This is a genomic window from Agromyces sp. NPDC127015 (genome assembly GCF_042725165.1).
GTDB lineage: Bacteria > Actinomycetota > Actinomycetes > Actinomycetales > Microbacteriaceae > Agromyces > Agromyces chromiiresistens.
This window is the reverse complement of sequence record NZ_JBHXDI010000005.1, coordinates 390,045-579,847: the sequence shown is the minus strand read 5'-3', so window position 1 is coordinate 579,847 and position 189,803 is coordinate 390,045. Positions and strand designations below refer to the sequence as shown.

General features: G+C 71.7%; 160 protein-coding genes, 4 tRNA genes and 1 other RNA gene (1 of these 165 only partly in view). 60 read left to right on the top strand and 105 right to left on the bottom strand.

Features of this window, described 5'->3' with window-relative positions; genetic code table 11:
• From ACFWGP_RS17440 to ACFWGP_RS17425, 4 genes are all read right to left on the bottom strand, one after another.
• A partial coding sequence (locus tag ACFWGP_RS17440; RefSeq protein WP_376931456.1) for a UTP--glucose-1-phosphate uridylyltransferase occupies window positions 1-375 on the bottom strand: 375 nt, incomplete at its 3' end.
• 77 nt (window positions 376-452) lie between these two features.
• Window positions 453-1,907 (bottom strand): aminobutyraldehyde dehydrogenase, encoded by a 1,455-nt coding sequence (locus ACFWGP_RS17435; protein ID WP_275507122.1) that lies wholly within the window; start codon window positions 1,905-1,907, stop codon window positions 453-455.
• Between the two features lie 89 nt (window positions 1,908-1,996).
• A complete protein-coding gene (locus ACFWGP_RS17430; RefSeq protein WP_376931455.1) occupies window positions 1,997-3,439 on the bottom strand; it encodes an NAD(P)/FAD-dependent oxidoreductase in 1,443 nt (480 codons plus the stop codon).
• Window positions 3,436-4,737, bottom strand: a complete 1,302-nt coding sequence (locus tag ACFWGP_RS17425; protein ID WP_231430682.1) for a glycosyltransferase — start codon at window positions 4,735-4,737, stop codon at window positions 3,436-3,438. Before ACFWGP_RS17425 ends, ACFWGP_RS17430 begins: the two co-directional genes overlap by 4 nt.
• Before the next feature lie 131 nt (window positions 4,738-4,868).
• Between ACFWGP_RS17425 and ACFWGP_RS17420 the strand changes: the two genes are divergently transcribed.
• The gene (locus tag ACFWGP_RS17420; RefSeq protein ID WP_231430681.1) at window positions 4,869-5,489 is read left to right on the top strand and encodes a TetR/AcrR family transcriptional regulator; all 621 of its coding nucleotides are present in this window, start codon (window positions 4,869-4,871) and stop codon (window positions 5,487-5,489) included.
• Here ACFWGP_RS17420 and ACFWGP_RS17415 read toward each other — a convergent pair.
• Genes ACFWGP_RS17415 through ACFWGP_RS17400 form a run of 4 tightly spaced genes read right to left on the bottom strand, consistent with a single transcriptional unit; the run spans window position 5,459 to window position 9,449 of the window.
• A complete protein-coding gene (locus ACFWGP_RS17415; protein ID WP_231430680.1) occupies window positions 5,459-6,604 on the bottom strand; it encodes an ABC transporter ATP-binding protein in 1,146 nt (381 codons plus the stop codon). The genes ACFWGP_RS17420 and ACFWGP_RS17415 overlap by 31 nt on opposite strands.
• On the bottom strand, window positions 6,601-7,443 hold the full coding sequence (locus ACFWGP_RS17410; RefSeq protein WP_231430679.1) for an ABC transporter permease: 843 nt from the start codon (window positions 7,441-7,443) through the stop codon (window positions 6,601-6,603). The genes ACFWGP_RS17415 and ACFWGP_RS17410 overlap by 4 nt, the downstream gene beginning before the upstream one ends.
• Window positions 7,436-8,338 (bottom strand): ABC transporter permease, encoded by a 903-nt coding sequence (locus ACFWGP_RS17405; RefSeq protein WP_275507127.1) that lies wholly within the window; start codon window positions 8,336-8,338, stop codon window positions 7,436-7,438. Before ACFWGP_RS17405 ends, ACFWGP_RS17410 begins: the two co-directional genes overlap by 8 nt.
• Window positions 8,339-8,342: 4 nt before the next feature.
• Window positions 8,343-9,449: a spermidine/putrescine ABC transporter substrate-binding protein gene (locus ACFWGP_RS17400; RefSeq protein ID WP_231430677.1), complete on the bottom strand. Its 1,107-nt coding sequence runs from the start codon at window positions 9,447-9,449 to the stop codon at window positions 8,343-8,345.
• A gap of 120 nt (window positions 9,450-9,569) precedes the next feature.
• Here ACFWGP_RS17400 and ACFWGP_RS17395 point away from each other — a divergent pair, with 120 nt between their 5' ends.
• The 3 genes from ACFWGP_RS17395 (at window position 9,570) to ACFWGP_RS17385 (ending at window position 13,523) form a co-directional block, all read left to right on the top strand.
• On the top strand, window positions 9,570-10,772 hold the full coding sequence (locus tag ACFWGP_RS17395; protein WP_376931454.1) for a hypothetical protein: 1,203 nt from the start codon (window positions 9,570-9,572) through the stop codon (window positions 10,770-10,772).
• Window positions 10,736-11,743 (top strand): SIS domain-containing protein, encoded by a 1,008-nt coding sequence (locus tag ACFWGP_RS17390; protein WP_231430675.1) that lies wholly within the window; start codon window positions 10,736-10,738, stop codon window positions 11,741-11,743. Before ACFWGP_RS17395 ends, ACFWGP_RS17390 begins: the two co-directional genes overlap by 37 nt.
• A gap of 106 nt (window positions 11,744-11,849) precedes the next feature.
• A complete protein-coding gene (locus tag ACFWGP_RS17385; RefSeq protein WP_275507129.1) occupies window positions 11,850-13,523 on the top strand; it encodes an NAD(P)/FAD-dependent oxidoreductase in 1,674 nt (557 codons plus the stop codon).
• A gap of 121 nt (window positions 13,524-13,644) precedes the next feature.
• Here ACFWGP_RS17385 and ACFWGP_RS17380 read toward each other — a convergent pair whose 3' ends face one another.
• The 4 genes from ACFWGP_RS17380 to ACFWGP_RS17365 all read right to left on the bottom strand — a co-directional run bounded on the left by ACFWGP_RS17380 (window position 13,645) and on the right by ACFWGP_RS17365 (window position 17,009).
• Complete coding sequence (locus ACFWGP_RS17380) at window positions 13,645-14,718, bottom strand: permease prefix domain 1-containing protein (RefSeq protein ID WP_376931453.1); 1,074 nt, start codon at window positions 14,716-14,718, stop codon at window positions 13,645-13,647.
• The gene (locus ACFWGP_RS17375; protein ID WP_275507131.1) at window positions 14,715-15,047 is read right to left on the bottom strand and encodes a PadR family transcriptional regulator; all 333 of its coding nucleotides are present in this window, start codon (window positions 15,045-15,047) and stop codon (window positions 14,715-14,717) included. Before ACFWGP_RS17375 ends, ACFWGP_RS17380 begins: the two co-directional genes overlap by 4 nt.
• A gap of 64 nt (window positions 15,048-15,111) precedes the next feature.
• On the bottom strand, window positions 15,112-16,443 hold the full coding sequence (locus tag ACFWGP_RS17370) for an MFS transporter (protein WP_376931452.1): 1,332 nt from the start codon (window positions 16,441-16,443) through the stop codon (window positions 15,112-15,114).
• On the bottom strand, window positions 16,440-17,009 hold the full coding sequence (locus ACFWGP_RS17365) for a helix-turn-helix transcriptional regulator (protein WP_275507133.1): 570 nt from the start codon (window positions 17,007-17,009) through the stop codon (window positions 16,440-16,442). The genes ACFWGP_RS17370 and ACFWGP_RS17365 overlap by 4 nt, the downstream gene beginning before the upstream one ends.
• A gap of 93 nt (window positions 17,010-17,102) precedes the next feature.
• On the opposite strand from ACFWGP_RS17365, the gene ACFWGP_RS17360 reads away from it, so the two are divergent.
• Window positions 17,103-17,807, top strand: a complete 705-nt coding sequence (locus ACFWGP_RS17360; protein WP_231430669.1) for a GNAT family N-acetyltransferase — start codon at window positions 17,103-17,105, stop codon at window positions 17,805-17,807.
• Between the two features lie 33 nt (window positions 17,808-17,840).
• Here ACFWGP_RS17360 and ACFWGP_RS17355 read toward each other — a convergent pair.
• The 3 genes from ACFWGP_RS17355 to ACFWGP_RS17345 form a co-directional block, all read right to left on the bottom strand.
• Window positions 17,841-17,915 (bottom strand) — tRNA-Gln (locus tag ACFWGP_RS17355).
• A 214-nt stretch (window positions 17,916-18,129) separates the two neighbouring features.
• Complete coding sequence (gltX, locus tag ACFWGP_RS17350; protein WP_231430668.1) at window positions 18,130-19,644, bottom strand: glutamate--tRNA ligase; 1,515 nt, start codon at window positions 19,642-19,644, stop codon at window positions 18,130-18,132.
• Window positions 19,645-19,697: 53 nt separating this feature from the next.
• Window positions 19,698-20,645, bottom strand: a complete 948-nt coding sequence (locus ACFWGP_RS17345) for a LysR family transcriptional regulator (protein ID WP_231430667.1) — start codon at window positions 20,643-20,645, stop codon at window positions 19,698-19,700.
• An 81-nt stretch (window positions 20,646-20,726) separates the two neighbouring features.
• On the opposite strand from ACFWGP_RS17345, the gene ACFWGP_RS17340 reads away from it, so the two are divergent.
• Window positions 20,727-21,782 carry an aminotransferase class V-fold PLP-dependent enzyme gene (locus ACFWGP_RS17340; protein ID WP_376931451.1) on the top strand — a complete coding sequence of 352 codons (1,056 nt, stop codon included), beginning with the start codon at window positions 20,727-20,729 and terminating at the stop codon, window positions 21,780-21,782.
• Here the strand turns inward: ACFWGP_RS17340 and ACFWGP_RS17335 are convergent.
• From ACFWGP_RS17335 to ACFWGP_RS17315, 5 genes are all read right to left on the bottom strand, one after another.
• Window positions 21,748-22,269 (bottom strand): group III truncated hemoglobin, encoded by a 522-nt coding sequence (locus tag ACFWGP_RS17335; RefSeq protein WP_376931450.1) that lies wholly within the window; start codon window positions 22,267-22,269, stop codon window positions 21,748-21,750. The genes ACFWGP_RS17340 and ACFWGP_RS17335 overlap by 35 nt on opposite strands.
• Window positions 22,270-22,281: 12 nt before the next feature.
• Window positions 22,282-23,055 (bottom strand): fumarylacetoacetate hydrolase family protein, encoded by a 774-nt coding sequence (locus ACFWGP_RS17330; RefSeq protein ID WP_231430664.1) that lies wholly within the window; start codon window positions 23,053-23,055, stop codon window positions 22,282-22,284.
• A 144-nt stretch (window positions 23,056-23,199) separates the two neighbouring features.
• Entirely contained in the window at window positions 23,200-23,646 is a 447-nt protein-coding gene (locus tag ACFWGP_RS17325; RefSeq protein WP_376931449.1) for a GNAT family acetyltransferase, read from the bottom strand.
• A gap of 41 nt (window positions 23,647-23,687) precedes the next feature.
• Window positions 23,688-24,803: a branched-chain amino acid aminotransferase gene (locus tag ACFWGP_RS17320; protein ID WP_231430662.1), complete on the bottom strand. Its 1,116-nt coding sequence runs from the start codon at window positions 24,801-24,803 to the stop codon at window positions 23,688-23,690.
• A gap of 39 nt (window positions 24,804-24,842) precedes the next feature.
• On the bottom strand, window positions 24,843-25,913 hold the full coding sequence (locus ACFWGP_RS17315) for a 3-isopropylmalate dehydrogenase (RefSeq protein WP_275505749.1): 1,071 nt from the start codon (window positions 25,911-25,913) through the stop codon (window positions 24,843-24,845).
• 141 nt (window positions 25,914-26,054) lie between these two features.
• On the opposite strand from ACFWGP_RS17315, the gene ACFWGP_RS17310 reads away from it, so the two are divergent.
• Complete coding sequence (locus tag ACFWGP_RS17310) at window positions 26,055-26,315, top strand: DUF6458 family protein (RefSeq protein WP_231430660.1); 261 nt, start codon at window positions 26,055-26,057, stop codon at window positions 26,313-26,315.
• A 104-nt stretch (window positions 26,316-26,419) separates the two neighbouring features.
• Here the strand turns inward: ACFWGP_RS17310 and ACFWGP_RS17305 are convergent, their stop codons facing one another.
• A complete protein-coding gene (locus ACFWGP_RS17305) occupies window positions 26,420-28,036 on the bottom strand; it encodes an MFS transporter (protein WP_376931448.1) in 1,617 nt (538 codons plus the stop codon).
• A gap of 112 nt (window positions 28,037-28,148) precedes the next feature.
• On the opposite strand from ACFWGP_RS17305, the gene ACFWGP_RS17300 reads away from it, so the two are divergent.
• Complete coding sequence (locus tag ACFWGP_RS17300) at window positions 28,149-28,715, top strand: TetR/AcrR family transcriptional regulator (protein WP_231430658.1); 567 nt, start codon at window positions 28,149-28,151, stop codon at window positions 28,713-28,715.
• Window positions 28,716-28,919: 204 nt separating this feature from the next.
• Here the strand turns inward: ACFWGP_RS17300 and serA are convergent, their stop codons facing one another.
• The 10 genes from serA to ACFWGP_RS17250 form a co-directional block, all read right to left on the bottom strand.
• Window positions 28,920-30,509 carry a phosphoglycerate dehydrogenase gene (gene serA, locus ACFWGP_RS17295; protein ID WP_231430657.1) on the bottom strand — a complete coding sequence of 530 codons (1,590 nt, stop codon included), beginning with the start codon at window positions 30,507-30,509 and terminating at the stop codon, window positions 28,920-28,922.
• Between the two features lie 189 nt (window positions 30,510-30,698).
• Window positions 30,699-31,058 (bottom strand): hypothetical protein, encoded by a 360-nt coding sequence (locus ACFWGP_RS17290; RefSeq protein WP_231430656.1) that lies wholly within the window; start codon window positions 31,056-31,058, stop codon window positions 30,699-30,701.
• Window positions 31,055-31,528 carry a DNA polymerase III subunit gamma/tau gene (locus ACFWGP_RS17285; protein ID WP_376931447.1) on the bottom strand — a complete coding sequence of 158 codons (474 nt, stop codon included), beginning with the start codon at window positions 31,526-31,528 and terminating at the stop codon, window positions 31,055-31,057. Before ACFWGP_RS17285 ends, ACFWGP_RS17290 begins: the two co-directional genes overlap by 4 nt.
• A 43-nt stretch (window positions 31,529-31,571) precedes the next feature.
• A complete protein-coding gene (locus ACFWGP_RS17280; RefSeq protein ID WP_275505746.1) occupies window positions 31,572-32,324 on the bottom strand; it encodes a copper homeostasis protein CutC in 753 nt (250 codons plus the stop codon).
• 134 nt (window positions 32,325-32,458) lie between these two features.
• The gene (locus ACFWGP_RS17275) at window positions 32,459-34,348 is read right to left on the bottom strand and encodes a 5'-nucleotidase C-terminal domain-containing protein (RefSeq protein ID WP_376931446.1); all 1,890 of its coding nucleotides are present in this window, start codon (window positions 34,346-34,348) and stop codon (window positions 32,459-32,461) included.
• Window positions 34,349-34,522: 174 nt separating this feature from the next.
• On the bottom strand, window positions 34,523-35,551 hold the full coding sequence (ilvC, locus tag ACFWGP_RS17270) for a ketol-acid reductoisomerase (protein WP_231430652.1): 1,029 nt from the start codon (window positions 35,549-35,551) through the stop codon (window positions 34,523-34,525).
• Between the two features lie 67 nt (window positions 35,552-35,618).
• Window positions 35,619-36,128 (bottom strand): acetolactate synthase small subunit, encoded by a 510-nt coding sequence (gene ilvN, locus ACFWGP_RS17265; RefSeq protein WP_231430651.1) that lies wholly within the window; start codon window positions 36,126-36,128, stop codon window positions 35,619-35,621.
• A gap of 2 nt (window positions 36,129-36,130) precedes the next feature.
• A complete protein-coding gene (locus ACFWGP_RS17260; protein WP_376931445.1) occupies window positions 36,131-37,933 on the bottom strand; it encodes an acetolactate synthase large subunit in 1,803 nt (600 codons plus the stop codon).
• A gap of 45 nt (window positions 37,934-37,978) precedes the next feature.
• Window positions 37,979-39,673: a dihydroxy-acid dehydratase gene (gene ilvD / locus ACFWGP_RS17255; protein ID WP_231430649.1), complete on the bottom strand. Its 1,695-nt coding sequence runs from the start codon at window positions 39,671-39,673 to the stop codon at window positions 37,979-37,981.
• 9 nt (window positions 39,674-39,682) lie between these two features.
• Entirely contained in the window at window positions 39,683-41,929 is a 2,247-nt protein-coding gene (locus ACFWGP_RS17250; protein WP_231430648.1) for a bifunctional alpha,alpha-trehalose-phosphate synthase (UDP-forming)/trehalose-phosphatase, read from the bottom strand.
• A gap of 111 nt (window positions 41,930-42,040) precedes the next feature.
• Here ACFWGP_RS17250 and ACFWGP_RS17245 point away from each other — a divergent pair, with 111 nt between their 5' ends.
• Window positions 42,041-42,439 (top strand): RidA family protein, encoded by a 399-nt coding sequence (locus ACFWGP_RS17245; RefSeq protein ID WP_231430647.1) that lies wholly within the window; start codon window positions 42,041-42,043, stop codon window positions 42,437-42,439.
• Between the two features lie 102 nt (window positions 42,440-42,541).
• Here the strand turns inward: ACFWGP_RS17245 and ACFWGP_RS17240 are convergent, their stop codons facing one another.
• Genes ACFWGP_RS17240 through ACFWGP_RS17230 form a run of 3 tightly spaced genes read right to left on the bottom strand, consistent with a single transcriptional unit; the run spans window position 42,542 to window position 48,148 of the window.
• Window positions 42,542-44,647 (bottom strand): YhgE/Pip family protein, encoded by a 2,106-nt coding sequence (locus ACFWGP_RS17240; RefSeq protein ID WP_275505744.1) that lies wholly within the window; start codon window positions 44,645-44,647, stop codon window positions 42,542-42,544.
• Complete coding sequence (locus tag ACFWGP_RS17235; protein WP_376931444.1) at window positions 44,644-47,523, bottom strand: MMPL family transporter; 2,880 nt, start codon at window positions 47,521-47,523, stop codon at window positions 44,644-44,646. Before ACFWGP_RS17235 ends, ACFWGP_RS17240 begins: the two co-directional genes overlap by 4 nt.
• Window positions 47,524-47,533: 10 nt before the next feature.
• Window positions 47,534-48,148, bottom strand: a complete 615-nt coding sequence (locus ACFWGP_RS17230; RefSeq protein ID WP_231430644.1) for a TetR/AcrR family transcriptional regulator — start codon at window positions 48,146-48,148, stop codon at window positions 47,534-47,536.
• A gap of 97 nt (window positions 48,149-48,245) precedes the next feature.
• Here ACFWGP_RS17230 and ACFWGP_RS17225 point away from each other — a divergent pair, with 97 nt between their 5' ends.
• The 8 genes from ACFWGP_RS17225 (at window position 48,246) to ACFWGP_RS17190 (ending at window position 53,958) form a co-directional block, all read left to right on the top strand.
• On the top strand, window positions 48,246-48,434 hold the full coding sequence (locus ACFWGP_RS17225) for a hypothetical protein (RefSeq protein WP_231430643.1): 189 nt from the start codon (window positions 48,246-48,248) through the stop codon (window positions 48,432-48,434).
• Between the two features lie 118 nt (window positions 48,435-48,552).
• The gene (locus tag ACFWGP_RS17220) at window positions 48,553-49,014 is read left to right on the top strand and encodes a hypothetical protein (protein WP_231430642.1); all 462 of its coding nucleotides are present in this window, start codon (window positions 48,553-48,555) and stop codon (window positions 49,012-49,014) included.
• A 167-nt stretch (window positions 49,015-49,181) separates the two neighbouring features.
• Window positions 49,182-49,871, top strand: coding sequence for a biotin transporter BioY (locus tag ACFWGP_RS17215; RefSeq protein WP_231430641.1), 690 nt, complete (start codon window positions 49,182-49,184; stop codon window positions 49,869-49,871).
• Complete coding sequence (locus ACFWGP_RS17210; protein WP_376931443.1) at window positions 49,868-51,226, top strand: hypothetical protein; 1,359 nt, start codon at window positions 49,868-49,870, stop codon at window positions 51,224-51,226. Before ACFWGP_RS17215 ends, ACFWGP_RS17210 begins: the two co-directional genes overlap by 4 nt.
• Complete coding sequence (locus ACFWGP_RS17205) at window positions 51,223-52,383, top strand: thiolase family protein (protein ID WP_376931442.1); 1,161 nt, start codon at window positions 51,223-51,225, stop codon at window positions 52,381-52,383. The genes ACFWGP_RS17210 and ACFWGP_RS17205 overlap by 4 nt, the downstream gene beginning before the upstream one ends.
• Window positions 52,380-53,060 carry an energy-coupling factor ABC transporter ATP-binding protein gene (locus tag ACFWGP_RS17200; RefSeq protein WP_231430637.1) on the top strand — a complete coding sequence of 227 codons (681 nt, stop codon included), beginning with the start codon at window positions 52,380-52,382 and terminating at the stop codon, window positions 53,058-53,060. Before ACFWGP_RS17205 ends, ACFWGP_RS17200 begins: the two co-directional genes overlap by 4 nt.
• Before the next feature lie 11 nt (window positions 53,061-53,071).
• Window positions 53,072-53,665, top strand: coding sequence for an energy-coupling factor transporter transmembrane component T family protein (locus ACFWGP_RS17195; protein WP_376931441.1), 594 nt, complete (start codon window positions 53,072-53,074; stop codon window positions 53,663-53,665).
• 101 nt (window positions 53,666-53,766) lie between these two features.
• On the top strand, window positions 53,767-53,958 hold the full coding sequence (locus ACFWGP_RS17190; RefSeq protein ID WP_231430634.1) for a hypothetical protein: 192 nt from the start codon (window positions 53,767-53,769) through the stop codon (window positions 53,956-53,958).
• A gap of 84 nt (window positions 53,959-54,042) precedes the next feature.
• On the opposite strand, the gene ACFWGP_RS17185 is transcribed toward ACFWGP_RS17190, so the two are convergent.
• A tRNA-Lys gene (locus tag ACFWGP_RS17185) sits at window positions 54,043-54,118 on the bottom strand.
• A 118-nt stretch (window positions 54,119-54,236) separates the two neighbouring features.
• Between ACFWGP_RS17185 and ACFWGP_RS17180 the strand changes: the two genes are divergently transcribed.
• Both ACFWGP_RS17180 and ACFWGP_RS17175 read left to right on the top strand, forming a co-directional pair.
• Complete coding sequence (locus tag ACFWGP_RS17180) at window positions 54,237-55,052, top strand: inositol monophosphatase family protein (protein ID WP_231430632.1); 816 nt, start codon at window positions 54,237-54,239, stop codon at window positions 55,050-55,052.
• A gap of 5 nt (window positions 55,053-55,057) precedes the next feature.
• Window positions 55,058-55,981: an LLM class F420-dependent oxidoreductase gene (locus tag ACFWGP_RS17175; protein ID WP_376931466.1), complete on the top strand. Its 924-nt coding sequence runs from the start codon at window positions 55,058-55,060 to the stop codon at window positions 55,979-55,981.
• A gap of 51 nt (window positions 55,982-56,032) precedes the next feature.
• Here the strand turns inward: ACFWGP_RS17175 and ACFWGP_RS17170 are convergent, their stop codons facing one another.
• Window positions 56,033-56,959: a DMT family transporter gene (locus ACFWGP_RS17170; RefSeq protein WP_231430631.1), complete on the bottom strand. Its 927-nt coding sequence runs from the start codon at window positions 56,957-56,959 to the stop codon at window positions 56,033-56,035.
• 82 nt (window positions 56,960-57,041) lie between these two features.
• Here ACFWGP_RS17170 and ACFWGP_RS17165 point away from each other — a divergent pair, with 82 nt between their 5' ends.
• Complete coding sequence (locus ACFWGP_RS17165; protein WP_376931440.1) at window positions 57,042-57,956, top strand: LysR family transcriptional regulator; 915 nt, start codon at window positions 57,042-57,044, stop codon at window positions 57,954-57,956.
• A 69-nt stretch (window positions 57,957-58,025) separates the two neighbouring features.
• Here ACFWGP_RS17165 and mgrA read toward each other — a convergent pair whose 3' ends face one another.
• Both mgrA and ssrA read right to left on the bottom strand, forming a co-directional pair.
• Entirely contained in the window at window positions 58,026-59,078 is a 1,053-nt protein-coding gene (gene mgrA / locus ACFWGP_RS17160) for an L-glyceraldehyde 3-phosphate reductase (protein ID WP_231430628.1), read from the bottom strand.
• Between the two features lie 419 nt (window positions 59,079-59,497).
• Window positions 59,498-59,866, bottom strand: a transfer-messenger RNA (tmRNA) gene (gene ssrA / locus ACFWGP_RS17155).
• Between the two features lie 163 nt (window positions 59,867-60,029).
• Here ssrA and ACFWGP_RS17150 point away from each other — a divergent pair.
• Complete coding sequence (locus ACFWGP_RS17150) at window positions 60,030-60,707, top strand: SIMPL domain-containing protein (RefSeq protein ID WP_376931439.1); 678 nt, start codon at window positions 60,030-60,032, stop codon at window positions 60,705-60,707.
• Between the two features lie 15 nt (window positions 60,708-60,722).
• Here ACFWGP_RS17150 and ACFWGP_RS17145 read toward each other — a convergent pair whose 3' ends face one another.
• From ACFWGP_RS17145 to ACFWGP_RS17120, 6 genes are all read right to left on the bottom strand, one after another.
• A complete protein-coding gene (locus tag ACFWGP_RS17145) occupies window positions 60,723-61,460 on the bottom strand; it encodes a tyrosine-protein phosphatase (protein WP_231430625.1) in 738 nt (245 codons plus the stop codon).
• 52 nt (window positions 61,461-61,512) lie between these two features.
• On the bottom strand, window positions 61,513-61,989 hold the full coding sequence (gene smpB / locus ACFWGP_RS17140) for an SsrA-binding protein SmpB (RefSeq protein ID WP_231430624.1): 477 nt from the start codon (window positions 61,987-61,989) through the stop codon (window positions 61,513-61,515).
• Window positions 61,990-62,067: 78 nt separating this feature from the next.
• Complete coding sequence (ftsX, locus tag ACFWGP_RS17135) at window positions 62,068-62,979, bottom strand: permease-like cell division protein FtsX (protein ID WP_231430622.1); 912 nt, start codon at window positions 62,977-62,979, stop codon at window positions 62,068-62,070.
• Entirely contained in the window at window positions 62,976-64,085 is a 1,110-nt protein-coding gene (gene ftsE, locus ACFWGP_RS17130; RefSeq protein ID WP_231430621.1) for a cell division ATP-binding protein FtsE, read from the bottom strand. Before ftsE ends, ftsX begins: the two co-directional genes overlap by 4 nt.
• Window positions 64,086-64,176: 91 nt before the next feature.
• On the bottom strand, window positions 64,177-65,637 hold the full coding sequence (locus ACFWGP_RS17125; protein ID WP_231430620.1) for a Na+/H+ antiporter NhaC family protein: 1,461 nt from the start codon (window positions 65,635-65,637) through the stop codon (window positions 64,177-64,179).
• A 23-nt stretch (window positions 65,638-65,660) separates the two neighbouring features.
• On the bottom strand, window positions 65,661-67,325 hold the full coding sequence (locus ACFWGP_RS17120; RefSeq protein WP_376931438.1) for an amidohydrolase: 1,665 nt from the start codon (window positions 67,323-67,325) through the stop codon (window positions 65,661-65,663).
• Between the two features lie 135 nt (window positions 67,326-67,460).
• Between ACFWGP_RS17120 and ACFWGP_RS17115 the strand changes: the two genes are divergently transcribed.
• Entirely contained in the window at window positions 67,461-68,183 is a 723-nt protein-coding gene (locus tag ACFWGP_RS17115) for a TetR/AcrR family transcriptional regulator (RefSeq protein ID WP_231430617.1), read from the top strand.
• Here the strand turns inward: ACFWGP_RS17115 and prfB are convergent.
• Together prfB and ACFWGP_RS17105 are read right to left on the bottom strand one after the other, a co-directional pair.
• On the bottom strand, window positions 68,180-69,289 hold the full coding sequence (gene prfB / locus ACFWGP_RS17110; protein WP_231430615.1) for a peptide chain release factor 2: 1,110 nt from the start codon (window positions 69,287-69,289) through the stop codon (window positions 68,180-68,182). The genes ACFWGP_RS17115 and prfB overlap by 4 nt on opposite strands.
• Window positions 69,290-69,339: 50 nt before the next feature.
• Window positions 69,340-70,341, bottom strand: a complete 1,002-nt coding sequence (locus ACFWGP_RS17105; protein WP_231430614.1) for a transcriptional regulator TrmB — start codon at window positions 70,339-70,341, stop codon at window positions 69,340-69,342.
• A 78-nt stretch (window positions 70,342-70,419) separates the two neighbouring features.
• Between ACFWGP_RS17105 and ACFWGP_RS17100 the strand changes: the two genes are divergently transcribed.
• On the top strand, window positions 70,420-74,277 hold the full coding sequence (locus tag ACFWGP_RS17100) for a S8 family serine peptidase (RefSeq protein WP_275505732.1): 3,858 nt from the start codon (window positions 70,420-70,422) through the stop codon (window positions 74,275-74,277).
• A 118-nt stretch (window positions 74,278-74,395) separates the two neighbouring features.
• Window positions 74,396-75,664 carry an MFS transporter gene (locus tag ACFWGP_RS17095; protein WP_275505731.1) on the top strand — a complete coding sequence of 423 codons (1,269 nt, stop codon included), beginning with the start codon at window positions 74,396-74,398 and terminating at the stop codon, window positions 75,662-75,664.
• A 9-nt stretch (window positions 75,665-75,673) separates the two neighbouring features.
• Here the strand turns inward: ACFWGP_RS17095 and ACFWGP_RS17090 are convergent, their stop codons facing one another.
• The 8 genes from ACFWGP_RS17090 to ACFWGP_RS17055 form a co-directional block, all read right to left on the bottom strand.
• Window positions 75,674-76,072, bottom strand: a complete 399-nt coding sequence (locus tag ACFWGP_RS17090; RefSeq protein WP_376931437.1) for a TIGR03618 family F420-dependent PPOX class oxidoreductase — start codon at window positions 76,070-76,072, stop codon at window positions 75,674-75,676.
• Between the two features lie 66 nt (window positions 76,073-76,138).
• Entirely contained in the window at window positions 76,139-76,537 is a 399-nt protein-coding gene (locus ACFWGP_RS17085) for a pilus assembly protein TadG-related protein (RefSeq protein ID WP_231430610.1), read from the bottom strand.
• Window positions 76,538-76,623: 86 nt separating this feature from the next.
• A complete protein-coding gene (locus ACFWGP_RS17080) occupies window positions 76,624-77,109 on the bottom strand; it encodes a hypothetical protein (RefSeq protein ID WP_376931436.1) in 486 nt (161 codons plus the stop codon).
• On the bottom strand, window positions 77,084-77,473 hold the full coding sequence (locus ACFWGP_RS17075; protein ID WP_231430607.1) for a TadE/TadG family type IV pilus assembly protein: 390 nt from the start codon (window positions 77,471-77,473) through the stop codon (window positions 77,084-77,086). The genes ACFWGP_RS17080 and ACFWGP_RS17075 overlap by 26 nt, the downstream gene beginning before the upstream one ends.
• Window positions 77,474-77,493: 20 nt before the next feature.
• Window positions 77,494-77,661: a hypothetical protein gene (locus ACFWGP_RS17070; RefSeq protein WP_231430606.1), complete on the bottom strand. Its 168-nt coding sequence runs from the start codon at window positions 77,659-77,661 to the stop codon at window positions 77,494-77,496.
• Between the two features lie 24 nt (window positions 77,662-77,685).
• Window positions 77,686-78,633: a type II secretion system F family protein gene (locus ACFWGP_RS17065; RefSeq protein ID WP_376931435.1), complete on the bottom strand. Its 948-nt coding sequence runs from the start codon at window positions 78,631-78,633 to the stop codon at window positions 77,686-77,688.
• Entirely contained in the window at window positions 78,621-79,484 is an 864-nt protein-coding gene (locus ACFWGP_RS17060) for a type II secretion system F family protein (protein ID WP_376931434.1), read from the bottom strand. The genes ACFWGP_RS17065 and ACFWGP_RS17060 overlap by 13 nt, the downstream gene beginning before the upstream one ends.
• Window positions 79,481-80,710 carry a CpaF family protein gene (locus ACFWGP_RS17055; RefSeq protein ID WP_376931433.1) on the bottom strand — a complete coding sequence of 410 codons (1,230 nt, stop codon included), beginning with the start codon at window positions 80,708-80,710 and terminating at the stop codon, window positions 79,481-79,483. The genes ACFWGP_RS17060 and ACFWGP_RS17055 overlap by 4 nt, the downstream gene beginning before the upstream one ends.
• A gap of 143 nt (window positions 80,711-80,853) precedes the next feature.
• On the opposite strand from ACFWGP_RS17055, the gene ACFWGP_RS17050 reads away from it, so the two are divergent.
• The 3 genes from ACFWGP_RS17050 (at window position 80,854) to ACFWGP_RS17040 (ending at window position 83,741) form a co-directional block, all read left to right on the top strand.
• Window positions 80,854-81,243, top strand: a complete 390-nt coding sequence (locus ACFWGP_RS17050; protein ID WP_275505726.1) for a PadR family transcriptional regulator — start codon at window positions 80,854-80,856, stop codon at window positions 81,241-81,243.
• Entirely contained in the window at window positions 81,240-82,187 is a 948-nt protein-coding gene (locus ACFWGP_RS17045) for a permease prefix domain 1-containing protein (protein WP_376931432.1), read from the top strand. The genes ACFWGP_RS17050 and ACFWGP_RS17045 overlap by 4 nt, the downstream gene beginning before the upstream one ends.
• A 177-nt stretch (window positions 82,188-82,364) precedes the next feature.
• The gene (locus tag ACFWGP_RS17040; RefSeq protein ID WP_275505725.1) at window positions 82,365-83,741 is read left to right on the top strand and encodes an acyltransferase; all 1,377 of its coding nucleotides are present in this window, start codon (window positions 82,365-82,367) and stop codon (window positions 83,739-83,741) included.
• Here ACFWGP_RS17040 and ACFWGP_RS17035 read toward each other — a convergent pair.
• On the bottom strand, window positions 83,738-84,559 hold the full coding sequence (locus ACFWGP_RS17035) for a M23 family metallopeptidase (RefSeq protein ID WP_275505724.1): 822 nt from the start codon (window positions 84,557-84,559) through the stop codon (window positions 83,738-83,740). The two genes, ACFWGP_RS17040 and ACFWGP_RS17035, sit on opposite strands and share 4 nt — an antisense overlap.
• A 165-nt stretch (window positions 84,560-84,724) precedes the next feature.
• Between ACFWGP_RS17035 and ACFWGP_RS17030 the strand changes: the two genes are divergently transcribed.
• Window positions 84,725-84,806 (top strand) — tRNA-Leu (locus ACFWGP_RS17030).
• A 226-nt stretch (window positions 84,807-85,032) separates the two neighbouring features.
• Here ACFWGP_RS17030 and ACFWGP_RS17025 read toward each other — a convergent pair.
• Window positions 85,033-85,908: an LLM class flavin-dependent oxidoreductase gene (locus ACFWGP_RS17025; RefSeq protein ID WP_275505723.1), complete on the bottom strand. Its 876-nt coding sequence runs from the start codon at window positions 85,906-85,908 to the stop codon at window positions 85,033-85,035.
• A 221-nt stretch (window positions 85,909-86,129) separates the two neighbouring features.
• On the opposite strand from ACFWGP_RS17025, the gene ACFWGP_RS17020 reads away from it, so the two are divergent.
• Entirely contained in the window at window positions 86,130-86,894 is a 765-nt protein-coding gene (locus ACFWGP_RS17020) for a DedA family protein (RefSeq protein ID WP_231430592.1), read from the top strand.
• A 51-nt stretch (window positions 86,895-86,945) separates the two neighbouring features.
• On the opposite strand, the gene ACFWGP_RS17015 is transcribed toward ACFWGP_RS17020, so the two are convergent.
• Entirely contained in the window at window positions 86,946-88,079 is a 1,134-nt protein-coding gene (locus ACFWGP_RS17015; RefSeq protein ID WP_376931431.1) for a response regulator transcription factor, read from the bottom strand.
• A 113-nt stretch (window positions 88,080-88,192) separates the two neighbouring features.
• On the opposite strand from ACFWGP_RS17015, the gene ACFWGP_RS17010 reads away from it, so the two are divergent.
• Together ACFWGP_RS17010 and ACFWGP_RS17005 are read left to right on the top strand one after the other, a co-directional pair.
• A complete protein-coding gene (locus tag ACFWGP_RS17010) occupies window positions 88,193-89,899 on the top strand; it encodes an FAD-dependent oxidoreductase (protein WP_376931430.1) in 1,707 nt (568 codons plus the stop codon).
• 141 nt (window positions 89,900-90,040) lie between these two features.
• Window positions 90,041-90,580, top strand: a complete 540-nt coding sequence (locus tag ACFWGP_RS17005; RefSeq protein WP_231430588.1) for a hypothetical protein — start codon at window positions 90,041-90,043, stop codon at window positions 90,578-90,580.
• Window positions 90,581-90,653: 73 nt separating this feature from the next.
• Here the strand turns inward: ACFWGP_RS17005 and ACFWGP_RS17000 are convergent, their stop codons facing one another.
• Window positions 90,654-91,580, bottom strand: a complete 927-nt coding sequence (locus ACFWGP_RS17000; protein WP_376931429.1) for a cation diffusion facilitator family transporter — start codon at window positions 91,578-91,580, stop codon at window positions 90,654-90,656.
• Between the two features lie 134 nt (window positions 91,581-91,714).
• Here ACFWGP_RS17000 and ACFWGP_RS16995 point away from each other — a divergent pair, with 134 nt between their 5' ends.
• Window positions 91,715-92,533, top strand: a complete 819-nt coding sequence (locus ACFWGP_RS16995; RefSeq protein ID WP_231430586.1) for a S9 family peptidase — start codon at window positions 91,715-91,717, stop codon at window positions 92,531-92,533.
• Between the two features lie 25 nt (window positions 92,534-92,558).
• Here ACFWGP_RS16995 and rdgB read toward each other — a convergent pair whose 3' ends face one another.
• From rdgB to ACFWGP_RS16975, 4 genes are read right to left on the bottom strand one after another with little or no spacing between them, the layout of a single operon-like run.
• Entirely contained in the window at window positions 92,559-93,224 is a 666-nt protein-coding gene (rdgB, locus tag ACFWGP_RS16990) for an RdgB/HAM1 family non-canonical purine NTP pyrophosphatase (RefSeq protein ID WP_376931428.1), read from the bottom strand.
• Window positions 93,221-93,988, bottom strand: coding sequence for a ribonuclease PH (gene rph, locus ACFWGP_RS16985; RefSeq protein ID WP_231430583.1), 768 nt, complete (start codon window positions 93,986-93,988; stop codon window positions 93,221-93,223). Before rph ends, rdgB begins: the two co-directional genes overlap by 4 nt.
• A complete protein-coding gene (gene murI, locus ACFWGP_RS16980) occupies window positions 93,985-94,833 on the bottom strand; it encodes a glutamate racemase (protein WP_275505718.1) in 849 nt (282 codons plus the stop codon). Before murI ends, rph begins: the two co-directional genes overlap by 4 nt.
• A gap of 11 nt (window positions 94,834-94,844) precedes the next feature.
• Complete coding sequence (locus ACFWGP_RS16975) at window positions 94,845-95,714, bottom strand: LysR family transcriptional regulator (protein WP_376931427.1); 870 nt, start codon at window positions 95,712-95,714, stop codon at window positions 94,845-94,847.
• Window positions 95,715-95,781: 67 nt separating this feature from the next.
• On the opposite strand from ACFWGP_RS16975, the gene ACFWGP_RS16970 reads away from it, so the two are divergent.
• Both ACFWGP_RS16970 and ACFWGP_RS16965 read left to right on the top strand, forming a co-directional pair.
• Entirely contained in the window at window positions 95,782-96,690 is a 909-nt protein-coding gene (locus ACFWGP_RS16970) for a DMT family transporter (protein WP_376931426.1), read from the top strand.
• Window positions 96,687-98,006, top strand: coding sequence for a nicotinate phosphoribosyltransferase (locus ACFWGP_RS16965; protein ID WP_376931425.1), 1,320 nt, complete (start codon window positions 96,687-96,689; stop codon window positions 98,004-98,006). The genes ACFWGP_RS16970 and ACFWGP_RS16965 overlap by 4 nt, the downstream gene beginning before the upstream one ends.
• A 13-nt stretch (window positions 98,007-98,019) precedes the next feature.
• Here the strand turns inward: ACFWGP_RS16965 and ACFWGP_RS16960 are convergent, their stop codons facing one another.
• Genes ACFWGP_RS16960 through ACFWGP_RS16950 form a run of 3 tightly spaced genes read right to left on the bottom strand, consistent with a single transcriptional unit; the run spans window position 98,020 to window position 100,667 of the window.
• Complete coding sequence (locus tag ACFWGP_RS16960; protein ID WP_231430578.1) at window positions 98,020-98,307, bottom strand: DUF3039 domain-containing protein; 288 nt, start codon at window positions 98,305-98,307, stop codon at window positions 98,020-98,022.
• Between the two features lie 21 nt (window positions 98,308-98,328).
• Entirely contained in the window at window positions 98,329-99,903 is a 1,575-nt protein-coding gene (locus ACFWGP_RS16955) for a hypothetical protein (RefSeq protein ID WP_376931424.1), read from the bottom strand.
• Window positions 99,879-100,667, bottom strand: coding sequence for an ABC transporter ATP-binding protein (locus tag ACFWGP_RS16950; RefSeq protein ID WP_231432308.1), 789 nt, complete (start codon window positions 100,665-100,667; stop codon window positions 99,879-99,881). The genes ACFWGP_RS16955 and ACFWGP_RS16950 overlap by 25 nt, the downstream gene beginning before the upstream one ends.
• A 403-nt stretch (window positions 100,668-101,070) precedes the next feature.
• On the opposite strand from ACFWGP_RS16950, the gene ACFWGP_RS16945 reads away from it, so the two are divergent.
• Window positions 101,071-101,658, top strand: a complete 588-nt coding sequence (locus ACFWGP_RS16945) for a hypothetical protein (protein WP_231430575.1) — start codon at window positions 101,071-101,073, stop codon at window positions 101,656-101,658.
• A gap of 231 nt (window positions 101,659-101,889) precedes the next feature.
• The gene (locus ACFWGP_RS16940; protein WP_231430574.1) at window positions 101,890-102,582 is read left to right on the top strand and encodes an NTP transferase domain-containing protein; all 693 of its coding nucleotides are present in this window, start codon (window positions 101,890-101,892) and stop codon (window positions 102,580-102,582) included.
• A gap of 70 nt (window positions 102,583-102,652) precedes the next feature.
• Here ACFWGP_RS16940 and ACFWGP_RS16935 read toward each other — a convergent pair whose 3' ends face one another.
• Window positions 102,653-103,192 (bottom strand): ECF transporter S component, encoded by a 540-nt coding sequence (locus ACFWGP_RS16935; protein ID WP_376931423.1) that lies wholly within the window; start codon window positions 103,190-103,192, stop codon window positions 102,653-102,655.
• A gap of 87 nt (window positions 103,193-103,279) precedes the next feature.
• Between ACFWGP_RS16935 and ACFWGP_RS16930 the strand changes: the two genes are divergently transcribed.
• Together ACFWGP_RS16930 and ACFWGP_RS16925 are read left to right on the top strand one after the other, a co-directional pair.
• On the top strand, window positions 103,280-104,095 hold the full coding sequence (locus tag ACFWGP_RS16930; protein WP_231430570.1) for an ABC transporter permease: 816 nt from the start codon (window positions 103,280-103,282) through the stop codon (window positions 104,093-104,095).
• On the top strand, window positions 104,095-104,883 hold the full coding sequence (locus tag ACFWGP_RS16925) for an ABC transporter ATP-binding protein (protein WP_231430569.1): 789 nt from the start codon (window positions 104,095-104,097) through the stop codon (window positions 104,881-104,883). The genes ACFWGP_RS16930 and ACFWGP_RS16925 overlap by 1 nt, the downstream gene beginning before the upstream one ends.
• A gap of 66 nt (window positions 104,884-104,949) precedes the next feature.
• On the opposite strand, the gene thrC is transcribed toward ACFWGP_RS16925, so the two are convergent.
• Window positions 104,950-106,377 carry a threonine synthase gene (gene thrC / locus ACFWGP_RS16920; RefSeq protein WP_231430568.1) on the bottom strand — a complete coding sequence of 476 codons (1,428 nt, stop codon included), beginning with the start codon at window positions 106,375-106,377 and terminating at the stop codon, window positions 104,950-104,952.
• A gap of 128 nt (window positions 106,378-106,505) precedes the next feature.
• A complete protein-coding gene (locus ACFWGP_RS16915; RefSeq protein ID WP_376931422.1) occupies window positions 106,506-116,549 on the bottom strand; it encodes a hypothetical protein in 10,044 nt (3,347 codons plus the stop codon).
• Window positions 116,550-116,694: 145 nt separating this feature from the next.
• On the opposite strand from ACFWGP_RS16915, the gene ACFWGP_RS16910 reads away from it, so the two are divergent.
• Window positions 116,695-117,723, top strand: a complete 1,029-nt coding sequence (locus tag ACFWGP_RS16910) for a hypothetical protein (RefSeq protein WP_376931421.1) — start codon at window positions 116,695-116,697, stop codon at window positions 117,721-117,723.
• 50 nt (window positions 117,724-117,773) lie between these two features.
• Here ACFWGP_RS16910 and ACFWGP_RS16905 read toward each other — a convergent pair whose 3' ends face one another.
• The 6 genes from ACFWGP_RS16905 to ACFWGP_RS16880 form a co-directional block, all read right to left on the bottom strand.
• Window positions 117,774-118,367 (bottom strand): hypothetical protein, encoded by a 594-nt coding sequence (locus tag ACFWGP_RS16905; RefSeq protein WP_275505709.1) that lies wholly within the window; start codon window positions 118,365-118,367, stop codon window positions 117,774-117,776.
• Window positions 118,368-118,507: 140 nt separating this feature from the next.
• Window positions 118,508-119,818: a CDP-glycerol glycerophosphotransferase family protein gene (locus tag ACFWGP_RS16900; protein WP_231430564.1), complete on the bottom strand. Its 1,311-nt coding sequence runs from the start codon at window positions 119,816-119,818 to the stop codon at window positions 118,508-118,510.
• 810 nt (window positions 119,819-120,628) lie between these two features.
• Entirely contained in the window at window positions 120,629-121,474 is an 846-nt protein-coding gene (locus ACFWGP_RS16895) for a glycosyltransferase family 2 protein (protein ID WP_231432307.1), read from the bottom strand.
• Between the two features lie 61 nt (window positions 121,475-121,535).
• On the bottom strand, window positions 121,536-122,348 hold the full coding sequence (locus ACFWGP_RS16890) for a CDP-alcohol phosphatidyltransferase family protein (RefSeq protein WP_231430562.1): 813 nt from the start codon (window positions 122,346-122,348) through the stop codon (window positions 121,536-121,538).
• A gap of 7 nt (window positions 122,349-122,355) precedes the next feature.
• Window positions 122,356-123,411, bottom strand: a complete 1,056-nt coding sequence (locus ACFWGP_RS16885) for a glycosyltransferase family 2 protein (protein WP_275505708.1) — start codon at window positions 123,409-123,411, stop codon at window positions 122,356-122,358.
• Between the two features lie 146 nt (window positions 123,412-123,557).
• Window positions 123,558-125,336: a trypsin-like peptidase domain-containing protein gene (locus ACFWGP_RS16880; protein ID WP_231430559.1), complete on the bottom strand. Its 1,779-nt coding sequence runs from the start codon at window positions 125,334-125,336 to the stop codon at window positions 123,558-123,560.
• Between the two features lie 177 nt (window positions 125,337-125,513).
• Between ACFWGP_RS16880 and ACFWGP_RS16875 the strand changes: the two genes are divergently transcribed.
• On the top strand, window positions 125,514-126,734 hold the full coding sequence (locus tag ACFWGP_RS16875; protein ID WP_231430558.1) for an aminotransferase class I/II-fold pyridoxal phosphate-dependent enzyme: 1,221 nt from the start codon (window positions 125,514-125,516) through the stop codon (window positions 126,732-126,734).
• On the opposite strand, the gene ACFWGP_RS16870 is transcribed toward ACFWGP_RS16875, so the two are convergent.
• Window positions 126,717-127,568: a carbon-nitrogen hydrolase family protein gene (locus tag ACFWGP_RS16870; RefSeq protein WP_376931465.1), complete on the bottom strand. Its 852-nt coding sequence runs from the start codon at window positions 127,566-127,568 to the stop codon at window positions 126,717-126,719. The genes ACFWGP_RS16875 and ACFWGP_RS16870 overlap by 18 nt on opposite strands.
• A gap of 265 nt (window positions 127,569-127,833) precedes the next feature.
• Here ACFWGP_RS16870 and ACFWGP_RS16865 point away from each other — a divergent pair, with 265 nt between their 5' ends.
• Complete coding sequence (locus ACFWGP_RS16865; RefSeq protein WP_376931420.1) at window positions 127,834-129,978, top strand: hypothetical protein; 2,145 nt, start codon at window positions 127,834-127,836, stop codon at window positions 129,976-129,978.
• Window positions 129,979-130,053: 75 nt separating this feature from the next.
• Here ACFWGP_RS16865 and ACFWGP_RS16860 read toward each other — a convergent pair whose 3' ends face one another.
• Window positions 130,054-130,584, bottom strand: a complete 531-nt coding sequence (locus ACFWGP_RS16860) for a ClbS/DfsB family four-helix bundle protein (protein WP_231430556.1) — start codon at window positions 130,582-130,584, stop codon at window positions 130,054-130,056.
• A gap of 163 nt (window positions 130,585-130,747) precedes the next feature.
• On the opposite strand from ACFWGP_RS16860, the gene ACFWGP_RS16855 reads away from it, so the two are divergent.
• On the top strand, window positions 130,748-131,047 hold the full coding sequence (locus ACFWGP_RS16855) for a hypothetical protein (RefSeq protein WP_376931419.1): 300 nt from the start codon (window positions 130,748-130,750) through the stop codon (window positions 131,045-131,047).
• A 91-nt stretch (window positions 131,048-131,138) separates the two neighbouring features.
• Here the strand turns inward: ACFWGP_RS16855 and ACFWGP_RS16850 are convergent.
• Window positions 131,139-131,212 (bottom strand) — tRNA-Met (locus ACFWGP_RS16850).
• 303 nt (window positions 131,213-131,515) lie between these two features.
• Here ACFWGP_RS16850 and ACFWGP_RS16845 point away from each other — a divergent pair.
• Window positions 131,516-132,868, top strand: coding sequence for a glycoside hydrolase family 18 protein (locus ACFWGP_RS16845; RefSeq protein WP_376931418.1), 1,353 nt, complete (start codon window positions 131,516-131,518; stop codon window positions 132,866-132,868).
• An 84-nt stretch (window positions 132,869-132,952) separates the two neighbouring features.
• Here ACFWGP_RS16845 and ACFWGP_RS16840 read toward each other — a convergent pair whose 3' ends face one another.
• Genes ACFWGP_RS16840 through ACFWGP_RS16830 form a run of 3 tightly spaced genes read right to left on the bottom strand, consistent with a single transcriptional unit; the run spans window position 132,953 to window position 137,942 of the window.
• The gene (locus ACFWGP_RS16840) at window positions 132,953-133,816 is read right to left on the bottom strand and encodes a class I SAM-dependent methyltransferase (protein WP_376931417.1); all 864 of its coding nucleotides are present in this window, start codon (window positions 133,814-133,816) and stop codon (window positions 132,953-132,955) included.
• A 2-nt stretch (window positions 133,817-133,818) separates the two neighbouring features.
• Entirely contained in the window at window positions 133,819-136,770 is a 2,952-nt protein-coding gene (locus ACFWGP_RS16835) for a UPF0182 family protein (protein WP_376931416.1), read from the bottom strand.
• A 59-nt stretch (window positions 136,771-136,829) separates the two neighbouring features.
• Window positions 136,830-137,942: a PDZ domain-containing protein gene (locus tag ACFWGP_RS16830; RefSeq protein ID WP_376931415.1), complete on the bottom strand. Its 1,113-nt coding sequence runs from the start codon at window positions 137,940-137,942 to the stop codon at window positions 136,830-136,832.
• Between the two features lie 168 nt (window positions 137,943-138,110).
• On the opposite strand from ACFWGP_RS16830, the gene ACFWGP_RS16825 reads away from it, so the two are divergent.
• Window positions 138,111-139,487 carry a zinc-dependent metalloprotease gene (locus ACFWGP_RS16825; protein WP_374201106.1) on the top strand — a complete coding sequence of 459 codons (1,377 nt, stop codon included), beginning with the start codon at window positions 138,111-138,113 and terminating at the stop codon, window positions 139,485-139,487.
• 828 nt (window positions 139,488-140,315) lie between these two features.
• On the opposite strand, the gene ACFWGP_RS16820 is transcribed toward ACFWGP_RS16825, so the two are convergent.
• Window positions 140,316-142,070: an ATP-dependent helicase gene (locus tag ACFWGP_RS16820; protein ID WP_231430548.1), complete on the bottom strand. Its 1,755-nt coding sequence runs from the start codon at window positions 142,068-142,070 to the stop codon at window positions 140,316-140,318.
• Window positions 142,067-143,041, bottom strand: coding sequence for an NAD(+) diphosphatase (gene nudC / locus ACFWGP_RS16815; RefSeq protein ID WP_376931414.1), 975 nt, complete (start codon window positions 143,039-143,041; stop codon window positions 142,067-142,069). Before nudC ends, ACFWGP_RS16820 begins: the two co-directional genes overlap by 4 nt.
• A gap of 108 nt (window positions 143,042-143,149) precedes the next feature.
• Between nudC and ACFWGP_RS16810 the strand changes: the two genes are divergently transcribed.
• Entirely contained in the window at window positions 143,150-144,400 is a 1,251-nt protein-coding gene (locus ACFWGP_RS16810) for a phosphotransferase (protein ID WP_231430546.1), read from the top strand.
• Here the strand turns inward: ACFWGP_RS16810 and ACFWGP_RS16805 are convergent.
• Complete coding sequence (locus ACFWGP_RS16805; protein WP_376931413.1) at window positions 144,334-147,615, bottom strand: UvrD-helicase domain-containing protein; 3,282 nt, start codon at window positions 147,613-147,615, stop codon at window positions 144,334-144,336. The genes ACFWGP_RS16810 and ACFWGP_RS16805 overlap by 67 nt on opposite strands.
• Complete coding sequence (locus tag ACFWGP_RS16800) at window positions 147,612-150,797, bottom strand: UrvD/REP family ATP-dependent DNA helicase (RefSeq protein WP_275505696.1); 3,186 nt, start codon at window positions 150,795-150,797, stop codon at window positions 147,612-147,614. Before ACFWGP_RS16800 ends, ACFWGP_RS16805 begins: the two co-directional genes overlap by 4 nt.
• Window positions 150,798-150,890: 93 nt before the next feature.
• On the opposite strand from ACFWGP_RS16800, the gene ACFWGP_RS16795 reads away from it, so the two are divergent.
• Both ACFWGP_RS16795 and ACFWGP_RS16790 read left to right on the top strand, forming a co-directional pair.
• Window positions 150,891-151,115: a DUF3107 domain-containing protein gene (locus tag ACFWGP_RS16795; RefSeq protein ID WP_231430543.1), complete on the top strand. Its 225-nt coding sequence runs from the start codon at window positions 150,891-150,893 to the stop codon at window positions 151,113-151,115.
• A gap of 2 nt (window positions 151,116-151,117) precedes the next feature.
• Window positions 151,118-151,423: a hypothetical protein gene (locus ACFWGP_RS16790; protein ID WP_231430541.1), complete on the top strand. Its 306-nt coding sequence runs from the start codon at window positions 151,118-151,120 to the stop codon at window positions 151,421-151,423.
• A gap of 54 nt (window positions 151,424-151,477) precedes the next feature.
• Here the strand turns inward: ACFWGP_RS16790 and ACFWGP_RS16785 are convergent, their stop codons facing one another.
• On the bottom strand, window positions 151,478-152,194 hold the full coding sequence (locus tag ACFWGP_RS16785; protein ID WP_231430539.1) for a ferritin-like fold-containing protein: 717 nt from the start codon (window positions 152,192-152,194) through the stop codon (window positions 151,478-151,480).
• A 144-nt stretch (window positions 152,195-152,338) separates the two neighbouring features.
• On the opposite strand from ACFWGP_RS16785, the gene ACFWGP_RS16780 reads away from it, so the two are divergent.
• Window positions 152,339-153,832: a DEAD/DEAH box helicase gene (locus ACFWGP_RS16780; RefSeq protein ID WP_231430538.1), complete on the top strand. Its 1,494-nt coding sequence runs from the start codon at window positions 152,339-152,341 to the stop codon at window positions 153,830-153,832.
• 108 nt (window positions 153,833-153,940) lie between these two features.
• Here the strand turns inward: ACFWGP_RS16780 and ACFWGP_RS16775 are convergent, their stop codons facing one another.
• The gene (locus tag ACFWGP_RS16775; protein ID WP_376931412.1) at window positions 153,941-154,816 is read right to left on the bottom strand and encodes a PHP domain-containing protein; all 876 of its coding nucleotides are present in this window, start codon (window positions 154,814-154,816) and stop codon (window positions 153,941-153,943) included.
• 67 nt (window positions 154,817-154,883) lie between these two features.
• On the opposite strand from ACFWGP_RS16775, the gene ACFWGP_RS16770 reads away from it, so the two are divergent.
• On the top strand, window positions 154,884-155,933 hold the full coding sequence (locus ACFWGP_RS16770) for an endonuclease/exonuclease/phosphatase family protein (RefSeq protein WP_231430536.1): 1,050 nt from the start codon (window positions 154,884-154,886) through the stop codon (window positions 155,931-155,933).
• A gap of 50 nt (window positions 155,934-155,983) precedes the next feature.
• Window positions 155,984-157,558, top strand: coding sequence for an aminopeptidase P family protein (locus ACFWGP_RS16765; protein ID WP_231430534.1), 1,575 nt, complete (start codon window positions 155,984-155,986; stop codon window positions 157,556-157,558).
• Between the two features lie 79 nt (window positions 157,559-157,637).
• On the opposite strand, the gene ACFWGP_RS16760 is transcribed toward ACFWGP_RS16765, so the two are convergent.
• Complete coding sequence (locus ACFWGP_RS16760) at window positions 157,638-158,006, bottom strand: TIGR02611 family protein (RefSeq protein WP_275505694.1); 369 nt, start codon at window positions 158,004-158,006, stop codon at window positions 157,638-157,640.
• A 110-nt stretch (window positions 158,007-158,116) separates the two neighbouring features.
• On the opposite strand from ACFWGP_RS16760, the gene ACFWGP_RS16755 reads away from it, so the two are divergent.
• Complete coding sequence (locus tag ACFWGP_RS16755; RefSeq protein ID WP_275505693.1) at window positions 158,117-159,550, top strand: M1 family metallopeptidase; 1,434 nt, start codon at window positions 158,117-158,119, stop codon at window positions 159,548-159,550.
• Window positions 159,551-159,559: 9 nt separating this feature from the next.
• On the opposite strand, the gene ACFWGP_RS16750 is transcribed toward ACFWGP_RS16755, so the two are convergent.
• Complete coding sequence (locus tag ACFWGP_RS16750; RefSeq protein ID WP_376931411.1) at window positions 159,560-160,315, bottom strand: general stress protein; 756 nt, start codon at window positions 160,313-160,315, stop codon at window positions 159,560-159,562.
• A gap of 78 nt (window positions 160,316-160,393) precedes the next feature.
• Here ACFWGP_RS16750 and ACFWGP_RS16745 point away from each other — a divergent pair, with 78 nt between their 5' ends.
• Genes ACFWGP_RS16745 through ACFWGP_RS16735 form a run of 3 tightly spaced genes read left to right on the top strand, consistent with a single transcriptional unit; the run spans window position 160,394 to window position 163,407 of the window.
• The gene (locus ACFWGP_RS16745; RefSeq protein ID WP_376931410.1) at window positions 160,394-161,722 is read left to right on the top strand and encodes a magnesium transporter MgtE N-terminal domain-containing protein; all 1,329 of its coding nucleotides are present in this window, start codon (window positions 160,394-160,396) and stop codon (window positions 161,720-161,722) included.
• Window positions 161,709-162,227 carry a DUF1003 domain-containing protein gene (locus ACFWGP_RS16740; RefSeq protein ID WP_376931409.1) on the top strand — a complete coding sequence of 173 codons (519 nt, stop codon included), beginning with the start codon at window positions 161,709-161,711 and terminating at the stop codon, window positions 162,225-162,227. The genes ACFWGP_RS16745 and ACFWGP_RS16740 overlap by 14 nt, the downstream gene beginning before the upstream one ends.
• Window positions 162,217-163,407 carry an Mrp/NBP35 family ATP-binding protein gene (locus ACFWGP_RS16735; RefSeq protein WP_376931408.1) on the top strand — a complete coding sequence of 397 codons (1,191 nt, stop codon included), beginning with the start codon at window positions 162,217-162,219 and terminating at the stop codon, window positions 163,405-163,407. Before ACFWGP_RS16740 ends, ACFWGP_RS16735 begins: the two co-directional genes overlap by 11 nt.
• 133 nt (window positions 163,408-163,540) lie before the next feature.
• Here the strand turns inward: ACFWGP_RS16735 and ACFWGP_RS16730 are convergent, their stop codons facing one another.
• Both ACFWGP_RS16730 and ACFWGP_RS16725 read right to left on the bottom strand, forming a co-directional pair.
• Entirely contained in the window at window positions 163,541-165,094 is a 1,554-nt protein-coding gene (locus tag ACFWGP_RS16730) for a pyridoxal phosphate-dependent decarboxylase family protein (protein ID WP_376931407.1), read from the bottom strand.
• Window positions 165,091-166,542: an MFS transporter gene (locus ACFWGP_RS16725; RefSeq protein ID WP_376931406.1), complete on the bottom strand. Its 1,452-nt coding sequence runs from the start codon at window positions 166,540-166,542 to the stop codon at window positions 165,091-165,093. Before ACFWGP_RS16725 ends, ACFWGP_RS16730 begins: the two co-directional genes overlap by 4 nt.
• A gap of 55 nt (window positions 166,543-166,597) precedes the next feature.
• Here ACFWGP_RS16725 and ACFWGP_RS16720 point away from each other — a divergent pair, with 55 nt between their 5' ends.
• A complete protein-coding gene (locus tag ACFWGP_RS16720) occupies window positions 166,598-168,148 on the top strand; it encodes a succinic semialdehyde dehydrogenase (RefSeq protein ID WP_376931405.1) in 1,551 nt (516 codons plus the stop codon).
• A gap of 75 nt (window positions 168,149-168,223) precedes the next feature.
• Here the strand turns inward: ACFWGP_RS16720 and ACFWGP_RS16715 are convergent, their stop codons facing one another.
• Window positions 168,224-168,619: a sec-independent translocase gene (locus ACFWGP_RS16715; RefSeq protein WP_231430515.1), complete on the bottom strand. Its 396-nt coding sequence runs from the start codon at window positions 168,617-168,619 to the stop codon at window positions 168,224-168,226.
• Between the two features lie 91 nt (window positions 168,620-168,710).
• On the opposite strand from ACFWGP_RS16715, the gene ACFWGP_RS16710 reads away from it, so the two are divergent.
• A complete protein-coding gene (locus ACFWGP_RS16710) occupies window positions 168,711-169,343 on the top strand; it encodes an O-methyltransferase (protein WP_231430513.1) in 633 nt (210 codons plus the stop codon).
• Between the two features lie 59 nt (window positions 169,344-169,402).
• Here ACFWGP_RS16710 and ACFWGP_RS16705 read toward each other — a convergent pair whose 3' ends face one another.
• From ACFWGP_RS16705 to ACFWGP_RS16690, 4 genes are all read right to left on the bottom strand, one after another.
• Complete coding sequence (locus tag ACFWGP_RS16705; protein ID WP_067875042.1) at window positions 169,403-169,576, bottom strand: DUF3117 domain-containing protein; 174 nt, start codon at window positions 169,574-169,576, stop codon at window positions 169,403-169,405.
• A gap of 151 nt (window positions 169,577-169,727) precedes the next feature.
• Window positions 169,728-170,987 carry a hypothetical protein gene (locus ACFWGP_RS16700; protein WP_376931404.1) on the bottom strand — a complete coding sequence of 420 codons (1,260 nt, stop codon included), beginning with the start codon at window positions 170,985-170,987 and terminating at the stop codon, window positions 169,728-169,730.
• A complete protein-coding gene (gene dapE, locus ACFWGP_RS16695; RefSeq protein WP_376931403.1) occupies window positions 170,984-172,075 on the bottom strand; it encodes a succinyl-diaminopimelate desuccinylase in 1,092 nt (363 codons plus the stop codon). The genes ACFWGP_RS16700 and dapE overlap by 4 nt, the downstream gene beginning before the upstream one ends.
• Window positions 172,076-172,162: 87 nt before the next feature.
• Window positions 172,163-173,071 (bottom strand): ROK family protein, encoded by a 909-nt coding sequence (locus ACFWGP_RS16690; protein ID WP_376931402.1) that lies wholly within the window; start codon window positions 173,069-173,071, stop codon window positions 172,163-172,165.
• A gap of 176 nt (window positions 173,072-173,247) precedes the next feature.
• Between ACFWGP_RS16690 and dapD the strand changes: the two genes are divergently transcribed.
• Together dapD and ACFWGP_RS16680 are read left to right on the top strand one after the other, a co-directional pair.
• On the top strand, window positions 173,248-174,198 hold the full coding sequence (dapD, locus tag ACFWGP_RS16685) for a 2,3,4,5-tetrahydropyridine-2,6-dicarboxylate N-succinyltransferase (RefSeq protein ID WP_231430509.1): 951 nt from the start codon (window positions 173,248-173,250) through the stop codon (window positions 174,196-174,198).
• A 143-nt stretch (window positions 174,199-174,341) separates the two neighbouring features.
• Window positions 174,342-176,930, top strand: a complete 2,589-nt coding sequence (locus ACFWGP_RS16680; RefSeq protein WP_376931401.1) for a penicillin acylase family protein — start codon at window positions 174,342-174,344, stop codon at window positions 176,928-176,930.
• A 76-nt stretch (window positions 176,931-177,006) separates the two neighbouring features.
• Here the strand turns inward: ACFWGP_RS16680 and ACFWGP_RS16675 are convergent, their stop codons facing one another.
• Window positions 177,007-177,576, bottom strand: a complete 570-nt coding sequence (locus ACFWGP_RS16675) for a TetR/AcrR family transcriptional regulator (protein ID WP_231430507.1) — start codon at window positions 177,574-177,576, stop codon at window positions 177,007-177,009.
• A gap of 175 nt (window positions 177,577-177,751) precedes the next feature.
• Here ACFWGP_RS16675 and ACFWGP_RS16670 point away from each other — a divergent pair, with 175 nt between their 5' ends.
• Window positions 177,752-179,188 (top strand): MFS transporter, encoded by a 1,437-nt coding sequence (locus ACFWGP_RS16670; protein WP_275505758.1) that lies wholly within the window; start codon window positions 177,752-177,754, stop codon window positions 179,186-179,188.
• Between the two features lie 72 nt (window positions 179,189-179,260).
• On the opposite strand, the gene ACFWGP_RS16665 is transcribed toward ACFWGP_RS16670, so the two are convergent.
• The 4 genes from ACFWGP_RS16665 to ACFWGP_RS16650 form a co-directional block, all read right to left on the bottom strand.
• Window positions 179,261-180,571 (bottom strand): citrate synthase, encoded by a 1,311-nt coding sequence (locus tag ACFWGP_RS16665; RefSeq protein WP_231430505.1) that lies wholly within the window; start codon window positions 180,569-180,571, stop codon window positions 179,261-179,263.
• Between the two features lie 179 nt (window positions 180,572-180,750).
• Complete coding sequence (gene dapC, locus ACFWGP_RS16660) at window positions 180,751-181,866, bottom strand: succinyldiaminopimelate transaminase (RefSeq protein ID WP_308191638.1); 1,116 nt, start codon at window positions 181,864-181,866, stop codon at window positions 180,751-180,753.
• 17 nt (window positions 181,867-181,883) lie between these two features.
• Window positions 181,884-182,204, bottom strand: a complete 321-nt coding sequence (gene fdxA / locus ACFWGP_RS16655) for a ferredoxin (protein ID WP_231430504.1) — start codon at window positions 182,202-182,204, stop codon at window positions 181,884-181,886.
• Between the two features lie 38 nt (window positions 182,205-182,242).
• Window positions 182,243-182,653, bottom strand: a complete 411-nt coding sequence (locus ACFWGP_RS16650; RefSeq protein ID WP_231430503.1) for a histidinol dehydrogenase — start codon at window positions 182,651-182,653, stop codon at window positions 182,243-182,245.
• A gap of 146 nt (window positions 182,654-182,799) precedes the next feature.
• Between ACFWGP_RS16650 and ACFWGP_RS16645 the strand changes: the two genes are divergently transcribed.
• Window positions 182,800-183,627, top strand: a complete 828-nt coding sequence (locus tag ACFWGP_RS16645; protein ID WP_231430502.1) for an enoyl-CoA hydratase/isomerase family protein — start codon at window positions 182,800-182,802, stop codon at window positions 183,625-183,627.
• 88 nt (window positions 183,628-183,715) lie between these two features.
• Here the strand turns inward: ACFWGP_RS16645 and ACFWGP_RS16640 are convergent, their stop codons facing one another.
• From ACFWGP_RS16640 to ACFWGP_RS16620, 5 genes are all read right to left on the bottom strand, one after another.
• Window positions 183,716-184,492, bottom strand: coding sequence for a M23 family metallopeptidase (locus tag ACFWGP_RS16640; RefSeq protein WP_376931400.1), 777 nt, complete (start codon window positions 184,490-184,492; stop codon window positions 183,716-183,718).
• Window positions 184,493-184,720: 228 nt separating this feature from the next.
• Entirely contained in the window at window positions 184,721-186,625 is a 1,905-nt protein-coding gene (typA, locus tag ACFWGP_RS16635) for a translational GTPase TypA (RefSeq protein ID WP_275505681.1), read from the bottom strand.
• Between the two features lie 299 nt (window positions 186,626-186,924).
• Window positions 186,925-188,643 carry an ABC transporter ATP-binding protein gene (locus tag ACFWGP_RS16630; protein WP_231430499.1) on the bottom strand — a complete coding sequence of 573 codons (1,719 nt, stop codon included), beginning with the start codon at window positions 188,641-188,643 and terminating at the stop codon, window positions 186,925-186,927.
• Window positions 188,640-189,599: an ABC transporter permease gene (locus ACFWGP_RS16625; RefSeq protein ID WP_231430498.1), complete on the bottom strand. Its 960-nt coding sequence runs from the start codon at window positions 189,597-189,599 to the stop codon at window positions 188,640-188,642. The genes ACFWGP_RS16630 and ACFWGP_RS16625 overlap by 4 nt, the downstream gene beginning before the upstream one ends.
• Window positions 189,592-189,803: the end of an ABC transporter permease gene (locus ACFWGP_RS16620; RefSeq protein ID WP_231430497.1), read on the bottom strand. It continues 715 nt past the right edge of the window; only the last 212 of its 927 coding nucleotides appear in the window; the start codon falls outside the window, past its right edge; the stop codon is at window positions 189,592-189,594. The genes ACFWGP_RS16625 and ACFWGP_RS16620 overlap by 8 nt, the downstream gene beginning before the upstream one ends.

Genomic DNA, 189,803 nt, shown 5'->3' with positions numbered 1-189,803 from the left:
CTCATCACCCACATGCATGTGCGCCCGATGCACCGCATGCCCGAGCCCCAGCGGGTCACCCTGCCGCACGTAATGCATGTCCGCCAGATCGGTCGCCTCGTTCACCTTCTCCAGCTTCGCCGTATCGCCCTTGCGCTCCAGCGTCGCCTCCAACTCCGCGACCCGGTCGAAATGGTTCTCCAACGCGTTCTTGTTCCGACCCGTGATCATCAACACATCCGTCAACCCCGCCGCCACGGCCTCCTCGACCACGTACTGGATCGCCGGCTTGTCCACCACCGGCAGCATCTCCTTCGGCATCGCCTTCGTCGCCGGCAGGAACCGCGTCCCCAACCCCGCCGCAGGAATGACCGCCTTCGTGATCCGCTTCGTCATCGATCGTGCCTCTCCGTCTGTCGTCGTGTCATGTCGTCGTCTGCGCGTGCCGCCCCCGTCGGCGGCGACGGCAGCGCTCAGGCCGGGCGGAACCCGGTCGTCTCGGGCGGCGGCGCGTGCCGGATCATGAGGTGCCGGGTCACCGAGTAGTCGAGCAGCGGCTCGATCGACATGTCCTTGCCGAAGCCCGACCCCTTGACGCCGCCGTGCGGGGCCTCCGACGCGATCGGCAGGTGGTCGTTCACCCACGTGACGCCCACGTCGAGCGACTGGCTCACCCGCAGCGCGCGGCCGACATCGGTCGTCCAGACCGAGGAGGCGAGCCCGTACGCGCTGTCGTTCGCGAGCGCGATGCCGCCTGCCTCGCCGTCGAACGGCAGCACCACGAGCACGGGGCCGAACACCTCGCCCTGCACGATCTCCGACGACTGCGCCGCGCCGACGAGCAGGGTCGGTGCGAAGTACGATCCCGGGCCATCGATCGACCGGCCGCCGACGAGCGCCTCGGCCCCCTCCGCGACGGCGCGCGTCACGAAGCCCTCGACGCGCGAACGGTGCGCCTTCGACACGAGCGGCCCGATGTGGGTCTCGGGGTCCATCGGGTCGCCGGCGACGACGCTCGCGACGGCCTGCCGCAGTGCCGCGACCCCGTCGTCGAAGATCGAGCGCTCGAGGTAGACGCGGGTCGCCGCGGTGCAGTCCTGTCCCGAGTTGTACGTCGCCCCCATCGTGACGGCCTGCGCCATCGCGCCGAGGTCGGCGTCCGCGAAGACGATGACGGGCGCCTTGCCGCCGAGCTCGAGATGCACGCGCTTCACGCCGTCGACGGCGCCGCGCATGACGGCCTTGCCGGTCTGGGTCGACCCGGTGACGCTCACCATGTCGACCTCGCGGTGCGTCACGAGCGCCTGCCCGACCTCGGCGTCGCCCGTGACGACGTTGAAGAGGCCTGCGGGCAGTCCGGCCTCGACCGCGAGTTCGGCGAAGCGGAGCGTCGTGCGCGGGGTCGCGGGCGCGGGCTTCACGATCACGGCGTTCCCCGCGGCGAGCGCGGGACCGGCCTTCCAGATCGCCATGATGAGCGGGAAGTTCCACGGTGTGATGCCCGCGACGACGCCGACGGGGCGCCGGGTGAGGATCGACGTGTATCCGTTCGAGAACGACCCCGCCCCGGTGCCGTCGAGCGAGCGCGCCGCCCCGGCGAAGAACCGCAGGTTGTCGATGCCGAACGGCAGCTCGCCGTCGAATGCGGTCGTCCAGGGCTTGCCCGAGTCCTCGACCTCGAGGCGGGCGAGATTCGCCGCGTCATCCTCGAGGGCGTCGGCGAGCCGCAGGAGCGCGAGCGAGCGCTCCCCCGGCGTCTTCGCGGCCCACGCCGGCTGCGCCGCCCGCGCCGCCGCCGCGGCCTCGTCGACGTCGGCGACGCCCGATGAGGTGAACGCGGCGACCTCCTCCTCAGTGGCGGGATTGGTGATCACGGCGTCGCTGCCGGTGCCGGCGCGGTAGTCGCCGATGAAGGTTCCGGTGCTCATGGAGAGCTCCTCTCGTCTCGTTCACCGAGTCCGTCGGAGCGGACCCAGCGGTCGTGCGGCTCGCGTCGACGGGCTCGGCGAGCGGGTGGTCAGGAGTTGAAGCCGAGGCCGAACCGGTCGAGCGTGCGCAGCCACAGGTTGCGTCGGCCCTCGCGGGCGTCGGCCGCGAGGATCGAGCGCCGCGTGAACTGCACGATCGGGTTGCGGAGCGGCTCGGGCGGGATGGGGAACGGACGGCGGCGCACGATGTCGTAGCGCAGGCGCGACGTCGGCTCGCCCGAGAGCAGGTCGAGCGCGACGTCCGCCGAGAATCGCGATGCCCCCACGCCCAGGCCGGTGTGCCCGACCGCATAGGCGACCCGGCCGCCGCGGGCGGTGCCGTACGCCGCCGTGAATCGGGTCGTCGAGTCGATCGGCCCGGCCCACCGGTGCGTGAACCGCACGCCGTCCAGCTGCGGGAAGGTCTCGAAGAAGTGGCGCGCGAGCAGTTCGTGCGAGGCGTCGCGCTGCTCGAGCCCCGCATCGACCCTGCCGCCGAAGTAGTACACGGCGTCCCAGCCGCCGAACAGGATGCGCCCGTCGGCGGTCGGCCGGTAGTAGTGGAACTGGTTGCCCGCGTCGGTGAGCCCCTGCCCCTCGGACCAGCCGATCGCCGCCTGCTGCGCGGCGTCGAGCGGCTCGGTCATGAGCACGTGGTCGTAGAGCGGCATGATGTAGTTGCCGAGCCGCCGGAGCGGCGCCGGGTAGGCCGCGGTCGCGATGACCGCGTCGCGCGCGTCGACGTGCCCGAGCACAGTGCGCACGCGCACGCCCGCGCCCTGCCGGTCGATGCCGGTGACGGCGGATGCCTCGAAGATGCGCACCCCGCGGCGTTCGAGCTCCGCGGCCATGCCCCAGGCGAGCCGCGCGGGGTCGATGAGCACCGTGCCGGTGCGGTCGCGGAGGCCGCCGAGGTACGTCGGCGAGTGCACGTCCGCCTGCACCTCGTCGCGGTCCTGCAGTTCGAGCTCGACCCCGTGCCTGGCACCGAGCTCGTGCGCCTCGCGCAGCCCGTCGAGCTGCCACGGTTCGATCGCGATCGTCGTCTTGCCGGCGCGTCGCAGCCCGCAGTCGATGCCGGCCGCCTCGATCGTCGCGACGAGCTCGGCGAGGTTTCGCTCGCCCTCGTCGTGCAGGGCGCCCACCTGGTCGGGCCAGATCGCGGTGCCGTGGGTGAGCCCGTGCGTGAGCGAGCTCGAGACGAAGCCGCCGTTGCGCCCGGTCGCCCCGTGCGCCACGCGTTCGGCCTCGAGCACGACGACGGATGCCGCGGGGTCGCGCTCGAGCGCCCGCCAGGCGGTCCAGAGGCCGGTGAACCCCGCCCCGATGACGACGAGGTCGGCCTCGTCCTGGCCGGTCAGCGATGTCCGCGGCGACGGGGCGCCGTCGCGCTGCGCGTGGTCGGTCCAGTAGGCGCGGGGCGCTGCGTCGGCGAGCGCCGCCTCGGCCTGCGCCTGCGCCCGTTGCTGCGCTCGCGCCCCGGTGGCGCTCACACCCGTTCCCGGGCGCCGACGCGCTCGATCACGTCGGCGGCGGCCGAGACGCCGTCGCGCGAGCGGATCTCCGCCCCGGCGGCCGCCACGCGCTCGCGCAGGGCCGCGTCGCCCACGAGGGTGCGCACGGCGTCCGCGAGCTCGTCGGGCGTGAAGCGGTACGGGTCGAGCCGGAGGCCGTAGCCCTTCTCGTGGACGCGTTGCGCATTGTCGTACTGGTCCCAGAAGAGCGGCAGCAGCACCATGGGCTTGCCGAAGTGCAGCGCCTCGGTCGTCGTGTTGTTGCCGCCGTGGGTGATGACGAGGTCGACGAGCGGCAGGATCGTGGTCTGCGGCAGGAACTCGGCGCCCCACATGTTGTCGGCGAGCTCGATCTCGTCGTGCAGCGGCCCCTTCGAGACGATGACGTTGATCGGCTGGTCGGCGAGCGCCGCGATCACCCGGCGCATGAGCTCGACGTCGGCCGAGCCGAGCGAGCCGAGGCTGAAGTAGACGAGCGGGCGGCTGCCGTCGGTGAACGAGGCGGGCAGTTCGGCGGGTGCCTGCTCGGTCTCGCGCACCGACGAGTCGAGCCGGTGCCAGGTCTCGTCCAGGGGGCGGGCGTCGGTGTAGTCGAGCACCTCGGGGTAGACGTAGAGGTTCGCGTCGCCGCGGTGGATGAACTCGAGCTCGGGCAGGGCGGGTGCCCCCTGCTCCTGCACCCACGCGTCGAACTCCTGCCAGAGCGCGCGGTGCGTGCGGTCGTACTCGGCGCGGAACGCGGGCCAGGCCGCCCGGTCGTCTTCGGCCAGCCCCGAGAAGACGGGCGCGATGTCGTCGCCGGGCACCTCGAGCGGGTTGCACGACACGATGCGAACGAACGGAACGCCCGCGGTGACGAGCGCCGGGAAGGCGAGGACGTTGTCTTCGACGACGACATCGGGCCGCACCCGCTCGATGATCGCCTTCAGCTGCGGCTCGCAGTACTTCGCGCCGTCGACGAGCGCCTGCCAGATCGGGAGCGTGACCGTCTCGAGCTGCTCGGCGGTCGTCTTGCGGAACTCGGGCGACACCTCCCGGATGTAGTCCTTCCAGAACTGGCCGGCATCCTGCTCGACCTCCTCCTCGGGTGCAGGTGCGAGGTCGACGAGATCCTCCTCGAAGCCGAGGGCGGCGAGCTTGCCCTCCCACGAGCGCTCGGCGGCGAACACGACGCGGTGGCCGCGCTGCAGGAGCACGTTTCCGATGCCGATGCAGTTGTTCGTCGGGCCGTAGGCGCTCTCGGGCATGAAGAGGAAGGTGCGGCGCTCGTCTGCCATTGGTGACTCCTTCGTCGATTTATTGAATCGTGATGAAAAGAATTCGAGTTGTCAAGGGTTGCGAGAAATCTGGCCGCATCGACGTATCATTGACCAGCAGTACAGAGAACTCGACGGTGAGGGGAGCCCGAATGGCGCGGCCGAAGCGGCAGGAGGAGCGACGCAGCCAACTCGTCGCGGCGGCCCAGCGCGCGATCGCGGCGCACGGCCCCGACGGGGCGCGACTGAATCGCGTCGCGGAAGAGGCGGGCCTCACGTCGAGCGCGGTGCTGTACTACTACCCCGACATCGACGAGCTGATGTTCGAGGCGAACCGTGCCGGCATGGAGCGCTTCTACGAGGCGCGCGTGCGCATGCTCGAACAACTGCCCGACGACCCGGTGGCACGCCTGCTGGCCCTCGCGAAGTCGGGCCTGCCGAGCGGCCCGGGCGACACCGAGGTGCGGCTGCTCTGCGAGCTCGGCGGGTCGGCCGGCCGCAACCCCCTCATGGCGTCGCTGCTCACGACCCTCTACGACCGCCAGGTCGGCATGTATCAGGTCGTGCTCGAGCAGGGCGCCGCACGCGGCATCTTCGCCCTCGCGCAGCCGTCGCTCGTGATCGCGCGCAACCTCGTCGCCCTCGAGGACGCGTACGGCTATCGCATCATCGCCGGCCACCCCACGATCGACCACGACGGGGCCTACGAGCTCATCGTGGCGAGCGCGCGGCTCGCGACGGGTCATGACCTGACCCCCTCCGCCTCCTCCTGAGGCGTGCCCGCGACGCCGGTCGGTTCCGCCGAGTCATCGGTGCCGTCCTGGTCGTCGACGGTCGCCGCGTCGCGGGAGACCGCGGCCGCCCGCCCGAACCGCACGCCCACCGCGTCGCCGCGGGTGAGCGCGCTCGTGCCGTGCACCGAGGCGATGATCGGCGCCGCGAGGCCCGCGACCTCGATCGAGAGCGTCGACGCCCCGCCGAGGAAGTAGGTGTCGACGACGACGCCCGAGAGCGCGGCCGTCGCCGCATCGGCGGTGAGGTCGACGTCTTCGGGTCGTACGACCGCGGTCGCCGGGGTGCCGTCGGGCAGCGCGTGCGCTGCCACCTCGACGGCGCCGACGCCGGGTACGTCGACCCGCCCCGGGCGAACGACACCGTCGAGCAGGTTCGCCGAGCCGATGAACGACGCGACGAAGCGCGTGGCCGGGTTCGCGTAGAGCTCCTGCGGGGTGGCGAGCTGCTCGAGACGACCGTCGCGCAGCACGGCGATGCGGTCCGCCATCGACATGGCCTCCTCCTGGTCGTGGGTGACGACGACGAACGTGAGCCCGACCTCGTGCTGCAGCCGCTTGAGCTCGAGCTGCATCGACGCCCGCACCTGCCGGTCGAGTGCCGAGAGCGGCTCGTCGAGGAGCAGCAGCCTCGGGCGCTTGACGATCGCGCGGGCGAGCGCGACGCGCTGGCGCTGGCCGCCCGACAGCTGGCCCGGTCGGCGCTTGGCGAGGTGGCCGAGGCCGACGACGTCCATCACCTCCGCGACGCGCTTCGCGGTCTCCGCCCGGCCGACCCCCTCGGACTCGAGCCCGTAGGCGACGTTCTTCTCGACCGACATGTGCGGGAACAGTGCGTAGCTCTGGAACATCATGTTCACCGGGCGTCGGTGCGCCGGCATGCGCAGCAGGTCGTCGCCGTCGATCTCGATGCGACCCGCGGCCGGCGTCTCGAAGCCGGCGATCGAGCGCAGCAGCGTCGTCTTGCCGCACCCCGACGGTCCGAGCAGGGCGAAGAACTCGTTGTCGGCGATGTCGAGCGAGATGTCGTGGAGGGCGACGGTGTCGCCGTAGACGGCGCGCACGCCGTCGACGCGGAGGAGGGGTGCGGTGCTCACTTCACGGTTCCTGTCAGTCGGGTCAGTCGTTGCGCCGCGATCACCGTGACGATGCTCACGAGCAGGAGGATGGTGGCGAGGGCGTTGACCTCGGGCGTGACCCCGAAGCGCACCATCGAGTAGATGACGATCGGCAAGGTCGGCTGGGTCGGCGCGGTGGTGAAGAACGCGATCACGAACTCGTCGATCGAGAGCGTGAACGCGAGCAGCGCGCCCGCGACGATGCCCGGGGCGAGCTGCGGCAGGGTCACGCGCATGAAGGTGCGCACGGGACCTGCGCCGAGGTCGCGCGACGCCTCCTCGAGGCTCTGGTCGAGGCTCGCCATGCGGGCGAGCACGATCGCGGTGACGAACGCGGTCGCGAACACGGCGTGCGCGAGGATCGCCGAGTGCAGGCCGAGCGTCAACGACAGCAGCGAGAAGAACGTGAGCAGGCCGATGCCGAGCAGCAGGTCGGGCAGGATGGCGGGCGCGATCGCGAAGGCGCGGATGAGTCCGCCACGCGTGTACTTCTGGATGCCGTACGCGAGCAGCGTGCCGAGCACCGTCGCGATCGCCGTGGCGCCGGCGGCGACGACGAGCGTGTTCGCGAGGCCCTGCATGATCTGCTCGTCGGCGAAGAGCTCGGGGTACCAGCGCAGCGAGAACCCGCGCCAGACGAACAGGTTCTCGGAGTCGTTGAAGCTCATGATCACGACCACGAGGATCGGCAGGTAGAGGAACGCGTAGCCGAGCCACAACGGCACGAGGATGCCTCGGGCCTTGCGCACCGCCCGCGGCGCCGACGCCGGATCGGCCTCGCGCATCGCGGTCGTCGGCGGGTTGCCGGTGTCAGCCACGGCGGCTCCCTTCGGTCAGGCGCCGCGAGACCGCGGACTGCACGAGGATGACGAGCACGAGCATGATCGTGAGCACGAGCGCGAGGGTCGCGCCGAACGGCCAGTCGCGCGCCTCGAAGAACTGGTCGCGTACGAGGTTGCCGACCATGATCGTCTTGCCGCCGCCGATGAGCTCGGGAATCACGAAGTTCGACATGGCCGGCACGAACACGAAGATGCAGCCGGTGAGCGCCCCCGGCAGCGAGAGCGGCAGCGTGACGGTGCGGAAGGTGCGCCACGGGGTGGCGCCGAGGTTCGTCGCCGCCTCGCGGAGCGACGGATCGAGCTGCTGGAGCGACGCGTAGAGCGGCAGCACCATGAGCGGCAGGTACATGTAGAGCAGTCCGACCACGATCGCCTGCGGGGTGTACAGCATCGCGATCGGCTCGTCGACGATGCCGAGCGACTGCAGCCACTGGTTCACCCAGCCCGCATTGTTGAGCAGCAGGATCCACGCGTACGTGCGGATGAGGAAGTTCGTCCAGAACGGCAGCACGATCGCGACGAGCGCGACGGTGCGCCACTTCGGCGAGAGCCCGGCGATGGCGTACGCCATCGGGTAGCCGATGAGGAGCGCCAGGAGGGTCACGACGAGCGCGACGCCGACCGACTGCACGATGACACCGAGGTACAGCGGCTCGAAGAGCTTCACCCAGTTGTCGAGCGTGAACTCGAACACGACGCCGCCGAAGCGGCCGCGCTTGAAGAAGCTGTAGAACGCGAGCAGGCCCACCGGGATCGCCATGAAGGCGATCAGGAAGACGAGGCCCGGGGCGAGGAACGGAACCGGGGCGAACCCCCGCCGCGCGCGGGGTGCGCGTACGGCGGGGGCCTCCCGGTCGAGTGTCGACGTCACGGCGTCAGTTGGTCGCCAGCACTTCGGCGTTGAGGTCGACGTACTTCGTCGTGTCCTCGCCGAGGTCGACGATGACCTCCTGCTCGAACAGTTCGTCGACCGAGATGCCGAGCGTCGGGTACTGCTCGACGAGCGCCGGGTCGAGGGCCTCCATCGCGGCCTGGTTCGGCACCTTGTAGAGGATGTTCTCGGCGACCCAGGTCTGCACCTCGGGGTCGAGGATGTAGTTGACGAAGGCCATCGCGGCCTCCTTGTTCTCCGAGCTCTTGAGCACCGTCATGGTGTCGACCCACAGGTCGGCGCCCTCGTCGGGGATCACGAACTCGATGTCGGGGTTCTCGGCGATGCCGTAGTTGCACCAGCCGTCCCAGGCCTCGACCATGGCGGCCTCGCCAGAGACGAGCTTCGAGTAGAACGTCGTGTCGTCGTAGGCGAGGAGGGTCGGCTTGGTCTCGAGCAGCTGCGCCTTCGCCTCGTCGAGCTCGGCGTCGTCGGTCGTGTTGAGCGAGTGACCGGCGGCCTTGAGCGCGGGCATCGCGAGCCAGCGGTCGGTCGAGAGCATCGTGGTCTTGCCCTCGAGCTCGGGCTTCGGGTCGAGCAGGTCGTTCCACGACGTCGGTGCGAAGCCGGTCAGGTCGGGACGGTAGCAGAGGCCCGTCGTGCCCCAGGCGTACGGCTCGGAGTAGACGTTGCCCTCGTCGTAGTCGAGCTCGAGCGCCTCGGGGTAGAGGTTCTCCTCGTTCGGGATGAGCGACTTGTCGAGCTCCTGGAGCAGCCCCTGCTCGCCGAGCGCCTGGGCGTACTGGCCCGAGACGAACGCGACGTCGATGCCGGGGTCGGCGCTCGCGGTGAGCTTGGCGACGATGTCCTCGTTGGTGGTGTGGTTCACGATCGTCGTCTTGACCCCCGTCGCCTGCTCGAACTGCTCGGCGAGGTCTTCGGGGTAGTAGTCGGCCCAGATCGACACCGTGAGCGTCTGCTGGCTGAGGTCGGCGTCGGGGTCGAGCGTCTCGTCGGCGGCACCGCCACCGGAGGAGGCGCACGAGGAGAGGGCGAGGGCGAACGCGAGTGCGCAGCCCGAGGCGGCGACGATTCGACGGGTCGAACGCATGGGGAACCTCCTGCAACAGTGGACAAGGTTGAGCGATTGTTGCATCGGTCATCAAGAAATGGCAATGGCTCCGAGAAAACACTGGAGCGGGCTTTGCCGAATAGTTATAATCCGAATTCAATGAACTCGACGATGAGCGACGGCTCCACCATCAGCGGCGCAGAGCCGGTCGTCGGCGGGCGCACGCTGTCCGTCGGCGACGACGGAGCGCTGCTCGCCGACGGGCGGCACCCCGCTGCCGGCGACGGCCTCGCCCGTGCGCTCGCCGCCGCGGTTCCCGGCTCATCGATCACGGCGGATGCCGCGGAGCGGGCGATCACGGTCGACCAGACGAACGTCTCGGTCATCGTCGACGAGCGCCTCGTCGTGAAGCTCGTCGGCCGCTGGGGCGCCGCCGACCGCGCCGGCGCCCTGCTCGAGCGACTCGCCGAGGCGGGGTCGCGCGACGTCGACCGGCTGGTCGGCCGAGTCGAATGGCGGCATCCCGAGCTCGGCAGGTCGACGATCGCGATCGTCACCGAGTACCTGCCCGGTGCCGAAGACGGCTGGACCTGGGCGGTCGACGACGTCGTCGAGCTGCTCGGCTCGGGCACGGAGCCCGAGTGGCCCGGCCTCCTGGGTGCACGCGTCGCCCGCATCCACGGCGTCCTCGGCGCCTCCGCCGTGACGTCCGGCGACGACGCGCCCGCCGCCCGACTGGTCCGCGCCGAGGATGCGCTCGCCCGTGCGCTCGAGGCCGCCGATCCGGCCGACGGCGAGAGCGGAGCGCGCCTGCACAACCGCCGCACCTCGCTCGCCCGAGACATCCGGTCGCTCGAGGGCACCTCGCCCGGGCTCGAGTTCCCGATCCACGGCGACCTGCACGTCGGGCAGGTGCTCGCCTCCCCCGACGGCTCCGGCACCCGGCGCTACACCGTCATCGACTTCGACGGCGACCCGCAGCTCTCGGCCGACGACCGCGAGCGCGCCGACGCGGCCGCGCGCGACGTCGCGCACCTGGTCGTGTCGCTCGACCTCGTCGCCGCGGTCGCCCAGCGCCGCATCGGCTGCGCCGACGACCGCGCCTTCGCGTGGGCGGATCGGGCCCGGTCCGCGTTCCTCGAGGCGTACCGGTCCGAGCTCTCACGCCCCGAGCTCTTCGACGAGGCGCTCCTGCCCAGCTTCTGCGCCGAGCAGCTCGTCGCAGAACTCCACTACGCCGACCGATTCCTGCCCGTCTGGCGCTACGCGCCCGACGCCGCCATCACCCACCGCCATCGATCGACCGACGAACATCCGGAGACCCAGTGGACCCCACCGCCTTCCGCGCCGACCTCGACCTGATCCCGCACTCGCTCGGCGCGCTCGCCGATGCGCTCGACGCCGGGCTCGCGGGCCTCGACGAGGTCGCCGCGCTCGCGCGCGGCGCCGTCGAGCGCGTGCTCGTCGTGGGCATGGGCTCGAGCCGGTACGCCGCCGACGTCGTCGCGCGACGGCACCGCGCGGCCGGCGCGCACGTCGTCGTCGAGCTCGCGAGCACCGAGCTGCTGCCCGCGCCCGCACCCGGCCTCGTCGTCGTCGCCGTGTCGGCGACCGGCGGAAGCGTCGAGGTGCTGCGCGCCGTCGAGCGGTACCGCGGGTCGGGCCGGCTCGTGGCCATCACCAACCGCCCCGGCTCCGCCCTCGGCGAGGCGGCCGACGTCGTCGTACCGCTCGTCGCCGGCACCGAGGCATCCGGCGTCGCCTGTCGCACCTTCCGGGCGACGTTCGCCGTCGTCGACGCGGTGCTCCACGCGCTGCGCCCGGTCGCCGAGCCGGGCCGTGCCGCACGATTCGACGCCGCGGTGCTGCGCCGGGCCGCCGACGCCTCGGCCGACCTGCTCGCGACGAGCTCGAGCTGGCTCGACCCGATGACCCGACTGCTCGCCGGGCCGTCGGGCACCTGGACCCTCGCCCCGGTCGAGCGGCTCTCGAGCGCGCAGCAGTCGGCGCTCATGCTGCGGGAGGTGCCGCGGGTGGGCGCGTTCGCCTCGGAGACGGGCGACTGGTCGCACGTCGACGTGTACCTCACGAAGACCCAGGACTATCGGGCGCTCGTGTTCGCCGGCTCGGCCTGGGACGACCAGGCCCTCGAGTGGATGGCGATGCGCGAGTCGCGCTTCGCGTCGGTCGGCCGGGAACTCGCCGGCGCCGAGCTCGTCGTGCGGCATGCGCACGACGACGAGCCCGATGTCGCGACGCTCGCCGAGGTGATCGTCGGCGAGCTCGTCGCGAACCGCCTCTTCGACGGAGAGGGGGTGCGCGAGGGCGCCTGATGCCGCGCGTCGGGTGTCCGGCACTCCTGCCGGCCCGGGCATCGAACTTGCTCCATGTTCAGCACCGCTCCACCGATACACCGATACGGAAACAGCGAGGTTCATCATGCAGGCAACTCCCCGCGGCACGACGCCGCTCAGTTCACGGATCGGCGCGATCCTCCGCGCCCACGGCGAAGCCGAACGGCGCGGCATGCCCGTCGACGAGGTGCTCGGCGAGGCCGCTGCGGCCCGCGCCGAGGCATCCGGCTCGAGTTCTTCCGACACCGGACGACCGAAATCGCCGCCCAGCCGGCGCGACGCCCTGAGGGTCGCGGGCATCGCCGGAGCCGGCGCGGCACTCGCACTGGCCTCCTCGCCGATGCCGGCCGCCGCCGCGGCGGCGAAGCCCGCCCCTGCCCCGAGCGTCGGCATCGTCGGCGCCGGGCTCGCCGGTACGCGGGCCGCCCACTGGCTGTGGCGCACGAAGGGCGTCGCGTCGACGCTCTTCGAGGGCAGTGCCCGCGCCGGCGGCCGCTGCTACAGCCTGCGCGACCACTTCGACGACGGCATCGTCGTCGAGCACGGCGGCGCGCTCATCAACACCGACCACAACGCCATCCGCAACCTCGCGTCGAGCCTCGGGCTCAGCCTCGACGTCGTCGCGGGCGGCAGCTACATGGGTTGGGTCGACAAGTACCGCATCGACGGCGCCGACTATCCCTACGACGACGCGAACGACGACTGGGGCGAGGTGTACCAGGCGATGAAGGCCGACCTCGCCGCCGCACCCTACTGCCAGACCCACGACGTGCACACGGCGGCCGGGGTCGCCCTCGACGGGATGACGGTCGACGACTGGCTCGCGGCGAAGGTGCCGGGCGGCCTGTCGAGCCGCTTCGCGAAGCTCATGCAGTCGAACGTGATGGCGGAGTACGGCCTCGAGTCGCACGAGCAGTCGGCGCTCAACCTCGTCTACCTCCTCGGCTGGAACGCCCAGAACAGCCTCTCGCCGATCAACGGCGCCGACGAGAAGTACGTGGTCCGCGGCGGCAACGACCAGATCGTGTCGCGCATGCTCGCGGAACTGCCCGCCGGCACGGCGCGCTACGGCCACGAGCTCATCGCCGTCAAGCGCAACGCCGACGGCACCGTGCGGCTCAGCTTCAAGGTCGGCAACCAGACCGTCGACAAGACCTTCGACCGCGTCATCCTCGCGCTGCCGTTCACGACGCTGCGCGAGTGCGACCTCAGCCAGTCGGGCTTCTCGTCGCTCACCCGGCGGGCGATCGACGAGCTCGGGCTCGGCGCGAACGCCAAGGTGCACGTGCAGGTCTCGCACCGGCCGTGGGTCGAGCAGGGCTACGGCGGGGCGGCGTACACGAATCCGTCGGGGTTCCAGTGCGGCTGGGACGACACGGCATCGCACCCGCTGCCGGTCGGCGTCTACAACTTCTTCCCCTCGGGCGACCAGGTGAAGGCGTGGTCGGGCCAGCCCTTCGGCGTCGCCCCGGCGGCGCAGGTGCAGGGGCTGCTCGCGCAGCTCGAGCCGATCTTCCCGGGCGTCACGGCGGCGTACACGGGCAAGAGCTACCGCGACTTCTGGTGGGCGAACCGCTGGTCGCACGGCGCCTACACCTGCCAGCGGCCGGGCCAGTACACGCAGCTGTTCGGCGTGGGCTCGACCCCCGAGGGCAACGTGCACTTCGCGGGCGAGCATACGAGCGTCGAGTACTACGGCTTCCTCAACGGGGCGGTCGAGTCGGGCGAACGGGCGGCGAAGGCGGTCGCGCTCTCGTGAGCTGACGTCGCGCCCGCGGGGCGGGGCGTTCGAGCTCTCGGATGCCTCCGCTTCGCGGGCGGGCCCCTCGGTCGCAGCGAGCCGGCCCCGGGGCATCCCCGGGTTCGGACATGGCGGGTCGCTACTGCTGGGCCGCGCGATACCGCTCGACGGCGTTGAGCCCGCCGGCGATCGCCCCGAAGAGCACCGCGGCGATCGGCCAGACGATCCACGAGATGCCCCAGGCGTGACCGATGAAGCTCCAGCCGAGGAACACCGCGACGACCAACGGCCAGTAGAAGGCGCCGATCACCCCGACGATGCTGCGGTCGCCGTCGCTCGCCCGGCGACCGGCCGAGCCGCCGCCCGAGAGGGTCTCGGCGACCGAAGCGGCCCAGTTCGCCGGGAGGAAGATCAGGAGCCCGACCGCGACGATGACGAGCATCGCCGCGACCGCGACGCCGATCCAGGCGTTGGACACCGACGGGGGCGCGAGCAGGCTCACGCCGAGCACCGGGGTGACGGCCAGGATCCAGAGCGCGACGGCGACCTGCAGGGCAGTCGACCGCCTCGGCGCCGCCTCCGCGGCGAGCTGCTCCGCCCACCGGTCGACTCCGGGCGAACGGGTGAACTCGCCCGTGGCGAGTCGGTGGTACGGCGCCAGCTCGCCGGCGCGGCGCACGACCATGAGCACCGCCACGAGCACGACCACGAGCAGGCAGGCGAGGCCGATCATGGCCGCGGCGTCCTGGCCGACCCCGATCACGCCGCCCGCGCCCAGGGTCGCCAGTGCGATGAGCGGCGCGGGCGAGACGACGAACATCGCGATCGCGAGCGCCAGGCGCGGCTCGCTGCGGCGGCGGGCCTCGGCGTACCGCTCGGCCTCTTCTTGGCTGACCGGTGCCGGCGCGGGCACCTTGCGGACGGCCGGCGCACCCGGTGCGGACGATGCGACCGGCGCTCCGCCCGTGCCCTCGAGGCCGCTTCCGGACGGTGCGATCTCCGCGCTGATGCCGAGCACGGGCGCCAGTTCGTCGAGATTGCCGAACTCGGTGATGACGCGCCCGACGGCCTCGTTCTCGGACATGCCCTGGGCGAGATAGCCGTGATAGGCGTCTTCCATCATCGCGTGGAGCTCGGCCTTCGCCTCGAGCAGCCGCGTCGTCTTCGGGTAGGCGCCGAACATCGTCTCGAGATAGGCGGTGATGACGTTCATGCTTCGACCCCTTCGATGAATCGATCGACGACGGACTTCGTGTCGCGCCACTCGGCGACCTTCGACTCGAGGTAGGCGAGCCCGTCGGCGGTGATCTGGTAGTAGGTGCGCGGCTTGCCCGACTCCGAGGCGCCGGCGTACGAGGTGACGAGGCTCGCCCCCTCGAGGCGCTTCACCGCCGAGTACAGGGTGGTCTGCTTGATCGAGTACTCCGCGCCGGTCACCGCGTGGATCTGCTGCGCGAGCTCGTAGGCGTACGAGGGACGCTGTCGCAGCAGCGACAGCAGCATCAGATCGACGTAACCGCGAATCGCGTCGGCGCTGATCATGACGACCTCCACTCCGCACACTCCGTTGATATTTCCCTCAACGTACTATGTGTGACGTAGTACGTCAAGCATTCCGACCGGGACGGGGAAGGTCGCGCCGGCGGAGCCACGGCTGGCACCACGAGGCGGCGTTCGAGAGCAGCGCCACCATGCCCATGGCGAAGATCACCGGCGCGGGTCCCCACTGTTCGGCGAGCACGCCGGCGAGGACGCCCGCGATCGGCATGCCCGCGAAGTTCACGAGCTGGGCACTCGTGCTCTGCCGCGCCAGCATGTGCTCGGGCACGTACGACTGGATCCAGGTGCGTCGCAGCACGTTCGCGGCGACGATGCCCGCCACCGCCAGCGCATCGGCGACGACGACGATCCACAGCACCGGACCGGGCTGGGCGAGGGCGAGCAGCGGCAGCATCAGCCCCGCGCCGGTCAGCATGATGCTGATGCCGCGCGCGTCGCCGAGCACACGGCCGAGCCACGGCGCCGCGAGCGCCCCGACGACGCCGCCGATCGAGGTGATCGCGAACACGGCGCCGATCATCGCGGCGTCGAGTCGCAGGTCGCGGCTCAGCCACAGCACGAGGATCGCCTGCTGGCCGATCAGGCCGAAGTTCGCCACGGCGCCCTGCACGACGAAGAATCGCACCATCCGGTCGCCGAACACGAGCCTGAGCCCCGCACGCACCGATGCCCAGAGCGGCTCGCGCTCGACTCGTCTCGCGACCGGGTGGGGTCGCATCGCCACGAGGCAGACGAGCGAGACCGCAAGTCCGATCGCCTCGCCGAGCAGTCCCTTCACCGGCCCGATGAGCTGCCCGACGAGACCGCCGATCCCCGGACCGACGGTGTTCGCGGCGTTCTCCGTGCCGAACAGGAGGCTGTTGGCGAGCGCCCGATCGGGTTCCGGCACGATCCGCACGAGCAGCTTCGTGTAGGCGGAGCGGAACGCGATCGTCGCGGTGCCGACGACGAGCGCGACGATCACGAGCTGCCAGAGGCTCAGCACGCCGAGCATCGCGGCGACCGGAACGAAGGCGTACGCCGCCATCGAGATCGCGTTCGCGCCGATCATCACGGCGCGCGGCGAACGACCGTCGACCCAGGCGCCGATCGGCAGGCCCACGACGAGCCACGGCAGCCACGTCGCCGCTGCGATCACGCCCATCCACGTCGCCGAGGCGTCGAGCAGGTCGACCGCGATGAGCGGCAGCAGCACGCTCGTCATCCCGGCGCCGGTGACCGACGCCGCCTCGCCCGTCCACATCAGCAGGAAGTCGCGATTGCGCCAGACTCCCCCGCCGCGCCGGCCGTTCGCCGCCGGGACGGCGACGACGTCCTGCGGTGCCTCGGTGCCGCCTGCGACCGGGCGCTCGACGCTCGGCGCCTGCTCGACGCTCATGGGTGGTTCGGGAATGCGCGCGCCCACACGAGCACGGCCTCCCGCCCTTCGCGCTCGCGCCCGGCGAACGAGCGCAGCACGGCCTCGAGCGCCTCGCCGAGCTCGGTCGCCTCGTCGGCCGTGAGCCACAGCCGCGACTGGTGCGCGAACGCGACCTCGGCCCATTCGGGCCGATCATCGCGCTCGGCGAGCCACTGGCGGGCCTGGGCATGCTGCTGCTCGAGCATCTGCTCTTCGATCGCATCGGCGACGACGCGCGCCGCGGGATCGGTGAACGCCGTCGACGACCAGCGGATGCCGCGCTGGGCACGTTGCCACCAGTGCTCGCGAGCGTCGCGCGCGAGCTCGGGCGCCTCGACGATGAGGCCGGCTCGCGCGAGGATGCCGAGGTGATGGCTGGCACTCCCGATCGCGACGCCGGCCTTCTCGGCGAGCATCGAGACCGTCGCCGGACCGTCGACCGAGAGCAGGTCGTACAGACGGTTGCGCAGCGGGTGCGTGAACGCCTTCAGCACATCGACGTCGACGACGTCGCGGATGCCGTCGGGCTCCTGGATGGGTTCCATGCCCTTCACGATAGATGCACAAGTGTATTTGTACAAGTCTTCTTGTGCATCTTTTCGAGCGGGTGAGGGTGCGCCGATGAGTACGATCGCACAATGGGGATCAACGATCATCCGCAGCCTCAACGCTGGTCCGAGGCTGCCGCCGGTCCTGAGCTTCGCATCCCGTTCCGGTTCGAGGAGGCCCTCACCGAACGTTTGCGCCTCCGCATCATGACCGACGCAGACGTCGATGCCGTGCACGCTTATCAGTCGAGGACCGATGTCTGCGAGTATTTGCTCTACGAGCCGCGTGATCATCGCACCGTCTCAGAGAAGATTGCGAAGTGGTCGCAACGCACGACACTCGAGCGCGAAGGTGAATCTCTCGAACTCGCAGTGGAGCGCCGAGCCGACGGTCAAGTCATCGGCGATCTCTACTTCTCACTGAAGACCGTCGAGCACTCTTGCGCCGAGATCGGCTGGGCGTTGCACCCAGACCATCAAGGGCTGGGATACGCCACCGAGGCTGCGGCGGAGTTGCTGCGGATGAGCTTCGCGACCATCGGCCTGCACCGGGTCATCGCCGAGGTCGACCCACGGAACGACGCATCCGTAGCGCTCTGCCGGAGGCTCGGGATGCGCCAGGAAGCACACTTCATCGAGGAACTTTGGTTCAAGGGCGCTTGGGCCGACACCGTCGTCTATGCGATGCGCGAGACCGACTGGCACGACACGACGATCGCCGGCGCGGGGACTCTGCCGGCCCACTTCACAAGCGAAGGGCCTGATCGAACCCGGAAACCACTGAAGCCCGGATGACCGCTACTTCCGCGGTATTCCGGGCTTCTCGTATGGCTGGGGTACCTGGACTCGAACCAAGAACAACTGAACCAGAATCAGCCGTGTTGCCAATTACACCATACCCCAATGGCCCGAAACCGAGGTTCTCGGGCCGAGAGTCAACTGTAGCCTACCCGCCCGCCGCAGCCAAACTGAGCCGGTCTCACCCGATCGTGCCGGGTTCCGAGGGTGCAGCTCCGCAAGATCCGTGCCGCGAAAGCGGTGAAGATCGCGGGAGAGCACCCCCGGAACTCGTGGTCTCGATACGCGCTTCGCGCTGCTCGACCGACGAATACGAGCGTCAGCCGACGAGCGCCGCCAGGCGGTCGATGCGCGCGAGCGAGTCGACCTTGCCGAGGATCTGCATCGACTCGAACAGCGGCGGCGAGACGCGGCGGCCCGAGACGGCGGTGCGCACGGGGCCGAAGGCCACGCGGGGCTTCAGCCCGAGACCGTCGATGAGGGCGGCGCGCAGCGCCTCCTCGATCTCGGCGGTGTTCCAGGCCGAGGCGGGCAGCGCGTCGAGGGCGTCGCGGGCAGCCGAGAGCACGGCGGAAGCGTCGGCCGGCAGGCCGCCGACGGCGGCCTCGTCGTACTCGAGCCCCGAGGCATCCGTGAACAGGAAGCCGAGCATGCCGGGCGCCTCGCCCAGCAGGGCGATGCGCTCCTGCACGAGCGGGGCCGCCTCGGCGAGCACCGACTCCTCGGCCGCCGAGATCGGCGTCGAGGCGACGCCCGCGGCCTGCAGGTACGGCACGGTGCGGGCTGCGAAGTCGTCGGCCGAGAGCTGGCGGATGTGGTCGCCGTTGATCGCCTCGGCCTTCTTGAGGTCGAAGCGCGCGGGGTTCGGGTTGACGTTCTCGACGTCGAACGCGGCGACGAGCTCGTCGCGGCTGAACACGTCTCGGTCGGCCGAGAAGCCCCAGCCGAGCAGCGCCAGGTAGTTCAGCAGCCCCTCGGGGATGAACCCGCGGTCGCGGTGGTGGAACAGGTTCGACTCGGGGTCGCGCTTCGAGAGCTTCTTGTTGCCCTCGCCCATGACGTAGGGCAGGTGGCCGAACCGCGGGATGAACGTCGTCACGCCGATGTCGATGAGCGCGCGGTAGAGCGCGATCTGGCGCGGCGTCGACGAGAGCAGGTCTTCGCCGCGCAGCACGTGCGTGATGCCCATGAGCGCGTCGTCGACGGGGTTCACGAGCGTGTAGAGCGGGGCGCCGTTGGGGCGCACGAGCACGAAGTCGGTGGTCGAACCCGCCGGGAAGTCGATGCGTCCGCGCACGAGGTCGTCGAAGCCGAGCTCGACCTCGGGCACCCGCAGGCGCAGCGCGGGCTGTCGCCCCTCGGCTCGGAACGCGGCCCGCTGCTGCTCCGTCAGGTCGCGGTCGAAGTTGTCGTAGCCGAACTGCTTCGGCCGGCCGGCGGCCTCGTTGCGGGCGTCGATCTCTTCGGCGGTCGAGAACGACTCGTAGAGATGGCCGGCCGCCTTCAGCTTCTCGATGACGCCGGCGTAGATGTCGCCTCGCATCGACTGGCGGTACGGCTCGTGCGGGCCGCCGACACCGACGCCCTCGTCCCACGAGAGGCCGAGCCAGGTCAGCGCGTCGAGGATCTGCTCGTAGCTCTCCTCGCTGTCGCGCGCGGCGTCGGTGTCTTCGATGCGGAACACGAACGTGCCGCCGGTGTGCCGCGCGTACGCCCAGTTGAAGAGGGCGGTGCGCACGAGACCCACGTGCGGGGTTCCGGTCGGTGAAGGGCAGAAGCGCACACGGATGTCGCTGCCGGTGGCCTGGGTGACGGGGTGAGCTGAATCGGACATCGGCTCAATGGTACCGACGCGGGCGGTGGGTTCGCGGTGCCGGGGTGGCGCGCTCAGCCCTCGTGACCCGCCAGCGCGGCCAGCGCCGACAGCGCCGCCGCGACGGCGGGCACCCGGTCGGCGCCCTTGGCGGTCACCAGATGCAGCGACCGCACGTCGGCGCGGGCCGTCGGCCGCGTGACGACCCCCGGATGCCTCGGCGACGCGGCGAGCGCGAGCGCCGGCAGCAGCGCGACGCCGAGCCCCTGCGCGACCATGCCCTCGACGGCGACGAAGTTGTCGGTCTCGAACGCGATGCGCGGCGTGAACCCGGCGGCGCCGGCGAGTTCGAGCAGGTGGCCGCGGCACCGCGGGCAGCCCGCGATCCACGGCTCCTCCCCCAGCTCGGCCAGATCGATCGTCTCGGATGCCGCGGCCGCATGCCCCGTGGGCAGCACGAGCCGCATCGGCTCGTCGCCGTAGCTGCGCACGTCGAGACCGCGCGCGCTCGCCCGGTGCGGGTCGTCGCGGTCGCCCGGGTAGCTGAAGGTGATCGCCACGTCGGCCCGGTCGCCGCGCACGGCGGCGACGGCCTCGGGGGGCTCCGCCTCGACGTAGGTCACCGTGACGCCGGGATGCTCGGCCGCGAGGGCGGCGATGAGTCGGGGCACGAGCGTGGCCGACGCCGACGGGAACGCGACGAGGCGCACCCGTCCTGCGCGGAGTCCCCGGAGTTCGGCGAGCTCGCCCGCGGCCGCTTCGAGCGCGGTCGCGACGGCGTTCGCGTGGCGGGCGAGCACCCGGCCCGATTGGGTGAGGCGGATGCCTCGGCCCACGCGTTCGACGAGGGCGATGCCGGTGCGCTCCTCGAAACGGCGCAGCTGCTGGCTCACGGCGGGCTGGCTGTAGCCGAGCGCCTCAGCTGCGGCCGTGAGCGAGCCGTGCTCGGCGATGCGTCGCACGACCCGCACGGTCTGCAGGTCGAGGGCTGCGGCGAGGGCTTCGATCGAGGCGTCCGACATGCCGTAATCATAATCGGACGTTATGCATATCATCGCTCACTGGGCCTTGTCGAATGATTCTCGGACGTCGAGGCTGGAGGCATGCTCGAACTCGGAGACCGCTTCGCCGCCGGCCGCGGCTATCTGGCCGCCTGCACGCTGGGACTTCCCGCCGATGTGACCCGCGACGCCGTGCGCCGCGACCTGGAGCGGTGGGCGACCGGCACCGCGAGCGCCGCCGACTACTCGGCGACTCTCGAGCGGGCGCGCGGTCACGCTGCCGCGCTGCTCGGTACCGTGGCCGAGCGCGTGGCGACCGGCTCGCAGGTCTCGGTGTTCGCCGGGCTCGCCGCCGCGTCGGCGCCGGCCGGTGCCGAGATCCTCTGCGTCGACGGCGACTTCTCGTCGGTCGTCGCACCGTTCCTCGCCCGGGGCGACCTCCGAGTGCGCCACGTGCCGCTCGACGCCCTCGCGGACGCGATCTCGACGTCGACCTGGCTCGTCTCCTACTCGCTCGTGCAGTCGGCGACCGGGGAGGTCGCCGACGAGGCATCCATCGCCGCTGCCGCCCGGGCGGCCGGCGCGCTGACGCTCGTCGACACGACCCAGGCGACCGGCTGGATGCCGACCGACGAGGTCGCCGGCGACCTCGTCGTCTGCCACGCGTACAAGTGGCTCGGCGCACCGCGCGGTGCGGCCTTCGCGGCGTTCTCCGACCGCGCGGTCGCCGAATTCACCCCGCACACCGCGGGATGGTACTCGGGTGCCGACCCGTGGGCATCGTGCTACGGGCCCGAGCTGCACCTCGCCGAGGGCGCGCGCCGGTTCGAGGTCTCCCCCGCGTGGCATGCCTGGGCCGGCGCCGAGGCGGCGCTCGGGTTCGCCGCGTCGCTCGACCTGCGGGCGGTGCGGCGCCACGATGTCGGGCTCGCGAACGCGTTCCGCGAGCGGCTCGGGCTCGAGGCATCCGACTCGGCCATCGTGACCTGGCCCGACGAGACCGGGTGCGACCTCGCCGCGCTGACCGCGGCCGGGCTCGTCGCGTCGGGGCGCGCAGGTCGGGCGCGGGTCGCGTTCCACCTCTGGAACGACGAAGAGGATGTCGCCCTCGCCGCCGACGCGGTCACCGGCTCACGCAGCCCGCTCGGCGTCGGCTGAGCCGTTCGGCATCGGCGCCCGAGCCGTCGGGTGCATCGATCATGCCCGCCGCCTCGAGGCGTTCGCGCGTGGTGATGGTCTTGTGCATCGAGCCCGATCCGCCCTCGAGGCGTCGCCGGATCGATGCGGCGATCCGCTGCGCCTGCGTCTTCGCCCGTCCGGCGGTGGGGCCGGCGAAACGGGCATCGACCTCGGCGTTCCACAGCTCGAGCCAGCGATCGAACTCGGGTGCGCCGAGCGTCGCCTTCGCGTGCACCGCGACGTGCAGCGCGAGCGCGTTGCGGCGGTAGGCACCGGTGTCGAACAGCACCGTCTCCCAGAAGTCGCACATGATCGGCAGGTGGTGGTCGAGGTCCATGTGCGCGACGTCGGTGAAGATGGGGCCGATGAGCGGGTCCGCGAACGCACGACGGTAGAACGCCCCGATCAGCGCGGCGAGATCGTCGCGGTCGCGGATGTCTCGCCGCTCCCCGCTCGCCGCACCCATGCCCCGACTCGCCTACTGCGCGGCGCGCACCGGGTTCGAGAGGCTGCCGAGCCCTGAGATCGTGACTTCGACCGTGTCGCCGTCGACGATCGGGCCGACGCCCGCGGGCGTGCCCGTGAGGATGACGTCGCCCGGCAGCAGCGTGAACACGCTCGAGGCGTACGCGACGATCGCGGGCACCGAGTGCACGAGGTCGGCCAGTCGCCCGTCCTGGCGGCGTTCGCCGTTGACGCTGGTCTCGATCGTGCCGGCCGCGAAGTCGACGTCGGTGTCGATGACCGGGCCGAGCGGGCAGAACGAGTCGAAGCCCTTCGCGCGGGTCCACTGGCCGTCGCGGCGCTGCAGGTCGCGGGCCGTCACGTCGTTCGCGATGGTGTAGCCGAAGATCACCTGGTCGGCGTCGGCTTCGCTCACGTTCTTCGCGATGCGCCCGATGACGACCGCGAGCTCGCCCTCGTGCTCGACCTGCTCGCTCTGCCTCGGCAGCACGATCGCGTCGCCGGGGCCGATCACCGAGGTGTTCGGCTTCAGGAAGAGCAGCGGCTCGGCGGGCGCCTCGCCACCCATCTCGGCCGCGTGGTCGCGGTAGTTCTTGCCGACCGCGATGACCTTCGACCGCGGGATCACGGGCGCCAGCAGCTTCGCCTCGGTCAGCGGAACCCGCTCGCCCGTCGGCTCGTAGCCGGCGAACATCGGGTCGGCCTTCAACACGACGAGCTCGTGCTCCTCTTCGTCGACGACGCCGAACGAGATGGTCTCACCGTGGCTGAACCGCGCGATCTTCATGACGTCAAGCCTATCGGCGCGGTCTTCGCCCGCCGAGTCGCCGAACAGTGCTGCTCATGACGCGAAGAAGAGCATGCTTCGGCGACTCGATGAGCGTGCCGACCACCGGGCACGCCGGCGGGGCGACGCAGCGGCCCGACCGGCTCAGCCGTCGGGGATCAGCCGCTTGCCGAGGCTCACCGCGTCGTCGATCACGTAGCCGAGCCGCTCGTAGAAGGCGATCACCTCGGTGTTCGACGTGCGCACCTGCAGGTTGAGCTTGGGGCAGCCGCGCTCGATGAGCCGGCGCTCGGCCTCGTCCATGAGCGCTCGCCCGAGTCCCGTGCCGCGGGCCGGGTCGGCGACCGCGAGGTAGTTGACCCACCCGCGGTGCCCCTCGTAGCCGACCATCGCCGTGCCGACCACGCGGCCGGCGGCGGGATCGCCGGCCACCGCGACCAGGAACAGCTCGGGCTGCACCGAGAGCTTGCGCTCGACGTCGAGGTAGGGGTCGTTCCACGGCTTCACGAGACCCGCTGCGCGCCAGAGCGCGACCACCGCCTCGGTGTCGCCGACGGCGAACGGCCGGATCGCGATCGATCCGGCCGTCACCGTCTCATCCGCAGGCGCCGACGAGGAGGAGGACGCCTCGGTCACGCGTCGAGCCGCACCATCCAGCCGTGACGGTCTTCGACGCGGCCGTACTGGATGCCCGTGAGCTCGTCGCGCAGCGACATCGCGAGCTCCGTCGCGGCGTCGCCCTCGTGCACGATCTCGAAGTCGTCCGCGAGCAGCTTGCCGATCGGCACGACGACCGCGGCGGTGCCGCACGCGAACGCGCCGATGATCTCGCCCGACTCGGCCCCCCGGCGCCACTCGTCGATCGAGATCTTGCGCTCTTCGACCTCGATGCCGCGGTCGCGCGCGAGCTGCAGGATCGAGTCGCGCGTGATGCCCTCGAGGATCGAGTCGGACTCGGGGGTCAGCAGCCGGCCGTCGCGCGTGACGAGCACGACGTTCATGCCGCCGAGCTCTTCCAGGTTGCGCTCGTCGTCGAGGAAGAGCACCTGCTGGCAGCCCTTCTCGTACGCCTCGGCCTGCGGCAGCAGGCTCGACGCGTAGTTGCCGCCGGTCTTGGCGGCACCGGTGCCGCCCTTGCCGGCGCGGGCGTAGTTCGTCGAGAGCCAGATGTTCACGGGCTGCACGCCGCCGGGGAAGTACGCCCCGGCCGGGCTCGCGATGAGGTAGTACGCGACTTTCTTCGCGGGACGGACGCCGAGGAACGCCTCTTTCGCGAACATGAACGGACGCAGGTACAGGCTCGTCTCGTCGGCCGAGGGCACCCACGCTCCGTCGACCGAGATGATCTGGGCGAGCGAGTCGAGGAAGATCGACTCGGGCAGCTCGGGCAGCGCGAGGCGGCGGGCGGAGCGCTGCATGCGCGCGGCGTTCGCCTGCGGGCGGAAGGTCTGGATCGAGCCGTCGGCGTGACGGTAGGCCTTGAGGCCCTCGAAGATCTCCTGCGCGTAGTGCAGCACGGCGGCCGCGGGGTCGAGCTGGATGGGACCGTACGGCGAGACGCGCGGCCGATGCCAGCCGCCCTTCTCGCTCCAGCACACGTCGACCATGTGATCGGTGAAGTGCTGGCCGAAGCCCGGAGCGGCGAGGATCGCCTCGCGCTCGGCGTCGGACTTCGCCTCGGGGTTGCGGATGGTCTGCCAGATGAGCCCGGCGGCGGTCGGGGCCTGGAGCGGAAGGTCGATGGTCATGGCGCCCTCTCTCAGAGATGCGGATATGGGATGCGGTTGCTACGAATTCGCGGGCACCGTCGCCGCGATGCGGGCGGCGATGCGGTCGCCGACCTCGCTGGTCGACCGTGCGGCGTCGCCGCGCTCGGCGACGTCGTCGGCGATCGCCCGTTCGACGCGGGTCGCGGCATCCGTCTCGCCCAGGTGGCGGAGCAGGAGCGCGACCGAGCCGATCGCGGCGGTCGGGTCGGCGATGCCCTTCCCGGCGATGTCGGGAGCCGAACCGTGAACCGGCTCGAACATGCTCGGGAACGTGCCGTCGGGGTTGATGTTGCCCGAGGCTGCGAGTCCGATGCCGCCGCTGATTGCGCCGGCCAGATCGGTGAGGATGTCGCCGAAGAGGTTGTCCGTGACGATGACATCGAATCTAGCAGGATCGGTGACGAGGAAGATCGTCGCCGCGTCGACGTGCAGGTAGTCGACCGCGACATCGGGGAACTCGGCGGCGACGGCGTCGACCGTGCGCTTCCACAGCGACCCCGCGAAGACGAGCACGTTCGTCTTGTGCACGAGCGTGAGCTTGTTGCGGCGGCGGGATGCCTCGGCGAACGCGTAGCGGACGACGCGCTCGACCCCGTACGCGGTGTTGACCGAGACCTCGTTCGCGACCTCCGCGGGCGTGCCGACGCGGATCGCCCCGCCGTTGCCGACGTACGGGCCCTCGGTGCCCTCGCGCACGACGACGAAGTCGACGTCGCCGGGATTCGCGAGCGGGCTCACGACCCCCGGGTAGAGCACGCTCGGGCGCAGGTTCACGTAGTGGTCGAGCTCGAAGCGGAGCTTCAGCAGCAGGCCGCGCTCGATGTTGGCGCCGGCCAGCCGCGGGTCGCCCGGCACCCCGCCGACCGCGCCGAGCAGGATCGCGTCGTGCGCCTTGATGGCGTCGAGGTCGGCATCGGTCAGCACGTCGCCCGTCTCGAGGTAGCGTGCGGCACCGAGCGAGAACGGCGTCTGCTCGAACGCGAGGTCGCCCCCGGCCGTCGCAGCGTCGAGCACCTTGAGCGCCTCGGCGACGACCTCGGGGCCGATGCCGTCTCCGGGGATGACCGCGAGCTTGACCGTACGTACCATGGATTCTCCTTCTCGCACCAGCCCCTCCAGCGTAGTGCCGTACCTCGCTACGCTCAGCCCTATGACGAGGACCCGTCGCCTGACGGGATGCTCATCGAGGCGGCGTCCGCCCACGGCCGTCGCGGAACAAGGGAGGACGCAATGAGTCTGGGACTCGGTATCGTGCTCGTCGTCATCGGCGCGATCCTCACGTACGCCCTGAATGTCACGGTCGACTGGATCGACCTGCAACTCGTCGGCTACATCCTGATGGCCGCCGGTGCGGTGATCATCGTGATCGGGATCATCCTGCTCGTCCGGCGCCGCCGGACGATCGCGACGTCGCACACGAGCGTCGACCCCACGACGGGAGACCGGATGACTCGGGCCGAGAACTCCACGCCCGAGGACCCGACGCTCTGATCGTCACGGCGTGACCCGCCGCACCCTCGCCGCCGAGCCGGTGCGGGCGCCCGACGCACGCGCGACCCGTCGCGTGCCCGGGCGTCCGCCCGGGCGGCCGGCGCTCAGTCGTGCTGCGCGGGGTTGCGCAGCGTGACCGCCGCGACGACCGCGGCGGCGACCATGAGGCCGACGCCGATGAGCGAGGTCACGAGCACGCCGCCGTCGAACGCGACGGCCGCGGCGCCCATGAGCTCGTCGGCCTGCGCCGGGGGCAGCTCGCTCGCGACGGCCGCCGCGCCTGCGAGCGTCTCGCGCGAGGCATCCGCCTGGGCCGCCGTCAGGGAGGCGGGCAGTTCGATCGCGCTCGCGTAGTGCGCCGCGATGATGCTGCCGAGGCCCGCGGTGCCGAGCACCGCGCCGAGTTCGTACGCCGTCTCCGAGACGGCCGACGCCGCGCCCGCCTTCGCGGGCGGCGCGCTCGAGAGGATGAGCTCGTTCGAGACGGTCTCGGCCATGCCGATCCCGATGCCGAGCATCGTGAACGCGACGATCACGGCCCCGGTCGACCCGTCGGAAGCGCCGAACGCCACCACGAGGTAGCCGCCCGCCGACAGCGTGAGCGCCGAGGGCACGAGCACCCTCGGGTGCACGCGACGTGCGATCGGCACGACGACGAGGCCCGAGATGATCATCGCGATGAGTCCGGGCAGGAGTGCGAGCCCCGCCTCGACGGGCGAGAGCCCCGCGATGATCTGCAGGTGCTGCGACACGAAGAACAGGAAGCCGACGAGCGACACGACGCTCAGGAGGTTCACGAGCACGGCGCCGCCGAACGGCCCCACCGTGAAGAGGCGCACGTCGAGCATCGGGGCGTCGCTTGCGAGCTGGCGCCGCACGAACAGGTAGCCGGCCAGGAGCCCGCCGACGATGAACAGCGGGCCGACGACGTCGATGCCCTCCGTCGCGAGGTGCTTGATGCCGAACACGATCGGCGCCATCGTCGCGAGCGACAGCAGGATGCTCCAGACGTCGATGCGACCGGGATTCGGGTCGCGGCTCTCGGTGATGAGCAGCGGCACGAGCACGAGCATCGGCACGAGCACGGGCACCGCGAGCAGGAACACCGAACCCCACGCGAAGTGCTCGAGGAGCACGCCGCCCACGAGCGGTCCGAGCGCGCTGCCCGCGGCGAACGCCGAGGCCCAGATCGCGATCGCGAGACGCCGCTGCTCGCGATCGCTGAAGATCGAGCGCAGCAGCGACAGCGTCGAGGGCATGAGCATCGCGCCGAAGAAGCCGAGCGCGGCACGCGCCGCGATGAGGAGTTCGGCGGTCGGCGCGAAGGCCGCCCCGACCGAGACGGCCGCGAAGCCGATCGAGCCGATCATGAGCATGCGGCGACGGCCCCAGCGGTCGCCGGCGCTGCCCATCGCGACGAGCAGGGCGGCGAGCACGAGCGGGTAGGCGTCGATGATCCAGAGCTGCTGCGCGGCGGTCGGCGCGAGGTCGCTCGAGATCTCGGGCAGTGCGAAGCTCAGCACCGTGTTGTCGATCGACACGAGCAGCGCCGGCAGCATGAGCACCGCGAGGGCGAGCCAGGCGCGGCGCGGCGCTCGGCCGGCTCGGGCCGCAGCCCGGGCGCGGGTGGCGGCGGCCGCGGCGGATGCCTCGGGCACGGCGCGCGGCCGGCCGTTCGTCTGGTTCGTGGTCGTGGTCGTGGTGGCCGTCTGGTCGGTCATGGTTTCACTCAGTTTCTATACCGTCTGGCTGGTATAGTAACAGAATCCGCCGACGTCGCGGCAGCCGCCTCGCCCAGCACGCGATCACCGCCGTTTCAGGGAGAATGAAGCCATGGCCCGCCCACCCGCCGCCCGCGAAGCGGTGCTCGACGCCTTCGAACGGCTCATCATCGCCGACGGCGAGCGCACCGCGACGATCGACGCGACCGCCCGCGCCGCCGGCGTCTCGAAGGGCGGGCTGCTCTACCACTTCGGCTCGAAGCAGGCCCTCGTCGCGGGGCTCATCGAGCGCCTGCTGCGCCTCGTCGACGAAGACCTGACGCGCATCGACGAGGCGCCCGACGGCGCGATCGCCTACTTCCTGCGCTCCTCGCTCGACATCGAGACCCCGCTCGACCACACCTTCGTGGCGACGCTGCGGCTCGCCCAGGGCGGCGATCGCGAGGCGGGGCGCGCACTCGACGAGGCCGAGACCCGCTGGATCGAGACCATCACGCGGCACGTCGGCGACCCGACGCTCGCCCTCGCCGTCACCCTCCTGGGCGACGGCCTCTACCATCGGGCGGCCCTCCGCGCAGAAGCCGTCGGCGTCGACCTCCCCGCCGCCGCGACCGGGTCGGTCTCGGCCGAGCAGCTGACGGCGCTCGTCGCCCTGCTCGAGCGCCTCGTCACCCGCTGACAATAGGTCGCTCCCGGCGTCGGCGCGACGCTCCGAGAGGATCGACCGGATCCGCTTCAGCCGGCGACGTCACAGGACATTCCGGCCGGCACCACCGCATACGCACCCGCCGACCGCATGCCCCTGCAACGTCCCAGAACGACGGATGCCTCGGCGCGACGCCCGCGAGGGCGCAGCGCCGAGGCATCCGGGCGGTGAATCGACCTACTCGGTGATGTCGATCTCGACGAACAGCGTCGCGTCGATCGCCTCGCGCACCCGGTCGAGCACGTCGGCCGGAACCGGCGAGTCGACCGTGAGCACGCTGAGCGCCGATCCGCCGGCCTCGCGACGGGCGATCTGCATGCCGGCGATGTTGATGCCGGCCTCGCCGAACTCCCGGCCGTAGACCGCGACGATGCCGGGGCGGTCGGTGTACTCCATGATGATGTGCGTCGTCGCGATCGGCACCTCGAGCTCGTAGCCGTTCACGCCGACGAGCTTCTCGGCCTGCTTCGGGCCGGTCAGCGTGCCCGCGACCGACACCTGGGTGCCGTCGGCGAGTGCGCCGCGCAGCGTGATGACGTTGCGGTACTCGGGGCTGTCGGCCTCGGTGATGAGGCGCACCTGCACGCCGCGCTGCTCGGCGAGGAGCGGCGCATTGACGTACGACACGGTCTCGGAGACGACGTTCGTGAACACGCCCTTGAGCGCCGCGAGCTTCAGCACGCTCACGTCGTAGTCGACGAGCTCGCCGCGCACCTCGACGTCGAGGCTCGTGAGCGCGCCGTGGGCGAGGCCCGAGAACAGCTGCCCGAGCTTCTCGACGAGCGGGATGCCGGGGCGAACGTACGGGTCGATGACGCCGCCTGCGACGTTGACGGCGTCGGGCACCAGTTCGCCGGCGAGGGCGAGGCGCACCGACTTCGCGACCGAGACGCCCGCCTTCTCCTGCGCGTCATCGGTCGACCCGCCGAGGTGCGGCGTCGCGATGAGGTTCGGCAGGCCGATGAGCGGCGACTCCTTCGGCGGCTCCTGCACGAAGACGTCGAGCGCGGCGCCCGCGATCTCGCCCGAGACGAGGGCGTCGTGCAGCGCCTGCTCGTCGATGAGGCCGCCGCGGGCGACGTTCACGATGTACGCCGTGTTCTTCATCTTGGCGAGCTGCTCTGCGCCGATCATGCCGACCGTCTCGGGCGTGCGCGGCATGTGGATCGTGACGAAGTCGCTGCGCTCGAGCAGTTCGTCGAGCGAGACGGTCTGCACGCCGAGCTGCTGGGCGCGCGCCGACGTGATGAACGGGTCGTACGCGATGACCTCGACGCCGAACGCCTGCAGGCGGGCGGTGATGAGCGCGCCGATGCGGCCGAGACCGATGATGCCGACGGTCTTCTCGTACAGCTCGGTGCCGGTGTAGGCCGAGCGCTTCCACTCCCCCGCCGAGAGCGAGGCGTGCCCGGCCGGGATGTGGCGGGCGAGGCTCAGGATGTGGCCGATCGTCAGCTCGGCGGCCGAGATGATGTTCGACGTCGGGGCGTTGACGACCATGACGCCGGCCGTCGTGGCCGCCTTCACGTCGACGTTGTCGAGGCCGACGCCGGCACGGGCGACGACCCGCAGGTTCGGCGCCGCGGCGATGGCCTCGGCGTCGACCTTCGTGGCCGAACGGATGAGGACGGCGGCGGCATCGGCGAGCGCCGACAGGAGCGCCGGACGGTCGGTACCGTCGACCTTGCGGATCTCGAAGTCGGGCCCGAGGGCGTCGACGGTGGCGGGCGAGAGTTCTTCGGCGATCAGCACGACCGGCTTTGACACGAACGGTTCCTTCGGGGCGGTGCGCGACGAAGCGCGCAAAGGGGGGTGCGCCTACGCCAGTGGGGGCGCCGTTACCCCGACAACCCTACTGGAGCATGACGCCGCATCTCGTTCTGTGACGGCCCACGACACCGGTCGATCGGGCCGGAATGGGTGAAAGCGCGAACGAACTGTGCGCGGACTCGGGTGTCAGCCGACGACGACCCCGCGCACGAGTCCCAGCAGCACCGTGCAGCTGAGGAACAGCGCGCCGGAGACGCAGAGTCCGGTGAAGTACAGCGCGACGCGAGGGAGCACGCCGCGCGACCGGCCGAGCGCGAACGCGGCGAAGAAGCACGCGAACGGCGCGAGGAACGCCACGGTCATGATCGCCCAGCCCGCCGGCGAGAACGTCAGCCCGATGCCGAGCAGCTGCACGACGCTCTCGACGACCTCCCACACGTCGTACGCGTAGAAGAGGCCGAACAGCGTCGCGAGCGCGACATCGAGCCACATCGGCACGCGGCGCGAGGGGGCGGACGCCTCAGGGGCGAGCGGTTCGGCGGTCATGCGGTCACCCCCAGTACGAACGGCAGCGGGACGAGCACGACGGCGCCCGCGACGAGCCAGAGGAATCGCGACCGCGTGGTCGTCGTGCCGCGCAGTGCCAGCGCGAACCAGCAGGGCGCAGCGAGCACGGCGAGCCAGAGCCCGAGCGAGTACATGGCGTCGCTCACGACGCTCGTGCCGGGCGCCGACGTCCGCACGGCGGTGATGAGCCAGCCGATCGTGTAGAGCAGGTAGACCCCGCCGAGCACGCCCAGGGCGATGAGCACGGCCGAGCCCGTCTGCGCCGGGGCATCCTCGTCGCTCGACCCGCCGGCCTCCTCGTCGGCCGCTCCGTCGTCGGCCGGTTCCGCGGCTCCCGCATCAGCGAGCGGAACCGCCTTGCCGACGGTCTTCCAGCCTGGGGCGAGGGTCGGGTCGTCGTCACCGTCCCAGCGCAGGGCGTCGTCGTCGGAATCAGGGTCGGGACGCATGGCTCCAGCCTAGCGGCGCGGCTCCCCGGGCCGCTCGCGGGAGTCAGGCGCCCGCGGTCACCCCGCGCCGGGCAGCCTCGACGGCGGCGGCCACGAGCGCCGCATCGGTCTCGTCGAATCCGTCGACCCCGCCGCCCGGTCCGCTCGCGCCGCCTCGCACGGCCCGCCCGCGGGCCGAGAGGTGCACCGCATCGACGCCCGCCGCGGCGAGCTCCGCGATGTCGTCGAGCCTCACTCCGCCGCCGGCCATGATCTCGAGTACGCCGGACGCCTCGGCCATGGCCGCGAGATTCGCGAGGCCCGTGCGGCAGTCGGCCGCGCCGCCCGAGGTGAGCACCCGCCGCACGCCGAGGCGAGCGAGACCGGCGACCGCGGCGCGGGGGTCGTTCGCGGCATCGACGGCGCGGTGCACGGTGACGTCGGCCTGCCCCGCGGCGTCGATGAACCGGCGCACGGCCTCGACGTCGAGGTCGCCCGTCTCGGTGAGCGCGCCGACGACCACGCCGTCGGCGCCGGCGGCGACCACGGCCCGGATGTCGCGCTCGATCGTGTCGAGCTCGTCGGCGTCGTAGACGAATCCGCCGCCGCGCGGGCGCACGAGCACGTGCACGAACGAGGGTGCCGACGCCTCGGCGGCGAGCCCGACCGCCGTCTCGACGAGTCCGATCGACGGCGTGAGGCCGCCGAGGCCGAGGGCCTGGCAGAGCTCGATGCGCGCGGCACCGTGCTCGAGCGCGATGCGCGTGCCCGAGGCATCCTGAACGGCGATCTCGACGGGGAGCGGGAAGGCGACCATTCTCGACAGCGTAGCGGGCGGCACCGCGCTCCGACGTCGCCGCCGTCTCCGCGGACCTCGACACCGCGGCCGCACGGCGGCGGCCCGCCCCGAGGCATCCTCGGAGCGGGCCGCCGTGCGCGCGACACGACCCGTTACGGGAAGACCGGCACCCCGTTGCGAACGAGCTTCCAGTTCACGGTGTGGAAGGTGGCCGGGTCGATCGTGCCCTGCTCCGAGGCGTAGGCGACGATCGCCTCGCGGATGGCGACCTGGGCGTTGTAGACGACCGGTGCCGACGCGATGTGCGGGAATCCTCCACCGCCCGACTGGCGGTAGTTGTTCACGGCGACGAGGAACTGCTGGCCGTCGGTCACCGGCGCACCGTCGTACATGAGCGGCGAGATGCGCTGGCCGACCGGCTTCGAGATGTCGATCGTGTACTCGACGCCCGAGAACTGGTCGTAGTTGTAGTCGGGTGTGAACGCCGACCTCGGGGTCGCCGCGTTCGTCCACTTCTCGGGCTCGATCGGGGCGTCGGGCGCGACGACCTTGAAGTACTCGGCAGAGAACTCGAGGTACTGCTTGATCTGCGCGCCCGTGAGGATCGAGGCCATGAGCGTGTTGTCGTAGATGTAGAGCCCCGCGACGTCCTTGATCGTCACATCGCCCTGCGGGAAGCTCGCGGCCCGGTTGAAGGGCGCGGCGATCGAGACGATGGGCAGGGAGGCCTCGGGCGTGCCGGCGACCGCCGCGGCGACGGTCTCGGTCTGCACCTTGTTGACGTAGTCGAGGATCGCGGTGTCCTTCCAGCAGGACTCGGCAGCGAGCATCTCCTCGGTCGAGACCGCGACCTTCGAGTGCATGTAGTCGACGACGGCATCGTGCTGGTCGCGCACGATCGCGACGAACTCGGGGTCGTCGACGACGGTGTTCGCGTTGAGCAGGTACGCCTTGTGCTCGGCGACGGACCACTTGCCGCGCGCGTAGGCGAGATCGAGGTCGAAGACGCTGAGGCGCTGGCCCCAGTTCTTGGGCTCGCTCATGATGACCTCGGCGCCGGTCACGAGGTTCGTGACGAGGCGCTCGGGAATCTCCGCGTGCGCGTGACCGAAGAGGATCACGTCGACGTCCGGCACCTGCTCGGCGACGAGCTTCGCCGCGTTCTCGATCGGCAGTTCGGGCCCGTAGGTCGACAGGCCGCTCTCACCCGAGTGGGCGCTCACGACGATGATGTGGGCGCCCTCGGCCTTCATCACCGGAACCCAGCGCTTGGCGGTCTCGACGAGGTCGAGCACCTCGACCTTGCCCGACACGTTCGCCTTGTCCCAGATGACCACGCCGGGGTTCGTGAGTCCGAGCACGCCGACCTTGACGGGCGGGTGTCCCTTCGCGACCTTCATCGACGTGATGGTGTACGGCGTGTACCGGGGAACCTTCGTGCCCGCGTGGACGGCGTTCGCGGCGAGCACCGGGGCGTCCATCTGCGAGATCCAGTTGTCGAGGAAGTCGAGGCCGTAGTTGAACTCGTGGTTGCCGAGGGCGACGGCGTCGTACTCGAGGGCGTTCATCTGCGCGGCCACCGGGTGCATCGCACCCGATTCGGTGATCGGATCGACGGTCGCGTAGTAGAACCCGAGCGGGGTGCCCTGGATGGTGTCGCCGGCGTCGAACAGCAGGGTGTTGCCGCGCCCCCGGTCGGCGCGGACCTGCTTCACGAGGCTGGCCACCCGCGAGAGCCCGACCGCGTTGCTCGGAACACCCGGCTTGCCGTCGTAGTACACCGCGTCCTTGTAGTAGTCCCAGTTGACGACGTTCGCGTGCAGGTCGGACGTGCCCATGATCGTGATCTTCGCCGTCGTGCCGTTCGTCGCCGCCGTCGCCGGGGCGGCCGACCAGCCGGCCGCGGCGAGGGCGGTCGCGGCCGAGGCGCCGATCAGGACGTTTCGTCGGGTGAAACCGGATGACGCGTGGCCGACCTCTTCGTCGGGAACTGCGCACGAGCACCAGCGGGGGACGGGTTCGTGATTCGAGTGATCGCTCATGGCATCGAATCCGACCACGTCGGGATGGCTCACTGCAAGGGTTTGCAGCTGAATTCCTCGTGCTCATTCGCGCACGGCGACGAACGGCCCGTCCAGGAGGGAATTCCTGGACGGGCCGTGTGGGTTCCGAGACGCGTCGGGCTTCGCCCGGCGCTCCTCAACCGGCGGGGTGGGTCAGCGAGCGACCTCGCCGTCGACGTAGTCGTCGTCGTCCGACGAGTTCCACGCGAAGAGCTTGCGCAGCTCGCGGCCGGTCGTCTCGATCGGGTGCTGCTCGCCCTTGGCGCGGAGCTCGAGGAACTCCTTCTGCCCGTTGTCCTGGTCGGCGATGAAGCGCTTCGCGAAGGTGCCGTCCTGGATGTCGGCGAGCACCGCCTTCATGTTCTCCTTGACCGACGGGTCGATGACGCGGGGGCCCGACACGTAGTCGCCGTACTCCGCCGTGTCGGAGACCGACCAGCGCTGCTTGGCGATGCCGCCCTCCCACATGAGGTCGACGATGAGCTTGAGCTCGTGCAGCACCTCGAAGTAGGCGATCTCGGGCTGGTAGCCGGCCTCGACGAGGGTCTCGAAGCCGTACTGCACGAGCTGCGAGGTGCCGCCGCAGAGCACGGCCTGCTCGCCGAACAGGTCGGTCTCGGTCTCTTCGGTGAAGGTGGTCTTGATGACGCCGGCGCGGGTGCCGCCGATGCCCTTGGCGTACGACTTCGCGAGCTCCCAGGCGGTGCCGGTCGCGTCCTGCTCGACGGCGATGATGTCGGGGATGCCTCGGCCGGCGACGAACTCGCGGCGCACGGTGTGACCGGGCGCCTTCGGCGCGACGAGGATCACGTCGACGCCCGCGGGCGCCTCGATGTAGCCGAAGCGGATGTTGAAGCCGTGACCGAAGACGAGCGCGTTGCCCTCGACGAGGTTGTCGCGCACCGACTCCGCGTAGATGTGGCGCTGGTACTGGTCGGGGGCGAGGATGACGACGACGTCGGCCCACGCCGCGGCATCCGCGACGCTCTTGACCTCGAAGCCGGCCTCTTCGGCCTTCTGGATCGACTTCGAGCCCTCCTTGAGGCCGATGACGACCTCGACGCCCGAGTCGCGCAGGTTCTGCGCGTGCGCGTGGCCCTGCGAGCCGTAGCCGATGACGGCGACCTTCTTGCCCTGGACGATCGAGAGGTCGGCGTCCTGGTCGTAATACATCTCAGCCATTGCTGTTCTTCTCCTTGGTGTGGGTGTTCATGACGGATGCCTCGGCGCCGTGCCGCGGCATCCGCGCTCAGTTCTTGAAGACGCGTTCGGTGATGCTCTTGCCGCCACGGCCGATCGCGAGGAGACCCGACTGGGCGATCTCCTTGATGCCGTAGGGCTCGAGCACCTTGAGCAGCGCCTGGGTCTTGCCCGAGTCGCCGGTGACCTCGATCACGAGTGCGTCGGTCGAGACGTCGACGACGCGGGCGCGGAAGAGGTTGACCGCCTCGAGCACCTGCGAGCGGGTCGTGTTGTCGACGCGCACCTTGATCAGCAGGTGCTCGCGCTGCACCGACTGGGCGGGGTCGAGCTCGACGATCTTGATGACGTTGACGAGCTTGTTGAGCTGCTTCGTCACCTGCTCGAGCGGCAGGTCCTCGACGTCGACGACGACCGTGATGCGGCTGAGGCCGTCGATCTCGGAGTGGCCGACCGCGAGCGACTCGATGTTGAAGCCGCGGCGTGCGAAGAGGCCCGCGACGCGGGTCAGGAGGCCGGGCTTGTCCTCGACGAGGAGTGAGAGCACGTGGGTCGACATGGTCAGTCCTCCTCGCTGAAGGCCGGCGCGTGATCGCGGGCGTACTGGATGTAGCTGTTCGACACGCCCTGCGGCACCATCGGCCACACCATCGCGTCGGCGGAGACGACGAAGTCGATCACGACCGGGCGGTCGTTCGTCTCGAGGGCGAGCTTGATCGCGTCGTCGACCTCCTCTTTCTTCGTGACGCGGATGCCGAGGGCGCCGTACGCCTCGGCGAGCTTCACGAAGTCGGGGATGCGAACGGTGTCGTGCCCCGTGTTGAGGTCGGTGTTCGAGTACCGGCCGTCGTAGAACAGGGTCTGCCACTGGCGCACCATGCCGAGCGAGGAGTTGTTGATGACCGCGACCTTGATGGGGATGTCGTTCAGGGCGCACGTCGCGAGCTCCTGGTTCGTCATCTGGAAGCAGCCGTCGCCGTCGATCGCCCAGACGTCGCGGTCGGGCTGCGCGACCTTCGCTCCCATCGCCGCGGGCACCGCGTAGCCCATCGTGCCGGCGCCGCCGGAGTTGAGCCACGAGTTGGGGCGCTCGTACTTGATGAACTGGGCCGCCCACATCTGGTGCTGGCCGACGCCCGCGGCGTAGACGCCCTCGGGGCCGGTGAGCTCGCCGATGCGCTCGATCACGTACTGCGGGGCGAGCAGTCCGTCGCTCGGCTCGGAGTAGCCGAGCGGGTACTCGTTGCGGAGCCCGTCGAGCGTCGCCCACCACTCGTCGAGGTCGGGCGTCGTCGCGCGGATCGCGTCGCGGTAGGCGGCGCCGAGGTCGACGAGCACCTCTTTCAGGTCGCCCACGATCGGCACGTCGGCCGTGCGGATCTTGGAGATCTCGGCGGGGTCGATGTCGACGTGCACGACCTTCGCATCGGGGGCGAACAGCGCGGCCTTGCCGGTGACCCGGTCGTCGAAGCGCGCACCGAGGGCGACGATGAGGTCGGACTCCTGCAGCGCGAGCACCGCGGGCACGGTGCCGTGCATGCCGGGCATGCCGAGGTGCTGCGGGTGCGAGTCGGGGAAGGCGCCGCGGGCCATGAGCGTCGTGACGACCGGGGCCTTCGTCGTCTCGGCGAGCGCGAGCAGCTCTTCGGAGGCGCGGGCGCGGATGACGCCGCCGCCGACGTAGAGCACCGGGCGCCTGGCCGCCGCGATCAGCTGGGCTGCGGCGGTGACCTGCTTGCCGTGCGCCTTCGTGATCGGGCGGTAGCCGGGCAGTTCGACCTTCGGCGGCCATCGGAAGGGGAACTTCGCCTGCTGGGCGTCCTTCGTGATGTCGACGAGCACGGGGCCGGGCCGGCCCGTCGTGGCGATGTGCACGGCCGCGGCGATCGTGGCGGGGATGTCCTCCGCCTTCTTCACGAGGAAGGAGTGCTTCGTGATCGGCATCGTGATGCCGACGATGTCGGCCTCCTGGAAGGCGTCGGTGCCCATGAGCGTCGAGAACACCTGGCCGGTGATCGCGAGCAGCGGCACCGAGTCCATGTGCGCGTCGGCGATGGCGGTGACGAGGTTCGTCGCGCCGGGCCCCGACGTGGCGATCGTGACGCCGAGCCGGCCGCTCGACGACGCGTAGCCCTGGGCGGCGTGGCCGCCGCCCTGCTCGTGACGGACGAGGATGTGGCGGAGCTTCTTGCTCTCGAAGAGCGGGTCGTAGACGGGCAGGATGGCCCCGCCCGGGAGTCCGAAGACGTCGGTGACGCCGAGCAGTTCGAGCGAACGGACGACCGCCTCGGCACCCGTGATCTCCACGGGTGCAGCGGACGGCACGGCCGCAGGCGTCGGCACGGGGGACGATTCCGTGGGCATGCGGTTCCTATCTGGTGGACGGTGATTGCGAAGGGTGCGCAGCACTCAGCCCGTCGTCGCGCCTTCGGCAGCGGAGCGCACGAGCTTGGAGTACTTCGCGAGAACGCCTCGGGTGTAGCGCGGAGGAAGCGGAGCCCAGCCCTCACGGCGGGCAGCCAGCTCGGCCTCGTCGACAAGTAGGTCGATGGACCGGGCTGCGATATCGACCCGAATCAGATCACCATCGCGCACGAAAGCAATCGGACCTGCGTCGACTGCTTCGGGTGCCAGATGGCCGATGCACAGGCCGGTTGTGCCGCCTGAGAATCGACCGTCCGTCAAGAGTAGTACATCTTTTCCGAGCCCTGCGCCCTTGATGGCCGCGGTGATCGCGAGCATCTCGCGCATGCCGGGGCCGCCCTTCGGCCCCTCGTAGCGGATCACGACGACGTCGCCGTGCTTGATCTCGCCGTTCGTGAGCGCATCCATCGCGCCGCGCTCGCGCTCGAACACGCGCGCAGGGCCCTCGAACACGGCCGCGTCGAAGCCGGCGGTCTTCACGACCGCGCCCTCGGGCGCGAGCGTACCGTGAAGGATGGTGAGGCCGCCGGTCTCGTGGATCGGGTCGTCGAGGGTGTGCAGCACCTCGCCGTCGAGCGGCGGCAGGTCGAGCTCGGCGAGGTTCTCGGCCATGGTCTTGCCGGTGACGGTGAGCACGTCGCCGTGCAGGAGGCCCGCGTCGAGCAGCGCCTTCATGAGCACGGGCACGCCGCCGCGGCGGTCGACGTCGTTCATGACGTACTTGCCGAACGGCTTGAGGTCGCCGATGTGCGGCACCTTCGAGCCGATGCGGTTGAAGTCGTCGAGGGTGAGATCGACCTCGGCCTCGCGGGCGATCGCGAGCAGGTGCAGCACGATGTTCGTCGAGCCGCCGAGCGCCATGCCGACGGCGATGGCGTTCTCGAAGGCCTTCTTGGTGAGGATCTGGCGGGCGGTGATGCCCTTGTTGAGGAGGTTGACGACGGCCTCGCCGGAGCGGTGCGCGTAGTAGTCGCGGCGGCGGTCGGCCGACGCCGGCGAGGCGGAGCCGGGCAGCGAGAGCCCGAGCGCCTCGGCGACCGACGCCATCGTGTTCGCGGTGTACATGCCGCCGCAGGCGCCCTCGCCGGGCGCGAAGGCGCACTCGATGCGCTTCGCATCGGCCTCGCTCATGGTGCCGGCCTTGACCGCGCCGACCGCCTCGAACGAGTCGATGATCGTGATGTCCTTCTCGGTGCCGTCGGAGAGGCGCACCCAACCGGGCGCGATCGAGCCGGCGTAGAGGAAGACGCTCGCGAGGTCGAGGCGGGCGGCCGCCATGAGCATGCCGGGGATCGACTTGTCGCAGCCGGCGAGCAGCACCGAGCCGTCGAGGCGCTCGGCCTGCATGACGACCTCGACCGAGTCGGCGATGACCTCGCGCGAGACGAGCGAGAAGTGCATGCCCTCGTGCCCCATCGAGATGCCGTCGGAGACCGAGACGGTGCCGAACTGCAGCGGGTAGCCGCCGCCGCCGTGCACGCCCTCCTTCGCGGCCTGCGCGAGGCGGCCGAGCGAGAGGTTGCAGGGGGTGATCTCGTTCCACGAGCTCGCGATGCCGATCTGCGGCTTGTCCCAGTCGGCATCGCCCATGCCGACGGCGCGGAGCATGCCCCGGCTCGTCATGGCCTCGATGCCATCGGTGACGGTACGACTACGCGGTTTGGGATCGAACTCCGACATGCATCGAGTCTATGGCCAGCGCGATGGGGCCCCGCGCGAGATGTCACGCTCGTCGGCGAGGCGCTCGAGCAGGAGCGCGACATCCTCGGGGCTGCGCACCCGGTGCGTCGCGAGCGAGCGCCCCTGGCCGACCTTCACCCCGACGTCATCGCCCTCGAGGGTGGCGAAGGCGTCTTCGTCGGTGACGTCGTCGCCGACGTAGACGACCGCACTCGCGCCCGCATGCTGGCGGAGCCGCATGAGCGCCTCGCCCTTGTCGCTCGGCCGCACCGAGAACTCGATGACCCCCTTGCCGGCCCGCATCGTGAGGTCGGGCAGCTCGGCGGCGACCCGCTCGCGCGCGGCGCGCTGCAGCTCGCTGGCCGTGGCCGCGGGCACCTTGCGCGTGTGCAGCGCGAGTCCCGCCGGCTTCCACTCGACCCACGCCGCCGCATCGCCCGCGGCGATCTCGTCGAGGATGCGGGTGAGCTCCTCGAGATCGGCGAGCTCGCCGTCGCGCAGCTCCATCGTCACCGCTCCCCCGTCGAGCTGCAGTTCGACGCCGTGCGAACCGCTCAGCAGGGCGCCGTGCGGCGGGTCGGCGACCTCGCGCAGGCTCTCGAGCGCACGGCCCGAGACGATCGCGACACGGGTGTCGTCGGCCGCCGCGAGCCGCTCGACGGCGGCGCGGGCGCGTCCGGTCGCCCTCGCGTCTTCAGGACGGTCGACGAGCGGCGCGAGGGTGCCGTCGAAGTCGAGTGCCACGAGCAGCCGCTCGGCGCCGGCGACGCGACGGACGGCCGCCTCGAGCGGCTCGGGTACGCCCGGGGCGATGATGCCGGCCCCCGTGAGGGTCTTCAGGAACGAGGCCGACCAGTTCGCGACGTCGTTGTCGCGGACGCGCCGTCGGAGCGCCCGCATGCGCCGCGTGCGCTCCCGCTTGGGCATCGACACCGCCTCGACCATCGCGTCCTTCACGCCCTCGATGTCGTGCGGGTTGACGAGCACGGCCTGGCGCAGCTCATCGCTCGCGCCGGTGAACTCGCTGAGCAGCAGGACCCCGTCTTCGTCGAATCGGCACGCGACGTACTCCTTCGCGACGAGGTTCATGCCGTCGCGCAGCGCCGTCACGAGCATGACGTCGGCGGCGAGGTAGAGCGCCACCATCTCCTCGCGCGGGTAGCCGTGGTGCAGGTACGCGATCGCCTGGTGGCCGAGCGTCGAGTAGTCGCCGTTCAGGCGGCCCACCATGAGCTCGATCTCGTCGCGGAGCTGCCGGTACGTCTCGACGCGCTCGCGCGACGGACTCGCGACCTGCACGAGCGTGGCCTGCTGCACCGAGAGGCGTCCGTCGCGCAGCAGCTCGCCGAACGCCTTCAGCCGATGCCGGATGCCCTTCGTGTAGTCGAGCCGGTCGACCCCGAGCATGATCGTCTCGGGATCGCCGAGGCTCGCGCGGATCTCGCGGGCCCGGGCCTGCACCTCGGGCCGGCGGGCGATCTCCTCGAAGCCGGCCGAGTCGATCGAGATGGGGAACTGCCTGGCGACGACGTGCCGCACCTCGCCCGAGTCATCGGGCACGTCGATGACGCTGCCGCGCGTCGCGAAGCCGAAGAGCCGCCGCACCGCCCGCGTGAAGTTGCCGGCGTCGGCAGCGCGCTGGAAGCCGATGACGTCGGCCCCGAGCAGTCCGTGGACGACCTGGCGGCGCCACGGCAGCTGCGAGTAGATGCCGTACGCCGGGAACGGGATGTGGTTGAAGAAGCCGATCACGAGGTCGGGCCGGCTCTCGCGCAGCATGCGCGGCACGAGCTGCAGCTGGTAGTCCTGCACCCAGACGACGGCGCCCGGCGACGCGGCCCTGGCGGCCGCCTCGGCGAAGCGCCGGTTGACGCGCACGTACGCGTCCCACCACTCGCGGTGGTACGACGGCGGCGCGATCACGTCGTGGTAGAGCGGCCAGAGCGTGTCGTTCGAGAACCCCTCGTAGTACTCCTCGAGCTCCGACTCGCTGAGCGGCACCGGGATGATGGAGATGCCGTCGTGCTCGAACGGCTCGAACTCGCGGTCGGCCACGCCGGCCCACCCGATCCAGGCGCCGTCGGCGGTGCGCATGACCGGCTCGAGGGCGGTGACGAGCCCGCCGGGCGAGCTCTTCCACTGCGTCTCGCCGTCGGGCCCCGCCTGGTAGTCGACGGGCAACCGGTTCGAGACCACGATCATGTCGTAGGCGGCATCGACGTACAGGTCGTCGCGTGATGGTTCGGGGGCGTTCATAGAGCGGATGTCCCTCCTCGCGCTGTCCTCAGGCTAACAGCGCCCCCGCATGCGCCGGACGGTCGGGTCGACGCGCACCCCGATGTCGGGGGTTCCTGCCAGCATCGGGTCATGGACATCCAACGCCTCCAGCCAGACGGGCTCGTCGTGAGCCCGGCGTTCAGCCACGTCGCGATCGTTCCCGCCGGCGCGACGACCGTCTACCTCGGCGGCCAGAACGGCGTCGACGAGACGGGCTCGGTCGTCTCGGGCGACATCGCCGAGCAGGCCGTGCGCACCATCGACAATGCGGCCGTCGCCCTCGCCGCGGCGGGTGCGTCGCTCGCCGACGTCGTGCAGTGGACCGTGCTCATCGCCGACGGCGCCGATCTGCGCGCCGCCTACGGTGCGATCGCGCCGCGCCTCGCCACGGGCGGCGCGCCGCCCCTCGTCACCGCGGCGACGGTCGCGGGCCTCGGGGTGCCGGGCGCGCTCATCGAGGTGAGCGCGATCGCTGCGCTGCCCGCCTGATTCCACCGCCGGTCGAGTAGCGCCCGAGGAGCGTAGCGAGACCACCACCGCAGGTGCCCCGATACCCTCCCGGCGCGCCGACTCGACCGGCGGCGGGTTCGCTCAGCCGAGCGCTGCGGCCGCGAATCCGATCGAGCGGATGCCTCGGCGTCGGCCGACCACGATCGCGGTGCCGACGACCCCGATCACGCCGAACAGCGCGATCACGCCGGCCGCGCCCGCGACGGCTCCCCCGCCCGCACCCGACACGATCGTCTGCATGCCCTGCACCGCCCACGTGAGCGGCAGGAACGGGCTGATCGCCTGGTACGGCCCGCTCAGCACCTCGATCGGCACGAGCCCGCCCGTCGACGTCAACTGCAGCGCGACGAGCACGAGCGAGACGAGCAGTCCGGCCCGGCCGAGCCACGCCGTGAAGAACGCGTGCAGCGCCGTGAAGGCGAGCGCGAGCAGAGCCGAGAACGCGAGGGTCTGCGGCAGCAGGCTCCATGCGACGCCCAATGCGCCGTGCAGCAGGAGCACGACGGCGACCGCCTGCGCGAGCGCGATGAGCCCGGCGCGCGCGAGGGAGCGCCAGACGAGCCCGCCGGTCGAGGCCGTGCTGCGCAGCGCTTCGCGGCCGAACGGCCGGAACACGAGGAAGAGCGCCATCGCGCCGAGCCAGAGCCCGATCGGCACGAACAGCATGCCGATGACCTCGCTCGTCGAAGCGATCTCGTTCTCGCGCGACGTGTCGACGCTCACCGGTTCTGCGACGACGTCGGCGGTCTTCGCCGCGTCGATGTCGCCGAGCTTCTGCGCCTCCTTCGCGCCCGAGGCGAGGCCGTCGGCGAGGGAGTCGGCGCCGGTCGCGAGCTTCGTGGCGCCGTCGGCGGCGCCGTCGGCGCCCGACTCGAGCTGGCCGAGCCCGCCGGCGAGCTCGCCGATGCCCGAGGCGAGGCCGTTCGCGCCGTCGCTCAGCCCCGCGGATCCGGCCGAGAGCTGCTGCGCGCCCGATGCGAGTCCCGCAGCGCCGTCGCGAAGCCCGGCCGAGCCGGCCGAGAGCTTCGCGGCGCCGGTGGAGAGCCCGCCGATGCCCTCCTGCAGCGCCGGCAGCCCGGCCCCGCCGGCGGCGAGCGGTGCACCTTCCGTCGAGAGGGTTTCGGCGCCGTCGCCGACGCCGACGACGCCCGCACGCATCTCGCAGAGGGAGGTGAGCTCTGTCGGCAGCGGCTTCGTAGTGCAGTCGGCGGCTCCGCCGGTCGCGGTCGAGATGGTCTGGTCGATCAGGGCGAGGAGGCCGGGTTCGAGCGCGGCATAGTTGTCCGAGAGCGCCGTGACGCCGCCGGTGTACGCCACGACGCCGTCGCCGAGCTGGCCCAGCTGGTCGGTGTTCTGCTCGAGCTGTGAGAGCCCGCTCGCGATGCCGTCGACGCCCTGGGTGTACTGGGCGACACCGCTCGAGTAGCTCGAGAGGCCGCTCGCGATGCCGTCGACGCCCTGCGTGTACTGGGCGACCCCACCGGCGTACGCCGATGCTCCGTCCGCGGCATCCGAGGCGCCGGCGGCCGACTGCGCGACGCCGTCGGCGAGCTGGCCGATGCCGTTCGAGAGCGAGCCCGCACCGCTCGAGAGCTGCGCGGCGCCGTCGGCGGCGTCGCCGAGCGAGCCTCCCATGGTGGCGAGGTTGCCGTAGAAGCCCTCGAGGTACTGGGTCGTGAGTTCGCGACCGAAGGCGGTCGACATGGCGTCGCCCACCGACTGGGCGACCGAGCCGGTGAGGTAGCCGTGCGCGTCGTCGGTGCGGATGTCGAGGTTCGCACGGGTCGGCGACTCCCCCGAGATCGACGTGACCGACTCCGAGAAGTCGGAGGGGATGGTGAGCACGGCGTACGCCTCGCCCGAGGCGAGCTTGTCGGCGGCCTCGTCGTCGTTCGAGATCGTCCACTCGAACCCTGCGGTGTCGGGCCCGGTGAGCTCGGTCACGAGCTGGCGGCCGGCGAGCACGGGCTGCTCGGTGCCGTCGGGCAGGGTCATCGTGACCATCTCGTCGTTGTTGACGACGACGGCGGGGATCTGCTCGAGATTGTCGTCGGCGCCGCCGAGCGCGCCCGAGACGAGCCCGGTGACGGCGAGGGGGACGGCGATCACGGCGGCGACGAGCACGCCGTAGCGCACGCGGCGCTGGGCGGGGGTCGAGCCGAACAGGCGGGCGAGTCGGGAGCTCATCGCTGTGCCTCCAGGGAGCGTGAAACGGGTTCGATGAATCGGATGCCTCGGGCTGCGAGCTCGGGCGTCGCGTCGGGCGTGCACGACCCGGCACCGAGCCCGACGATGAGGGTGACCTGCGCGGGCAGGAGCCGGCCGAGCGCGGCCCAGAGCTCGTCGCTCGCGTCGCCCGGATCGTCGTCGATGTCGACGACGACGACTCCGGGACGCTCGGCGAGCGCCGCCGCCACGGCGACGACGGTGCGGGCTTCGGCACCGAGCGCCGACAGCGGGGTGTCGACGCCGAGCCGAGTCCGGTCGACGCCGAGCGCGGTCGCGGCACGGTCGGCCCACTCGCGGACGAGCGAGCTCGACGGGGCGAGCCGGTACCACGGACGGGTCGCGTCGAGGCGGGCGGCGATGAGCTCGCCGACGGTCGAGCCGGTCGGAGCGTCGGAGGCGACCTCGGCCATGGCGACCTGCCGCATGACCCGCCCCGCGCCGGTCGGCAGGGGTGTGCCCTGCACCGCGACCCGGCCCGAGACCGGTGCGAGCCGGCCCGCGAGCGACGCGGCGACGACACGGCGGTCGACGGCCTCGCCGCGCACGACGAGCACGCCGCCGGTCGGGACCTCGACCGCGAGCGGCCCGATCGGCCGCTCGGGCAGCCCGAAGACCGCTTCGTCGAGGTTGACGGCCGCCGGTCGCGCCGCCGCCCACTCGGCCTGCTCGAGGTGGGCGCGCAGGCCCTCGCCCTCGATGTCGACGTCGGGGAGGATGCGGGCGAGCCACTTCGGCAGCCACCACGCCGACGTCCCGGCGAGCGCCATCGCGGCGGGCACGAGGGTCATGCGCACGAGGAAGGCGTCGAAGGCCACGCCGATCGCGAGGGCGAACGCGATGCCCTTGATGACGCCGGACCCCTCGGGCACGAACGCGAAGAAGACGAAGAACATGATGAGCGCGGCAGCCGTGACGACGCGTGCGGCGTGCTGGAACCCGTGCACGATCGACGTGCGCGGCTCCTTCGTCTTCACGAACTCCTCGCGCATGCCCGACACGAGGAACACCTCGTAGTCCATCGCGAGGCCGAACAGCACGGCCATGAGCAGGATGGGGAGGAAGCTCAGGATCGGGCCGGGCTCGACGTGCAGCAGGTCGGCGAACCATCCCCACTGGAAGATCGCGACCGTCGCGCCGATGGCGCCGAACGCCGACAGGAGGAAGCCGAGTGCGGCCTTGATCGGCACGAACACCGAGCGGAACACCATGAGCAGGAGCACCACCGAGAGTCCGACGACGATGAGGGCGAACGGCACGAGGGCGTCGGCGAGCCGGTTCGAGATGTCGATCGCGACCGCGGTGAAGCCGGTCACCGCGATCGGAGTGCCGTAGTCCCGCTCGATCGACGGGGCGAGGTCGCGGATCGAGGCGACGAGCTCTTTCGTCTCGGGCGAGTCGGGCGCCGACTCGGGGATGACCTGGATGATCGCCGTGTCGACCGTCTCGTTCGGCAAGCCGTCGCCGACGTAGGCGACGTCGTCGAGTTCGGCGATGCGGGCGCCGATCGCGTCGAGGTCGTCGAAGATGTCGGTCGTCTGCGTGATGTCGACCGTGACGATGAGGGGGCCGTTGTACCCGGGGCCGAAGCCGTCGTCGATCATCTCGTAGGCCTCGCGCTGGGTCGATCCGGCCTCGCCCGAGCCGTTCGGCAGGTTGAGGTCCAGGCTGAGCGCCGGCACCGCGGCCAGGCCGAGCAGGCCGACCACGGCGACGACGAAGACGACGGGCGCCTTGAGCACGAGGTCGACCCAGCGGCGGCCCATCGTGCGCTCGCCGCCCTCGTCGGCGGCGTTCGCCCGACGGTGCGCACGGCTGCCGGGCTTCGGCGTGAGCTTGCGCCCGAAGACCCCGAGCAGCGCCGGCAGGAGCGTGACCGCACCGGCCACCGCGATGAAGACGGCGAACGCGGCGCCGACGCCCATGACGCTGAGGAACGGGATGCCGACGACGAGGAGTCCGAGGAGCGCGATGATCACCGTGAGTCCGGCGAAGACGACGGCGCCGCCCGCGGTCGCGACGGCCTCGGCCGCGCTCTCCTCCGGGTCCTGTCCGCGGGCGAGCTGGTTGCGGTGCCGCGAGAGGATGAACAGGGCGTAGTCGATGCCGACCGCGAGCCCGATCATGACGGCGAGCATGGGCGCGGTCGACGAGACCGTCGCGAACGCCGCGACGATCGTGATGCCGCCGACGGCGGTGCCGACGCCCACGAGTGCGGTGAGCAGCGGCATCCCCGCGGCCAGCAGCGACCCGAAGGTGATGATCAGCACGACGGCGGCGAACAGCACGCCGAACACCTCGGTGATCGTGAGGCCGAAGCTCGTCTCCTGGAAGACGTCGCCGCCGAAGGCCACCTCGAGCCCCGCGTCGGTGCCGATGTCGCCCGTCGCGGTGACCTCGTCGAGGGTCTCGGGGGTCACGTCGGTGACCTGTCCGTCGAACGTGATCTGGATGTACGCGGTGCGCTCGTCGCCCGAGACCTGGTCGCCCGCGTACTCGTCGAAGGGTCCGAGCACGCTCGCGATGCCGTCGACGTCCTCGAGGGCGGATTCCATGTCCTCGATGGCGCCCTGGTACTGCGCCGATTCGACCGACTCCCCTTCAGGGGCCTCGACGACGGCCTTCGCCGACGCCCCAGCGGTCTGCGGGAAGACGGCGGCGAGCTGGTCGATCGCCTGCTGCGACTCGGTGCCGGGGATGGCGAACGAGTCCTGCAGCTGGCCGCCGAGCGCGACGCCGGTGCCGAGGACGGCGCCGAGCGCGACGACCCACGCGACGATGACGAGCCAGGCGCGGCGGTAGGCGAATCGCCCGATGCGATGGAGGAGCAGAGCCATGGGCGGTGCCTTAACGGGTCGGCCGGCCGTCGGCCGGGATCAGCAGTTCGGTGAGCACGTCGACGAGGGCCGTGCGCACCTCGTCGTCGGAGTGGGTGTTCATGAGCTCGCTCATCTCGTCGTCGTCGAAGAACGTCGCCCCGGCGACGAGGGCGTAGGTGGCCCCGGCGAGCGCGACGCCGAAGCGCATCTGCTCGGCGAGCGAGGCTCCCGAGCAGATCGCGTCGGCGAGGACGCGGATCGCGGCGTTGCCGCGCTTCACGATCGGGATGTCGCCGAGCGAGTGCCCCTGGCTCACGAAGAGGTGCACGGCGAGGCGCTCCCCGAGCAGCAGGTCGACGAACCGGCCGATGAACGCGCCGCGCGCCGCATCGGAGCGGCGCCCCTCGGCGAACTCGGCGACGAGCACCTCGAGCCGCTCGATCGCGGGCGCGATGCCGGCCTCGAGCAGCGCCTCCTTCGAGGCGTAGTGGTAGAGCACGCTCGACTTCGAGTAGCCGGCGTGGTCGGCGATCTGCTGCAGCGACGTGCCGGCGAAGCCGACGGTGGCGAACTGCTCGAGGGCGGCGTGCAGCAACTCGTCGCTCGCGCGGGCGCGCGGAGGTGCGGTCGCATCGGTGGGCATGCTCCGACGGTACTTGACCGATCGGTCAGATCCTGCACGATCGGTCAGATTCACGGATGACTCCCAGCACGGGCGGGTGGCGCGGTAGCGTGGCGCCATGCGCAAGTACCTCTTCAGCGGAGCCGTGATCTCAGCAGCCGTCAGCGGCATCACCGTGATCAAGGCCACCGCGTCGGGTCCGCGCGACTGGCGACTGCTGCTGCTCTGGATCTCGTGGGCCGCGAGCCTCGCGATCGCGATCGGCACGGTGGCCGAAGAGACGAAGCGACCCGAGCTCGGCGAATAGCCGGTCGCAGCCGCCGCTCTGCGGCGTGTCTTGCGGAATCCGCTCCGCCGTGCCCGAAACTGGAGCGAACGACCCGAATATCGCAGTACCCGCTGCAACACGACGAGAGGGGCCACCGATGTTCCGCCGTTGGCGACGCGCTCGGCTTGCCGCCCAGGCCTCCGCACACGCTGCCGCTCCCGCTCCCGCGCCGCGCCCCACCGCGGCCGACCTGCGCGGCGAGCACATCTTCGAACTGCTGAACGCCCGCCTCTCCGAGTTCATCGGCCCGGGCGGCGGCTGGTCGCTCGTGCGCCGCAGCGACGGCGACACCGACCGCATCTTCCACGCGATGCTGACGCACCAGATCGCCGCCGAGCTCACCCGTGCGATCCTCGACGAGCGCGACTCGGTCGCGGTCGTGGTTCCCGCAGGCGAAGAGTCGATGGCGCTCGGCTGGGAGCCCGCGCCGCTCATCGTCTGGGCCGACCCCGTCGAGACCTCCGGTTCGATCGACGCCGACGCCGACGCATCCGCCCTCGAAGCCGACGTGCGGCCGTTCGGTCCGCTCACCGAGCTCGAGGCTCGCGCCGCCGCCTGACCCCGTCGAGCGGGGTGACGAGCGAGCGCCGGCGCGCCTCGAGACCCCCACCGTGCGCTTCCAAAATCGACCTCCGATTCTTGTACGGCTGGGGCGACGCGACCCCTCCCCGCCCTCATAGCGTGATTCACGGGCACTCCGCCCGCACGCCTTGAGAGGGGATCCCGATGAGCACCGCACCGAGCAGCACCCCGCCCACCGCCGGCCCGACGAGCGGTTCGGAGACCGACGTCGTCGACGCGCCGACGCGGCGCCACACCGCACGCGACCTCGCGCAGATCGCGGTCTTCACCGGCCTCATCGCCGCGCTCGGCCTGCCCGGCGCGATCTACCTCGGCGGCACCGCGGTGCCGATCACGTTCCAGACGCTCGGCGTCATGCTCGCGGGCGCCATCCTCGGTGCACGCAAGGGCTTCCTCTCGGTGCTGCTGCTCATCGCCCTCGTCGCCGCGGGACTCCCGCTCCTCTCCGGCGGCCGCGGCGGGCTCGGCGTCTTCGTCGGCCCGTCGGTCGGCTACCTGATCGGGTGGCTCGTCGGGGTCGTGGTGATCGGCTGGGCGACCGCGCGCCTGCTCCCCCGCTACCGCGTCGTGCCCGCACTGCTCTGGACGGCGCTCGGCGGCATCGTCGCGATCTACGCCGTCGGCATCCCCGTCCTCGCGGCGATGACGGGCACCCCGATCGGCGTCGCCGCCGCCGGCTCGCTGCTGTTCCTGCCCGGCGATGCGCTGAAGGTCGTCATCACGGTGCTCGTCGCGAAGGGCGTGCACCGCGCCTGGCCGGGCCTCATCGAGCCTCGTTCGTGGCCGTGGGCGCGCCGCGCCGCGCTCGACGCCGGGGCGGTCGACGCCGCGTGAGCGAGTGGCTGCGGGGTTCGCCCGGTGCGCCCGCCCTCGCGTTCGGCGGCGACGTCGTGCGCGTGGGCGAGCTCGCCGCGGCGGTCGCCGCGGCCCGCCTGCCCGGCGGCACCGGGTTGGTGCCCTGCCCCGTCGGCACGGCACCGGTCGAGCTCATCACGACCGTGCTGGCGGCCCTCGAGCGCGGTCGGCCCGTCCTCGTCGGCGGGTCGTCCGACGAGGCACGGCGCCTCGACGACCTGCTGCCTGCGGCCACCGCGATCGCGCTGCGCACCTCGGGCTCGTCGGGCACCGCGCCCACGGTCGTGGCCCGCACCGAGGCATCTTGGCTCGAGTCGGCTGCGCCGCTGGCGCAGCTCGCCGGCATCGAGGCCGGCGACCGCGTGGCCGTGACCGGGCCGCTGCACGTCTCGATGCACCTCTACGCGGCGCTGCACGCGCTGTGGGCGGGCGCGGTCGTCGGCGACTCCGTTCGCGATGCGACGGTCGTGCACGCGACGCCGACGAGGCTGGCCCGGCTCCTCGACGGCGGTCTCGACGCCCGTGCCGCCGTGGTCGCGGGCGCCGCGCTCCCCGAGCGGGTGCGGCACACCGCCCGTGCGCGCCTCCGGCTCACGGAGTACTACGGTGCGGCCGAGCTCTCGTTCGTCGCGGCCGGGCACGGCGAGGGGCTCGTTGCGTTCCCGGGTGCCGAGATCGAGCTGCGCGAGGCCGCCGGCGGTCGTGAGCTCTGGGTGCGGTCGCCCTATCTCGCGATCGACGCGGTCGGCGGGATGCTGCGCCGCGACGCCGCCGGTTTCGCCACCGTCGGCGACCTCGCCGAACTGGGCGCCGACGGCACCCTCACGATCCTCGGACGCGGCGATGCGGCGATCACGACAGCCGGTGCCACCGTGATCGCAGAACGGATCGAGGGCGTGCTCGCCGGCCTCCCGGGCGTCGCCGCGGCGGCCGTCGTGGGCGAACCGAACGAGCTGCTCGGCGAGCGCGTGGTCGCGATCGTCGAGCTCGACGAGCGCGTCCGCGCGACCGATCGCGACGCATTCGGCGGCGACGACGAGGCCGCGGACCCCCGCGACGCGACCGACCTCCGCGACGAGATCGTCGCGGAGGCGAGGGCGCGCCTCGAGGTCGCCGAACTGCCGCGCCGCTGGTTCTTCGCCCCGCTGCCGCGCACCGACTCGGGCAAGGTCGCCCGCGGCGCGCTCCGGTCGGCGCTCGCCGCCGGCGGGCTCGACGGCGAGCACCGGGCCGCAGCCCGCCGCCACGCCGCGATCCGCGCCGTCGCAGCAGGCGCCGCACCGACGAACGCCGCACCGACGAACGCCGCACCACCGACGGGAGGACCCGTATGACCGCCGCCTCGACCCCCGTCCTCGTCGCCGGCCGCCGTACGCCCATCGGCACGGCCGGCCGCGGCTTCGCCGGCCACTCGGTCGATGCGCTCGCCGCGCCCGTGCTCGCGGCCGTGGCCGCGCGGGTCGCGCCGGCCGAGGTGCCGATCGACGACGTCGTGCTCGGCAACTGCATGGGCCCCGGCGGCGACCTCGCCCGCGTCGCCGCGCTCCGCGCCGGTCTCGGCGTCGGCGTTCCCGGTGTGACCGTCGACCGGCAGTGCGGCTCGGGTCTCGACGCGGTCATGCAGGCGGCGGCCCGCGTGCGGGCGGGCGACGGCCGGCTGCTCGTCGCCGGCGGCGCCGAGTCGGCGTCGACGGCGCCGGTTCGCAGCTGGCGCGACACGGGTGCCCGGTACGACCGTGCACCGTTCGCCCCGCCCGGGCTGCCCGACCCCGACATGGGTCCCGCCGCCGACCGGCTCGCCGCCGTCGCCGGCATCTCCCGCACACGCCAGGACGCCTGGGCCGAGCGCTCGCACCGTCTCGCGCTCGCCACCCACCGCTCGGGCGGCTTCGATGCCGAGCTCGTCGCCGTCGACGGGGTCGTCCGCGACGACCGGCCGCGCCGGCTGAGTCTCGAGACGCTCGCACGATTCGCGCCCGCCTTCGTGTCGGACCCGGCGGACTCGAGCGATGCCGCCGGTGCCGGCACCGTCACGGCCGGCAACTCCTGCGGCTTCTCCGACGGCGCAGCGGCGATGGCCGTGACCACGCCGGAACTCGCGCGCGAACTCGGGCTGCCCGCGCTCCGCGTCCGCGCGGCCGCCGTCGCCGCGGGCGACCCCGCCCTGCCCGGGCTCGGCGCCGCGCCGGCCGCGCAGGCCGCCCTGGGCCGGGCGGGCCTCGCCCCGGCCGACCTCGGCTTCGTCGAGATCACCGAGGCGTTCGCCGCGCAGCTCCTCGCCGTGACCGATGCCCTCGAGCTCGACGAGGAGATCGTCAACGCCGAGGGCGGTGCCATCGCGATCGGACATCCGTGGGGTGCCTCGGGCGCCGTGCTGCTCGTGCGGCTCGCCGCGCGCATGCTCTCCGCCGACGACGACCGCCCGGGCCTCGCCGCGTGCTCGATCGGCGGCGGCCAGGGCATCGCGATGATCGTGGAGCGCGTCGCATGAGCGGGATCGTCTTCGACCGCGTCTCGCACGACTTCGGCGCCGAGCCGATCGTCGACGACGTCTCGCTCGTCATCGACGAACGACGGGTCGGCATCGTCGGCGCGAACGGCTCGGGCAAGTCGACCCTCGCCCGCATGATCAACGGCCTCGTGACGCCGAAGACGGGTCGGGTGATCGTCGACGACCTCGACGTCGCGCGACGCGGTCGCGACGTGCGCCGCCGGGTCGGCTTCGTGTTCACGAACGCCGACAACCAGATCGTCATGCCCACGGTCCGCGAAGACGTCGCATTCACCCTGCGCCGCCATCGGCTGCCGGCCGAGGATGCCGCGGCGCGCGTCGAGGCGACGCTCGAACGCTTCGGGCTCATGGGCCTCGCCGATCGACCGGCGCACCGCCTCTCGGGCGGGCAGAAGCAGCTGCTCGCCCTCGCGTCGGTGCTCGTCGCCGACCCGGCGATCGTCGTCGCCGACGAGCCGACCACACTGCTCGACGCGCGCAACGCCCGGCTCGTCGCCGACCACTTCCGCGCGCTCGACCAGCGGCTCGTCGTCGTGAGCCACCAGCTCGAGCTGCTCGAGGACTTCGACCGGGTGATCGTCATGGAGTCGGGCCGCGTCGTCGCCGACGACGAGCCCGCCGGTGCGCTCGCGGCCTACCGGTCCCTGATCGGCTGAGCGGCGGAATCGTGATCGGCGTCTTCCACCCCGGCGACTCGCTCGTGCACCGGGCGCCCGCGCTCCTGAAGCTCGGGCTGCTCGCCGTGCTCGTGACCGTCGTCGCGGTGCAGAGTTCGCTCGTCGTCCTGGGCGCCGCCGCTGCGGCGACCATCGTGCTGTTCCTCGTCGCGCGCCTTCCGGCGCGCGCCGCCTGGCGGCAGATCGTCCCCATCCTCTGGGTGCTCGCGTTCGCCGTGCCCGTGCAGTGGCTGTTCTCCGGCTGGGAGTCGGCGGCCACGATGGCGTTCCGGCTCGTGATCGCCGTTGCGCTCGCCGCGCTCTACACGCTCACGACGCCAGTCTCCGCGACCCTCGATGCCATGCAGCTGCTCTTGCGCCCGCTGCACCGATGGGTCGACGCCGACCGAGTCGGCCTCGCCCTCGCGCTCGCGATCCGCTGCGTGCCCCTGCTCGCCGACATCGTTCGCGAGGTGCTCGAGGCGAGGAAGGCCCGAGGGGCGGAGGGTTCGGTCATGGCGCTCGCGGTGCCCGTCATCGTGCGCGCGCTGCGCACGGCCGACCATCTCGGCGAGGCGCTCATCGCCCGCGGCTTCGACGACTGAGACGCACGCCTCGGCGCGCTCGCGTCGCGCCCGCCGCCGCGTCGTCCACCATCGGGGGTACATTGAGGGTCACTCGTCGGAAACCCTCGCGGAGGTGCGTGATGGATTGGTCCTTCTGGCTCGCGATCGGGGTGCTGATCGCCGTCTGGGCGGTCGGCCAGTGGATGTACACGCGTCGCCGCAAGGCCGGCCGCTCCAGCCGACCCGCGCCCGGCGGCACGGACGTCGCGAACTCGGTCGACGTCGAGCGCGAGAAGTCGATGCGGCAGATGCGCGGCGGCATGATGCCCTGACGTCCTCGCGAGAGGTGCGCGCCGCACGACCGCACACGGAAGAAGCCCGGAACCACGCGATTCGCGTGCGTTCCGGGCTTCTCTTGGTGCACCCCCAGGGACTTGAACCCTGAACCCACTGATTAAGAGTCAGTTGCTCTGCCGATTGAGCTAGAGGTGCATCGATTCGGGGCTGTTTTTCAACAACCGAACCGAGCGTCAACGTTATCAGGTCGTTCGCCGCTGCGCCAATCGAGCACGGCACGGCGTGTTCACCCGCGCCCGATAGCCTGAATCGCGTGACCGACCACGCCGAAACCACCGCCCTCGACCTCGCCGACGACCTCGAACTCGCCCTCGAGCTCGCCGACCTCGCCGACGCCGTCGCGATCGCGAAGTTCCGCGCCGTCGACCTCGCCGTGTCGACGAAGCCCGACCGCACGTTCGTGACCGAGGCCGACCTCGCCGTCGAACGGGCGATTCGCGATCGGCTCGCCGAGGCGCGCCCCGCCGACGGCATCCTCGGCGAGGAGTTCGGCACGTCGGGCGACACGACGCGTCAGTGGATCATCGACCCGATCGACGGTACGTCGAACTTCATGCGCGGCGTCCCGGTGTGGGGCGCGCTCATCTCGCTCGCGATCGACGGCGTGCCCGTCGTCGGCGTCGCCTCCTCCCCCGCGCTGGGCCGGCGCTGGTGGGCGGCGCGCGGCGCCGGCGCGTTCACGACGGATGCCTCGGGCGCGACCCCGCGCCGCATCGCCGTGTCGCAGGTGGCCGACCTCGCCGATGCCTCGCTGAGCTTCCAGAGCATCGCCCAGTGGCGCGAGGCCGGCTACCTCGACCGCCTGCTCGCCCTCGCCGAACGGGTCTGGCGCGATCGCGCCTACGGCGACCTGTGGTCGTACATGCTGCTCGCCGAGGGGCTCATCGACGTGACCGGCGAGTTCGACGTGAAGCCCTACGACCTCGCCGCGCTCGTGCCGATCGTCGAGGAGGCGGGCGGGCGATTCACCTCGATCACCGGCGAGCCCGGCCCGTGGCACGGCTCGGCGCTCGCGACGAACGGCCGGTTGCACGAGACGGTGCTCGAGGCGCTCGGCGAGCGGGCGTGACCGGCATGGAGTTCGTCGTCTTCACCGAACCGCAGCAGGGCGCGAGCTACGACGAGCAGCTCGCCCAGGCGCAGGCCGCCGAGCGCCTCGGCTTCGACGGCTGGTTCCGTTCCGACCACTTCCTGCGCATGGGCGACGGCGACCCGCTGCCCGGCCCGACCGACGCGTGGGTGACCCTCGCGGGCCTCGCCCGTGAGACCGAGCGCATCAGGCTCGGCACCCTCGTCTCGTCGGCGACGTTCCGCCACCCGTCGCTGCTCGCGATCCAGGTGGCCCAGGTCGACGCGATGTCGGGCGGCCGTGCCGAGTTCGGCCTCGGCACCGGATGGTTCGCCGAGGAGCACACCGCCTACGGCATCCCGTTCCCGCCGAAGCGCTTCGACCTGCTCGAGGAGCAGCTCGACATCGTCACGGGCCTCTGGGCGACGCCGGTGGGCGAGGCCTTCGACTTCGCCGGCGAGCACTATACGCTCGCCGGCGCACCGGCGCTCCCGAAGCCCGTGCAGTCCCGCGTGCCGGTCGTCATCGGCGGCGCCGGGCTGAAGCGCACCCCCGAGCTCGCGGCGCGGTTCGCGACCGAGTTCAACCTCGGCTTCCGCTCGGAGGACGAGATCGCCGCCGCCTTCGAGCGCGTGCGCCGAGCCTGCGAGGCGATCGGCCGCGACCCCGCGACGATGCGCACGTCCGTCGCACTGCCGACGGTCGTCGCGGAGCACGACGCCGACTACCTGCGCCGCCTCGCCGCGATCGACGAGGACCCCGACGACTTCGCCGAGGTCAACATCGCCGGAACGCCGGCGGCCGCGGTCGAGAAGCTCGAGCGGCTGCGCGAGCTCGGCGCCGACCGCGTCTACCTGCAGCTCGTCGACCTGCGCGACCTCGACCATCTCGAGCTCATCGCGGCCGATGTGCTCCCCGCGCTTCGCTGACCCCGCGACGGATGCCTCGCGGCCGGCGCCGGCCACGAGGCATCCGCTCGCTCATCGACGGGCCGGCCGTGACGGCCTGCGGCTCCACGCCACGCCGATGAGGCAGAGCGCGCCGCCCACCATGCCGAGGACGGTCGGCAGCTCGCCGAGCAGCAGCCAGCCGAGCAGCACGACGATCGCGGGGACGGCGAGCGTCGCCGAGGCGGTGACGCCGGCCGGACTGCGCTTGAGCACGTACGCCCAGAGCAGGAACGCGACCGCCGACGGGAACACCCCGAGGTACACCATCGCCCAGACCGCGGGCGCGGGCGCGGCGCCGACCTCGACGACGGTCTGCGGCAGGAAGGGCAGCAGGGCGGCGGCGCCGATCGCGCAGCCCACCCACGTCGCGCTCAGCGCGTCGGTGTCGCGCAGGGCGACCTTCTGCACGAGCACGCCGAGCGCGTAGAGCAGCGCGGCCAGGAGGCCGAGGACGACGCCCAGCGGATCGGCGTGATTGCCGACGCCGCCGGTCGCGATGAGCACGACGCCCGCGAAGGCGACGAGCATGCCGACCACGAGCGAGCGCGGGAAGCCCTCCTTGAGGAACACGCCGGCCGCGACCGCGACGATGAGGGGTGCGACGTTCACGAGCATCGCGGCGGTGCCGGCGTCGAGATGCCGCTCGGCGAGGTTCAACACGAGGGTGTAGCCGGCGAACCAGAGCACGCCGTACAGGGCCACGAGTGCGAGCGAGCGTCCGCGCGGCAACGGCGGCCGGCGAACGAGGGCGACGGCGACCAGTGCCGCGGTGCCGACGAGTTGCCGGCCCAGCGCGAGGGGGCCCGGCGAGAGCGCGTCGCCGACGAAGCGGATGGCGATGAACGCCGAGGCCCAGAGCACCAGGACGACGAGCATCGCCGTCAGCACCTTCCACCCCGGCGAGGGTGTCGACGCGGTCACGGCTGGCGGCTGGAGGCTCGGGGCGGCGGTTCGCATTCCCCCAGCCTGACGATCGGATCATCTCAGCACAAGCGAACGATCCTTGGGTTCGATTAAGCAGAACTGTACGATTGTGATCATGGTCGATCCGCACCGGCTCCAGGTCTTCCGCACCGTCGTGCTCACGGGCTCGATCAACCGCGCGGCGGCCCGACTCGGCTACACCGCGTCGGCCGTGAGCCAGCACGTCAGCGCCCTGCAGCGGGAGACCGGCCTGACCCTCGTCGAGCGCCGCGGTCGCGGCATCGTGCCGACCTCGGCCGGTGTCGCGGTCGCCGATCGCGCCGGTCGCGTGCTCGATCACCTCGCGGACTTCGATGGCGCGGTCGACGACCTACGGGCGGGTCGCAGCGGCACGATGCGCATCAGCTGCTTCATGTCGGCGAATCGCGCATGGATGCCGCCCGTCGTGGCCGAGCTCGCCCGCACCTACCCCGACCTCCGGCTCGAGCTCTCGATGGTCGAACGAGCCGGACAGCTCTCAGGCGAGCCCGACCTCGAGCTCTACATCGCCGAGTCGATCCGCGGCGACCGCGACCCGGCGGTGGCCGACGGCTCGCCCGACGGCTACGACCTGGAAGAGCTGCGCACCGAGGGCTACGTCGTCGTGGTGCCCTCGGGACACCGGCTCGCCGCGCGAGAGTCGATCGGACTCGTCGAACTCGAGCGCGAGCCGTGGATCGACAACGACGACGCGCACGGGCCGTGCCGCGAGATCGTGCTCTCGGCGTGTGCGGCACTCGGGTTCGCACCGCAGTACCGCCTGCACGCGCCCGATTACACGAGTGCCTTCGACTACGTCGAGCAGGGCGTCGGCATCACCGTGCTGCCCCGCCTCGGCGCGATCGGACTGCCCGACGGCGTCGAACTGCGGCCCATCGCCGACACGGCCGCACGGCGCCGCATCATGATGCGGGTGAAACGGTCGATGCGCACCCACCCGGCGGTGCTGCGCGCCGCCGAGCTGCTGAGGGCGACGGCCCGGCGCGACTGACCGCGGCGCCGGCCCCCTCGGATGCCTCGTGGCCGGCCACGAGGCATCCGGATCGTTCGACGCGTGCGATCAGGGTCGCAGCTCGGGCAGCGGCCCGCCGCCCCGGGCGTCGGCCCAGAGGTCGATGCCGGCGTCGCCGGCGAACCGGTCGATCTCGGTGAGCTCGTCGGCGGTGAAGTCGCGGCGGTCGACCGCCGCGACGTTCTCTTCGAGCTGCCGCACGCTCGACGCCCCGACGACGAGGCTCGTCACCCGCTCGTCGCGGAGCGCCCAGGCGAGCGCGAGCTGCGCGAGCGACTGCCCGCGGCGCTCCGCGATCGCGGCGAGCCCGCGGATGCGCTCGAGGGTCTCGTCGGAGAGCATCGAACGGTCGAGCGACCCGTCGGCCGCCGCGCGCGAATCGGCCGGGATGCCGCCGAGGTACTTGCCGGTCAGGAGGCCCTGCGCGAGCGCGGTGAAGCCGATGACGCCGAAGCCGTCGTCGGCCGCCGCGTCGAGGAGGCCCTCGGTCTCGATCCAGCGGTTCAGCATGGAGTACGACGGCTGGTGGATCGTGAGCGGCGTGCCGCGCTCGGCGAGCAGGCGCGCCATCTCACGGCTCTGCTCGGCCGAGTACGACGAGATGCCGACGTACAGCGCCTTGCCCTGCCGCACGATGTGGTCGAGGGCGGCCGCCGTCTCTTCGAGCGGCGTGCCGGGGTCGGGGCGGTGGTGGTAGAAGATGTCGACGTGGTCGAGGCCGAGCGCGGTGAGCGAGCGGTCGAGGCTCGCGACCAGGTACTTGCGGCTGCCCCCCACGCCGTGCGGCCCCGGCCACATGTCCCACCCGGCCTTCGTCGAGACGACGATCTCGTCTCGGTAGGGGGCGAGGTCGCTCGCGAGGATACGACCGAAGTTCTCTTCGGCGGCGCCGTACGGCGGGCCGTAGTTGTTCGCGAGGTCGAAGTGCGTGATGCCGAGGTCGAATGCCCGGCGCACGATCGCCCGCTGCGACTCGAGCGGCCGATCGTCGCCGAAGTTCTGCCAGAGCCCGAGCGAGAGCAGCGGCAGCTGCAACCCGGACCGACCGGTGCGGCGGTGTGGCATACGGTCGTATCTGGCGGCATCGGCGATGTACGGCATGCAGTCATGCTAGCCAGACTCACCGACACGGGCCGTGCGCGGCCCGGCCCCCCTCGAGCCGTATTCCGTTGCCGGTATCCGTCGCACCATGGACACGATGGACAATCGGCTCCGACAACTTCACCGCACCGGCCATATGGCGCCGTGCCGCGCGACTGGCAGGATCTTCAACCATCGCGACGCGACTCCCCCACCGCGCGCAGCCCCGACGAAGGATCCGACGATGGACGAGCACCAGCCCGAGAACTGGTACTGCCCCGAGCCCGACTGCGACTACTGCGGGGGCGCATTCACCGACTGAGCCAGCACGTCGTCCCCGACGACACCCGACCCGTTACGTCCCCGACGCAGAACGCCCGGCGACTCCGAGTGGAGTCGCCGGGCGTTCTGCGGTTTCCGCAGCGTGCGATGACGGCCGGTGGTGGAGATGGGGGGAATTGAACCCCCGTCCATCGCTGAGATTCCACGTCTTCTCCGGGCGCAGCCTGTGAAAGCGCTCTGCTCGGCCCCGACTCTTGCCACAGGCACCTGAGTCGACGGGCCCAGCCTGAAAGAGTCCCGCACGTCGCTCAGGCGACGACGCGCAGCAAGTTCCCTAGATGACGTCAGTGACCGGGGCGGGAACGAACCCGGACTGACGGACTATCGAGCTCGCTTAGGCAGCGAGGGCGAAGTCAGACTGCTTCTTATTGGCAGTTATTTGTTCGCAGGGGGCGTTCACGAGATAACCCTGCATCCTCGGCCCGCTTCTCGTGGGCACACAGGCGATGTCGAAACCGATCATCCCCATGTGACGTCGAACGGATTCGACGGACCTTCATCGCACGCTGTGGAGTTTCCAAGAGTCGCGACCCGTTCGCAGGACGAAGGGGTGCGCGGCCTTACAGTCTAGAACAGGCGACACCGCTCCGCCATTCCCAGACCTCGAGCGGATGCCTCGTGGAGGACCAAATGGCCACCGTCATCGCCGTTCGCGGCACCGCAGAAGAACGCGTCGACCCCGAGCTCGCCGCCGTCACGCTCACGATCGGGGTCTCCGAGCCCGAACGCGACACCGCCCTCGCCCGCACTGCCCGGGCGCGCGAGCGCCTCCTCGCCGAGGTTCGCGATCTCGAGGCCGCCGGGGCGCTCGACACCTGGTCGGCGGGTCAGCTTCGAGTGTGGTCGCACCGCCCGTTCAACAACGAGGGCCGGCAGTTGCCGCTCGTGCACCAGACCAGGTCAGAGGTCGAGATCGTGTTCAGCGACCTCGACCGGCTCGGCGAATGGGTGAGCCGGGTCTCCGACGGCGAGGCCGTCGACCTCGACGGCATCGACTGGCGCCTGACCGAGGCGACCCGCCGGCGCGTGCAGGAACTCGCGCAGCGCGCCGCGGTCGCCGACGCCATCGCGAAGGCGCGCGTCTACGCGGCCGCCCTCGGGCTCGGTGCGCCGACGCCGGTGGAGCTCGCCGACACGGGACTCCTCACGGCCCAGCCGCTGCCGCCCGCACCGCGCGGCGGCATGAAGATGGCGATGGCCGCCTACGACGGCGGAGGCGCGGGGTCGGGCACCGAGTTCGCACCCGCCGTGCTCGTCGTCGAAGCCTCCGTCGAGGCGCGATTCCACGCCGAGGTCCGAGCCGGCTGAGGCGCCGCCCGCGGCTCAGTCGCCGTCGATGAGCAGGCGTTCGAGACCGGCGAGGTCGCCGAGCCCGAGCCCTGACGCGAGCAGGTACTCGCGCACCGACCCGTGCGCGCGCTCGACCGTGTCGAGCACGCCCTCGATCGCCTCCCGCGGGCTCCCTCCCATCAGGGTGCGCAGTTCCGGGGTGTCGGGCACGCCGTACTTCGCGATGACCGCGACCATGCCCTCGAGCCATTCGCCCGCGAGGTTCGCCTCGGTCCTGGCGTAGTCGTCGATCACGGCCTCGCGGTCGACGCCGACGGCCAGGAGCGCGAGCGCGACGACGATCCCGGTGCGGTCCTTGCCCGCGGTGCAGTGCACGATGACCGAACGCTCGCCCGCACTCGCGATCTCGCGCAGCGCCGCGACCACGACGCCCGCATGCTGCGTGACGATGCGGTCGTACAGGGCTTCGAGCGAGATGCCCGCCATGCCCTGCGAGGCGCCGGATCCCTCAAACACCGGCAGCCGCAGCACCTCGACGTCGAGCCCGTCGAGGTCGTCGGGCATCGAGCGGGCCTCGTTGTCGTCGCGCAGGTCGATCACGATGCCGACGCCGAGCTCTCGCAACTCGGCCTTGCCGGCGTCGCCGAGCCGGAACAGCCCGTCGGACCGGTAGAGCACCCCGTCGCGCACCCGGCCCGTGCGGGCGGGCAGTCCGCCGACATCGCGGAAATTGTACGTGCCGGGAACGGGGATGCGCATCGACGTCTTCATCGCGACGAGCCTACCTCCGGCGGCCGAGCGGGTCACCCAGGCTCGACCCGGCTCACTCGCCGAGGTGCCGGCGGCTCGCCATCGCGCGATCCGCCTCGCGCTTGTCCTGCCGCTCGCGCAGCGTCTGCCGCTTGTCGTACTCGCGCTTGCCTCGGGCGACCGCGAGCTCGACCTTCGCGCGGCCGTCGCTGAAGTAGATCGAGAGCGGGATGAGCGTGTAGCCCCCCTCCTTGATGCGGTGGCTGATCTTCACGATCTCCTGCTTGTGCAGCAGCAGCTTGCGCTTGCGCCGGGGCGCGTGGTTGTTCCACGTGCCCTCGGTGTACTCGGGGATGTGCACCGCATCGAGCCACATCTCGCCGCCGTCGATGAACGCGTACCCGTCGACGAGCGACGCCCGCCCCTCGCGCAGCGACTTCACCTCGGTGCCCTGCAGCACGAGCCCGGCCTCGTAGGTGTCCTCGATGAGGTACTCGTGCCGCGCCTTGCGGTTGGTCGCGACGACCTTCTGTCCGCGTTCCCTGGGCACGGTGATCTCCTTGCGAATCGAGCTGACACTGACGGATGCCTCCGGCCGATGCCGGGCGAGCCGTTCAGTCTATCCGACTCAGACGCGCAGGTACCGCCTGATCGCGATGCCCGCCGAGACGGCGGCGAGCAGTACCCCGACCACGACGAGCAGCGGCATCACGAGCAGCGCGTCGCCGTTGTCGACGAACGTGAGCGACAGGTTCTTCGCCAGGTAGCCCTGCACGAAGAAGTGCACGATCGCGACGACGGCGCCACCCGCGAGGAGCGACCCGACGAGCCCGGCGAAGACGCCCTCGAGCACGAACGGTGTCTGGATGAACCGGTTCGAGGCGCCGACGAGCCGCATGATGCCGAGCTCGCGCCGCCTCGAGAACGCCGACAGCCTGATCGTCGTCGCAATGAGCAGTGCGGCGGCGACGAGCATGATCGCGGCGATCGCGATCGCCGTGTAGCTCGCCGCGTTGAGCGCGTCGAAGATCGGATCGAGGTAGCGGCGCTGGTCGACGACCTGTTCGACGCCCGCCATGCCGGCGAGGCTCTCGACGATGACGTCCGACTGCGACGGGTCGATGAGGTTGACCCAGAACGCCTCGGGCAGCACGTCGGGGGTCACGTAGTCGGCCGACGGCGTGCCCTCGAACTGCTTCTGGAAGTTCTCGTAGGCCTGCTCGTGGTCCTCGAAGTAGAACTCGTCGATGAAGGGCTTCAGCGTGTCGGACTTCAGCTGCGCCTCAACGGCCGCCTTCTGCTCCTCGTTGGCCTCGCCGTCGGTGCAGCCCGCGGCCGTCGACATCGAGGTGCACAGGTACACCGCGACCTGGGCGCGGTCGTACCAGAAGCCCTTCATCTGGGCGATCTGCAACTGCATGAGCGCGGCGGTGCCGACGAACGTCAGCGAGATGAACGTGACGAGCACCACGGAGACGACCATGGTGATGTTGCGGCGAAGTCCGTTCGCCGCCTCGCGCAGGACGAGCCCGATCCTCACTTCGTCGGCCCCACTTCCTGGTCGCTGTCGCCTTCTCGCGGGCCTCCCGGCGCCCTGAGCCCCAACCGTTCGGCGAGGGTGAGCGGGGCGGATGCCTCGCCCGGGGCCTTCTCCTTCGGCACGAGCTTCTCGGGGTCGACCTCGATGGCACCGGTCGCGGCCTTCGTGATCTCGGCAGCGGCCTCGGTGACCTCGTCGGTCGCCTCGGGCTCGACGTAGAGGGGCTCGGCGTCGCGCATGACCTCGGCCGTGACCTTGGGTGCGGCCGCAGTGGTCGCAGCCATCGTCGCGGCCGGCTGCGCCGTCTCGGACGCCTGCGCCGACTCCGGAGGGACGGCGGCGGCGACGCGTTCGGCGTCGGTCGCGACATCCTCGACGGCCTCGCCACCCTGTTCGGGGACGTACTCGACGTCGCGGACGGTCTGGCCGTCGTAACCGGCGCTGCGCTCGTCGCGCACGATGTCGCCGGCCGACAGCTCGATGACGCGGCGGCGCATCTGGTCGACGATGCCGGCCTCGTGCGTGGCCATGACGACCGTCGTGCCGCCCGCGTTGATCCGCTCGAGGAGGGTCATGATGCCCGCGCTCGTGACGGGGTCGAGGTTGCCGGTCGGCTCGTCGGCGAGCAGGATCTGCGGCTTGTTGACGATCGCGCGTGCGATCGCCACGCGCTGCTGCTCGCCGCCCGAGAGCTCGTGCGGCATGCGCTTCTCCTTGCCGTCGAGGCCGACGAGCTTCAGCGTCTCGGGCACCGCCGACTGGATGAAGCCGCGCGACTTGCCGATGACCCGCAGGGTGAAGGCGACGTTCTCGAACACCGACTTGTTCGGCAGCAGCCGGAAGTCCTGGAACACGACGCCGAGGTCGCGGCGGAAGTACGGCACCTTGCGGGTGGAGATCTTGCCGAGGTCCTGGCCGAGCACGTGGATCTTGCCCTTCGTCGGCTTCTCCTCCTTGAGGATCAGACGGAGGAAGCTCGACTTGCCGGAGCCCGATGCGCCGACGAGGAACACGAACTCGCCCCGCAGGATCTCGACCCCGATGTCGTTCAGGGCGGGCCTCGATTGGCCGGGGTAGGACTTGGTGACGGAGTCGAAGCGGATCATCGTGTTCGAGCCTAGGCAGGCGGCACCCAAAAGTGGGCAGCGACACCGGAAATCGGTGCCGCCGCCCACTCGATCGGGACGACCGGCCCGGTCAGACGCCGAGGAACCCGACCACGAGGTAGCCGGCGAGGCTCAGCACGGCCGCGATCGCCGCGTACGGCAGGATCGCCGTCATCAGGTTGAGCGGCTTGATGCCGGTCGAACGCGACGCGAGGATGATGCCGTCGCCGTAGAGGCACGTCGTCGAACCGAGGGCGGCGCCCGAGAACACCGCGGCCCCGGCGATGATCGGGTTCACGTCCATCGCGAGCGCGAGCGGGATCACGATCGGGGTGATGACGGCGGCGAGGTCCCAGAACGACCCGGTCGCGTAGGCGTAGACGCCGCAGACGAGGAACACCATCGCCGGCAGCAGCGCTCCGATCATGACGGGCTCGGTCGTGGCGATCACGAAGTCGGCGAGCTTCAGGTCGATGTTCATGTGCTGCACCATGAACGCGAGGGCGGTGAGCACGATGACGAAGAGCATGCTGCCGACGCCGTCGAAGGCCGCGTCGAACACGCCCTTGATCTTCAGGCGGCGCTGCACCGTGTACATGACGATCGCGACGACGAGGGCGGCGACCGTGCCCTTCAGCACGTCGACCTCGGTGAGGATCGTGACGGCGATCATGACGGCGATCGGCACGAGGAAGTTCCACGGCCGGGGCTTCGCGATGTCGGGGGCCCGGGTTGCGACCGCGACCGGCGCGGCGGCGACCGCGCGTCCGCCGTCGTCGCCCGACGCGGCGAACTCGCCGACCTCGGCATCCGCCGGCAGCACGCCCTCGGCGAGGCGCTCCTCTTCGGTCGTGCCGGCCGGGAACACGTCGCCCGTGGTGTCGGCGCGCTTCGCGTCCTTCTTCAGCGCCCCGAGCCGCGGGAAGACGCCGAAGGCGACGAGCGCGGCGATCACGAGCGCGATCCAGCCGAAGAAGATGTAGGGGATCGCCTGGAGGTAGGCGCCGAAGCCGGAGCCGTCCACGGTGACGCCCTGCGCTTCGAGGAGACCCGCGAAGAACAGCGCCCAGGTCGAGAACGGCACGACGACCGCGATCGGCGCGGCGGTGAGCTTCATGATGGTGCCGAGCTCGGTGCGCGGCACCCTGTACCGGTCGGTGACGGCCTTCATCGAGGTGCCGACCGTGAGCACGTTGAGGTAGTCGTCGACGAAGAGCACGATGCTGAGCAGGAAGCTCAGCACCGTCGACTTGCGCCGCGAGTTCACGAAGCGCTCGGCCCAGGCGGCGAACTCGCGCACGGCGCCCGAGCGCTCGAAGAGCGTGATCAGGATGCCGAAGAGCACGACGACGAGCATGAGCCACTGCAGGGTCTCGTCGGCCATCGCGGTGCCGAAGTAGCCGATCCAGGAGTCGAAGAAGCCCCAGCCGCCGAGCAGCACGGCACCGACGAGCGTGCCGCAGAGCATGGCGAAGAGGGTGCGCCGGGTGAGCACCGCGACGAGCAGGATGATGACGACGGGGAGGAGCGCGAGCGCGCCGACGTCTTGCATGGTTGCCTCGGATTCGAAGGGGGTCAGGCGGCGGATGCCGCGGTCAGGGGTCGCCCGTCGACGATCGTCGTCAGCACGGGCAGGTCGAGCAGGTCGTCCGCTCCGACGGCGATCGGGCTGTCGGCCCAGACCACGAGGTCGGCACGGTACCCCGGCGCGATGACGCCGAGGTCGTGGTCGCCCTGGGCGAGCGCCGCCCACACGGTGTAGCCCTGTAGGGCCTCGTACGGCGTGAGCACCTGGTCGGGCTCGAACACCGGGGCGTCGGGATTGCCGGGCTCGCGGCGGAGCCGCGCCCAGGCGAGGCCGATGCGCGCGTCGGTCTGCGCCACCGGCCAGTCGGAGCCGAGTGCGACGGGCGCCCCGGCGTCGATCATGTCGCGCACGCGCCAGCCGAGCGCCGCACGCTCTGGGCCGAGCCGCTCGGCCCAGAAGTCGGAGCCGTCGGCCTTGCGCCACTGCATGTGCAGCGGCTGCACCGAGGCGGTGATGCCGGTCTGGGCGAGGCGCGCGAGGTCGCGGTCGGCGAGCAGTTCGAGATGCTCGATGCGGTGCGGGGCGCCCTGGGCCGACTGCACGCCCGCCTTCAGGTACGCGTCGATCGTCGTGCCGATCGCGCGGTCGCCGATCGCGTGGGTCGCGATCTGGAATCCGGCGGCGGAGTAGCGGGCGACGACGCGCTCGAACTCGTCGGGGTCGGCCCAGAACGAGTGGAGGCCCTCGCCGTGCGTGTCGGGCTCGTAGAGCCAACCGGTGCCGGTGTCGATGACGCCGTCGTTGAAGAGCTTCACGAGGCCGCCCCGCCAGCGCCGGCCGCGGCGGTCGCGCTGCGCGAGGTGGTGCTGCGTGCGCTCCTCGTCGTAGCCGGGGTTGTGCGCCATCGCCGAGACGATGCGCACGGGGAGCAGGCTCCGCGCGTCGCGGTCGTCAGGGGCGGCGGATGCCTCGCCGTCGAGTTCGTCGAGCAGGTCGAGGGTGCCCGGGTTGCCGTCCATGATGCAGCCGCCCGTGATGCCCGAGGCGGTGAGGCCGCCGAGGATCTCGCGGACCCGCTCGAGCGTCTCCTCACGGGTGTACTCGGGCGCGGTGCGCAGCACGATGTCGAACGCCGAGTCCTCGCGGAGCGCGCCCGTCGGACGGCCGGACTCGTCGACGACGATCTCGGAGGTGTCGCCGAACGTGCGGGCGCCCGTGATGCCCGAGCGCCGCAGCGCCTCGCTGTTGGCGAGCGCCGTGTGCCCGTCGAAGAAGAGCAGGAACGCCGGCGCCCCGGCGGTCGCGTCGTCGATCGCCGCGGCGGTCATCGGCAGGGTCGAGAACACGTCGTAGTCGATGTTCCAGCCGCGCACCCAGCCGCCCGCGGTGCCGCCTGCCACGCGCGCGGCCTCGGCGCGGAGCAGTTCGAGGAACCGCTCGGGGTCGCGCACTCCCCCGAAGTCGATGCCGACCGCGAGCTCGACGCCCTGGATGGGGTGCATGTGCGCGTCGATGAGGCCCGGCGTCACCGAGGCGCCGCGCAGGTCGTCGACCGTCGTCGCCGGTCCGCGGAGCTCGGCGAGCGTGGCGGCGTCGCCCACCGCGAGGATGCGTCCGCCCCGGATCGCGATCGCCTCGGCGACCGGCTGGCGCGGGTTCATCGTGATGACCCGGGCCCCCACGAGAATGGTGTCGGCGAAGATGCGCTGCATGCTGCTCGTTTCCGCGCCGTCGCCCTCGTTGGCCGGCTGCGCAATTTAACGTGATTAAATTCGGGCACACGTTACTCCGCCCGCGCAGCACGGCCAAATCGACGACCCGACGACCGACGACACCGAAGGAACCAGGTGAACCCGACCCCGACGAAACGCACCGCCGGTCGCCCGCGCACGCCCGTACTGAGCGCCGACCAGATCGTCGACGCCGCGTTCGACCTCGCGAAGACGGCCGGACCCGACGGGTTCACCATGGCGGCCCTCGCCCGGTCGCTCTCGGTGCACCCGCCTGCGCTCTACCACTACTTCCGCGGCAAGGCCGACGTCGTCCGCGCGATGCGCGGACGACTCGCCGACCTCCTCGACGTGTCGGGCTTCGAGTCCGACGAGGTGCCGCTCGCCGAGGCGGTGGCCCGGTGGGGCAGCTCGTACCGTTCGGCGATGGCCGCCAACCCCGCGGGCATCACCCTGCTCGCGACCACGCCCATCGACGGGCAGGCGCGCTCGGTCGCGAACTACGATGCGATCACCGGGCGACTGCTGCGCGAGGGCTGGCGCGCCGACGGCGTCGTCGACGCACTCGTCGCGCTCGAGTCGTTCATCATCGGGTCGTCGCTCGACGCGCTCGCACCCGCAGACATCATGTCACCGGGCGACGCCGCGGCGGACGCGCCGCAGTACGCCCACGTGGAGTCGCTGCGCTCGGCCGCGGCGTCGGCGCGAGGCATCCGCCCCACCGATCGCTCGTTCGAGCTTGGACTCGCCGCGCTCGTCACCGGCCTGCGGGCCGAGCTCGCAGACGACGAGGCCGGCCGAGCCGACCCGTCGGGCGCGGCGACGTCGGATCGTGGCTAGTCGTCGTCCTTGCGCTTGCGCCACTTGATGCCGGCGGCGATGAGGCCGTCGAGGTCGCCGTCGAAGACGGTGGCGGGGTTGCCGACCTCGTAGCCGGTACGCAGGTCCTTCACGAGCTGCTGGCCGTAGAGGAAGTACGAGCGCATCTGGTCGCCCCAGCTCGCGGTGATCGTGCCGGCGAGCTCCTTCTTCTGCGCCGCCTCCTCCTCCTTCTTCAGCAGCAGGAGGCGGGTCTGCAGCACGCGCATCGCCGCGGCGCGGTTCTGGATCTGCGACTTCTCGTTCTGCATCGAGACGACGATGCCGGTGGGGAGGTGGGTGATGCGCACCGCCGAGTCGGTCGTGTTGACCGACTGGCCGCCGGGGCCCGAGGAGCGGAAGACGTCGACGCGGATGTCGTTCTCGGGGACCTCGACCTCCGTCGCCTCCTCCATGACCGGGATGACCTCGACCGCGGCGAAGCTCGTCTGGCGCTTGTCGGCGCCGCCGAACGGGCTGATGCGGGCGAGCCGGTGGGTGCCCGCCTCGACCGAGAGCGTGCCGTAGGCGTAGGGGGCGTCGATCTCGAACGTCGCCGACTTGATGCCGGCACCCTCGGCGTACGAGGTGTCGAGCACCTTCACCGGGTAGTCGTGCCGCTCGGCCCAGCGCAGGTACATGCGCATGAGCATCTCGGCGAAGTCGGTCGCGTCGTCGCCGCCGGCCCCCGAGCGGATCGTGACGACCGCGCCGCGATCGTCGTACTCGCCGTCGAGGAGCGTCTGCACCTCGAGGTCGCCGATCGTCTTCTGCAGGGCGGCGACCTCGGCGCGCGCCTCGGCGGCCGAGTCCTCGTCCTCCATCTCATTGGCGAGATCGATGAGCACGTCGAGGTCGTCGAGCCGCTGCCCGACCTCGGTGATGCGCTTCAGCTCGGACTGGCGATGGCTGAGCGCGCTCGTCACCTTCTGGGCGTTCGCGGTGTCGTCCCAGAGGTCTGGAGCGCCCGCCTGCTCGGAGAGCTCGGCGATCTGCGCCTCGAGCGCGTCGACGTCGATCACGGTACGGATGTCGCCGAAGGTGGCGCGCAGCGCCGCGATCTCCTGCGAGAGGTCAAGTTCCAACATGGCGCCCTCCAGCCTAGTCGGCTGCGGGGTGGATGCCTCGCGCCGGCGCCTCAGACCCAGGAGCGCCGCACGGCCTCGGCACCGAGCTGCATGCGGCTCGTGACCCCGGCCGTCTCCATGAGCTCGGCCACGCGGCGCTGCAGGGTGCGCAGCGAGATCCCGAGCTGCGAGGCGGCGCCCGCATCGGTCACGCCGAGCAGCAGCAGCCTGAGGAGGTCGCGGTCGATGTCGTCGGAGGACGGTGCCGCGGCGATCGGCAGGAACTCGGTGGCAGAGCGCCAGTACTCCTCGAAGATCGAGATCACGAGGTCGAGCAGGCCGCTCGGGTGGATGAGCAGCGCGCCGAACCCGCGATCCTCCCCCTGCGAACGCATGGGCACGAGCGCCATCTGGTCGTCGGCGATGAACATCCGCGTCGGCAGCGTCGGCAGCACCCGGATCTCCTCGCCGATCTGCGCCATCTCGCGCGCGACGGCGAGCCATCCGGGGCGCTCGAGCACGCCGCTCTCGACGATCACCCGGTAGCGCACCCCGCGTTCGAGCGCGCGGTCCTCCTCGACGTTCTCCTCGCCGCTCAGCAGGGCGACATCGTGCAGCACGAGCGCCCGCACCTGCTCGGTCGACGCCGCCTGCAGCTGGGCGACCCGCTGCCGCACGGAATCGTCGCCGATGACGACGTCGACGACGTCGGCCACGCTCCGCTGATCCGCCGAGCGCCGGTAGAGCTCGCCGAGCTCGACGAGGGCCTCGTGCGCGCGGGTGAGCCCGCGCTCGCGTTCGAGCAGCAGCGGGCGGAGCGAGATCGACGGCGGCGACGCGACGAACCGGTCGCGGTTCGAGCCCTGCCGTGCGAGCAGCCCGAGGCCCTCGAGCTCGGTCGCGATCGAGCGAACGCGCGGCACCGACATGCTGAGCATCGCGCCGATCTCGGCGGTCGACGCAGACGGCTGCTGCAGCACGCACCGGTACACCGCGGTGTGCGCCGCGTCGAGCCCGAGCGCCTCGAGCACGTTGACCTCCTCGCCCGCCCGACCGTGGCGGATCATGGCCATGGCGGGACTCCGCCACCACTTTAGGCGAGCGGGCGGCGAAGGTGGGAGACGGAATCCCCTACACCGAGAGGCTCGCGCATGTCACGACCCCAACCCTTCGGTCGCCGTCTGCTTCCGATCGTCGCCGCCACGAGCGGCCTGGCGATCGGCATCGCAGGCGTCGGCCTCTCATCCCTGCCGGCGGCCGCCGGCCCTGCGTCCGGCGTTCCCCACGCCAGTGCGGCCGCCGGCAGTGCCCACACCGTCACGCTGATCACCGGCGATCGCGTCACGGTCACCGACCTCTCCGACGGTACGCACACCGTCTCCGTCGACACCGCCGTCGACGGAGCCGGCGTGCAGACCTTCGAGACTGGGGGCGACCTGCACGTCGTCCCGCAGGGCGCGATGCCCTACCTCGCGTCGGGAGCGCTCGACGGCGACCTGTTCAACGTGACGAAGCTCATCGAGTTCGGCTACGACGACGCGTCGGTCGATGCGACCCCCGTCATCGTCGAGCAGGACGGCGCGGCCGCCCGCACGTTCGCCGCGCCCGTGCCCGGCCTCGAGGTGCGGGCGCAGCTCGAGAGCATCGGCGGGGCCGCGGCGACGCTCGGGCACGACGACGCGGCATCGGCGTGGCAGGCGCTCACCGCGCCGAGCGGGGCGGCCGCCCGCAGCACCTCGGCGGCGCCGTCGCTCGCCGACGGCATCGAGACCATCCACCTCGACGGCAAGGTGAAGGCGTCGCTCGATTCGAGCGTGCCCTTCATCGATGCCCCCGAGGCCTGGGCCGAGGGGTACACGGGCGACGGCGTCACGGTCGCGGTGCTCGACACCGGCTACGACGACACCCACCCCGACCTCGCGGGTCGCGTGCTTCCCGCGTCGAAGAGCTTCGTGCCCGACTCGGACGTCGCGACCGACGTCAACGGGCACGGCACCCACGTCGCCTCGACCATCGCAGGCAACGGCGCCGCGAGCGGCGGCACCCACCGCGGCGTGGCCGACGGCGCCGACCTGCTCGTCGGCAAGGTGCTCGGCGACGACGGCTACGGCCAGGACTCGTGGATCATCGAGGCGATGGAGTGGGCCGGGCAGAACGCCCCGATCGTCTCGATGAGCCTCGGCTCGATGGAGGCCTCGGACGGCGAGGACCTCATGGCCGAGTCGCTCAACCGCATCGCGGACGAGACCGGCGCGCTGTTCGTCGTCGCCGCAGGCAACGCCGGAGCGGCCGAGACGATCGGTGCCCCCGGCTCCGCCGCCGAGGCGCTCACGGTGGGGTCGGTCGACGACCCGTCGGGCGACCTGTCGTGGTTCTCGAGCCAGGGGCCGCTCACGCGCTCGGGTTCGCTGAAGCCCGACGTGACCGGCCCCGGCAGCGACGTCACCGCCGCCCGATCGGCCGACAGCGCCGGCTCGGGCGACTACGTCGCCATGAGCGGCACCTCGATGGCGACCCCGCACGTCGCCGGCGCTGCGGCGATCATCAAGCAGCGGCATCCCGAGTACACCGCCGACCAGCTGAAGGCGGCGCTCGCGAGCACCGCGGTCGACCACGGCCAGACGCCGTACCAGGGCGGAGCGGGCGTCATCGACGTCGACGCCGCCCTCGACGCCCCGGTGATCGCCGCCGGCTCGGGCGACTTCGGCATGCTCCGCTGGGGCGAGGAGCCGACGCCCGTCGAGCGCACGGTCGAGTACACGAACCGCACCGACGCGGAGATCACGGTCGCGCTCGAGGCGACGCTGAACGACACGACCCCCGGCGGCGGAGTCGACCCGGGCCCGCTCTCGGCGGGCATCGCGTTCGACGCCCTGACCCTCGACGTCGCGTCGCTCACGATCCCGGCGGGTGAGACCCGCTCGGCGACCATGACGGTCGACCCGGCCGTGGTTCCCGCGGGAAGCCAGCTGTCGGGCGCGCTCGTCGGCACGGTCGACGGCCAGCCGGTCACCCGCACGGCGCTCGGCACGATCGCCGAGGCGGAGCGCTACGACCTCACCATCACGGCGACCGACTTCGACGGCGAGCCGACGGCGACCTACGCGTACCTCTGGAACCCCGCCACGCAGTTCGCAGAGCCCGTGTGGGTCGACGGTGAGACGACGCTGCGCATCCTGAAGGGCGACTACACGCTGATGTCGTTCATGGAGCTGCAGCGCACGCCCGACACGCTCGCGAGCGTCATGGTCGGCGAGCCGACGCTGCACCTCGACGAGGACAGCACGGTCGCGCTCGACGCGCGCACGACCGAGCAGGTCACGCTCGACGTCGGCGAAGACGGGCTCGACCCGGTGTTCCGGCGCATGGACATGAAGGTCGACGACTTCCTCGCGAGCGCGATGATGCCGATCTGGACCGACGAGATGTGGGCGCAGCCGATGACGGTCGACGACGCCGACTTCGACTTCACGACCCGGTGGCGCCTGCAGAAGCCGTTCCTCGAGGTCACCGCGGGCAAGCACCAGCTCGACGTGATCGTGCCCGGCGGTTCCGCCCTGCTCGACGGCTCGCTGAAGGCCACGGCGGTCGACGCCGGCACCGGCACGCCGGAGGAGCTCGCCGCAGCGGGTGCGGCCGGCAAGGTCGCCGTCGTCACGCGCACCGCCGAGCGCTCGGCCTCGCAGCAGGCTGCCGACGCGGCCGCCGCCGGAGTGAAGCTGCTCGTTCTCGCGAACGACCAGGACGCCGAGTTCAACGCGTGGGTCGGTTCCGAGACGGACTTCTCGGACGTCGCGATCCCCGTCGCGACCATCAGCGGCATCGAGGGCCGCGAGCTCATCGCCCGGCTCGCGAAGAACAAGAAGCTGACGGTCTCGGCGATCGGGACGCACTACTCGGACGTCGTCTACGACATCGCGGAGTACGGCGACGGCGAGATCCCGTCGGACCTCGCGTACACGCACTCGAAGAAGGACCTCGCCCGTATCGACACCCGCTTCCACGGACAGCAGGAGGAGCTCGCGGAGTTCCGCTACGACTTCGTGCCCGGTGCCCAGTACGGCAGCGGTTTCCCGATGATCGCCCAGCGCGGCATGGATCGCACCGAGTGGGTCAACACCGAAGGACTGCGCTGGAACCAGTGGGTCGCCGTCAGCTCGGTGCTGTGGGAGATCCGCGACATCCAGCACACCTACGAGCCCGGCGAACGCACGTCGGCCGAGTACTTCGGCGGCATCGTACGCCCGTACGTGGCGACCGGGTTCTGGGTGCCGTACCGCGTCTCGGACTACGCGCAGATCAACGTGCCCAGCTGGGCCGACGGCGGCAGCGCCGATCGCACGGGCACCTTCGACACCTGGGTGGAGCCCTCGACCGTGACGCAGACGACCGACGTGTACTTCGACGGCGAACTGGTCAAGCAGGCCGAGCATCAGGGCGTGAACGTCTACGACCTGCCCGACGGCGAGCAGCAGATCCGCGTGGTGAGCACCGCGACCCACGACGGCTCGCACCTCGAGGGCTCGACGAAGACGGTGAGCGACTGGACGTTCACCTCGGAGGGCAAGCTCGGCGACTGGACCAACCGGCTGCTGCCGATGATCCAGGCGTACTACGACCTCGACGTGAACGCCGCGAACGAGGCCGGCGACGGTCGCCGCAAGGGCACCGGCATCGCGCTCGGCCTCGAGCTCGGCCACGTCGCGGGCTCCGCGCCGGCCGGCGCGATCACCGAGGCGACGCTCGAGGCCCGCGCCGCCGGCGGCGACTGGGTAGAGGTCGCGCTGCAGCCCGCGAAGACCGATGCCCCGACGGGTGCGGTCGAGGGCGACGGCGACGTCTTCGTGAAGAGCCGCGCCTGGGTGAGCGGCTACGCCGCGAAGGTGCCGGTCGCCGACAAGGGCGGCTGGGTCGACCTGCGGGTGACGGCGAAGGATGCCGCGGGCAACACCTTCTCGCAGGAGATCGACCGCGCGTTCGAGGCCGCGCCCGCGAAGGGCGTTCGCTGAACTCACTCCCCCGTGAGAGGCGAGGGGCCCGGCCGTCACGGCCGGGCCCCTCGTTCGCGTCGCACGGGCCGCGGCTCGCATGCGTCCGCACCGCGTGCCGGGTGTAGCGTCGAAGGCGATGACCGACTCCGCCGCCCCGTTCTCGTGGCGCGGCATCGTCCTCCCGGCCTACCTGCCGACGCTGCTGTTCTCGCTCGGCGAGGGGGCGATCATCCCCGTCATCCCGGTCGTCGCGACCGAGCGCGGCGCCTCGCTCGCGCTCGCGGGGCTCATCGCCGCGATGCTCATGGTCGGCGAGCTCGTCGGCGACCTGCCCTCGGGGTGGGTCGTCGCCCGCATCGGCGAGCGCAACGCCATGATCGGGGCGGCGCTGCTCGCGGTGACCGGCGTGCTCGTCGCGCTCGCGTCGCCGACGACGGTCGCGCTCGGTGTCGGGGTGTTCCTGCTCGGGCTCGCGACGGCGGTGTTCGGGCTCGCCCGCCACGCATTCCTCACGAGCTACGTGCCCGAGCGGGTGCGCGCCCGCGCGCTGTCGACGCTCGCGGGCGTGTTCCGCGCCGGCTGGGCGGTCGGCCCGTTCGTCGCGGCGGCGATCATCGCGTTCGCGGGCTCCTCGGAGCCGGTGTTCTGGGTGCTCGTCGCGAGCTGCTTCGCGGTCGTCGTGGTGCTCGTGCTGCTGCCCGACCCCGAGCAGGCATTCGGGGCCGCACGGCGCGCGCGTGAGGCATCCGCGGTCGAAGGGCGTCGCGGCACCGCCGGCGAGGCCGACGCGGCGGCCGCATCGCACGGCGTGTTCCGCGCGATCGTGGTGCACCGCGAGGTGCTCGCACGCATCGGCACGGGCATCGGCATCCTCGCGGCGCTGCGCGCGAGTCGCACGATGATCCTGCCGCTGTGGGCGGTGTCGATCGGCATGCCGCCCGAGCAGGCGGCACTCGTGATCGGCATCTCGGCGACGATCGACTTCGCGCTGTTCTACGTGAGCGGGCAGGTCATGGACCGGTTCGGCCGCATGTGGAGCGCCATCCCCGGGCTGCTCGGGCTCGCGGTCGGGCACCTCGTGCTCGCGTTCACCCACGACGTGCCCGCTGCGGCCGCGTGGTTCACGGCGGTCGCGCTGCTCTTCGGCGTCGCGAACGGGCTGTCGAGCGGGGTGATCCTGACCCTCGGCGCCGACCTGGCACCGAAGGCGAACCCGGCCCCGTTCCTCGCCGCGTACCGCACGATCGGCGACACCGGCCAGGCGGTCGCGCCGCTCGTCGTCGCGGGCGTGACGTCGCTCGTGTCGATCATGGCCGCGAGCGCGACGATGGGCATCGTCGGCCTCATCGGGGCGGGCGTGCTCTGGCGCTACATCCCGAGGTACGTGCCGCGCCGCCTGCGCTGACCGGCGCCGTCAGCGGCCGTTGACCTTCTCGAGCTGCATGACGAGGATGACGCGGTCGGCGTGGTCGGCGGGCACCGCGGTGTCGGGGTCGCCGTACCGCTGCCCGAGGTGCACGTAGAACGCCCCCTCGGGGTCGGGGACGACTTCGGCGAGCCGGCCGCGCACCTCGACGTACTTGTGCGCGTTCTCTGGGTCGGTCATCGCGAGCGTCATCGCCGGGTTCTTCTGCAAGTTGCGGAACTTCGCACGCTTCGTCGTGTGGGTGAAACGGATGGTCTGGGTGTCGGCATCGAACTCGAACCACATCGGGTTGACCTGCACCTCGCCGTTCGGGCGCGTGGTGCCGAGGAAGGCGAACACGGGCGCGTTGAGGATGCGGGTGAAGTGGTCTGAGATCTCGATGGTCATGCTTCAAGTCAATCAGGCGCGGGCGGCCGCATATTCCCGATCAGGCAGCGCGCGGGCCATCGTGCGTCAATGGAAGACCGACCGGGCGGTCGCCGTCACCTCGATGGGCACCGCCACCGGGATGAGGTCGGTCGAGATCGGCGCGTGCCACACGGCCCGCAGGGTCACGGTCGCGGTGCGGCCGTCGGTCGACGTCGCCTCGACGAGTTCGACCGCGTCGAGTTCGTGCACGGCGTCGCCGAGGTAGTCGTTCGCGGCGCGCAGGACGCGGGCGTCGTCGAGTTCGACGGAGAGCGCACCGTCGTCGACGCGCACCTCGTCGAGGTTCCACATCTCGGCGCCGGCGAGCGCGGCCCCGTCGGCGAGGGTGAAGAGTCGCTTCCGGTCGAGATAGAGCGACGTCGCCGATGCGACCACGAGCACGAGGGCGAGCCCGAGCGCGCAGAAGAAGATCGTGAGCAGCATCGTGGATCCGCGTTCGTCGCCGCCGGCACCGGCATGGCACTCGCGTCTCGGCTCCGCTCCCCGGCGGAACCGTGCGGCCCAGCGCGTCACGGGCGATCACCCGCGAATCGCGACACCGTCTGCGTCGCGCTCGCATCGAGCGGAACGCTGCCGACCCGGTCGAGGTCGAGCACGTCGGGGACGAGGGGCAGGCGCACCGTGGCCCGGACCGACACCCGCACCCGGCTGCCGGGTGCGGCGCAGTCGCCCGCCTGGCAGTCGAGCTCGACGGACGCCTCGCCGGCCTCGATCCCGTAGTCCGCGAGCGCGACCGCCACCGCGCGCTCGACGGCGATCTCGGCGTCGCCCCGACCGCCCGCCTCGACGGCGACCCGGGCGGCCTGGCGGGCGGCACCCTCGACCGCGAGCGCACCGCCCTGCACGGCGGCGATCGCGAGCACCAGGTAGACGAGCGGCACGAGCAGCAGCATCCCGACCGTCAGGAACTCGAGCGACGCGGAGCCCCGCTCGCCGTCGTCGCCACTCGGGCCCGCCGGCCACCGCAGGTCAGCCGAGGCGTTCGACCGCCGCATGCCCGGTCACCTCCAGCCCGCGATCGAGGCCGAGCAGTCCGACGACGGGCAGCGTCGCACGAACGGTCACTGCGACGACCGGAACGCCGTCGATCGTCGTGCGCGACGCGCTCACCTCGCCCGCATAGTCGCTCGAGATCGCAGCCGAGATCAGCTCCCGCGTGCGCACGACGCCGTCGGCATCGCTCGACCCGGCGAGCGATGCGTACCGGGCTCCCTCGGCCGCAGCATCGAGCACCGTGTTGCGCACATGGAGCGCGAGCCCGAGCTGCACGACCGCGAGCGCGAGCACCGTCAGCAAGACGCCGACGAGGGTGAACTCCGCGACCGCCGAGCCTCGTTCGTCGGCGAGTCGCGCCCGCACCACCGCGAGCGAGCGCCGGATCAGATGCCGAGCACTCGATCGATCGCCTGGTTGAAGACGTCGCTCAGCGCGGGACCGGCGAGGCCCCAGATGACGATCACGAGCCCGGCGGTCATGAGGGTGATCAACACCCAGCCGGGCACGTCGCCGCGCTCGTCGTGGATTCGGCGCATGATCTGCTGTCGCATGGGAGTTCCTTTCGTCGTCGGGCATCAGAAGCCCGCCTGCAGTACGAGGTAGCCGGGGAAGAGCGCGAAGGCGATCGTGACCGGGAGGATGAGGAAGATCAACGGCACGAGCATCGCGATCTCCTTGCGGCCGGCCGCCTCGATGATCGAGCGCTTCGCGGCCTCGCGGGCGTCGCCGGCTTGGGCGCGCAGCACGGCGGCGAGGGGTGCCCCGCGCTCGAGCGCTCCGAGCACCTGATCCAGCGCGCGAGTGAGCCCGGGATGGTCGACACCGTCGCGCAGCTCGGCGAGCGCCGTCGCGAGCGGTACGCCGGTGCCGACCGTCGCGACGACCCGACCGAACTCGGTCGGCAACTCGCCGGTGCCCGCTGCCGACACCCTGCGCAGCGCGTCGAGCATGCCTTCGCCTGCGGTGAGGCTCAGCGTCAGGAACTCGAGGACGGTCGCGAGCTCGGATGAGATGCGGGCGAGGCGCCGTCTCGCGCTCCGCTGCAGGACCCAGTCACGTCCGATCGCGCCGAGCGCCGCCGCGATGAACGGAGCCGTGATCCGCACGATCGCGGGCAGCGTCGCGAAGCCGGGTGCCGCCACGGCGAGAGCTGCCCCGAACACGAACCCGCCGGCCGCCCAGGCGAGCTGCTCGCCGCGGAATCGCTCGACACTCGCCGTCGAGCCCGCCTGGCGCAGGCGCCGTGCGATGAGGTCGTTGCCGCCGAGCCACGACGACAGCACTCCGCGCAGCCGCTGGGCGGTCGGCGCGACGAGCGCTGCGAGCACGGGGCCCGGGTCGGCGGGTCGTCGTGCGAGCATCGCCCGTGCCTCCGCAGAGAGGTCGGCGACGTATGGTGCGACGCGTTCCGCGAGGCGCGGACGGCCGATCCGCGGCAGCGTCGACACGAGCATCCAGAGACCGAGGCCGGCGGTGACGCCGAGGACGAGGCTCAGTGCCCCGACGGTCGTCAGTTGAACCATCGTCGCTCCTCGGGAAGCCGGCCGAGCGCGATCATGGCGCGGTACGCAACGAGGGTCACGCCGAGGCCGACGAGGATGAGGACGGCTCCGGCCGGGCTGTCGTAGGCGATGATCGCCTCGTGCCGCGAGGCGAGCACGAGCAGCAGCAGCCAGGGGGCGGCAACGCCGAGCCGAGCCGCGTTGCGGATCCAGGACTGGCGCGAGATGACCTCGGCGCGGAGTGCCGCGTCTTCACGGAGGTACCCGGCGAGCGCGCGCAGGACTGCGGTCACGTCGCTGCCGCCGACCTCCCGCGCCATGCGCAGTGTTTCGAGGATCCGGTCGGAGACGGGATCGGCGAGCTCGGCCTTGAGCCCGTCGAGGCAGGCGGAGAAGTTCGCCGTGCGCCGGTACTCGCGTTCGAACGCGGCGAACGCGGGTCGCGTCGGAGCCGGGCCGAGCTCCGCGAGGGCTCCGAGGCTGTCGGGCAGCGACATGCCCGCCCGAACCGACGCGACCAGGTGGTCGACGACGTCGGGCCAGACCGCGCGATTCGCCGCGCGCCGGCGGGCCGCGCGGCCTCGCACGACGAACGGGACGAGCGCGCCACCGAGGAGCGCACCGATCGCGGTCAGGAACGGTATGCCGAAGATCGCCTGCGCGAGGGCGGCGCCGACGAGGGCGAGCGCGAGGCCGACGGCCACGATGACGGGCAGCGGCACGCCGCCGAGCCCCGCCAGGGCGAGTTCGCCGCGAAGGCGGTCGAGCGAGTCCGTCGCCCTCGTGGAAGCACCAGCGACGCGCGGCCAGAGCAATGGTGCGGCGATGAGCAGGATGCCGAGGCCGAGCACCGCGCCGAGCACGAGACTCATGCGACCACGCCCAGGACGTGGTCGGGGTCGAAGCCGCGGGCCTCGAACTTCTCGAGGCGGGCCGGGCGCGCCCCGGTCGCCATCAGCACGCCGTCGCTCGTCGCGAAGATCGCCTCCGCGTCGACACTCGCCCCGCTGGCTGCACCGGTGGGCGCGAGGATCTCGGCGACGCGGCGGTGTCCGTCCCGGTCGATCGCGAGGTGGACGACGAGGTCGATGCAGCTCGCCACCGTCGGAACGACGAAGGCGGAGTCGATGTTCCGTCCGGCGAGCAGCGGCAGCGTGCACAGCTTCGCGAGTGCGTCGCGAGCCGAGTTCGCGTGGATGGTGCACATGCCGGGAAGACCCGAGTTCAGCGCGATGAGCAGGTCGAGGCTCTCGGCCTCTCGCACCTCGCCCACGATGAGCCGGTCGGGGCGCATGCGCAACGCCTCCTTGATGAGCCGTCGCAGGGTGATCTCGCCGGTTCCCTCGAGGCTCGGCTGCCGGCACTGGAGGGCGACGAGGTCGCGCACGTCGAGGTCGAGCTCGAAGGTCTCCTCCACGGTGACGACCCGGTCGCCCGTCCGCGCGCCCGACATGAGGGCGTTGAGCATGGTGGTCTTGCCGGTGTGCGTCGCCCCGGAGACGAGGATGTTCGCTCCGGCGAGCACCGACATGCGCAGGTACTCGGAGGCCTGGACCGTCAGCGATCCGAGCTCGACGAGCGCCGCGAGCGACCTGATGCGCCGCTGGAACTTTCGGACGTTGACCGCCCAGTGCTCCCTCGCGACGTCGGGAATCGCCACGTGCAACCGCGATCCGTCGGGCAGCGAGGCATCGACGAACGGCGAGCTGAGGTCGACGCGCCGTCCGGTGTGCGCGAGCATGCGCTCGACGAGTTCGCGCACCTCGCGGTCGCTCAGCACGAGGTTCGTCAGTTCGGAGACGCCTCCGCGCGCCACGAACACGCGGGCCGGACCGTTGATCCAGATCTCTTCGACGGTGTCATCGTCGAAGAAGGGCTGCAGGGCGCCGTACCCGGTGAGCGCGGCGACGACGTCTCGCGCGGTGCCCGCCTCGTCGACGAGCCCCGAATGGGCGCCCGCGAGCGCCCGCTCGCTGTACCGTCTCACCTCGTCGTGCGCATACCGGGCGGCGACGTCGTCGTCGCCCGCGAGATCGACCCCCTCGCGCAGCACCCGCGTGCGCACGCGCTCGGCGATGGTGCGGACGGCGTCGGACATGGCATCCATCATGCGGTGGGGCCCGACGACTGCGTCGAAGTTATCCACAACGCCAGCCGCGAGCCATCCACGTCGTCGGCGCGCCACCCTGCGACATCCATTTCTTGTTCACATTTATTACTTGATCTGTTACAGTACTTCACATGATCCAAGATTCAGCGGCATCCGGCGACGCCTTCGCGGCCGACCTGCTGCGCGGGCACACCGACACGATCGTGCTCGGCGTGCTGCGCGAGCACGACAGCTACGGCTTCGAGATCTACAAGCACATCCGCGATGCCACGGGCGGGGGCTACGAGATCAAGGAGGCGACCCTCTACGCCAGCTACCGCCGGCTCGTACGCGACGGTCTCGCAGAGGCGTACTGGGGCGACGAGTCGCAGGGCGGCCGCCGCAAGTACTACCGCATCACCGACGCGGGCCGCGCCGCCTTCCGCCAGAACGTGGCGAGCTGGGTGGCCACCCGCACCGTCATCGACTCCCTGCTCGGCAGCCAGACGGCGCCGGCGAACACGAAAGGCTCCCTGCGATGAGCGACAACCGCAGCCCCCGCACCTCGACCGAGGTGCACCGCCTCCTCGACGAGGCCTTCGCGGGCATCGACCCCACCCCCGAGGCGCAAGACCTGAAGGAGGAGATCCGCGACAACCTGCTCTCGCGGGTCGCCGAGCTCGAGGTCGCCGGCGCCTCCCCCGCCGAGGCCGCCCGCCGAGCCGTCGACGAGCTCGGCGACGTGCGCGAGCTCGTCGCGGCGGCGACCGGCGACGCGGATGCCTCTGCACCCTCCGCACGCGCCGCTCGCCCCGCGGCATCCGCCGCCCAGACGGCCCTGCGCCACCGGGTGCGCCCGAAGCCCGCGTTCGTCGTGCGCACCGTCGTGCTCTCGATCGTCGCGGCGGCGGCGCTCGTGACCCTCGTGCTCGGCCTCACCCCGCTCATGCCGCTCGCCGCCGGGCCGCTCATCGCGATCGCCGCCGCGCTCGGGCTCGCGATCGGCGTCATCACGGCCGACGCGCTCCGCCAGGAGACCACGACGAACTACCCGCTGCCGACCGGCCGCGCCGTCGCCTTCGGTGCGGCGACCGGCACGCTCGTCGCCTCACTGGGCTTCGCCGCCGTCGTCGTCTGGCGGCTCGAGCTCGTCTGGCTCGTGCTCGCCGCGGTGCTCGCCGTCGCCGCGATCGCCGTGCTGAGCGCGCTCGGTGCCACCCAGACGAACCGGCACAAGCCGTGGGTGGTCGCGATGCACCGCGACGCCGTCGAGGTCGGCAACCGCTTCGAGCAGGACCCGGCCGCGGCCGCCCGCTTCGGCATCTACAGCGCCGTCATCTGGCTCACGGCGTTCGCGCTCGTGCCCGTGCTCGGCTTCACGGTCGGCTGGTGGTGGGCGCCGCTGCCGGTGGTCGCCGCGTTCATCGTCATGATGCTCGTGCTCGCGCGCATGCTGTTCGGCCACGACGCTCGCTCATCGCACTGATCGCCTTCCGGGGGCGCCATCCGCCATCCGCATCGTCACTCGGCGCGGAGCGGCGGAGGGCGACCCCCGAAGCGGTTCCGCTGGGCACCGATGCGGGCGTCCACAGGCTCACTCGCGGAGCCGCTCGGCGTTGCTAGGCTCGGCCCGCCGACCCGAATGACGAGGAGCCAGGCCGACATGACCGCAACGCCGCGATCGAGCCCCGCCGCGCGATCGGGCGCTCCCGCTCCGACCGTCACCGCCACCGCCGAACGCGCCGATGCCGCCCGGGCCGCAGCACTCGCCTCGCGCGACCTCGTGGTCGACCTCGCCCGGGTCGGGTGCATCCTGCTGGTCGTCGTCATCCATCTGCTCATGATCGGCGTCGGGTACGCGCCCGACGGAGCGCTCGTCGTCTCGCGTCCGCTCGAGGCGCAGCCGTGGTTCGCCGCCGCGACCTGGGTCGGCCAGATCATGCCGCTCTTCTTCGCGGTCGGCGGCTTCACCGCCCTCGCGGCCTGGCGCAGCCTCGCCCGTCGAGGCGGCGACGCGACCGCGTTCGTGCGCGGCCGCGTGCTGCGACTCGCCGGGCCGTCGCTGCCGCTCTTCGCGTTCTTCGCCGTCGTGCTCGGCGGGGCGACGCTCGCGGGCGTCGACCCGGCGCTCCTCGACACCGTCGCGACCGGGGCGGGCTCACCGCTCTGGTTCCTCGCGGCGTTCCTCATCGCGCAGAGCGCAGTGCCGTGGATGACGCGGCTGCATGCCCGCGCACCACGGACGACGCTCGGGGTGCTCGCCGCGGGCGCCGTCGCGGTCGACGCGCTGCGCATCGCCTCGGGCGTCACCGAGATCGGGCTCCTCAACCTCCTGTTCGTCTGGCTCTTCGTGCAGCAGCTCGGCTTCTGGTACGCCGACGGCTGGTTCCGGCGCCGGCGCGTCGTCACGCTCGTCGGGCTCGCCGCGGCGGCGTACCTCGTGATCTGGCCGCTCGTCGCGGCGGGCTGGTACTCCCCCGACATGCTCGTGAACCTCAACCCGCCCACGGTGCCGCTCATGCTGCTCGGCGTCGCGCAGCTCAGCCTGCTGAGCGCCCTGCACCGTCCGCTCGACGCGCTCATGCGGCGTCGCCCCGCCCAGGCGGTGGTCTACCTCGTCGGCAGCCGTGCGATGACGGTGTACCTGTGGCACCTTCCGGTCATCGTCGTCGTCGAGGGGCTGTCGCTGCTCGTGCCCGGCGCCGCACCCGAACCCGGCAGCGCCGCCTGGTGGCTCACGCGCCCGATCATGTTCGTCGTCGTGCTCGCCGTCGTGTTCGCGATCGCGCCGCTGCTCGTGCGTTTCGAGCGGATGCCGACGGCGATCCCGGCCGGGCGGACCGCTCCCTCGCCCAAGGTCACGGCTGTCGCGACCCTCTTGGCGATCGTGCCGCCGTTCCTCGTGATGCAGTGGTTCCTCGACCTGCAGATCGCGGTCGTCGGCACGGTGCTCGTCGCGCTCGCGCTCGTGCTGCTGCGACCGCGCGGCATCCGCGGTGCGACGCCGGCGACGGCCCGAGACCGTCGACGGCCCGTCTAACCGGCTCGGTCCACCTCGTCGACGTTCATGTTCACCACGTCGACGCCGTCGATGTGATCGAGTTCGACCGACAACGGCAGCGCATTCTGGTTCGCGAACTCGTCGATGCCGTTCAACCGTGCGTCGTCGATCCGCGAGACGTCGAGTGAGACGTCCGTACCCGCCGAAAGCTGGGCGATCGCCTCCTCCAGTGCCGCGATCCGTCCGGCCTGCTGGGCGATGAGTGTCTGGTTGTGGGCGACGATCGGCAGGACCCCGTAGTTGAATCGCTTGACGACTCCGTCGATCTCGACCGATGCGCCGGAGAATAGTCCGGCCCACACGTTATTGAGCCTGTTCCGGTCGGAATTCTCGAACATGTCATCCTCCTTGAGTCCTGCAATCACACTCTCGATTCCGATGGCCGGACCGATGAGCCTCATCGGGTCCTCCACCGTTCCCTCGAAGATCGAGCTCGCAGCCGGCCCGAGCGTGGTGTGTGAGTGAGCCCCGTCCCAGGACTCTCCCGGGTCGTCCTCGCGTCCCGCGATGTGGGCGATCGTGTCGCCTGGACCGATGTCGTCTCCCACGTCGACGACGACCCTCATCGCGTGCGCCCAACCGGCGAAGCGGCCTTCATCGAGGCGGACGATGACGCAGGTTCCGAGAAACTGCGAGTGCTCGATGGCGTCGACGCGCCCGGCTCGATACGCAGGAATCGGCGTTCCGCGATCGTGGATGAAGTCCCGCCCTCGATGACCCTGCGGACCGTAGTAGCGCGAGTTCGGGAGGATGCCGAATGCGTTGCCCCCCGCTCGATAGAACTCCTGCCACGCCATGGCGCACCTCGATCGGCCGAGTGGGCGCCCGACCCACGCGCCAGGCGCTGGAGCGCAAGTTTCCCGCAGCCGCCTCGGAGCCGAATCAGTGCTGGCACGGACATCGTGTGCACCAGGCAGGCGCGGCTCGGCGAAAGCGCACCCGCATAGACTGAACGGGCACTCGCGGGAGTGGTGAAATCGGCAGACACGCAGGATTTAGGTTCCTGTGCCTTCGGGCGTGTGGGTTCAAGTCCCACCTTCCGCACGCGACGCGACGCGACGCAGCCCGACGGCGCTGCGTTCGACCGTTTCCGTCCTACCCGACTCGCAATGCATCAGGCCACGGGCCCCGTCAACCCCTCGCGGAGGAATCGGTTCCCGTGTTCTGCTGAGAGAGTCGCAGGGACGACGCCCCGGTGGTTCGGTCATCGGGATCAGGGGAAATACGGCCCGGGCTCGTGTGATCGACGCGAGCCCGGGCCGACCCCGTGTCAGCGGTCGATGACGGGCGGACCCGCCGCGAGCCGCGCTCTCGAGTACTGCTCGATGCGCTCGGCGGGCACCGACCAGTCGGTGTCGAGCCACCACGTCGCCCCCGCCTCGGCCCAACTGCGGACGACCGCGGCGTCGGAGGCCGGGTCGAGCCCCGCCGTCGTGCCCTCCTGCACCCAGTCGAACGGCTCGTCGGCGAGGCCGAGGCGCTCGCGCTCGGCGCGCAGCCACGCCATCGCCTCGGCGCCGATCTCGGGCGTGAACAGCTCGCGCTGGGCGTCGGGCCCCGCGGCGCCCTCGCCGGGCGGCGCGTAGTTGGGCAACCACCCGTCGAGGCGGGCGACGCGTCGCATGGACTTCGGGCGCGGCCACAGGCCGACCGCCCAGATCGGGATGCGCGGTTGCTGCACGGGCGGCAGCGGCAGCATGCGGTCGGTGCGCCGCACCGTGTAGTGCGCCCCCTCGTGCTCGAAGGGCTCGCCTCGCCAGAGCTTCGGCAGGAGGTCGAGCGACTCGTCGAAGACGTCGGCCCGCTCGCGCCGGCCCGGGTCGTGCTCGAAGATCCAGAAGCGGTCTTCGGCGTCTTCGGCGACGCCGAGCCCGGCCGACAGGATGACGCGCCCGCCCGAGAGCCGGTCGACCGTCATCGTCTGGCCCGCGAGCTCCCACACCCGGCGGCGGGGCACGGGCGTGAGCATCGTGCCCAGTCGCACGTTCGTCGTGCGCATCGCCGCCGCCGCGAGCACCGACCACGGGTCGGTCGCCCAGATGCCCTCCCACACGAAGAATCCATGCCAGCCGTACTGTTCTGCGAGCCCGGCCAGCTCGACCGCGAGTTCTGGATCACTGCCGGGATAGATGAATCCGTAGCGCATGTCGGCGACCCTACGCGCGACGACCGACACGCAGCGACCTCGCCGACGGCGGCGTCGTGCGGAACGAGCGCGGCCGGTGCCGCGCATCTCACCCCGCGGGGTGAGATGCGGGTCATCCTGCAGTCGGATGCCGCGTCCAGGGGCCGCTCGGTAGACTCACGTCATACCCACGCCGCCCGCCGACCCGGTACCGCCGGGTCCGACGACTGGAGCCCATCCGCATGGTCCACACCGCCCTCATCCCGTGGCTCGACCCCGAGACGATCATCGGCGGCGCCGGGCCGTGGGCGCTGCTCGTCGTGTGCGGCATCATCTTCGCCGAGACGGGCCTGCTCGTCGGGTTCCTGCTGCCCGGCGACACCCTCCTCGTGATCTCGGGGCTGCTCTCGCACCCGCTGCCCGGTTCGCCCGAGGGCGTCTTCGGCATCAGCGTCTGGTGGGTGTCGCTGCTCATCGGACTCGCCGCGTTCATCGGCGGCGAGGTCGGCTACCTCATCGGCCACAAGGCCGGCCCGGCGATCTTCGAACGAAAGGAATCGGGCCTGTTCAGCGTCAAGAACGTCGAACGCACGAACGCCTTCTTCGACCGGTTCGGCGCCCTCGCGGTCATCCTCGCGCGCTTCGTGCCGATCGTGCGCACCTTCACCCCCGTCGCCGCAGGCGTCGGCCACATGCACAAGGGCAAGTACACGCTCTACAACCTCGTCGGCGCCGTGCTCTGGGGCTTCGGACTCACGATGTTCGGGTACGCGATCGGCTTCATCCCCCCGATCGCCGACTTCGTCAAGGAGTACATCGACCTCATCCTGCTCGCGGCGGTCGGCGGCACGGCCATCGTGACGCTCTGGCACTACCTGCGCGAGCGGTCGAAGGCGAAGAAGGCCGCCGCCGCCGGCGAAGACGTCGTCACCGACGAGACCGAGGCCGCCGAGCTCGTGCTCGACGCCGACGTCTTCGAGCGGGGCCCGAAGCACGACGAGCACTGACGGGGATGCCTCGGCCGAGGCATCCGCTCGCCTGAACCGCGCCTCGCGGCTTCAGCCCGCGTACCACCCGCTCGGCGCGACCTCGGTGCCCATCCGCGGCACGTACTGGTCGAAGTAGACGCGCGAGATGAGCTCGCGACGGCTGCGCACCCCAGCCTTCTCGAACACCGACTTCAGGTGGTCCTGCACGGTGTAGGCCGAGACGTGCATGGTCGCCGCGATCTCCTTCGTCTCGACGCCCTGCAGCACGAGCCTCGTGACGTCGCGCTCGCGGGGCGTCAGCCCGAACGCGGCGACCACGAGTGCGACAATCTCGGGCGGGCGCGCCTCCTCGATCGTGATGACGACGTCGCCCGCTGCGCCGTCGGGACCGGCCAGCGGCGAGGCGTGCAGCACGAGCCAGGTGCCCGCGGCGGTACGCACGCGCGCCCGCGGGATCGGCGAGCCGGGCACGGCGAGCATGCGCCGGGCCGCGCCGACGAGCGAGGTCACGAGGCTCAGCGGGTCGCCGCTGTGCTGGGTGGTCGCGAGCTGGGCGAGCCGCTCCTCGGCACCCAGGCTGATCTGCGAGACCTCGTCGTCGGTTCCCACGATGACGACCGCCGGCCCGCAGACGTCCGACTCGGCGACCGGTGGCGCCGAGAGCCGGGTCAGCATTCCGGCGCGGACGCCCCGGGCGAACGACTCCGACAGGGTGCCGAGGAAGTCGACCTCATCGCGCGAGAACTTCGCGTCGTCCGTTCCCCGGAACATCGCGAGGCACCCCCACACGCCCGCACCGTCGCGGAACACGAGGCGGGCCTCGTCGCCGAAGCCGTAGACCGGGCGCATGAGGCGGTTCGTGCGCTCCGACCGGTCGGCGTCGACGTCGTCCGAGGCGTGCATGCCGATCGCGCGCGCCTCCGACCTGGCGAGCGCGCGGAACGAGCTCGGCTCCTCGGCCCCGTACTCGAGGAGGCCGAACAGCATGTCGTGCTCGTTGTTCGCGACGAGCGAGCCGTACTTGCGGGCGCTCGTCAGCATCATGGTCGACGGGTCGTGCGTGCCGACGCACGCGCCCACCCACGGCGTCGCCCGGCCGACGGTCTCGGTCGCCTCGGCGATGAAGTCGTCGAGGTCGAGGCCAGCGCGCGAGAGCACGTCGAGATCGCCGCGAGCGCGTTCGGCGCGCAACCGGTTGTGCATGCGATCAGTATGCGCCCGCCGGCCCCCGCCGCGATATCCCAGAACACTGGGATCCGGAAATCCCCCCACAACTGGGATGGCTCGGGGCCGGCGCCGTTCGCAGGCTTGGATCCGTGACCACCACGATCCACTCCGAGCCCGTCGACGAGCGCGGCGATCTCGTGCACGCCGACGACGCGACCGCGCAGCTGTGCCTCGCGTTCGTGCGCCTCGAGCACGACATCGTCGACCGCGGGCTGCCGCTGACCGCGCTGCGCCGGCTTCGCGTGCACAACGCGTCGGCCGAACCCGCCGACGAGCTCGTGGGCATCCTCGCCGAGCGACTCGGCGACGCGACCCGCGACGTCCGCGTCGAGGTCGTCGCCGACGAACGCGAGCGGCCCGCGGGCATGCTCGTGCGACTCGAGGCGACGGTGGCCGCACCCGCTCCGACCCATTACGAAGGAATCAGCATGAACCCGATCATCACCGGCCTCGCCGCGCTGCGCGAGCTCGAGGTCGTCCTCCTGCCGGGCGACACCGGCTACGACGACGCCTGCCGCCCGTGGAACCTGGCCGTCTCGCAGCGGCCGGCCGCCGTCGCCGTGCCACGCACCGTCGCCGAGGTCGTCGCCGCCGTCACGGCGGCCGGCGCCGACGGACTGCGGATCGCGCCGCAGAGCACTGGCCACGCGGCATCCGCCATCGCCGGCGACCACCTCGAGGAGGCGCTGCTCCTCCGCCTGCACGCCCTCACGGGTGTCGAGGTCGACCCGGCCCTGCGTACCGCGCGCGTCGCCGGCGGCACGCTCTGGCAGGACGTCGTCGCCGCGGCGGCCCCGCACGGCCTGACCGCGCTGCACGGCAGCGCGGGCGACGTCGCGGTCGCGGGCTACCTGCTCGGCGGCGGACTCTCGTTCTACGGGCGCGCGCACGGGCTGGCCGCTTCATCGGTGCGGGCGATCGAGCTCGTCACGGCCGACGGCGAGCTCATCCGTGCGAGCGCTGAACAGCACGCCGCCCTGTTCTGGGCGCTCCGGGGCGGCGGTGGCGGCTTCGGCGTCGTCGTCGCCGTCGAGATCGACCTGCTGCCCATCGCCGACGTGGTCGCGGGAATGCTCCTGTGGGACCTCGCGGCGGCGCCGCAGGTCGCCCGCGCGTGGGCGGAGTGGACGAGCACGGTGCCCGAGTCGGTCACGACCTCGCTGCGCCTCATGCGCTTCCCGCCGCTGCCCGAGCTGCCGCCCTTCCTCAGCGGCCGCGAGCTCGTCGTCATCGACGGCGCGCTGCTCGAGGACGACGAGCGGGCGGCCGAGCTGCTCGCCCCCCTCCGCGACCTCGCACCCGAGCTCGACACCTTCGGGCGGATGCCGTCGTCGGGGCTGCTCGCGGTCCACATGGACCCGCCCGCGCCGACCCCCGGCGTCTCCGACCACGCGATGCTCGCCGGCCTTCCGGAGGCGGCGATCGACGCGCTGCTCGCCGCGGCGGGGCCCGGCGTCGAGACGCCGCTCATGATCGCGGAGCTCCGTCACCTCGGCGGGGCGCTCGCCCGCCCGCACGACGGCGCGCTCGCCCGCCTCGACGGTGCCTACGCGCTCTTCGCCGTCTCGCCCGCGCCGACCCCCGAGCTCGCCGAGCTCGGCGAGCAGGTCACCGCCGCGGTCGCCGGCGCGCTGCAGCCCTGGTCGACGGGCGGCACCTTCCCGAACTTCGCCGAACGCCCGGACGCGAGCTCGGCGTTCTCCGAGGCGGCCGACCGCGAGCGGCTCGTGCGCGTGCGCGACCTCTACGACCCGCGACGCGTCTGGATCGCATCGCACGCGGTCGAGCGCGACTGAGCGTCGCGCGGCGGCATCGGACCCCCGAACTCGGCCACCCGCACCGAGCCGCAACCGCACGCAACCGCACGCCGAACCCGCACCCGAACCCGAACCCGAACCCGAACCCGAACCCGAACCCGAACGAAGGAAACCATCACCATGCGCACCATCCACCGCACCATCGCCGCGACGCTCGTCACCGCCGCGGCCGTCACCCTGTCGGCGCTGCCGGCGCAGGCCCACGACGGCGAACACCCGCTCGACCCCGGCCCCACGACGCCCGAGATGCGGCGCGTCGTCGCCGACGTGCGTGCCGCGACCGCCCGATTCCACGACGTCGACGCCGCGATCGCCGCCGGCTACGTGCCCGCCGGCGAATGCGCCGCGAGCCCCGACGGAGCGATGGGCTTCCACTACGTGAACCCGGCGCTCGTGCGCCCCGGCGCACCGGTCGACCCCGCCGCGCCGCCGATGCTCACCTACGGCCCGTCGCCGTCGGGCGAGCTCCGCCTCTGGAGCGCCGAGTTCTTCGAGCCCGACGTCGGCCAGCCCGTGCCGATGCTCGGCACGCGGCCGTTCGACGGCCCGATGCCCGGGCACGAGCCAGGCATGCCGACGCACTACGACCTGCACGTGTGGGTCGGAGCGCACAACCCGGCGGGCGTCTTCACGCCGTTCAACCCCGCGGTGAGCTGCTGATCGCCCTCGGCAGACGGCGCCGAGGCCCGCTTCGCATCCGCGCGGTGGGCCTCGGCCGCTTCGCGCGCGCCGGTCAGCAGTGCGAGCCCTGCTCCTGCTCCGCCCGGCCGGCGGGCTCGAGCTGGAAGGTCGAGTGCGCGACGTCGAAGTGCTCGCTGAGGCATCCCCCGAGCTCGTCGAGCAGCGCACCCGCGCGCCCCGCCTCGAAGACCTCGGGCTCGACCTCGACGTGCGCCGTGAACACCGGCTGGCCTGAGGTGATCTGCCAGACGTGGATGTCGTGCACCGCCACCACTCCGGCGGTGCCGAGCAGGTGGTCGCGGATCTCGGCGACGTCGGTGTCGGCGGGCGCGCTCTCGCTGAGCACTCGCACGACGTCGCGCAGCAGCGACAGCGCGCGCGGCACGATCAGCACCGCGATGCCGAGCGAGGCGATCGGGTCGGCCGCGTTCCAGCCGGTCAGGAGGATGACGATCGCCGCGACGATGACGAGGGCCGAGCCGATCGTGTCGCCGAGCACCTCGAGGTACGCGCCGCGCAGGTTGATCGAGTCCTTCGCTCCGCCGCGCAGCACGAGCATCGCCGCGATGTTCGCGACGAGCCCGAGCACGGCGATGACGAGCATCATGCCGCCCTGCACCTCGTGCGCCTCGCCCTCCGCGCCCGTGACGAGCCGGCCGATCGCGCCGATCGTGACGGTCACTGCGACGACGACGAGGATCACGCCGTTGATGAGCGCACCGAACACCTCGGCGCGACGGAATCCGTAGGTCTGCCGGTCGGTCGCCGGGCGGGCGGCGACGATCGCGGCGACGAGCGCGACGATCAGGCCGATGAGGTCGCTCGTCATGTGCCCGGCGTCGGCGAGCAGTGCGAGGGAGCCGCTCAGCAGGCCGCCGATGACCTGCACGAGCACGAACGCGCCGATGATCGCGATCGCGATCCAGAGTCGGGTGCGGTTCGCCGTCGCAGCGTGGTCGTGCGCGTGATCGTGTGCCATGTCGCTTCCAGCGTAGGTCGGCCGGGGCGCGCCGGGAGCGAATCGCCCCAATCAGGAATGAGTCGCGTTCTCACCGGCATGGCAGCGCACGGGGGGGTCGCGGTCGCTGCGGCTCCCGCCCTAGGCTGCGGTGCATGCCCTCGCGCCGCACGCTCGCCATCGCCCTGACCGTCGGATGCCTCGTCGCCGCGCTCTCCGCATGCGCGGGCGGTCCCGGAGGCGGCGGCGGAGCGACGAGCGGCGCCGACGCATCGGCGACGGCCGAGCCCGCCGCCGAGCAGCCCACGCCGCCCTCCGAGCAGTGCGGCGACACCGGCGTCGAGTCGAGCGCGATGCTGCTGCCCGTCGGCGAGGCGCTGTTCGACGTCGGCGTCGCAGGCTCCGGCACGACGACCGCGATCTTCGCGCACCAGCGGAATCAAGACGAGTGCGGATTCTGGCCGTACGCGTCGAGCCTGGCCGAGCAGGGCGTGCAGGTGCTGCTCGTCAACAACTGCGGCTACGGCGCGACCGAGTGCCCCTCCGGCGCGAACCACGTCGTCGACGACGGTGCCGACGCCCTGCTCGCGGCCGCCGACTGGGCGCGCGAGCACGGGGCGGAGCGGGTCGTCGTCATCGGTGCCTCGATGGGCGGAACGGCGGCCGTCGTCGCGGGCGGGCGGGACGGCGATGCCGCCGTCCTCGACGGCGTCGCCGACCTGTCGGGACCGATCTCGTTCCGCGGCTACGACTCGATGGACGACGCACCGGCGCTCGCGGCGCCGCTCTTCCTCGCAGTCGCCCCCGACGACTCGACCGTGAGCGTCGACGAGCTGCAGCAGCTCGCCGACGCGAGCGCGAGCGACGACGTGACGATCGTCGGCGACGGGGTCGGCCACGGGTGGGCGATGCTCACCACCGGCACGGCGTTCAACGAGTTCGCCGACCGGTTGACGGCGTTCGTCACCGGGTGACGTCGGGCTTGGGCAGGGGCATCCGCTATTCGGCGGGAGTGAGGCCCGCCGCGATGCGCTCGAGCTCGGGGATGAGCGCCTCGAACGCCCGCGCCCGGTGGCTGATCGCGTTCTTCTGCTCGGGCAGCAGCTCGGCGGCCGTCACCTCGTGCCCCTCGGGCTCGAACACGGGGTCGTAGCCGAATCCGTGCGAGCCGCGCGGCTCGTAGGCGAGCGAACCTCGCCAGAGTCCCTCGGCGACGAACTCCTCGTCGGCATCGGCGTCCCGGAGCACGGCCGACGGCACGACGACCGCGATCGTGCAGTGGAAGGCCGCGCCGCGATTCGGCCGGCGCACGTCGCCGAGCTGCGCGAGCAGCAGCCGCACGTTCTCCTCGTCGCCGGCGCGCTCGCCCGCCCAGCGGGCTGAGAAGATGCCGGGGGCGCCGCCCATGACGTCGACCGTGATACCCGAGTCGTCGGCGAGTGCGATGCGCCCGGTGTGCTCCGCCGCGGCGCGAGCCTTGATGAGCGCGTTCTCGGCGAAGCTCGTGCCGTCCTCCACGGGCGACGGGCCGTCGTAGGCGAGCACCGCGAGTCCCGGCATCCGCTCACCCAGGATGCGCTGGAACTCGGCCACCTTGTGCGCGTTGTGGGTGGCGAGCACGACCTCGAGCGCACCCGATGCGGCCGTGGCGTTCGCCCCGGTCACGCGCGCTCCCCCGCCGCCTCGGCGAGCGCGGCGCGCTGCAGCTCGGTGAGCGATGCGGTGCCGGCGAGGGCGAGGTCGAGCAGCGAGTCGAGCTCGCGCCGGTCGAACGGCGCACCCTCGGCGGTGCCCTGCACCTCGACGAAGAGCCCGCGCCCGGTGGCGACGACGTTCATGTCGGTCTCGGCGCGCACGTCCTCGACATAGGCGAGGTCGAGCATGGGGACGCCGTCGATGATGCCGACCGACACGGCCGAGACGGTGTCGATGAGCGGAGTCGCCTTCTGCCCGATGAACTTCTTGTCGCGGGCCCACTCGATGGCGTCGGCGAGCGCGACGTACGCGCCCGTGATCGCGGCAGTGCGCGTGCCGCCGTCGGCCTGCAGCACGTCGCAGTCGATCACGATCGTGTTCTCGCCGAGCGCCTTGGTGTCGATGACGGCGCGGAGGCTGCGACCGATGAGGCGGCTGATCTCGTGGGTGCGCCCGCCGATGCGGCCCTTCACGCTCTCGCGGTCGTTGCGGGTGTTCGTCGAGCGGGGCAGCATCGCGTACTCCGCCGTGACCCAGCCCTTGCCCTTGCCGGTGAGCCAGCGCGGCACGCCGTTCGTGAAGCTCGCGGTGCACAGCACCTTCGTGCCGCCGAACGAGATGAGGGCGCTGCCCTCGGCATGGGCGCTCCAGCCGCGCTCGATGGTCACCTCGCGCAGCTGGTCGGGCGCACGCCCGTCGGCTCGGACGATCGGGGTGGCGGATGCCTCGGTCATGCGTTGTTCTCCTGTCGAAGCCGTGCGCGGTCGGGAAGGGGGATGACGCCCGTCTGCACGAGCTCGACGCTCGGGATCTCGGGGGCGATCAGTCGGTGTGCGAGGTCGAGGAAGGCGCTCGTCGAACGACCGGTCGCCTCGTAGCGGTAGCTGGGCGGCGTCGGGTCGCGCCGCTCCATGCCCGTCGAGACGAGCACGCGGTAGACGTCGTTCGCGGTCTCGACGTCGCTCGAGACGAGGGTGACGCCCTCGCCCATGACGTACGAGATGGCGCCTTTCAGGAACGGGTAGTGGGTGCAGCCGAGCACGAGCGTGTCGATGTCGGCGCGGCGCAGCGGCGCGAGGTACTCCTCGGCGACGGCGAGCAGTTCGTCGCCCGTCGTGATGCCCGCCTCGACGAACTCGACGAAACGGGGGCACGCCTGCGAGAAGAGCTCGAGGTGGGGTGCCGCGGCGAACGCGTCGTCGTACGCTCGCGACGAGACGGTGCCCTGGGTGCCGATCACGCCCACCCGGCCGGTCTTCGTCGCCGCGACCGCCCGGCGCACGGCGGGCTGGATGACCTCGACCACGGGCACGTCGTAGCGCTCGCGCGCGTCGCGCAGCATCGCCGACGAAGCCGTGTTGCACGCGATCACGAGCATCTTCACGCCCTGCGCGACGAGGTCGTCGAGCACGGCGAGCGCGTAGCCGCGCACGTCGGCGATCTTCTTCGGCCCGTAAGGCGAGTGCTCGAGGTCGCCGATGTACAGGATCGACTCGTTCGGCAGCTGGTCCTTCACCGCGCGGGCGACGGTGAGGCCGCCGACCCCTGAGTCGAAGATCCCGATCGGTGCGTCCGTCACGAGGTTCAAGCTTAGGCGAGCGGGCCGGTCGCGTAGGCCTCGCGGATGGCGCGCGCCAGTCTCGTCGTCGCCGGATGCCGCCACGATCGGTGCCAGGCGAGGTGCACCTCGATCGGCGGAGCATCGGTGAGGTCGGCGAACACGATGCCCGGCCTCGGGTACTGGTGGGTCGTGGCCGCCGCCGTGACGCCGATGACCTCGCCGGCGGCGATGAGGTCGAGCCAGTCCTCGAAGGCGGTCGTGTCGGTGATGCGGGGCGGTTCGAGCCCGGCGTCGGACCACAGCGAGGTCGTGGTCGTGCCCGTGTACCGGTCGACCGCGACGACGAACGGCGTGAGGTCGGCGAGTGCGACCCGCGCCCGGTCGGCGAGCTCGTGGTCGACCGGCATCGCCACGTAGCGGCGTTCGTGGCCCACGACCTCGTCGACGACGTCGGGCACGCGCACGTCGCCGCGGATCACGGCGAGGTCGACCCGGCCGTCGGCGAGGCCGGCGTCGCGCCGGTTGATGCGGCTGAGCCGCAGCGGCTCGTCGGGGTGCGCGCGGTTCCACGCGCGGAGCACGGCGGTCGTGTGCGCCCCGAGAGCCGCCCACGAGTAGCCGAGTCGCACCCGGGACCGTTCGCCTCGCAGCTCCGCGACCGCACGGTCGAGCTCGGCGTTCAGCCGGCGGGCCGTGCCCGCGAAGGCGGCGCCCGCGGCCGTCGGCTCGACCCGGCGGGTGGTGCGGTGCACGAGCGGGGTGCCGAGCTCGTGCTCGAGCGCCGCGATCGCCCGCGAGACGGCCGCCTGCGAGAGCCCGAGGCGCGCCGCGGCCGCGGTGAACGAGCGCTCCTCGTCGAGTGCCACGAGGACCCGGAGGTGGCGGAGCTCGACATCCATGCGTCTAGCGTATCGATCGTCCGTGATTGCATTTCACTTCGAACGCAATGCGACCTAGCGTCGAATCATGGAATCGACACGAGCGGCGAGCCTCGCCATGGTCGGCAGCGCGACCTCGGTCGCCGTCGGCGCCGCGATCGGCGCGACCGTCTTCCCGATCGTCGGGCCGGCCGGTGTCGTCGCCCTGCGCCAGGCGGTCGCCGCGATCGCGACGCTCGCCGTGGCCCGCCCCCGGCTCCGCGCGATCGGCTGGCGCCGCCTGCGCCCCGCCGTGCTGCTCGGCGCGGTGCTCGTCGTCATGAACCTCTCGCTCTACGCCTCGATCAGCCGGGTCGGCCTCGGCCTCGCGGTCACCCTCGAGTTCCTCGGCCCCCTCGCGGTCGCGCTCGTCGGTTCGCGCCGGCGGCTCGACCTCGCCTGCGCGCTCGGAGCGGGGCTCGGCGTCGTGCTGCTCACCGGCACGGTCGCCGGCCTCGACCCGCTCGGCATCGCCTTCGGCTTCGTCGCGGCGGGCGCCTGGGCGGCCTACATCGTCATCGGCCAGCGGGCCGCGCTCGCGCTGCCGGGCCTCACCGCGACCGCGGTCTCGAACACCACCGCCGCAGCGGCCACCTCGCCGCTCCTCGTGCTCGCGCTCATCGGGCTCGACCCGGCGGAGCTTCCGCGCGTGCTCCTCGTCGGGGTCGCGGTCGGCCTGCTCTGCTCGGCGCTCCCCTACGCGATCGACATGTGGGCACTGCGACGCGTCTCGAGAGCCAGGTTCGGCGTGCTGCAGAGCCTGCACCCGGCCGCGGCGACGCTCTTCGGCTTCCTCATCCTCGGGCAGACGCTCACCGGTTGGCAGCTCGCGGGCATCGCGCTCGTGATGCTGAGCAACGTCGTCGCGACCGCACGCCCCGCCGACGCATCCGGCCCGCCCGACGCCGCGTCGCCGCGACCGGGGTCGCGTCGGCTCCGGCTAGGCTCGGGGGCGTGACCGGCTCAGCTGCCCTCTTCACCGACCGCTACGAACTGACGATGGTCGATGCCGCCCTGCTCGACGGCACCGCCCACCGCGAGAGCCTCTTCGAGGCGTTCGCGAGACGCCTGCCCGACGGACGCCGCTACGGCGTCGTCGCCGGCACCGGGCGCCTGCTCGAACTCGTCCAGCGGTTCCATTTCGAAGACGCCGAGCTCGAGTGGCTGCGCGAACAGGAGATCGTGCGGCCCGCGACGCTCGACTGGCTCGCCGACTACCGGTTCACGGGCGACATCTGGGGGTATCGCGAGGGCGAGGCGTACTTCCCGGGCTCGCCGCTGCTCACCATCCAGGCGTCGTTCGCCGAGGCCGTCATGCTCGAGACCGTGGTGCTCTCGACGCTCAACTACGACTCCTCCATCGCGAGCGCCGCAGCACGCATGGTGTCGGTCGCACTCGGCCGACCGATCGCCGAGATGGGTTCACGTCGCACGAGCGAACGCTCGGCGATCGCCGCCGCGCGCGCCGCCTACATCGCCGGGTTCGACGCGACCTCGAACCTGGAGGCCGGCCGCACCTGGGGCATCCCGACGATGGGCACCGCGGCGCACGCCTTCACGCTCCTCCACGACAGCGAGGAAGACGCGTTCCGCGCCCAGGTGGCCGCATTCGGCCCGAAGACGACCCTCCTCGTCGACACGTACGACATCACCCGCGGCGTCGAGCTCGCCGTGCAGGTCGCCGGTCCCGAGCTCGGCGCGGTGCGCATCGACTCGGGCGACCTGCCGACGGTCGTCGCCGCGGTGCGCGAGCAGCTCGACGCGCTCGGGGCGGTCGATACGAAGATCACCGTGACGAGCGATCTCGACGAGTTCACGATCGCGGGGCTCTCGGGCGCACCGGTCGACTCGTACGGCGTCGGCACCGCCGTGGTCACCGGCTCGGGCTTTCCCGCCGCAGGCATGGTCTACAAGCTCGTCGCCCGCAAGGACGACGCGGGCGAATGGGTGCCGGTCGCGAAGGCCTCGACCCAGAAGGCGAGCGTCGGCGGACGCAAGAACGCCGCCCGCAGGCTCGACTCGACCCGTACCGCTCGCGAGGAGCTCGTGTTCGTGGGCGACGGGCCCGGCGGCGAGGCCGAGTTCGAGGCGGGCGACCGGCTCCGCCCGCTCATGGTCCAGCTGGTCGCGAAGGGCGAGCCCGACCCGGCGCACCTCGGTCCGGCCGGCACGGCCGCTGCGCGGGCGCACCGCGCCGAGGTCATGCAGGAGCTGCCGATCGAGGCGTTCCGCCTCGGCCGCGGCGAGCCGGTGATCCCGACGAGCTACCGCTGAAGAAGGTGCGCGCCTACGAGCGACGCATCTTCTCGTAGATCTCCTTGCAGGTCGGGCACACCGGGAACTTCTCGGGGTCGCGACCCGGCGTCCACTTCTTGCCGCAGAGCGCCTTGACCGGCTTGCCGGTGAGCGCCGACTCGAGGATCTTCTCCTTCTGCACGTAGTGCGAGAAGCGCTCGTGGTCGCCCGGCTCGATGGCCTCGTCCTCGAGGAGCTTCTCGAGTTCGCGGTCGAGGACGTCGGTGCCGCCGCCCGGCTGGCCGGGGTCGGCGATGCTGGCGCGCACGCTGTGGATCATGACGAAGAGTCTACGCGCGGCTCAGGCGCGGATGGCCGCGGCGAGCGTCTCGGGGCCGCGGGCGTCGAACACGCGTCCGCCCCACCACACGCCGATCGCGAGTGCACCGAGCCCGAGGCCGACGCCGGCGGCGAACGCCGCCGCATGCCACGACGGGTCGACGAGCACGCCCATCGCGGCGAAGATCAGGGCCGGAGCCGCGATGAGGACGGAGGCGAGCATCGTGAGCGACTGCACGAGTGCCGTGAGCCCGCCCGTGGCCTGGGGCTGCTGGAACGGGCTGTCGCCCGGCTTCACCGCAGGATAGGGGAACCGCGCGGACGCGACCGAGCCGACTCCGAGCCCGGCGAGCAGCAGCGCGGTGCTCACGCCGAGCAGCGACGGCAGGAGGCGCCAGTCGCCGAGCACGAAGACGGTGACCGCGCTGCCGAGGCCGATCACGAGGACGCCTGCGAGGAGCACCGGCACCAGCCGGCCGAACCGGTCGGAGACCCCGCGCACCCCGGACACGACGTGCAGCCAGATCGCGGTCGAGTCGTACGCGGTGTCGTTGTGCAGGCTCCAGCCGAGGAACAGGCACATGAGCGGCACCGGGATGAGCCCGAGGTACTGGGTCGGCACGCCGGCGACGCCGAGCGGCACCATCACGAGCACGGGCACGATCGGGATCATCACGACCGACACCCAGTAGCGGGCGTCGCGGAACCAGTACGTGAAGCTGCGGGCGGCGACGGCGCCCGTCGCGCCGTGCGGCATCCGATCGAACCAGCCGAGCCCGCGATAGCTCTTCGCCGAGGCCTCGCGGCCGGGCGTGACGAGCATCTTCGCGACGAGCGCCTGCCAGGCGAGCCAGACGGCGCCGAGCGTGGCCGCGGCGATGAGGAGTTCGAGCACGGCCGGACCCCACGCGCCGGCCGAGGCGTCGCCGGGCACCGCGAAGGCGGCGCCGAACGGCGTCCAGCCGAGGAATCCGCCGAGGGTCGAGAGGATGCTCTGCCCCGAGTTCGCCCAGTCGAGGGTCGCGATCGCGACGATGATGGGCGAGAGCATGACGATGAGCAGCAGGCCGATGACGCCGAGCAGTTCGCGGGCGCGTCGCGTCGACAGCAGGAACGATGCGAGCGCGGTCGTCACCCGGGCCAGGAGCAGGCAGGTCGCGAACGCGAGCGCGGCGGAGATGAGCGCGAGCAGGGTCTCGGCGACACCGCGCGACCAGGTGACGACGGTGCCGAGCAGCACGATGCCGAGCACGAGCGCCGGGATGCCGACGAGCCCGGCGACCGCGAGGCTCAGCGCGAGCGTGCGGTCGGGCAGGCCGAAGAGCGCGAACTTGCGCGGGTCCATCGTGTCGTCGGTGCCGAACACGAGCGGGAACACGATGAACCCGACCATCGTCGCCGACCCGGCGATGACGAGCGCGTTGCGGATCGTCTCGACGTCGCCGACGACGCGCAGCGCGACGAGCGAGAGGAACAGGACGATCGCGAGCCCGAGCCCGTAGACGAGCCCGACGACGATGCCGACGACCTGCCAGGTGCTCCGTTTGAAGATGTTCGCCAGCAGGCGCAGTTTCAGTCCGAGAAACTGTGCAACCATTCCATGCCTTCCGCAGCCTTGCGCCCGCCCGCGAGCTCGACGAATCGGTCTTCGAGCGTCTGGCCGGCGCGCACCTCGTCGAGGGTGCCGGAGGCGAGCACGCGGCCCGAGACAATGATGGCCGCCGAGTCGCACACCCGCTCGATGAGATCCATGCCGTGGCTCGAGAGCACCACCGTGCCGCCGCCCGCGACGTACCGTTCGAGGATCTCGGTGAGGTTCGCGGCCGACACCGGGTCGACCGACTCGAAGGGCTCGTCGAGCACGAGCAGCCGGGGCGAGTGGATCAGCGCGCACGCGAGCGCGATCTTCTTCGTCATGCCGGCCGAGTAGTCGGCGACGAGCCGGTCGACCGCGTCGTCGAGCCCGAACGCGGAGATGAGGTCGGCGCTGCGATCGCGCACCGTGCGGTTGTCGAGCCCGCGGAGCACGCCCGAGTAGTAGAGCAGCTGGCTGCCGGTCAACCGATCGAACAGGCGCAGGCGGTCTGGCAGCACGCCGGTCACGCGCTTCGCGGCGCGCGGGTCGGCCCAGGCGTCGATGCCGTGGATGGCGACCGTGCCGGCGTCGGGCCGCAGCAGGCCCGTGACCATCGAGAGCGTCGTCGTCTTGCCCGCGCCGTTCGGCCCGACGATGCCGAAGAACGACCCCGCGCGCACCGAGAGGCTGATGCCGTCGACCGCCGTGTTCTCGCCGAAGCGCTTCACGAGGCCGGAGATCTCGAGCACGCGCGGCGCATCGACGGGCGGCGCCGGCCGCGCCACCCGGAGGGTGCGCTTCTTGCGCGGCGCCGTCGACTTCTTCGCGGGGATCACGGTCACGGCCTGGGCAGCGATGGTCGGTGCGGATGCCTCGGCGGCTGCGTCGTCGAGCACGCCGTCGGCGCCGGGCGCCTCGGCGGGCGAGGTCTCGGCGAGTGCCGCCGAGCCGTCGGGGTCGACCGCGTCGGCAGGCGGCGTCGTGACGCCGGCGGCGGGCGCTTCGTCCGATTCGTGGACCAGCACCTCCGTCGCCGCGGTCGCCGCCGTCGCCGCCGTGCGCTTGCGTTCGGTGGTCGCCTCCAGGTCGAACGCCCCGTCCTTCGCCGGGGCCTCCGCGGGCTCGACGGCGGGGGCCGCGGCGTCGCCGCCCTTGCGCGGGCCGCGTTCGGCGGCGGTGGTCTCAGTGGTGAGCGAGGCCGCCACGCGCTGCGACTGGCGATGCGCCGACGCCGACGCGGCGGCGCGATTGCGCGTCTCGGCGGCGCTCGCGACGCTCGAGGACCGGGTGGCCCCCGTCGATCGCGCGGCCGCGCTCCGCGCCGAGCTCGCCGAGGCCGACGCGGCGCGGGAGGCACCGCTGCGCTTCGATCCGGACGCCTCGGCCGTCGTGCTCGAGGGCGACTCGCCCTCGGCCGCCGCAGCTGCCGCGGCGGCAGCGGCGGCCTTGTTGGCCTTGCGCGTCGCTGCGGCCTTCTTCGCTGCCGCCGAACGTGCCGCCGAACGCTCGGCGGGCGTCATCGCCGCGGTCTTCGACGTCGCCGAGGCCGGCTTCGCGCCGCCCTCGTTCGAGCCGGCCGGCTTCGCAGCTGCACCCTTCTCGGAGCCCGCCTTCGAACCGGCCGATGAGCCGGCGCTCGTCGAGCGGGCGCCGGAGCCGCCGGTCGACCCGGTCGGGGCACCACCCTGCTCGGACGCCCCCGCACCGGTGCCTTCGACAGCTTCGTCGTCGTGGTCGGAACGCGAAACGGAAGTCACCAAGCCAACCTACCAATGACCGCCCGTCGAGCGCGCCCCCGCCCTCGGCGGCGCTTTCTGTGCATTGCCTGTGCGTCGTATCACGATCCGACTACGACCGTCCGGCCCGAATGGCCCGTTCGGCAGGCGCCCCGATAGTCTGTAGTCCGGCATAACGGCGTGTCCATATGTGAACTTCCGGATGAACTCCGGGCGAATTCCTCGGTTCGAGGCCGCCCGGTGGGGGCGTCCGACCACCGAAGGAGATGCAGTGACCACCCAGATCGTGATTCTCGCGGCCGGCATGGGGAGCCGACTCGGGCGATCCCTCCCCAAGCCGCTCACCGAACTCAGCGACGGCCGCACCATCATGCGCCAGCAGTTCGACAACATCGAGCACGCGTTCGGCGGCACCGCCGACGTGACGATCGTCGTCGGCTACAAGCTCGAGCACATCATCGAGGCGTTCCCGCAGGCGTCGTTCGTGTACAACGAGGAGTACGACCAGACGAACACCTCGAAGTCGCTCATGCGCGCCCTCGCCGCGTCGCAGCAGGGCGGCGTGCTGTGGATGAACGGCGACGTCGTGTTCGACCCGGCGATCCTCGACCGGGCCCTTCCGCTCATCGCGCGCGACCAGTCCTTCGTCACGGTGAACACCGCGAAGGTCTCCGACGAAGAGGTGAAGTACACGACGAGCGCCGAGGGCTACATCAAGGAGCTCTCGAAGACCGTCAAGGGCGGCCTCGGCGAAGCGGTCGGCATCAACTACATCTCGAGCCGCGACAAGGCCACGTTCCTCGCGCACCTGCAGCGCGTCGGCGACCAGGACTACTTCGAGCGCGGTCTCGAGCTCGCGATCGAGCACAACGGCCTCCTCGTCGAGCCGATGGACGTCTCCGACCTCTACGCGGTCGAGATCGACTTCGCCGAAGACCTGGAGCGTGCGAACCACTTCGTGTGACCTGCAGCACACAGCGCAATGACGAAGAGCGGATGCCTCGAGGCATCCGCTCTTCGTCGTTCAGGGCACGTCAGGCGAGGGTGCGCGCGACGCCCGCCCGCGACAGCGAGCGCGCGATCACACGACCGAGCCAGGTGAAGACCACGGGGCTCAGCGTGAACATCGCGAGGTAGAGCGCCCAGAACCAGGGCGCGTAGTGCTCGGGGCCGAGCGCGACGAACGTTCCGGCCGCGAGCGCGAGCCCCGATCCGCCGGCCGCGGCGTAGAACAGCCACGGCGACCACGAGCGGTAGCGCGTGACGAAGAACGGGAGTTCGAGGAGCGCGCCGACGAGCAGGCCCGTGAGCAGGAACCGCCAGATCCACTGCGGCGCGAACGCGGCGCCAACGAGCCCCGCGATGAACCCCGTGAGGATGCCGACCCCCGGGCGCTTCAGCAGTGCGAGTGCGACGGCGCTCGGCAGGAAGTGCGAGCCGATCGTGATGCCGTAGAGCATGGGCGCGATGCCCGCGATGAGGCCGGCGAAGTAGCCGGCTCCCGCGGCGAACAGGCCGCCGCCGACGCCGATCGCGGCGCAGCTCAGAATGACGCGGGTGCTGGTGCGGTGCACGGGTGCGCGGCTCCTCTCGACCGGGCTCGGCAGGTCGCCACCCGTCCGCATCAAATCTACCCCGCCCGGGCATCTACGATGAGATGCGTGACGAGCACCGCACCGGTCGCCTACGGCGACGCCCATCCGCTCCAGCGGACGCCGTGGGCGCGGTACCGGCACGCGCTCTGGCTGCTCACGACGCGCGACCTCAAGGTGCGCTACTCGACCTCGGCGCTCGGCTACGTGTGGTCGGTGCTCGACCCGCTGCTCATGGCGGGCATCTACTACTTCGTGTTCACGATCGTGTTCCAGCGGCTGAGCGGCACCGAACCGTACATCGTGTTCCTGCTGTCGGCGCTCCTGCCGTGGATGTGGTTCAACGGCGCGGTGTCCGACTCGACGCGCGCGTTCCTGAAGGATGCGAAGCTCGTTCGGTCGACGATGATCCCCCGCACGATCTGGGTCAACCGCATCGTGCTCGCGAAGGGCATCGAGTTCCTGCTCGCGATCCCGGTGCTCGCGCTGTTCGCGATCGTGTTCGGCGCGACCGTCTCGTGGGAGCTCGTGCTCTTCCCGCTCGGGATCGCACTGCAGGCGCTGCTCACGGTCGCCGTGTGCCTCATCGTCGCGCCGCTCGTCGTGTTCTTCCGCGACCTCGAGCGCGCGGTGAAGCTCATCCTGCGGTTCCTGTTCTACGCGTCCCCGATCGTCTACGGCGTCTCGAACCTGCCGGCCGACCTGCGCCCGTGGGCCGCCTTCAACCCGCTGACCGGCATCTTCAGCCTCTACCGCGCCGGGTTCTTCCCGGGCGAGCTCGACTGGTTCGCGGTCGCGGTGTCGACCGGAATGTCGCTCGTGCTGCTCGCGCTCGGGCTGTGGGTGTTCCGTTCGTGCGAGCGTCAGGTGCTGAAGGAGATCTGATGACGGAAGCCACCACCGCCGTCTCCCCCGGCGCCGCCGCCCCGCCACCGCCGACCGCGATCCGCACGGAGGGCCTCGGCATCCGGTTCCGACGCAACCGCCGCGGCCGCCGTTCGTTCAAGGACCTGTTCGCCGGCAAGCGCCGCCGCAACCGGCCGGGCGAGTTCTGGGCGCTCCGCGACGTGTCGATCGAGGTGCGCCCCGGCGAGGCCATCGGCGTCGTCGGACGCAACGGCCAGGGCAAGTCGACGCTCCTGAAGCTCGTGGCGGGGGTCATGCTGCCCGACGAGGGCACGGTCGAGATCACGGGCGGCGTCGCGCCGCTCATCGAGATCACCGGCGGGTTCGTCGGCGAGCTCACGGTGCGCGACAACGTGTACCTGACCGCGGGCCTGCACGGCATGACGCGGGCGCAGATCGATGCGAAGTTCGACGAGGTCATCGGGTTCGCCGAGATCGGCGATTTCCTCGAGACGCCGTACAAGCACCTCTCGAGCGGCATGAAGGTGCGCATCGCCTTCGCGGTGATCTCGCAGCTCGAGGAGCCAATCCTGCTCGTCGACGAGGTGCTCGCCGTGGGCGACGCCGCGTTCCGCGAGAAGTGCTATCGGCGCATCGACGAGCTGCTCGCCGGCGGCCGCACCCTCTTCTTCGTCTCGCACAACGAGCGCGACCTGCGCCGGTTCTGCACGCGCGGTCTCTACCTCGACAAGGGCAGGCTCGCGCTCGACGCGCCCATCGACGAGGTGCTCGAGCAGTACAACAAGGACTACGGCACGAAGAAGTAGCGACGCTCGCGCGGTCGAGGAGCGCGCGACGGTGGGCCTTGTGCCTCGGGAGCCGTCTCGCAGAGCTCAGGCGAGTGCGTCGCGCTCGATGATCGCCCGGATCGCGGCGGCGTCGTTCGCCGTCTCGGTCACGACCTGCGGCGCGTCGAGGAGTTCGCGCAGGTGCTCGGGCACCTCGGGCGTCCGCCCGATCGCCTCCTCCACGATGTCGGGGAACTTGGCGGGCTTCGCGGTCTCGAGCACGAGCATCGGGATGCCTCGTTCGAGATTCCGACGCGCGACGGCGAGCCCGTCGGCCGTGTGGGGGTCGACGACCACGCCGTAGCGCTCGTGGGTCTCGCGGATCGCGGCGACCCGGTCGGCGTGCGTGCTCGAGCCGCTCACGAACCCGAACTCGCCGGCGAAGCGCTCGCGTTCTGCCGACAGGTCGAGCACGCCGTCGCGTTCGAGGCCAACCCAGGCCTCGCGGAGCCGCTCGGGGTCGCGCCCGAGCACCTCGAACACGAACCGCTCGAAGTTCGACGCGCGGGAGATGTCCATCGAGGGGCTCGACGTCGCGAGGGCCTCGACGCCGGCGCGCGGCCGGTACACGCCCGTGCGGAAGAACTCGTCGAGCACGTTGTTCTCGTTCGTCGCGAGCACGAGCCTGCGGATCGGCACGCCCATGCAGCGGGCGAGGTAGCCCGAGAAGATGTTGCCGAAGTTGCCCGACGGCACGGTGACGTCGATGCGTTGCGCAGCGCGCTCGGCCTCGGGCAGCGCATCGGTGACGCGCAGCCACGCCCAGACGTAGTAGACGACCTGCGCGCAGACGCGTGCGAAGTTGATCGAGTTGACCGCGCCGATGCGATAGCGCCGCTTGAACTCGGCATCGCCGGCGATCTGCTTCACGAGGTGCTGGCAGTCGTCGAAGTCGCCCGCGACGGCGATGTTGTGGATGTTCTCGTCGGTGAGCGAGTACATCTGTGCGCGCTGGAACCGGCTCATGCGCCCCTGCGGCGACAGCATGAACACCGCGATGCCGCGCTTGCCGCGCAGCGCGACCTCGGCGGCCGAGCCGGTGTCGCCCGACGTCGCGCCGAGGATGTTGAGGGTGGCGCCGTCGTGGGCGAGGGCGTACTCGAGCGCCTGCCCGAGGAACTGCATCGCCATGTCCTTGAAGGCGAGCGTCGGCCCCTCCGAGAGCCCCACGAGCGCGAGCTCGTCGTCGAGGCGCCGGATCGGCACGATCTCGTCGCGGTCGAACAACGCCGGGTCGTAGGCGGCGCGGCAGAGCCGTTCGAGGTCGTCGCGCGGGACGCCGTCGGCGTAGCGGCCGATCACCTCGATCGCGAGGCCGGCGTAGTCGAGCCCGCGCCACGCCTCGAGCTCGGCAGCCGACACCTGCGGCACCGTCTCGGGCACGACGAGACCCCCGTCGGGTGCGAGGCCCTCCACCAGGATCTCGGAGAACGGCGACGGCTGCATGCCGCCGCGGGTCGAGACGTACTTCACGGCGCTCCTCCGGGATCGGTGCGGAACTTCGATCGTATCGAGGATCGGCCGAGTGCGACGGCGGGTGACGCGGATGCCCCGAGCCGTCGACCGGCCCGAGGCATCCGTTCCCGCTCCGCCGTCCGTCGTCAGTCGGTGTCGCAGATGAAGTTCTCGAAGTGCCCGGGCGTCGACGAGAACGCCTTGCCCGAGTTGTCCTTCAGGTCCTTCGTGTAGACGATCGCCGCCTCGCGATACGCCGACCCGCTCGCGGACTGCACGTCGGCGAGGGTCGGTGCCCCGTCGAAGTCGGCGCGGGCGCCGGTCACGTAGGCGAGCTTCTCGAGCCCGAGCAGGTTGTTCGGGTCGAGCTTGCGCACGTTGTTCCATCCGCCGTAGGCCGCGTTGCAGGCCGTGTAGAGGTTGTACGCGCCGTTCCAGTCGAGCAGCTTGTCGCCGTCGTTCGGGCCGTTCGCCGAGACATCCGCCTGCAGCACGTCGCGGTCCCAGCCGCCGTACAGCCAGTCGGTGCCGTGGTGGTGCTGCCTGGTCTCCGCGCCGGCGTTCTCCGGCGCGGTGTCGGCGTACGCGGCGACCATCGTCTGCCACACGGCCGGGTCGGTGCCCGGTCGCGGCTGGTAGTCGAGGACGTCGGCGCCCGCCTCGGCCGCGGACTGGCCGTGACCGCCGAACAGCACGTCGATCCACTCGCCGTCCTCGCCCGGGTCGTTGCGGCCCGGCAGGTCGGGGCTGCCGACCGTCGGGTCGCCGCGACCGCCCCACATCACGTCGGCGCCGTCGTCGCCGTACGCGTAGTCGCCGCCGGAGTCGCCGTTCATGAGGTCGGCGCCCTCTCCTCCGTGCAGCGAGTCGTGCCCGGGTCCGCCGCGCATGCGGTCGGCACCGCCGACTTCGTGCCCGTTCTTCTCGAGCACCGAACCGTCGCGGTCGTGCGTGAGCGAGGTGCCGCGGTAGAGCGGGTGCGCCTCGAAGGGATGGAGCACCGCGTCCTGCGCGCCCGAGTCGGGACCGCCGAGGTTGATGCCGGGAGGGCCCTGGCTGTTGTGCGTGAGGAGATCGGGATCGTCGCCGTCGCTGCCGTCGACCTCGACGAAGCGGGTCTGCACTCCGCCGCGGTCGCCCACCATCGCGTCTTCGCCGTCGCCGCCCCACATGGTGTCGTCGCCGAGCTCGCCGAACTGGTCGTCGTCGCCGTCCTCGCCGAACAGCCGGTCGTTGCCGTCCTGGCCCCATTGGCTGTCGTCGCCGTCGCCGGCGCCTGCGGAGATGAGCGGGTTCGTGCCGTTTCCGCCGAAGACGAGGTCGGCACCCCAGACCCCGGCCGCCGCCGGCGCTCCGACGTCGTAGCGGGTGACGTCGCGTTCGATCACCGCGGAGCCGTCGTCGGGCGGGTCGTTGTCGGGGTATCGCTCCTCGTAGACCGCGTAGGCGGCGGCGTCGCCCTCGCCCTCGACCGTGCGGTCGAGCTCGCCGTTGTCGCCGAGCTGGAAGTCGGCTTCGCCGTCGCCGAAGAGCCAGTCGCCCGTGTCGCGGTGGCCGGCGAGGTTCGATCCGCCGAACTGGTCGTCCTGCCCGTCGGCCTGCGCCGGGCCGACGAGGTCGGCGCCCGTGCTCGGGGAGCCGGGCAGGCCGGCCGGCACCGCCGGGAGCGCCGGCAGTACTCCGCCGACCTCGGGCGGCAGGGCGATCCCGCCGTACGCCGCGACCGGCCGGTCGCCGACGACGATGTCGGCGTCGCCGTTGCCGTGCTGGAAGTCGGCGCCGCCGTCGCCGAAGAGCGCGTCACCGCCGTCCTGGCCGAACTCGGCGTCGACGCCCGAGCCGCCGTTCAGCGTGTCGCGCCCGAACTCGCTCGGGAACGGCCCGTCGAGGTCGTGGTAGACGAGGCCGCGCCGCGTCTCGACGCCGAGCTGGCTCGTGACGTAGTGGAACTCCTCGGGCGCCGGGTCGTCGAGCTCGGGGCACGAGCTCGGGTCGAAGTCGACGCCGGGCACGTCGCGCACGACGCACGCGTTGTCACCGGCGAGCACGTCGGCGCCGCCGCCGCCCCAGAGCACGTCGCCCGTGTCGGGCTGGTCGGGGAACGACGAGCCGCCGATGACGTCGTCCTCGTCGGCGTTGCCCTCGAGCCAGTCGCCGTCCTGGTTGCCCTCCACCAGGTCGTCGTCGGCGTTGCCCTTGGCGAGGTCGTTGCCGCCCTCGCCGAAGATCCGGTCGTTCTCGTCGTTGCCGGCCATGAAGTCACCGCCCGAGACCTCGGCGAGGTCGGCTCCGGTCTTGCCGGTGTCGAGCAGGGTGACCTCGCGGAAGACCCCGCCCGTGACGGGATCGGTCTGCCAGGCGTTCGCGTCATCGGGGTCGGCGTGACGCGTCAGCACCGCGTTGTCCCCCGTCATGACGTCATCGGCGCCGTTGCCCTGCATCTCGACCTCGCCCTCGTCGAGCGCGTGGTCGAATCCGTCGGGGTCGGCGAGCGGGTTGACCGGCGACGATCCGCCGATCAGGTCGTCGGCGCCGTCGGTCGAGTCGTCGGCCGTGTGGTCGCTCTCCTCGTCGAAGCCGAAGATGCGGTCCTGCCCGCCGTTGCCCTCGAGGTGGTCGTCGTGCGATCCGCCGCGCAGGGTGTCGGTGCCGTGTCCGCCGAATCCGCGGTCGTCGCCGCCCGTCGGCCAGGGGGCGGCCGCCGTGTCGAAGTCGCCCCAGATCGCGTCGCCGCCGCCCACGGTGGGCGCCACGAGGCTCAGCTCCACGTCGGGCGAGCCCTGCGGGGTGCCGGGCTTCCAGCCGCCCGCGGGCGGTTCGATCTCGCGAGCCGGCGGCGCGATCGTCCCCTGGTCGCCGATGATGTCGTCGGGATCGGCACCGCCCACGAGGTGGTCGCCCGCGAGCTCGCCGAAGAGCTGGTCGTAGTCCTCGGCGCCGTAGAGCCGGTCGACGGCGTCCTGGCCGTGCAGCTCATCGAGGCCCGTGCCGCCGTCGCCGATGTCGTCGCCGTAGGTGCCCACGACGAACGACGGCTCGAACGTCACGTCGTCGAGCGCGTCGAGCCCGGGATCGAACGCACCGTTGAACCCGCCGTCGACGTCGATCGAGACGTCGTCGCCGAACGTGCGGTCGTCGTCGGGCCCGCCGTACATGGTGTCGCCCGCATCGGCGCCCGCCGGGTCGTCGTGACCGCCGACGATGAGGTCGACGCCCTCCTGGCCGTGCAGCTGGTCGCTGCCGGCGTTGCCGATCACGACGTCGGCGCCGGGACCGCCGTAGCCGAAGTCGTCGTCGCCGTCGCCCCTGACCTCGTCGTCGCCGAGCTCACCGTAGAGGTGGTCGGCGCCGCCGTTGCCGTGCACCAGGTCACGACCCGCTCCGCCGTAGGCGTTGTCGGCGCCGCCCTCGCCGTAGACGCGGTCCTTGTCGGCACCGCCCGAGAGCGACGGGTCTCCGACGCCGACCGTCTCGCTCGGGTGCGCGACCCGTGCACCGGGCGCGCCGTCGATCGTCCCGTTGTCGCCGAGCACGAGGTCGTTGCCGTCGCCGCCGTCGGCCGTGTCGCCGCCCATGGTCGCGGCATCCGCGCCGTCGCCGTCGCCGATGAGCTCGTCGTTCCCGGCCTCACCGTTGATCGTGTCGGCGCCGGGTCCGCCCCACATCCGGTCGTCGTCGGGCCCGCCGTTCAGCGCGGGGTCGGCATCGGACTGGCCGTGCACCTCGTCGGCGCCGGCCTCGCCGTTGACCGCGTCGGCCCCGCGCCCGCCGTAGAGCAGGTCGGCGCCGTTCGACCCGTACAGCTTGTCTGCACCGTCTCCGCCCTGGAGCTGGTCGGCCGAGTCGTCGACACCGCTCGCGACGAGCCGGAACCCGCCGTACAGTTCGTCGGGGGCGCCGCCGCCGAAGATCACGTCGGCTCCCGCTTCGCCCTCGATGCGGTCGACGCCATCGGTGCCGGGTGCCGCCGCGCCTTCGGCCTCGACGGTGTCGTCGTCGGGCGTCGCGTCGGGCGGGTCGTCGCCGAAGAGCCGGTCGCCGCCGCTGCCGCCGAGGAGCGTGTCGGCGTCTGCGCCGCCGATGATGAGGTCGCCCGCATCGATCTTGTTGGGCTTGTCCTGGGGCGGCGTCTGGCCCGGCGGCACCGACAGCTTGTCCTTGCCGCCGCGCAGGGTGTCGTTGCCGGCGTCGCCGCGGATCACGTCGGCCGCCAGCCCGGCGTCGATGTTGTCGTTGTCACCGCCGCCGCTCAGGGTGTCGACGCCCTCGCCGCCCGTGATCGTGTCGCGCCCGCTGCCCGTACCGTCGGAGTTGTCGCCGGCTGCGGTGTTGGTTCCGTCACCGAGGTTGATCGTGTCGGCCCCGTTGCCGCCGTTGACCGTGTCGTCGCCCGAGCCCGTGATGATGCGATCATCGCCGTCGCCGAGCGTCTGCGCGTCGACCGGTGCGCTGAACGCCCACTCGCCCGCCGCGGGCGGCTCGGCCTCGGGGTTGAGGTCGCCCGGCTTGGCGCCGGCGCCCGATCCGTTGAACAGGAACGAGTCGTTGCCGCCGAGCGCGTCGATGATGCGCACACCGGCGCCCTTCTCCGTCTCGGTGTAGCCGAATGCGCTGATGCTGAACTCGTACTCGCCGCCCTGCGGTTCGGCGCTCAGCTGATGCACCGTGAACGACTCGTTCTCGACGTCCTCGAACGCCCCGCGCACGTCGGCACGACCGCCGACGTTGAGCACGACCCAGCCGCCTTCGACGCTCGCGAGATCGGGTGTCTTCGCCTCGCACGACGACGAGAACTCGAACAGCGTCACCTCGGCGAGACGCCAGCTGTCGGAGTAGCAGAACGGGCAGGGCCCGAACTCGGCGTACACCTCGAGGAAGGCGATGAGCTTGCCCTCGATGTCGAACAGGCAGATCGGCGTCTTGAACTTCGCGACGATCTCATCGATGTGCATGCGCCCGTCGGCCTCGGGGCTGTCGTTGAGATTGAGCCCGAACGTCGCGGTGATGCCGCCCTTCACGCCGGCCTCGGCGATGAAGATGTCGAGCTTCGCGCCCGCGGTGATCGTGCCCGACACCGAGAACTCGGGGATGTCCTTGCCCTCCGCGTCGAGGTCGGTGAGATAGAGGCTCTGCAGGAAGGCCTCGCCGGCCTTCGTCGCCGCGTCGAGTGCGCTGTCGACCTCACCGCCGATGATCGACTCGGCGAGCATTCGCACACCGCGCGTCGAGACGCCGCCGCCGACCTGGGCGTTCACGTCGAGCGCGCCGCCGATCGTGATGTACAGCACGCCGAAGAACGGGCCGAAGCTCTGCGTGTACTCCATGTGCACGGCGAGCGGGTCGGGCCGCCACTCGACGACGGCGCAGTCCTTGCCGAGCAGGAGGCCCACGAGGCAGGTCGGGTCGTCGAACATCGGGAAGGAGAAGTCCGACTCCCCGGCCGGCGCACCCTTCTGCCGCAGCTTGTCGAAGTCGCCGGATGTGCCGCCGAGCGCGGTGCCGACCTGGGCCTCCGGGTCGCCCGTCATCGCGGCCGAGCCTTGCACGGCCTTGAGCTTCTGATCCTGCGTGAGCGGAGCGCCACGGGCGGTCTCGGGCGAGAGCTCGAGCTCGTCGACGAGGATGAACGGCGAACCGTTCGCGAGTCCTTCGATCATCTCGAGGAAGTCGAAGAGCTGGTCGATGTCTTCGAGCAGCGACACGTCGACGACGCCGAACGCCTTCGCGAGGGTGGCCATCGTCACCGGGTCTCCTCCGAAGTACTCGGAGAGGTCGCTGATCACGGGGATCGGCGAGAACAGGAACTCCCGCACGGGCTTCGTGGGAGCGAGGATCGGGTCGAGTGTCTTCAGCACCGAGCCGAAGAGCTTGGTGAACATCTCGCCCGGCGCGACGCCGATGTTGCGCAGTTCGAGCTCGAGGTCGCCCGCGCCGGTGCCGTCGAACTCCCATGTGAGCCCGAACTCGGCGGTGAAGGTCGGCAGCGTCGTGTTGACGTTGCCGCCGTCGGCGATGCCGGTGTCGATGTCGAGGTCGAGTGCGATGCCGCCGTCGATGCGCGGCTCGGTGAGCAGGCCGCCGATGTCGCCCGAGAGGAACGACGAGATCGGGATGACGCTCGTGCAGTGCGCTCCACCGGTGACGCCGTTCCCGTACGTGGCCGGGTCGAGGTCCTCGCAGCCGTCGGCCTCGAGCCCGAGTTGTGCCATCAGACGTGCGCCGCTCGGCTGGTTCGGGTCGGTGCTGCGGTCTTCGGCCTGCATTCCGATGAAGCCGATGCGCCCGGTGATGGGTACCCCGGCGGTGAGGTTCGCCCCGACGTTCACCCGGATCTCCTCGAGGGCGTCCGCTCCCTCTGGAGTGGCCTCGCCCGTGCCGGGCACGGGGTTGTCGAGCAGGTAGAACCCGTCGTGGCGCGAGACGCCGAAGCCGAGCTCGACGGTCCAGCCGGCGCTCGCGGTGACCTTGCCGGTGAGCGAGAGCGGCAGGCCCGGCAGCCCGAGGTCGAGTGGGATCTCGCTCACGCCCGGGCACGCCGCGGCATCGCCGACGGGGCAGCCGCCCGTCAGGTCGCGTGCGCCCTGCCCGAGTTCGAGCTCGAACCTCAGGTCGACGAGGTACATCAGCGACTCGGTGCCGTCGCAGAGCTCGTCGCTGCCGCTGTCGTTGCAGATGGCGACGACGCGGATGTCGGTGGCGCTCGGGTCGTCCCCGGCGTCGCCGGGGAACACGCCGACGGCCTGGTAGTCGCTGTCGCGCAGTACCCCGGCTGCGATGAGCTTCTGCGCGAGCACGTCGCGGATCCCGCCCGCGCCGTACACCGCCGCGTTCACGTCGGAGTCGGGCAGGCCCGGGATCTGCGGGTCGTCGAGGAACGCCTTCACGTCTCCGAGTCCGTCGGCGAGTGCGGTGAGGTCTTCGCCGACGACCGGGAGATCGCCGCCGGCCTTGCTCGCGTCGATCGCGAGGCCGAGGATCTTGCTGATCGACTTCATTCCGTCGCCGAAGCTGTCGAAGCTGAAGCTCGCGGCGTCGAGCACGCTGGCGAGAGCCGCGGGCGCATCGACCTCCAGGTCCGTGAGGCCGCTGGACGGGTCGGCGGGGTCGCCGTACCTGACCGTGAGGTAGTCGTCCGCAGTCGGTGCGGTCGCCGGCGCGCCGCTCGGAAGCTCGGGGCCGGAACCGAGGTCGACGAGCACCGGCAGTGCAGCGCACGCGAACTTGCCCTCGACGGGCGCCTGTCCCGGGGCGGCGCACGTGTACTTGCCGCCCTCGGCGGGCGAGGTCACGCCGGCCGTGAAGTCGCCGTCGAAGAACGCGTCGAGTTCGCGAGGCTCCTCGGCCGGGTCTCCCGGCTGGGGTGCATTCGTGCGCTCGAGCGCGAATCGCACGCCGACCGCGATGCGACCGGTCTTGTTCGTCGCGTCGCCGAGTTGCGCCGAGAACGGCCCGAGGTGCACGCCGAGCTGCACCGACCCGGGCGGCTGCTCGGTGACCTCGGCCTTCACGCTCACCCGGCTCGAGTCGAGCAGGCGCGGAGGTGCTGCGGCGGCATCCTCATCGAGACCGACGACGAGCCCGAGGGCGAGCTTCGCCTCGAGGACGGCGTGCAGCGTGCCTTCGCCCTCGGTGCCCGCGATCGAGGGAAGCTCCGCATTCACGAACGACATCGGCACCTCGGCCTCGACCGACTTCGTGCCGTCGAACGCCGCGATCAGCGCGGGCTCGATCGCGCCGCCGTCGTCGAGGTCGCGCAGACGGAACTCGACCCCGAGGCCGAGCGCGTCTTCGAGGCCCTTCTCGAGCTTGGCGAGGTCGGTCGGCAGCAGCCCGCCGCGGAACTCGTTGTACTTGTCGCGGAGGCCGGTGACCTCCCGCAGGATGCTCTCGACGCCACGGTTCAGGAACGGCACCGTATCGCCGCCGACCACGCTGTCGACGGCGTCGAGCCGGTCGACCACGGCGCCGATGCCGTCGAGCGCGCGGCCGAGCAGCACGTCGGGCTCGGACGTGTCGATGTTCAGCGCCGCGAGCAGGGTCATCTCGTCGTTGCCGAGCACGACCGTCTGCCCCGGCTGGTCGAACGCGGGGCCGTCGACCGTGAACGTGCCGGGTGCCTCGGTCAGGTGCTGGGCGGCATCGAAACCGTGCCCGACGACCGTGTAGTCCGCGTCGATGAGGCCGCGCCGTACGGCCGCGGCGACCGGGTAGACGGCGGGCTCGCCGTCGTGCTCGTAGAGCCCGGCGAGCAGGTCGACGATGCGCGGCGTGGCGGTCTCGCCGGAAGCCGGGTCGACGTCGGCGCCGGTCGTCGGCGAGGTGCCGTCCTGCAGCAGCTTCCAGGTGCCGCCGATCGCCGCCGGCACGATGCCGAGCTGGCCCTCGCCGTGCACCGCGGCCTCGGCCTGCTCGGTGATGGTGAGCTCGGCGCCATCGATAAGCTCGGTGCCGAACCGCTCGTAGACCATCGGCGACTCGAACTCGACGACGGCGGTTGCGGCGTCGTCGGCTGCGGGCTCGGCCTCGTCGAGGTCGATGAGGATCGGCAGGTCGATGTCGTACGCGACGTCCGTCTCGACGGTCTCGGGGTCGCCGCTCGCCGAGACGCCGCGCAGGCCGGTCGTGTCGAGCAGTTGGTCGCCGAAGGCGGCCTGCCCGGGCGGCGGGGTGTCGTCGGTCGGCTGGTCCTCGAGCACCGGCGGCACGTCGGGCTGATCGTCGAGTGCGTGGTGCACGACGAAGTCGAGCCGCACCTCGGCGGCGTCGCGGTCGTAGACGGGCGTGATGGTGGCGGGTGCACCGGGGATGTCGCTCTCGATGCGGTCGGCGAGGTCGCCGACCGTCGAGATGCCGACATCGATCACGGGCTGGGGATCGGCCGGGTCGGGGTCGGGGTCGGGTTGGACGTCGATGAGATCCTCGGCGAGCTTCGCGAACTCGCCGCCGAGGTCGTAGAGCTCGCTCAGCGTGCCGCTCGCGAGCGGCAGAGGGGCGTCGACGTTGGTGTGTCGCTGCAGCGCCCGCAACAGGGTGCCGTACTGGATGATGCCCGAGACGAGGTCGACCGGCCCCAGGCGGGTGAAGGCCTCGAACGCGGCGAGATCCCCGTCGCTCGCGACGAGCTCGGCGAGCGGTTCGGGGACCTGCGCGAGGTCGGCGTCCATGGTCAGCGAGGGCGCCGGGTCGGACGACAGCCCGAGCAGCGACGACCCGAAGCGGATGTCGGCCGTCGCGGTGCCGGCGAGCTCGAACGTCGTGAGCTGGTCGGCCGGCACGGTGAGCTCGCCCGGCGTCTGCTCCCCACCCTCGAACGCCGGCGGCTCGAACATCGCGAGCCGGCCGTCGCCGTTGACATCGTCGATCGTGCCCGACCATTCGGCGGAGACGTCGACGGAGCTGTCGTCGAGGATCTCGACGTCGCCCACGCCGATCGCGGCCGCGCCCCCGGGGAAGGCGAACGCGTCGTCGCCGGCGAGTTCGGCGGTGACCTCGACGGTGGGCTCGCCCGACGCGGTGTCGAGCCAGAAGCGCAGCCCCAGCGGGTCGGTGCGGACCGTTCCCGTGAACTCGAACGCGATCTCGTACGGAGCGGGGTCGGCCTCCGCGGTCACGAGGCGCAGCGGCTCGCCCCCGGGGCCGTCGGGGTCGACGATCGCGATGGGCGAGTCGACGGTACGCGAAGCGCGGATCGTGAGGTCGAAGCCACGCGTGTCCCCCGAGTCGACGAGGTTCGACGTCATCAGCTCGAGCTGCGTCCCCGCCACGTCGGCGTCGAGTCCGTCGACGCCGGCCATGAAGTCGGCGGTCGTGGCCTGCTGCGCGAGGCCGAGGAGCGCCGTCTTCACGCCGACGATGAACGTGTTCGTCAGCTGCAGCGCCGCGCCGGGGCGGACGACCGCGACACCCGGTGCCGTGTCGGCGAGCGGCAGCGGAGCCGCGAGCGGGCCCACGTCCTCGTAGTCGCCGAGCGCGACCTCGGCGAGCGCCGCGATGCCCGCACGGAGCTGGGCGACATCGGCGGAGTCGGTCACGGGGTCGGCGTAGGCGACCTGCGCGCCGGTCAGGGCGAGCGCCCAGGCGCCGACGACGGCGATCGCCCGGAACGGCCATCGCCGACCGTCCTGGCGGCGCCGTCGGATCACGCCTTCGGCCTGCGTGTACGAACGGTTCGGGACGTTCTTGGCGCGCATGAGACTCCCCCAAGTCGATGCCGGCACGGTGCACGCCGTCGGCGTATGCACCCGTCGCCCGTTGTACTCCTCCGGAGAACGCGCTGACAAGAGAAACCCTCACTTTGGGGGGCAAAATCAGTCGGGGCGATCTAGGATCGACGGCATGGCCGAGCCGGTGCACACGATCACGTCGATGGACTCCGGTGCGCCTCGCGAGCACTCCGGGCACGCCGACGAGCACTCCGGGCACGCGAACGCCGATGGGCGGCCGTCAGCTGCACCGACCGTCGATGGGGGACGTGCCCATGGCGTCGAGCATGCGATCGATCGTGCGCTCGCCATCCAGCGACCGGTCGTCGTCGCGCACCTCCGGAGCATCCGCCGGCGAGCCCCCGGCGCGACGCCCGATCAGCTCGTCCGCATCCTCGAGCGCCGCTACCTCACGGCCGTGACGACCGGCGGCGCCGCCGTCGGTGCGACCGCGGTGATCCCGGGCATCAGCACCGGCATCACGCTCGCCCTGTCGGGGGTCGAGACCGCCGGCTTCCTCGAGGCCACGGCCCTGTTCGCCCAGTCGGTCACCGAGGTGCACGGCATCCCGCTGGAGAATCCCGAACGCGCGCGTGCGCTCGTGATGACCCTCATGCTCGGCGACGAGGGCAGTGATCTCGTCCGCCAGTTCGCGGGCCAGGTGACCGGCTCCGGCGTCGCACGCAGCGCGTACTGGGGCGAGCTCATCACGAACAGCCTGCCGAAGGCGGTGATGGGCACGGTCGTCGACCAGTTGCGCCGCACGTTCATGAGGCAGTTCGCCGTGCGCGGCGGCGCGGGGATCATCGGCAAGGCGATCCCGTTCGGCATCGGCGCCGCGATCGGCGGCGTCGGCAACCACATGCTCGGCCGCAAGGTGCTCGCCCAGTCGCGACTCGCGTTCGGGCAGGCGCCCGCACTGCTGCCGTCCGAGCTCGAGCCCGTCGGCGACGACGCGGCCGTCGTGGCGGCGGGCCGGCGAGTCGCTCGTGCTGCCGGCGTCGTCGGCGGCGCGGTCGGGCGGGCGGCGAAGCGGCCGTTCGCGCAGATCGCAGCTCGACGCGCGACCGCGGAGACCGATGCCCGCGACACCGCAGATGCCCGTGACACGCCGACCGCAGATGCTGGCGGCGGCGGCGAAGCGGCCGCGCCTCCGGCCTGACCGGGGCCGGGCCTCCGGCCTGACCGGGGCCGGGCCTCGAGCGCAGCCCCCTATCCCAGTTCCACTCCGAGCAGCCCCGCGAGTTCCCGCGTCTCGACGTCGAGCACGTCTTCGGCCTTGCCGGCGTCGCGGCGCACCCGGTAGCGCCCGGCGAGGGCCGCGATGCGGTCGTCGACGTCGTGCTCGGGGTCGCGCTCGACGCAGCGCAGCGCGATCACGAACCAGCGCTCCGCGAGCTCGAGCTCGTCGGCCAGCTCGAACACCTCGGCGACGTCGAGCAACCGCCACCAGTCGTCGAGCCGGGCGGCGCGCAGCCGGTCGGCCTCGGCGATCGCCGCGTCGCGCTCACCGAGATCGAGCAAGATCGACACGAGCGTTCCGCCCGCCTCGCCCGGTTCGACATCGGATGCCTCGGCGGCACGCCGCGCGACCGCGAGTGCGCGATCGAGCTCACCGGCCGCTTCGAGGTGCTCGGCCGCGATGAACAGCAGCTGCGCGCGCCGCACTCCGTCGCCGAGCACGAACCCGTCGCCCTCGACCGCCCATCGCTCGAGCAGCTCGGCCTGCGCCGTGTGATGGCCCGGGCCGTCGGAGACCCGGAGCTCGAGGTCGTCGAGGTCGGCTTCGGTGATGAGCTGCGCCATGACGTCAGTGTAGGTCGACTTCGGAGGGACGCGACGGGTTTCGAGACGCGTCACCGCTTCGCGTCGACGCTCCTCGACCAGCGGGCGTGGTCGTGGCCTGGAGACGGCGCTGCGCGCCTACTCGACCGGCGAGCAGGGTGTCACCCGAGCTCGGCCTCGTCGCCCGCGCCCGATTCGGCCGCCTCGCCCTCGACGTCGTGATCGTCGACCTCTCCGTCAGCGGCGTGCAGCGCCGCGAAGCGCTCCCACTCGGCCATCAGGTGGTCGATCGCCGCATGGAACCTGGCGGTCGTCACCCCCGGCGTCGTGTCGCCGAAGTAGCGTTCGACCCAGAACTTCAGGCGCTCGAGCGCCTGCTCGTCGTGCGCCACCTCGTCGACGCGTTCGACCATGGCCGAGGCATCCCCGGCGTCGAGCCACTCGCACGCCTGCAGGTAGCCGCCCGTGTCGATCTGCGCGGCCGGGTTCGCCGGGCGCGTGATGAGCAGCGGCTTTCCGGCGGCGAGGCGGTCGTAGACCATCGCCGAGATGTCGACGATCGCGACGTCGGCGGCCGCGAGCTGCCAGCCGAGCTTCGGCCCGTCGTCGAACACGTGCTGCGCGGTGGGGTCGGCGGCGTTCGCCTGCTCGAGCGCGGCGATGATGCGCTTGTTCGCGGCGGCGTACTGCTCGTCGAGCACTCCCGAACGCGGGTGCGGGCGGTAGATGACCCGGTGCCGCCCGGTGGCGAGCAAGCCCTCGACGAGGGTGACGCCGTGCGACGCGATCGAGCCGTATGCGGCGGCCGCGCGGTCGCCCTCCCAGGTCGGCGCGTAGAGCACGACCTCGCGCTCGTCGGGCGTGTACGGCAACGGGCTGCCGTCGAGGTAGTGGTCGGCCTGCGGGCGCCCGATGGGGATCGCCCGCTTGTCGAAGTCGTAGTCCCACAGCACCTTGTCGAGCCGCGCGCGAGCCGCGTCGCCCGCGATCAGGGCGTAGTCGTACGCCTTGAACTGGTTCGTGGTCATGTACATCTTGTCGGACTCGCCGTGGTTGATGAACACGTGCCAGCGGCGCCCGTAGCGCATCATCTGGAAGTTCTTCGCGTTCTGGTTCACGTAGAGGATGACGTGCAGGTCCTGCTCATGGATGACCCGCTCGAGGTCGGCGACGCGACGCACGTACGCGACCGGCAGCGGCGACTCGTCGAGGAGCTTCAGCGCCGCGCCCGAGGCTCGGCTGAGGATCAGCACCGGATGCGTCTCGGCGAGCTCGGCGAGCGGGGCGTACCACTGGCGCAGCTGGTAGAGGTTGACCTTGCCGTCGGCGAAGTACACGCCGACGCGGTAGCGGTGCGGCTCGAGCGGCGGCCGGTCGGCGAGCTTCGCCTTGAGCGACCGCTGCGCCCGCCGCGACCACATGATGTCTTTCGCGAGCTTCACGGCGCGACGCGCGTCTTTCCTCAATCCCACCGTCCAAGGGTAGCGAGCCCCGGCTGGGCGGATGCCTCGTGGCGGATGCGCGGCCGAGACCGAGAGCCGATCGTTACGGCGGCCGGTGGTCAGTCTCAACAGCCCGGACCCGAGGGGTTCGCCTTGCAAGCACCGATCGTGAGCACCGTGTCGACCTCACTCGCGAGCGACCTGGTACCCCGCGACCGCGAGAACGCCCGAGATCGGGCCGCCACCCCGAATCGCCGAACCGATACTCCGCCGACAACACCGCCTCGAGGGTCACCGTGTGCTCAGTACGCTCGGCAGAGACAGAGCCGGTGCGGGTCGGGCTGAACTGGTTGGCGTCGAGGTCGGCCCGCCTCGCACCCGTCGACGCACTCTCCACCACTCCGCCGTCGCTGTGGGTCCGCCGGAAGGCGTGCGATGAGCGGGTCATCCACAGAGTGGCGGCGGCGTCGGGTGCGGCAAGTTGCAGGACTCTGCGGTCGGCACCCCGCGTTGGGCGCCTGCCGACCCGATCGTCCTGCGTTCGTCGAGTCGACGCGGCAGCTGCGGTCGTCCGCGCGGCGGCACCGGTGGCAAGCTGCAGGACTGTTCGGCGGGCACCGTGCATGAAGAGCCGGCTCGACGGATCGTCCTGCATCTGGGTCTCGATACGTCGCCTGCGGCGGCGCCAACGACCAGCGAGACAGCGAGACTGCGAGACTGCGAGACTGCGAGACTGCGAGACTGCGAGACTGCGAGACTGCGAGACTGCGAGACTGCGAGACTGCGAGACTGCGAGACTGCGACGCCACGCTACTCGACCACCGGGGCCGGAGAACGGCCTCAGACGACGGGCGGGCGCCCTGCGCGAGTCATCCGCCAGACGGTGCGCCAGGAGATCGGCCGTCGCTCGCCGGGCGACTCCCGCCACCCGGCTCGCCACCCGCCGAACCAGGCGCCCAGCGCAGCGGGCCGCCGCGCCCAGCGCAGCACCTGGATCGCTGTCCACGAGCCGACGTAGAACGGCACGAGCACCGCGGGCAGGTTGCGTCGCGCGAGCCAGACCCGGTTGCGGGCGTTGAGCCGGTAGTAGTACGAGTGCCGGGCCGGATCGATCACCGGGTGAGCGGCCTCGAGGCCGCCCTCGTACCAGGCGATGTGCCCGGTGTCCCACACGCGCCACGCGAGCTCGATGCCCTCGTGCGCGTAGAAGAATGGGTCGGCCCAGCCGCCCGTCGCGTCGAAGACCGCGCGGGGCATGAGCACCGCGCCCTCCCAGCACGAGAAGACCGGGCTCGAGTGCGCCGGGTCGCCCTTCCGGATCCGGGGTATCCAGCGGCGCGGAGAGGCGAGACCGGTCGGGTCGACGACCCGGGGCTGGATGAGCCCGAGCTCGGGTCGCTCGGCGAGCAGACGGCAGCCGTCGGCGAGGAACGTGTCGCTCGGCAGGGACGCATCGTCGTCGAGGAAGAAGAGCGCCTCGCCCGCGACGAGCGGCACGCCGGCGTTGCGACCCGCGGGGATGCCGAGGTTCTCGGGAAGGTGCCGGGTCTTCACCCCGGCCGGCAGCGACGGGTCGGCGGTCGCCGGGTCCCAGCCGTTGCCGACCACGACGACGTCGACCTCCACGCCGCGCTGGTCGAGCACGCTGCGGATGCCGCGGGCGAGGTCGTCGGGCCGCTTGCCCATCGTGAGCACGACGACGCCGACGGTCGCGGTGCCTGCGCCCGCCGCGGGCGGGAGCGGAACGTCAGGACCGGACACGACGGCTCGCCATGATCGCGACGAAGTGGCCGATCACCGCGAGCACGGCGAGCGGCAGCAACGCCGCGACGACGATGCGGTCGACGAGGGGCTGGCCGGCGAAGAGCCCGACGACTGCCGCCGCGAACGCGATGAGCGTGAGCTCGACCGAGTGGTAGAGGCGGTGGAACGGCACGAACCTCGCCGCTCTGCGCAGCTTCGCGACGAGTCCGCCGCGGGGCGCCGTCTCGCCGTGCGTGTCGGCGAGCTTCGGCAGCCCGGCGTTCGCGCGGGCGACGTGCACCATGTCGTTGAGCGCCTTGTTGAGCACGATCACGAGCGCGAGCATCGCACCGATCGTGGTCCACAGGAAGTCCTCGGGGAACTCGAGCGGGTACGCGGCCGCGCGGATGCCGAGCGCGATCGGGATGAGCGCCTCGGTCGTGTAGTGGCCCACCTTGTCGAGGAACACGCCCGCGGGCGACGACGTGCGCCGCCAGCGCGCGACCTCGCCGTCGCAGCAGTCGACGAGCATCTGCAGCTGCCCGAGCACGACCGCGAGGAGCGCGCCCCAGACGCCCGGGATGAGGAGCGCGGCGGCCGTCGACCAGCCGACGAGGATCATGAGCCCGGTCACGCCGTTCGCCGAGATCCTGGTCTTCAGCAGCGCCCACGTGAGGTAGATCGAGAACCGGCGGAGGTACAGCGAAGCGGTCCAGTGCTCGGCGTTGCGGCGGCCGCGCACCTCAGGCGGCTGCGCGACGGCGCGCAGCTCTGCGATGTTCGCCGGCCTGGTCGTCACCGGTCGGGCGTCAGTCATCCCGTGCTCACCTTCCCGTGTGCCGTGCGATGTTGCTCGTCAGCGACAGGTAGCCGAGCACGAAGCCGATGCCCCACGTGACATGTATGCACGGCAACACTACGAGAAACCAGCCGGCGGTGCCCGCACCCCGGCCGCGGGCCTCGGCGATCGTCGCCGCCACGACGAAGGCCAGGTACACGAGCGGTGCGGCGAAGCCGAGGAGCAGCCACGGCGCGGCCCCCACGGCGAGCTGCACGAGCCCGCCGATGCCGAGCAGGAGGCCGATGGTCACGCCGACGACCATCGCCGGCGGAACGAAGTAGCGGAGGCCGTTCGATGCCGGGAAACGGCGGGCGAGCTCGCCCCGCCAGAGGCCCGTCGAGAACATCTGCCGCGCGAGCCGGTCGAGGCTCGAGCGCGGTCGGTACGTCACCGCGAGCTCGGGGGTGAACCACACGGTGCCGCCGGTCTCGCGCAGGCGACGGTTCAGCTCCCAGTCCTGGCCGCGCTTGATCGACTCGTCGAAGAGCCCGACCCGCTCGAGCGCCGACCGTCGGAAGACGCCGAGGTACACCGTCTCGGCCGGGCCCTCGACCCCGCCGACGTGGAACGCCGAACCGCCCAGCCCGACCTTGGTCGTGTAGGCCAGCGCGACCGCTCGTTCGAAGGGGGTCTCGCCACGCGCGTCCATGATGCCGCCGACGTTGTCGGCCCCCGTGCGCTCGAGCGTCTCGACGGCGATGCGCGCGTAGTCGACGGGCAGCATGGAGTGGGAATCGACCCGGACGACCACGGGGTACTGCGCGGCGCGGATGCCGATGTTGAGCCCCGCGGGGGTCGAGCCCACCGCGTTCTCGAGCACGCGCACCCGGTCGTCGCGCGATGCGAGGTCTCCGACGAGCTCGGCCGTGCCGTCGATCGACGGGCCGAGGGCGATGAGCACCTCGACCGGGCCCGGATAGTCCTGCGCGAGGATCGATTCGACGGCGGCCCGAACGTGGGTGGCGTCGTTCAGCACGGGCATGACGTACGACACGCCGACGAGCGACGACGGTGCCGTCTCGGGGTGGTGCTCGGGCATGTTCCTCATTCGTGCTCGGGTCGATCGAGCCTAACAGGCGACGCCTCGCGGCGGGCGCCGCGCCGGGCGACGCCGAACGGGGCCGGATCGAATCCGATCCGGCCCCGTCGCGTGGCCTCGGGCCGAGGCATCCGTGCCGTTCTGGGTCAGCCCTCGAACGTGTCGAGCTCGACCGTCACGGTCTTGGTGTCGCCGTCACGGGTGACGGTGAGCTCGGCCTTGTCGCCGCCGGCCAGTGCACGCACCTGGGCGGTGAGGTCGGTCTGGTCGGTGATCGGCAGGCCGTTGAAGCCGGTGACGACGTCGCCCTGCTTGAGGCCGGCCTTCTCGGCGGCGCCGCCCGACGAGACGTCGGTGATGAGCGCGCCGACCGTGTCGCTCTGCTCGTCGGCCGCGGCCGAGGTGACCGTCGCGCCGAGCAGGCCGTGGGTGGCCGAGCCGTTCTCGATGATCTCCTTCGCGATGCGCTCGGCGAGGTTCGACGGCACGGCGAAGCCGACGCCGATGTTGCCGCTCTGACCGCCCGACGAGTCGCCGGTGCCGAGGATCGCGACGTTCACGCCGATGAGCTTGCCCTCGCTGTCGACGAGCGCGCCGCCCGAGTTGCCCGGGTTGATGGCCGCATCGGTCTGGATGACCGGCAGCGCCACCTGGCCCGCGCCCGCAGCCTGCTGCTGCGGCGCCTGCTCCTGCGACTGGCCGCCCTCGTCGGGGATGTCGAAGAAGAAGTCGAACGGGCTGTCGCCGTTCTGGCCGCCGTCGCCCTGGCCGCTGTCGCCCTGGCTGTCGTCGCCCTCGGTGCTGTCGTCGGGGGTCGACGGGGCCGCCGAGGAGGCGACGTCGATCGAGCGGTTGAGCGCCGACACGATGCCGTTCGTCACGGTGCCCGAGAGGCCGAGCGGCGCGCCGATCGCGATCGCCGTGTCGCCCACGTTGAGCTTCGACGAGTCGGCGAACTCGAGCGGGGTGAGGCCCGACGCGTCGACCAGCTTGATGACCGCGAGGTCGCTGAGCGGGTCGGTGCCGATGAGCTCGGCCTTGTAGAGGTGGCCGTCGTTCGTCTTGACCTGGATGGTCGGGTCGGCGGTCGCGCCGTCGAGGGTCACGACGTGCGTGTTGGTGAGCACGTAGCCGTCCTTCGAGAGGATGATGCCCGAGCCGGTGCCCGCGCCCTCGCCGCTCGAGACCGAGATGGTCACGACGCTCGGGCTCGCCTTCGCGGCGACCGCCGAGATCTGGTTCACCGAGTCGGGGTCGTTGACGACGATGTTCTGCGCCGAGTTCGACGCGGCCGTCGAGTTCGCCGGCTGGTTCGCAGCGACGAGCGCGGTGATGCCGGCGCCCGAGGCACCGCCGATGAGGGCGGCGGCCACGATCGCGGCGGCGACGCCGAGTCCGACCTTGCGCTGCTTGGGCTCCTTGGCGGAAGCCGCGGGGCCGTGCTGGCCCGGGGCGCCGGCGATCGGCGCCGTGGGCTGCGACGGCTGCGGGCCGCCGAAGGCCGGGGGGACCTGGCCCGCGACCGGAGCCGTCGGGGCGGTCGCCTGCGTCTGCTTGGCGTACTGCGGGGCGTGGTAGGGCTGGGGCGCCTGGCCCGGCTGGTACACGACGCCGGTCGCGGCGGCCGGGGCCGCGGGCGCGGCAGGGGCCGGCTGCGGCGCGGCGGGAGCCGGGGCGGCGGGCGCCTCCGCCTTCGCGACCGTCTCGACGGCGGTCGTCTCGACGGCGGCGTCGGGCGTGGTGGTGACGGCGGTCGTCTCGACGGCCGCCTCGGGCGTGGTGGTCTCGTGGGCCTCGGTGGGGCCGGCCCCGGTCGCGGCCGAAACGGCGGCAGCGTCGGTGGTGCTGGTCACGGGCGTGGTCTGCTCCGCGGGGACGTCGGCCTCGCGGGGCTCCCCCGTGGCGCCGTTGGTCGTGTCGGTCATGTCTGCTCCTTCCAAAGCGATGCCAGCATCCCGCGGCAGCCTGTGCGGGGGATTTGCGGAGTCTATGTCTCGGCTATCAGCGAGCAGTGATTCATCCGGCAGTGGTCCGCCCCGGGCCCGGGCGACCCGAGGGCCCGGCGCCAGCGTACCGGCCCGAGCCTCGCGTACGGTGTGAAGATGAGCGACTTCTCCCCCGTGACCGCCGGTCTCAGCCCGTGGCAGCGCACGGCGGCCGGGGCGGGCCTGCTCGGCGCCGACGGTGCGATCGCCACCACGATCTTCGCCGAGATGAGCGCCCTCGCCGCACGCACCGGGGCCATCAACCTGGGCCAGGGGTTCCCCGACGAGGACGGCCCGGCCGCCGTGCTCGACGCGGCCCGCGATGCGATCGCGGCCGGGCTCAACCAGTACCCGCCCGGCATCGGCATGCCGGTGCTGCGCGAGGCGATCGCGCGCCACTGGTCCCGGTGGTACGGGATCGAGCTCGACGCGGCGTCCGAGGTGCTCGTGACCGCTGGCGCGACCGAGGCGCTCGCCGCGACGATCCTCGCGTTCGTCGACACCGGCGACGAGGTCGTGACCTTCGAGCCGTACTACGACGCGTATGCCGCGCTCATCGCGCGCGCGGGCGGCGTGCACCGCACGGTGCCGCTCACGTTCCCCGGCTGGCGGCCCGATCTCGACTCGCTCGCCCGCGCGATCACCGACCGGACTCGCATGATCATCGTCAACTCGCCGCACAACCCGACGGGGGCCGTGTTCGACGACGACGTGCTCGCCGAGATCGTGCGCCTCGCGGAGCTCCACGACGTGCTCATCGTGACCGACGAGGTGTACGAGCACCTCGTCTTCGACGCGCCGCACCGCCCGATCGCGACGTTCCCCGGTGCCCGCGAGCGCACGATCTCGGTCTCGTCGGGCGGCAAGACGTTCTCGACGACAGGGTGGAAGATCGGCTGGCTCAGCGCACCCGCACCGCTCGTGAGCGCCGTGCTCGCGGTGAAGCAGTTCCTGACCTACGTGAACGGGGCGCCGTTCCAGCCGGCGATCGCGACCGGGCTCGACCTGCCCGACGAGTTCTTCGCCGGCGCCGCGGCGGCGCTCGCCGCGAAGCGCGACCTGCTCGCCGCGGGCCTCGAGTCGGCCGGGTTCGCGGTCTCGCCGCCGCAGGCGGGCTACTTCGTCGTCGCGGATGCCTCGCCGCTCGGCCACTCGGACGCGGCGCGGCTCTGCCGCGAGCTGCCGGGGCGAGCGGGCGTCGTCGGGGTGCCCGTGTCGGCGTTCGTGCACCCCGACCGCCATGACGCGTATCGCAGCCTCGTGCGCTTCGCGTTCTGCAAGCGCATGCCCGTGCTCGAGGAGGCCTCCGCGCGTCTCGCCTCACTCGGTCGCGGCTGAGCGGGGCACGACCGCGTACCGGCGCAGCGCGAGCGCCGGGTTCACCCGCCTGACGGCGGCGACGCGCTCGCGCGACACCCAGGCGACCGCGACGCCGGCCTGCTCGCCGAGGCCCGCGAGCTCGGTGCCCATGGGGTCGATGACGAAGCTGTTGCCGACCGCGACGGGCGGCGTCTGGTCGGCGGCGGCGAGGTATACGGTGTTCTCGATCGCGCGCGCGGTCGCGAGCGTGCGCCAGTGGTGCTCCTTCAGCGGGCCGCGCACCCACTCGGCCGGCACGAGCACGAGTTCGGCCCCGGCGTCGACGATCGTGCGCGTGACCTCGGGGAATCGCAGGTCGTAGCAGGTCTGCATCCCCACCGGCACGCCGTCGACGGTGAAGATCTCGGGTGCGTCGACCGCCCCCGCGACCACCCGGTCGGACTCCCGCTGCCCGAACGCGTCGTAGAGGTGCTGCTTGCGATACGTCGCCACGAGCCGCCCGTCGTCGTCGAACGCGACGAGCGTGTTCGAGAAGCGCTCGGGGTCGGAGGCCTGCTCGAGCATGCCCGCGACGAGGTGCACGCCGAGGTCGCCCGCGAGCGCGCCGAGCGCGCCCGCGAAGGCGCCGTCGATCGGCTCGGAGGTATCGGCCATCTCCTGGCCGAGCTCGGCGGTGAAGAACATCGAGTACTCGGGGAGCACGACGAGCCGCGCGCCGCGCGCCACCGCCGTGCGGGCGAGCCCCTCGATCGTGTCGAGATTCGCCGCGACATCCGCAACAGGTGCGAACTGCGCGACGGCGACCCCCAGGTCACCGCCGGATGCCTCGCCGTCGCTCCGTTCGTCATCCATCACGACCTCGCCGTCCACCATGCCACCAGCGTAGGCCCGGGCCTGGCCGCGAAGCGTCGCCCGCACTCCCGATCGGCGGGTGGCGACGCGGTACTGCGCATCACGGGCGGGTGTGCAAGCCCCTTCCGATGAGAATTCCGAGGTGCTGTACTGGCCGGGTTCATCACGGAGGCCGCGACGACGCGGACTCCGAACAGATCGGTCCCGCGCGACGAAGGGCAGACCGTCCGGCGCCACGGGTCCACGAGAGAAATGGGACACCGCCGTGCTCCGAGCACCATCAAGGGCGGTCGGCGCCGCCACGAGCATCGCCGTCGCCGCCGCGGCCTTCGTCGCGGCATCCGCCATGCCGGCCCAGGCCGACGACCACCTGAACCTTCCGGGCGAACCGACGATCACGCTGCCGATCAACGACAGCGAGGCCGGCGGCACCTACGACCAGGACTTCACCCGGGTCTACGCGGGCACGACGCCCGACGACACCCCCGTGTACATCTACGTGCCCGTGGGCACGCCGCTCGACGGCAGCGCGCCGACCGGCGTCGACAGCCTCGACCCCGCCTTCGACCCCACCCCCGACGACGAGTTCGTGCCGTGCGCCGACGCCGACGTCGCCGACTACACGCTCACGCAGGCGCAGATCGACTACATGGGCGCCGAGCTCTCGAACCAGATCGTCGCCGTCGACGAGGAGCACTTCGGGCCCATGGACGCGGCCGACCCCGACGAGCCCGCGAGCGACTCGCTCGTCATGGTGGTCTACAACGTGCAGGACACCCAGTACTACGACTGCACGGAGACCACGTACACCGCCGGGTACTTCGCCCCCGAGTTCATCGACTCGTCGGGCATGAACGCCATCGTGATCGACGCGTACGACTGGGCGAACCGGGTCGGCCCCGCCGACTCGGAGTGGAACGACGACGACCCCGACAACGACCAGCCGACCCTCTACGAGGGCGTCATCGCGCACGAGTTGGAGCACCTGCTGCACAACTACAGCGATCCCGGGGAACTCTCCTGGGTCGACGAGGGCCTCGCCGACTTCGCGGTGTTCCTCAACGGCTACGACGTCGGAGGCTCGCACCTCACCTACCACCAGGTGTTCTACGCCGAGACGTCGTTGACCAGGTGGGGCGGCGGCCTCGAGAACTACGGCGCCGCGTACACCTTCTTCCAGTACCTGTGGGAGCAGGCCGGCGGCAACGGCGACGGAACCTACGAACCCGATCTCGAATACGACGGCGAGGGCGGCGACCTGCTGATCAAGCTCATCTTCGAGAACCCGGCCGACGGCATGGAGGGCGTGCAGGCCGCCATCGACGCCTTCAACGGCGAGACGGGCGCCGAGCTCCGCTCGGCCGAGGACCTCTACCGCGACTGGGCGGTCGCCGTCTACCTCGACGACGAGGCATCCGACCGCTTCGACATCAAGGCCGTCGACTTCGGCGACCCCGCGTTCACGAACTGGACCTTCGACATCGCCGACGACCAGTTCTGGGAGGGCCGGGGCTCGAACCAGGGCGCCCAGCCCGAGGCCAAGTGGCTGCGCCGGGCGAACCCCTCGAGCGACGTGGCGCTGCCGTACGGCATCCAGGTCGAGCGTTTCCGCAACCCCGGGCCGACCGTCACCGTCGCGCTCGACGGCGACGACACCACGCGGATCGCACCCCACACCGGCGACACGCACTGGTACGCCGGCTACGAGAGCCAGTCGGAGAACGTCCTCGACGTGGACGTCACCGGAGCGGTGACCTCGCTCGACTTCTGGACCTGGCACTTCATCGAGGAGGGCTGGGACTACGGATTCGTCGAGGCGCTCGTCGGCGGCGAGTGGGTCACGGTGCCCCTCGTCGACGACGCCGGCACCGCGGTGACGACTGATGACGACCCGCACGGCAACAACCCGACGGGCAACGGCCTGACCGGCACCTCGGGCGGTGAGTACTTCGTCGACGAGCCGGTGTACGTGCACTACACGGCGCAGCTGCCCGCCGGCACGACCGACGTGCAGTTCCGGTACTCCACCGACGCGGCGTACCTCGACACGGGCTGGTTCGTCGACGACGTGATGGTGAACGGCACCGCGGCGACGCTGTCGTCGGACGAGGGCGAATGGTTCGAGACGACGGGACTCCAGGACAACAACTGGACGCTCCAGATCGTCGCGACCTGCGACCTGACGCCGGGCGTCGACTCGCCCTTCGAGATCACCGACGACGCGGGCAACTTCGTCTACCGGCTCGAGGGCGACGCGATCTCGCAGGCCGGCTTCCAGACGAAGTGCGCGAGCGGCAACAACCGCGACTTCGTGACGCTCGTGTCGAACCTGCCGACGGGCGACCTGACGTACCTCGACGCCGGGTACACGCTCACGGTCACGAACACGGGGAACCGCAAGTCCGGCTGAGGCCGGGCCGTCGGCTCGGCGTGCCGAGCCGCTCGGGGCCGGGAGGATTTCGCACCCTCCCGGCCCCGGCATGCGTCAGTCGAACCGCGCCGCGATCGCCTCGACGGCCCAGCCGTAGTGCCCGCCGAGACACTCGTGCGCGGGCACCGCGAGCGGCTCGCCGAGCCAGTCGAACCGATCCGCATCGAAGAGCACGTCGCCGCCGATGGCCGACACCCGCGCGAGGGCGGCGGCATGGCTCGCCTGGACGCGGGCGAACGCCCGCGCGACGTCGCGCACGCGGTACTTGTCGCGCAGCGACCGGTTGAGTGCGTCCAGGTGCTCCCAGTCGTAGCCCTCGGCCGGATAGGCCGGCGTCGTGCCCGCATCGATCGCATCGAGCCAGCCGAGCAGCAGCTCGTGCCACGCGTGCAGGTGGTTGAGCACGTCCTGCAGGTCGCGGTCGCGCCCGGCGCCCGGAACGCCGGATGCCTCGGCGGACGCAGGGGCGATCGGGAACGGCCGATCGCGAACGGCCGGCGGGATCACGTCGATCACGTCCTCGAGCGTGCGGAATCCGCGCATCGCGGCGGCCTGGAGGGCGACGGCGGTCTCGGGTACGGGCATGTGGCCATCGTAGGGGCCCCACGGCGGCGGTCGGCCGGGTCGGTGCACGTCGATCGCCGTGAGCCGCGTGCGCGCCCGGTTACCTGTGAGTGCGCACATGTTGAGTGCCGATACTGCGAAGCGGAGGACATCACGGACTCCGGGCGCTGAAGAGGAGGTGCCCATGAACAAGAAACGCGCTCCACGCGAAGGCGCTCGAGCGGACGAGCGTTGGGAGACCGAAGGCGGATCGCTCGACGCCTCCGGAAACGAGGCCGACGCCGCCGACGCCCAGGCTGACGCCGACGCGCGGGTCGACGCCGACGTCGAGGCGGACGCCCAGGTCGACTCCGAGACCGACGCCGATGCGGCGGCCGGTCGCGGGGCGGCGCAGCGACGAGAGGGCCGCTGGCGCGCGGCGCAGGGCGAGCACTGGCACAAGGCCGACTACACCGACGAGACGAAGCGACGCGATGGGAATTGACGCCGCCGCAGACGGTGACGTCTCCCGTGCAAGTGCCCGGCGCAGAAAAGCAGAAGGCCCGGAATCTCGACGATTCCGGGCCTTCTTCTCGTTGCGGGGGCAGGATTTGAACCTACGACCTCTGGGTTATGAGCCCAGCGAGCTACCGAACTGCTCCACCCCGCGGCACAAGAGAAAACACTAGCACGGGAAACGGGCACCGTCCAATCGGCCGCCTTCTCGACCCCGCGACCGCTGCGGCGAGCACGCTCATCGGGAGGCGGAAATCACGCCGAGCCCTCGGCCGCGGGTGTGCAGCATGTGCACGCCCGCGCGATTCGATTGGAGGTCTCCACAGCGACCGTGCGGCTTCGCTCGCGACATCCGCGAACCTTTGTGAGGAGTCTTAACTTACGTGGACGGCCTTGGTAGTGTCCCGGCAACCGCCGCACCCGCGGCGGCCGGCAGACCACGATCGATGAGGATTCCATGTCACCACGCCCCCTCCTGCGCGGCGCGGCCATCGCCGCCGCCACCACCGCGCTCATCGCCGCCTCCGCGGCCGCCCCCGCCGTTGCGAAGGGCCACGACGGGCCCGAAGGCCCGAGCGACATCAACGGCTACCGCAGCGTCGGCTACCTGATGGCCGACACCCCGGTGACCCGTGACTTCGAGATCGAGGACCTGCTCACGACGGGTGCCATCGAGGACGTCACCCACATCAACTACGCGTTCGGCAACGTCACCGCGAACCTCACCTGCGAGATCACGGATGTCGCGGGCGAGGGCGATGCGTACAACGACTACCTGCGACTCGTCTCGCCGCAGGACTCGGTCGACGGCAAGCGCGACCTGCCGAACCGGCATCAGCGCCTCGCCGGCAACTTCAACCAGCTCAAGAAGCTCAAGGCCGTGAGCCCCGAGACGAAGGTGCTCATCTCGCTCGGCGGCTGGACCTGGTCGGACAACTTCTCGGCCGCCGCGGCGACCGCCGAGAGCCGCGAGCGGCTCGTTTCGTCGTGCATCGACCTCTACCTGAAGGGCGACCTGCCGAGGGTCGGCCATCTCGGCGGCCCCGGCGCCGCGGCCGGCGTCTTCGACGGCATCGACGTCGACTGGGAGTGGCCGGTCAACGGCGGCGAGACGGCCAACGCCTCCCCCGCCGACCGTGAGAACTTCCTCGCGCTCATGGAGGAGTTCCGCCGCCAGCTCGACGTGTACGGCGCCGAGACGGGCGAGGACTACCTGCTGACCGCGTTCGCCCCCGCGGGCGGCTGGAACACGAACGCGGGCGGCTGGACCGACCCGCGCCTCTTCGACGTCGTCGACTGGCTCAACATCCAGGGCTACGACTACGCGGGCGGCTGGACGGGCAACACGGGCCACCAGGGCAACCTGCACCCGGACGGCTCGAACAACTGGGGCCTCGCCCTCGACAACGCGGTCGGCCTCTACACGGCCGCCGGCGCCCGGCCGGAACAGCTCAACGTCGGCATCCCCGCCTACGGCCAGGGCTGGACGGGCGTGACCGTCGGCGACCGCGCCGTGTGGACGCCCGACCCCGCCGTCAGCTCGATCGGCACGAAGCCGTACTACGAGATCCGCTCGATCGGCGAGGGCTACTACGACCCCGCGATCGGCGCCTCCTGGCGCTACGACGCGGCGACCGGCCAGTGGTGGAGCCTCGACGACCCGAAGTCGGTCGAGCAGAAGGCCGAATGGCTCGCCGAACAGGGCTACGGCGGCGCGATGTGGTGGGACCTCTCGGGCGACTACCGCAACGAGCTCGGCGGCGCGCTCGGTGAGACGCTGCGCGCGGCCGAGGAGGGCCCGCTCGGCTGATTCCCCGGAGGACGGCGGATGCCTCGGAGCGGGCACGCTCCGAGGCATCCGTGCTGCTCGCGGTCGCGGGCCCGACGCGCGTCGCTACGCCGCCGACGGGTTGCGCGCGACGATCTCGTAGGAGAGCGGCAGCCAGTGCTCGGCCGGCCAGCCGTACATGCCCTCGCCGAGCGCGGGCGTCGCCGGGTAGATCTGCCACGGCACCGAGTAGTGCTCGTCGAACGCCTCGATCTCGAGGCCGGCGTCGCGCAGCGCGCCGAGCACCGTGCTGAGCGGATGCAGCCATTCCCAGTTGCGGGAGTTGACGAGCTTCGCCCCGGGGTCGGCGTAGTCGCTCGGATCGTCGAGCACGTCGGGCTGCCCGGCGTTGTCGTACGCGTAGCTGATCGTCGGCAACCCACCGGGTCCGTCGGCCCCGTCGAGCACCATCGCTGACGGATGCCCCTCGGCGAAGTACAGGCGACCGCCCGGCTTCAGGAACCAGGCGACGATGCGCGCCCACTCGGCGATGTCGGGCAGCCAGTTGATCGTGCCCCAGGTCGCGAAGACGAGGTCGAACGACTCGGGCTCCGGCAGCATGTGCCGGGCGTCGTAGACGTTGGACTCGATGAACCGCGCGCGACCTTCGACGCCGAGCTCGGCGGCCATGCGCCGAGCCTCGGCGACGGCCGCGGGGGCGAAGTCGATGCCGACCGCCGTCGCGCCGCGGTTCACGAGCGAGAGCGTGTCCGAGCCGAAGTGGCACTGCAGGTGCAGCACCCGGACGCCCTCGAGGCCGTCGGGATGCAGCCGGTCGATGCCGGCCGCGGCGATCGGGTCGAGCACTCCCCCGCCGGCGCGCAGCGGCGCCTGGTCGTAGAAGTCGCTCGCCAGGTGCACCCCGACGCGCTCGTCCCAGTTGGCCCGGTTGTCGTCGAGCCACTCGCCGTCGCGCAGGTCGAAGCCCATCGTCAGTCGCCTGAACCGCCGTCGGTCGTGCCGCCGTCGGTCGTGCCGCCGCCCGACTCGTCGGTCAGGGCGATCATCTTCGAGATGATGTCGGCCAGCTGCGCGTCGGCCTGGCCGTATGCGGTCCAGTCGCCCTCCGCGAGTGCGGTCTGCTTGTTCTTCAGCGCCTGCTTGGCCTGGTTCAGCAGCGCCTGCATCTCGTCGCTCGGCGTCTCGGGCGTCGTCGGCGTCGAACCGCCGTTCTCGCCCTCGCCGCCCGGCTCGGGCTCGACGTTCTCGTCGCCCGTGGTCGCGCCCGAGTCACCGCCGAACAGCACGTTCAGCGCCTGGTCGAGCGTGTCCTGGAAGGCGATCTGGTCGCCGAACGCGACGAGCACCTTCTGCAGCAGCGGGTAGCTCGTGTTGCCCGTCGACTTCACGTAGACCGGCTGCACGTAGAGCAGTCCCCCGCCGACGGGCACCGTGAGCAGGTTGCCGTTGATGACGTCGGACTGGCCCTGCTTCAGCAGGTTGAGCGACTGCGACACGCTCGGATCGGAGTTGAACTTCGCCTGGACCTGGCCGGGGCCGGGCACGTTGTCGTCCTCGGGGAGCGTGAGCAGCCTGAGCTTGCCGTAGCCGTCCGACCGCTTGCCGTCTTCTGCACCTGCGTCGGAGTCGACCGCGAGATACCCGCGCAGCACGTTGCGGCTCTGGTCGCCCCGCGCCTCGGGGATGAACGTCGAGTAGAGCGAGTAGGCCGGTGCGTCCTGGCCCGGCATCTGCATCGTCAGGTAGTACGGCGGCTGCAGCAAGGCGGTGTTCGCGCCCGCGGTCGGCTCCTTCGGCGTCGTCCACGCGTCTTCGCGCGAGTAGAACGGACTCGCCTCGGTGACGTGGTAGCGGCCGAGCACGGCGCGCTGCACCTTGAACAGGTCGGACGGGTAGCGCACGTGGCTCATGAGCTCGCCCGACATCTTGCTCATCGGCTCGACCGTCGTCGGGAAGACCTTCTGCCACGTCTGCAGCATGGGGTCCTCTTCGTCCCACGCGTAGAGCGTGACCGTGCCGTCGTAGGCGTCGACCGTGGCCTTCACCGAGTTGCGGATGTAGTTGACCTCGTCGAACGCGAGCGACGGGGTGAGGCCTTCGCTGTCGGCGATCGCCTCCGACATGCTCACCTTGTTCGAGTACGGGTACTGGTCGCTCAGCGTGTACCCGTCGACGACCCACACGATGCGCCCGTCGACGACGGTCGGGTAGGTGTCGGAGTCGAGCGTGAGGTACGGCGCGACCTTCTGCACGCGCTGGATCGGGTCGCGATCGTAGAGGATCTGCGAGTCGGTCGTGACCTCGTCGGAGAGGAAGATCTGCTCCGACTGGAACTTGAGCGCGTAGACGAGCTTCGTGAACACGTTGTCGAGCTTCGGCCCGCCGTCGCCCGCGAAGGTCGTCTGCGTCTGCTGCTCGTTGTCGCCGCCCGCCGGGTAGTCGAGCTCGATCGGATCGCTGCCCTTCGGGCCGCCCACGATCGAGTACTGCGGCGATCCCTCGCCGAAGTACACGCGAGGCTCGAAGTCGCCGAGCGTGCCCGACTGCGGGATGCCGGACTGGATGAAGACGGGCTGGCCGTCGACCGAGCGCTGGTTGCCGGCCGCGGCGACGAGGCCGTAGCCGTGCGTGTACACGAGGTGCGAGTTGAACCAGGTCTCGGCATCGCCGAGGCCCGAGAGCTTGACGTCGCGGACGGCGACCACGGTGTCCTGGGTCTCACCGTCGATGTCGTAGCGGTCGACGTCGAGCTGCTTCGGGAACTGGTAGTACTGGCGGAACTGCTCGAGCTGTTCGAAGGCGGGCGAGATCACGAGCGGGTCCATCAGGCGGATGTTCGCGGTCGTCTCGGCGTCGGAGCGGAGCGCGCCCGGCTCGGCGTCGGTCTTCGCCTCGAACGGGATCTCCTCGACCTCCGCGACGCCGTACGCGTCGCGGGTGAGGTCGATGTTGCGCTGGATGTACGGCGCCTCGAGCGACTTCGCGCTCGGGTCGACCTGGAAGCGCTGCACGACCCACGGGTAGAGGGTGCCGATGAGCAGGCTCGTGACGATGAGCAGCGCCGTGCCGATGAGGGGCAGCCGCCACCTTCCGATGATCGCGGTCACGAAGAAGAGCACGGCGACGACGACCGCGACACCGGCGAGGATGCCTCGGCCCGGGATCACCGCGTTGACGTCGGTGTACGCGGCACCCGTGATGAGCGAGCCCGATTCGGTGACGGTGGCGTACTGGTCGAGCCAGATGCTGATGCCCTGCAGCAGGAGGTAGATGCCCGCCGTGACCGCGATCTGGATGCGCGCCGACTTCGAGATGACGACCTCGCGGCCCGAGACGCGGATGGCACCGTAGAGGTAGTTCGTCGCGATGACGAGCAGCACCGAGAGCAGGACGACCGCCGACGCGAAGCCGACGACCCCGCGATAGAAGGGGAGCTCGAAGATGTAGAACCCGATGTCGAGGCCGAACTGCGGGTCGGTCTGCCCGAACGGGGTGCGGTTCAGCCACGCGAGGGTGACCTCCCAGCGGCTCGAGGCGGAGACACCGGCGAAGACGCCGAGGACCACCGGGATGCCGTACATGGCGAGCCGGCGGAGCGGCTCGAACACCTCCTGGTAGCGGTCGAGCTGCGAGTTGAGCTTCGCGTACACCGGGCGCGTGCGGTACGCGATCTGGATCGAGCCCCACACCGGCAGGGCCATCGCGAGGAAGCCGATCACGAACAGCGAGGCACGAGCGATCCACTCGGTGGTGAGCACCGAGAGGAATCCGAGCTGCTGGTACCAGAGCACGTCGGCGTAGAGTCCGGTGAACACGAAGAACGCGATGACGAGCACCACCACGATGCCGATCGTGATGGCGATCGGCGCGCGACGGCGCGGAATCCTCGGTTCTTGCGGCTGTGCTGACACTCTCGGCCTCATGTTCGGTCGGGATGGGATCGGGACTCCATCCTAGAGTCGCGATGCTTGGAATCTGCTGGTCAGGAGGCGTCGCACGACGGGTAGGAACCCGTCACCTCGCCGTCGGCGAGGTCCTCGACGATCGTGCGCGCCTGGTCGAGCGTCGACACCGCGAAGACGTTCAGGCCGTCGGGGACATGCCCGACCACCTCGTCGCAGTTCGACTCGGGCGCGAGGAACCAGTCGGCGCCCGCGCCCTCGGCACCCCACAGCTTCTGGCGGATGCCGCCGATCGGGCCCACCCGGCCCGCCGAGTCGATCGTGCCGGTGCCCGCGACGACCTCGCCGCCGGTCATGGCGCCCGGCGTCAGCTCGTCGACGATGCCGAGCGCGAACATCATGCCGGCGCTCGGGCCGCCCACGTTGTCGAGCTGCAGTTCGACGTCGACCGGGAACTCGTAGTGCATGCGAACGCCGACCCCGAGCACGGGCGTGCCCCCGTTGTCGACCGGTGTCACCTCGACGGTCTGCTGCTCGCCGTCGCGCTCGATCACGATCTCCGCCGGGTCGTCCGTGCCGTGCTCGCCGACCGCCTGCTGCAGTTCGCCGATCGAGTGCACCGGGGTGCCGTCGAGCGAGACGATGACGTCGTCGGGCTCGATGACCCCGGCCGCGGGCGAGTCGTCGAGCAGCGACACGACGGTCACCTCGCGGGGGAAGTCGTAGCCCAGCTCCACGAGCGCCGCCGCGATCGCGTCCTGCTGGGAGTCGACCATCGCGGCCTGGTTCTGCGCATCGCGGTCGGAGTTCGACACCCCGGGCGGGAAGACGGCCTCGATCGGCATGACCGAGCGCGTGCGGTCGAACCATGCCGTCATCACCTCGATCCAGCTGGGGGTGTTGCCGGGCTTGCCGAACACGGAGACCGTGAGCAGGTTGAGCTCGCCGTCGGTCGGATAGGTCGTCTCGCCGGGGATGTGGATCAGCGGCACCTGATCGCCATCGGCGTTCTCGGCCGAGCCGAGGGTGTCGTAGACGGGACCGGGCGCCTCGATCACGTAGGGCGACGGCATCACGGCGAAGACGAGCCCGATCACGACCGCGACCGTGACGGAGCCCCAGCCGATGCGCTCGCGGAGCGACCACTCGTGCCGGTGATGCGCCGACGAGGAGTCGTCGGAGAAGAGGGCCATCGGGCATCCTTTCGCGCCGATCGCAGCGGGTGCGGGGGTTGCGGGGGCGGCCAGGCCGGCGCTGTTCGCGAAGGGCGGACACCCGAAGAGCCAGCCTAGGCCATTTCCCGGTCGCCACCCGGGATCGTCGCGTTACGGTTGAAGCGACGAGACGTGGAGGTGGCGCACGTGGCCGATCAGCAGGGTGAACCCGGCGACCGGAGCCCGGAGGACGAGTTCCGCGAGATGCTGCGGGAGCTGCTCTCGGGTGCCGGTGGCATCGACCCGTCGAAGCTCGCCGGCGCGGCCGGCCTGCCCGACGACCCGGCGAGCGTCGCGGCGCTGTTCGGGCAGTTGCAGCAGGCGATGAACCACAGCGGCGACGGCATCGACTGGAGCATCGCCACCCGACAGGGCGAGGAGCGCGCCGCGGCGGGCCAGCAGCAGATCTCCGACGCCGAGCGGGCCCGGTTCGACCAGGCGTTCCAGGTCGCCTCGCTGTGGCTCGACGAGGCGGTCGACTTCTCGTCGCTGCCGCAGACGCCCGAACTCCTCACCCGCAGGGCGTGGGTCGCCGCGACGATGCCGATCTGGACGCAGCTGGCCGAACCGGTCGCCCTCTCGATCTCCGACGCGCTCACGCGCGTGATGCTCGAGCAGGCGCCCGAAGAGATGCGCGGCATGATCGAGAACGCGAGCCGCATGCTGCGCGGCATCGGCGGCACGCTGTTCGCCATGCAGCTCGGCCAGGTCGTCGGCCAGCTCTCGACCGAGGTCGTCTCCGGCGGCGACGTCGGGCTGCCCCTGCTCGACGACTCGCGGGCGGCCATCCTGCCGCAGAACGCCGCCGAGTTCGGCCAGGGCCTCGACATCCCCACCGACCAGGTCGAGTTGTACCTCGCCGTGCGCGAGCTCGCGCACGCTCGGCTCTTCCGCCACGCGCGGTGGCTGCGGCTGCACTTCATCACGGCGATCACCGCGTTCGCGAAGGGCATCGACATCGACACCGACCGGCTCGAGCAGCTGGCCGAGGGCTTCGACCCGTCGAACACCGAAGAGCTGCGGCAGGCGGTCGTGTCGGGTGCGCTGATCCGCCCGAAGAGCGAGGCGCAGCAGGGCGCCCTCGCCCGCCTCGAGACGATGCTCGCGCTCGTGGAGGGCTGGGTCGACGCCGCCACCGCCGACGCGACCGGCCGACTCCCCCGTACCGACGCGATCGCCGAGACGATCCGACGGCGACGTGCGTCGGGCGGCCCCGCCGAGTCGGCGTTCGCGACGCTCGTCGGCCTCGAGCTGCGTCCGCGCCGCCTCCGCGAGGCGACCGCGATGTGGCGGGCCGTCACCGACGCGGTCGGCGTCGAGGCGCGCGACGCGCTGTGGGCGCATCCCGACCTCCTGCCGACGGCCGACGACCTCGACGACCCGAGCGGGCTCATCGCACGGCTCACCGGTGCCGACAGCGCCGAGAACGAGGCCGACGACGAGTTCGACCAGGCCCTCGAGCAGCTCCTCCGCGGCGAGACGCCGGCCGGCCCCGGAGAAGACGGCGAGTCGCCCGAGGCCTGAGCGCTCATCGCACGAGGGCACCCTGTGGAAGGATTCCGCGGCGGTGTCGGGTCCTGGGGCATGCTCTCGGCATGGCTCCGCGAATCGATCCGGCCCTCCCGCTCGTCTGGCGCTCGCCCGTCGAGCTGCAGCTCGGCGCCGAGACCCCGCGCGTGATCATCGACGACCCCGGCCCGCTCGAGACCGGGCTCATCGGCCTGCTGCGCCACGGCGCGAGCCTCGCGACGGTGCGCACGATCGGCGCCGGCCTCGACGGGTCTCCCGGCGACATCGATCGCGTGCTCGCGCTGCTCGCGCCGGCGTTCGTCGCGGACTCCGACGAGGCCGACGACGCCTCCGACCGTGCACCCGCCGAGACGGGGGCGCGGGCACTCGTCGTCGTCGACGGGCCGGCACCCTTCGCCGCGCGCCTGTCGGCCATGCTCGCCCATCTCGGCCACGCCACGACCACCCCCGCCGAATTCGACGGCGCCACGGCCGCCGCGGTGCCTGCGCTGGCGGTCCTCGCCGCGCACTGGGTCGTGCCGCCCTCGCAGCACCTGCGCTGGCTCCGGGCGGACGTGCCGCACCTCGTCGTCGTCGATGACGACCGGGGCTGGCGCGTCGGGCCGCTCGTCGAGCCCGGCCGCGGGCCGTGCGTGCGCTGCCTCGAGCTCGAGCGACGCGATCGCGACCCGGCATGGCCGGTGATCGCCGCGCAGCTCGCCGGTTCCCCGGCACCGTCCCTGCCCCGAGGCATCCGCGCGCTCTTCGACGCCGCCGTCGCGGCGGCCGGTGCCGTCGACGATCGACTCCGGCGCGGCGACGAATCGCTCATCGCGGCGAGCCTCAGACCGGGCGAGACGTCGCCGTCGACCTCCTATCGGCCGCATCCGGAGTGCGGGTGCCGAGCTCCTGCAGGAATCGCGACGGCTCCCGCTCCCCTCGCTGGCCGTCGCCCTGCCGGGCCCAGCTCAATCGCAGGCGTCGCCGTGCCCGCGTGAGGCCGACGTAGAGCAGTCGCCGCTCCTCGTCGATGGCGTCGAAGCCCTTGGCGTACGCGATCGGCAGCATGCCCTCGTTGAGGCCGACGAGGAACACCTCGTCCCATTCGAGGCCCTTCGCCGAGTGCAGCGTCGCGAGCGTCACCACCGCGAGCGCGGGCTCGTGCTGGGCCTCGGCGCGCGCGCGGAGGTCGTCGGCGAACTGACGGAAGGTCGTCCCGGCGGGGGCGTCGTCGACGAGTCGGGCGATCGCGTTGAGCGACTCCCACCGTGCGCGCACCGCGCCCGGCCCGTCGGGCGCCTGCACGCTCCAGCCGAGCGAACGCAGCACGTCGCTCACCGACTTGAACAGCGGTTCGCCCGTGATCGTGAGCGCGGCGGCCCGGAGCGCGTGCACCGCCTGGCGCACCTCGGGCTGGTCGAAGAACCGCGCCGCGCCGCGAACCCGCGACCCGACGCCGACCTCGTCGAGCGCGTGCTCGAGGATCGCCGACTGGGAGTTGACGCGCATGAGCACCGCGATGCGATCGGGCGTCACGCCCGCATCGACGCGATCGCGGATGAGCGTCGCGACGCCCCTCGCCTCGGCGAGGTCGTTCGCGTACTCGGTGACCTCGGGTTCAGGGGCATCCGCCCGCCCGTCGGTGACCGCCTCGAGGCGCAGCGCGCCCTCGCGGCCCCGCATCAAGCGGTTCGCCGTGTCGACGATCGGCCCGGTCGACCGGTAGTTGCGCTCGAGCCGCACGATCGTCGCGTCGTCGTAGCGGCGCTCGAAGCCGAGCAGGTAGTCGCTCGTCGCGCCGGCGAACGAGTAGATGGTCTGGCTCGCGTCGCCGACGACGCACAGCTCGGTGCGATCGCCGAGCCAGAGTTCCAGCAGGTGCTGCTGCGCCGGCGAGACGTCCTGGTACTCGTCGACGATGAAGTGCCGGTAGCTCTCGCGCACCTGCAGCGCGACGGATGCCTCGGTCTCGATCATCCCCGCGGTGGTGAGCAGCACGTCTTCGAAGTCGATCATGCGCCGCTCGTCCTTGACCTGCTCGTACGCCTCGACGAGCTCGACGAACTGCTCGATCGTGAGCCGCCCGGGGGCGCCGCGGCCTTCGAGCCGGGCGCGATACGCCTCGGGGCCGTGCAGGCCGACCTTGCGCCACTCGATCTCCGCGGCGACGTCGCGCAGGGTCGGCGTGTCGACCTTGAGGTTCACCCGCTCGGCCGCCTGCCCGAGCGCACGCCCCTTGTAGTCGAGCACGCGCGGCGCCGGTCCGCCGACGACGATCGGCCAGAAGTGGTTGAGCTGCGCCAGCGCGGCGGCGTGGAACGTGCGTGCGCGCACGGCACCGGCGCCGAGCGCCGCGAGCCGCCCCCGGAGCTCGGCCGCTGCACGGGCGGTGAAGGTGAGGGCCATCACCCGCGCGGGATCGTACGAGCCCGAGGCGACGCCGTAGGCGATCCGGTGCGTGATGGCCCGGGTCTTGCCGGTGCCGGCGCCGGCGAGCACGCAGACCGGTCCGTGCAGCGCCTCCGCCACGATGCGCTGCTCGTCGTCGAGCCCGTCGAGCAGCGGGTCGCCGGTGGTGCGGGCGTCGACGTCGGTCACGCGCCCGACCGCTCGGCGACCGCGGGTGCGCGGTCGGGTTCCTGCGGGGCGGTCTCGACCGGGCCGCCGTACCACTGTTCGATGAGCCACCGGGCGATCGAGGTCGCCCCGGGCAGGAGCACCCCGCCCCACGCGTCGGCCAACTCGTCGCGCGTGAACCACCTGAGCTCGAGGATCTCCTCGCCGTCGGGGGTCGCGGTCGCCGGGTCCGCGCCGGGGGCGACTCGCGCGGCGAAGCCGAGCATGAGGCTCGCAGGGAACGGCCACGGCTGCGAGGCGCGGTACTCGACCCGGTCGACGGCGATGCCGGCCTCCTCGGCGATCTCGCGCACGACCGCCTCCTCGAGCGACTCGCCCGGCTCGACGAAGCCGGCGAGCAGCGAGAACCGGCGCTGCTCCCACAGTGCGTTGGAGCCGAGCAGCAGGCGGTCGTGGTCGTCGGTGACGAGCATGATCACCGCGGGGTCGGTGCGCGGGAACAGCAGTGCGTCGTCGCGGTCGCAGCGCCGGACCCATCCGGCCTGGCCGGGTGAGGTGGTGGAGCCGCACCGAGGGCAGAATCCGTGCGCTGCATGCCAGTTCGCGAGGGCGAGCGCCTCGACGAAGAGACCGGCGTCGAGCGCGTCGACGGCCGTGGCCACGGCTCGGAGGCCCTGCCAGCGCGCAGCCTCGGGCTCGAGCGCGGCGGCCGTGTCGTCGTCGACGACGCGCGCCTCGTACGCGAAACGCGGATCGCGACCGAGGTAGATGCGCAGGTCGCCCGCCGGGGCCGCCGACGGCCGACGCAGCTCGAGCGCCGGCGCCGACCCGTCGACCTGCTCGGTCAGCAGCACGCGGTCGCCGTGCACGAAGAGCACCCGCGAGGCCGGGTCGGCGTCGAACGAGGACTCGAATCCGGGAGCGGTGCGGCGCCCGGCGTCGCGATCGATCACGGCCCGCGCGAACGGCGGCAGCGGGTCGTGCTCGGTCACTGGGCCCCTCTCACTGCGGTCTGCGGGAGTCGTCACCGCGGCTGCGGAGTCAGCGGGAAGGTGTGGCGGTCGCCCCTCGCCCGAAGATGCCTGCTTAAGCTGAATGCCATGGCCAGACCCCCTCTCACTCTAGCCGCGTTGGCCACGGCGGCGGTGCCCGGACTCGAGGTCAACGCGGCACGCGCGCACACGCGCCGCAGCCACGGGGCGTACGACGCCGTCGAGTTCCGCACCACCGACGGGCGCCACCTGATCATCCGCGTCCCGCGCACGCAGGCCGCCGAGTCCGAGCAGTCGGCCGACCTCGTCGCGCTCCGCGCGCTCACCCCCGGCATCCGCAGCAGGCTGCCGTTCGCCGTTCCGACGTTCGTCGGCCAGGCGCCCGTCGACGGCACGCGCGCCGTCGTCACCGACTTCCTCGAGGGCGGGATCTCGACCCCCGATGAGCTCACCTCGCACGACCGCCTCGCCGAATCGGTCGGCCTCGCGATCGCCGCGATCCACTCGCTGCCCGCCGGGTTCGTCGGCGACGCCGGCCTCACCCGCCAGTCCGCCGACGGCGCACGGGAGTCGGTCGTCGCGCTCGTCGGCCGCGCCGCCGACACCGGGCACCTCCCCGCGGCGCTGCTGCGCCGGTGGGAGGAGGCGACCGACGACGACACGCTGTGGCGGTTCCGCCCCACGGTCGTGCACGGCGGGCTCACCGCCGACGTCATCCTCAACGACGGCGAGACCGTGACCGGTGTGCTCGGCTGGTCGGGCCTCGCCGAGGGCGACCCCGCCCGAGACCTGCACTGGCTGCTCACCTCGCGCGGGGCGGCGGCAGAGCGGGCGCTCGGCGCGTACGTCGCGGCTCGCGAGGGCGGCGCCGACGCGCACCTGCCCCAGCGCGCCCTGCTCTACGGCGAGCTCGAGCTGGCGCGTTGGCTGCTGCACGGCGTCGACGAGCACGACCAGGCCGTCGTCGACGATGCGATCGGCCTGCTCGACGGGCTCGTCGAGAGCGTGCACGACCGCTCGAGCGAGCCGCTCTCGCCCGAGACGGGGCCCATCCTCGCCGTCGGCGATGTCGAGCGGATGCTCGACGAGACCCCTCACGACCGGCTTCCCTCCGACCGTGGCGGCGCCATGCTCACCGACAGCTACGACTTCTCGGCCCTGCAGTCGGGCGAGACGCCGATGGATGCCACGGCCCCGATCCCGCTCGACCTCAGCGACTGGGGCGATGCCGCCCCGCCGCGTTCGCCGGGGACCGCGGACAGCTCGAGCGAGGGGACGGACGGCGCCGGCGCTCAGGCAGGTGACGACTCGCGTGACGACGCCGACGACCAGGCCCGGCGCAACTCCGCCTCGTCGTAGAGGGCGTCGGGGCGGATGACCCGATCGTCTTCGACGAAGTAGAACACCGCGTCGACGGTCGACGGATCGACTCCGGCCCAGTGGGCGTACGCCAGTCGGTACAGCGCGAGCTGGGTCTGCTTGAGCTCGAGGTCGCGAGCATCGCGCGGCGCCTTGCCCGTCTTCCAGTCGACGACCTGCACGGCGACTCCCCGCGCGCCCAGCTCCGACGACGGGTCGACGTCGTAGACGGCGTCGAGCTTGCACACGAAGACGTTCTCGCCGAGCGGAAGGTGGAGTTCGAGCTCGACGGCGGCCGGTCGGCGGTCGCCCCACTCCGATGCCGCGAACCGCTCCTGCAGCGCACGGAGCCGATCGGGCGAGTCGTCGACGAGTGCGCCGCCGGCCGGGTCGTCGTCGAGTTCGACGAGCAGCGCATCGAGCTCGTCGAGCCCGGCCGGGGCGCTGCCCTCGATCGCGCCGATCGAGCGCTGCTCGACCCATTCGTGGAACAGCGTGCCGATGCGGGTCGCCCGGAACGGGCGCTGCGGCATCGGCCGGCGCAGCGCCGCCGCGACCTGGAGCGGGTCGTCGACGTAGTCCTTGAAGCGCGAGGCGGGGACGCGGACGGGGATCTCGGGCGCCGCGTCGGGTTCGTGCCTGCGCCGGCGCTCTTCGAGGAGCAGCCGGAGCTCGTCGGCCAGCCGCGGTCCGATGCCCTGGCCGGTGGGTCGGGTCGCCGCGAGCCGCACCGCCTCGGCCGCCGCCTCGACGGCATCGCGACGCCGCCCGAGCGGATCGAGCGGCCAGCGAACCCGCTCGGTCGAGCCGGTTCGCGGGTTCTCGGCTTCGGCGGGGGTGCTCGGCAGCGCATCGGCCGCGATCACGCCCGCCACCGCGAGTTCGCGCAGGAACGGGCTCGGCTCGCGGGCCGTCTTCTGGGTCGACCACCACGAGCCGGTGAGCAGCAGCTCGGACTTCGCCCTCGTGACCGCCACGTAGGCGAGTCGGCGCTCTTCCTCGGCGTGGCGCTCACGGTTCTCGTCGGCGAAGGCGGTGACGGCCTCGTCGAACTCGGCCTGGCTCTGGACACCTCGCCACTGCAACTCGGGCAGCTCGTCGTGGTCGCCCTTGAACTCGTTCGGCAGCTCGCCGAACGACAGCCAGCCCTTGGTCGAGCGCGGCTTCGACGGCACCTCGGCGTCGACCATGCGGGGAATCGCGACGAGGTCCCACTCGAGCCCCTTCGACCCGTGGATGGAGAGCAGCTGCACCGCCCCAGGCTCGGGTTCGTCGTGACGGGGCGAGAGCCGATCGCGCTGCTCGGCCTCGGTGAGCCACGCGAGGAACGCCCCGAGCGTCGGCTGCTCGGCCATCTCGACGAAACCGACGAGCAGTTCGTCGAACGCCTCGAGGCTCGGCGCTCCGAGCGGCTGCGCCGCGTTCGCGGCGACCTCGACGTCGAGCAGGAGCTCTTGTTGCACGAGGTTCACGAAGTCGACGAGCCCGAGTCCCGCGCGGCGGCGCAGCGACTGCAGCTGCGCTCCGGCGCGGCGCATGCGCGCGAGGCCGACCGGGCTGAACGCGCGGAGCGCCGAGTGCTGGTCGGGCGCCGTGAGCACGAAGTCGAGGGCGTCGACGATCGAGGGCGACTCGTCGACGGCGATCGACGAGCGCAGCCCCCTGCGCACGTCGTCGTCGAGGCGTCGCATCGCGAGGTCGCGGTCGGCGAGCCACTTGGCGAGGCCGCGGAGTGCATCGAGGTCGGCGGCCCCGATGCTCCACCTCGCGCCGCCGAGCACGCGGACGAGCTCGGAGCCCGCCGACGGATCGTGGAGCACCCGCAGCACGCACACGAGGTCGGCGATCACCGGCTGGTCGAGGAGACCGGCCATGCCGAGCACGTGCACGGGCACGCCCCGGGCCCGGAGCGCCTCGGTGAAGACCTCGGCGTTCGCGAAGGTGCGGCAGAGCAGCGCGCCGCTCGGGCGATCGCCCGTTCGGCCGAGGCGCGTCGCGAACCACTCGGCGACACGGGCGGCCTCGGCCTCGATCGTCTCGGCCCAGGCGACCTCGAGCCGGCCGGGCCCCGCGAACGGCGAGGCCGTGAGCGGTGCCTTCGGAATGCCGGCGTCGAGCGGGGCGATGAGCACGTTGGCGGCGTCGAGCACGATGCGGGGATTGCGCCAGCTCGTGGAGAGGTCGTAGACGGCCGCAGCGCCGGTCGTGGCGAAGTCGCGCCCGAACCGGGCGAGGTTCGCCGCGCTCGCGCCGCGCCATCCGTAGATCGACTGGTCGGGGTCGCCGACGGCCATGACCGGATGGTCGGCGAAGAGCGCCGACAGCAGGCGGGTCTGCACGACGCTCGTGTCCTGGTACTCGTCGAGCAGCACCGTGCGGTAGCGCTCGCGGTGCGCCGTCGCGACCTCGGGGTGCTGCTCGCAGATCGCGAGCGCGAGCGACACCTGGTCGGAGAACTCGACGAACCCGCGCTGCTGCTTCGCCGCAGCATAGGCGTCGGCGAGCTCGAGCAGCGGCGGAAGCGCCCCGACCACTCCGAGGGCGTCGACGAACGACGCGAAGTCGGTGCGCTTGCGCGGCGCCTCGATCGGCAGTCCCTCCATCTGCAGGAAGTCGCGCACCATGACGCGCACGTCGCGACTGTCGGCGACGTTCTCGGCGAGCGCCCGGCTGAGGCCCAGCACGGCGCCCGTGACGCGGTCGAGCGAGGCGTCGAGCTCGACGAGGCGGGGATCGGCCGATGCCTGCGCGACCGACCGCGCCAACTGCCAGGCCGATGCCTCGCCGAGCACCGAGGCGTCGGGCTCGCGACCGATCAGCATGGCGTGCTCGCGGTAGATCGCGCTCGCGAACGCGTTGTACGTGCCGACGGCGGCGGACTCGAGCGGGTCGAGCACGACCTCGGCGATGCCCTCGTCGACGAGTTGCCCGACTCGCTCGCGCACCCGCTCGGCGAGCTCGCCGGCCGCCTTGCGGGTGAACGTGAGCCCGAGCACCTCCGGCACTCCGACATGGCCGTTGGCGAGCAGCCACACGACGCGGTTCGCCATCGTCTCGGTCTTGCCGCTGCCGGCGCCCGCGACGACGATGCTCTGGCCGAACGGGTCGGCCTCGATGACGGCCCGCTGCTCGGGCGTCGGCGCGTGCAGGCCGAGTCGCGATGCGATGTCGAGCGCGCTGAGCCCCGCGCCCGTCGACGCCGATGACGCGCTCACGCGGACACCGCCGGGATCAGGTGCACCCGGTACTGCCAGGCGCCGAACCTCGAGCCGAAGCCGAGCTCGGCGGGCCCGTCGAAGCCCGACGCGGCCATCGTGCGCGCGACGTCGGCGAGCCGCTCGCGGAACTCGCCCTCTGCCTCGTCGTCGAACGGCTGCTGCGCCCGCTCGGTGTAGCCACGGCCGTGCGCCGGTCGTGCGACGTAGACGAGCTTCGCGCCGCCGAGCGATCCACCGCCGGGCACCGCCCCTGACCTGGCGGCCAGCTGGTACGCGGCGAGCTGCGGATGCGCCGCCGTCTGGGCCGCCGTCGGCGGGGTCCGGCCGGTCTTCAAGTCGACGATCACGGTCGTGCCGTCGGGCGAGACCTCGACCCGATCGATCGTGCCCGTGACGCGCACCCGATCGATCTCGAGCGTGAACCGCCCCTCGGCCTCGAGCAGCACCTTCTCGTCGTCGGCGAAGTTCGCGAGGTAATCGGCGGCGCCCTCGGTCATCTTGCGCGCGCCCCGGCGCTCGCGCTCGGCGACCCAGCCCGCCTCGAAGCGGAGTTCGTCGAGTCGGGCCGACACGCCCGCCCAGAGCGTCTCGACGCTCGTGTCGCCGTCGGCCCGGGCGCCGGCCTCTTCGACGACGGCGTGCACGATCGTGCCGATCGAGGCGGCGATGCCCGACGGGGGCGACGCGACGTGATCGATGAACCAGCCGAGCGGGGACTCCTCGACGCGGTCGATCTGCGACGGCGAGACCGCGACGACCGCCTCGGGGTCGCCGTCGAGGTCGACGAGCGGCGCCGAGGTCGAAGGCTCGGCCAGCCCGTACCAGTCGTCGGGATGGGCCCCGGCGACGCCGGCCTCGGCGAGCAGCGCGAGCGCCGCCGGCGCCTCGCCCGACGGAGACGCGACCGACTCGCGACGGAGCGCACCGACGAGGCCGCGCAGGTGCAGCGGGCGCGAGCGCGGCGTGCGCAGGCGGTCGGGCGCGTAGCCCATCAGCATCGAGGGCTGCTCGTCGTCGTTCGCGGTGCAGCTCAGCACCAGTTGCCGCTCGGCGCGCGACGCCGCGAGTGCGAAGAGCCGCAACTCGTCGCCCCGCACCGCGGCACGGGCCTCGGCGACCGTCTCGACCGACGGCACGGGCGCCCCGGACCGGAGGGCGCTCGCGGTGCGGGCGAGCAACCCGGCGTGCAGGAGCGTGCCGCGCGGGCGCAGGTTCGGCCATACTCCGTCTTGGAGGCCGGCGACGACCACGACGTCGAAGGCACGGCCGATGAGCGCCGGCGGCGTCGTGACGACCACCGACTCGGCCGCGCGCTGCGGCGCGAGCGAGTCCTCGGGCAGCTCGCTCGCGAGCACCTCGTCGATGAACCGGACGGCCGGCGCGTCGGGCTCTCGCTCGACGAACCGCTGCGCCGCGGCGAACAGGGCGACGGCGGCGTCGAGCGACCGGTTCGCCTCGTCGGCGAGCACGCCGGTGCCCGCCGCCTGCGGACCCCATTCGGCCGCGAGGGCGCTCGCGTTCCACACCGACCAGAGCAGCTCCTCGACCGTCCGGCCGCGCGCGGCCTCGGCTCGGGCGGCGGCCAGGAGCTTCGCGAGCCGTGCGGCCCGGCGCGCCGGTGCGGCGTCGATGGTGTCGAACCCGCCGGGTGCGGCGAGCGCCTCGACGAGCAGCTCGTCACCGGTGCGATCGCCGCCGCCCGCGAGTTCTTCGTGGCGGAGGGCGAGGCGGAGCCGCCTGAGCCCCACTGCGTCGAGCCGCCCGATCGGGCCCGTGAGCAGGCTCACCGCGAGCTCGGGGGTGAGGGGTTCGCGGTCGAGCACGAGCGAAACGGCCGAGAGGAGCGCGGCTGCCGCCGGCGCATCGCGCAGCGCCGTGCGCCCGGCGCCGCCGGCGGTCGGCACGTCGGCGAGCGCCAGCCCGCGCTCGAACGCGGGCACGTCGCCGCCGGAGCGGAGGACGACGGCCATCTTCGACCACGGCACGCCGTCGAGCAGGTGCCGTTCGCGGAGGAGCGCGGAGACCGCGCGGCACTCGGCCGCATGCGACGGCGCTTCGAGGCCGACGACGGACTCCAACGCGGGGCGGCCCTCGGCCGCGTCCTGGGTGCGGTCGTACCGGTCGCCGCCGCGCACCGGCCGCGCCCCGCGACCTTCGTCGCCCGCACCGGCCCGGTCGCCCCGCTCGACGCCGGCGGCCCGGTGCGCCCCGCCGAGCGCGGCGCCGATGTGACCGGTGGCCGACTGCACGACGGCGCGCAGGGCGGCGTCGCCTCGATGCACCGTCGGCAGCACATGGCGTTCGACCGGCGCCCCGTCGAGCACGCTGGAGAGCGCGCCGAGCAGTTCGGGCCGGCCGCCGCGGAATCCGTTGCTCGCGACGTCGGGATCGCCGATCGCGATCACCTGCACGCCGCGCGCGGCGAACGCGGCGAGCAGCGCCGCAGTCGCCTCTGTCGCCTCCTGCGCATCGTCGACCACGATGAGACGCAGCGCGGCCAGGCGCCCGAGGGCCTCGGCGGATTCGGCGTCGACCGTGCTGCGCCGCACGATCGCCGCGGCGAAGGCGGCGAGCTCGGCCGAGTCGTACTGGGTCGGGCGCACCTGCGCCTTGACCTCGTCGTACTCGGCGAGGAAGTCGGCGGCGGCCACCCATTCGGGCCGCCCGCACCGCTCGCCGAGCCGGGCGAGGGCCTCGGCGTCGACGCCGTGCTCGACCGCGCGCATCATGAGGTCGCGCAACTCGGTGCGGAAGCCCCGCAGCGCCCGCACCTCGGGCGAGAGCGGCTCGGGCCAGTCGGGCCCGAAGCCGTCGCGCACGCCGCCCTCGAGCAGTTCGCCGATGATGTGGTCGTGCTCGGCTCCGGTGAGCAGCGTGACGGGTCGGCCGGTGTAGGCACGCACGAGCTCGAAGGCGATCGAGTTCGCCGTCCTCGCGAGCGGCCCGCGCGTCGTGAGGCCGAGCCGCACCGCGAGCGCATCGCGCAGCGAGGTCGCAGCGGTGCGCGTCGCGGACACCACGAGCACCTCGTCGGCCGTGCCGCCCTCGCGCTCGATGCGGTCGGCGACGACCTCGATCGCGAGCGTCGTCTTGCCGCTGCCGGGCGCCCCGAAGACCGCCGCGTGCCCGCCGGAGACCAGACGGCGGACGAGCTCTGGAGCGGTTCGGGTGCCCTGCATGCCGGCAACGTTAACGTGTTCCGCCGACAGTGAACGCGAACGGCTCGCGCCTCGGCGATGTGTAGGGTTTCAGCAAGAGCAGAAAGGCGTACCGTGGACGTTCGCATCGGCATCCAGAACTCCCCCCGTGAACTCGGGTTCGAGACCTCCCAGTCGGCCGCCGAGGTCGAGCAGGCGGTCGCCGCGGCGCTCGCCGGGCAGGCCCCCCTGCTGAAGCTCGCCGATGACAAGGGCACCGTGTACGTCGTGCCCGCTGCTGCGCTCGCGTACGTCGAGATCGGCTCGGAGGAGTCGCGTCGCGTCGGATTCGTCGCCTGACGATGGAACTCCTCTTCGTCACGCTCGGCGGCGCCATCATCGGCATCGCCGCGCACTTCCTCTTCCCGCTCCGCAAGCTGCGGGGCGTCGCACTCGTGCCGGCGATCGGCGCGGGCGTCGCCGCCGTGGTCTGGGTGGCGCTCACCTGGCTCGGCTGGCCGTGGGACGGCGGATGGATCTGGGTCGTGTCGCTCGCCGCATCGGCGATCGCGTCCGCGGCCTCGGCCTGGCTCATCGGGCCTGGTCGCCAGAAGGCCGACGACGCCCGCTTCGAGCACCTCTCCCGGCACGGGCTCGGCAAGGCCTGACGGGCGTACCTGCCCGATCCGAACTCGTCCGTGCCCTCTGGCACGGGGGCGGTGTCAGGCCGTGAGCCCGAGCGCGTCCATGCGGCGGGTGTGCTCCGCGATGAGCTCGGTGAACACCGGCTCGACGCGATCGCCCGTGCGGTCCGCCGGCTCCGAGCCCCGCAGCGCCGAGCGCGCGATGAGCAGCGTGTCGCCGACGATGCTGCGTCCCCAGAGCGCGAGCCGGTCGGCGAGACCCGGTTCTGCCTCGATCGCGGCACGCAGTTCGGCGTCGAGCACCTCGCCGATCCCGCCGACGGCGAGGATCGATCGCACCCGCGCACGCAGTTCGACCGGCAGTCCCTCGGCCAGGCGGGTGAAGTAGTCGTCGAGCATGCCCGACGTCACGTGGATGCCGAGCATGAGCTCGTACTGGTCGGCGCCCGCGGTCGACTGCCCGAGCCGATCCGTCGCGGGCGCGAACGGCGCCATCACCGCGTCGGGTTCGACGTCCAGCCTGCGCAGCTCGGCGATGAGGTCGTGGTGCTTGCGCAGCGCGACGCCGGCTGCCGAGCTCAGCCGCTCCTTCGAGTGCATGGCCGCTGCGCCGATCACCGCCTGCGACAGGCTCTCGAAGAACTCGAGCTGGATGTACGCGGCCTGGCCGAGGAACGGCACCGGGTCGGGGACGAGCTCGGTGAAGTCGACCTTGGTGACCTCCGTCGGCGCGACCCGCGGACGCAGCCGCGGCAGCTCTTGACGCACGCCGCGCCGCTTGGACCAGAACACCACGCGAACAGCCTATCCGAGGCTCACAGGGAGTCTCCGATAGGGTGGTGGGGCATGCGGACGCTGGATCCGCGGCCGTGCGCCCGGGGATGAGTCGAGGCGCACCTTCCGACCTTCACTCTCGAAGCACGACCGACAGGCAGATCTTTGACCACTTTCACCGACCTCGGCATCGCGTCCGACATCGTCGACGCGCTCGCGGGCAAGGGCATCATCGATGCCTTCCCCATTCAGGAGCAGACCATCCCCCTCGCCCTCACCGGGCAGGACATCATCGGCCAGGCCAAGACTGGCACGGGCAAGACCTTCGGGTTCGGCCTGCCGCTCATCCAGCGCCTCGGCGACGACCCCGAGCACGGCGTCAAGGCGCTCGTCGTGGTGCCGACGCGCGAGCTCTGCGTGCAGGTGACCGAGGACCTCGAGCTCGCCACCTCGAACCGGCCCACGAAGATCGTGTCGATCTACGGCGGCAAGGCCTACGAAGGGCAGATCGAGCAGCTCAAGGCCGGCGCGCAGATCGTCGTCGGCACGCCGGGCCGCCTCATCGACCTCGCGAACCAGCGCCTCCTCTCGCTCGCCGACGTGCGCGAGGTCGTGCTCGACGAGGCCGACAAGATGCTCGACCTCGGCTTCCTCGCCGACATCGAGAAGATCTTCTCGAAGGTGCCCGCCGTGCGGCACACCATGCTCTTCTCGGCCACGATGCCGGGGCCGATCGTCGCGCTCGCCCGCCGCTTCATGTCGAAGCCGATCCACATCCGGGCGACCGACCCCGACGAGGGCCTCACGCAGGCGAACATCAAGCACCTCGTCTACCGCGCGCACTCGCTCGACAAGGACGAGGTGATCTCGCGCATCCTCCAGGCCGACGGCCGCGGCAAGACCGTCATCTTCACGCGCACGAAGCGTGCCGCCGCGAAGCTCGTCGAAGAGCTCAACGACCGCGGCTTCAACGCGGCCGCCGTGCACGGCGACCTCAACCAGGACCAGCGCGAACGCGCGATGGCCGCGTTCAAGGCGGGCAAGAAGGACATCCTGATCGCCACGGATGTCGCGGCCCGCGGCATCGACGTCGACGACGTGACCCACGTCATCAACCACACCATCCCCGACGACGACAAGACCTACCTGCACCGCGCGGGCCGCACCGGCCGCGCCGGCAAGACCGGCATCGCCGTCACGTTCGTCGACTGGGACGACCTGCACAAGTGGGCGCTCATCAACCGCGCCCTCGAGTTCGGCCAGCCCGAACCGACCGAGACCTACTCGTCGAGCCCGCACCTCTACACCGACCTCGACATCCCCGCCGGGACGAAGGGCCGCCTGAAGCCCGCCGCCCCCGCGGCGAGCGCGACGCGCTCGAGCACGGCCGGCCGGACCGAGGGCGACGCCGAGCGTGCTCCGCGCAGCCGCAACCGCCGTCGCACCCGCAACGGCGTGCCCGCGGGTGACGGCCAGGCGGTCGAGACCTCGGGCCAGACCTCCAAGGATGCCTCGGAGAAGGCTGCCGGCACCGGCACGCACGATGGCAAGGGCAAGGAGCACCACGACGGCAACGCCGCGCCTCGCCGTCGCCGTCGGCGGCGCGGCGGCAGCTCGGGCGGCGGGCAGACCGCCGCACCGGCGGCGCCGCAGGGCTGACCCCGACACCTCCACCTCGCGAGCACGCAGGCCCCGTCGATGACGGGCGCCCGCGCGCTCGCGGCGTCTCAGCGCCCCACGAGTCGACGCGCTTCCGACGCCGCGGGCCTATTCGGGCGGCAGCACCGGCGCGCTGCCGCGCGCCTCGGCGACGAGCCGAGCGACCACGTCGGCCGCCGTGCGGCACTCCCCCAGGCGGTTCGGCTTGCCCGCGCCGTGGTAGTCGCTCGACCCGGTGATCTCGAGCCCGAATCTCGCCGCCAGTTCGCGCAGCCGGGGCTTGGCGTCGGCGCGGTTCTCGGGGTGGTCGACCTCGAGGCCGAACAGTCCGGCGTCGACGAGCTTGGCGAGGCGAGCGGGCGGCACGACCTGTTCGGCGCCGCGTGTGCCGGGGTGCGCGAGCACGGGCACGCCCCCGGCGGCGCGGATGAGGCGCACGCCCGTGAGCGGGTCGGGCGCGTAGTGCGGCTGGGCGTACCCGGCCCGAGGGTGCAGGATGCCGGCGAAGGCCGCCGAACGGGTCGCCGCATGCCCTCGGGCGACGAGCGCGTCGGCGATGTGGGGCCGTCCGATCGTCGCCCCCTCGACGGTCTGGTCGAGCACGTCGCTCCAGCTGAGGTCGTAGTCGCGCGCGATGCGCCGCACGATCTCCTCGGCGCGGGTGAGACGCGACTCGCGGATGCGAGCGGTCTCGGCGAGCAACGGCTCGTCGAGCGGGTCGACGAGGTAACCGAGCAGGTGCACGCTCGTGAACCCCTCGCGGGTCGACAGCTCCATGCCGGGGATGAGCGCGACGCCCGTCTCGGGCACCGCGGCGGCCGCCTCGGCCCAGCCGCTCGTCGAATCGTGATCGGTGAGCGCGACGGCCCGGAGCCCGGCGGCCGCCGCCTGCCGCATCAGTTCCGCCGGCGACTCGGTGCCGTCGGACACCACCGAGTGGGTGTGCAGATCGGCCTCGCCGATCGCGGCAGGAGCTCGCGACATCCCCCTATCGTATCGAGGGCGCCGTTCTCGGGGCCCTTTCAGAACCCGGCCCCGTAGGGTGGGTGGAATGCTCCCCCGCATCCTCGGCTGGGTCGTGATCGTCGGCACGGCCGCCCTCGCCGCCGTGCTCCTCTGGCCTCAGGCGTTCGGCTTGCAGAACCAGTGGATCGCGGCGCACGTCGTGGCGCTGCGCGGGGTCGCCGCCGTCTGCGGGGCGATCGTCGCGGTGCTGTTCCTCCTCCTCGCGATCCCGCGCCGCGGTCGTCGCTTCGCGATCGCCATGGCGATCGTGTTCGCCGTGTTCACCGCGGGCCAGGTCGCGGTGCTCGCGGTGCGTGGCACGGGCGGCGCGGCCACCGCCGCTGCCGACGACCGCGCGGCGGATGCCTCGGGGCCCGAGGCGTCCGTCACGGTGCTGTCGTGGAACACCCTCGGCGAGGTGCCCGACGCGTCGACGATCGCGGAGCTCGCCCTCACGGAGGGCGCCGACGTCGTCGTGCTGCCCGAGACGACCGACTCGCTCGGCGAGGAGGTCGCGATCGCGATGCGCGAGGGCGGCTCGCCGATGTGGGTGCACACGCAGGCGTACGACGACATCGCGAAGGCCCGGTCGACGACCCTGCTCATCAGCCCGGAGCTCGGCGACTACGAGGTCGTCTCGGCCGACTACCCAGGCCCGCCGGGCAATACGAACACGCTGCCGAGCGTCGTGGCCGACCCGATCTCGGGCGACGGGCCGCGCATCGTGGCCGTGCACGCGGTCGCGCCGATCCGCTGGGAGCTGCGGAACTGGCGCAGCGACCTCGACTGGCTCGCCGAGCAGTGCACCGGCGAGAACGTGATCATGGCGGGCGACTTCAACGCGACGGTCGACCACTTCGCCGGGCGCGGCATCGACGGCGGCGACCTGGGGCGCTGCCGGGATGCCTCGGTGCAGGCGCGCGCCGCGGCGCTCGGCACCTGGCCCACCGACCTGCCGCCGCTGCTCGGCAGCCCGATCGACCATGTGCTGGCGACGCCCGGTTGGGCGGTCGAGGACTTCCGCGTGATCGAGTCGCTCGACGACGCCGGCAGCGACCACCGCCCGGTCGTGGCGACGCTGACCCGGGCGGGTTGACGAGCCCCGGACCATCCGCCGGCACTCGGGGCCGGTGCGAGAATGGGGGCATGGCGAACTCGAGCGACACCTCCACCACCGAGACCGCGGCAGCGGCGAACCCCTCCGGCGACGAGGCCGGACGCAACGCGAACCGGTCGACCACGCCGGGCTCCGAGGGCTTCAAGGCGTTCATCTCGAACGGTTGGGCCGAACGCGCCGAGACGCTGCCCGAGGCGCGCCCCCAGGCCGCGTACGCCGCCGCGCGCCGCGCGAAGGTCTCGGCCGAGTTCCCGGGCCGGCGGCTCGTCATCCCGGCCGGCGACATGAAGCAGCGGGCGAACGACACCGACTACCCCTACCGGGCGCACTCGGCGTTCGCGCACCTCACCGGCTGGGGGTCCGACTCCGAGCCCGGCGCGGTGCTCGTGCTCGAGCCCACCGGCGACGCCGGGCACGAGGCGACCGTCTACTTCCGCGAGCGCGCGGGTCGCGACTCCGAGGAGTTCTACGCGAACGCGGCGATCGGCGAGTTCTGGATCGGCCCGCGCCCGTCGCTCGCCCACGTCGCGGCCGACCTCGCGGTCGCGACCCGCGACATCAGCGCCTTCGACGCCGTGGTCGACCGGATCGACACCGCGACGCTCGTGGTGCGCGAGGCCGATGCCGCGCTCACCGAGCGCGTCGACCACGCCCGCATCCGATTCGCGGCCGAGCGCGTGCTCAGCGAGAACGCGCAGGACGCGGCGTTCTCGCTGGAGGTGGGCGACGAGCACGAGCCCGACGGCGAGCTCGCGCGCGTCGTGAGCGAACTGCGACTCGTGAAGGACGACTTCGAGGTCGCCGAGATGCGGGCGGCGATCGCAGCCACCGAGCGCGGCTTCGGCGAGGTGCTCGCCGAGCTCCCCCGCATCACCTCCGAGGTGCGCGGCGAGCGCGTCATCGAGGGCGTCTTCGCGACCCGGGCTCGGCTCGACGGCAACGACGTGGGCTACGGCTCGATCGCCGCGGCGGGCCCGCACGCGACGATCCTGCACTGGACCCGCAACGACGGGCCCGTCGTGCCGGGCGATCTCGTGCTGCTCGACGCCGGCGTCGAGATGGACACGTACTACACGGCCGACATCACCCGGACGTTCCCGGTCAACGGCACCTTCTCGCCCGTGCAGCGCCAGGTCTACGAGGCGGTGCTCGAGGCAGCCGACGCGGCGTTCGCGATCGTGAGGCCGGGCATCGTGTTCCGCGAGGTGCACGCCGCGGCGATGCAGGTGATCGCGCGCAAGACGGCCGAGTGGGGCTTCCTGCCCGTGTCGGCCGAGGAGTCCCTCGAACCCGAGAATCAGTTCCACCGCCGCTACATGGTGCACGGCACGAGCCACCACCTCGGGCTCGACGTGCACGACTGCGCGCAGGCCCGCCGCGAGCTCTACATGGACGGCGTGGTCGAAGCCGGCATGATCTTCACGATCGAGCCCGGCCTGTACTTCCAGCCCGACGACCTGACCGTGCCCGAGGAGTTCCGCGGCATCGGCGTGCGCATCGAGGACGACATCCTCGTCACGGCGGACGGCGCCGAGAACCTCTCGGTGCGCATTCCGCGCACCGCCGACGAGGTCGAGGCCTGGGTGCGCGGCGCGAGCCGCTGAACGATGCGTTCGCTCCCGCCGTCATCGGGCATGCACTCGCCGTCGCACGGGCGGTGAGTGCACGCCCGACGCTCGCAGATCAGGTGCGCTCGACCGTCGCCCGCCTCGCCCGCCACCAGGCCCAGAACCGGGCGAGCTGACGCTTCGTGAACGCCGCGGCGCGCTTCGCCCAGGCGAACTCGGTGCCCAGGATCGCGAGACCGAGGAAGACGACGAGCCAGCCGGGGCCGGGGAGCGGTACGAGCAGGAGGCCGGCCACCGTCACGATGCCGCCGAGCACCCCGACGAGCACGCGGTAGGCGCGCTGCAGGCCCGGGCGGCGGCCGATCGCCTGCCGCAGCCGCCGCAGCGCCCGACGGATGGGTCGGTCGGGCCGCTCGGCAGCGGCGATCTCATCCGCGATCTCGAGTTCGAGGGCGGGCCGCGGGGCGTCTCGTCCGGTGGTCATGCGCGTCACGATATATCGCGAGTCTGGGAGCTCCCCGGGTCTGGCGGGTCGCGCCGGGGCACGGCTAGGGTCGGGACGAACCCCGATCGCACCCACGTGCTGGAGGATCCATGTCGCACCGCCGCAGCACCCTCGCCGTTCTCGGCGCCGCGGGCCTCGCCCTCGCCGTCGCCACTGCCCCCGCCGTCGCCTCCGCCGCACCGGGCGAGCCCGGCGCACCCCGGTACAGCGCCGGCTCCGACGGTGCGGGCGACCCGTACTTCCCGCTCGCGGGCAACGGCGGCATCGACCTCGTGCACCTCGGACTCGACCTCGACTACACCCCGCCCGCACCCGAGCCGGCCCCGCTCGAAGGGCAGCTCGACGGCGTCGCGACGATCGACCTGCGCGCGACGCAGGACCTCGACCGGTTCGACCTCGACCTCCGTGGGCTCACGGCGACGACGGTCACGGTCGACGGTCACGCCGCGCGATTCGAGCAGACCGACAACGAACTCGTGATCACCCCGCGGCCGAAGCTGAAGCGCGGGCACGACGCCCGCGTCGTCGTCGAGTACGGCGGCACGACGACGAGGCCCACCGACATCGAAGGCGCGCTCTACGGCTGGGTGACGACCCGCGACGGCGCCATGGTCGTGTCGGAGCCCGACGGCGCCGCGACCTGGTTCCCGGTCAGCGACCACCCGACCGACAAGGCTGCCTACGACTTCGAGATCACGGTCCCCGAGGGGCTCGTCGCCGTCGCGAACGGCAGCCTCACCGGGTCGGACACGGCCGACGGTCGCACCACCTGGACGTGGCACGCTCCCGACCCGATGGCGGCGTACCTGGCCACCGCGAGCGTCGGCGACTACGTGCTCGACGACTACACGACCGCCGACGGCCTCCGCATCATCGACGCCGTCGACCCGGCGCTCCCGGCGTCCGCGTCGGCCGCGCTCGCGCTCACGCCGCAGATGATCGACTTCTTCGACGACCGCTTCGGGCCGTACCCGTTCGTCGCGTACGGCGCGATCGTCGACGACGACTCGGTCGGCTACGCGCTCGAGACCCAGACCCGCTCGTTCTTCTCGCGCCGCGCCGGCGAGGGCACCGTCGCGCACGAGCTCGCCCACCAGTGGATGGGCGACCACGTGAGCCCCGGCCGCTGGGCCGACATCTGGCTCAACGAGGGCTGGGCGACGTACGCGTCCTGGATGTGGGCCGAGCACCAGGGTCGCGCCACCGCCGACGAGAGCTTCGACGAGGTGATGTCGATTCCGGCCGACGACGAGTTCTGGAGCCTCGTCGTCGCCGATCCGCAGCCGCTCGGCCTGTTCGCCGACCCCGTCTACGACCGCGGCGCCGCGACGCTGCACGCCCTGCGCGTCGAGATCGGCGACGACGCCTTCTTCGAGCTCGCGACGGAGTGGGTCGACCGCTACGGAGGAGGCAGCGCGACGACGGCCGACTTCACGGCGCTCGCCGAGGAGGTCTCGGGGGCCGACCTCGACACCCTCTTCGCAGCGTGGCTCTTCACACCCCAGAAGCCGACGACCTGGTAGGCCGGTCGGTCAGGCCCCGTCGCCCTCCGAGGCGCGACGGCGCGCCGCATCGGCTTCACGAGCGGCACGGCGCGCGGCATCCTGCGCCTCGCCGTACGTGAGGCCCTGCGGTTCGTCACCCTGGCCTGTTGCCGAGCCGGATGTCTCGTCGCCGGCGCCCGTCGTCGCGTCGCCGTCGCGCGGCGTCGGAGCCGGCGCGGCAGGCGGGGCCGACGCGGGCGTCGGGGTCGGTGCGGGCGGCGCCGCCGCGGCCGGGACCGCAGGGGCGACATCGCTCGCGGTGCCGAGCAGGTTGCGCGCCCGGGCGACGTGCGACGGATCGGTGATGATGATCGCGTAGCGCCTTGCGAGCACCTGGATGTTCGACGTGAAGTCGCGACGGCGCCGGTTCACGGAGTACGTGACGACGCTGAAGATCATGCCGAACCCGGCACCGATGAGCACGGCGGCGCCGAGGATGCCGAGCGAGGCGCCGCTGGGCGCGAAGATGAAGAACAGCAACCCGAGGAAGAGGCCGAACCACGCCCCCGAGATCGCGCCGGCGCCGGCGGCCCGGCTCCACGTGAGCCGTCCGGTGATGCGCTCGACCGTCGTCAGGTCGGTGCCGATGATCGCCAGTTCCTTCACGGGGAACTCGGCCTTCGACAGGCGGTCGACGGCGTCTTGCGCCTCGGCGTAGGTCTCGAAGCCCGCGACCGTCTCGCCCTTCGGCATGGTCGGGAGCTCGCGGCCCGCGCGGCCGCCGAACGGCGTCTGGTTCGTCACCCGGCCATTGTCCCACGATGCGGGCCGGGTCGCCCGGATGGCGCCGCCGCCGAGGCATCCGGGGGCTAAGTTTGTAGCGTGAGCGCCACGAGAGTCTTCGTCGCCCGACTCGCCGGGTGCGCCGTCTTCGACCCCAACGGCGATCGAGTGGGCAAGGTGCGCGACGTCCTCGTCGTGTACCGCAAGAGCGACCCGCCGCGCGTGGTCGGGCTCATCGTCGAGATCCCGGGCAAGCGCCGCGTCTTCGTCTCGATCGGGCGCGTCACCTCGATCGGCGGCGGCCAGATCATCACGACGGGCCTCATCAACCTGCGCCGCTTCGAGCAGCGCGGCGGTGAGGTGCGCGTGATCGCCGAGATGCTCGGTCGCAAGGTCGGCTTCAACGACGGCTCGGGCACGGCCACCATCGAGGACGTCGCGATCGAGGAGCAGGAGCCCGGCGAGTGGGAGGTCGACCAGCTGTTCGTGCGTCGCCCCAAGGGCGCCTCGCCGTTCTCGAAGGGGCAGTCGGCGTACGTCACCTGGCGCGAGGTTCGCGAGCAGGCCGCGAAGGGCGAGGCCCAGTCGGCCGAACAGCTCATCGCGACGTACTCCGAGCTGAAGCCCGCCGACCTCGCTTCGACGCTGCTCGACCTGCCGGCGCAGCGCCGGCAGGAGGTCGCCGAGGAGCTGCCCGACGACCGTCTCGCCGACGTGCTGGAGGAGATGCCCGAGTCCGACCAGGTCGACATCCTCGCCGGTCTCGGCGACGACCGCGCGGCCGACGTGCTCGACCACATGCAGCCCGACGACGCGGCCGACCTCATCGCACAGCTGCCCGAAGAGCGCGGCGAGCACCTGCTCGAGCTGATGGAGCCCGAAGAGGCAGAAGACGTGCGGTTCCTGCTGTCGTACGGCCCCGACACGGCCGGCGGCCTCATGACGACCGAGCCGATCATCGTCTCGGCCGACGCGACCGTCGCCGAGGGGCTCGCGCTCATCCGCCGGCACGACCTGCCGCCCGCGCTCGGCGCGGCGGTCTGCGTCACGCTGCCGCCGTACGAGCCGCCGACGGGCCGGTTCCTCGGCATCGTGCACTTCCAGCGGATGCTGCGCTACCCGCCGCACGAGCGGCTCGGCACCCTCATCGACCAGGGCCTCGAACCCGTGACCGCCGACACCTCGGCCGCCGAGGTCAGCCGCATCCTCGCGAGCTACGACCTCGTCTCGGTGCCGGTGGTCGACGAGAAGCATCGACTCGTCGGGGTGGTGACGATTGACGACGTGCTCGACTACCTGCTGCCCGATGACTGGCGAAGTCACCCCGAGGAGGACGAGCTGGCCAAGCGCAGCACGGCGCGGGCGCAGCTGACGACGGGAAGCATCCCGATCCCATACGGAAGGAGGGGCGCAGATGGCACGCGCTGAGTCGGAAGACCGTCGATTCGACACGCCGAAGGGCATCCGCCGCACCGCCACCTTCCGCGGTTCGGGCGACAGCGACCGCTTCGGCCGCTTCACCGAGTGGGTGGCCCGCGGCATGGGCACGCCCGGCTTCCTCGTCGGGCTGTCGGTGTTCGCGGTCGGCTGGATGGCGTGGAACACCTTCGCTCCCTCCGCCTGGCGCTTCGATGACATCGCGATCGGCTTCACGGCGCTCACCCTCATGCTCTCGCTGCAGGCGTCGTACGCGGCACCGCTGATCCTGCTCGCGCAGAACCGGCAGGACGACCGCGACCGCGTGCAGATCGAGCAGGACCGGCAGCGCGCCGAGCGCAACCTCGCCGACACCGAGTACCTCGCACGCGAGGTGGTCGCCCTGCGACTCGCCGTGAAGGAGCTCGCGTCGAAGGAGTTCATCCGCTCCGAGCTGCGCGCGATGCTCGACGAGCTCGACCGCCGCGACGAGGAGGAGTCCGAACATGCCGGCTGACGCCGCCTCGGGCGACGCGGCGCTGCTCGAGGAGGCGGTGCGGCGCGTGCTCGCCTCCGTCATCGACCCCGAGATCCGCAAGCCCGTCACCGAACTCGACATGGTCGACCGCGTGGTCGCCCGCGAGGGCGGTCGCGTCGAGGTCGGCATCCGGCTGACGATCGTCGGGTGTCCCGCATCGGATCGCATCGAACGCGACGTGCGCCAGGCGGCCGAGTCGATCGTCGGGGCCGGCAACGCCGACGTGGAGCTCTCGGTCATGACGCCCGAGCAGCGGGCCGCCCTCACCGAACGCCTTCGCGGCGGCCGCGCCGCCCGCGGCAATCCGTTCGGCCCCGGCACCCTGACGAGGGTGCTCGCGGTCACGAGCGGCAAGGGCGGCGTCGGCAAGTCGACCGTCACGGCGAACCTCGCCATCGCCCTCGCGGCGCGCGGGCTCGCGGTCGGGCTCATCGACGCCGACGTGCACGGGTTCTCGATCCCGGGCCTCCTCGGCCTCGTCGACGACGACGGCCTCGCCGCCCGGCCGACCCGGGTCGACGAGATGATCCTGCCGCCCGTCGCGCACGGCGTGAAGGTCATCTCGATCGGCATGTTCATCGAGCCGGCCGGGCCCGGGGCGCGCGCCTCGTCGACGGCCGTCGCCTGGCGCGGGCCGATGCTGCACCGCACGCTCTCGCAGTTCCTCACCGACGTGTACTTCGGCGACCTCGACGTGCTGCTCGTCGACCTTCCGCCCGGGACGGGCGACGTCGCCATCTCGCTCGGCCAGCTGCTGCCGAACGCCGAGGTCGTCGTCGTCACGACGCCGCAGGCCGCCGCGGCCGACGTCGCCGAGCGATCGGGCGTCGTCGCGCGCCAGACCGGCCAGCGCATCGTCGGCGTGATCGAGAACATGGCGGGCCTCGTGCAGCCCGACGGGCACGTGCTCGAGCTCTTCGGGTCGGGCGGCGGCGAGCTCGTCGCCGAGCGGCTCTCGGCCGGTCAGCCCGAGCCCGTGCCGCTGCTCGCGAGCGTGCCCCTCAGCATGGCGCTTCGCCAGGGCGGCGACGACGGCGTGCCCGTCGTCGTGTCGGCGCCCGACGACCCGGCCGCGCGCGCGATCGAGGCGGTCGCCGCACGCCTGGCCGGGATGCCTCGCGACCTCGCGGGCCGCCGCCTCGACGTCTCGGTGCGCTGAGCGCGAGCCGCTGGTCGACGAGCGCGCGCTCGGCTGACGGACACGTCACCGCTGAGGACAAACTGCCCGCATCACGGCGAAACCGGAGAAGACGTCCTGAGCGGCGCGCTCGCTCCTGAAACGGGTGGACGGATCAGGTCGGCTCGACGACCCGTGCGAGCAGCTCGATGAGCAGGCGCTCGGTGAGCGACCCGGGCAGGGCCTCGACGAGCGCGAGCACGGGCGCGAGCCGGTCGGGCAGCGCCCCCTCGCCGCCGAGGAGCCCTGCGGCCGAGAGCACCGCGGCCGCGGCATCCGAGTCGAGCGAAGCGGCGAACAGGTCGAAGGCCGCCGCGTCGGTCCCGCCTGCATCGAGCAACGCTCCCCCGACCCCGCCGGGCAGGGCCTCCGCGAGCCCGGCGAGCGCGACCCGGCCGTCGATGCGCGGGATGCCGCGCACCTCGTCGGCCGCCGCCACGAGCGCCGGAACGAGTTCGGGCAGCACCCGCTCCGTGACCGGGGTGACCGTCAGGTGGGTCGTGTGCGGCAGTCGGGTGCCGTCGGCCTGGGCGAGTCCGGGCTGCAACTGCAGCTGCCAGCCGGCCTCGCGCGCGGCATCCGCCCAGTGGTGCGGGTCGACCCGCGACGTGACCGGAGCCGCCTCGTCGGCGGCGACCGCGAGCAGCGGCCCCACGGGCTCGCCGACGACGCGCAGGCCCTCGATGCCGTCGATCGCGGCGCGCAACTCCGCGGTCGCACGCGCCGTCTGCGCGGTCAGGTCGCGGAAGCCGGGCTCGCCCAGCGCCTCGATGATCGCCCACGCCGCCGCGAGCGGCCCGGCCGGCTTCGAGCCCGTCATCGTGGGGTTCACGACCGGGTAGCCGGGCCAGCCGGTGGTCGCGAAGTACTGGCGGCGCTGGCGGTCGCGTCCGCGCGTGAGCAGCACCGAGGCGCCCTTCGGCGCGTAGCCGTACTTGTGCAGGTCCGCCGAGATGCTCGTGACGCCGGGCACCGACAGGTTCCAGGCGGGCAGCGGCTCGGGCCAGAAGGCGAGCGCGAATCCGCCGATGCAGGCGTCGACGTGGAGGGCGATGCCGCGGGCGGCGGTGATCGCGGCGACGTCGGCGACGGGGTCGAGGCTCGCGAACGGATAGGAGGGCGCACTCACCACCACGAGCGCGACGTCGTCACCCAGGCGCTCCTCGATCGCCGACGGCGCGAGGGTGCCGGTCTCCGGGTCGACGGGAACGAGGTCGAGCTCGAGGCCGAAGTAGTGGGCCGCCTTGTGGAACGCGGCGTGCACCGTGACGGGCGCGACGACGCGGGGCACCCGCGGCGAGCCGATCCGTGCGGCGCGCCAGGCGTCGCGGGCCGACTTCACTGCGAGCAGGCAGCTCTCGGTGCCGCCGGACGTCACCGAGCCGACGACGACCTCGCCGTCGGCGCCGCCGTCGCCCCCGCCGAGCACGCGCCGGGCGAAGCCGACGACGGCGCGCTCCATCGCGGCGACGGAGCCGAACGTGGTCGGGTCGAGCCCGTTGACGGGTTGCACCCGCCGGGCGGCGCGGCCGGCGAGCTCGTCGAGTTCGTCGAGGCCCGAGTCGTACACGTACGACAGCACGCGGCCGCCGTGGGTGGGCGCGTCGGCGGCGCGCAGCGCGTCGAGCTCGCGCAGGATCTCGGATGCCTCGCGGCGGAACCCGATCATCGGGTGCTCCCTTCGGTGGTGCCGGCGGCACCGGTCGTTCCGGGGTCGCCGGCGATGCCGGCGAGGGCCGCGACGTCATGATCCACGTCGGCGCGGCGCAGCGGGTAGGCGCGCAGCACGACGACGCTGACCGCGACGAGCAGCGCGGGCACGAGGCTGAACGAGAGCGCGATGCCCGCGACCGCCGCCGCCGACTGCTCGACCGTCTCGGCGCCCCTCGACTCGAGGTAGCCGGTCGCGGCGAGCATGAGGGTGAGCAGCGTGGCGCCGAGCGCCATGCCGGCGGTCTCGCCCGCCGTCCACACGCCGCCGAAGCTGCCGGCGTTGTCGCGTCCGGTCCGCCGGGCGTCGTGCGAGATGACGTCGGGCAGCATCGCCATGGGCAGCGACTGCATGCCGGCGTAGGCGGCGCCCGCGACCGCGACGGGCAGGTACACCCAGGGGCCGGGCGCCCAGACGAGCAGGACCATGCTGAGGGCCGCGAGCGCGAACACGATGCTCGCGACGCGGAAGCCGCGCTCCTTGCCGATGCGGCGGGCGAGCCGCCCCCAGAGCGGGGCGAAGAACAACGCCGGGGCGATGAGCGCGACGAAGAGCAGCGTGACCGCGGTCTCGGACTCGAGCACCCACGTCGCCACGAACTGGGCACCCGCGAGCATGAGCCCGGTCGCGAGCCCCTGCAGCACGAACACCGCGAGCAGCACGCGGAACGGCAGGCTGCGACGCAGCGCGCGCAGTCCCTCGCGGTACCCGCCCTCGGCCGACACCGCCGACGCCCGCTGCTGCGATCGGCCGAGGGCCGCGGCATCCGCCCGCTTCGCCGTGCCCGCGGCGATCAGCATGCCGACGCCGATGACGACGCCCGCGACGATCGCCATCACGAGGTAGCCGGTCGCCTCGTCGTCGAACGCGTTGCGGATCTCGGGCCCGCCGGCTCCGAACAGCAGGATCGCGAGGGTGAGCACGACGACCCGCCACGTCAGCAGTCGCGTGCGCTCGTCGTAGTCGCCGGTGAGTTCGGCGGGCAGCGCGATGTACGGCACCTGGAAGAGGCTGAACGCGGTCGCGGTTGCGAGGAACGCGACGAACACCCACACCCCGGACGCCGCGGGTGCGACGCCCGCCGGCACCGCGAACGTGAGTGCGAAGCCCACGGGCAGGGCGATCGCGCCGACGAGCATCCACGTGCGGCGGGTGCCCGCGCGCACGAGCGCCCGGTCGCTGCGCGCGCCGATCCACGGGTCGATGACGACGTCCCACACCTTCGCGGCGGTGACCACGAGACCGGCGATGAGGGCGCTCACCCCGAGCGTGTCGGTGAGGTAGTAGACGAGGACGAGTCCGGGCAGCGTCGCGAACCCGCCGGTGCCGAGCGAACCGATCGCGTAGCGGGCGACGACGCCACGGGACAACGCGCCTCGGGACTGGGGACGCTCCGCTGCGGTCATGGGGGAAGTGTACTCACACGGCGGCGAAGTGGGTCACTTGACCTAGACTGTGCGCATGCGCGCCCAGACCGCCTCCCCCGACCTGTTCCGCAGCCTGACCGACGACGTCGTCGCGTCGGGCGCGGAGACCACCGCCGTGCCGACGCCCACCACGGGCGAGGTGCTGCACGATCTGCCCCGCTCGAGCGCCGACGACGTGCACGACGCCGTCGACCGGGCACGGCTCGCCCAGCTCGCGTGGGCCCGCGCCGGCTTCGCGGAGCGCCGCCGCGTGCTGCTCGCCGCGCACGACCTGCTGCTGGAGCGACGCGACGAACTGCTCGACCTCATCCAGCTCGAGAGCGGCAAGACCAGGGGGCAGGCGTTCGAGGAGATCTTCGAGGCCGCGTCGGTCACCCGCTACAACGCGATCGCGGCCCGCAGGGTGCTGCGCGGTCGTCCCGTCCGTTCCGGCATCCCGACCGTCGCGACCTCGCGCGTGCGCTTCGCACCCAAGGGCGTCGTCGGTGTCATCACGCCGTGGAACTACGCGCTCAGCCTCGCCGCCATGGACGTGGTGCCCGCCCTCGCCGCCGGTTGCGGCGTCGTGCAGAAGGCCGACGACCAGGGAGCACTGTCGATCCTCGCGCTGCGTCGCGCGTACATCGACGCGGGCGTGCCCGAAGCCCTCTGGGCGGTCGTGACGGGCGATGCGGCCGAGGTCGGTGAGGCGCTCACCGACACCGTCGACTACATCTGCTTCACGGGCTCGACGGCGACGGGACGCAGGATCGCCGAGAAGGCCGGGCGGCGCCTCGTCGGCGCCTCGCTCGAACTCGGCGGCAAGAACGCCCTGCTCGTGCTCGACGACGCCGACCCGGCCCGCGCGGCGGCGAATGCGGCCCACGCCTGCTTCTCGGCGATGGGGCAGCTGTGCGTCTCGATCGAGCGCATCTTCGTCGACCGGAGGATCGCGGGAGACTTCGAGCGCGAGCTCGTCGACCGGCTGCGTACCGCGAAGCTCGGCACGTCGGTCGGCTTCGGCGCCGACTTCGGCTCGCTCGCGAGCGCCGCGCAGCTCGCGCGGGTGCAGGCCCACCTCGACGACGCCGTCGAGAAGGGCGCGACCGTGCTCGTCGGCGGCAAAGCCCGCCCCGACCTCGGCCCGTGGGTGTTCGAGCCCACGATCCTCACGGGCGTGACCCCTGAGATGCGCGTCCACGCCGAGGAGACGTTCGGCGCGATCGCGTCGCTCTACCTCGTGTCGGGCGACGACGAGGCGGTGCTCGCCGCCAACGCGAGCGAGTACGGGCTGAACGCCGCGGTCTTCACCGGATCGACGCGCCGCGGCCACCGCGTCGCCGACGCGCTCGAGGCCGGGAGCGTCAACATCAACGAGGGCTACCGCGGCTCGTTCGCCTCGGTCGCCGCCCCGATGGGCGGCGTGAAGCAGTCGGGCGTGGGCCGACGCAACGGCGAGGCGGGGCTCCTCCGCTTCGTCGAGCCCGTCACGATCTCGCAGGCGACCGGCCTGCTGCAGTTGCCGCGCACCTCGGCCGAGTACGAGGCGCAGGCGCCGCTGCTGCTGCTCCTGGCGCGGGCGCTCAAGGCCGTGCGCCGCGCCTGACCCGCGCGCGAGCCATCCCGGTCGGTCGTGTCACGAGCGCTTCGGGATGCCTCGGGCACGAGGCATCCCGGCCGATCAGGTGGCCTCGGAGTCGAACGGCGCGGGCTCGCCCGCGCCGAGCGCCTCCCGCTTGCGCTTGCGCTGCAGGTACGCGGAGTTCTCGTTGACGCCCGCGCGCGCCACGACCGGCGTCGGCGCCGCCTCTTCGGCGAACGGGTCGACGTCGGTGAGCGCCTCGCGGATGATGCGGCGCGGGTCGTACTGGCGCGGGTCGAGCTTCTTCCAGTCGACGTCGTCGAAGTCGGGGCCCATCTCTTCGCGCATGCGGTCTTTCGCGCCGTTGGCCATGTCCCGCAGCGAGCGCACCAGCCGGCCGAGCTGTGCCGCGTAGTGCGGCAGGCGTTCGGGGCCGAGCAGGAAGACGGCGATCACCCCGATGATGAGGAGCTTCTCGAACGTCAGACCGAACACCCCTACAGGATAGTCGGCGGCGAGGCATGCGAACGCCACGCCGTCGGCCCCCTAGGCTGGGGTGTCGAGAGAGCCACCAGGGAGCCGAACCGTGTCCGATCACGACCTGAACTGGAAGTACGTCGACGAGTCGGTCGTCGAGTCCGAGCCGATCATCAAGGCGCGTCAGCAGTCGCTCGAGCTCGGGGTCGATCCCGTCTCCCCTGCGGTGGGCGCCCAGCTCGCCGTCATCGCCGCCGCCTCGCGTGCGAGCTCCATCATCGAGGTCGGCACCGGGCTCGGCGTCTCGGGACTCTGGATGCTGCAGACCGCCCGGCACGCGATGCTCACGTCGATCGACACCGAGAACGAGTACCAGCAGCACGCCCGCCAGCACTTCGCCGACGCCGGCATCGCCGCGGCGCGCGTGCGACTCATCGCAGGGCGCGCGAGCGAGGTGCTCCCGCGCATGAACGAGAGCTCGTACGACATCGTGTTCGTCGACGCCGACGCCCCGTCGGTGATCGAGTACGCCGAACACGGCCTCCGCCTCGCGAAGCCCGGCGGCAGCGTGCTCGTGGCGCGCGCCCTCTGGAAGGGCCGCGTCGCCGACCCGGCCAAGCGAGACGAAGCGGCGAGCGCGTTCCGCACGCTCATCACCGAACTCGCCTCGTCGACGGCGGTCGCGACCGCGATCTCGCCCGCCGGCGACGGCCTGCTGCAGATCGTCAAGCTCGGCGCCTGAGCGCCCCTTAACGCCACGAGCCCCGAGAACGCTCTCGGGGCTCGAACAGTGCGTATGACTCAGGCAGGGTTCACGACGCCGCCGAGGACGTCGTAGAGCTCCTTGGCCTCAGCGTCGTTCACCGAGACGACGAGGCGCCCTCCACCCTCGAGCGGCACGCGCACGATGATGAGTCGCCCCTCCTTCACAGCCTCCATAGGCCCGTCTCCGGTGCGTGGCTTCATGGCCGCCATTGAGCTCCCCTTTCGCTGCTGAGATTCCATTATCGGACATCCCGAGCGTTGCTGTGAAATCGCCGCGAAGTTGTGGATGAGCGGTCGACCCTGATTCGCCCCCTGTTCACCGGCGTTTCGCCCACCCCGGATGTCAGGATTCCTGCCCCGATCAGGGAGGCGTCCAGTCGTAGTCGTCGACGCGCCAGACCCCGGCGAGCCACCAGTATTGGAGCGCGATGAGCAGCAGCACGATCGACCACCGGTACCATCGCGCCCTCGGCACCGCGAGCGCACCCACGATCGGGAACAGCGGCGCGAGGATGCGGAACGTCGACGACTGCGGGAAGAACACCGCGAAGAGGTACAGGCCGTAGCTCGCGAGCCAGAACCGGATGTCGACGCCGAGCCGGCGCACCGCAGGCAGGAACAGCATCGCCGCGAACCCGACCGCGAGCACGCCGACGGCGGCGATGCCCACCCAGGCCGGCAGCCCGACCCAGGTCGCCCACCACGCCCCGCCCTGGAACCAGGGCGTGAGCGGCACGAGCTCCTGCCTGCCGATGTACGCCGACCGCCAGGCCAGCTCGGTCTCGGTGTACCCGTCGACCTGCCCGGTCACGCCCCACACGATGAGCGGCCATGCGAACCCCGCGAGCACGGTGAAGAGCCCCACTCCGATCACGACGAGCTGCTCGCGCGGCGGGAACGGGTCGCGGTCGCGGTGCCACCAGCGCCACACGAAGTGCAATCCGAGGGTGAGCGCGAACGCGAGCGCCCCGGGTCGGGTGAACGCCCACGCGAGGACGACCGGTACGAGCCATCCGTACCGTCGATCGACCAGCAGGAGCAGCGCGAGCGCGACCCAGAGGAACCCGAGCGATTCGGCGTACCCGAACTGCATGATCGGCGACACCGGGGCGATCGAGAACAGCACCACGGCGAACAGCGCCCGGTCGGGTTCGAGGAAGCGCAACATGAGCCGGTGCAGGACGAGTGCGGCGCCGTAGCCGGCGGTGACCGCGACGATGACGGCCGCGAGCTTCCACGGCAGGCCGAGCAGGGTCGCGGCCTCGGTCGCGCCCGGGTAGAGCGGCAGGAATGCCCACGCGTTCTCAGCCACGTGGCCGTCGTCTGCGAGCGGCAGCTCGCGCGGATAGCCGCCGATGCCGATGATCTCGTACCAGCGGGCGTCCCACAGGCTCGCGAAGTCGAGGTAGCCGGGCTTCGCGCCCGTCCAGGAATTGGGCCCCTGCTGCCGCGCCACCTCGATCACCATGATCGTCGTCAGCACCCGGGCGGCGAGGTAGACGAGCGTGACCTTGACCCACCACGGGAGCAGCCGCCAGCGCACGCGCAGCGACCGGCGGGACACCCGGTACGGATCGGGTTCGCGCACCGCCGACCCCGAGTTCACGGAGTCTGCGCTCATGCCCCGGTGAGCCAGGCCCGCAGCGCCCGCTCGGTGTCGAGGATCTGGGCGACCTGCACGCGCTCGTCATCGGCGTGCGCCTTCAAGGGATCGCCCGGGCCGAAGTTCACGGCCGGGATGCCGAGGGCGCTGAAGCGCGCGACATCCGTCCAGCCGTACTTCGGCCGCGCCTCGGCGCCGACCGCGGCGACGAACTGCTGCGCGAGATGGGCGTCGAGGCCCGGCCGCGCACCCTCGGCGCTGTCGACGATGTCGACGTCGAAGCCCTCGAACACGGCGCGGACGAGGGCGGACGCCTCGGCGACGCTGCGGCTCGGGGCGAAGCGGTAGTTCACGGTGAGCACGGCCGAGTCGGGGATGACGTTGCCCGCGACGCCGCCCTCGACGAGCACGGCGTTGAGGCCCTCGCGGTAGGCGAGCCCATCGACCTCGACCGTCTCGGCCTCGTACTCGGCGAGGCGCGTGAGCGCGGGCGCGAGCTTGTGGATCGCGTTGTCGCCGACCCAGCTGCGCGCGGAGTGCGCCCGCAGGCCCGTCGTGCGCACCTCGGCCCGCAGGGTGCCGTTGCAGCCGCCCTCGACCTGCCCGTTCGACGGCTCGCCGAGGATCGCGAAGTCGCCCTCGAACAGCTCGGGGCGATTGCGCGAGAGCCGACCGAGCCCGTTGAGCGAGGCGGCGACCTCTTCGTGGTCGTACCACATCCAGGTGAGGTCGACGATGGGATCGGTGAGCTCGAGGGCGAGCTTCAACTGCACCGCGACGCCGGCCTTCATGTCGACGGTGCCGCGGCCCCACAGGTACTCGACGCCGTCGATCGTCTCGAACCGCGTCGGCAGGTTCTCGTTGATCGGCACCGTGTCGATGTGCCCGGCGATCACGACGCGGCGCTCGCGCCCGAGGTTCGTGCGCGCGACGACCGTGTCGCCGTCGCGGACGACCTCGAGGTGGGATGCCTCGGCGAGCGCCCGCTCGATGAGGTCGGCCAACGGGGTCTCGTCGCCCGAGACGCTGCGGATGTCGCAGATCGCCTGCGTGATGGCGACGGCGTCGGCGGTGAGATCGAGCGAATCGGGGATCGCGGAGGGCATTCCCCGAGTCTATTCGCGGGTGGTCGGACGGTCTGCGCGCACGACGACGACTCCTCGCGCCGACGGAGGGCGACGGGCGGATCGGGCTCAGCGTCCGCGAGCGCCGAGCATCGCCGCGTCGGCGGAGTGCGCCGCGTACGCGGCGCCGATCATCGGCGCCTCGTCCGAGAGCTCCGCCCGGATGACCGGGAAGCCCGGTCGGCGGAGCCCCGAGGACAGCGCCGGCTCGAGGAGGTCCCACGAGCGGGCGATCGTCCCGCCGATGATGAGCGCGTCGGCATCGAATCGGGCGAGCGGACCGTCGAGCGCTCGCCCGAGGAACGAGAACGCGTCCTCGAGCACGTCGCGCGCGATCGGATCGCCGCCGCGGGCCAGGTCGGCGATCTCCTTCACGTCGGGCACGGCTTCCGATCGGCCCGTCCTCCGCGAGTAGGCGGCCCTGATGGCCCGGCGCGACATCCGCGCCTCGATGCGCTGCCCCTCGAACTCGAGCAGATGCACCTCGCCGCCCGGAGCGGCGCCGTCGGTCCGTTCACCCGCGACGACCCATCCGGAGCCGACGCCGGTGCCGAGCGTGACGCAGCAGAATCTCGACAGGCCACGGGCGGCGCCGGCCGCGTACTCGCCGAGTGCGAACGCGTCCGCGTCGTTGACGAACGTGAACGAGCTCGGCTCCGCGTCGAGGGCGTCGGCGAGCCGTGCGCGCAGGTCGATGCCGTACAGCGAGTCGAACTTCCCCACGCCGGTGTACTGCGCGATGCCGGCGGCGAAGTCGAACGGACCGGGCACTGCGACGGCCCAACGCCCCCCGTGCTCGGATCCGAGCACGCGGGCGGCGGCGGCGATGGCGTCGAGGATGTCGTCGGCGCTCCCGCCGGAGTTCAGGGGCCGGGTCAGGTGGGTGCCCCCGACGATCGCACGGGCGGCGAGGTCGATGACGGCGACGGCGACGTGGGTCCCGCCGAGTTCGATGGTCGCTACCCGGTTGCCGGTCACGGTGCTCCTTCCGTCGGCCCGTCGTCTGTTTCTAAGACAGCGCTGTCATACGGTGGAAGCTATCAGACTCCGACCACGGGTGTCCAACCTGGATCCCGCTCGATCGGCGCTCGACGTACGACGGACGCCCGACGTCACACGCGGCAGCGCCCGCCGCCGCTCGCTACCCTTGGAGCATGCCCGCGAACGACGACGCCATCCGCCCTGCCCGCACGGCCTCCGCCGCCGGGCTCACGACGATCGCCGGCGACGGCACGGTGCTCGACGCGTGGTTCCCGAGGCCTCGGCTCGGCGCGGAGGCATCCCCCCTCGCCCCCGAGCACGCGGCCCTCGCGGGCGACGACGCCCGCCGCAACGTGCGCGTGGAGGTCGTCGAGCTCACGATCGACCTCGACGCAGCGCCCGGGGGCACCGCCGACGCCTACCTGCGGCTGCACGTGCTCTCGCACCTGCTCGCGGCCCCGAACACGGTCAACCTCGACGGCGTCTTCGCCCACCTTCCCGCCGTCGTGTGGACGAACGCCGGCCCCGTGCACCCGGCCGACTTCGATCGCCTGCGGCCGGCGCTCCAGCGCGCGGGCATCCACGCGACGGGGCTCGACAAGTTCCCGCGCCTCCTCGACTACGTGACGCCCGAGCGGGTGCGCATCGCGGACGCCTCGCGCGTGCGCCTGGGCGCGCACCTCGCTCCCGGCACGACCGTCATGCACGAGGGCTTCGTGAACTTCAACGCCGGCACGCTCGGCACCTCGATGGTCGAGGGCCGCATCTCGCAGGGCGTCGTCGTCGGCGACGGCAGCGACATCGGCGGCGGCGCCTCGATCATGGGCACCCTGTCTGGCGGCGGCACCCAGCGCGTCGAGATCGGCGAACGGGCGCTGCTCGGCGCGAACTCGGGCATCGGCATCTCGATCGGCGACGACTCGGTCGTCGAGGCCGGACTCTACGTGACCGCGGGCACGAAGGTCGTCATCCTGGGCGACGACGGCGACGAGCGCACCGTGAAGGCGGTCGAGCTGTCGGGACAGCCGAGCCTGCTGTTCCGGCGCAACTCGCTGAGCGGCCGGGTCGAGGTGCTCGCACGCGACGGGCACGGCATCGTGCTCAACTCGGCACTGCACGCGTAGGGGCGCATCGCCCTCCGCATCCCACTCCCCGGGCGCTCCTCGACGGGCGGGACGTGGGTCATGCGCCCCACTGGCTCGGGGTACAGTGGTGCTCCGAGGCCGCCGAGTGGCGGCCCTCGTCATGCGCATCACGAAGGAGTGACGTGGGTACCGACGCCCCGAGAACCAGCCGCCATCGAGGCCTGAGCTTCCTCATCGGCCTCCTGGTCGCCGTGCTCGTGCTCGCGGTCGTCGGGGCCGGCATCGGCTGGTGGACGGTGCAGCGCTCCTTCCCCACGACGAGCGGACGTATCGACGTGCGGGGGCTCGACACCGACGTCACCGTCTACCGCGACGAGGCAGGCATCCCCCAGATCGTCGGCGACACGAGCCACGACCTCTTCTTCGCACAGGGCTACGTGCACGCGCAGGACCGGTTCTGGGAGATGGACTTCCGCCGCCACGTGACGGCGGGCCGGCTCGCGGAGCTCTTCGGCGAGTCGCAGGTCGGCACCGACACGTTCATCCGCACCCTCGACTGGCGCGGCATCGCCGAGCAGGAGTACGAGCTGCTCGACGAGGAGTCGCGCGCCTACTACGACGCCTACGCCGCGGGCGTCAACGCCTACCTCGACGAGCACTCGGGCGCCGACCTCTCGCTCGAGTACGCCGTGCTCGGGCTGCAGAACCCCGGCTACTCCCCCGAGCCGTGGACGCCGGTGGACTCGATCGCCTGGCTCAAGGCCATGGCGTGGGACCTGCGCTCGAACCTCGGCGACGAGATCGACCGCGCCCTGCTCACGACCGAGCTGACGCCCGAGCAGGTCGCCGAGCTCCACCCCGACTACGCCTGGGGGCAGATGCCGACGATCGTCGGCGGACCGATCGCCGCCGCTCCGGCGGCGACCGGGAGCCGGCTGCTCGATGCCGACGGCGCACCGCTCGCGACACCGGTCACGACCACGACGACGGATGCCTCGGCGCCAGGGTACGCCGCCCCGTTGACCTCGCTCGCCGCAGCCCTCGACGACCTCCCCGAACTGCTCGGTCCCGAGGGCGGCGACATCGGCTCGAACTCGTGGGTCGTCTCCGGCAGTCTCACCGAGAGCGGCAAGCCGCTCCTGGCCAACGACCCCCACCTCGGCCCGGCGATGCCGTCGATCTGGGCGCAGATGGGCCTGCACTGCACCGAGATCAACGACGACTGCGCGTTCGACGTGGCCGGCTACACGTTCTCGGGGCTGCCGGGCGTGATCATCGGGCACAACGAACGCATCGCGTGGGGGTTCACGAACCTCGGCCCCGATGTCGCCGACCTCTACCTCGAGCGGGTCGAGGGCGACTCGTACGAGCTCGACGGCGCGATGGTGCCGCTCACCCTCCGCGAGGAGGTGATCGAGGTCGCGGGCGGCGACCCGGTGACCATCACGGTGCGCTCGACCGGTCGCGGTCCCATCGTCACCGGCATCGGGAGCGACTTCACGGCCGTCGCGGATGCCGCAGCCGCGGCATCCCCCGACGAAGCCTCCGACCTGCAGGTCTCCCTGCAGTGGACCGCGCTCACGCCCGGCACGACCGCCCAGGCGATCTTCGCGCTCGACCGCGCGCGCGACTGGGACGGCTTCCGCCACGCGGCGTCGCTCTTCGACGTGCCGGCGCAGAACCTCATCTACGCCGACGACGAGGGCAACATCGGCTATCAGGCGCCCGGCAAGATCCCGCTCCGCAAGTCGGGCGACGGCACGATGCCGCTGCCCGGGTGGACGAGCGCCAACGGCTGGAGCGGCATGCTGCCGTTCGACGAGCTCCCGAGCGTGCAGAACCCGCCCGCCGGGTACATCGTGACGGCGAACAACGCGGCCGCCGGACCCGACGGCCCGCTGCTGACGAAGGACTGGGACTACGGCTACCGCGCCACCGGGATCGACTCGCGACTCCGCGCGGCGCTCGCGGGCGGAGCGAAGCTCACCGCCGACGACATGTCGTCGATCCAGCTCGACACGTCCGATGCGAACGCCGCCCGGTTCCTGCCGGTGATCGCGGAGCTCGACCTCTCGGGCGACGCCGCTCGCGGCGCCGAGCTGCTCGACGGCTGGAACGGGCACGCCGACGCCGACAGCGCCGAGGCCGCGTACTTCAACGTGTTCTGGCGGACGCTCCTCGACGACATGTTCGGCGGGCTGCCCGCCGAGACCCTGCCGCAGGGCGGCGACCGATGGTTCACGGTCGTGGGCACCCTGCTCGGCCAGCCCGACTCGTCGTGGTGGGGCGAGGCATCCGGCGAGGTACCGGCTCGTGACGCGGCGATCGCGAAGGCGCTCGACGAGGCGTGGGACGAGGCGGCCGACCTCATGGGCGACGATGCCGCCGACTGGCGGTGGGGCGACCTGCACACGCTGACGCTCACCAACCAGAGCTTCGGCGAGTCGGGCGTCGCGCCCGTCGAATGGCTGTTCAACCGCGGGCCGTACGAGCTCGGCGGCGGATCGGCGATCGTGAACGCGATCGGATGGGACGCCTCGCAGGGGTACGGCGTCGACTGGGTGCCGTCGATGCGCATGGTCGTCGACCTCGACGACGTCGACCGATCGACGTGGATCAACCTCACCGGCGCCTCGGGGCACGCGTTCCACCCGAACTACGACGACCAGGCACCGCTCTGGCAACGGGGCGACACGCGGCAGTGGCCGTTCACGCTCGACGCGATCGTCGCGTCGGCGCGCGACACGCTGCTGCTCCGCGCGGTCGAGTAGACGCTCTGCGCGGTATCGGGGGCGTCGCCGTGCCGTGGCTCCCCCGACGCTCCCGCGTCGCTCCCCGACCGCGCGGTCAGGTGCGGATCGCGTTGATCGCGAGCCCGAGCACACGACTGCGCTGCGCCTCGTCGTCGAACGACGACACGGCCGCGACTCCCGAGACGAGCTTCACGACGTCGCCGATGGTGACGTCGTCGCGCACCTCGCCGGCGGCCTGGGCGCGCGCGAGCAGCGGCTCGCCGGCGCCCAGCATGATCGACCGGCATTCGCCGAGCACGGACGACTCGCGGTTGAGCCCCTCGAGCAGGGCGTGCTTGGTGCCCACGTACGAGACGAATCGGTCGAGCCAGGTCTCGAGCGCGGGCCACGGCTCGAGCGCCGAGACCTCGTCGGCCGCCTGGGCGAGCGCCTCGACCTCGCCCAGGTAGAGCGTCTCGATGAGGTCGTCTCGGGTCGGGAAGTTGCGGTAGAGCGTGCCGATGCCGACCCCGGCGCGCCGGGCGATGTCCTCGAGCGAGGCCGACGAGCCGTCTTCGGCGAACGCCTGCCGCCCCGCCGCGACGAGCGCGTCGAAGTTGCGCGCGGCGTCGGCACGGCGGGGCCGCCGCGCCTCGAGGGTGTGCACCCGCAGCACCTCGGTCATTCCGCGCTCAACTCCTCTGCCGGTTGCGGCGGGCAGGTGACGTGCCGCCGACGAATTCCAGTGGACCCCTTGCGAAACGGAGGCAGCCTCCGGTAATGTCGTCTTCGTCGATAACCGGAGGCTTCCTCCACTCGGAGCCGTACTCCACTTTACCTCGCTCCTCGCGTTCGCGCACCTGACCGAAGGGTCCGCAGTGTCAACCACCTCACGCGCCGCTTTCGCGGCCATCGCCGTGAGCGTCGCCTCGCTCGCGCTGCTCCAGAATCTCGTCATCCCCGTCATCCCGACCATCGCCGCCGACTTCGGCGTCGCCGCCGACACGGCCTCGTGGACCAACACGGCCTGGCTCATCGCGGCCGCCGTCGCCACTCCCCTGCTCGGTCGCATCGGCGACCTCCGCGGGCGCCGCGCCACCTTCCTCGCCGTGCTCGCGGTCGTCGCCGTGGGCGACATCGTCGCCGCGGTCGCACCCGACCTCACGACCCTCATCGCGGGCCGCATCCTGCAGGGGGTGGGCGGGGCGCTGTTCCCCCTCGCGTTCGGCCTGCTGCGCGACGTCATGCCGCGCGAACGCCTCACCGGCGCGATCGGCGCGACGAGCGCGATCATCGGCATCGGCGGCGCCGCGGGCAGCGTGCTCGCCGGCCCGATCGCCGGCGTGCTCAGCTGGCGCGCGGTGTTCGCCGTCCCGCTCATCACCGCGATCGCGGGCATCGTGCTCGTCGCGCTCCTCGTGCCGGCGACCGGCACCCGCGCGACCGGTCGGGTGAACGTGCTCGCCGGCGTGCTGCTGTCGGGCTGGCTCGTCGCCCTCCTCGTCCCGCTCAGCTCCGGCGCCCGCTGGGGCTGGGGGTCGCCGCTCACGATCGGCCTGTTCGTGCTCGCCGCCCTGCTGATGGCCGCCTGGGCGGTCACCGAGCTGCGCTCGGCCGAGCCGCTCGTCGACCTGCGCCTGCTCTTCGCCCGTGAGCTCTGGCCGGTCAATGCGGCGTCACTGCTGCTCGGCGCCGCGGCATTCGGGTTCTGGGGCTACCTGCCGCAGTTCCTCGAGACGACGGCAGGCTGGGGGCTCGGCCTCGACGTGCAGGCCGCGGGGCTCGCCCTGCTGCCGCTGCTCATCGGCATGTCGGGCGTCGGCTTCGCCGCCGGGGCGCTCAGCCGCGTCATCCCGCTTCGCCTCATGCTCGCGGGCGGCGCACTGCTCATGGCCGCAGGCGTCGGGTTCGCCGTGTTCGACCACGACGCGGTGTGGAAGCTCGCGGTCGCCGGCGGCGTGTTCGGCGTCGGCATCGGGCTCGCCTACGCCTCGGCGGCGAGCATCGTCGTCGAGAGCGTACCCGCCGACCGCACCGGCGTGGCGACCGGCGTGAACGCGAACCTCCGCACGATCGGCTCGGCGATCGGATCGGCCCTCGTGAGCACCATCGTCTTCGGCGGCGCGGGCGGCACGGCCGCCCCGACGCAGACGGGCTACGACATCGCGTGGCTCACGGTCGCGCTGATGGCGGTGCTCGCCGCCGTCATCGTGCTCGCGGTCGGGCGAGCACCCCGTACGGCGCGCCTCGACGAACTGGATGCCTCGCCGACGGCCGAACTCGTCGACGCGGCCTGATCGGCCGACGCGAAGGGTCCCGATTCCACCGGAATCGGGACCCTCGTCGTTCGTGCGCCCGACGCGCCGGGCTCAGGCGCCCGGGTAGTGCCGCACCGGCTCACCCGTGTAGAGCTGCTGCGGGCGACCGATCTTGGTCTGCGGGTCGAGGTTCATCTCGCGCCAGTGGGCGATCCAGCCGGGCAGGCGGCCGATCGCGAACAGCACGGTGAACATGCGCGTCGGGAAGCCCATCGCCTTGTAGATGACGCCCGTGTAGAAGTCGACGTTCGGGTAGAGCCGGCGCTCCTTGAAGTAGTCGTCCTGCAGGGCGAACTGCTCGAGCTCCTTCGCGATGTCGAGCAGCGGGTCGTCGATGCCGAGGCTCTCGAGCACGGCGTCGGCCGACTCCTTGACGATCTTCGCCCGCGGGTCGTAGTTCTTGTAGACGCGGTGCCCGAAGCCCATGAGCTTCACGCCGTCTTCCTTGTTCTTGACGCGCTCGACGAAGCGGGCGACGCCCTCGCCCGACTCCTGGATCCGGCCGAGCATCTGCAGCACGGCCTCGTTGGCGCCGCCGTGCAGCGGGCCCGAGAGTGCCTGGATGCCCGCCGAGATCGACGAGTAGAGGTTCGCACCGGTCGAGCCGACGAGGCGCACGGTCGAGGTCGACGCGTTCTGCTCGTGGTCCTCGTGCAGGATGAGCAGCCGGTCGAGCGCCTTCGCGAGCGTCGGGTCGATGCGATACGGCTCGGCCATGTTGCCGAAGTTCAGCCGCAGGAAGTTCTCGACGAAGTTCAGCGAGTTGTCGGGATAGAGGAACGCCTGGCCGACGCTCTTCTTGTGGGCGTAGGCGGCGATCACCGGCAGCTTCGCGAGCAGGCGCAGCGTCGTGAGCTCGACGTGGTCGAGATCGTGCGGGTCGGACGAGTCCTCGTAGTAGGTCGAGAGGGCCGCGACCGCGCTCGACAGCACCGACATCGGGTGCGCCGTGTGCGGCAGCGCCGAGAAGAAGCGCTTGAGGTCTTCGTGCAGCAGCGTGTGGCGGCGCACCTTCTCATCGAACTCGCCGAGCTGGTCGGCGGTCGGCAGCTGGCCGTAGATGAGCAGCCAGGCGACCTCGAGGTAGGTCGAGTGCTCGGCGAGCTCTTCGATCGGGTAGCCCCGGTAGCGCAGGATGCCCTGCTCGCCGTCGATGTAGGTGATCGCCGACCGCGTCGATGCGGTGTTGACGAATCCGTAGTCGAGCGCGGTGAGCCCCGTCTGGCGCGTCAGCGTCGACAGGTCGATGCTCGCATTGCCGTCGACCGCGGGGCGCACGGGGAACTCGGCGGTGCCGCCGGGGAAGCTGAGGGTCGCGGTCTCGGGGTTCTGCCCCGCCGCGGGGTTCACGACGTCGCTCACGGCGCCTCCTGTGATCGTCACTTGCGCGGTCACCTGCCTTTCGGGCTCGCGGCGTAGGGTCGGCCACGGTCCGACCTACAGCCTAGACGTGCCGGAGGCACACTGTCGCATCCGCCAAGAGATCGCTGTATACATTGGCGGCACCTGACACTGCGCCGCGCCGGGTTCGTGTCGGGATGCTACGAGCCGGCCGCCGCACGCAGGCGCGACGCCGCCGCGGCGATGCGCTCGTCGGTCGCCGTGAGCGACAGGCGCACGTGCTCGGGGTGGTGCACGCCGTAGAAGTGGCCGGGGCCCCCGATGATGCCGAGGTCGGCGAGCCGGCCGATCGACTCCCACGCGTCGCGCCCCTCGGTCGCCCACAGGTAGAGGCCGGCGTCGCTGCGGTCGATGCGGAAGCCTGCCGCCTCGAGCGCCGGCTTGAGCTGCGCGCGGCGCGCTCGGTAGCGCTCCTTCTGCTCGGCCACGTGCGCATCGTCGCGGAGGGCTGCGATCATCGCCTGCTGCAGCGGCTGGGCGAGCATGAGCCCGGCGTGCTTGCGCACGTTCGTGAGCCGGCCGACGACCGTGCGGCACCCTGCGATGAACGCGGTGCGGTAGCCCGCCATGTTCGACTGCTTGGAGAGGGAGTACGCGACGAGCGTGTTCCGCCGGCTGTCGCCGACCACCCTGGGGTCGAGCAGGCTCGGCACCGCGCCCTCGGCCCACTCGCCCTCCCACCCGAGCTCGGCGTAGCACTCGTCGCCGACGATGACCGCGTCGAGCTCGAGGGCGCGCTCGCGCGCCGTGCGGAGCTCGTCGATCGTGAGCACGCGCCCGTCGGGGTTGCCGGGGCTGTTGAGCCAGACGAGCCTCGTCGCGTCGGGCCATTCGGCGGGGTCGTCGCTCGCCATCGCCGTCGCGCCGGCGAGCACCGCACCCATCTCGTAGCTCGGGTACGCGGCCTTCGGGTGCACGACGACGTCGCCCTCGCCGAGCCCGAGCAGGAACGGCAGCAGCGCCACGAGCTCCTTCGAGCCGACCGTGGGCAGCACGTTCTCGCGGGTGAGCCCGGTCACGCCGCGACGCCGGGCGAACCACGCGACGATCTCGTCGCGCAGCAGGTCGGAGCCGACGGTCTGCGGATACGCGTGAGCGTCGGTCGAGGCGGCGAGCGCCTCGCGCACGATCGCGGGCGTCTCGTCGACGGGCGACCCGATCGAGAGGTCGACCACCCCGTCGGGGTGTGCGGCCGCCCGCTCGCGGTACGGGACCATGAGGTCCCACGGATAGTCGGGCAGTTCGCCCCGCGCCACGGTCGGAACCTCGCCGACTAGTGCGCCTGCGGCGGAAGCGCCGCGATGATCGGGTGGTCCTTCGCGATGACGCCGACCTTCGCGGCACCGCCGGGCGAGCCGATGTCGTCGAAGAACTCGACGTTCGCCTTGTAGTAGTCGGACCACTCGTCGGGCAGGTCGTCCTCGTAGTAGATCGCCTCGACCGGGCACACCGGCTCGCACGCGCCGCAGTCGACGCACTCGTCGGGGTGGATGTAGAGCGAGCGCTCACCCTCGTAGATGCAGTCGACGGGGCACTCGTCGATGCACGCACGGTCTTTCACATCGACGCACGGGAGGGCGATGACATAGGTCACGGTGGTTCGTGCTCCTTCGGAGAGGCTGGATCTTCAGTCTATGCGCGGGCTCGGGCCCGCGACGGCAACTCGGGCCACGCGACGACGAGCACGGCGATGAGCGCGGGCGCGAACGACCAGACGGTGCCGAGGAGGTCGCCGACGACGAGCACCGAGCCGCCCGGCCCGGGCAGGTAGGTGAGCACGGCGACCATCACCACGAGGCCGGCCGCCGCGGCGGCCGTGATCGCGCGGCCCCGGGTCACGAGCCGGATGCCGACGAGGAGGGCGGCGATGCCGATGATCGCGACGACGAGGCCCCACGGGATCACCGCGTCACCGATGCGGAGCACCTGCCGGTGGCCGACCGTGGCGATCGCGCCGTAGACGGCGCCGACGAGTGCGGCGACGACGAGCGCGCCGACACGGGCGGCGATCGACGGCGACTCGTGGCGCACGACGTCGCTCATCGGGCGGCAGGGGTGGGGGTCGGCATGCGACGAGTCTACCGGGGCGGGCCCTCGGTGGGCTTGCGCCGGCGACCGCCGGCGCAGCGCCCGCGGGAGCCGATGCCGTAGCGTGGTCGGCACGCACCGAAGCACCGAGAGGATCGACGATGACCGACGCCACGACCGCCGCCCCGACCGACGTCCCCGAGGTGCGGGTCGAACGCGACGCCGACCTCGCCGTCGTCACGATCGACCGGCCGAAGGCACTCAACGCCCTCTCCCCCGCCGTGCTCGCCGCGCTCGAGACGGCGTTCACCGGGTTCGCCGACGAGATCGCCGGCGACGGTGCGGCGGTGCGCGGCGTGCTGCTGACCGGCGCGGGCGGACGAGCGTTCATCGCCGGCGCCGACATCCGGGCGATGGCCGGCCTCACCCCCGAGGAGGGCGAGGCGGCTGCACGCGCCGGCCACCGGGTCGCCGCCGCGATCGAGGCGCTGCCGGTTCCCGTCATCGCCTGCGTCGACGGGTTCGCGCTGGGGGGCGGGCTCGAGATGGCGCTCGCGTGCGACTTCATCTACGCGACCGACGCCTCGGCGTTCGGCCAGCCCGAGGTGCATCTCGGACTCATCCCGGGCTTCGGCGGTACGGTGCGACTGCCCCGCACGATCGGCCTCGCCCTCGCGAAGGAACTGATCTACACCGGCCGCCGCATCGGCATCGACGAGGCCGTCGCGGCGGGGCTCGTCGCCCGCCGCTTCGCCGACCGCGAGTCGATGTTCGCCGGCGCGCGCGAGACGATCGCGCTCGTGTCGCAGAACGCCGCCCCGGCCGTGGGCCTCGCGAAGCGCGTGCTCGTCGATGCGACGGGGATGCCGACCGCGACGGCGAGCGATCTGGAGATCGCGGGCTTCGGCGATGCGTTCCGAACGGCCGACATGCGCGAGGGGGTCTCGGCGTTCATCGAGAAGCGGGAACCCCGCTTCACCGGGGCATAGGACGCCGAGCGGCCGAGGAGCGCGCGCCGACGGAGCACGCGTATCGAGACCGGCGATCGTCGGCGCTCCTCGACCACCCGAGAGGACGTCAGCCGATGTGGGCGGCGAGCCAGGCGAACCCGTCGAACCGGGCCCCGTCGGCGCCGAACATCTCGAGGTGGAGGTGCGGGCCGGTCGACTGGCCGGTCGTGCCGACGAGGCCGAGCTGCTGGCCCGCGGACACCCGCTGACCGACCGACACCGCGATCGAGCCGAACTGCATGTGCGCGTACGAGCTCGTGACGAGCTCGCCGCCGATATTGTGCTCGACCTCGACGTTGACGCCCAGGCCGCCGCCGTTCTCGGTCGCCTTCACGACGACGCCGTCGGCGATCGACATGACCGGCGTGCCGTCGCCGGGCGTGAAGTCGACCCCGTCGTGGAACGTCGAGCAGCCCGCGCAGGGCGCATCGCGCGGGCCGTAGCCGCCGCTGCGGCGGTCGGGGTTCTGCACCGGCCACACGACCACGTCGGACTCGATGATCGACACCGAGCCGAGCCCCGCGACCTGCGAGACGATGGGCGGCGGCGCCTTGACGACGTCGTACGACTCGGCCGCGAGCGTCGCCTCGACGGCGTCGGCACCGACCTCGACGTGTTGCGGGGTGAAGCTCACGGTGTCTTCGACGGGGGCATAGACCGACGCGCGGGACTCGGCATCGGTCGCGGTCACGGCGAGGGCGGGCACGCTCGTCGCGACGATCATCGCGCCGACGAAGCCCATCGCGGCGATCGAGAGCGCCTGGCGAGCGGTCGCTGGGCGACGTGCGGGGCGGCGGGCAGGAACGGGGGCGGCCGCGCGGCGGCCGTGCTGGGGGGAAGTCATCACGCGTTACGTATCAAAGGGGGTCGGGTTTCGTGGCGAAACTGGCTTGAGATCGAGACAATCTCAGCTACCGTACGCAGCGTTTCTGAGAGGAACCTCCGATACGCATGCATGGAAGCCGTGCGCCCTTGCGCGCTCTCCCCGCCCCGCCCCCGCCGCAGACACGACGACGCGGATGCCTCGGGGCCGGCCCCGGGGCATCCGCGTCGTGTGGTGGCGGAGCTGCGCTCAGCCCTGCTTCTTGAGGCGCGACGCCGCACGGGCGCGCGCCGTCTGGTCGAGCTCGACCTTGCGGATGCGCACCTTCTCGGGCGTGACCTCGACGCACTCGTCCTCGCGGGCGAACTCGAGGCACTCCTCGAGCGTCAGCTGGCGCGAGGGCGTCATCGACTCGAAGGTGTCGGCGGTCGACGAACGCATGTTCGTGAGCTTCTTCTCCTTCGTGATGTTGACGTCCATGTCGTCGGCGCGCGAGTTCTCGCCGATGACCATGCCCTCGTAGACCTCTTCGGTCGGGTTCACGAAGAAGGTCATGCGCTCCTGCAGGGCGATGATCGCGAACGGGGTCACGACGCCGGCGCGGTCGGCGACGATCGAGCCGTTGTTGCGGGTCGTGATCGCACCCGCCCACTCGTCGTACCCGTGCGAGATCGCGTTCGCGATGCCGGTGCCGCGCGTGATCGTCAGGAACTCGGTGCGGAAGCCGATGAGACCGCGGCTCGGCACGATGAACTCCATGCGCACCCAGCCGGTGCCGTGGTTCGACATGTTGTCCATGCGGCCCTTGCGGGCGGCGAGCAGCTGCGTGATCGCGCCGAGGTACTCCTCGGGGGCGTCGATCGTGAGGTGTTCGTACGGCTCGTGCGTCTTGCCGTCGACCTGCTTCGTGACCACCTGCGGCTTGCCGACGGTGAGCTCGTAGCCCTCACGGCGCATCTGCTCGACGAGGATCGCGAGCGCGAGCTCGCCGCGGCCCTGCACCTCCCACGCGTCGGGGCGGCCGATGTCGAGCACGCGCAGCGACACGTTGCCGACGAGCTCGCGGTCGAGCCGGTCCTTCACCATGCGGGCGGTGAGCTTGTGGCCCTTGACCTTGCCGACGATCGGCGAGGTGTTGGTCCCGATGGTCATCGAGATCGCGGGGTCGTCGACGTGGATCGCGGGCAGCGGACGCACGTCCTCGGGGTCGGCGAGCGTCTCGCCGATCGTGATGTCCTCGAAGCCCGCGACGGCGATGATGTCGCCGGGGCCGGCCTCCTCGGCCGGGAAGCGCTCGAGCGCCTTCGTCTTCAGGAGCTCCGTGACGCGCACGTTCGAGTGCGAGCCGTCGTGGCGCACCCAGGCGACCGTCTGCCCCTTCTTGATCGTGCCGTTGAAGACGCGCAGGAGCGCGAGGCGGCCGAGGAACGGCGACGCGTCGAGGTTCGTGACCCACGCCTGCAGCGGCGCCTCGTCGTCGTACGAGGGCGCGGGGACGTGCTCGAGGATGGCGCCGAACAGCGGCTCGAGGTCCTCGTTGTCGGGCAGCGCGCCGTTCGCGGGCCGCGTGAGCGAGGCGCGGCCGGCCTTGCCGGAGGCGTACACCACCGGCACGTCGAGCAGGGCGTCGACGTCGAGGTCGGGCACGTCGTCGACGAGGTCCGACGCGAGGCCGAGCAGCAGGTCGTGGCTCTCCTCCTCGACCTCCTCGATGCGGGCATCGGGACGGTCGGTCTTGTTGACGAGCAGGATCACGGGCAGTCGCGCCTCGAGCGCCTTGCGCAGCACGAAGCGGGTCTGCGGCAGCGGGCCCTCGCTCGCGTCGACGAGCAGCACCACGCCGTCGACCATCGAGAGACCGCGCTCGACCTCGCCGCCGAAGTCGGCGTGGCCCGGGGTGTCGATCACGTTGATCGTGACGGGCCCGTCGGTCGCGTGGACCCCGTTGTACTCGACGGCGGTGTTCTTCGCGAGGATCGTGATGCCCTTCTCGCGCTCGAGCTCGTTCGAGTCCATCGCGCGGTCGTCGACGTGGGCGTGCTCGGCGAACGAGTGGGTCTGCTTGAGCATCGCGTCGACGAGCGTCGTCTTGCCGTGGTCGACGTGCGCGACGATCGCGACGTTGCGCAGGGAATTGCGGGTGGCCTTCGCCATGGATTTTCGTCCTCGCGGTGAGGCATCCGCCGGATCGGCCCGCCGGCCCGGAAACGGGCTCGGCTGGGCCGCGCGGATGCGCTGGATGGGAGTCTGTGGGAGCGCGGACGACCGTGGATCGACGGTTCGCGCCATGACAGCCTACCGCGCGCAACCGTGTGAACGCCGAACGCCCGGCATCCGATGTCGGATGCCGGGCGTTCGGGCGCATCTTGGGCGGCGTGGATGCCTCTCGGCCTCCTGCGCCCCCAGCTCGATGTCTCGCGCGCTTCGGAGCAGGTTGGCTGCCTTGCGGCGGCCTACGCCCCCAGCTCGATGTTCGCCCCGGGGATGGCGGCGAGCAGGTCGCGCGTGTACTGCTCCTTGGGGCTGCCGAAGACCTCGTCGGTCGTCGCCGCCTCGACGATGCGCCCCTTCTGCATCACGCAGACGTTGTCGGCGATGACGCGCACGACCGCGAGGTCGTGGGTGATGAAGAGGTACGTGAGGTTGAGCTCGGCCTGGAGCTCGGCGAGCAGGCGCAGGATCTGCGCCTGGACGAGCACGTCGAGCGCCGACACGGCCTCGTCGAGGATGACGATCTCGGGCTTGAGCGCGAGCGCCCGCGCGATGGCGATGCGCTGTCGCTGGCCGCCCGAGAGCTCGTTCGGATAGCGGCCGAGGAGCGTGCGCGGCAGCGACACCTGGTCGAGCAGCTCGAAGACGCGCTCGCGACGCGATGCCTTCGTACCGACCTTGTGCGTCTGCAGCGGCTCGGCGATCGTGTTGCCGATGTTGCGGAGCGGGTTGAGCGAACCGTACGGGTCCTGGAAGACCGGCTGCATGCGGCTGCGGAGCGCGAACAGCTCCTTGCCGCTCGTCGACGCCAGGTCCTTTCCGCCGACGACGATCTTGCCGCTCGTCGCCTCTTCGAGCTTCAGCAGCATCTTCGCGACGGTCGACTTGCCCGAGCCCGATTCACCCACGAGCGCCGTGGTGGTGCCGCGCCGGATCTGGAACGAGACGTCGTCGACCGCCTTGAAGTCGCCGGAACCGCGGATCTTGAACACCTTGGTGAGGTTCTCGACCACGATCGCCGGCGGCTGCGCGGCGGCGGCCTCGAGTGCCTCGGCGCGGGCCTCGGCCGTCGCGATGAGGTCGATCGCCTCGCCCGCCGCGGTCGCCGCGTCGGCCGCGATGGCCGACTCGGCCGCCGCGATGCTGCCAGTCGCCTGGATGCGGCGCGAGGCGAGGCTCGGTGCCGCGGCGACGAGTCGCTGCGTGTACGGGTGCTGCGGGTTCTGCAGGATCTCGCGCGACGGGCCCGCCTCGACGACCTGGCCCTTGTACATGACGAGCAGCTGTTCGGCGCGCTCGGCCGCGAGGCCGAGGTCGTGCGTGATGAACAGCAGGGTCGTGCCGAGCTCGCGGGTGAGCGACTCGAGGTGGTCGAGGATGACGCGCTGAACGGTGACGTCGAGCGCCGAGGTCGGCTCGTCGGCGATGAGCAGCTGCGGGTTCGCCGCGAGGCCCATGCCGATGAGCACGCGCTGGCGCATGCCGCCCGAGAACTGATGCGGGTACTGCTTGAGGCGACGGTCGGCGTCCTGCAGGCCCGCCTCCTTCAGCACCTGGATCGCACGCGCCTTGACCTCTTTGCGGCCCGTGGCGATGCCGTTGGCACGGATCGCCTCCTCGACCTGGAAGCCGATCGACCACACGGGGTTGAGGTTCGACATCGGGTCCTGGGGCACGAAACCGATCTTGCGACCGCGGATGTGCTCCATCTCGTTCTGCGAAGCCTTGGCCAGGTCTTCGCCGTCGAGCAGGATCTGCCCGCCGGAGATGTGGCCGGTGCCCGGCAGCAGGTTGATGATCGCGTGCGCGGTCGTCGACTTGCCGGAGCCCGATTCGCCCACGATCGCGAGGCTGGAGCCGCGGTCGAGCGTGAAGCTCACGCCGCGGACCGCCTGCACGACACCGTTCTGGGTGCGGAACGCGACCTCGAGGTCTTTGACTTGGAGCAGGGGGGTGCTCATCGCTGGGCCCTCGCCTTCGGGTCGAGTGCGTCTCGCACGACTTCACCGAGCATGATGAACGAGAACACGGTCAGGGAAAGCGCGATCGACGGGTAGATCAGCACCTGCGGAGCGGTGCGGAGCGTCGTCTGCGCCTGGGCGATGTCGTTGCCCCACGACATGATGTTCGTCGGCAGGCCGACGCCGAGGAACGACAGGGTCGCCTCGGCGACGATCGCGCCGGCGAGCGAGATCGTCGCGATGACGATGACCGGGGCGATGGAGTTCGGCACGACGTGCGCCCAGAGGATCTTGAACCGCGATACGCCGATCGCCGTGGCGGCGGTGACGAAGTCGGAGTTCTTGACCCTCAGGATCTCGGACCTCAGCACTCGGGCTGTGGCCGGCCACGCGAAGATGCCGATCGCGAGGGAGATGACCCACACGCTGCGGTAGTTCGCGAGCACCGTCATGATCACGACCGCCGCGAGGATGTAGGGGATCGAGAAGAAGATGTCGCCGACGCGCGAGAGGATGCCGTCGGTCCAGCCGCCGTAGTAGCCCGCGAACGCGCCGAAGATCACACCGAGCGTGAACACGAGGATCGTCACGATGATGCCCACCGAGAGCGAGGTGCCCGCACCGTGCACGATACGCGACCAGACGTCGCAGCCCTGCCGGGTGAAGCCGAGCGGGTGACCCGCGACGGGTGCGCCGTTGCTGTTGGCGAGCAGGCAGTTCGCGTTCGGAGGCTCGTTCGTGAACAGTCCGGGGAACAGCGCGATGAACACGATGATGAGGATCAGCGCGGACGAGATCCAGAACATCGGTCGGCGGCGCAGGTCGGCCCACGCGTCGATCCAGAGGTTCGACGGCTTGCCCTCGGTCTTGACCGAGTCGATGGCCTCGAGCTTGGTCTCCTCCAGCGGGGCGACGTAGTGCTCGATCGGGAGCTTCGATGAAGACTGGTCAGGCATAGCGGATCCTCGGGTCGAGCACGGCGTAGAGAAGGTCGATCAGGAGGTTCACGATGAGGTACAGCAGCACCATGATCGTGACGAAGGACACGACGGTGGGTCCTTCACCTCGGATGACCGCCTGATAGAGGGTTCGACCGACGCCGGGCACGTTGAAGATGCCCTCGGTGACGGTCGCGCCGACGAGGAGCGTGCCGAAGTCGG

What these genes read in the sequence shown, in the direction of transcription:
- ACFWGP_RS16770 (WP_231430536.1), top strand. Translation starts at nt 154,884, where the DNA reads ATGCTCCCCCGCATCCTCGGCTGGGTCGTGATCGTCGGCACGGCCGCC.
- ACFWGP_RS17015 (WP_376931431.1), bottom strand. Translation starts at nt 88,079, where the DNA reads ATGCACAACCGGTTGCGCGCCGAACGCGCTCGCGGCGATCTCGACGTG.
- ACFWGP_RS17220 (WP_231430642.1), top strand. Translation starts at nt 48,553, where the DNA reads ATGTTCCGCCGTTGGCGACGCGCTCGGCTTGCCGCCCAGGCCTCCGCA.
- ACFWGP_RS17370 (WP_376931452.1), bottom strand. Translation starts at nt 16,443, where the DNA reads ATGAGCGTCGAGCAGGCGCCGAGCGTCGAGCGCCCGGTCGCAGGCGGC.
- ACFWGP_RS16725 (WP_376931406.1), bottom strand. Translation starts at nt 166,542, where the DNA reads ATGACCGCAGCGGAGCGTCCCCAGTCCCGAGGCGCGTTGTCCCGTGGC.
- ACFWGP_RS16995 (WP_231430586.1), top strand. Translation starts at nt 91,715, where the DNA reads ATGCCCTCGCGCCGCACGCTCGCCATCGCCCTGACCGTCGGATGCCTC.
- ACFWGP_RS17340 (WP_376931451.1), top strand. Translation starts at nt 20,727, where the DNA reads ATGCTCGAACTCGGAGACCGCTTCGCCGCCGGCCGCGGCTATCTGGCC.
- ACFWGP_RS17105 (WP_231430614.1), bottom strand. Translation starts at nt 70,341, where the DNA reads ATGGCCATGATCCGCCACGGTCGGGCGGGCGAGGAGGTCAACGTGCTC.
- ACFWGP_RS17200 (WP_231430637.1), top strand. Translation starts at nt 52,380, where the DNA reads ATGAGCGGGATCGTCTTCGACCGCGTCTCGCACGACTTCGGCGCCGAG.
- ACFWGP_RS17070 (WP_231430606.1), bottom strand. Translation starts at nt 77,661, where the DNA reads ATGCGACAGCAGATCATGCGCCGAATCCACGACGAGCGCGGCGACGTG.
- ACFWGP_RS16870 (WP_376931465.1), bottom strand. Translation starts at nt 127,568, where the DNA reads ATGGATGACGAACGGAGCGACGGCGAGGCATCCGGCGGTGACCTGGGG.
- ACFWGP_RS16775 (WP_376931412.1), bottom strand. Translation starts at nt 154,816, where the DNA reads ATGTCGCGAGCTCCTGCCGCGATCGGCGAGGCCGATCTGCACACCCAC.
- ACFWGP_RS16735 (WP_376931408.1), top strand. Translation starts at nt 162,217, where the DNA reads ATGCCGGCTGACGCCGCCTCGGGCGACGCGGCGCTGCTCGAGGAGGCG.
- dapE (WP_376931403.1), bottom strand. Translation starts at nt 172,075, where the DNA reads ATGCCCTCCGCGATCCCCGATTCGCTCGATCTCACCGCCGACGCCGTC.
- ACFWGP_RS16955 (WP_376931424.1), bottom strand. Translation starts at nt 99,903, where the DNA reads ATGGTTGCACAGTTTCTCGGACTGAAACTGCGCCTGCTGGCGAACATC.
- ACFWGP_RS17190 (WP_231430634.1), top strand. Translation starts at nt 53,767, where the DNA reads ATGGATTGGTCCTTCTGGCTCGCGATCGGGGTGCTGATCGCCGTCTGG.
- ACFWGP_RS17165 (WP_376931440.1), top strand. Translation starts at nt 57,042, where the DNA reads ATGGTCGATCCGCACCGGCTCCAGGTCTTCCGCACCGTCGTGCTCACG.
- ACFWGP_RS17145 (WP_231430625.1), bottom strand. Translation starts at nt 61,460, where the DNA reads ATGAAGACGTCGATGCGCATCCCCGTTCCCGGCACGTACAATTTCCGC.
- ACFWGP_RS16915 (WP_376931422.1), bottom strand. Translation starts at nt 116,549, where the DNA reads ATGCGCGCCAAGAACGTCCCGAACCGTTCGTACACGCAGGCCGAAGGC.
- ACFWGP_RS17065 (WP_376931435.1), bottom strand. Translation starts at nt 78,633, where the DNA reads ATGGTTCAACTGACGACCGTCGGGGCACTGAGCCTCGTCCTCGGCGTC.
- ACFWGP_RS17285 (WP_376931447.1), bottom strand. Translation starts at nt 31,528, where the DNA reads ATGCGTCCCGACCCTGATTCCGACGACGACGCCCTGCGCTGGGACGGT.
- ACFWGP_RS17315 (WP_275505749.1), bottom strand. Translation starts at nt 25,913, where the DNA reads ATGGTACGTACGGTCAAGCTCGCGGTCATCCCCGGAGACGGCATCGGC.
- ACFWGP_RS17260 (WP_376931445.1), bottom strand. Translation starts at nt 37,933, where the DNA reads ATGCCCACGGAATCGTCCCCCGTGCCGACGCCTGCGGCCGTGCCGTCC.
- ACFWGP_RS16790 (WP_231430541.1), top strand. Translation starts at nt 151,118, where the DNA reads ATGGAACTCCTCTTCGTCACGCTCGGCGGCGCCATCATCGGCATCGCC.
- ACFWGP_RS16970 (WP_376931426.1), top strand. Translation starts at nt 95,782, where the DNA reads ATGGAATCGACACGAGCGGCGAGCCTCGCCATGGTCGGCAGCGCGACC.
- ACFWGP_RS17125 (WP_231430620.1), bottom strand. Translation starts at nt 65,637, where the DNA reads ATGCAAGACGTCGGCGCGCTCGCGCTCCTCCCCGTCGTCATCATCCTG.
- ACFWGP_RS17250 (WP_231430648.1), bottom strand. Translation starts at nt 41,929, where the DNA reads ATGAACGCCCCCGAACCATCACGCGACGACCTGTACGTCGATGCCGCC.
- ACFWGP_RS17290 (WP_231430656.1), bottom strand. Translation starts at nt 31,058, where the DNA reads ATGACCGCCGAACCGCTCGCCCCTGAGGCGTCCGCCCCCTCGCGCCGC.
- ACFWGP_RS17420 (WP_231430681.1), top strand. Translation starts at nt 4,869, where the DNA reads ATGGCGCGGCCGAAGCGGCAGGAGGAGCGACGCAGCCAACTCGTCGCG.
- ACFWGP_RS17120 (WP_376931438.1), bottom strand. Translation starts at nt 67,325, where the DNA reads ATGCAGCGCATCTTCGCCGACACCATTCTCGTGGGGGCCCGGGTCATC.
- mgrA (WP_231430628.1), bottom strand. Translation starts at nt 59,078, where the DNA reads ATGCCGTACATCGCCGATGCCGCCAGATACGACCGTATGCCACACCGC.
- ACFWGP_RS17090 (WP_376931437.1), bottom strand. Translation starts at nt 76,072, where the DNA reads ATGACCATCGAGATCTCAGACCACTTCACCCGCATCCTCAACGCGCCC.
- ACFWGP_RS16835 (WP_376931416.1), bottom strand. Translation starts at nt 136,770, where the DNA reads ATGAGGCCGAGAGTGTCAGCACAGCCGCAAGAACCGAGGATTCCGCGC.
- dapD (WP_231430509.1), top strand. Translation starts at nt 173,248, where the DNA reads ATGCCCGCGAACGACGACGCCATCCGCCCTGCCCGCACGGCCTCCGCC.
- ACFWGP_RS17005 (WP_231430588.1), top strand. Translation starts at nt 90,041, where the DNA reads ATGCGCACCATCCACCGCACCATCGCCGCGACGCTCGTCACCGCCGCG.
- ACFWGP_RS16855 (WP_376931419.1), top strand. Translation starts at nt 130,748, where the DNA reads ATGAACAAGAAACGCGCTCCACGCGAAGGCGCTCGAGCGGACGAGCGT.
- ACFWGP_RS17230 (WP_231430644.1), bottom strand. Translation starts at nt 48,148, where the DNA reads ATGCCCACCGATGCGACCGCACCTCCGCGCGCCCGCGCGAGCGACGAG.
- prfB (WP_231430615.1), bottom strand. Translation starts at nt 69,289, where the DNA reads ATGTTGGAACTTGACCTCTCGCAGGAGATCGCGGCGCTGCGCGCCACC.
- ACFWGP_RS16730 (WP_376931407.1), bottom strand. Translation starts at nt 165,094, where the DNA reads ATGATCGGGTTCCGCCGCGAGGCATCCGAGATCCTGCGCGAGCTCGAC.
- ACFWGP_RS17365 (WP_275507133.1), bottom strand. Translation starts at nt 17,009, where the DNA reads ATGGAACCCATCCAGGAGCCCGACGGCATCCGCGACGTCGTCGACGTC.
- ACFWGP_RS16840 (WP_376931417.1), bottom strand. Translation starts at nt 133,816, where the DNA reads ATGGGCTTCGACCTGCGCGACGGCGAGTGGCTCGACGACAACCGGGCC.
- ACFWGP_RS17245 (WP_231430647.1), top strand. Translation starts at nt 42,041, where the DNA reads ATGGACATCCAACGCCTCCAGCCAGACGGGCTCGTCGTGAGCCCGGCG.
- ACFWGP_RS16645 (WP_231430502.1), top strand. Translation starts at nt 182,800, where the DNA reads ATGACCGACGCCACGACCGCCGCCCCGACCGACGTCCCCGAGGTGCGG.
- ACFWGP_RS16905 (WP_275505709.1), bottom strand. Translation starts at nt 118,367, where the DNA reads ATGGCGCAGCTCATCACCGAAGCCGACCTCGACGACCTCGAGCTCCGG.
- typA (WP_275505681.1), bottom strand. Translation starts at nt 186,625, where the DNA reads ATGGCGAAGGCCACCCGCAATTCCCTGCGCAACGTCGCGATCGTCGCG.
- ACFWGP_RS17380 (WP_376931453.1), bottom strand. Translation starts at nt 14,718, where the DNA reads ATGAACGTCATCACCGCCTATCTCGAGACGATGTTCGGCGCCTACCCG.
- ilvD (WP_231430649.1), bottom strand. Translation starts at nt 39,673, where the DNA reads ATGTCGGAGTTCGATCCCAAACCGCGTAGTCGTACCGTCACCGATGGC.
- ACFWGP_RS17170 (WP_231430631.1), bottom strand. Translation starts at nt 56,959, where the DNA reads ATGCGAACCGCCGCCCCGAGCCTCCAGCCGCCAGCCGTGACCGCGTCG.
- ACFWGP_RS17330 (WP_231430664.1), bottom strand. Translation starts at nt 23,055, where the DNA reads ATGAAGATCGCGCGGTTCAGCCACGGTGAGACCATCTCGTTCGGCGTC.
- ACFWGP_RS17400 (WP_231430677.1), bottom strand. Translation starts at nt 9,449, where the DNA reads ATGCGTTCGACCCGTCGAATCGTCGCCGCCTCGGGCTGCGCACTCGCG.
- ACFWGP_RS16860 (WP_231430556.1), bottom strand. Translation starts at nt 130,584, where the DNA reads ATGCCCGTACCCGAGACCGCCGTCGCCCTCCAGGCCGCCGCGATGCGC.
- ACFWGP_RS16895 (WP_231432307.1), bottom strand. Translation starts at nt 121,474, where the DNA reads ATGGGCAAGCGGCCCGACGACCTCGCCCGCGGCATCCGCAGCGTGCTC.
- ilvN (WP_231430651.1), bottom strand. Translation starts at nt 36,128, where the DNA reads ATGTCGACCCACGTGCTCTCACTCCTCGTCGAGGACAAGCCCGGCCTC.
- ACFWGP_RS17205 (WP_376931442.1), top strand. Translation starts at nt 51,223, where the DNA reads ATGACCGCCGCCTCGACCCCCGTCCTCGTCGCCGGCCGCCGTACGCCC.
- ACFWGP_RS17025 (WP_275505723.1), bottom strand. Translation starts at nt 85,908, where the DNA reads ATGCGCTACGGATTCATCTATCCCGGCAGTGATCCAGAACTCGCGGTC.
- ACFWGP_RS16885 (WP_275505708.1), bottom strand. Translation starts at nt 123,411, where the DNA reads ATGCCCGAGCACCACCCCGAGACGGCACCGTCGTCGCTCGTCGGCGTG.
- ACFWGP_RS16675 (WP_231430507.1), bottom strand. Translation starts at nt 177,576, where the DNA reads ATGACCGAGGTGCTGCGGGTGCACACCCTCGAGGCGCGGCGGCCCCGC.
- ACFWGP_RS16830 (WP_376931415.1), bottom strand. Translation starts at nt 137,942, where the DNA reads ATGGCCCTCTTCTCCGACGACTCCTCGTCGGCGCATCACCGGCACGAG.
- ACFWGP_RS17280 (WP_275505746.1), bottom strand. Translation starts at nt 32,324, where the DNA reads ATGGTCGCCTTCCCGCTCCCCGTCGAGATCGCCGTTCAGGATGCCTCG.
- ACFWGP_RS17050 (WP_275505726.1), top strand. Translation starts at nt 80,854, where the DNA reads ATGATCCAAGATTCAGCGGCATCCGGCGACGCCTTCGCGGCCGACCTG.
- ACFWGP_RS17225 (WP_231430643.1), top strand. Translation starts at nt 48,246, where the DNA reads ATGCGCAAGTACCTCTTCAGCGGAGCCGTGATCTCAGCAGCCGTCAGC.
- ACFWGP_RS16630 (WP_231430499.1), bottom strand. Translation starts at nt 188,643, where the DNA reads ATGAGCACCCCCCTGCTCCAAGTCAAAGACCTCGAGGTCGCGTTCCGC.
- ilvC (WP_231430652.1), bottom strand. Translation starts at nt 35,551, where the DNA reads ATGGCTGAGATGTATTACGACCAGGACGCCGACCTCTCGATCGTCCAG.
- gltX (WP_231430668.1), bottom strand. Translation starts at nt 19,644, where the DNA reads ATGTCCGATTCAGCTCACCCCGTCACCCAGGCCACCGGCAGCGACATC.
- ACFWGP_RS16880 (WP_231430559.1), bottom strand. Translation starts at nt 125,336, where the DNA reads ATGACCGACACGACCAACGGCGCCACGGGGGAGCCCCGCGAGGCCGAC.
- ACFWGP_RS16705 (WP_067875042.1), bottom strand. Translation starts at nt 169,576, where the DNA reads ATGGCGGCCATGAAGCCACGCACCGGAGACGGGCCTATGGAGGCTGTG.
- ACFWGP_RS16810 (WP_231430546.1), top strand. Translation starts at nt 143,150, where the DNA reads ATGGCCAGACCCCCTCTCACTCTAGCCGCGTTGGCCACGGCGGCGGTG.
- ACFWGP_RS17385 (WP_275507129.1), top strand. Translation starts at nt 11,850, where the DNA reads ATGCAGGCAACTCCCCGCGGCACGACGCCGCTCAGTTCACGGATCGGC.
- ACFWGP_RS17150 (WP_376931439.1), top strand. Translation starts at nt 60,030, where the DNA reads ATGGCCACCGTCATCGCCGTTCGCGGCACCGCAGAAGAACGCGTCGAC.
- ACFWGP_RS17100 (WP_275505732.1), top strand. Translation starts at nt 70,420, where the DNA reads ATGTCACGACCCCAACCCTTCGGTCGCCGTCTGCTTCCGATCGTCGCC.
- ACFWGP_RS16720 (WP_376931405.1), top strand. Translation starts at nt 166,598, where the DNA reads ATGCGCGCCCAGACCGCCTCCCCCGACCTGTTCCGCAGCCTGACCGAC.
- ACFWGP_RS17020 (WP_231430592.1), top strand. Translation starts at nt 86,130, where the DNA reads ATGGTCCACACCGCCCTCATCCCGTGGCTCGACCCCGAGACGATCATC.
- ACFWGP_RS17085 (WP_231430610.1), bottom strand. Translation starts at nt 76,537, where the DNA reads ATGCTGCTCACGATCTTCTTCTGCGCGCTCGGGCTCGCCCTCGTGCTC.
- ACFWGP_RS16760 (WP_275505694.1), bottom strand. Translation starts at nt 158,006, where the DNA reads ATGACCACCGGACGAGACGCCCCGCGGCCCGCCCTCGAACTCGAGATC.
- ACFWGP_RS17055 (WP_376931433.1), bottom strand. Translation starts at nt 80,710, where the DNA reads ATGTCCGACGCCGTCCGCACCATCGCCGAGCGCGTGCGCACGCGGGTG.
- ACFWGP_RS16740 (WP_376931409.1), top strand. Translation starts at nt 161,709, where the DNA reads ATGGCACGCGCTGAGTCGGAAGACCGTCGATTCGACACGCCGAAGGGC.
- ACFWGP_RS16625 (WP_231430498.1), bottom strand. Translation starts at nt 189,599, where the DNA reads ATGCCTGACCAGTCTTCATCGAAGCTCCCGATCGAGCACTACGTCGCC.
- ACFWGP_RS17320 (WP_231430662.1), bottom strand. Translation starts at nt 24,803, where the DNA reads ATGACCATCGACCTTCCGCTCCAGGCCCCGACCGCCGCCGGGCTCATC.
- ACFWGP_RS17045 (WP_376931432.1), top strand. Translation starts at nt 81,240, where the DNA reads ATGAGCGACAACCGCAGCCCCCGCACCTCGACCGAGGTGCACCGCCTC.
- ACFWGP_RS17310 (WP_231430660.1), top strand. Translation starts at nt 26,055, where the DNA reads ATGAGTCTGGGACTCGGTATCGTGCTCGTCGTCATCGGCGCGATCCTC.
- ACFWGP_RS16845 (WP_376931418.1), top strand. Translation starts at nt 131,516, where the DNA reads ATGTCACCACGCCCCCTCCTGCGCGGCGCGGCCATCGCCGCCGCCACC.
- ACFWGP_RS16875 (WP_231430558.1), top strand. Translation starts at nt 125,514, where the DNA reads ATGAGCGACTTCTCCCCCGTGACCGCCGGTCTCAGCCCGTGGCAGCGC.
- ACFWGP_RS16960 (WP_231430578.1), bottom strand. Translation starts at nt 98,307, where the DNA reads ATGATCCACAGCGTGCGCGCCAGCATCGCCGACCCCGGCCAGCCGGGC.
- ACFWGP_RS17235 (WP_376931444.1), bottom strand. Translation starts at nt 47,523, where the DNA reads ATGGCTCTGCTCCTCCATCGCATCGGGCGATTCGCCTACCGCCGCGCC.
- rph (WP_231430583.1), bottom strand. Translation starts at nt 93,988, where the DNA reads ATGACCGAGGCATCCGCCACCCCGATCGTCCGAGCCGACGGGCGTGCG.
- ACFWGP_RS17095 (WP_275505731.1), top strand. Translation starts at nt 74,396, where the DNA reads ATGACCGACTCCGCCGCCCCGTTCTCGTGGCGCGGCATCGTCCTCCCG.
- ACFWGP_RS17335 (WP_376931450.1), bottom strand. Translation starts at nt 22,269, where the DNA reads ATGGGTGCGGCGAGCGGGGAGCGGCGAGACATCCGCGACCGCGACGAT.
- ACFWGP_RS17215 (WP_231430641.1), top strand. Translation starts at nt 49,182, where the DNA reads ATGAGCACCGCACCGAGCAGCACCCCGCCCACCGCCGGCCCGACGAGC.
- ACFWGP_RS17060 (WP_376931434.1), bottom strand. Translation starts at nt 79,484, where the DNA reads ATGAGTCTCGTGCTCGGCGCGGTGCTCGGCCTCGGCATCCTGCTCATC.
- ACFWGP_RS16910 (WP_376931421.1), top strand. Translation starts at nt 116,695, where the DNA reads ATGGCCGAGCCGGTGCACACGATCACGTCGATGGACTCCGGTGCGCCT.
- ACFWGP_RS17175 (WP_376931466.1), top strand. Translation starts at nt 55,058, where the DNA reads ATGGAGTTCGTCGTCTTCACCGAACCGCAGCAGGGCGCGAGCTACGAC.
- ACFWGP_RS16800 (WP_275505696.1), bottom strand. Translation starts at nt 150,797, where the DNA reads ATGCAGGGCACCCGAACCGCTCCAGAGCTCGTCCGCCGTCTGGTCTCC.
- ACFWGP_RS16975 (WP_376931427.1), bottom strand. Translation starts at nt 95,714, where the DNA reads ATGGATGTCGAGCTCCGCCACCTCCGGGTCCTCGTGGCACTCGACGAG.
- ACFWGP_RS16755 (WP_275505693.1), top strand. Translation starts at nt 158,117, where the DNA reads ATGTCGCACCGCCGCAGCACCCTCGCCGTTCTCGGCGCCGCGGGCCTC.
- ACFWGP_RS17305 (WP_376931448.1), bottom strand. Translation starts at nt 28,036, where the DNA reads ATGACCGACCAGACGGCCACCACGACCACGACCACGAACCAGACGAAC.
- ACFWGP_RS17000 (WP_376931429.1), bottom strand. Translation starts at nt 91,580, where the DNA reads ATGGCACACGATCACGCGCACGACCACGCTGCGACGGCGAACCGCACC.
- ACFWGP_RS17275 (WP_376931446.1), bottom strand. Translation starts at nt 34,348, where the DNA reads ATGAGCGATCACTCGAATCACGAACCCGTCCCCCGCTGGTGCTCGTGC.
- ACFWGP_RS16650 (WP_231430503.1), bottom strand. Translation starts at nt 182,653, where the DNA reads ATGAGCGACGTCGTGCGCCACGAGTCGCCGTCGATCGCCGCCCGTGTC.
- ACFWGP_RS17035 (WP_275505724.1), bottom strand. Translation starts at nt 84,559, where the DNA reads ATGGCGTGGCAGGAGTTCTATCGAGCGGGGGGCAACGCATTCGGCATC.
- ACFWGP_RS17425 (WP_231430682.1), bottom strand. Translation starts at nt 4,737, where the DNA reads ATGGCAGACGAGCGCCGCACCTTCCTCTTCATGCCCGAGAGCGCCTAC.
- ACFWGP_RS17435 (WP_275507122.1), bottom strand. Translation starts at nt 1,907, where the DNA reads ATGAGCACCGGAACCTTCATCGGCGACTACCGCGCCGGCACCGGCAGC.
- ACFWGP_RS16700 (WP_376931404.1), bottom strand. Translation starts at nt 170,987, where the DNA reads ATGAGCGCAGACTCCGTGAACTCGGGGTCGGCGGTGCGCGAACCCGAT.
- ACFWGP_RS17080 (WP_376931436.1), bottom strand. Translation starts at nt 77,109, where the DNA reads ATGCGGCGGTCGAACGCCTCGGCTGACCTGCGGTGGCCGGCGGGCCCG.
- ACFWGP_RS17240 (WP_275505744.1), bottom strand. Translation starts at nt 44,647, where the DNA reads ATGAGCTCCCGACTCGCCCGCCTGTTCGGCTCGACCCCCGCCCAGCGC.
- ACFWGP_RS16640 (WP_376931400.1), bottom strand. Translation starts at nt 184,492, where the DNA reads ATGACTTCCCCCCAGCACGGCCGCCGCGCGGCCGCCCCCGTTCCTGCC.
- ACFWGP_RS17345 (WP_231430667.1), bottom strand. Translation starts at nt 20,645, where the DNA reads ATGTCGGACGCCTCGATCGAAGCCCTCGCCGCAGCCCTCGACCTGCAG.
- ACFWGP_RS16890 (WP_231430562.1), bottom strand. Translation starts at nt 122,348, where the DNA reads ATGACTGACGCCCGACCGGTGACGACCAGGCCGGCGAACATCGCAGAG.
- ACFWGP_RS16925 (WP_231430569.1), top strand. Translation starts at nt 104,095, where the DNA reads ATGACGGAAGCCACCACCGCCGTCTCCCCCGGCGCCGCCGCCCCGCCA.
- ACFWGP_RS17395 (WP_376931454.1), top strand. Translation starts at nt 9,570, where the DNA reads ATGAACTCGACGATGAGCGACGGCTCCACCATCAGCGGCGCAGAGCCG.
- ACFWGP_RS17300 (WP_231430658.1), top strand. Translation starts at nt 28,149, where the DNA reads ATGGCCCGCCCACCCGCCGCCCGCGAAGCGGTGCTCGACGCCTTCGAA.
- ACFWGP_RS16765 (WP_231430534.1), top strand. Translation starts at nt 155,984, where the DNA reads ATGGCGAACTCGAGCGACACCTCCACCACCGAGACCGCGGCAGCGGCG.
- ACFWGP_RS17375 (WP_275507131.1), bottom strand. Translation starts at nt 15,047, where the DNA reads ATGATCAGCGCCGACGCGATTCGCGGTTACGTCGATCTGATGCTGCTG.
- ACFWGP_RS17360 (WP_231430669.1), top strand. Translation starts at nt 17,103, where the DNA reads ATGGGGATCAACGATCATCCGCAGCCTCAACGCTGGTCCGAGGCTGCC.
- ACFWGP_RS17040 (WP_275505725.1), top strand. Translation starts at nt 82,365, where the DNA reads ATGACCGCAACGCCGCGATCGAGCCCCGCCGCGCGATCGGGCGCTCCC.
- ftsE (WP_231430621.1), bottom strand. Translation starts at nt 64,085, where the DNA reads ATGATCCGCTTCGACTCCGTCACCAAGTCCTACCCCGGCCAATCGAGG.